General features: G+C 68.2%; 206 protein-coding genes and 2 tRNA genes (2 of these 208 running past the window's edge). 133 read left to right on the forward strand and 75 right to left on the reverse strand.

Annotated elements, in window-relative coordinates; translation table 11 throughout:
- Both ACT535_RS00660 and ACT535_RS00665 read right to left on the reverse strand, forming a co-directional pair.
- On the reverse strand, positions 1-256 hold the start of the coding sequence (locus tag ACT535_RS00660; RefSeq protein ID WP_476363010.1) for a tetratricopeptide repeat-containing sulfotransferase family protein. Its footprint begins 1,838 nt before the window's first position; 256 of the gene's 2,094 nt are visible here — the first part of the coding sequence; it begins with the start codon at positions 254-256; its stop codon lies off the left edge, out of view.
- Positions 257-267: 11 nt separating this feature from the next.
- Positions 268-5,370, reverse strand: a complete 5,103-nt coding sequence (locus tag ACT535_RS00665; protein ID WP_476363011.1) for an autotransporter domain-containing protein — start codon at positions 5,368-5,370, stop codon at positions 268-270.
- Between the two features lie 244 nt (positions 5,371-5,614).
- Here ACT535_RS00665 and ACT535_RS00670 point away from each other — a divergent pair, with 244 nt between their 5' ends.
- Together ACT535_RS00670 and ACT535_RS00675 are read left to right on the forward strand one after the other, a co-directional pair.
- The gene (locus ACT535_RS00670) at positions 5,615-6,286 is read left to right on the forward strand and encodes a response regulator (protein WP_168456713.1); all 672 of its coding nucleotides are present in this window, start codon (positions 5,615-5,617) and stop codon (positions 6,284-6,286) included.
- Positions 6,273-7,655: a sensor histidine kinase gene (locus ACT535_RS00675; RefSeq protein WP_476363012.1), complete on the forward strand. Its 1,383-nt coding sequence runs from the start codon at positions 6,273-6,275 to the stop codon at positions 7,653-7,655. The genes ACT535_RS00670 and ACT535_RS00675 overlap by 14 nt, the downstream gene beginning before the upstream one ends.
- A 236-nt stretch (positions 7,656-7,891) precedes the next feature.
- Here ACT535_RS00675 and ACT535_RS00680 read toward each other — a convergent pair whose 3' ends face one another.
- The 3 genes from ACT535_RS00680 to ACT535_RS00690 form a co-directional block, all read right to left on the reverse strand.
- A complete protein-coding gene (locus tag ACT535_RS00680; RefSeq protein WP_371745082.1) occupies positions 7,892-8,776 on the reverse strand; it encodes an ABC transporter permease in 885 nt (294 codons plus the stop codon).
- Positions 8,777-8,791: 15 nt separating this feature from the next.
- The gene (locus ACT535_RS00685; RefSeq protein WP_476363970.1) at positions 8,792-9,610 is read right to left on the reverse strand and encodes an ABC transporter ATP-binding protein; all 819 of its coding nucleotides are present in this window, start codon (positions 9,608-9,610) and stop codon (positions 8,792-8,794) included.
- 170 nt (positions 9,611-9,780) lie between these two features.
- Entirely contained in the window at positions 9,781-10,824 is a 1,044-nt protein-coding gene (locus tag ACT535_RS00690; protein WP_476329177.1) for an ABC transporter substrate-binding protein, read from the reverse strand.
- 227 nt (positions 10,825-11,051) lie between these two features.
- On the opposite strand from ACT535_RS00690, the gene ACT535_RS00695 reads away from it, so the two are divergent.
- On the forward strand, positions 11,052-11,723 hold the full coding sequence (locus ACT535_RS00695) for a VIT1/CCC1 transporter family protein (RefSeq protein ID WP_476363013.1): 672 nt from the start codon (positions 11,052-11,054) through the stop codon (positions 11,721-11,723).
- Positions 11,724-11,727: 4 nt separating this feature from the next.
- Here the strand turns inward: ACT535_RS00695 and ACT535_RS00700 are convergent, their stop codons facing one another.
- A complete protein-coding gene (locus ACT535_RS00700) occupies positions 11,728-12,030 on the reverse strand; it encodes a hypothetical protein (RefSeq protein WP_476363014.1) in 303 nt (100 codons plus the stop codon).
- A 142-nt stretch (positions 12,031-12,172) separates the two neighbouring features.
- Here ACT535_RS00700 and ACT535_RS00705 point away from each other — a divergent pair, with 142 nt between their 5' ends.
- Positions 12,173-12,499 (forward strand): hypothetical protein, encoded by a 327-nt coding sequence (locus ACT535_RS00705; RefSeq protein WP_476363015.1) that lies wholly within the window; start codon positions 12,173-12,175, stop codon positions 12,497-12,499.
- A gap of 57 nt (positions 12,500-12,556) precedes the next feature.
- On the opposite strand, the gene ACT535_RS00710 is transcribed toward ACT535_RS00705, so the two are convergent.
- Together ACT535_RS00710 and ACT535_RS00715 are read right to left on the reverse strand one after the other, a co-directional pair.
- Positions 12,557-14,143, reverse strand: coding sequence for a DUF1254 domain-containing protein (locus tag ACT535_RS00710; protein ID WP_476363971.1), 1,587 nt, complete (start codon positions 14,141-14,143; stop codon positions 12,557-12,559).
- 186 nt (positions 14,144-14,329) lie between these two features.
- Positions 14,330-14,833 (reverse strand): DUF2380 domain-containing protein, encoded by a 504-nt coding sequence (locus ACT535_RS00715; RefSeq protein ID WP_476363016.1) that lies wholly within the window; start codon positions 14,831-14,833, stop codon positions 14,330-14,332.
- Between the two features lie 187 nt (positions 14,834-15,020).
- Between ACT535_RS00715 and ACT535_RS00720 the strand changes: the two genes are divergently transcribed.
- Entirely contained in the window at positions 15,021-16,400 is a 1,380-nt protein-coding gene (locus ACT535_RS00720; protein ID WP_476363017.1) for a sensor histidine kinase, read from the forward strand.
- Entirely contained in the window at positions 16,397-17,029 is a 633-nt protein-coding gene (locus ACT535_RS00725; protein WP_476363018.1) for a response regulator, read from the forward strand. The genes ACT535_RS00720 and ACT535_RS00725 overlap by 4 nt, the downstream gene beginning before the upstream one ends.
- A gap of 5 nt (positions 17,030-17,034) precedes the next feature.
- Here ACT535_RS00725 and ACT535_RS00730 read toward each other — a convergent pair whose 3' ends face one another.
- The 12 genes from ACT535_RS00730 to ACT535_RS00785 form a co-directional block, all read right to left on the reverse strand.
- Positions 17,035-17,427: a RidA family protein gene (locus tag ACT535_RS00730; protein WP_476363019.1), complete on the reverse strand. Its 393-nt coding sequence runs from the start codon at positions 17,425-17,427 to the stop codon at positions 17,035-17,037.
- The gene (locus tag ACT535_RS00735) at positions 17,428-18,273 is read right to left on the reverse strand and encodes an alpha/beta hydrolase (protein WP_476363020.1); all 846 of its coding nucleotides are present in this window, start codon (positions 18,271-18,273) and stop codon (positions 17,428-17,430) included. It lies immediately after the preceding gene.
- Between the two features lie 15 nt (positions 18,274-18,288).
- A complete protein-coding gene (locus ACT535_RS00740; protein WP_476363021.1) occupies positions 18,289-19,002 on the reverse strand; it encodes an ABC transporter ATP-binding protein in 714 nt (237 codons plus the stop codon).
- Positions 18,995-19,768: an ABC transporter ATP-binding protein gene (locus ACT535_RS00745; RefSeq protein ID WP_476363022.1), complete on the reverse strand. Its 774-nt coding sequence runs from the start codon at positions 19,766-19,768 to the stop codon at positions 18,995-18,997. Before ACT535_RS00745 ends, ACT535_RS00740 begins: the two co-directional genes overlap by 8 nt.
- Positions 19,765-20,736 carry a branched-chain amino acid ABC transporter permease gene (locus tag ACT535_RS00750; RefSeq protein WP_476363023.1) on the reverse strand — a complete coding sequence of 324 codons (972 nt, stop codon included), beginning with the start codon at positions 20,734-20,736 and terminating at the stop codon, positions 19,765-19,767. The genes ACT535_RS00745 and ACT535_RS00750 overlap by 4 nt, the downstream gene beginning before the upstream one ends.
- Positions 20,737-20,770: 34 nt before the next feature.
- Complete coding sequence (locus ACT535_RS00755) at positions 20,771-21,706, reverse strand: branched-chain amino acid ABC transporter permease (RefSeq protein WP_476363024.1); 936 nt, start codon at positions 21,704-21,706, stop codon at positions 20,771-20,773.
- A gap of 123 nt (positions 21,707-21,829) precedes the next feature.
- Positions 21,830-22,765 carry a hypothetical protein gene (locus ACT535_RS00760; protein ID WP_476363025.1) on the reverse strand — a complete coding sequence of 312 codons (936 nt, stop codon included), beginning with the start codon at positions 22,763-22,765 and terminating at the stop codon, positions 21,830-21,832.
- 1 nt (position 22,766) lies between these two features.
- Complete coding sequence (locus ACT535_RS00765; protein ID WP_038193438.1) at positions 22,767-23,720, reverse strand: hypothetical protein; 954 nt, start codon at positions 23,718-23,720, stop codon at positions 22,767-22,769.
- Positions 23,721-23,748: 28 nt separating this feature from the next.
- Positions 23,749-24,939, reverse strand: a complete 1,191-nt coding sequence (locus ACT535_RS00770; RefSeq protein WP_394067296.1) for an ABC transporter substrate-binding protein — start codon at positions 24,937-24,939, stop codon at positions 23,749-23,751.
- Positions 24,940-25,029: 90 nt separating this feature from the next.
- Complete coding sequence (locus tag ACT535_RS00775) at positions 25,030-25,851, reverse strand: GntR family transcriptional regulator (RefSeq protein WP_168456729.1); 822 nt, start codon at positions 25,849-25,851, stop codon at positions 25,030-25,032.
- A 256-nt stretch (positions 25,852-26,107) separates the two neighbouring features.
- Positions 26,108-26,596: a GFA family protein gene (locus ACT535_RS00780; RefSeq protein ID WP_476363026.1), complete on the reverse strand. Its 489-nt coding sequence runs from the start codon at positions 26,594-26,596 to the stop codon at positions 26,108-26,110.
- 12 nt (positions 26,597-26,608) lie between these two features.
- On the reverse strand, positions 26,609-26,911 hold the full coding sequence (locus ACT535_RS00785) for a hypothetical protein (RefSeq protein WP_476363027.1): 303 nt from the start codon (positions 26,909-26,911) through the stop codon (positions 26,609-26,611).
- Here ACT535_RS00785 and ACT535_RS00790 point away from each other — a divergent pair.
- From ACT535_RS00790 to chrA, 10 genes are all read left to right on the forward strand, one after another.
- Complete coding sequence (locus tag ACT535_RS00790; RefSeq protein WP_476363028.1) at positions 26,910-27,245, forward strand: hypothetical protein; 336 nt, start codon at positions 26,910-26,912, stop codon at positions 27,243-27,245. The two genes, ACT535_RS00785 and ACT535_RS00790, sit on opposite strands and share 2 nt — an antisense overlap.
- A gap of 63 nt (positions 27,246-27,308) precedes the next feature.
- Positions 27,309-28,592, forward strand: coding sequence for a TolC family protein (locus tag ACT535_RS00795; RefSeq protein ID WP_476363029.1), 1,284 nt, complete (start codon positions 27,309-27,311; stop codon positions 28,590-28,592).
- Entirely contained in the window at positions 28,589-29,575 is a 987-nt protein-coding gene (ihpB, locus tag ACT535_RS00800) for a divalent metal ion exporter adaptor subunit IhpB (protein WP_476363030.1), read from the forward strand. Before ACT535_RS00795 ends, ihpB begins: the two co-directional genes overlap by 4 nt.
- A 27-nt stretch (positions 29,576-29,602) precedes the next feature.
- A complete protein-coding gene (locus ACT535_RS00805) occupies positions 29,603-32,803 on the forward strand; it encodes an efflux RND transporter permease subunit (RefSeq protein ID WP_476363031.1) in 3,201 nt (1,066 codons plus the stop codon).
- A 17-nt stretch (positions 32,804-32,820) separates the two neighbouring features.
- Positions 32,821-33,198, forward strand: a complete 378-nt coding sequence (locus tag ACT535_RS00810; RefSeq protein WP_476363032.1) for a hypothetical protein — start codon at positions 32,821-32,823, stop codon at positions 33,196-33,198.
- 275 nt (positions 33,199-33,473) lie between these two features.
- Positions 33,474-33,743, forward strand: a complete 270-nt coding sequence (locus ACT535_RS00815) for a hypothetical protein (protein WP_476363033.1) — start codon at positions 33,474-33,476, stop codon at positions 33,741-33,743.
- 23 nt (positions 33,744-33,766) lie between these two features.
- Complete coding sequence (locus ACT535_RS00820; RefSeq protein ID WP_476363034.1) at positions 33,767-34,174, forward strand: hypothetical protein; 408 nt, start codon at positions 33,767-33,769, stop codon at positions 34,172-34,174.
- Positions 34,175-34,325: 151 nt separating this feature from the next.
- A complete protein-coding gene (locus ACT535_RS00825; RefSeq protein ID WP_476363035.1) occupies positions 34,326-35,372 on the forward strand; it encodes a DMT family transporter in 1,047 nt (348 codons plus the stop codon).
- 128 nt (positions 35,373-35,500) lie between these two features.
- The gene (locus tag ACT535_RS00830; protein ID WP_476363036.1) at positions 35,501-36,322 is read left to right on the forward strand and encodes a chromate resistance protein ChrB domain-containing protein; all 822 of its coding nucleotides are present in this window, start codon (positions 35,501-35,503) and stop codon (positions 36,320-36,322) included.
- Positions 36,323-36,332: 10 nt separating this feature from the next.
- The gene (chrA, locus tag ACT535_RS00835; RefSeq protein WP_476363037.1) at positions 36,333-37,721 is read left to right on the forward strand and encodes a chromate efflux transporter; all 1,389 of its coding nucleotides are present in this window, start codon (positions 36,333-36,335) and stop codon (positions 37,719-37,721) included.
- Between the two features lie 231 nt (positions 37,722-37,952).
- Here chrA and ACT535_RS00840 read toward each other — a convergent pair.
- From ACT535_RS00840 to ACT535_RS00855, 4 genes are all read right to left on the reverse strand, one after another.
- A tRNA-His gene (locus ACT535_RS00840) sits at positions 37,953-38,029 on the reverse strand.
- 169 nt (positions 38,030-38,198) lie between these two features.
- Positions 38,199-38,399 (reverse strand): hypothetical protein, encoded by a 201-nt coding sequence (locus ACT535_RS00845; RefSeq protein WP_168456792.1) that lies wholly within the window; start codon positions 38,397-38,399, stop codon positions 38,199-38,201.
- A 49-nt stretch (positions 38,400-38,448) separates the two neighbouring features.
- On the reverse strand, positions 38,449-39,408 hold the full coding sequence (locus tag ACT535_RS00850; RefSeq protein WP_476363038.1) for a PDR/VanB family oxidoreductase: 960 nt from the start codon (positions 39,406-39,408) through the stop codon (positions 38,449-38,451).
- A 99-nt stretch (positions 39,409-39,507) separates the two neighbouring features.
- Positions 39,508-40,644 (reverse strand): NAD(P)H-dependent flavin oxidoreductase, encoded by a 1,137-nt coding sequence (locus ACT535_RS00855; protein ID WP_476363972.1) that lies wholly within the window; start codon positions 40,642-40,644, stop codon positions 39,508-39,510.
- Positions 40,645-40,735: 91 nt separating this feature from the next.
- Between ACT535_RS00855 and ACT535_RS00860 the strand changes: the two genes are divergently transcribed.
- From ACT535_RS00860 to ACT535_RS00880, 5 genes are all read left to right on the forward strand, one after another.
- Complete coding sequence (locus ACT535_RS00860; RefSeq protein WP_476363973.1) at positions 40,736-41,557, forward strand: LysR family transcriptional regulator; 822 nt, start codon at positions 40,736-40,738, stop codon at positions 41,555-41,557.
- A 153-nt stretch (positions 41,558-41,710) separates the two neighbouring features.
- The gene (gene egtB / locus ACT535_RS00865) at positions 41,711-43,021 is read left to right on the forward strand and encodes an ergothioneine biosynthesis protein EgtB (RefSeq protein ID WP_476363039.1); all 1,311 of its coding nucleotides are present in this window, start codon (positions 41,711-41,713) and stop codon (positions 43,019-43,021) included.
- Positions 43,021-43,992, forward strand: coding sequence for an L-histidine N(alpha)-methyltransferase (gene egtD, locus ACT535_RS00870; RefSeq protein WP_476363040.1), 972 nt, complete (start codon positions 43,021-43,023; stop codon positions 43,990-43,992). The genes egtB and egtD overlap by 1 nt, the downstream gene beginning before the upstream one ends.
- Before the next feature lie 41 nt (positions 43,993-44,033).
- Positions 44,034-44,276: a hypothetical protein gene (locus tag ACT535_RS00875; protein ID WP_168456797.1), complete on the forward strand. Its 243-nt coding sequence runs from the start codon at positions 44,034-44,036 to the stop codon at positions 44,274-44,276.
- Positions 44,277-44,301: 25 nt separating this feature from the next.
- The gene (locus tag ACT535_RS00880; protein WP_168456798.1) at positions 44,302-44,550 is read left to right on the forward strand and encodes a hypothetical protein; all 249 of its coding nucleotides are present in this window, start codon (positions 44,302-44,304) and stop codon (positions 44,548-44,550) included.
- Between the two features lie 10 nt (positions 44,551-44,560).
- On the opposite strand, the gene ACT535_RS00885 is transcribed toward ACT535_RS00880, so the two are convergent.
- Entirely contained in the window at positions 44,561-44,848 is a 288-nt protein-coding gene (locus ACT535_RS00885; RefSeq protein ID WP_168456799.1) for a hypothetical protein, read from the reverse strand.
- 144 nt (positions 44,849-44,992) lie between these two features.
- Here ACT535_RS00885 and ACT535_RS00890 point away from each other — a divergent pair, with 144 nt between their 5' ends.
- The 7 genes from ACT535_RS00890 (at position 44,993) to ACT535_RS00920 (ending at position 57,559) form a co-directional block, all read left to right on the forward strand.
- Positions 44,993-46,771, forward strand: coding sequence for a potassium/proton antiporter (locus tag ACT535_RS00890; RefSeq protein ID WP_476363041.1), 1,779 nt, complete (start codon positions 44,993-44,995; stop codon positions 46,769-46,771).
- A gap of 100 nt (positions 46,772-46,871) precedes the next feature.
- Positions 46,872-47,186, forward strand: a complete 315-nt coding sequence (locus tag ACT535_RS00895) for a hypothetical protein (RefSeq protein ID WP_168456801.1) — start codon at positions 46,872-46,874, stop codon at positions 47,184-47,186.
- A gap of 57 nt (positions 47,187-47,243) precedes the next feature.
- Positions 47,244-48,428 carry an aminotransferase gene (locus ACT535_RS00900; protein WP_168456802.1) on the forward strand — a complete coding sequence of 395 codons (1,185 nt, stop codon included), beginning with the start codon at positions 47,244-47,246 and terminating at the stop codon, positions 48,426-48,428.
- A gap of 176 nt (positions 48,429-48,604) precedes the next feature.
- Complete coding sequence (locus tag ACT535_RS00905) at positions 48,605-49,780, forward strand: efflux RND transporter periplasmic adaptor subunit (RefSeq protein WP_168456803.1); 1,176 nt, start codon at positions 48,605-48,607, stop codon at positions 49,778-49,780.
- Positions 49,781-49,784: 4 nt separating this feature from the next.
- Positions 49,785-52,934 carry an efflux RND transporter permease subunit gene (locus ACT535_RS00910; protein ID WP_476363042.1) on the forward strand — a complete coding sequence of 1,050 codons (3,150 nt, stop codon included), beginning with the start codon at positions 49,785-49,787 and terminating at the stop codon, positions 52,932-52,934.
- A 250-nt stretch (positions 52,935-53,184) separates the two neighbouring features.
- Positions 53,185-55,269, forward strand: coding sequence for an acyltransferase family protein (locus tag ACT535_RS00915; RefSeq protein WP_476363043.1), 2,085 nt, complete (start codon positions 53,185-53,187; stop codon positions 55,267-55,269).
- Between the two features lie 238 nt (positions 55,270-55,507).
- A complete protein-coding gene (locus ACT535_RS00920; RefSeq protein WP_476363044.1) occupies positions 55,508-57,559 on the forward strand; it encodes an acyltransferase family protein in 2,052 nt (683 codons plus the stop codon).
- A gap of 34 nt (positions 57,560-57,593) precedes the next feature.
- Here the strand turns inward: ACT535_RS00920 and ACT535_RS00925 are convergent, their stop codons facing one another.
- The 5 genes from ACT535_RS00925 to ACT535_RS00945 form a co-directional block, all read right to left on the reverse strand.
- Positions 57,594-57,905 carry an SCP2 sterol-binding domain-containing protein gene (locus ACT535_RS00925; protein WP_476363045.1) on the reverse strand — a complete coding sequence of 104 codons (312 nt, stop codon included), beginning with the start codon at positions 57,903-57,905 and terminating at the stop codon, positions 57,594-57,596.
- A gap of 208 nt (positions 57,906-58,113) precedes the next feature.
- Positions 58,114-59,904: an acyl-CoA dehydrogenase C-terminal domain-containing protein gene (locus tag ACT535_RS00930; RefSeq protein ID WP_476363046.1), complete on the reverse strand. Its 1,791-nt coding sequence runs from the start codon at positions 59,902-59,904 to the stop codon at positions 58,114-58,116.
- A 212-nt stretch (positions 59,905-60,116) separates the two neighbouring features.
- Complete coding sequence (locus ACT535_RS00935) at positions 60,117-62,459, reverse strand: 3-hydroxyacyl-CoA dehydrogenase/enoyl-CoA hydratase family protein (protein ID WP_476363047.1); 2,343 nt, start codon at positions 62,457-62,459, stop codon at positions 60,117-60,119.
- 10 nt (positions 62,460-62,469) lie between these two features.
- Complete coding sequence (locus ACT535_RS00940) at positions 62,470-63,615, reverse strand: thiolase family protein (RefSeq protein ID WP_476329175.1); 1,146 nt, start codon at positions 63,613-63,615, stop codon at positions 62,470-62,472.
- 226 nt (positions 63,616-63,841) lie between these two features.
- A complete protein-coding gene (locus tag ACT535_RS00945; protein WP_168456809.1) occupies positions 63,842-64,279 on the reverse strand; it encodes a MerR family transcriptional regulator in 438 nt (145 codons plus the stop codon).
- Positions 64,280-64,642: 363 nt separating this feature from the next.
- Here ACT535_RS00945 and ACT535_RS00950 point away from each other — a divergent pair, with 363 nt between their 5' ends.
- The 16 genes from ACT535_RS00950 (at position 64,643) to lpxB (ending at position 83,661) form a co-directional block, all read left to right on the forward strand.
- Positions 64,643-66,040, forward strand: a complete 1,398-nt coding sequence (locus ACT535_RS00950) for an outer membrane protein transport protein (protein ID WP_168456810.1) — start codon at positions 64,643-64,645, stop codon at positions 66,038-66,040.
- A 183-nt stretch (positions 66,041-66,223) separates the two neighbouring features.
- The gene (locus ACT535_RS00955) at positions 66,224-67,876 is read left to right on the forward strand and encodes a long-chain-fatty-acid--CoA ligase (RefSeq protein WP_476363048.1); all 1,653 of its coding nucleotides are present in this window, start codon (positions 66,224-66,226) and stop codon (positions 67,874-67,876) included.
- A 157-nt stretch (positions 67,877-68,033) separates the two neighbouring features.
- The gene (locus tag ACT535_RS00960) at positions 68,034-69,038 is read left to right on the forward strand and encodes a 30S ribosomal protein S2 (protein ID WP_168456812.1); all 1,005 of its coding nucleotides are present in this window, start codon (positions 68,034-68,036) and stop codon (positions 69,036-69,038) included.
- Between the two features lie 123 nt (positions 69,039-69,161).
- Positions 69,162-70,085, forward strand: coding sequence for a translation elongation factor Ts (gene tsf, locus ACT535_RS00965; protein WP_168456813.1), 924 nt, complete (start codon positions 69,162-69,164; stop codon positions 70,083-70,085).
- Positions 70,086-70,108: 23 nt separating this feature from the next.
- A complete protein-coding gene (gene pyrH, locus ACT535_RS00970) occupies positions 70,109-70,879 on the forward strand; it encodes a UMP kinase (protein WP_024279301.1) in 771 nt (256 codons plus the stop codon).
- A 279-nt stretch (positions 70,880-71,158) separates the two neighbouring features.
- Entirely contained in the window at positions 71,159-71,722 is a 564-nt protein-coding gene (frr, locus tag ACT535_RS00975) for a ribosome recycling factor (RefSeq protein WP_476326835.1), read from the forward strand.
- Positions 71,723-71,856: 134 nt separating this feature from the next.
- On the forward strand, positions 71,857-72,669 hold the full coding sequence (locus tag ACT535_RS00980) for an isoprenyl transferase (RefSeq protein WP_476363974.1): 813 nt from the start codon (positions 71,857-71,859) through the stop codon (positions 72,667-72,669).
- A 5-nt stretch (positions 72,670-72,674) separates the two neighbouring features.
- Positions 72,675-73,487, forward strand: a complete 813-nt coding sequence (locus ACT535_RS00985) for a phosphatidate cytidylyltransferase (RefSeq protein WP_476363049.1) — start codon at positions 72,675-72,677, stop codon at positions 73,485-73,487.
- Between the two features lie 10 nt (positions 73,488-73,497).
- Positions 73,498-74,667, forward strand: a complete 1,170-nt coding sequence (gene dxr / locus ACT535_RS00990) for a 1-deoxy-D-xylulose-5-phosphate reductoisomerase (protein ID WP_168456816.1) — start codon at positions 73,498-73,500, stop codon at positions 74,665-74,667.
- Positions 74,668-74,771: 104 nt separating this feature from the next.
- Complete coding sequence (rseP, locus tag ACT535_RS00995) at positions 74,772-75,929, forward strand: RIP metalloprotease RseP (protein WP_476363975.1); 1,158 nt, start codon at positions 74,772-74,774, stop codon at positions 75,927-75,929.
- Positions 75,930-76,135: 206 nt separating this feature from the next.
- Positions 76,136-78,655 (forward strand): outer membrane protein assembly factor BamA, encoded by a 2,520-nt coding sequence (bamA, locus tag ACT535_RS01000; protein WP_168456817.1) that lies wholly within the window; start codon positions 76,136-76,138, stop codon positions 78,653-78,655.
- A 461-nt stretch (positions 78,656-79,116) separates the two neighbouring features.
- On the forward strand, positions 79,117-80,214 hold the full coding sequence (gene lpxD / locus ACT535_RS01005) for a UDP-3-O-(3-hydroxymyristoyl)glucosamine N-acyltransferase (protein WP_476363050.1): 1,098 nt from the start codon (positions 79,117-79,119) through the stop codon (positions 80,212-80,214).
- Positions 80,211-80,717, forward strand: a complete 507-nt coding sequence (fabZ, locus tag ACT535_RS01010) for a 3-hydroxyacyl-ACP dehydratase FabZ (protein ID WP_476363051.1) — start codon at positions 80,211-80,213, stop codon at positions 80,715-80,717. The genes lpxD and fabZ overlap by 4 nt, the downstream gene beginning before the upstream one ends.
- On the forward strand, positions 80,717-81,523 hold the full coding sequence (gene lpxA, locus ACT535_RS01015; RefSeq protein ID WP_476363052.1) for an acyl-ACP--UDP-N-acetylglucosamine O-acyltransferase: 807 nt from the start codon (positions 80,717-80,719) through the stop codon (positions 81,521-81,523). Before fabZ ends, lpxA begins: the two co-directional genes overlap by 1 nt.
- A 3-nt stretch (positions 81,524-81,526) precedes the next feature.
- Positions 81,527-82,468: an LpxI family protein gene (locus ACT535_RS01020; RefSeq protein ID WP_476363053.1), complete on the forward strand. Its 942-nt coding sequence runs from the start codon at positions 81,527-81,529 to the stop codon at positions 82,466-82,468.
- Positions 82,465-83,661 carry a lipid-A-disaccharide synthase gene (gene lpxB, locus ACT535_RS01025; protein ID WP_476363054.1) on the forward strand — a complete coding sequence of 399 codons (1,197 nt, stop codon included), beginning with the start codon at positions 82,465-82,467 and terminating at the stop codon, positions 83,659-83,661. The genes ACT535_RS01020 and lpxB overlap by 4 nt, the downstream gene beginning before the upstream one ends.
- 83 nt (positions 83,662-83,744) lie before the next feature.
- Here the strand turns inward: lpxB and gltA are convergent, their stop codons facing one another.
- The 4 genes from gltA to ACT535_RS01045 all read right to left on the reverse strand — a co-directional run bounded on the left by gltA (position 83,745) and on the right by ACT535_RS01045 (position 89,550).
- Positions 83,745-85,055, reverse strand: coding sequence for a citrate synthase (gene gltA / locus ACT535_RS01030; RefSeq protein WP_024279289.1), 1,311 nt, complete (start codon positions 85,053-85,055; stop codon positions 83,745-83,747).
- 168 nt (positions 85,056-85,223) lie between these two features.
- On the reverse strand, positions 85,224-85,874 hold the full coding sequence (gene mobA / locus ACT535_RS01035) for a molybdenum cofactor guanylyltransferase MobA (RefSeq protein ID WP_476363055.1): 651 nt from the start codon (positions 85,872-85,874) through the stop codon (positions 85,224-85,226).
- Positions 85,875-85,972: 98 nt separating this feature from the next.
- Positions 85,973-88,720 carry a glycosyltransferase gene (locus tag ACT535_RS01040; RefSeq protein WP_476363056.1) on the reverse strand — a complete coding sequence of 916 codons (2,748 nt, stop codon included), beginning with the start codon at positions 88,718-88,720 and terminating at the stop codon, positions 85,973-85,975.
- 257 nt (positions 88,721-88,977) lie between these two features.
- The gene (locus tag ACT535_RS01045; RefSeq protein ID WP_476363057.1) at positions 88,978-89,550 is read right to left on the reverse strand and encodes a hypothetical protein; all 573 of its coding nucleotides are present in this window, start codon (positions 89,548-89,550) and stop codon (positions 88,978-88,980) included.
- 137 nt (positions 89,551-89,687) lie between these two features.
- Here ACT535_RS01045 and ACT535_RS01050 point away from each other — a divergent pair, with 137 nt between their 5' ends.
- Positions 89,688-91,313: a glycoside hydrolase family 17 protein gene (locus ACT535_RS01050; protein ID WP_476363058.1), complete on the forward strand. Its 1,626-nt coding sequence runs from the start codon at positions 89,688-89,690 to the stop codon at positions 91,311-91,313.
- Here ACT535_RS01050 and ACT535_RS01055 read toward each other — a convergent pair.
- Positions 91,273-91,671, reverse strand: a complete 399-nt coding sequence (locus tag ACT535_RS01055) for a hypothetical protein (protein WP_168456824.1) — start codon at positions 91,669-91,671, stop codon at positions 91,273-91,275. The genes ACT535_RS01050 and ACT535_RS01055 overlap by 41 nt on opposite strands.
- 242 nt (positions 91,672-91,913) lie before the next feature.
- Here ACT535_RS01055 and mgtE point away from each other — a divergent pair, with 242 nt between their 5' ends.
- From mgtE to ACT535_RS01075, 4 genes are all read left to right on the forward strand, one after another.
- The gene (gene mgtE, locus ACT535_RS01060; RefSeq protein WP_476363059.1) at positions 91,914-93,332 is read left to right on the forward strand and encodes a magnesium transporter; all 1,419 of its coding nucleotides are present in this window, start codon (positions 91,914-91,916) and stop codon (positions 93,330-93,332) included.
- Positions 93,333-93,448: 116 nt separating this feature from the next.
- Positions 93,449-93,697: a hypothetical protein gene (locus ACT535_RS01065; RefSeq protein ID WP_476363060.1), complete on the forward strand. Its 249-nt coding sequence runs from the start codon at positions 93,449-93,451 to the stop codon at positions 93,695-93,697.
- 113 nt (positions 93,698-93,810) lie between these two features.
- Positions 93,811-94,116 carry an ETC complex I subunit gene (locus tag ACT535_RS01070; RefSeq protein WP_168456827.1) on the forward strand — a complete coding sequence of 102 codons (306 nt, stop codon included), beginning with the start codon at positions 93,811-93,813 and terminating at the stop codon, positions 94,114-94,116.
- A gap of 73 nt (positions 94,117-94,189) precedes the next feature.
- Positions 94,190-94,266: transfer RNA gene (locus ACT535_RS01075), tRNA-Arg, on the forward strand.
- A 194-nt stretch (positions 94,267-94,460) separates the two neighbouring features.
- On the opposite strand, the gene ACT535_RS01080 is transcribed toward ACT535_RS01075, so the two are convergent.
- The gene (locus ACT535_RS01080) at positions 94,461-95,255 is read right to left on the reverse strand and encodes a hypothetical protein (RefSeq protein ID WP_476363061.1); all 795 of its coding nucleotides are present in this window, start codon (positions 95,253-95,255) and stop codon (positions 94,461-94,463) included.
- A 607-nt stretch (positions 95,256-95,862) separates the two neighbouring features.
- A complete protein-coding gene (locus ACT535_RS01085; protein ID WP_168456892.1) occupies positions 95,863-96,471 on the reverse strand; it encodes a TIGR00730 family Rossman fold protein in 609 nt (202 codons plus the stop codon).
- Between the two features lie 203 nt (positions 96,472-96,674).
- On the opposite strand from ACT535_RS01085, the gene ACT535_RS01090 reads away from it, so the two are divergent.
- The gene (locus tag ACT535_RS01090) at positions 96,675-96,998 is read left to right on the forward strand and encodes an ArsR/SmtB family transcription factor (protein ID WP_476363062.1); all 324 of its coding nucleotides are present in this window, start codon (positions 96,675-96,677) and stop codon (positions 96,996-96,998) included.
- A gap of 6 nt (positions 96,999-97,004) precedes the next feature.
- Entirely contained in the window at positions 97,005-98,960 is a 1,956-nt protein-coding gene (locus tag ACT535_RS01095; protein WP_168456894.1) for an ABCB family ABC transporter ATP-binding protein/permease, read from the forward strand.
- A gap of 18 nt (positions 98,961-98,978) precedes the next feature.
- Here the strand turns inward: ACT535_RS01095 and ACT535_RS01100 are convergent, their stop codons facing one another.
- The 3 genes from ACT535_RS01100 to ACT535_RS01110 form a co-directional block, all read right to left on the reverse strand.
- Entirely contained in the window at positions 98,979-99,416 is a 438-nt protein-coding gene (locus tag ACT535_RS01100) for a VOC family protein (RefSeq protein WP_476363063.1), read from the reverse strand.
- An 83-nt stretch (positions 99,417-99,499) separates the two neighbouring features.
- On the reverse strand, positions 99,500-100,753 hold the full coding sequence (locus ACT535_RS01105; RefSeq protein WP_476363064.1) for an RNA polymerase sigma factor: 1,254 nt from the start codon (positions 100,751-100,753) through the stop codon (positions 99,500-99,502).
- Positions 100,750-101,145, reverse strand: coding sequence for a YciI family protein (locus ACT535_RS01110; protein ID WP_476363065.1), 396 nt, complete (start codon positions 101,143-101,145; stop codon positions 100,750-100,752). Before ACT535_RS01110 ends, ACT535_RS01105 begins: the two co-directional genes overlap by 4 nt.
- 142 nt (positions 101,146-101,287) lie before the next feature.
- Here ACT535_RS01110 and nagZ point away from each other — a divergent pair, with 142 nt between their 5' ends.
- The 14 genes from nagZ to ACT535_RS01180 all read left to right on the forward strand — a co-directional run bounded on the left by nagZ (position 101,288) and on the right by ACT535_RS01180 (position 114,008).
- A complete protein-coding gene (nagZ, locus tag ACT535_RS01115) occupies positions 101,288-102,301 on the forward strand; it encodes a beta-N-acetylhexosaminidase (protein ID WP_476363066.1) in 1,014 nt (337 codons plus the stop codon).
- 3 nt (positions 102,302-102,304) lie between these two features.
- The gene (locus tag ACT535_RS01120; protein WP_476363067.1) at positions 102,305-103,183 is read left to right on the forward strand and encodes a segregation and condensation protein A; all 879 of its coding nucleotides are present in this window, start codon (positions 102,305-102,307) and stop codon (positions 103,181-103,183) included.
- Positions 103,180-103,923, forward strand: a complete 744-nt coding sequence (scpB, locus tag ACT535_RS01125; RefSeq protein WP_476363068.1) for an SMC-Scp complex subunit ScpB — start codon at positions 103,180-103,182, stop codon at positions 103,921-103,923. The genes ACT535_RS01120 and scpB overlap by 4 nt, the downstream gene beginning before the upstream one ends.
- Positions 103,907-105,031, forward strand: a complete 1,125-nt coding sequence (locus tag ACT535_RS01130; protein ID WP_476363069.1) for an ABC transporter ATP-binding protein — start codon at positions 103,907-103,909, stop codon at positions 105,029-105,031. The genes scpB and ACT535_RS01130 overlap by 17 nt, the downstream gene beginning before the upstream one ends.
- 67 nt (positions 105,032-105,098) lie before the next feature.
- Positions 105,099-105,335: a twin-arginine translocase TatA/TatE family subunit gene (locus ACT535_RS01135; RefSeq protein ID WP_024279268.1), complete on the forward strand. Its 237-nt coding sequence runs from the start codon at positions 105,099-105,101 to the stop codon at positions 105,333-105,335.
- A gap of 61 nt (positions 105,336-105,396) precedes the next feature.
- Positions 105,397-105,927, forward strand: coding sequence for a Sec-independent protein translocase protein TatB (gene tatB / locus ACT535_RS01140; RefSeq protein WP_476363070.1), 531 nt, complete (start codon positions 105,397-105,399; stop codon positions 105,925-105,927).
- Positions 105,927-106,736: a twin-arginine translocase subunit TatC gene (gene tatC, locus ACT535_RS01145; protein WP_476326784.1), complete on the forward strand. Its 810-nt coding sequence runs from the start codon at positions 105,927-105,929 to the stop codon at positions 106,734-106,736. The genes tatB and tatC overlap by 1 nt, the downstream gene beginning before the upstream one ends.
- A 227-nt stretch (positions 106,737-106,963) precedes the next feature.
- On the forward strand, positions 106,964-108,355 hold the full coding sequence (gene serS, locus ACT535_RS01150; protein ID WP_476363071.1) for a serine--tRNA ligase: 1,392 nt from the start codon (positions 106,964-106,966) through the stop codon (positions 108,353-108,355).
- 190 nt (positions 108,356-108,545) lie between these two features.
- Positions 108,546-109,313, forward strand: a complete 768-nt coding sequence (gene surE, locus ACT535_RS01155) for a 5'/3'-nucleotidase SurE (protein ID WP_476363072.1) — start codon at positions 108,546-108,548, stop codon at positions 109,311-109,313.
- A gap of 296 nt (positions 109,314-109,609) precedes the next feature.
- Positions 109,610-109,957, forward strand: coding sequence for a preprotein translocase subunit YajC (yajC, locus tag ACT535_RS01160; RefSeq protein WP_168456903.1), 348 nt, complete (start codon positions 109,610-109,612; stop codon positions 109,955-109,957).
- Positions 109,958-109,995: 38 nt separating this feature from the next.
- A complete protein-coding gene (secD, locus tag ACT535_RS01165) occupies positions 109,996-111,603 on the forward strand; it encodes a protein translocase subunit SecD (RefSeq protein WP_168456904.1) in 1,608 nt (535 codons plus the stop codon).
- Positions 111,604-111,616: 13 nt separating this feature from the next.
- On the forward strand, positions 111,617-112,723 hold the full coding sequence (gene secF, locus ACT535_RS01170; RefSeq protein ID WP_476363073.1) for a protein translocase subunit SecF: 1,107 nt from the start codon (positions 111,617-111,619) through the stop codon (positions 112,721-112,723).
- Between the two features lie 10 nt (positions 112,724-112,733).
- The gene (locus ACT535_RS01175) at positions 112,734-113,114 is read left to right on the forward strand and encodes an Mth938-like domain-containing protein (protein ID WP_476363074.1); all 381 of its coding nucleotides are present in this window, start codon (positions 112,734-112,736) and stop codon (positions 113,112-113,114) included.
- Positions 113,115-113,117: 3 nt separating this feature from the next.
- Positions 113,118-114,008, forward strand: a complete 891-nt coding sequence (locus tag ACT535_RS01180) for a phytoene/squalene synthase family protein (protein WP_476363075.1) — start codon at positions 113,118-113,120, stop codon at positions 114,006-114,008.
- Positions 114,009-114,025: 17 nt separating this feature from the next.
- Here the strand turns inward: ACT535_RS01180 and ACT535_RS01185 are convergent, their stop codons facing one another.
- The 5 genes from ACT535_RS01185 to groES all read right to left on the reverse strand — a co-directional run bounded on the left by ACT535_RS01185 (position 114,026) and on the right by groES (position 118,891).
- Positions 114,026-114,865: a TonB family protein gene (locus ACT535_RS01185; RefSeq protein WP_476363076.1), complete on the reverse strand. Its 840-nt coding sequence runs from the start codon at positions 114,863-114,865 to the stop codon at positions 114,026-114,028.
- Positions 114,862-115,353, reverse strand: coding sequence for a TonB system transport protein ExbD (gene exbD / locus ACT535_RS01190; RefSeq protein ID WP_476326772.1), 492 nt, complete (start codon positions 115,351-115,353; stop codon positions 114,862-114,864). Before exbD ends, ACT535_RS01185 begins: the two co-directional genes overlap by 4 nt.
- A gap of 6 nt (positions 115,354-115,359) precedes the next feature.
- A complete protein-coding gene (gene exbB / locus ACT535_RS01195) occupies positions 115,360-116,382 on the reverse strand; it encodes a tonB-system energizer ExbB (protein WP_476363077.1) in 1,023 nt (340 codons plus the stop codon).
- A 454-nt stretch (positions 116,383-116,836) separates the two neighbouring features.
- Positions 116,837-118,468, reverse strand: a complete 1,632-nt coding sequence (groL, locus tag ACT535_RS01200; RefSeq protein WP_168456909.1) for a chaperonin GroEL — start codon at positions 118,466-118,468, stop codon at positions 116,837-116,839.
- A 108-nt stretch (positions 118,469-118,576) separates the two neighbouring features.
- Positions 118,577-118,891: a co-chaperone GroES gene (gene groES, locus ACT535_RS01205; protein ID WP_024279254.1), complete on the reverse strand. Its 315-nt coding sequence runs from the start codon at positions 118,889-118,891 to the stop codon at positions 118,577-118,579.
- Positions 118,892-119,288: 397 nt separating this feature from the next.
- On the opposite strand from groES, the gene ACT535_RS01210 reads away from it, so the two are divergent.
- The 11 genes from ACT535_RS01210 to thiL all read left to right on the forward strand — a co-directional run bounded on the left by ACT535_RS01210 (position 119,289) and on the right by thiL (position 128,566).
- Complete coding sequence (locus ACT535_RS01210; protein ID WP_476363078.1) at positions 119,289-119,567, forward strand: usg protein; 279 nt, start codon at positions 119,289-119,291, stop codon at positions 119,565-119,567.
- 217 nt (positions 119,568-119,784) lie between these two features.
- Positions 119,785-120,387 (forward strand): exopolysaccharide biosynthesis protein, encoded by a 603-nt coding sequence (locus ACT535_RS01215; RefSeq protein ID WP_168456911.1) that lies wholly within the window; start codon positions 119,785-119,787, stop codon positions 120,385-120,387.
- Between the two features lie 31 nt (positions 120,388-120,418).
- Positions 120,419-121,507, forward strand: a complete 1,089-nt coding sequence (gene queA / locus ACT535_RS01220; RefSeq protein ID WP_476363079.1) for a tRNA preQ1(34) S-adenosylmethionine ribosyltransferase-isomerase QueA — start codon at positions 120,419-120,421, stop codon at positions 121,505-121,507.
- Positions 121,504-122,658, forward strand: a complete 1,155-nt coding sequence (tgt, locus tag ACT535_RS01225) for a tRNA guanosine(34) transglycosylase Tgt (RefSeq protein WP_476363080.1) — start codon at positions 121,504-121,506, stop codon at positions 122,656-122,658. The genes queA and tgt overlap by 4 nt, the downstream gene beginning before the upstream one ends.
- 249 nt (positions 122,659-122,907) lie before the next feature.
- On the forward strand, positions 122,908-124,221 hold the full coding sequence (gene glyA / locus ACT535_RS01230; RefSeq protein ID WP_476326762.1) for a serine hydroxymethyltransferase: 1,314 nt from the start codon (positions 122,908-122,910) through the stop codon (positions 124,219-124,221).
- 27 nt (positions 124,222-124,248) lie between these two features.
- A complete protein-coding gene (nrdR, locus tag ACT535_RS01235) occupies positions 124,249-124,776 on the forward strand; it encodes a transcriptional regulator NrdR (protein WP_168456914.1) in 528 nt (175 codons plus the stop codon).
- A complete protein-coding gene (gene ribD / locus ACT535_RS01240; protein WP_476363081.1) occupies positions 124,773-125,921 on the forward strand; it encodes a bifunctional diaminohydroxyphosphoribosylaminopyrimidine deaminase/5-amino-6-(5-phosphoribosylamino)uracil reductase RibD in 1,149 nt (382 codons plus the stop codon). The genes nrdR and ribD overlap by 4 nt, the downstream gene beginning before the upstream one ends.
- Position 125,922: 1 nt before the next feature.
- A complete protein-coding gene (locus tag ACT535_RS01245) occupies positions 125,923-126,537 on the forward strand; it encodes a riboflavin synthase (RefSeq protein ID WP_476363082.1) in 615 nt (204 codons plus the stop codon).
- Between the two features lie 52 nt (positions 126,538-126,589).
- Positions 126,590-127,081, forward strand: a complete 492-nt coding sequence (ribH, locus tag ACT535_RS01250) for a 6,7-dimethyl-8-ribityllumazine synthase (protein ID WP_168456917.1) — start codon at positions 126,590-126,592, stop codon at positions 127,079-127,081.
- A gap of 5 nt (positions 127,082-127,086) precedes the next feature.
- Positions 127,087-127,569 (forward strand): transcription antitermination factor NusB, encoded by a 483-nt coding sequence (gene nusB / locus ACT535_RS01255; RefSeq protein WP_168456918.1) that lies wholly within the window; start codon positions 127,087-127,089, stop codon positions 127,567-127,569.
- Complete coding sequence (gene thiL, locus ACT535_RS01260; protein ID WP_476363083.1) at positions 127,511-128,566, forward strand: thiamine-phosphate kinase; 1,056 nt, start codon at positions 127,511-127,513, stop codon at positions 128,564-128,566. Before nusB ends, thiL begins: the two co-directional genes overlap by 59 nt.
- 9 nt (positions 128,567-128,575) lie before the next feature.
- Here thiL and ACT535_RS01265 read toward each other — a convergent pair whose 3' ends face one another.
- Positions 128,576-129,013, reverse strand: a complete 438-nt coding sequence (locus tag ACT535_RS01265; RefSeq protein WP_168456919.1) for an EamA family transporter — start codon at positions 129,011-129,013, stop codon at positions 128,576-128,578.
- A gap of 149 nt (positions 129,014-129,162) precedes the next feature.
- Between ACT535_RS01265 and dnaE the strand changes: the two genes are divergently transcribed.
- From dnaE to ACT535_RS01280, 3 genes are all read left to right on the forward strand, one after another.
- The gene (gene dnaE / locus ACT535_RS01270) at positions 129,163-132,630 is read left to right on the forward strand and encodes a DNA polymerase III subunit alpha (RefSeq protein ID WP_476363084.1); all 3,468 of its coding nucleotides are present in this window, start codon (positions 129,163-129,165) and stop codon (positions 132,628-132,630) included.
- Positions 132,631-132,696: 66 nt separating this feature from the next.
- Positions 132,697-133,521, forward strand: coding sequence for a sulfotransferase family protein (locus tag ACT535_RS01275; RefSeq protein WP_476363085.1), 825 nt, complete (start codon positions 132,697-132,699; stop codon positions 133,519-133,521).
- 89 nt (positions 133,522-133,610) lie between these two features.
- The gene (locus tag ACT535_RS01280; protein ID WP_476363086.1) at positions 133,611-134,624 is read left to right on the forward strand and encodes an AI-2E family transporter; all 1,014 of its coding nucleotides are present in this window, start codon (positions 133,611-133,613) and stop codon (positions 134,622-134,624) included.
- A 15-nt stretch (positions 134,625-134,639) separates the two neighbouring features.
- Here ACT535_RS01280 and ACT535_RS01285 read toward each other — a convergent pair whose 3' ends face one another.
- Positions 134,640-135,650, reverse strand: coding sequence for a DUF1835 domain-containing protein (locus ACT535_RS01285; protein WP_476363087.1), 1,011 nt, complete (start codon positions 135,648-135,650; stop codon positions 134,640-134,642).
- 100 nt (positions 135,651-135,750) lie between these two features.
- Positions 135,751-136,203 (reverse strand): preQ(1) synthase, encoded by a 453-nt coding sequence (gene queF, locus ACT535_RS01290; protein WP_029558343.1) that lies wholly within the window; start codon positions 136,201-136,203, stop codon positions 135,751-135,753.
- A 286-nt stretch (positions 136,204-136,489) separates the two neighbouring features.
- Between queF and eno the strand changes: the two genes are divergently transcribed.
- A complete protein-coding gene (gene eno, locus ACT535_RS01295; protein WP_209489559.1) occupies positions 136,490-137,773 on the forward strand; it encodes a phosphopyruvate hydratase in 1,284 nt (427 codons plus the stop codon).
- Between the two features lie 106 nt (positions 137,774-137,879).
- Here eno and ACT535_RS01300 read toward each other — a convergent pair whose 3' ends face one another.
- The 5 genes from ACT535_RS01300 to ACT535_RS01320 form a co-directional block, all read right to left on the reverse strand.
- The gene (locus ACT535_RS01300; RefSeq protein ID WP_476363088.1) at positions 137,880-138,917 is read right to left on the reverse strand and encodes a 3-hydroxyacyl-CoA dehydrogenase NAD-binding domain-containing protein; all 1,038 of its coding nucleotides are present in this window, start codon (positions 138,915-138,917) and stop codon (positions 137,880-137,882) included.
- Between the two features lie 102 nt (positions 138,918-139,019).
- The gene (locus ACT535_RS01305; RefSeq protein WP_476363089.1) at positions 139,020-139,691 is read right to left on the reverse strand and encodes a MarC family protein; all 672 of its coding nucleotides are present in this window, start codon (positions 139,689-139,691) and stop codon (positions 139,020-139,022) included.
- Positions 139,692-139,724: 33 nt separating this feature from the next.
- The gene (locus tag ACT535_RS01310) at positions 139,725-140,474 is read right to left on the reverse strand and encodes an arginyltransferase (RefSeq protein ID WP_168456926.1); all 750 of its coding nucleotides are present in this window, start codon (positions 140,472-140,474) and stop codon (positions 139,725-139,727) included.
- 79 nt (positions 140,475-140,553) lie between these two features.
- Positions 140,554-141,093 (reverse strand): RDD family protein, encoded by a 540-nt coding sequence (locus tag ACT535_RS01315; protein WP_476363090.1) that lies wholly within the window; start codon positions 141,091-141,093, stop codon positions 140,554-140,556.
- Between the two features lie 315 nt (positions 141,094-141,408).
- Positions 141,409-141,777, reverse strand: coding sequence for a response regulator (locus tag ACT535_RS01320; protein WP_024279231.1), 369 nt, complete (start codon positions 141,775-141,777; stop codon positions 141,409-141,411).
- A 112-nt stretch (positions 141,778-141,889) separates the two neighbouring features.
- Here ACT535_RS01320 and ACT535_RS01325 point away from each other — a divergent pair, with 112 nt between their 5' ends.
- A complete protein-coding gene (locus ACT535_RS01325) occupies positions 141,890-142,216 on the forward strand; it encodes a DUF3572 domain-containing protein (RefSeq protein WP_476363091.1) in 327 nt (108 codons plus the stop codon).
- A 24-nt stretch (positions 142,217-142,240) separates the two neighbouring features.
- Positions 142,241-143,542: a DNA polymerase IV gene (locus ACT535_RS01330; RefSeq protein WP_476363092.1), complete on the forward strand. Its 1,302-nt coding sequence runs from the start codon at positions 142,241-142,243 to the stop codon at positions 143,540-143,542.
- Positions 143,543-144,046: 504 nt separating this feature from the next.
- Here the strand turns inward: ACT535_RS01330 and ACT535_RS01335 are convergent.
- On the reverse strand, positions 144,047-144,970 hold the full coding sequence (locus ACT535_RS01335) for an SH3 domain-containing protein (protein WP_476363093.1): 924 nt from the start codon (positions 144,968-144,970) through the stop codon (positions 144,047-144,049).
- A 382-nt stretch (positions 144,971-145,352) separates the two neighbouring features.
- Here ACT535_RS01335 and ACT535_RS01340 point away from each other — a divergent pair, with 382 nt between their 5' ends.
- A complete protein-coding gene (locus ACT535_RS01340; RefSeq protein ID WP_476363094.1) occupies positions 145,353-145,841 on the forward strand; it encodes a hypothetical protein in 489 nt (162 codons plus the stop codon).
- 4 nt (positions 145,842-145,845) lie between these two features.
- Here the strand turns inward: ACT535_RS01340 and ACT535_RS01345 are convergent, their stop codons facing one another.
- Positions 145,846-147,681, reverse strand: coding sequence for an extracellular solute-binding protein (locus ACT535_RS01345; protein ID WP_476363095.1), 1,836 nt, complete (start codon positions 147,679-147,681; stop codon positions 145,846-145,848).
- 320 nt (positions 147,682-148,001) lie between these two features.
- Between ACT535_RS01345 and ACT535_RS01350 the strand changes: the two genes are divergently transcribed.
- A complete protein-coding gene (locus tag ACT535_RS01350) occupies positions 148,002-148,811 on the forward strand; it encodes an invasion associated locus B family protein (protein WP_168456933.1) in 810 nt (269 codons plus the stop codon).
- A gap of 142 nt (positions 148,812-148,953) precedes the next feature.
- On the opposite strand, the gene ACT535_RS01355 is transcribed toward ACT535_RS01350, so the two are convergent.
- Positions 148,954-149,574, reverse strand: coding sequence for a GNAT family N-acetyltransferase (locus ACT535_RS01355; RefSeq protein ID WP_168456934.1), 621 nt, complete (start codon positions 149,572-149,574; stop codon positions 148,954-148,956).
- 262 nt (positions 149,575-149,836) lie between these two features.
- Positions 149,837-151,111: a glycerate kinase type-2 family protein gene (locus tag ACT535_RS01360; RefSeq protein WP_168456935.1), complete on the reverse strand. Its 1,275-nt coding sequence runs from the start codon at positions 151,109-151,111 to the stop codon at positions 149,837-149,839.
- A gap of 182 nt (positions 151,112-151,293) precedes the next feature.
- On the opposite strand from ACT535_RS01360, the gene ACT535_RS01365 reads away from it, so the two are divergent.
- Together ACT535_RS01365 and ACT535_RS01370 are read left to right on the forward strand one after the other, a co-directional pair.
- A complete protein-coding gene (locus ACT535_RS01365; RefSeq protein WP_476363096.1) occupies positions 151,294-152,214 on the forward strand; it encodes a methyltransferase domain-containing protein in 921 nt (306 codons plus the stop codon).
- Between the two features lie 77 nt (positions 152,215-152,291).
- Positions 152,292-152,765: an acyl-CoA thioesterase gene (locus tag ACT535_RS01370; RefSeq protein ID WP_476363097.1), complete on the forward strand. Its 474-nt coding sequence runs from the start codon at positions 152,292-152,294 to the stop codon at positions 152,763-152,765.
- Positions 152,766-152,842: 77 nt separating this feature from the next.
- Here ACT535_RS01370 and phbB read toward each other — a convergent pair whose 3' ends face one another.
- Together phbB and ACT535_RS01380 are read right to left on the reverse strand one after the other, a co-directional pair.
- Complete coding sequence (gene phbB, locus ACT535_RS01375) at positions 152,843-153,565, reverse strand: acetoacetyl-CoA reductase (protein WP_168456938.1); 723 nt, start codon at positions 153,563-153,565, stop codon at positions 152,843-152,845.
- A gap of 221 nt (positions 153,566-153,786) precedes the next feature.
- Complete coding sequence (locus ACT535_RS01380) at positions 153,787-154,965, reverse strand: acetyl-CoA C-acetyltransferase (RefSeq protein ID WP_168456939.1); 1,179 nt, start codon at positions 154,963-154,965, stop codon at positions 153,787-153,789.
- A 287-nt stretch (positions 154,966-155,252) separates the two neighbouring features.
- Between ACT535_RS01380 and phaR the strand changes: the two genes are divergently transcribed.
- The gene (gene phaR, locus ACT535_RS01385) at positions 155,253-155,948 is read left to right on the forward strand and encodes a polyhydroxyalkanoate synthesis repressor PhaR (RefSeq protein ID WP_168456940.1); all 696 of its coding nucleotides are present in this window, start codon (positions 155,253-155,255) and stop codon (positions 155,946-155,948) included.
- A gap of 98 nt (positions 155,949-156,046) precedes the next feature.
- On the opposite strand, the gene ACT535_RS01390 is transcribed toward phaR, so the two are convergent.
- Both ACT535_RS01390 and rpmF read right to left on the reverse strand, forming a co-directional pair.
- Complete coding sequence (locus tag ACT535_RS01390) at positions 156,047-156,454, reverse strand: hypothetical protein (protein WP_024279216.1); 408 nt, start codon at positions 156,452-156,454, stop codon at positions 156,047-156,049.
- Between the two features lie 401 nt (positions 156,455-156,855).
- Positions 156,856-157,041 (reverse strand): 50S ribosomal protein L32, encoded by a 186-nt coding sequence (rpmF, locus tag ACT535_RS01395; RefSeq protein ID WP_024279215.1) that lies wholly within the window; start codon positions 157,039-157,041, stop codon positions 156,856-156,858.
- A 382-nt stretch (positions 157,042-157,423) separates the two neighbouring features.
- On the opposite strand from rpmF, the gene ACT535_RS01400 reads away from it, so the two are divergent.
- The gene (locus ACT535_RS01400; protein WP_476363098.1) at positions 157,424-158,350 is read left to right on the forward strand and encodes a peptidylprolyl isomerase; all 927 of its coding nucleotides are present in this window, start codon (positions 157,424-157,426) and stop codon (positions 158,348-158,350) included.
- A gap of 114 nt (positions 158,351-158,464) precedes the next feature.
- Here ACT535_RS01400 and hspQ read toward each other — a convergent pair whose 3' ends face one another.
- Positions 158,465-158,788 (reverse strand): heat shock protein HspQ, encoded by a 324-nt coding sequence (gene hspQ / locus ACT535_RS01405; RefSeq protein WP_168457065.1) that lies wholly within the window; start codon positions 158,786-158,788, stop codon positions 158,465-158,467.
- 198 nt (positions 158,789-158,986) lie between these two features.
- On the reverse strand, positions 158,987-160,027 hold the full coding sequence (locus ACT535_RS01410) for an HpcH/HpaI aldolase/citrate lyase family protein (protein WP_168456942.1): 1,041 nt from the start codon (positions 160,025-160,027) through the stop codon (positions 158,987-158,989).
- 141 nt (positions 160,028-160,168) lie between these two features.
- Between ACT535_RS01410 and ACT535_RS01415 the strand changes: the two genes are divergently transcribed.
- Together ACT535_RS01415 and ACT535_RS01420 are read left to right on the forward strand one after the other, a co-directional pair.
- On the forward strand, positions 160,169-160,975 hold the full coding sequence (locus ACT535_RS01415; RefSeq protein ID WP_476363099.1) for a gamma-glutamylcyclotransferase family protein: 807 nt from the start codon (positions 160,169-160,171) through the stop codon (positions 160,973-160,975).
- A gap of 121 nt (positions 160,976-161,096) precedes the next feature.
- On the forward strand, positions 161,097-162,053 hold the full coding sequence (locus ACT535_RS01420; protein ID WP_168456943.1) for an AEC family transporter: 957 nt from the start codon (positions 161,097-161,099) through the stop codon (positions 162,051-162,053).
- A 3-nt stretch (positions 162,054-162,056) separates the two neighbouring features.
- Here the strand turns inward: ACT535_RS01420 and ACT535_RS01425 are convergent, their stop codons facing one another.
- Positions 162,057-163,235 (reverse strand): UbiH/UbiF family hydroxylase, encoded by a 1,179-nt coding sequence (locus ACT535_RS01425; RefSeq protein WP_476363100.1) that lies wholly within the window; start codon positions 163,233-163,235, stop codon positions 162,057-162,059.
- 204 nt (positions 163,236-163,439) lie between these two features.
- On the opposite strand from ACT535_RS01425, the gene ACT535_RS01430 reads away from it, so the two are divergent.
- The 13 genes from ACT535_RS01430 (at position 163,440) to ACT535_RS01490 (ending at position 177,848) form a co-directional block, all read left to right on the forward strand.
- Entirely contained in the window at positions 163,440-164,195 is a 756-nt protein-coding gene (locus ACT535_RS01430; protein WP_168456945.1) for a TerC family protein, read from the forward strand.
- Positions 164,192-164,947 (forward strand): SDR family oxidoreductase, encoded by a 756-nt coding sequence (locus ACT535_RS01435; RefSeq protein WP_476363101.1) that lies wholly within the window; start codon positions 164,192-164,194, stop codon positions 164,945-164,947. The genes ACT535_RS01430 and ACT535_RS01435 overlap by 4 nt, the downstream gene beginning before the upstream one ends.
- A 68-nt stretch (positions 164,948-165,015) precedes the next feature.
- Positions 165,016-165,990 carry a quinone oxidoreductase family protein gene (locus ACT535_RS01440; protein ID WP_168456947.1) on the forward strand — a complete coding sequence of 325 codons (975 nt, stop codon included), beginning with the start codon at positions 165,016-165,018 and terminating at the stop codon, positions 165,988-165,990.
- A gap of 184 nt (positions 165,991-166,174) precedes the next feature.
- Positions 166,175-168,385 (forward strand): RelA/SpoT family protein, encoded by a 2,211-nt coding sequence (locus tag ACT535_RS01445; protein ID WP_168456948.1) that lies wholly within the window; start codon positions 166,175-166,177, stop codon positions 168,383-168,385.
- A 26-nt stretch (positions 168,386-168,411) separates the two neighbouring features.
- The gene (locus ACT535_RS01450) at positions 168,412-169,182 is read left to right on the forward strand and encodes a pyridoxine 5'-phosphate synthase (RefSeq protein ID WP_476363102.1); all 771 of its coding nucleotides are present in this window, start codon (positions 168,412-168,414) and stop codon (positions 169,180-169,182) included.
- On the forward strand, positions 169,179-169,586 hold the full coding sequence (gene acpS / locus ACT535_RS01455) for a holo-ACP synthase (RefSeq protein ID WP_168456950.1): 408 nt from the start codon (positions 169,179-169,181) through the stop codon (positions 169,584-169,586). Before ACT535_RS01450 ends, acpS begins: the two co-directional genes overlap by 4 nt.
- A 157-nt stretch (positions 169,587-169,743) precedes the next feature.
- Entirely contained in the window at positions 169,744-170,496 is a 753-nt protein-coding gene (lepB, locus tag ACT535_RS01460; protein ID WP_476363103.1) for a signal peptidase I, read from the forward strand.
- Positions 170,466-171,203: a ribonuclease III gene (gene rnc, locus ACT535_RS01465; protein WP_168456952.1), complete on the forward strand. Its 738-nt coding sequence runs from the start codon at positions 170,466-170,468 to the stop codon at positions 171,201-171,203. The genes lepB and rnc overlap by 31 nt, the downstream gene beginning before the upstream one ends.
- Entirely contained in the window at positions 171,203-172,351 is a 1,149-nt protein-coding gene (gene era / locus ACT535_RS01470; protein WP_476363104.1) for a GTPase Era, read from the forward strand. The genes rnc and era overlap by 1 nt, the downstream gene beginning before the upstream one ends.
- A 122-nt stretch (positions 172,352-172,473) precedes the next feature.
- Complete coding sequence (locus ACT535_RS01475; RefSeq protein ID WP_476363105.1) at positions 172,474-173,052, forward strand: flavodoxin family protein; 579 nt, start codon at positions 172,474-172,476, stop codon at positions 173,050-173,052.
- Between the two features lie 94 nt (positions 173,053-173,146).
- On the forward strand, positions 173,147-174,499 hold the full coding sequence (gene glmU, locus ACT535_RS01480) for a bifunctional UDP-N-acetylglucosamine diphosphorylase/glucosamine-1-phosphate N-acetyltransferase GlmU (RefSeq protein ID WP_476363106.1): 1,353 nt from the start codon (positions 173,147-173,149) through the stop codon (positions 174,497-174,499).
- A 177-nt stretch (positions 174,500-174,676) separates the two neighbouring features.
- Positions 174,677-176,500, forward strand: a complete 1,824-nt coding sequence (glmS, locus tag ACT535_RS01485; RefSeq protein ID WP_476363107.1) for a glutamine--fructose-6-phosphate transaminase (isomerizing) — start codon at positions 174,677-174,679, stop codon at positions 176,498-176,500.
- Between the two features lie 169 nt (positions 176,501-176,669).
- Complete coding sequence (locus tag ACT535_RS01490; protein WP_476363108.1) at positions 176,670-177,848, forward strand: GGDEF domain-containing protein; 1,179 nt, start codon at positions 176,670-176,672, stop codon at positions 177,846-177,848.
- A 12-nt stretch (positions 177,849-177,860) separates the two neighbouring features.
- Here ACT535_RS01490 and ACT535_RS01495 read toward each other — a convergent pair whose 3' ends face one another.
- Positions 177,861-178,313: a YbaN family protein gene (locus ACT535_RS01495; RefSeq protein ID WP_476363109.1), complete on the reverse strand. Its 453-nt coding sequence runs from the start codon at positions 178,311-178,313 to the stop codon at positions 177,861-177,863.
- Between the two features lie 17 nt (positions 178,314-178,330).
- On the reverse strand, positions 178,331-180,424 hold the full coding sequence (gene recG, locus ACT535_RS01500; RefSeq protein WP_476363110.1) for an ATP-dependent DNA helicase RecG: 2,094 nt from the start codon (positions 180,422-180,424) through the stop codon (positions 178,331-178,333).
- A gap of 143 nt (positions 180,425-180,567) precedes the next feature.
- On the opposite strand from recG, the gene ACT535_RS01505 reads away from it, so the two are divergent.
- The 3 genes from ACT535_RS01505 (at position 180,568) to ACT535_RS01515 (ending at position 183,993) form a co-directional block, all read left to right on the forward strand.
- Entirely contained in the window at positions 180,568-181,227 is a 660-nt protein-coding gene (locus ACT535_RS01505; protein ID WP_168456959.1) for a protein-L-isoaspartate(D-aspartate) O-methyltransferase, read from the forward strand.
- 102 nt (positions 181,228-181,329) lie between these two features.
- On the forward strand, positions 181,330-182,604 hold the full coding sequence (locus ACT535_RS01510) for an alpha/beta hydrolase (protein WP_476326688.1): 1,275 nt from the start codon (positions 181,330-181,332) through the stop codon (positions 182,602-182,604).
- Between the two features lie 156 nt (positions 182,605-182,760).
- Positions 182,761-183,993, forward strand: a complete 1,233-nt coding sequence (locus ACT535_RS01515) for a peptidoglycan DD-metalloendopeptidase family protein (RefSeq protein ID WP_476363111.1) — start codon at positions 182,761-182,763, stop codon at positions 183,991-183,993.
- A 63-nt stretch (positions 183,994-184,056) separates the two neighbouring features.
- On the opposite strand, the gene ACT535_RS01520 is transcribed toward ACT535_RS01515, so the two are convergent.
- From ACT535_RS01520 to ACT535_RS01530, 3 genes are all read right to left on the reverse strand, one after another.
- Complete coding sequence (locus ACT535_RS01520; RefSeq protein WP_476363112.1) at positions 184,057-185,565, reverse strand: carboxypeptidase M32; 1,509 nt, start codon at positions 185,563-185,565, stop codon at positions 184,057-184,059.
- 368 nt (positions 185,566-185,933) lie between these two features.
- On the reverse strand, positions 185,934-186,269 hold the full coding sequence (hmuQ, locus tag ACT535_RS01525; RefSeq protein ID WP_168456963.1) for a heme-degrading protein HmuQ: 336 nt from the start codon (positions 186,267-186,269) through the stop codon (positions 185,934-185,936).
- A 41-nt stretch (positions 186,270-186,310) separates the two neighbouring features.
- The gene (locus tag ACT535_RS01530) at positions 186,311-188,518 is read right to left on the reverse strand and encodes a TonB-dependent hemoglobin/transferrin/lactoferrin family receptor (protein ID WP_476363113.1); all 2,208 of its coding nucleotides are present in this window, start codon (positions 188,516-188,518) and stop codon (positions 186,311-186,313) included.
- A gap of 432 nt (positions 188,519-188,950) precedes the next feature.
- Here ACT535_RS01530 and ACT535_RS01535 point away from each other — a divergent pair, with 432 nt between their 5' ends.
- From ACT535_RS01535 to ACT535_RS01545, 3 genes are read left to right on the forward strand one after another with little or no spacing between them, the layout of a single operon-like run.
- Positions 188,951-189,775 carry a heme/hemin ABC transporter substrate-binding protein gene (locus ACT535_RS01535; protein ID WP_476363114.1) on the forward strand — a complete coding sequence of 275 codons (825 nt, stop codon included), beginning with the start codon at positions 188,951-188,953 and terminating at the stop codon, positions 189,773-189,775.
- Positions 189,772-190,857 carry a FecCD family ABC transporter permease gene (locus ACT535_RS01540; RefSeq protein ID WP_476363115.1) on the forward strand — a complete coding sequence of 362 codons (1,086 nt, stop codon included), beginning with the start codon at positions 189,772-189,774 and terminating at the stop codon, positions 190,855-190,857. Before ACT535_RS01535 ends, ACT535_RS01540 begins: the two co-directional genes overlap by 4 nt.
- Positions 190,858-190,859: 2 nt before the next feature.
- Entirely contained in the window at positions 190,860-191,636 is a 777-nt protein-coding gene (locus ACT535_RS01545; RefSeq protein ID WP_476363116.1) for a heme ABC transporter ATP-binding protein, read from the forward strand.
- A 31-nt stretch (positions 191,637-191,667) separates the two neighbouring features.
- Here ACT535_RS01545 and ACT535_RS01550 read toward each other — a convergent pair whose 3' ends face one another.
- Positions 191,668-192,141 carry a peroxiredoxin family protein gene (locus tag ACT535_RS01550; protein ID WP_168456966.1) on the reverse strand — a complete coding sequence of 158 codons (474 nt, stop codon included), beginning with the start codon at positions 192,139-192,141 and terminating at the stop codon, positions 191,668-191,670.
- Between the two features lie 260 nt (positions 192,142-192,401).
- Between ACT535_RS01550 and ACT535_RS01555 the strand changes: the two genes are divergently transcribed.
- The 13 genes from ACT535_RS01555 (at position 192,402) to ACT535_RS01615 (ending at position 209,457) form a co-directional block, all read left to right on the forward strand.
- Complete coding sequence (locus ACT535_RS01555; RefSeq protein WP_476363117.1) at positions 192,402-195,908, forward strand: DUF3971 domain-containing protein; 3,507 nt, start codon at positions 192,402-192,404, stop codon at positions 195,906-195,908.
- 302 nt (positions 195,909-196,210) lie between these two features.
- Complete coding sequence (locus tag ACT535_RS01560; RefSeq protein ID WP_476363118.1) at positions 196,211-198,352, forward strand: sodium-translocating pyrophosphatase; 2,142 nt, start codon at positions 196,211-196,213, stop codon at positions 198,350-198,352.
- A 93-nt stretch (positions 198,353-198,445) separates the two neighbouring features.
- On the forward strand, positions 198,446-199,075 hold the full coding sequence (locus tag ACT535_RS01565; RefSeq protein WP_476363119.1) for a trimeric intracellular cation channel family protein: 630 nt from the start codon (positions 198,446-198,448) through the stop codon (positions 199,073-199,075).
- 74 nt (positions 199,076-199,149) lie between these two features.
- Positions 199,150-200,448: an NCS2 family permease gene (locus ACT535_RS01570; protein WP_476363120.1), complete on the forward strand. Its 1,299-nt coding sequence runs from the start codon at positions 199,150-199,152 to the stop codon at positions 200,446-200,448.
- A 23-nt stretch (positions 200,449-200,471) separates the two neighbouring features.
- Positions 200,472-201,011, forward strand: a complete 540-nt coding sequence (locus ACT535_RS01575) for a hypothetical protein (protein WP_476363121.1) — start codon at positions 200,472-200,474, stop codon at positions 201,009-201,011.
- A 119-nt stretch (positions 201,012-201,130) separates the two neighbouring features.
- Complete coding sequence (locus ACT535_RS01580; protein ID WP_168456971.1) at positions 201,131-201,841, forward strand: hypothetical protein; 711 nt, start codon at positions 201,131-201,133, stop codon at positions 201,839-201,841.
- 126 nt (positions 201,842-201,967) lie between these two features.
- Entirely contained in the window at positions 201,968-202,399 is a 432-nt protein-coding gene (gene secG, locus ACT535_RS01585) for a preprotein translocase subunit SecG (RefSeq protein WP_168456972.1), read from the forward strand.
- A 127-nt stretch (positions 202,400-202,526) separates the two neighbouring features.
- The gene (locus ACT535_RS01590) at positions 202,527-204,155 is read left to right on the forward strand and encodes a CTP synthase (RefSeq protein ID WP_168456973.1); all 1,629 of its coding nucleotides are present in this window, start codon (positions 202,527-202,529) and stop codon (positions 204,153-204,155) included.
- Positions 204,156-204,381: 226 nt separating this feature from the next.
- Positions 204,382-205,260 carry a VOC family protein gene (locus ACT535_RS01595; protein WP_476326663.1) on the forward strand — a complete coding sequence of 293 codons (879 nt, stop codon included), beginning with the start codon at positions 204,382-204,384 and terminating at the stop codon, positions 205,258-205,260.
- A gap of 130 nt (positions 205,261-205,390) precedes the next feature.
- On the forward strand, positions 205,391-205,708 hold the full coding sequence (gene sugE, locus ACT535_RS01600) for a quaternary ammonium compound efflux SMR transporter SugE (protein WP_476363122.1): 318 nt from the start codon (positions 205,391-205,393) through the stop codon (positions 205,706-205,708).
- A gap of 211 nt (positions 205,709-205,919) precedes the next feature.
- Positions 205,920-206,786, forward strand: coding sequence for a 3-deoxy-8-phosphooctulonate synthase (kdsA, locus tag ACT535_RS01605; RefSeq protein ID WP_168456975.1), 867 nt, complete (start codon positions 205,920-205,922; stop codon positions 206,784-206,786).
- A gap of 165 nt (positions 206,787-206,951) precedes the next feature.
- Entirely contained in the window at positions 206,952-208,322 is a 1,371-nt protein-coding gene (locus ACT535_RS01610; protein WP_476363123.1) for a glutamate--cysteine ligase, read from the forward strand.
- 208 nt (positions 208,323-208,530) lie between these two features.
- Entirely contained in the window at positions 208,531-209,457 is a 927-nt protein-coding gene (locus tag ACT535_RS01615; RefSeq protein WP_476363124.1) for a DMT family transporter, read from the forward strand.
- Positions 209,458-209,462: 5 nt separating this feature from the next.
- Here ACT535_RS01615 and ACT535_RS01620 read toward each other — a convergent pair whose 3' ends face one another.
- The 5 genes from ACT535_RS01620 to ACT535_RS01640 form a co-directional block, all read right to left on the reverse strand.
- Complete coding sequence (locus ACT535_RS01620; protein ID WP_476363125.1) at positions 209,463-210,662, reverse strand: amidohydrolase family protein; 1,200 nt, start codon at positions 210,660-210,662, stop codon at positions 209,463-209,465.
- Positions 210,663-210,766: 104 nt separating this feature from the next.
- Positions 210,767-211,540 (reverse strand): ferredoxin--NADP reductase, encoded by a 774-nt coding sequence (locus ACT535_RS01625; protein ID WP_476363126.1) that lies wholly within the window; start codon positions 211,538-211,540, stop codon positions 210,767-210,769.
- Between the two features lie 16 nt (positions 211,541-211,556).
- Positions 211,557-211,889 (reverse strand): ferredoxin FdxA, encoded by a 333-nt coding sequence (fdxA, locus tag ACT535_RS01630; RefSeq protein ID WP_168456980.1) that lies wholly within the window; start codon positions 211,887-211,889, stop codon positions 211,557-211,559.
- Positions 211,890-212,214: 325 nt separating this feature from the next.
- A complete protein-coding gene (locus tag ACT535_RS01635) occupies positions 212,215-215,688 on the reverse strand; it encodes a molybdopterin cofactor-binding domain-containing protein (RefSeq protein WP_476363976.1) in 3,474 nt (1,157 codons plus the stop codon).
- A gap of 71 nt (positions 215,689-215,759) precedes the next feature.
- Entirely contained in the window at positions 215,760-216,245 is a 486-nt protein-coding gene (locus tag ACT535_RS01640; RefSeq protein ID WP_476363127.1) for a (2Fe-2S)-binding protein, read from the reverse strand.
- 305 nt (positions 216,246-216,550) lie between these two features.
- Here ACT535_RS01640 and ACT535_RS01645 point away from each other — a divergent pair, with 305 nt between their 5' ends.
- The 11 genes from ACT535_RS01645 to ahpF form a co-directional block, all read left to right on the forward strand.
- Positions 216,551-218,032, forward strand: coding sequence for a 6-hydroxynicotinate reductase (locus tag ACT535_RS01645; RefSeq protein WP_476363128.1), 1,482 nt, complete (start codon positions 216,551-216,553; stop codon positions 218,030-218,032).
- Positions 218,033-218,090: 58 nt separating this feature from the next.
- A complete protein-coding gene (locus ACT535_RS01650) occupies positions 218,091-219,011 on the forward strand; it encodes a UPF0280 family protein (RefSeq protein WP_476363977.1) in 921 nt (306 codons plus the stop codon).
- The gene (locus ACT535_RS01655; protein ID WP_168456983.1) at positions 219,004-219,588 is read left to right on the forward strand and encodes an amino acid synthesis family protein; all 585 of its coding nucleotides are present in this window, start codon (positions 219,004-219,006) and stop codon (positions 219,586-219,588) included. Before ACT535_RS01650 ends, ACT535_RS01655 begins: the two co-directional genes overlap by 8 nt.
- The gene (locus tag ACT535_RS01660; protein WP_168456984.1) at positions 219,585-220,169 is read left to right on the forward strand and encodes an amino acid synthesis family protein; all 585 of its coding nucleotides are present in this window, start codon (positions 219,585-219,587) and stop codon (positions 220,167-220,169) included. Before ACT535_RS01655 ends, ACT535_RS01660 begins: the two co-directional genes overlap by 4 nt.
- Before the next feature lie 51 nt (positions 220,170-220,220).
- Positions 220,221-221,417, forward strand: coding sequence for an ABC transporter substrate-binding protein (locus ACT535_RS01665; protein WP_476363129.1), 1,197 nt, complete (start codon positions 220,221-220,223; stop codon positions 221,415-221,417).
- Positions 221,418-221,721: 304 nt separating this feature from the next.
- A complete protein-coding gene (locus ACT535_RS01670; protein WP_476363130.1) occupies positions 221,722-223,605 on the forward strand; it encodes an ABC transporter permease in 1,884 nt (627 codons plus the stop codon).
- Positions 223,605-224,387, forward strand: coding sequence for an ABC transporter ATP-binding protein (locus ACT535_RS01675; protein ID WP_476363131.1), 783 nt, complete (start codon positions 223,605-223,607; stop codon positions 224,385-224,387). Before ACT535_RS01670 ends, ACT535_RS01675 begins: the two co-directional genes overlap by 1 nt.
- Complete coding sequence (locus tag ACT535_RS01680) at positions 224,384-225,088, forward strand: ABC transporter ATP-binding protein (RefSeq protein ID WP_476363132.1); 705 nt, start codon at positions 224,384-224,386, stop codon at positions 225,086-225,088. Before ACT535_RS01675 ends, ACT535_RS01680 begins: the two co-directional genes overlap by 4 nt.
- A 117-nt stretch (positions 225,089-225,205) precedes the next feature.
- On the forward strand, positions 225,206-225,655 hold the full coding sequence (locus ACT535_RS01685; protein WP_476363978.1) for a MarR family winged helix-turn-helix transcriptional regulator: 450 nt from the start codon (positions 225,206-225,208) through the stop codon (positions 225,653-225,655).
- A 313-nt stretch (positions 225,656-225,968) separates the two neighbouring features.
- Positions 225,969-226,532 (forward strand): alkyl hydroperoxide reductase subunit C, encoded by a 564-nt coding sequence (gene ahpC, locus ACT535_RS01690; protein ID WP_024279157.1) that lies wholly within the window; start codon positions 225,969-225,971, stop codon positions 226,530-226,532.
- 167 nt (positions 226,533-226,699) lie between these two features.
- A protein-coding gene (gene ahpF / locus ACT535_RS01695) for an alkyl hydroperoxide reductase subunit F (RefSeq protein WP_476363133.1) crosses the window boundary here: on the forward strand, positions 226,700-228,245 show its 5' portion. 44 nt of this gene lie beyond the right edge of the window; only the first 1,546 of its 1,590 coding nucleotides appear in the window; its start codon is at positions 226,700-226,702; its stop codon lies off the right edge, out of view.

A 228,245-nucleotide genomic window follows, 5' to 3' on the forward strand; every position in this document is an offset into this window, starting at 1 on the left:
TGCTGTGGTAGGAGGCGCGGCCGGGATCGCTCTCGGCCGCGAGCGCCATGAAGCTCACGGCGTCTTGCGTGCGGCCCGTCTGCGCGAGGATGACGCCGACGAGGTGCGCCGCCTCGGCGGTCGTCGCCTTCTGGCCGAGCACCGCGCGCTTGACGATGGCCCGCGCCATCGCTTCGGCACCGGCCCGGTCGCCGGCGTGGTAGAGCTCCCATGCCCGTTCCAGCGTCGGCAGCGGCCCGGCGCGATCCGCGCCCATCCCCCGCGCCTTCAGAACCGCAGCCGCAGCTGCGCGGAGGCGGTGCTGTTGGAATAGCCGTCGCCGAAGCTGCCGCGATATTCGAGATAGCCGTCGAGATTGGCCGTCAACGCGAAGGAGAGGCCAGCCGCCGCCAGAGCCAGATCGCTCGGCCCGCCGGAGAGAATGTTGAAGGCGACGGTGCTGTCTGAAAGGAAGGCGGCACCGAGGCTCGCGCCCGTGTCGAGATATTCGTGCTGCCAGCCCGCCTCAAGGCGCAGCGTCACCGGCAGGGCCGAGAGCGACAACGGCTGGATCACGCGCAGGCCGAGGGTGGATTGCAGCGACTGGGTGGTGTCGGCCGCGACGTTCAGGTTGAACACGCCGGCCCCGCGCTCGGCGAAGGTGTCGGTGCCCAGCGCCGCATAGGCGAGGCGCAGATAGGGCTCCAGCTTCGCGCCGGGGGCGTAGGCATAATCATAGCCTGCCTCGCCCACCACCGCGCCCGCATTGCCCGAAAAGTTCGAGCGTGCGGTGAAGAGCGTGCCGCCGTACGCGATGGAGCGGCTCATGTCGTAGGTCTGGTAGCCGTAGGTGCCGAACAGGTTGGCGTAGAAGGCGCCCCACTGTTTTTCCGCATAGAGCGAGGCGGTCCACTGGTCCACCGAGCCGGAGGCGGGGGTGGTGAAGCCGAGGTTGGCGGTCTGGTAGCTGAAGACGACACCGCCGCGCGTATCGTCGCCGAACGCCCGCTCGATGCCGCCGAGCACGCCGCCGCCGGAACTGGTGGTGGTGCCGTTGCCGGTGTTGGTGCTGCCCCAGTTGCCGAACGGGCGCAGCCACACGCCGTTCTCCGGCGCTGGTGCGGCGGCCGGCGAGAGTGTGGCCCACGGGCTGGAGGCTCCAGACGCGGAACCGGTCGCGGCATAGGCATTGCCGGAAAGGCTCACCTCGCCCGCGCCATAGGAGAGCAACGCGCTGCCGCCGCTCGGCAGGGCGCCCGTGCCGCGCGTGGCGGCGAGCTGCTGGCTGATCTGTCCGTTGATGGTGCCGAAGGTCGCCATGCCGGCCGTCTTCGCATCGGCCAGAGGGGCGCCGGACATCTGGTTGATGAGGTTCGCCACCTGCCCGTCGGTGCCGACATAGAAGCTGTCCAGCACCGGGCTCAGCGGGGAGGAGAGGGAGAGCCGCTGGTAGTTGAGATCGATGCCCGCCGCGAGTGAACGCCCCGCCAGCGAAAGACCGGCGAGCGAGGTGGTGGCGTTGCGGGTGAGCACCAAGGTCGCCCCGTCCGCATCGTATGTCACGGCGGCGGAGAGCAGGCTGTTGGGCGTGGTCACGTCGGCGAAGCTGCCGGAGATGTCGGAGGAGGAGACGAGATCGTAGCTCGTGGTCTTCGACCGGATGCCAGTGGCGCCAAGCACCGCCACCGTGCCGTCCAGATCGGCGCTCGTCGCGACGATGGGCGCGGCGCTCCATTGCGGGGAGAGATAGACGCCCAGCGTGCCGCCGGCCGACTGGGTGTAGGACTTGGTTTCGATGGCGCTGTCGGCGGTGAGGATCAGCGTGCCCCGATCCTTCACGGCGAAGGAGCCGATACCCACTGCCGTGCCGGTGAAGGCGAGGCTCACCGGCGTGCCGTCGCCGCCGACGCTGACGTTCGCGAGGCTCTCCAGCGTGCCCGAATAGACGAAGCTCGTGTCCGCCCCGGCCAGCACCGTGAGGCTGCCGAGCCCGCCGCCCAGCACGTCGCCGTTGAGGATGCCGCCGCTCCAGGTGATGGCGTCGGCATAGGTGGAGGAGAGCGCAAGGTCGCCATAGACGGTGCCGTCCTGCAGCAGGACGCGCGTGGCCGAGCCCTCGCCGGTGAGGTCGATGGCGATGCCGGCATTATTGCCTTCAAAGGCGTAGATGCCGCCGCGATTGGTGAGCGTGCCGATGCTGCTGCCGCCCGCCACCTTGATGGCGGTGGCGCTGCCCGATGCGCCGGTCGTGGCGGTGATGCCGCCGGTATTCACGAGGCCGCCGGTGAGGGTCACCGCTCCGGCGGTGGCGAGCGCGGTGTCCACGCCCAAGGTGTCGAGGGTTGTCAGCTGCGCCGCCCCCAGCGCCTTCCCGTCGATGGGTGTACCGATGGCGATGCCGATGGCGGTGTCGTCGGTGCCACCCGCCTGCGCCGCGATGACGCCAGAGTTGGTCAGCGTGCCGCCCACCGTGCCGGAGGCGATCTGGAGGCCAACGGCTTTCGCCCTCGCCGCGCCACTCGCGTCCGCGATGCCGGCCTCGGCGACGGCGATGACGATGCCGGAATTGACGATGCTGCCGCCGACGCCGCCCGTTGCATCAAGCGCGAGACCATAGGCGAAGGCGGACGCATGCGCCGTGCCGCCTCCGGCGGAGGCGTTCGCCGTGGCGATGCCGCCGATGGTGCCCGTATTGAGGAGATCGCCGCCGATGCCGGCACCGGATGCGGTGAGGACGCCGAAGGCCGATGCAACCGCCTCCGCGTCGGTGCCAACCACGGCGCCGCTGCCCGAGGCGGTCACCGTGGACAATGCGGTCGCGCCGATGGTGGCGGAATTGGTGAAGGTGCCGGAAATGCCCTGATTGCCGCTCAGCATGACGCCCATGGAGAGCGCCGAGCCAACGCCGTGGGTGATCGCGTTCGCGTTGCCGGTGGCCGAGACGAGGGTAGCGACGGAGGCGCCGGAGAGGATGTCGGCGCTATTGGAGAAGCCGCCGATGCCGCCTGTGGAGGCGATGAGGCCGCTCGCGAGCACGATGCCGGTGGCGTCCGCCGTCGCCGTGCCGCTGCCGCCCGAGGCCGTCGCGGTGGCGTTGAAAAGGCCGGACGCGCGGGCGGAGATGGCGCCGGAATTGACGATGGAGCCGGTCACCTGGCCCGGCAGCGCGAGCACGCCCATGGCGAGCGACAGGCCGTCCGAGACGGTGGTCGCCTGCGCGCTTGTGCCCGTGGCGGTGGCCGTGCCGGAGATGGCGAGCGCCTGCTCCACGGAGATGATGCCGGAATTGGTGAAGTTGCCGTCGAGGCCGTTGAGGCTCGCGTAGATCCCGTAGCTCGCCGCGATCGCACCGTCGAGGCCGGGCAGGGTGCTGAGCTGGGTGGACTGGCTGAGTGCCGAGGCCACCGCCGCGCCGTTGGATGCGGTCGCGCTGGCGGAGTTGGTGAGCGTCACCGTCGAGAACAGGTCGATGACGCCGGAATTGGTGATCGCCGTGGTCGCGACCGTGCCGCTTGCCGGCGCGGTCGTCGCCGCCGTGATGTCGAGGCCGAAGCTGTTGAACGTCGGCGAGGCGGAGGTGGCCGTCGCGCTCGCCTTGGTGCCGCCTGTCGCGGTCGCGGTCTGGGTGGAGGCGAAGGTCGAGGTGAGGTCAATGACGCCGGAGTTCGTCACCTCGGCGATGTTCGGCGCGCTGACCAAGATGCCAATGGCCTGGTCGGTGGCGTTCATCAGGCCGGCGACGAGGAAGCTCTGTCCCGAGGAATAGGTGACGTCCGCCACCGCCGCGCCGTCCGACAGGGCCGATCCCGCAAATGAGCCGACCGCGCCGGAGGAGATGAGGATGCGCCCGCTGTTGCGCACGGTGGCGCTGTAGGTACCAACCTGGAGGCTGCTCGCCGCCACATCGATGCCGACGAGCCGCGTATCCACATAGCCGGAGGCATTGGCCGTAGCCTGCTTGCCGGTGGGACCGCTCGCGGCAGAGGCAACGAGCTTGCCGCTCGCCGAGGCCGAGGCCGTCAGCGCCACGGTGCCGCTGTTGACGATGGGCCCGGTCAGATTGTCCACGGACACGCTGATGCCGGTCAGCTCGACGGCGGCAAAGTCCTGCTGCGCCACAAGCGCCTCGTCCTTGGCCGCGGCGCTTGCGGTGGCGGTCGTCTTCGCGACGCCGGTAACCTCGATGGTGCCGCTGTTGGTGAGCCCGCCGAGGCTGCCATTGGCGAGATTGACGCCATAGCCGATCACCGCTGCGCCCACCGAGCCGGCCTCGAGCGAGGTCGTTGGGCCGGCGGGGGAATTGTAGTTCACCAGCTGGGCGATCTTGTCCGCCGTCACCTTGCCGGAGGACGTCGCCGTCGCCGAGGCAGCGACCGAGATGGTGCCCGTATTCTCGAACCGGCTGATGGTCAGCCCGTTCGTCTGGACGCCCGAGGCCTCGGCGTTGGCGGTGGACTGGATCATCAACCCGGTCGCTTTCGCGGCGGTGGTTGTAACCGAGAACTGGGTTGCCGCCGTGATGGAGGCGGCGACATCGATGATGCCGGAGTTCTTTAGGACCCCCGTCGCGCCGACGGGCGTCGCCATGCCGGACTGGCTCATTATTACGCCGACGGCGCTGGCGGTGGCCGAGGCCAGCAGCGTGCCGGTCCCGGTCTGGGCAAAGCTCTGGCTGATAGCGGCAGAGGCGCGCACCTTGATTGTGCCGGCATTGTCGAAGCTGTTGGCCGCACCCGTTTCATAGCCGGCAAAGCCATAGGCGCTCATGCCGGTGACGATGTCCAGCTGGGTGACCTTGTCCGACTGGGTGATGGTGACGTTCGCCGTGTTGGCGACGTCGATGATGCCCGTATTGGTGTTGGTGACGCCGCCGGCGAAATAGCTGTCCAGTTGCACCCCGTACGCATACTCGGAGATGGCCACCGCGCTGCTGGTCTTGATGACGGGCTGATCAGTGACGACGCGGTGCGCCAGCACAGTCCCGCTGTTCTGCACGCTCCCGGAGGAGGGCGCGGTGCCATACAGGACGATGCCCTTGGTGACGCCCGAGGCATCGACCGACGTGCCGCCGGGATGGAGCTTCAGCTTGGTGATGGTCTGCGTGACGCTCACCGTGCCCGTGTTCAGGATGCCGGCGCCGTCGGTAAGGGCGGTCCGGTTGATTTCCAGCGCCACCGAGCTGTTCTTGGTGGTCTCGGTATAGACGATGCCGCCGAGCACGGTGACGCCGCTGAAGGGCACGCCCGGCGTGGCGCTATTGAGCGAAACCGGCGCCGTGAGCACCGTGCCCGAGGGAACGATGTAATCCCCGGCCCGCGCCACCGGCGCGGCCAGCGCCAGCGCCAGCAGCGAGGTCGAGGCGAGCAGGCTGGTCGCAAGCAGGCGGGACATGCGCATCTCTCCCGGGCGGCGGGCGGCTTCGGTTGCAAAATGGACGAATGGGAACCCTGCGGACGTTACCTCCCGATTCGGCTCGCGCGCAATGCGCTGCGTGGCTTTCTCCCGCTTCATTTCCAACGGTTCTCGGGCGTGGTTAAGGTGTTGCACCGCACCGTCGCGCCACCCCGCCCTTGATCGCCCCCCTGTCCACGGCGAGACTGGTGCGTCGCCGCCGGGGCGGCCGGGCACCTGTTTCATGCGTCTGCTTCTGGTCGAGGACAATCACGAGCTTGCCGACTGGCTCGCCAAGATCCTGCGGCGGGACAATTTCGTCGTGGACGTGCTCAATGACGGGGAGGCGGCGGACCAGGCGCTGGCGCTGGAGACCTACGATCTCGTCATCCTCGATCTCGGCCTGCCCGGCATGGGCGGGATGCAGCTGCTGAAGCGGCTGCGCAGTCGGGCCAACGCCGTTCCGGTCATCATCCTCACCGCCAATGCCAGCCTCGACGGGCGGGTGGCCGGGCTGGATGAAGGGGCGGACGATTATCTCGCGAAGCCCTTCGACATTGCCGAGCTGGAAGCGCGCATCCGCGTGCAGCTGCGCCGCTCGGCGCGCCGGCCCGATCCGCTCATCACCTGCGGCACGCTCGCCTTCGACACCAACACCCGCCTGTTCCGCCTCGGCCCCGAGCCTCTGGCGCTGACCCCGCGCGAGCATGCGGTGCTGGAGGCGCTGCTCATCAAGGCCGGGCAGACGGTGAGCAAGGCGCAGCTTTCGCAGAGCATCTTCGGCCTCGACGATCTCGCCGACCCCAGCGCCATCGAGATCTATGTCCACCGCCTGCGCAAGAAACTGGAGGGGGCCGACGTGCGGATCGTGACCCTGCGCGGGCTCGGCTATCTGTTGCAGCATGCGCATGGATAGCCTGCGCCTCCAGCTCCTGCGCTGGCTGCTGCTGCCGCTGGCGGGGCTCGTGGCGGTGAACGTCTTCACCAGCTGGCGGCAGGCGAGCGCCACCGCCGATCTGGTCACCGATCGCACGCTCGATGCTTCGGTGCGCGCCATCGCCGAGGATGTGCGCATCGACCGGGGCGTCATCGACGCCATCGTGCCGCCCGTGGCGCTGGAGATGTTCGACACGGGGCATCGCGACCGGGTGTTCTACCGGGTAGACACGTCGGCCGGGCGCCTGCTCACCGGCTATCCCGACCTGCCGCTGCCCGAGCCGCTGCCGAAGGCGAGCGCGCCCGTACATTTCACCGGCAGCTACCGCGGCAGCGACCTCAGGCTCGCGGCCCTGTCCTATCCGCTGGTGGGCGCCACCGATGGCGCGCGGGTGACGGTGGTGGTGGGCGTCACGCTCGCGGGCCACGCGGCCATGGTGCGGGAATTGTGGGTGGGCAATTTCGGCCAGCAGCTCATCCTCTTGGTGGCGGCCGGCGTTCTGGTCATCATCGGTCTCGGCCGGGGGCTGGCGCCTCTCATGCGGCTGCGCGAGGCGGTGATGGAGAAGGGGCGGGACGATCTCTCGCCCTTGCCGGACCACGCCGTGCAGAGCGAGCTGCGCCCGCTGGTGGCCGCGCTCAATACCTATATGGGCCGGGTCGCGGGGCAGATGGCGGCGCAGCGCCGTTTCGTCGCCAATGCCGCGCATCAGCTGCGCACGCCGCTCGCCCTGCTCTCCACGCAGGTGGCCTTCGCCCGTCGTACCGGGGAGGCCGCCGAGCGAGCCGAGGCGCTGGCCGGCGCGGAGGAAAGTACCCGCCGCCTCGCCCGCCTCGCCGCCCAGCTCCTCACCCTGTCCCGCGCCGAGCCCGGCAGCCGCCGCCCGCGCGACGAGGACATCGACCTCGCCCAATCCGCCCGGCAGGTGCTGGAGGGGCTCGCCCATCTGGCGGTGGAGCGGGACATCGACCTCGGCCTCGACGTGAACGCGCCCGCCGTGACGCGCGGCGATGGCGCCATGACGCGCGAGGCGGTGGTGAACCTCGTGGAGAACGCCCTGCGCTACACGCCCAAGGGCGGCACCGTCACCGTCACGGTGGATGGCGGGGCAGGAGAGGCGGGTCCTGAGGCGGTGTTGGTGGTGGAAGATTCCGGGCCGGGCATTGCGGCCGAGGAGCGCGACAAGGTGTTCGAGCGCTTTTACCGGGTGCCGGGGACGCCGGGGGAGGGCTCCGGCATCGGCCTTTCCATCGTGCGCGAGGTGGTGGATGGTGCCGGCGGCAGGCTTTTGCTCGGTACGGCCGCGGGCGGAGGGCTGAGGGTGGAGATGCGGCTGCCGGGGGTGTGACTCAGCTCTCGCGCCCCGGGCGCATGTAACGAAGTGGAATGCGAGCCGGGGCCCAGCGCAAGGGTCCGCCGAAGGCGCTTCTTGACCTTGGCATCCTGGGGCATTGCCCCGCTGCGCGGGAGCCTCGCGCTGGACCCCGGATCAGCGCTCCGGCTCGCGCCGTCGCTTGTCCGGGGAACGCAAACGGCAACGGCCCCGGAGTCGTCCCGGGGCCGTCGTGCGGGAGGGATAAACCCTCAATTCTGCTCGCTGTAGGGCACCGGGCGCCATTTCACGAGACGGTTCTCCACCAGCGTGATGAGGAATTCCATCACCAGCGCCACCACCGCGAGGATGATCATGGCCGCGAACACGCCGTTGGCGTTGAACGCGCCCTGCGCGGTCGCGATCAAGAGGCCCACGCCCTGCTTGGCGCCGAGGAATTCGCCCACCACCGCGCCCACCAGCGCGAAGCCGAAGGAGACGTGGAGCGAGGCCAGGATCCAGCTCATGGCCGAAGGGATGATGACCGAGGTGGTGATCTGAAAGGGCGAGGCGCCGAGGATCTGGGCGTTGGCGATCATCGCCCGGTCGGCCTCGCGCACGCCCTGGAAGGCGTTGGCGAACACCACGAAGAACACCATCACCACCGCCAGCGCCACCTTGGACGCCATGCCGAGGCCGAGCGCGATGATGAAGATGGAGCCGAGCACCACGCGCGGGATGGAATTGGCGATCTTGATGTAGATCGAGAACACGTCCGCCAGCAGCTTGTTACGGCCGAGAACGATGCCGCACACGATGCCGCCCACGGCGCCGATGAAGAAGCCGAGGATGGTTTCCTCCAGCGTCACCATGATCTGCACCCAGAGCGGGCCCTGCGAGGTGCCTTCCGTCATCCACACCCAGATCTGCTCGGCGATGCCGGAGGGGCTGGCGAAGAAGAACGGGTCGATGAAGCCGGTGCGCGCGCCGATCTCCCAGATACCGAGCACGGCGACGAGAATGGCAATGCGCAGCGAGATGACGAGGGCGCGGCGCGCCTTGAGCCGGGCACGGGCCTTGGCCTCGATCTCGGCCTCGGTGGGCACCGCGCGGGCGGCGGCGAAGGGGGCGGAAGCGGCGTCTGCCTGCATGGTCATGGTCGTTCCTCCCGTTCAGTGGCCGGTGTCGAGGGTGCGCTGCTGGCCGATCTGCACTTCCTCGCGCAGGTCGTCCCAGATGGTGCGGCAGCGCTCGACGAAGGCGGCGTCGTAGCGGATTTCCGCCATCACCCGCGGGCGCGGCAGATCGATGTGGTAGACGCTCTTCACCGTGGCCGGGCCGGCGGTGAGCACATACACCTTGTCGGCGAGCGCGACGGCCTCTTCCAGGTCGTGGGTGACGAACACCACCGAGGCGCCGGAGCCGGACCACAGGCTCAGAAGCTCGTCCTGCATGTTGGTGCGGGTCTGCACGTCGAGCGCCGAGAAGGGCTCGTCCATGAGCAGGATCTTCGGCTCGTTGATGAAGGTCTGCGCGAGGGCCACGCGCTTGCGCATGCCGCCGGAAAGCTGATGCGGATAATGGTGCTCGAAGCGGGCGAGGCCGACGCGCGCGATCCAGTCCCGCGCCTTCTCGTAGGCCTGCGCCTTGGGCAGGCCACGATAGAGCGGGCCGGCGGCCACGTTGTCGAGCACCGAGCGCCAGGGGAACAGCGCATCCGCCTGGAAGACGAAGCCCACGTCCTTGTGGATGCCGTTGACCGGCTGGCCCATCACCCGCACCTCGCCGGCGCTCGGCTTGGCGAGGCCGGTGACGAGGTTGAGCGTCGTGGACTTGCCGCAGCCGGTGGGGCCGACCACGCAGGCGAACTCGCCGCGGTCCACCGTCATGTTGAAATCCCGCAGCGCCGTCATGGACTTGCCATTGGGCGTCAGGAACCGGCGGGTCACGTTGTCGAGCTCGATGGCCGGGCCGACGCCGGCGGCGGCCATCACGCCGGGGACCACCGCCGGGCGGGCGGGATCGAGGGTCTGAAGGGACATGCGTTTCCTCCCGCCGCCGGCACGGGGCGCGGCGACCTTGGTTCTGTCGGAGTGTGATGAGGGGCGCCGCGACAAGGCCGCAGCGCCGGGGTCAACTGAAAGGCGTCAGTTGCCGAGGGTCAGTTGCCGAGTGTCTTGGCGGCGTTGTCCACGTAGGTCGTGGTGTAGGTCTTGGACAGGTCGATGGCCTTGCCCTGCACGTTCTTGGAGAAGGCTTCGAGCACCTTCAGCACCGTCTCGGGGCCACCGGCGGGCATGCGGCCGTCGGGCGTGAACTGCGCCTTACCCTCGGCGAGACCCTGGATGTAGAGATCCTTGTCGCCGACGTAGTAATCCTTCGGCATCTTGTCCGCGATCTCCGCCGCCGAGTGGCTGGCGATAAAGCGCATGGTGCGCACGAAGGCGTTGGCGAGCTTCTGCGCTTCCTTCGGATGGCTCTCCAGCCAGCTCGCCTGCACATAGAAGGAGGCGGCCGGATAGAGGCCGCCGAGGGCCGCCACGGTCTTCTCCGGCGTGCGCATGTCGATGAGGATCTTGGCGACGCCCATCTTCACCAACTGGCCGATGGTCGGCTCGGTGGTCATGCCGGACTGGATCTGGTCCTGCTTCATGGCGGCGATGAAGGTGTTGCCCGCGCCCACCGGCAGCAGGGAATAGTCGCCCGGCTTCAGGCCGCCCTTGAAGGCGAGATAGCGGGTGAGGAAGTCCGTGGAGGAGCCGAGGCCGGTCACGCCCAGCGTGTGGCCCTTGAAGTCGGCGGGAGACTTGATCTGGTCGGCATACTTGGTCGCGACCATCTGCACTTCGCCGGGCGCCTGGCTGAACTGCACTACGGAGGTGATAAATTTGCCCTTGGCCTGAAGATCGATGGTGTGGTCGTAAAAGCCGACCACGCCCTGCACGGCGCCAGCGAGCAGCTCATTCTCCGCCTCGACGCCGGCGCGGGAATTGATGAGTTCCACCTCGAGCCCTTCGTCCTTGAAGTAGCCGAGGGCGTTGGTGAGGGCGGCGGGCAGGTAGATCTGCTTCTCCATGCCGCCGACGATGATCGTCAGCTTCTCGGCATGGGCGACAGCCGGGCCAAGCAGGCCGGCGGCGATGACGGCCGCGCCGGCGAGGGCCTTCAGGCGGCCACGCGCAAAGAGAGTCGCAGAGGATTTCAGCATGTGATGCCCTTCCCTTGAGGGCGCCCTGCGCCCGCGTTTCCCGGTGGTGGACCTGCGGCACTTTTGAGACGGCCGGCTTTTCCACTCAACCACGCATAAACCCTCCCAGCTTTCAGTCGGCTTTCATTCCGGAAAGGAACGCGAAAGGAATTGCAATGCCCTTCCGTCAGTACGCCAGCCGTGCCATGAGCAGTGGTGTCGGGATCGGGCTGGAGAACCGTGTCATGTCGCTGCCGTCGCGCGTCGTCGCCTCGCTCAAGGCGTCCATCGGCGATGTGGTGTTCGGCATGGAGGATGGCACCGTTTCCATCTTCGGCCTCGTCTTCGGCGTGGCCATGAGCACCAACGATCCCCACGCGGTGCTGATCGCCGGCGCCACCGGCGCGGCGGCGGCGGCCGTGTCCATGATGGCGGGCAGCTATCTCGATGCGGAATCGGTGCGCGACGCCCGCCGCGCCCGTCGCAACGGACCGGTGGATGCGGCAGAGGCTCAGGCTCAAGTGGAGACCGTGGCGGCGGCCCTCACCCGTGGCGGCATGGCGGCGGCCGACGTGGCGCAGGTGTCCGAGGCGCTGAAGCGTGCGCCGCGCGCCACCCTCGGCCTGCGCTCCGAACTGGACGAGGCGGACGACGGCGCCAGCCCCACCGCGCACGCCTTCTGGATGTTCGTCTCGGATCTCTTCGCCGGCTTCACCCCGGTGCTGCCCTTCGCCTTCCTGCCGATGGACCAGGCGCGGATCGTCTCGCTGGTGCTGACGACGGTTCTGCTGGTGGCGCTGGGCATCGGCCGCGGCATCGTGGCGAAGCGTTCCATCGTGCGGGCCACGGCCGAGACGCTGGCCATCGCCGCCTCCGCCGCCGCGGCGGGCGTGCTGGTGGGGCGGCTGCTGTCCTGAGGGTTCAGGCGCCCTTCAGATAGTCGGCGAAGCGGGTCCGGAAGTCCGGGTAGTAGTGGCCGATCACGTCCATGTCCAAGCGGGCGAGGATGTGGTCCTTGGCCTCGCGGTCGAGCAGGAAGCGGAAGGCGGCGTCCACGCAGGCCGCCGGCGTCTGCGCGCCGCCGGTCAGTTCTCGCCACGTGGCGGGCGCCATGGTGACGACATGCTGCGTCTCGCCCGCCGCATCGCGGACTGTGACGGCGAATTTCAGCGGCTCACCGCCGGCAGTCTGCCTCACCTCGATGATTGCGTCGTTCCCTGCCATTCCCGGCCCTCCGGCTCGGGACATCCTAAGTCATCGGGAGGGGTGGAAGCTGGGCCGCGGCTTAATGTCCGGCCGGCCCGTCGCCGCCTCTTCTGGCATCGAACTTGTTTGCCTGCGCGCGAGGGAAACCAGGGACAGGCCCATGCAGCCAAAGCCGGATGCCGACGATTATCTCGCGCTCTTCGGGCGCTACAAGGCGGATTTCGGGGACGTCTACATGGACCCCGAGGACGAGCGCTTCCGCCTGCTGTTCGACCAGATCTGCCGGATGCTGACCCAGCCGTCGCCCTTCAATCTGGCCCTGCCGGAGCAGTTCCGCGCGACCGCCTTCCGCTATCTGGAGGGCGACCCGCACACTGTGGCGCACATGACCACCATCGAGAACCGGCACTTCATGCTGAGTGACCTGTTCGACTACGTGCATCTCGTGAACACCATGGGCGGGCGCTGGGACCAGCGCGGACGCTGAGGCCGCCATAGGGCGGAAACCGGCCCGGAAGGCAACGTGCCCCCCGGGCCGAAGCGGTTACTTTACGGCCTCGATCTCGCCCACCCGCCAGCTCTTGTCGAAGAAGGACGGCAGCGGGCTGTAGAGGCGCAGGATCGTGAACCAGCCCTTGCCGGGCATGGTCTGGACCCAGTTGCCGCGCGCCACGCCCTGGGGCTGGGTCGGACCGAACCAGATGGTGGTGGTGCCGTCCGCCGCCGCCTCGGCCGCCGGGGAGGGATAGCTCTGGCTGCCGGCGCGAGGATAGTTCTGCGGCGTCTGCAGCATGGAGCGGGTCTGGTTGTCGTAGAGCGTGAGCGACCAGAACGCCGCCGCCGGGATGTGCGGCGGCAGCACCACCTTGTAGGTCTTGGCGCCGTCGAAGGGATTTCCCTCGGTATCGAGGAAGCCCATCAGATACTGCGATCCGATGCCCGGCACGCGCATGATCATGCCGGGGGAATCCAGCGTGTAGCCGTAATAGAAGGCCGTGCGGGAATCGAGTGTCCGCGCACCGGTCGGCGGCAAGGGCTTGAACACGCCGGCCTCGAAGACGGGCGGGGGCGTCTCGAAGAAGGCGCCGCCCTGCCACAGCATGCTGCCCCATCTGGAGTCCTTGTAATAGGCCCAGTCCGGGTGCTTCATCGCGTAGCGCCAGTTGAGCGCCCGCCCGGTCGCCTGCCCGAAGGCCGCGGCATCCGAGAGGATCTTCTTCATCCGCGCATCGGGATTGAACGGCTTGCCGTGGACGATGCCGATGGCGGCGAGCTGGCCGGCCAGCTCCACGTCGTAGCTGGTCGCCGGCTGCATCTGGATGTTTTCGTTGATCAGCTCGAAGAAGCCGATGTCGCTGGGAGGGATCGTGTTGAACGACAGGCCGCTGCCCTCGATGAACTTCGTCTCGGGGATCTTGGGCTCGGGGGCGATGCGCACCTTGCCCTCGAGCGCCTGTGCGAGGCTCGAGCCGTAGGACCCCGGCTGGTAGGGATAGACCTTCATGGTCTTCTTGATGTTCTCGATCGCGGGCTTGGGATCGTTGTCCTTCAGGTAGGCCCGCGCCGCATAGAGCGCGAAGTTCGTCTTCGAGCGCCCGATGAAATAGCCGCCTTCCGGCAGGGGGCCGTCATAGTCCGGCCCGACGATCAGGTATTTGCCGCCGAGGCCGCGATCCGGTCCCGGCCCGCCGATGTCGATGATCCACGAGAACCACATGTCGTTGATGGTGCCCACCGCGTCGGAGGGCTGCTCCACCACGACCGGGCCTTTGCTCAGGTCGAGCCCGGTCAGGTAGTAGACCGTGTCGGCGTTCGCCGTCAGGAACAGCGAATGGGAATCCATCAGCTTCGAGAAGATGACCACATCGCCGGGCTTGGCGCCGATGCTCTCGAAGCCCTTGACGATGGCCAGCGCCGAGGCGCCGCGGAAGCTGTTGTTGTAGGCGGCCAGGGCCTGGTTGAAATCCAGGATGTCGTAGGTCTTCTCAGCCGTCTCGGCCGTCGGCACACCGTCCTTGAAGGTCAGCGGCCCGAAGCCGGTGCCGATCGACGCCGGTGCGCCGAGCTGTTCCACGACCTTGGCCGGCACCTCGGCCTGCGCCGCCGCCGAGACAAGCAGCGCGGCCGCCACGGCCGAGGCGCGAAGCGCAGGCGCATGACTTTTGCTGAACGATCCGAGTTTCACGATCGGCTCCTCCCCACTCAGAGCCGCGCAGATTAAAGGCCAAGACAGCGCTTGAACATCGGTGCCTCAAGCAGCATGGCGCGCGCCGCAAAGCGCGGGCGCCAGGACTGGCGCGGGCGTCGGGGCGGCGGATCAATCCTGCGGCGCGGTGAGGATCTGGCCGGCGATGAAGGTTTCCGCCCGGCGCCAGGCCTCGTCATTGTCGCCCCGGAAGGTATAGAGCTTCTGGAAGACCACGCGCCCCGCCTTCACCGAGACCACCTCCACCTTGGCCATCTGCACGAGCGTGCTCATCTTGTGGATGCCGCCGACCACGAGCAGGTCGGCACCGGCCTGCTTCGCCGCCTCGGCCAGTTCCGGCACCGCGCCGGCTGTCAGGGCGCAAGGGGCGGGGTCGCAGTCCGGCGTCACCACGCGCAGGCGCCCGCCGGCGGCAAGGTCCGTGGCGAGGGCGGCCATGAAGGCCTTCAGCCGCGCCTGATGCTCTGCGGTCTGGTCGCGCGGCTCGCCGGAGGAATCGCTGTAGGTGAAATCGATGATCGCCACGCCGCGTGCCTCGCCGCCAGCGGCGGCGCCGCTCGCGAGTGTGCCGAGGACGGCGAGGGCGGGCAGGAGCGGGAAGGGGCGGAACGCCATGGTCGTGTCTCCGGTCTGATGGCCTGAGCGTGCCGGCCGGACCGCGCCCCGGCCAGAGACGGCCTCACGCCGACGGCCGGGAAGATTTCCCGACGTGCGCCGGCGATCTTCCGCCGCCGGGCCCGCGTCCCTAAGGTCTGCACCGGCATCGCGGCCGATGCCGCGGTGTCCGCCTGCGAGTGAACCGATGACCCGTCACCGCCTCGACCTCAAGCTCCGGCTGACCCTCCGGATCGCCGCGCTCATGGCGGTGTGTCTCGCCGGAGCGGTGGGCTGGCTGCTTCTCGACGGCGCGCGGGCGGGTGAAGCGCAGGTGGCCCGCATCGCTGATCTGATGGCCCGCGACCTCACGTTCCAGCGCCAGCAGATGCAATGGGTGCGCGGCGCGCCCGGCGTGTTCCCCGATCTCCAGCGCCTCGCGCCCGCCTTGATGGCACCGGGCCTGTGCATCGCCTTCCGGCCATCCGGCGCAGATGGACTACAGCGCCTGTGCAGCGGCGCCGAGCCGGACGACGGGCGCACGCCGGAGATCTTCCAGCGCCTCTATCAAGGCCTGTTTGGAGCCCGAGGCACGGCGGAACGCCCGGTCGAAGCGGGCGGGGCGGCGGAAGGCGTCGTCACCGTCAGCCTTGCCCCCGAGACGCTTGCGGGACGGGCATGGCGCGAGGTGAGCCGCCTCGCCGCGGTGGTTTCGGCCATGCTGCTGGTGCTGTGCGCCCTGGTCTATCTCGCCCTCGCGCGGGCGCTCCGGCCAACCCGCATCATCGGTGATGGGCTTGATCGCCTGACGCGGGGCGACCTCTCCGCCCGTATGCCGGCCTTCGATCTCGCCGAGCTGTCGGCCGTGGGGCAGGTGTTCAACACGCTGGCGGGACGGCTCGAAGCGGCGCTGGCGGAGAGCCGCAGCCTCACGCGTCGGCTGATCGCGGTGCAGGACGAGGAGCGGCGGTCCCTCGCCCGGGAGCTGCACGACGAATTCGGCCAAAGCCTCGCCGCCATCGGCGCGGTGGCGGCCCTTGCCGGCCAGACGGCGGCGCGCGACTGCCCGGCCCTCGTTCCCGAATGCCAGAGCATCGGCCGCACCGCCCAATCCATGATGCAGGCCCTGCGCGGCGCGCTGCTGCGCCTGCGCCCGCCGGAGGTGGAGGACCTCGGCCTCGTCGCCAGCCTCGAAGGGCTGGTCGCCGGCTGGAACGGCCGGCTCGGCGCCGCCACCCGCTTCAGCCTTGATGTCTCCGGCCGGCTCGATCCGCTGGAGCCGGCCTTCGCCGCGGGCCTCTATCGGATCGCGCAGGAGGCCATCACAAATGCCGCGAAGCACGCCGGCGCCTCCCGCGTGCAACTCGTGCTCGCGCGTGAACCGGGGCCGGCGGGCGATGTCGTGACCCTCACCGTGGAGGACGACGGCCGGGGCTCCCCGGCGCCGCCGGCGGACGGGTTCGGCTTGCTCGGCATGCGCGAGCGCGTTGCCGCCATGGGGGGCGACCTGTCCATCGCGACCGCTCCCGGCGGCGGGCTGCTGCTGCGCGCGCAGCTCCCGCTGCCGGCCGGGGAGGCCACGCCATGACCCAGCGCATCATGCTGGTGGACGACCACGCCGTGGTGCGCGAGGGCTACCGCGCCCTTCTGGACCGCCAGCCCGGCCTCGCCGTGGTGGCGGAGGCGGGGGAGGGCGCCGAGGCCTACCGGCTCTTCAAGCAGGCACGGCCCGATCTGGTCGTGATGGACCTGTCCCTGCCCGACTTCGGCGGCGTGGAGGCGATCCGGCGCATCCGGCAATGGGAGGGGACGGCGCGCATCCTCGTCTTCACCATGCACCAGAATGCGGCCTTCGCGGTGCAGGCCATCCGCGCCGGGGCGCAGGGCTATGTGACCAAGAGCAGCCCGCCGGAAGTACTGATCGGCGCGGTGCGGGACGTGCTCGCCGGCCGCATGGCGCTGAGCCCGGACATCGACCACGAACTGGCCCTCTCCCGGCTCAAGGACACCCCCGCCGTCGCCGATGTGCTCAGCCCGCGCGAGTTCGAGGTGCTGCGCCTGCTCCTCGCCGACCAAGGCACCGACGACATTGCCGAGACCTTGAACCTCAGCCCCAAGACGGTGGCCAACATCCGCTCCCAGATCCGGGCCAAGCTCGGCGTGCAGTCGGACATCGCATTGACCCTGCTGGCGCTGCGGCAGGGGATCACGGGCTGAGGAGATCAGGCCGCGGCGACGGCCACGGCCTCGATCTCGAAACGCCATTCGGGACGGGCGAGGGCGGCTGCGATCACCAGGGTGGAGGCCGGCTTGTTGCCGTTGAGCAGCTCCGTGCGCAGCGGCCCATAAGCAGGATAGTCCGCGGGATCGGTGAGGAAGGCCGTGACCTTGGCGAGGTCTCCGAGCCCCATGCCGGCCGCTGCGAGCACCGCCTCGAGATTGGCGAAGGCCGCGCGCACCTGCCCCTCGAAATGGGCGGGCACCTGCCCCGAGGCATCGATGCCCACCTGTCCGGAAATGTAGAGCGTGCGCACTGGCCCGCTCGCGAGCACGGCGGGGCTGTAGGGCAGGGCGGAATCGGCCGGGGTGGCGAGCACGGGCGAGAGGACGGTCATTCAGGCCTCCGAAGGGCGGGCGAGGGCGAGGATCGCGCGGGTGAGCGGATCGGTCCCGTCGGCCAGGGGATCGAGCAGGGTGAAATGGTTGCGCCGCGCCGGCTCCAGGGACTGCACGGCGCCGCCGCGCGCCGCCCACAGCTCGGCGAAATCGCGGCTCCAACGCTTGAAGCCGTCCGTCTCGTCGCCCCCGACGGCGGCCAGGAGCGGCATCAGCCGCGCACCGGGCGGAAGGTCGCCGAGGCGCAGCAGCGGGCTTGCCGCCGCCGCCTCCTGGGCGGAGAGGCGGAGGTCGGCATTGATGGAGGTGTGCCGGAGGGGGCGCAGGTCGTACACGCCGGACAGCCCGGCAAGAGCACAGATGGGGCCGCCGCCCCGCTCCGCCTGATCGAGCGCCAGCATGGCGGCGAGTTGCCCCCCGGCGGAATGGCCGGCCACGACGATGCGGGAGGGGCAGAGGGTGTCGATCACCCAGTGCAGCGCGAGGCGCATCTCGTCCACGATGTCGGCGACACGGACGCCGGGCACGAGGTCATAGCCTGGCGCCACCAGCGTCACCCCGGCGGCCATGCAGGGACCGGCGATGAAGGAGACATCGGACTTGTCCAGCGCCCGCCAGTAGCCGCCATGGATGAAGAAGAGTACCGGCGCCCCTTCGCCCGCCGGAAACACGTCCAGCAGACAGCGCGGCCCCGGCCCGTAGCGCTGGTCGAGCCGCCAGCCGCCGGTGGCGCGCAGCGCGGCGCCGAGGCGGCGGTGGCCGTCATAGACGCTCTCGCGCTCGGGATGCCGGCGGCGCAGGGCGTATTCGGCTTCGAGCGCGGGATCGATGAGGGTATGCGGCATTGGATTTCCGAAAACTCACAGGCCGAGATAGGCGGCGCGCACGCCGTCGTCATGGAGCAGATCCGTGCCCGCGCCGTCGCGGACGATGGCGCCCTCGGCGAGGACATAGCCGTGGGCGGCGCTGCGCAGGGCCATGCTCGCATTCTGCTCGGCGATGAGGAGGGACATGCCCTCGGCATTGAGGCGGCGGATGGTGGCGAAGATGTCCTGCACGACCTTGGGCGCGAGGCCCATGGAGGGCTCGTCCAGCAGGAGCAGGCGCGGGCGGCCCATGAGGGCACGGCCGATGGCCAGCATCTGCTGCTCGCCGCCGGAGAGCAGCCCCGCCGCCTGCCGCCGTCGCTCGGCGAGGCGCGGGAACAGCGCGAACACCATGTCGAGGTCGGCGGCGACACCCTGCGCCCGGCGCGGCCACAGCCGGCGGAAGGCGCCCATCTCCAGGTTTTCCTCCACCGTCATGGGCGCGAACACCCGCCGCCCTTCCGGCACCAGCGCCAGCCCGCGCGAGAGCCGGGCCGAGGTGGAGAGATTGGTGATGTCCGCGCCGTCGAAGAAGATGCGCCCGGCGGTGGGGCGGATGAGGCCGGCGAGGGTGCGCAGCAGCGTGGTCTTGCCCGCGCCATTGGCGCCGATGAGGCAGACGGACTGCCCACGCGCCACCTTCAGGGAAACCGCGTCCAAAACTTCGGTGCCGCCATAGCCGGCGACGAGGCTCTCCACCTCAAGCATCGGCCGCCTCCTCGCCGAGATAGGCGGAGAGCACCTCCGGGTGGCGACGGACCTCCTCCGCCGTGCCCTCGGCGATGCGGCGGCCGTTGCTGAGCACGAGGATGTCGTGGGAGAGCGACATGACCATGCGCATGTTGTGCTCCACCAGCAGCACGGTCATGCCGTCGCGGTTCAGGTCGCGGATGGTCTCGGCCATCCTGTCCGCCTCTGCGTGGGGCAGGCCGGCGGCGGGCTCGTCCAGCAGCAGCAGGCGGGGCTCGGAGGCGAGCGCGCGGGCAAGCTCCAGCACCTTCATCTGCCCGAAGGCCAGCGACCCCGCCGGCGCATGGGCCTTGGCGGCGAGGCCGAAGCGCTCCAAGAGGGCCATGGCGGCGGCCTCCATCGCCCGCTCCTCTGCGCCCACGGACGGGACGTGGAGGAGGGCGGACAGGGTGGTGGCCCGGCCGCGCAGATGGCGACCCACCATGACGTTTTCCAGCACGCTCATTTCGCGGAAGATCTGCAAATTCTGGAAGGTGCGGGCGATGCCGCGCCGGGCGCGCGCGTGGGTCGGCAGGCGATCGATGCGTGCGCCGTCGAAGTGGATGGCCCCCTCGGTCGGTGGGGTCACACCGGCGATCATGTTGAACAGGGTGGACTTGCCGGCGCCGTTGGGGCCGATCACCGCCTTGATCTCCCCGGCCTTCACCCGGAAGGAGAGATCATCCACGGCGGTGACGCCAGCGAAGCGGCAGGTGAGGTTTTCCACCTCCAGAAGGTCCGTCATGCCCGCCTCCTGCGGATGAGGGAGGCCAGCGCCGCCGGCACGCCGGCAAGGCCGCGGGGGAAGAGGATCAGCACCACCAGGAGGCCGAGGCCAAACAGCATCAGCTCGGCATCCTCGTAATCGAGCAGGATCTGCGGCACGGCGGTGTAGATGAGCGCGCCCAACATCGGTCCGTAGAAGGTGCCCGCCCCGCCGATGGCGACCATCACGAGGAGCATGATGGAGGGGGCGATGCCGAAGGTTTCCGGCGACGCATACTGGTTGATGTGGACGTAGAGGCTGCCGGCGATGCCAGCCATGCCGGCGCTCAGCACGAACACGGCGAGCTTGGTGCGGAAGCTGTCGATGCCCAGCGATTGCGCGCCGAGTTCATTGGTCGCCACCGCCCTGATGCTGCGGCCGATGCGCGAGGCGAGCAGGTTGGAGATGGCGAGCATCACCAAAAAGGCCACCGTCCACGCCAGCGGGAAGGCCTTCGCCTCGGTGTCCAGCGCATGGCCGAAGACCGAGAAGGGCTCGACGCCGAGGAGGCCGTTGGGGCCGCCGGTGAGCCCCACCAATTGGGTGAAGAAGACGACGAGGATGGCGTTCCACCCCAGCGTCGCCATGGCGAGGTAATGCCCCCGCAGGCGCAGCGCGGGGATGCCGATCAGCAGCGCGCCGAGCCCCGCGACGACGGCCGCCGCCGGCAGCCCGAGGAAGGGCGGCACGCCGTAGCGCACGTTGAGGATGCCGCTCGCATAGGCGCCGAGGCCGAAGAAGCCGGCGTGGGCGAGGGAGATCTGCCCGCCATAGCCCATCAGTAGGTTGAGCGAGGCGATGAGCACCAGATTGATGAGGGCAAGGTTGGCGAGGGAAATCCAGTAGGCGTTGGGCACCACGAAGGGCACCGCCGCCAGCACCAGCCACACCAGCGCGAGGCGGGCATGGCGGGAGACGCCGCGCCGGGGCAGGCGGCTGTGGGTCATCGGTCCGGTCTCCGCCTCCATGCTCGCCATGGCCTCACACCTTCACGATGTCGGCCCGGCCCAGCAGGCCGGAGGGGCGGACGAACAGGATGAGCAGCAGCACGGCGAAGGCGATGGCATCCTTGAAGGCGGAGGAGATGTAGAAGCTGCCGAACGCTTCCAGGAGCCCCAGCGCGAGCCCGCCCACCACGGCGCCCGGCAGGCTGCCGAGCCCGCCCAGCATGGCCGCGCTGAACCCCTTGAAGCCGAACATGGCGCCCTGGTCGTAGGACGCGAGGGTGAGCGGCGTGACGATGGCCCCGGCCAGCGCCCCCGCCAGCGCCGCGATGCCGAAGGAGAGCAGCACGGTGCTGCCCACGTTCACCCCGACGATGGCCGCCGCCTCCCGGTCCGCCGCCGCGGCGCGCAGCGCCTTGCCGAGGATGGTGCGCTCGAAGAAGGCATGCATCACCACGAGGAAGGCGAGGGTGATGGCGATGATCCAGAGCGTCTGGCTCTGGATGCTGACCCCGCCGAACGAGAGCGCCGTGTTGCCGGAGAAGCCGGCGTAGCCCACCGGCTTCTTGCCCAGCACAAGCATCACGAGGCTGCGGCTGACGATGGAGAGGCCGATGGTGACGAGGGTGATGACGAGGGCGTCCGGCTTCTTCAGCGGCTGCACCGTAAGCCGCTCGGAAAGAAGGCCGACCATGCCCACCAGCACCACTGCCGTCACCACGGCAAGCCCGATGCTGGAGAAGGCGCCGATAAGGAGGGCGGTGACCATGCCGCCCATCACCACCCATTCCCCCTGCGCGAAATTCATCGCGCCCGTGCTCTTGAAGACCACGTTGAAGCCGAGCGCCACCAGCGCATAGACGGCGCCCGTGCCGATGCCGGCGGAGAGGACCTGGAGGAGGGCGGTTGCGGTCTGCATGAGGTGACGGCCAGCCTTCGGCGCCTTGCGGAAATGATGGCCCCGAAGGGGCATGAAGATCCCGGCCGCCGCGCTCCGGAAGGATCAGGGCTTCCCCCCGATGGGCGCGGACGGCCGGGACAGGTCCGGGTCGGGCGCAGGGCCCGCCCGTTTCCTCGGAACGAGATGTCCGAGGGGTCAGAAGCTGCGCATGCGATTGGTCTCGAACAGCGGCACCATGACCCCGAGTTCGGCAAGACGGGTGCGGGCATTGCCGGCGAAGGTCGCGAGCGCGTCCTCCTCCGCCGCGCGCGGCGCGCCGCCGAGACCGGCATCCGCCGTGATCGCATCGGCTTGCGCCTCGGCCGCGGCGTGCTCGGGGGCGAGCCAGGGGCAGTGATAGCCCTTCAGCACCACGTCCCGCACATAGTCGGAAAGCTCGGCCGCGATGGTCTCGCGCTCCTCCTTGCTCCAGCCCTCGGCCTTGGCGGCGAGATAGAGCCAGCCGAAGGCGGCGTGGCGCTCCTTGTCGGCAATCACGAAGTCGAGCATGGACTGCACCGCCGGGTTGGTGGCGACGGCGCGCCAGGCCTTGGCCAGCTCCAGCTCCAGCCCGTCCTCGAAGGCGGCGTGGGCGGCGACATAGGCGTCGAGCAACTGGCCGGCATCCATCACGCGGCGGTGCAGGTGGCGGTTGAACACCGCCTCATAGGCCTTGGCGGCGGGGCGAGCGAGGCGGCCGCCGAAGGCCTCGGCGATCCGATCGTAGCACTCGACGTGCCAGGCTTCCTCGGTGTTGCGGGTGGTGAGGTAGAATTTCGGGTCGATCTCCCGGCCCACCTCCATGCAGAAGCGCACGATGAGGGCCGGCGTTTCGGTGAGGCCGGTGGCCTCCGTCCACACGCGCCGGCTCCAGGTTCGGCGAGCGGCGTCGCGCACTTCTTCCGGATAGGTCTCCGGATTGAGCGCGCTCCAGTCCACGTCGCGGTGCGGGTTCCAGCGGCCGGCCTTGCCCGTGTCGTAAAGGGCGCGGATTTCCGGCAGCGTGACGTTCATCTCGAGCGGGAAACGACGCTCAACCAAAAGCCGCACCGGCGGCAGGGAGGGTTCGGCCCGCGTGGCGTGAAGCGGCATGTCAGATCGTCCCGAGCTTGGGATGCGTGAACGGGGGCAGCTCGATGCCCAGCGCCCGCATCTGCTCGCGGATGCGCTGGACGGTGGCGATGAACACCGGCTTCTCCACCTCTTCCACGGTGGAGCCGAGGCCCGCCTCGTAGGTGATGCGGTCGGCTTCCACCTCAGCGTTGGAGGCCGGGTTCTCCGGCGCCAGCCACGCGCTGTGGTAGCCGTTCAGCTCCACCTTCTCCATCATGGTGATGACGGCATCCTCGATCATCTTCTTCTGCTCGGGCGTAAGCTGTTCGCAGATGGCTTCGAGGAAATACCAGCCGAAGGCGCAGTGCCGGCTCTCGTCGCGCATGATGTAGCGCACGATCTGCTTGGCGACGGGATCGTGGGTGACGTCGTTCAAATGCTTGAAGACGTCGAAGGCGATCTCCTCGGCCGTGCAGACGAGGGCGGCGATGATGCCCTCCAGCGGCACGTCCGCATTCAGCGCGGCGCGACGCACGCCGTGGGTCGAGACCGAGCCCTCGAACAGCTGCTGCACCGGCTTCTCGATATAGCCGCCGAGCTTCTCCGCCATGGCGTGGCACGCTTCGGCGTGGCGTGCTTCTTCCTGGGAACGGATGGTAAAGAAGAGCTGCATGTCGGAGGGGCGGTTCTCCACCCCGAACCGCACCTGCAGCGCCGGGCTTTCGGAGATGGCGCCGTACTCGCTCCACGCCCTCCGGCTCCAGTAGAGCCGCGCCGCGTAGCGCTGCTCCTCGGTGTATTTCGAGGGATCGAGCTGGTCCCAGTCCACGTCGGTCTTGGGGTCCCACTGGTTCCGTGTCGCTGCATGGAACAGCTCGCGGATGCGCGGCAGATCCGAATTGAAGGTCAGCGGAAAGCGGTCCTCGGGGGCGTCCAGCAGCGTCTGGACCACCTCGAACGCCTGCTCGGCGGACATGTCTCGCGAAAGGGCCATGGCTGTTTCCTCCCGTTGGTGTTTCCCGTCAGGCGTAGTCGGCGAGGTTGAAGCGGCCGTCCCGCCAGTTGACCAGCACGATGTCCTGCTTGGAGAGACCCGAATGGCGCTCCGGCGAGAAGGTGAAGACGCCGGAGATGCCGGGGAAATCCTTGATCTGCTCCATGCCCTGCGTGAGCTTGGAGACGTCGCCCCCCACCTTCTTCAGCGCCTCGCGGGCAAGCAGCGCCGCGTCGTAGGATTCCGCCGCATAGATGCTGGCGGGACGCTTGAAGCGGGCCTCATAGGCCTTCATCAGCTTGAGGATGCCGGCCTTGAGCGGGTCGCTGTCCGGCAGCTGGTCGCCGACCGGCAGCTTGAGGCTGGCGAGCAGCAGGGTGTTCGCGGCATCGCCGGCGAGCTTCATGTAGTCGGCGGAGACGAAGCCGTAGCTGTGGATCAGCGTCTTCTTGTCGAGGCCCAGCTGCTGCGCCTGCTTGAGGAAGACGACGCCGGCCGGCGTCACCGTCCAGCAGATGATGGCCTCGGCACCGGCATCGCGGATGCGGGTCAGCTGGGGCATCATGTCGGTGTCGGAGGGGGCGAAGGATTCATACATCACGTCGAGGCCGCGCTTCGGCCCGACGATCTTCATCTGCCCCACCGCGCCCTGGCCGAAGCCGGACGTGTCGGCGATGAGCGCCACCTTCTTGATCTTCTTCTTGTCGAGATAGTCGGCGATGCGCTCCAGCACGTCGCCGTCATCCACCGTGCTCTTGAACACATACTGGCGCTCCGCCACCGGCGTGACGATGGCGAGCGCGCCCTCGGATGAGATGAAGGGCACCTTTGCGGCGTTGGTGATGGGCGCCATGGCGAGGGCGATGCCGCTCATGTTGCCGCCGCTGAGGATCACCTCCACCTTGTCCTGGCTGATGAGCCGGCGGGTGGCGGTGATGCCCTTCTGGGTCTGGCTCTCGGCGTCGTAATAGGTCCACTCGATCTTGCGGCCGCCCATGCCGCCCGCCGCATTGAACTCGTCCACCGCGAGTTCGAGGCCCGCCTTCATGTCCTCGCCGAGGAAGGCTGCCGGGCCGGTCACGGAGAGGATGGAGCCGACGCGCAGCGGCTCGGCGGCGCGGGCGGCGCTGCTCCACAGGCCGGCCACGGTCCCGGTGCCGGTGGCCGCGAGGGCGGCGGCGGGCACCATCTTCAGGAAGCTGCGTCGTCCGAATTGCACTTCTGGCCTCCTCTGGAAGGGCGCTTGGTGCGCCTCGTTCATCGTGCGCCGGACGGAATGCCCGGAGCGGAAACGGCTGCGGGCGTGCGGTCAGTCGTCGTGGACGCCGCTGCGGTCCATATCGGCGGCGGGGCCGCCGTCGCGGGAAAGGGGGACACTCAGCGAATAGCGCACGAGATCGGCGCGATGCACCGTGTGGCCGGACAGAGCGAGGCGGCCGGTGGCGTCGCGATAGCTCAGCGCGCGGATCAGCACCGGCGCGCCCTTGGCGAGGTGCAGATATTCCACCTCCTCCGGTCCCGCGACGCCGGCCTCTATGGTGAAATCGCCGGTCTTCAGGTCCACTGCCTGCCACAGGCGGTGGAGCGGCGAGCCGTGCACCGCCTCTTCCGTCCAGTCGGCGGTGAGGTCGGCCGGCAGATAGCGATAGTCGATGGCGAGCGGCACCCGGGCCGCCGCGCGCAGGCGCTTGATGAAGAGGACCTTCGCGCCGACTTCGGTCTCGAGGCTTGCCGCGATGGTTTCGTCCGCCGCGATGCGCTCGAAGGCGAGCACGGTCGCCTGCATGGGCATGCCGGTGGCGGCCCACTGGTTCAGGAAATCCATGCCGGGATTGAAGCGCTCTTCCAGCTTGCGCACGGCGACGAACGTGCCGAGGCCGCGGCTGCGGGTGAGCAGGCCCTCCTGCACCAGCTCCGCCACCGCCTGCCGCGCGGTGTCCCGGCTGACCGAGAACATGGCGCAGAGCTGCTCATCCGAAAAGAAGCGCCGGTCGCCCTGGTCCCACTTGAGGATGAGGCCGATGAGCCGCTGCTTGATCTGGGCATAGAGCGGCAAAGGGGAGGCGCGATCGAGGGGCGGGAAAGGCCCTTCGGCGTCCAGTGCGGCAACGCTGGTCAACGTCTCGGACATGGTGCGAAACCTGCTGCGTAACCTGGCGCCGGAGCCTGGCGGAGCGTGCTCCAGCCGGCTTTATATGAATGTAGGATCAAGCATACATTTCGCGCAATAGCTTTCTGCGTCCCGGTTGGCGAGCCGGCACGGCGCCCTCGAAGTCGGCCTGATCTTCGTGGCCGCGAACGGCGAAGGGCGGGGAGCGCGAGGCAGGGGAAGGCTGCCCGAGGGGATCACGCCAGAGCCATGCCGTCGGGACGCCCGCCGTCCCTCCCTATTCGCTGAGAAGGTCGAGCCGCCTGTGCCACGCCTCAAGGGATTCGCCGGGCCAGGTGCCGCTTCGGACGTGATCGGCCCCGCTCGGCACATCCACCCAGTGTGGTGCATAGTCGAGGCCTGCTTCCACCACCTCGGGCGGTCTCGGCAGTGGCGTATCGATGACCGACGCGTGGGGGTGGATAAGCTCCGGCCATCGTGGATCCCAAAGCCACAATGCGCTTCCGCATTCCCCGCAGAAGTTTCGTTCGGCCGGTGATCGCGTTGCCCGGCGGCCGGGCTCGCGAAGGACCGCATGGAACGCCTTCACATGCTTGCGCCCACGAACCTTCAGGCTCTGCGCCTTCGCCCCAAGATTGATCGCGAAGCCGCCGCTCCCGGCTGTCTTTCGGCAGATGGAGCAGTGGCAGTGCATGAAGGGGACCGGACAGTGAGCCTCCACGGTGAACCGGACGGCGCGGCAGTGGCACGAACCTTCGAGATGCATGGTTTGCTCCCATCAACAACGGGAAAAACGCTCGGGACGGGATTGCGTTGCCGGCTGGCCCATCGTGAGAGGGCGCCCCGGAGCACCCGCCCGAACCCGCAGCGCATTATTCTCTATCCGAGGGGGGAAGAAGCCCATCGACGCCGCGCCCCACATCGACTGGCCGCGAGGCGGCTTGATGTTGTCACCGTGCTTGACATTCCAGGTGGGGTTGGGCTCTCTCCTCGCCATGCTCCGAACCTCGGCATGGCAGTTTGCACGTTTGTGGTCGCTGGCGCTGCGCCGGTTGATCGCGGCCTGCGTCGTGCTGTCCATGGTTGCGGCCCCCGTCGCCGCCGGGCTTCTCACCCATCATTCGGACGATCTGGACAGTCCCGCCTTCGCGGCGGCCGTGGCCGTTGCGGATGCTGCCATTCCGCCGGCGGCTCAACCGGATGCGGCCGTCGACAGCGCCAAGAGCGGCGACGCCGCCCAGCCGAAGCATATCGTTCCCGCCGCAGACCATGATTGCCATGGCTGCGCCGCCGTGCTCCTCCCCGCCGCCGATGCCACCCGGCTGACCGAGGTGGTGGCTGTGACGGGCGCCCCTAGCCCGGCCTTCGGCGCCGGCCGCGCCATTCCCGCCGACCCCCGCCCCCCGCGCGCCTGATCCCCTCTGTTCGCGCGCCGATGCCCTGCATCGGCCCATCGCAATCAGACTCCGGATCAGATCATGCCGCCCCGTGCAAACGGGCAGGCTCTCGCGCTCGCGCTCGGGGCAGCATTCGCGCTGCTTTCCGCTCTGCCCGGCCGCGCGGAGACCCAACGCCCGCTGACCCTTACCAGTGCCCTCGCGAGCGCGCTCGCTGCCAATCCACGGCTCACCGCCGCCGAACGTGACATCGGCATGGCCGCCGGCCGCGACCGGCAAGCCGCGGCGCTGCCGAATCCGAACCTCTCGCTGGAGGTGGACAACGCGTTCGGCTCCGGGCCCTACCAGGGGCTGGACCTTGCCGAGCAGACGCTTCAGATCAGCCAGCTGGTCGAGCTGGGCGGCAAGCGGGAGGCCCGCATGGCGGCCTCCGGCGCCGGCGTCGGCATCGCCCGCTGGGAGCGCGAGGCCATCCGCCTGCAGGTGCTGGCGGAGACGACGGCCGCCTTCGCCGGGGTCCTCGGCGCGCAGCAGCGGGTCAATATCCTCCAGGCCCAGGCCGAAGCCATCGGCCGGCTCTCGCCCCTTCTCCAGCAACGGGTGGAAGCGGGCGCATCGTCGCCATCCGAAATCTCCCGCGCCCGGGTGGCGGCAGATTTCGCGCGGGTGGAGCTGGACCGCGCCAAGGCGGCCCTCGGCACGGCCCGGCGCGAGCTGGCCCTCCTCATGGGGCTCGGCGCCGCGAACTTCTCCCGCGTCACGGGCAATCTGGTGCGGGTGGCGCCCCCGCCGCCGCTGCCCCAGCTGCTGAAGTCCGCGCAGGGCAACCCGCAGCTTACCCGCTTCACCGCCCTTCAGGCCCAGCGGCGCGCCGAGCTGCGTTCCGCCCAGGCGAAGGCGGTGCCGGACGTCACACTCGGCGTCGGCTACCGGCACTATAACGAGACCGCCGACAGCGGGATGATCTTCACCCTGTCGGTGCCCATCCCGCTGTTCGACCGCAACGAGGGCGGCATCAGCGAGGCGCGGGAATCCCTCCTGAGGGCGGAGGCGGAGGAGCAGATCGCCCGCAGCGCGCTGGTGTCCCAGCTCGGGCGCGCCCACGACCAATTGAAGGCCGCCTTCGATGAGGTTGCGCTGCTGCGCGGCAGCACCATTCCCGGCGCGCGCAGCGCCCATGAAGGGGTCGAGACCGGCTACGCCCAGGGCCGCTACACGCTGCTGGAACTGCTCGACGCGCAATCCGCCCTCACCGACGCATCCCTGCGCGAACTCGACGCGCTCGTCACCTATCACACCGCGCTCGCGACCATCGAAGGCCTCACCGGCCGCCCCGTCGCCTTCGCCAAGGGAAAATCCAAATGAGCCGTTCTGCCCGACGGGACCTCGCGATGCTGCTCGTCGGCCTGCTGGCCGGAGCGGGTGCCGCCTACACATTCTCGGACCGCGCCGCGCCGGTGGGCGGCAGCCATGCGGCGGAAGACAGCCACGCCGAAAAGGCGGAAGGCGGCCACGGCGACAGCCATGGCGAAGGTGCCGTGGAGCTGGACGACGCCAAGCTCGCTGCCGCCGGCATCGGCTTGGAGACGGCCGCTCCCGGCACCCTGCGACAGACGCTCCGGCTCAACGGGCTGGTGCAGACCAACCAGGAAGCCGTCGTGCAGGTGACGCCGCGATTTCCCGGCATCGTCCGCGAGATCCGCAAGCGCATCGGCGACACTGTGCAGAAGGGCGACGTGCTCGCGGTGATCGAGAGCAACCAGAGCCTCACCAGCTACGACCTGAAGGCACCCTTCGCCGGCACCGTGGTCGACCGTCAGGTGGCGCTCGGCGAATACGCCTCCGAGCAGAAGCCGTCCTTCGTCGTCGCCGATCTCTCGACGCTCTGGGTGGATCTCTCCGTCTACCGGCGCGACTTCGCCCGCGTGCGGGTGGGCGACGCGGTGGCCATCGACCCGGACGACGGGGCGCCGCCCATCATCGGCAAGGTCTCCTACGTCTCGCCCATCGGCTCGGCGGACACCCAGTCGGCTCTCGCGCGGGTGGTCATTCCGAATGACGGCCTGCGGCTGCGCCCGGGGCTCTTCGCCAGCGGCACCATCACCCTCGCCGAGCAGCCCGTGGACCTCGCGGTGCGCCTCTCGGCCCTGCAATCCATCGAGGGGCGCACGGTGGTCTTCGTGCGCAACGGCGACGCCTTCGAGCCCCGCGACGTGGAGACCGGCGCGCGCGATGGCACGTTCGCCGAGGTCGTGTTCGGCCTCATGCCGGGCGACGTCTACGCGGCGAAGAACAGCTTCGTGGTCAAGGCGGAACTCGCCAAGGGGAGCGCCAGCCATGAGCATTGAGACGGGGCTCCAGCAGGAGTGCGTGCGATGATCGACGCCATCCTCGCCTTCTCCATCCGTCAGCGCTGGCTGGTGGTTCTCGCCTGCCTGATGGTGGGCGCGTTCGGCGCCTGGAACTTCACCCGCCTGCCCATCGATGCGGTGCCGGACATCACCAACGTCCAGGTGCAGATCAACACCCAGGCGCCGGGCTTCTCGCCGCTGGAGGTGGAGCAGCGCATCACCTTCCCGATCGAGACCGCCATGGGCGGCCTGCCGGGGCTCCAGTACACGCGCTCGCTCTCGCGCTACGGGCTCTCGCAGGTCACCGTGGTGTTCCGCGACCGGACCGACATCTACTTCGCGCGCCAGCTCGTCAACGAGCGCATCCAGCAGGCGAAGGACCAGCTGCCCCAGGGCGTCGAGACCGCTCCGGGGCCGATCTCCACCGGCCTCGGCGAAATCTACATGTACACGGTGGAGGCCAAGCCCGGGGCGAAGAAGCCGGACGGCACGCCTTTCACACCTGCCGAGCTGCGCACGATCCAGGACTGGATCATCAAGCCCCAGCTGCGCACCGTGCCGGGGGTGGTTGAGGTCAACACCATCGGCGGCTACGAGCGTCAGTTCCACGTGCTGCCCGATCCCGCGCGTCTGATGGCCTATTCCATCTCGTTCCGGGACGTGATGGCCGCGCTCGCCGCCAACAATGCCAATGTCGGCGCAGGCTATATCGAGCGCAACGGCGAGCAGTATCTGGTGCGCACGCCCGGTCAGGTGGCCGGCGCCGAGGACATCCGCGACATCGTCATCGGATCGAAGGGCGGCACGCCCATTCGCATCGGCGACGTCTCCGAGGTGCGCGAAGGCCGGGAGCTGCGCACCGGCGCCGCGACCTTGAACGGCGAGGAGGTGGTGCTCGGCACCACCATGCTGCTGATCGGAGAGAACAGCCGCACCGTCGCCCAGCGCGTGGCGGCGCGCCTGGAGCAGATTTCCCGCTCCCTGCCGGAGGGCGTCGTCGCGCGGGCCGTCTATGACCGGGCACACCTTGTGGAAGCCACCATCGCCACGGTGGAGAAGAACCTCGTCGAAGGCGCGCTCTTCGTGGTGGTGGTGCTGTTCGTGCTGCTCGGCAATTTCCGCGCGGCGCTGGTGACGGCCTGCGTCATCCCGCTCTCCATGATGCTCACCATCACCGGCATGGTGGAGAACAAGGTCAGCGCCAATCTCATGAGCCTCGGCGCCATCGACTTCGGCATCATCATCGACGGCGCGGTCATCATCGTCGAGAACTGCCTGCGCCTTCTCGCAGAGGAGCAGCACCGGCGCGGCCGCCTGCTGACGCGCGCGGAGCGCTTCGAGACCATCCTCGCGGGCGCGAAGGAGGTGATCCGGCCAAGCCTGTTCGGCACGCTCATCATCGCCGTCGTCTATCTGCCCGTGCTCACCCTCACCGGGGTCGAGGGCAAGATGTTCACGCCCATGGCCATCACGGTGCTGATGGCGCTGGGGGCGGCGGCGCTGTTCTCCATGACCTTCGTGCCGGCGGCGGTGGCACTGCTCGTCACCGGCAAGGTCTCGGAACACGAGAACTTCATCATGCGCGCGGCGCGGCGCCTGTACACGCCGCTGCTGGACGCGGCCATCAACCTGCGCGCCCTCGTGGCCGTCGGCGCGGCGGTGCTGGTGATCGCGTCGGGCGTCGCCGCCTCCCGCATGGGCGGCGAGTTCATCCCGAGCCTCGACGAGGGTGATGCCGCCATCCAGGCGCTGCGGGTGCCCGGCACGAGCCTCACCCAGTCGCTGGAGATGCAGCAGGCGCTGGAGAAGGCCCTGCTCGGGGTGCCGGAGGTGCGGGAGGTGTTCGCCCGCACCGGGACGGCGGAGGTCGCGACGGACCCCATGCCGCCCTCCATCTCCGATGGCTACGTGATGCTGAAGCCGCGCGGCGAATGGCCGGATCCGGGCAAGGCCAAGAGCGCGGTGATGGAGGACATCGAGAAGGCGGCAGAACGGGTGGCGGGCAGTAATTACGAGCTCTCGCAACCCATCCAGCTGCGCTTCAACGAGCTGATCTCGGGCATCCGCTCCGACGTGGGCGTGAAGATCTTCGGCGACGATCTCGACACGCTGCTCCAGGTGGCAGGGCAGGTGGAGGCGGTCATGCGCACCGTCCCCGGCGCCGCCGACGTGAAGAGCGAGCAGGTCTCGGGCCTGCCCATGCTCACGGTGGCGCTGAACCGGCCTGCCATGGCGCGCTACGGCGTGAGCGTGGCGGAGGTGCAGGAGCTGATCGAGATCGCGGTCGGCGGGCGCGAGGCCGGTGTCCTGTTCGAGGGCGACCGGCGCTTCGACATCATCGTCCGCCTGCCGGAGAACCTGCGCACGGACGTGGAGGCGCTGCGTGATCTGCCGATTCCCCTGCCGCCGGCCGCGCCGGAACGGGCGGTGCGCGCCGCCTGGACGCCGGCCGCCACGGGGCAGATCCGCTATGTGCCACTCTCGGCCATCGCCAGCCTCTCGGTGTCCCCCGGCCCCAACCAGATCAGCCGGGAGGACGGCAAGCGGCGCATCGTGGTGAGCGCCAACGTGCGCGAGCGGGACCTCGGCTCCTTCGTCTCCGAGGCCCAGCGGCAGGTGGCCGAGAAGGTCCGGCTGCCGGCGGGCTACTGGATCGGCTGGGGCGGACAGTTCGAGCAGCTCGTGTCGGCGACGCAGCGCCTCGCCATCGTGGTGCCCATCGCGCTGCTGCTCATCTTCCTGCTGCTGTTCATGAGCTTCGGGTCGATGGCCGATGCGGCGCTGGTATTCTCCGGGGTGCCGCTGGCGCTTACCGGCGGGATCGCGGCCCTGATCCTGCGCGGGCTGCCGCTCTCCATCAGCGCCGGCATCGGCTTCATCGCCCTGTCCGGCGTGGCGGTGCTGAACGGCCTCGTCATCATCGCCTTCATCCAGAAGCTGCGGGCCGAGGGTCGCGACATCGTCACCGCCGTCCGGGAGGGGGCGCTGACGCGCCTGCGCCCGGTGCTGATGACGGCGCTGGTCGCCTCCCTCGGCTTCGTGCCCATGGCCATCGCCACCGGCCCCGGCGCGGAGGTGCAGAGGCCGCTCGCCACCGTGGTCATCGGCGGCATCGTCTCCTCCACCATCCTCACCCTGCTCGTGCTGCCGGCGCTCTACGTGCTGTTCCGGCGCGAGCCCAAACCCGCCGCCCCGCCCGAACCCGCGGCGGCCGCATCCCACTGAGCCCAAGGAGAAACCCCATGCTCAAAAGCCTGATCGTCGCCCTCAGCCTCGTCGCCGCCGGCCCGGCCCTCGCCCAGCACGCCCATGGCGCCCAGAAGGGGCCGAACGGCGGCCCCATGGAGGACGTGGCGGGCGTTCATGTGGAGTTGGTCGTCGCCGGGGAGGCCGTGACCTTCAATCTCATCGACGAGGCGGGCAAGCCCCTCAGCGCCGTCGGCTTCACCGGCTCCGCCATGGTTGCGGCCGGGACCGAACGCAAGACGCTGCCGCTCGCTGCCGCTGGCGAGGCCCTCTCCGGGAAGGCGCCCGCGCCGGTCGCGAAGGGCGCCGCCGTGACCCTGCTCATCAAGACGCCGGCCGGGAAGTCCGGCCAGGCGAAGTTCACGGCGCCGTAGGACCCACCGATGGCACGGTATCGAAGGCTTGGCGGGGCGGCTGCGGCCGTCGCCGCCCTGCTCGGCCTCGGGTCGCCGGCGCTCAGCCTGGACCCGCGGCCGAGCACCTATCGCGAAAGGGCGAAGCACGACTTCCGTGATGTGCAGCTCGGCCTCGCCCACCCCGCACCCGAGGGGCGCAGCACGCCTGTCACCCCTCCGGCCACGCAGGGACGGTCCCGCTGGCCGGCCACCGCCCCCAGCACTTCCGCCACACCCATCATGAAAGGCACGCCATGAAAGGCCTGCGCTACACAAGTCTCATCTGCCTGGCTCTCGGCAGTCTTGCCGTGGGCCCGGCCCTCGCAGGCGGTATCCAATCCGCGCGGCCGGCAAGCGCCTCGGACGCCGGCTGCGAGCACGGCAGCGCCGGCGCGCACAACCTCTTTTGCGCGAAGACCAAATCGGAATGCATCAGCAGCAACCGCGCATTCCGGCCGCACGAGATCACCCATTGCACCATCCGCTACGACCAGTGCATGCGGGTGTGGGGCACGGCCAAATGAGGGCCGTGCCATCCTCAGCGTGGATGCCGCATTCCTTCGGGGCGCTCGCAGCCCTTCTTGTGCTCGCGCCGGCGCAGGCGAGCGAGAGCCACAGCGAGCGCGATCTGGTCCAGGCCTTCACCCTCCAGAACCTCGCCGTCTATTGCGGCCAGTTCACGCCTTCGGCCTTGTCTCAGACGGTCGGCAAGGACGGCGGGGTCAACGGACTGGCCCATCACGTTAAGACGGAAGCCGCGGCCCAGCTTCCGGAGGAGGATGCGGAGCGCCTCGTTCGCCGGTCCGCCGACGCGGCGCGCGCCATCGCGCTGATGGCGGTGCGCAGCCATTATGACGCCGATCGTGGCGTGGAAACCGCCCGCATCACCCAATGGTGCGACTCTGCCGTGGTGCCTGAGGTGCGCCGATATGTCGAATCCCATGCGGCGGAATAGCGGGGCTGAACCCGGACGGCTGCTGGGAGGCGTTCCTTCGCGTTGACCATGCCGCCGAGAACCTATCTGTGCGCATAATGGGAGTATCGGCACCAACCGTTTCACCCCCCGCACCGCCAGCGGATAGACGTGCTCCCATGGGGAGATAACCATGAACATCGGGATCATCTTCGGTCTGCTGTCCGCCCTGCTGTTCGGCGCGAGCACGCCGCTCGCCAAGCTGCTTCTCGGCGCCGTCGATACCTGGATGATGGCCGGCCTTCTCTATCTCGGGGCAGGCGTGGGCCTCGCCGCTGTCCACCTGTCCCGGGCCGCGCTCCGGCTGCCGGCGGTGGAAGCGCCGCTGCGAAGGAGCGACGTGCCATGGCTCGCGCTGGTGATTCTCGCGGGCGGCATCCTCGGCCCCTTGCTGCTCATGTTCGGCCTCGCCCGGACCGATGCCGCCAGCGCATCCCTACTGCTCAATCTGGAAGGCGTGGCGACCATGGCCATCGCCTGGATCGCCTTCCGTGAGAATGTGGACAGACGCCTCCTTCTGGGCGCGCTCGCCATCCTCGCCGGCGCCGCGCTGCTGTCATGGCAGGGCCGGGCGACGCTCGACCTCGGAGCCGCGCTGATCGCGGGCGCGTGCCTGTGCTGGGGCATCGACAACAACCTCACCCGGAAGCTCTCCTCCGCCGATCCGGTGCAGATCGCCATGCTCAAGGGGCTGATCGCCGGAACCATCAATCTCGTGATCGCCCTCGGCCACGGAGCCGCCTTTCCCGCGTTGGGGATCGTAGGGGCGGCCGCGGTGGTTGGCTTCTTCGGCTATGGCGTCAGCCTCGCCCTGTTCGTGCTCGCGCTGCGCCACCTGGGTGCCGCGCGCACCGGCGCCTATTTTTCGCTCGCGCCGTTCGTGGGCGCGGTCCTTGCCATTGCGCTGCTCGGCGAGGCGGTGACGCCCCAGCTCGTGATCGCGGGCCTCCTGATGGCGCTCGGCCTCTGGCTGCACCTCTCCGAACAGCATGAGCACGAGCACGCCCACGAGGCGCTGGAGCACGAGCACCGCCACCGCCACGACGCGCACCACCAGCACGCCCACGATGCGGACACGCCGTCCGGTGAGCCGCACAGCCATTGGCACCGGCATGCGCCGATGATGCACCGGCACCCGCACTACCCGGACATCCATCACAGGCACGGACACGGCGCATAAGCGTTCTGCGGGGTTGCGCGTGGATCAGCGGTCTGGCTAATCTGTCCCCAAGGGGCTCCCGCGATTGCCCCGTGAGGCGCCAGCCTGAAATCGCGTCCTTTCTCCCCTCTGCCCAGGGATGGACGCTCGTGCCTTCAAACACTGAAATAACCGTGGCGCAGCTCGGTCGCCTCGTCGGCCTGCCGACCGCGCCCGTCATCATCGACGTGCGCACCGACGACGACTTCGCCGCCGACCGGCGAATGCTGCCGGCGGCCCTTCGGCGATCCCATGCGAACGTCGCGGACTGGCGCCCCGCCTTGGCGGGACGCTCCGTCGTCGTGGTCTGCCAGAGGGGCCACAAGATCAGCCAGGGCGTGGCCGCGTGGCTGCGGATCCAGGGCGTTGCGGCGGAAACGCTGGAAGGCGGCTTCGCGGCGTGGCGGGACGGCGGCGGAGTGCTCTTCTCCGAGGCCGCCCTGCCGCCGCGCGATGCGGCCGGGCGAACGGTTTGGGTCACGCGCGCCCGCCCGAAGGTGGACCGCATCGCCTGCCCCTGGCTCATCCGCCGCTTCATCGATCCCGACGCGGCCTTCCTCTATGTCGGCGCCTCCGAAGTGGAAAGCGTCGCATCGACCTTCGGCGCCGCGCCTTTCGACATCGACGGCGCGTTCTGGAGCCACCGCGGCGACGGCTGCACCTTCGACACCATGATTGCGGAGTTCGGGCTCCGGTCCCCCGTCCTCGACCACCTCGCGGTCATCGTCCGCGCCGCCGACACGGCACGCCTCGACCTCTCCCCCCAGGCGGCAGGCTTCCTCGCGGCCTCCCTCGGCCTCTCCCGCATGTATCGGGACGACCTGCAGCAGCTCGACGCCGGCATGCTGCTCTACGACGCCTTCTATCGCTGGTGTCGGGACGCCGTGGAGGAAACCCACAACTGGCCCGCCGGCCAGCAGAAGCAGGGCTGAGGGGCGCGCCATGGCCATCACCCTGGAAACGAGCGGCCAGGCCGCAGCACCCGCGCGCCCGACGTTCCCCGAGGCCGTGAAAGTTTGGGCCAAGATCGGTTGCCTGAGCTTCGGCGGCCCGGCCGGGCAGATCGCGCTCATGCACCGGGAACTGGTGGAGGAGCGCCGCTGGATCGGCGAGCAGCGGTTCCTGCACGCGCTGAACTATTGCATGCTCCTGCCCGGCCCCGAGGCGCAGCAGCTCGCCACCTATATCGGCTGGCTCATGCACCGCACCGCGGGCGGGCTGGTGGCCGGCCTGCTGTTCGTGCTGCCCGGCGCCGTCGTGATGCTGGCGCTCAGCATCCTCTATGCGCTGTACCGCCATGTGCCGCTCATCGATGCCGCTTTCCTCGGCGTGAAGGCGGCCGTGCTGGCGGTGGTGGTGGATGCACTGCTGCGGATCAGCCGCCGCGCGCTGAAGAACCGCCACATGGTGGCGATCGCCGGCCTCGCCTTCCTGGCCATCTATGTCCTGCACATCCCGTTCCCGCTCATCATCCTCGCCGCCGGCCTCGCCGGATGGGCGGGCAGGCGCGCCGCGCCGGATCTGTTCCAGAGCGCGGGCCACGCGAGCGCCAAGGCCGACGCCGATGGTGTCGTGGACCAGATGTTCGAGCGGGGAGAGCTGGCCCATGCCGAGCCATCGCTGCGGCGGGCGGCCGGCATCATCGCGGTCTGGCTGCCCCTGTGGCTCGGCCCGGTCGTTGTGCTGTGGGCGACCTTCGGCAGCGACAGCGTGTGGACGCAGATCGGCTCCTTCTTCAGCCTGATGGCGGTCGTCACTTTCGGCGGGGCCTATGCGGTGCTCGCCTATGTGGCGCAGGCGGCGGTGGACGGCTTCGGCTGGCTCGCGCCCGGCGAGATGCTGGATGGCCTCGGCCTCGCCGAAACCACGCCCGGCCCCCTCGTCATGGTGCTGCAGTTCGTCGGCTTCCTCGCCGCCTATCGTGCGCCCGGCGTTCTCAATCCGATGCTGGCGGGGTGCCTCGGCGCCCTGCTGACGCTCTGGGTGACGTTCGCGCCGTGCTTCTTCTGGATCTTCCTCGGCGCGCCCTACGTGGAGGCCCTGCGCGGCAACCGTGCGCTCGGGGCAGCCCTGTCCGCGATCACGGCGGCGGTGGTGGGCGTGATCCTGAACCTCGCCTTGTGGTTCGCCGTCCACGTCGTCTTCCGGCAGGTGGTGAGCGTGGACTGGCACGGCATCGGGCCGGACCTGCCCGTGCTCGCCTCCATCGACTGGCGGGCGGCCGCGCTCTCCGCGATGGCCATGCTCGCCATGTTCCGGCTGAGGCTGGGGATGCTCCCGACGCTCGCCGCATGCGGGTTGGCGGGAGTGGTGCTCTCGGTATTGGGCTGAGGCCGCGGCCTGTCGGAATGGCGCCGCCGGTCGCCGGAGAGGGTCACGGTCGTCCCGCCCGGATTCCCAGCAGGGAGGGCAGGGGATTCGCTGCGTCGAGGCCAACGGGGCGTGCGGCGCGCACGATCCCCGTTGCGGCTGTTACCGGCAGCCACTACCCCGTGTCGACAGAAGCTTGCAGCTGCGCCCCGGCCGTCCGGCGACAAGTCACGTATTGTGAAGAGGCTTCAATGGTACAGGTGGGTGGGCTCGAACCACCGACCTCCGGTTCCACAGACCGGCGCTCTAACCAACTGAGCTACACCTGCACGGCTCCGGCGCGTCGGGGCGCCGGAAGAGAGGGCGGAACCTACGCGGGGCGCTCCGCAATTTCAAGGGGGCGCAAGCCGCTGGCCACAGCGGCATTGTGCGCAGGGTAAAACCGAGCACCGGCGCGGCTTCGCGCCGGCTCGGCCCGGCGCGAAGGGGGCTGCGGCCTCAGTTGGCCCGGGAGGGGACGTCCTCGTCCTGCACCAGCTCCTCCACCTTGGTCATGATGGAGACCCAGGTGCGATGCTCCTCCACCTTGCCGCCGATCTCGAAGCTCTCGGCCATGCGGTGGGCGAAGGCGACGCCCTCCGGCCCGTATTGCTCGGCGATGATGAAGGCGGTGCGCCAGACATCTTCCTCGGTCACCATGGGTCTCATCCTTCCTTCGCCCCGGGGCAGCTTGCGCGAAGTGGAATTGTCACAAATCCAACACCAGCAGGTCGCCTTTGGCGCGCGAGACGCAGGCCAGGAACCAGCCCTGTTCCTTCTCCTCGGGCTTCAGGCGCTTGTCGCGATGGTCCACCTCGCCCTCGAGCACCTTCACCTTGCAGGTGCCGCAGGCGCCCTGCTCGCAGGAGGTGGGGATCTTAACGCCGGCTTCCTCCATGGCGGTGGAGACGGAGCGGTCGCCGGGGATCTTGATGACCTTGCCGGTGGACGCGATCTTCACGTCGAACACCTTGTCCAGCAGCGGGGGCGGCGCCTTGCCGGTGAAGCGCTCCACATGGATGCGGTTGACGCCGAAACCCTTCTGCTGGGCGCTGGCGATGATGGGATCGAGCCACCAGTCCACGCCGCACAGGAAGAGGTGCGTGTCGTCGGGCCGGTCCGAGAGCAGGTTTGCGGCGTTGAGGCGCGGCTCGGTGGCCTCGAAATAGAAGGTGGTGTTGGCGGCGAAGGCCGACGCCTCAATGGTGGACTTGAACGAGCCCGGCGAGCCGCCCGCGAAGAGGTAATGGAACTCGAACGGGATGTTCTTCGCCTTGAGATGATCGGCGATGGAGAGGATGGGCGTCGCGCCGATGCCGCGGGCGAAGAGCAGCGCGCGCTTGGTGTCGCGCGGCACGGCGAAGCGGTTGCGCGGGGTGCCCACGGCGAGGCGGTCGCCCTCGTTCACCTGCTGGAACAGGGCCTTGGAGCCGCCCCGGCTGTTGGCGTCCTTCCACACGCCGATCACGTAGCGATGGCGCTCGCTCTCGCTGTTGATGAGCGAATACTGCCGCACCAGGCCGCCGGGGATGCTCACATCCACATGGGCACCCGCGGTGAAGGGCGGCAGTTCGCCGCCCTCGGCGGGGACCAGCTCGAAGGAGGCCATGTTTTCGGCCTCGATCGTCTTCTTGGCCACGATCACCGGGCTTAGGGCATCGTCCGACATCGCATCCTCCAAACCATCCGCACAGGAACGCTGATGGAGGAGGTGCAAACGGGAGGCCAGTTTCGCTGCGGTGCGGGAGGTGGTGTCCCCGTGTGGCGGCTAGGCGAGCCGCGCCAGGGCCTCAGCGGCGAGCTTGTGCGTGAGGTCCGCGGCCGGCAGGCGCGGGCTCAGGGCTGCGGACTGGCCGCACCAGAGGTTGGTGAAGTCGTCCCGCCCCTTGGCTTCCGCCTTCGCGCGCAGCGGGGCAAGGGCGCCGCCGGAGGTCGGGAAGGCCGAGGCCTCCGGCGCGATGGGGCCAATCTCGCGCATGACGCGGTTCATGATGCCGCGCGCCGGGCGGCCGGTGAAGATGTTGGTGAGGGCGGTGCTCTCGTCGGTCGCCGCCTCCAGCGCGGCGCGATGCACGGCGGGCACCTTCGCCTCCGGCGAGAACAGGAAGGCGGTGCCGATCTGCACCGCCGAGGCCCCCAGCGCCAAAGCCGCCACGATGCCGCGCGCATCGGCGATGCCGCCGGCGGCGATCACCGGCACCTTCACCGCATCCGCCACCTGCGGCACCAGGGAGAAGGTGCCCACCTGCCGGGCCACGTCCTGCCAGCCGATGGGCGTCTGGGAATAGTCGCCGCCGAGGAAGAGGGCGCGATGGCCGCCGGCCTCGAACCCCATGGCGATGATGGCGTCGCAGCCGTGGTCCTCCAGCCAGCGCGCCTCGGCGACCGTGGTGGCGGAGGAGATGATCTTCGCACCCGTGGCCTTCACCCGGGCCACGAGGTCCGGCGCCGGCAGGCCGAAATGGAAGCTCACCACCTCGGGGCGCACCTCCTCCACCACCGCGCAGAAGGTGGCGTCGAACGGCGCGCGGGAGGGGGAGGGTGTGCTGGCGGCCGGGTCCAGTCCGGCCTCGACGTAATAATCGGCCAGCCGCGCCCGCCAGCGGAGCGCCCGCGCCGGATCGTCCTGCGGCGGGGTGTGGCAGAAGAAGTTGAGGTTCAGCGGTTGGCCCGGGAGGCCGGCGCGGATCTTCGCCACGGCAGCCTTCAGATCGTCCGCCCCGTACATGGCGCAAGGCAGGGAGGCGAGGCCGCCGGCCGAGCCCACCGCGATGGCGAGTTCCGGCGAGCCGGGTCCAGCCATGGGGCCGAGCAGGATGGGATGCTCGATGCCGAACAGATCAAGGATGCGCCGGTCCGGCCAGCGGGCGGCGGCAATGGGGGCATCGGGCGTGGCGGCGGTCATGGCGTCGGTCTCCCGCAGGGTGGTCGCCATTATCGCGCTTCCGTCGATCATTGAAATTGAAACATTCTGATATTATCGTTCACTTCTGATGATGGATTTGCGCGATTTCCGCTTCTTGGAAGCCGTGGCCGACACGGGAAGCGTCACCCGTGCCGCCGGGCGGCTCGGCTGCGTTCAGTCCAACGTCACCACCCGGCTGCGGAAGCTGGAGGAGAGGCTCGGCCAGAAGCTGGTGGAGCGCATCGACGGCCGCATGGTTCCCACGGCGGCGGGGGTGCTGGCCCTGGACTATGGCGCGCGGATCGTCCGCCTGTCGGAAGAGGCCGAGAAGCGTCTGCGTTCGGCCGCCGAGGCTTTCCCTCCGCTGCGCCTCGGCACCATGGAGACCACCGCCGCTGTGCGCCTGCCGCCCCTGCTGAAGGCGGCGCGGGCGAAGCTGCCGGAGCTGCGCCTGTCCATCACCACTGGTACCAGCGGCGAACTGGTCGCGGCGCTCGGGCGGGGTGACATTGATCTCGCCTTCGTGGCCGAGGAGGCGGCGGAGGCGCGTTTTGCCAGCGTGCCGCTGTTCGAGGAAGAGCTGGTGGAGGTACTGCCTGTCGGCGGGGCGGCGGAGGCGGCGGCCGTCGTCTTCCGGGCGGGCTGCTGCTACCGCGCGCGCTTCGCCGAGGCCTTCGGCGAACTTCCTCTGCTGGAACTGGGCACCTTGGATGGCATCATGGGCTGCGTCGCGGCCGGGCTCGGGCGCACGCTTCTGCCGGCGGCGGCGGTGGAGCGCTGGCGCCGGGCGGGGGAGGTGGAGATCCGTCCCCTGACTGCCGGGCGGGGCCTTGTACGCACGCTGGCGCTGTTCCGCGCGGCAAGCCCGTCCCGCCGCTCCATCGATGCCCTGATCGCCCTCGCTGGTTTCTGATCCGCACGTTCGTCTTTGAGCAGCCTCGCGTGATTGTGCGCAGCCGCATGTAACGTCGGACGTCCGAAACGCGAACACGCCCGTAGAAACCACATGTCGTCTGCGGCGTTTATCCGGGAGGCGGTTCAAGCCGCACCGGTCGAGCGAGGAAGAATGAACAAGCCCTGGAATCCGCTCGCGGCGACGCAGCCTCTTTACTCCGATGCCAGCGGTGAAGCCGCCCGCAGCGCCGCCATCGCCCGCTTCCGGAAGGTGCGCGCGCAAACCGAAGACCTGGCGCAGCGCCTTCATCCCGAAGACCAGACGGTGCAATCCATGCCGGATTGCAGCCCGACGAAGTGGCACCTCGCCCATGTCTCGTGGTTCTTCGAGACCTTTCTGCTGGTGCCGCATTTGCCCGGCTACAACGTCGCCAACGCGGATTTCGCCTTTCTGTTCAATTCCTATTACGAGGCCGCTGGCCCCCGCCACGCCCGCTTCGCGCGCGGCCTCATCACCCGCCCCACCGTGGTGGAGGTGGCGGACTATCGCCGGCATGTGACGCAGGGCATGACCGATCTTCTGGCCGGCGCGGACGAGGAGGCCTTCGCTCGGCTCGCGCCGCTGGTGGAGATCGGCATCAACCACGAGCAGCAGCATCAGGAACTGATCCTGATGGACATCCTGAACCTGTTCGCCGCCAATCCGCTGCGTCCCGCCTACCGGCTCGCGGTCCCCGCGACGACGGCGGAGGCGCGGCCGCTGGCCTTCATCGATTATCCCGGCGGCATCTTCGAGATCGGCCATGCCGGGGAGGGCTTCTCCTACGACAATGAGGGGCCGCGCCACGAGGTGCTGCTGCGTCCGTTCCGCCTCGCCACCCGCGCCGTGACCAACGGCGAGTGGCTCGCCTTCCTCGCCGACGGCGGCTATCGCCGGCCGGACCTGTGGTTGGCGGACGGCTGGGCACGGGTGAAGGCGGGTGAATATGAGGCGCCGCTCTATTGGGAGCGTCACGAGGGCGACTGGCAGTCGTTCACGCTGAACGGGCTCGGCCCGCTCGATCCGGCGGCCCCGGTCGTTCACGTCAGCTATTACGAGGCCGATGCCTTCGCCCGCTGGTCCGGCAAGCGCTTGCCCACGGAAGCGGAGTGGGAGGTGGCCGCGCGCGGCCTTCCCGTCGCCGGCACTTTCCTCGACAGCGGCGCGCTGCGCCCGCTTCCGGCCGCCACCGACGATCTGCCCGCCCAGATGTTCGGCGATGTCTGGGAGTGGACCCAGAGCCCCTACGTGGCCTATCCCGGCTACCGGCCCGCGCCCGGCGCGCTCGGCGAATACAACGGCAAGTTCATGTCGTCGCAGATGGTGCTGCGCGGCGGCTGCTGCGCCACGCCCGAGGGCCATGCCCGGGCCACCTATCGCAATTTCTTCTATCCCCACCAGCGCTGGGCCTTCGCCGGCCTGCGCCTTGCCGAGGATGCCTGATGCGCGCTTCGACCCTTCTGTGCGCCGCTGAGAGCCACGAGACGCCCGAGCGCGCCGCCTTCCGCGCTGACGTGATCGAAGGGCTGTCCGCCAGCCCCAAGCAGCTTTCGCCCAAGTATTTCTATGACGAGGCAGGCTCGCGCCTGTTCGATCTCATCTGCCGCCTGCCCGAATACTATCCTACCCGCACCGAGCTGGGCGTGCTCAAGGCTCATGCCGGCGACATCGCCGCCATCGCAGGTCCGGGCGCGAGTTTGGTGGAGTTCGGCTCGGGATCGAGCGTGAAGGTGCGGCTGCTGCTCGATGCGCTGGAGCATCCTGCGGCTTACGTGCCCATCGACATCTCCGGGCCGCACATGCGCGCCGCCGTGGCCGCGCTGGCGCGGGACTATCCGGCCGTAGCCATGACGCCGGTCGAGGGCGATTTCACCCGCCCGCTGGAACTGCCGCATCTCGGCGAGGGCGGGCGGCGCATCGGCTTTTTCCCGGGCTCGACCATCGGAAATTTCACGCCGCGCGAAGCCGGGGCCTTCCTCACCCACGCGCGGCAGTCACTGGGACAAGGTGCGGCGCTGGTGCTCGGCTTCGACCTGCCGAAGGAACGGGCCGTGCTCGAAGCCGCCTACGACGACCGACAGGGCGTTACCGCCGCCTTCAACCTCAACCTGCTGACGCGCATGAACCGGGAGTTGGGTGCCGACTTCGACCTCGCGGCGTTCCATCACCGGGCGCTCTTCAATGAAGTGGAGAGCCGCATCGAGATGCACCTGGAGAGTCGTGCGGCGCAGACGGTGCGCCTCGACGGCGCGCGTTTCACCTTCGCCCCCGGCGAGACCATCCACACAGAGAATTCCTACAAATACGCGGCGCCCCGCCTTATGGGCATGGCGCGGGCGGCGGGGTGGCGCGAGGCGGCGCTGTGGACGGATGCGCGCGGCTGGTTCGCGGTGGCCGTGCTGGAAGCCGTCTGAGCCGGGAAACAAACCGGCTCGGGCCTCGTTAGTCCTCCACCATGGCACGCTTCTGGGAAACCCAACTCCTCCGCCCCATCTGGCTCCACGACGGCTCGTGGCTGGCGACGGTGGGTGATTGCGGTCGCGTCCTGCTCCATCGCTTCGCCGAGGGCGAGCAGGGACCGGAGCTGGACAGTGCCCTCCGGGCTCTGATCGGGGCGGCCGAGGCGGGGCGTCCGGAGGATGTCGCCTTCGCGGAACGTCAGGTGCGGCTTTTCTTTGAAGTGCGCGCGCTGCTGTGAGGCGGGCCGCAAATGCGGCCATCATGTGACCGCGATCGCCGGCTACCGGTGCCCCATGATCTGCGCCGTCTGCGACCGATGCCACCGCCGTTCCATCCTCTCCCCGCGTGGCGAGGAGGGCGAGAGGATCGACGAAACCACCGAAAGCAAGGGGATGTCCCTGCGCTGCGACCTGTGCGGCAGCCGGCGGGTGCGCCTCGTGCGCGTCGCATCGCCGTTCGAGGCCGTGGCCTTCATCAACGGGCGGTTGGCGCCGGATCGCTCCGGCGGATGATTTCGGGAGACTAGGAGACGGTCATGCCCGTTTCGGTGCGGTCCGCGCGATAGGCGCGCTTGGATGTGCCGGAGCCGTGGAGGGAGCCGTTGGAATAGAGGGCGCCGTTCTGGATGCTCCGCCCGTCAGCATCGAGCGCATAGACGCCGACCCAGGTACAATGGTCACCGTCATCGTCCGCCATGGCGAAGGCGAGATCGCGATCGAAGCAGACGGTTTCGCTCTGAAGGAGAAGTTTCCCTTCTTCACTTACCATCGCCATGACCAAATAGGCGTTGGGGGTGCCGCTCGATGTCATTCGCGTCCCTTTCCGCCCCCGGATCGGTCCGTCCGTAGTACAGAATTGGTAATTCGGCACCGCGACACTAGGAACCTTACGCCTTAGACGAACGTCGCGCTACTGTTCCGTTCTGGATTCGAGGGGGTGAGGCATTTCGGGCACATGGGATCGGTTGTCGTCTCCAACATTGTACTCCTCGTGGTTGCGGCTCTGGTCGTGGTTGGCACGCTCTCCAGCCTGCTCGCCGCGCGGTTCGGTGCGCCCATCCTGCTCGTCTTCCTGGTCGTCGGCGTTGCGGCCGGTGAGGGGGGGCCGGGCGGCATTCATTTCGACGACTACTGGGCCACCTACATGGTGGGCTCCGCCGCGCTGGCGGTGATCCTGTTCGACGGCGGCCTCAGGATGCGGGTCGCCTCCATGCGAGGCGCCATCCTGCCCGCCGTGGGCCTTTCGACGGTGGGCGTCGCCTTCACCGCCGCTCTGGTTGCGCTGGTGGCGTCCCCGCTGCTCGGCCTCGGCTGGATGGAGGGGCTGCTGGTGGGCGCCATAGTCGCCTCCACCGATGCCGCCGCGGTGCTGTTCCTCGTCCGTGCGCAGGGGCTGCATCTCGGCCGGCGGGTGGGCTCGGTGATCGAGATCGAATCGGCCACCAACGATCCCGCCGCAGTCTTCCTCACCGTGCTGCTGGTGGAACTGCTCACCAGCCACATGGGCGACCCCGGCCTTGCGGTGGTGTTCGGCGCGCTGCGCGAGATGGTGGTGGGCGCGGTGCTGGGCCTTGCCGGCGGCTATGCGCTGGTGGCGCTGCTTAACCGCGTGGACCTGCCGGGCGGTCTGCATCCGGTGATGGTGGTGGGCGTGGCGGTGCTGCTGTTCGCCGTCACCTCGCTGCTGCACGGCTCGGGCTTCCTCGCCGTCTATCTGGCCGGGCTGGTGGTGGGAAACCGCCCGGTGCGGGCCATCGCCTCCATCACCTCGTTTCTCGACACCATCACATGGCTCTGCCAGATCGTGATGTTCGTGATGCTGGGCATGCTCGTCTCGCCCGAGAAGATCCTGCAGTACGCGCTGCCCGCCCTCGGGGTGGCGGCGTTTCTCATTCTCATCGGCCGGCCGGCGGCGGTGTTCGCCTGCCTCGCGCCGTTCCATTTCTCGCTGAAGGAGAAGCTGTTCGTCTCCTGGGCCGGCCTGCGCGGCGCGGTCTCCATCTTCCTTGCGACCATTCCCATGCTGGCCCATCTGCCCATGGCCGAGGTGTATTTCAACGTCGCCTTCGCGGTGGTCGTCGTCTCCCTGATCCTGCACGGATGGACCATGGGCTATGCGGCGCGGCGGCTGGATGTGGCCCTGTCCGATCCCGATCCGGGCGTGCGGCGCTTCGAGATCGACCTGCCGGGACAGACCGAGATGGAGCTGGTGGCCTATCCTGTCATGGCAGGCACGCCGGTGGTGGGGCAGGCCCAATTGCCCCCGTGGGCGCGCCTCGTCATGGTGGTGCGGGCCAACGAGACGCTGACGCCGGAGGCTGCCGGCACGCTCAAGGCCGGGGACTACGGTTACCTCCTCGCGCCGCCCAAGCGGGTCCACCAGCTCGACCGCATGTTCCGGCCGGAGGAGGCGACGCCCCTCGACGACAGCGCCGCCTTCCCCTTCGTGGGCGAGGTGCGGCTCGGCGATCTCGCCAGCTTCTATGGCCTCGCCGTGCCGGACGCCGAACTCGGCCTCACCATCGCCGACGCCTTCGCCGACCGCTCCGACGACAAGCCGGCGCCCGGCATGCGCATCGCCTATGGCCATGCGGTGATCGAGGTGCGCGCCGTGACGGACGGGCGGGTGAGCTATGTGGTGCTGCGGCTTCAGGCCGGCCGCCTCAAGCGCTCCATCGCCCGCGCCCGCCGCCTGCTCGGCTTTCCGCCCGAGCAGGATGACGACGACGAATAGGCGGGGGCGCCGCCGTCATGTTCATGCCGCGAGCGCAGGCCAAACAGGGCCTGGGCAAACCAGCCTGGGTTGGCGTCGTCGGTATGAGGAGATTCACTGGATGCGACTGTTCATGCGCCGCCGCGGCGAGGCGGGAGCCGGCCTCGACGCCTCGCGTGCCCTCGCCGATCTGGTGCGCACCACCCTGTCGCTGGAGGAGGCGGCGACCGTCTCCGTCTCCGAGATCTCGTGCGGGGACCCGGCCTGCGGCGGGGCCGAGACGGTGGTGCTGGTGATGCGCCCCGGCCGCCGCACCGAGGCCGCCAAAGTGCTGATGCCTATGGGGCAAGTGACGCCGGAGGCGCTGTTGGCGGCGCTCAAGCCGCTGATGCCGGGGGATGCGGCGGTGTCGACCGGGCTTTCCGAAGGGGCCTGAAGGGTCTAAAGGGCGCGGGCCCGACCTCTTGTCGCCCCTTTCCATCGCGAATTTCCCATGTCCGATCCGCATTTTACGCCGCGCCCGCTCAATCCGATCTATGCCGGGCTGCCCACCACCATCTTCGAGGTGATGTCGGCGCTCGCCCGCACCCATGAGGCGGTGAACCTCGGCCAGGGCTTCCCGGACGATCCGGGTCCGCTGGATGTGCGCGAGGCGGCGGCGCGGGCCGTGGTGGACGGCTGGAACCAGTATCCGCCCATGATGGGCCTTCCCGAGCTGCGCCATGCGGCGGCCGCGCATTATCGCCATTGGCAGGGGCTGGAGCTCGATCCCGACGCCGAGATCATGGTGACCTCCGGTGCCACCGAGGCGCTGGCCGGTGCCCTGTTCTCGCTGATCGAGCCGGGCGACGAGGTGGTGCTGTTCCAGCCGCTCTACGACGCCTATTTGCCGCTGGTGCAGAGGGCAGGGGGCATCGCCCGCCTCGTTCGGCTGGAGCCGCCCTCCTGGGCCATGACGGCGGAAAAGCTCGACCAGGTGTTCTCCGAGCGCACCAAGCTCGTGCTCTTCAACAATCCGCAGAACCCCACCGGCGTCGTCTACGACCGCGCGCAGATGCAGCTCCTTGCCGACTATTGCGTGCGCTTCAACGCCTATGCGGTGTGCGACGAGGTGTGGGAGCACGTGGTGTTCGACGGGCTCACGTTCGAGCCGCTCATGGCACTGCCGGGGATGCGCGAGCGCACGGTGAAGATCTCTTCCGCCGGAAAGATCTTCGGCATGACCGGCTGGAAGGTAGGCCTCGTCTTCGCCGCGCCGCATTTGATGAAGGTGCTGTCCAAGGCGCACCAGTTCCTCACCTTCACGACGCCGCCGAACCTGCAGGCGGCGGTGGCCTACGGACTCGGCAAGCCGGACGATTATTTCACCACCATGCGCGCCGGCCTCCAGCGCTCCCGCGACCGCCTTGCGGCGGGGCTGAAGGGGCTGGGCTTCGAGGTGCTGCCCTCGCGCGGCACCTATTTCCTCTCCATCGACCTCGCCGCCCACGCGAACGCCTTCGACGACGAGGCCTTCTGCCTCGATCTCGTGAAGACGCGGAAGGTGGCGGCCATCCCAGTGTCGGCCTTCTATGCGCAAGATGCGGTGAAGAGTGTGGTGCGCTTCTGCTTCGCCAAGCATGACACGACCATCGACCGGGCGCTTGAGCATCTGGCCGGACTCGTTCGCAAGTCCTGACCAAAGGTCAAGTTGGCGCGGCAGTCAAGCGCGGCCTTGGCCATTCACGAATGCGTCATTGGCATGGCTTCCATAGCGGAATGGCGTGACAAAAGCTTAATTGGACCAGCGCGCTCAATTGTTGTTGCATTGCGGCGCGAAACGTTTTGGTCGCCGTGGGAGTCTCGAGGACGTTCATGCCAGCCGAGAATGCACCGGGTAGCGCGAAGAGCGGCGGATCGGCCGGCCGCAAGATTGTCCTCGCAGTCCTGTTTCTGGCCCTCCTCGGCGGCGGGGCGTGGATGTGGGACAAGAAGCCGTGGCTCGCCGCCAGCGGGCAGAAGGCAGCGGCGCCGCCGCGCGTCATCGCGGTGCTTGCCGGCAAGGCCGAGCGCACCTCCCTTCCGGTCCGGGTCGAGGCGCTGGGCACGGTGGAATCCATGGTCACGGTGCCGGTGCGCTCCCGCGTCGCCGCCGCCGTGGAGAAGGTGGGCTTCGCCGACGGCGCCACCGTGAAGGAGGGCGATCTCCTCTACCAGCTCGACCCGCGGGTGATCGACGCGCAGATTCTCCAGGCCGAGGCGACGCTGAACCGGGACAAGGTGCAACTGGAAAAGAACCTGCGCGACGTGGAGCGCTACGCCGGCCTTGCCACTCGCAATGCCGTCTCGCAGGTGCAGGTCGACGATGCCCGCACTACCGCCGACGTGCAGAAGGCGACCGTCGCGCAGGACGAGGCGAACCTGACGGCGCTCAAGGTGCAGCGGGGCTATTACGAGATCCGTTCCCCCGCCACCGGCCGCATCGGCGTTTCCGCGGTGCGTCCCGGCACCGTGATCCGGGTGGACGACACCCTCGCCACCGTGCGCCAGCTTGCCCCCATCTATGTCGCCTTCGGCCTACCGGAGCGCTACATCGCCGGGCTCCGGACGGCGAAGGACGCCAAGGTCTCCTTCGCGATCCAGGGTACGGGCGAAACCATCTCCGGCGGCACGGTGGCGGTGATCGACAACACCATCGAGCCGCAGACGGGCACCCTCACCGCCCGCGCCATCTTCCCCAACGCCGACGAGAAGCTCTGGCCGGGCGCCCTCGGCGCCGTGACGGTGACGCTGCGCATCGAGGACAATGTGGTCGCGGTGCCGAGCGAGGCGGTGCAGAACGGGCAGGACGGCCCGTTCGTCTTCATCGTGGACGACGGCATCGCCCATGTGCGGCCCGTGACCGTCGCCCGCACGGTGGACGGGCGCACCGTCATCGCGAAGGGGCTGGACGGCGGAGAGACGGTGGTGACGGACGGCCAGCTCTCCCTGCGCGAGGGCAGCCGCGTGAACGTGCGCACCCGCACCGCGGCGCCGGCCACCGGGAGCTGAGCTGATGTTCTCCGAACTGTGCATCCGCCGCCCGGTGATGACGACGCTGCTGATGCTGTCGCTCGTGGTGGCGGGCCTGTTCGCCTATCGCCAGCTTCCCGTGGCGGCGCTGCCGCGGGTGGACTTCCCCACCATCAACATTTCCGCCAGCCTGCCCGGCGCCAGCCCCGAGACCATGGCAACCTCGGTGGCGACCCCCATCGAACGCCAGCTCGCCACCATCGCCGGCATCTCCTCGCTCACCTCCTCGTCCACACAGGGCTCCACCTCCATCACGGTGCAGTTCGACCTGAACCGCAGCATCGACGCGGCGGCGCTGGACGTGCAGTCGGCCCTCTCCGTCGCCCAGCGCCAGCTGCCGGACGAGATGACGACCCCGCCGAGCTTCCGTAAGGTCAATCCCGCCGACGCGCCGGTGATCCTGCTCGCGATTTCCTCAGATACGCTGCCGCTGTCGGCAGTGAACGAATATGCCGATACGCTGATCGGCCAGCAGATCTCCCAGCTGCCCGGCGTGGCGCAGGTGCAGATCTACGGCTCGCAGAAATATGCCGTGCGCATCCGGGTCGATCCCGCCGCCGCCGGGGCGCGCAACATCTCGGCCGACGACATCCAGCGCGCGGTGGAGGCGGCGGCCTCCAACACGCCGCTCGGCATCGTCTCCGGCCCGAAGCAGGCGCAGACCATCGACATGGGCACGCCCAAGGCGGACGCCTCCCAGTTCCGCAGGGTGGTGGTGAAGGCGCGCGACGGCTCGGTGGTGCGCCTGGAGGAGATCGCCAACGTCACCGATGGCGTGGAGAACGAACGCGTCGCCAGCTGGTTCAACGACCGCCGCGCGGTGGTGCTGGCCGTGGTGCGCCAGCCCGACGCCAACACCGTGCAGGTGGTGGACGAGGTGCGCGATCGCCTGCCCCAGTTCCGCGCCCAGCTTCCCGGCTCCGTGGGCATCGAGGTGTTGAACGACCGCTCCGTCTCCGTCCGCGACGCGGTGGCGGACGTGCAGAAGACCCTGTTCGAGGCCATCGTCCTCGTGGTGCTGGTGATCTTCCTGTTCCTGCGCAATGTGCGCGCGACGATCATCCCCTCGCTGGCGCTGCCTTTGTCCATCATCGCCACCTTCGCGGCCATGTGGGGCTTCGGCTATTCCATCAACAACATGACGCTGCTGGCGCTGACGCTGTGCGTCGGCTTCGTGGTGGACGACGCCATTGTCGTGCTGGAGAACATCTATCGCCACGTGGAGGCGGGGGAGAGCCCGTTCCGTGCGGCGCTGCGCGGCTCGCGCGAGATCGGCTTCACCATCATCTCCATGACGCTCTCGCTGGTGGCGGTGTTCATCCCGGTGCTGTTCATGGGCGGGGTGGTGGGCCGGGTGTTCCGCGAGTTCGCGGTGACCATCTCGGTGGCCATCCTCGTCTCCGGCTTCGTCTCCCTCACGCTCACGCCCATGCTGTGTGCCCGCGTGATGAAGCCGGTGGACCACGCGAAGAAGCCCGGCTGGTTCTTCCGCGTCACCGAACGGATGTTCGACAGCTGGCTCAATGCCTACCGGGTGAGCCTCGATTTCGTGCTGCGGCACAAGCCGTTCATGCTCGCGGTGACGTTCGCGACCATCGGCCTGTCGGTCTATCTCTACATCGTCATCCCCAAGGGCTTCTTCCCGCAGGAGGACAACGGCTTCATCATCGGCACGGTGGAGGCGGCGACCGACAGCTCCTTCGCCGCCATGGTGGAGCGCCAGAAGCAGGTTGCGGACGCGGTGCGCGCCGATCCGGCCGTGGACTATATCGTCTCCACCGCCGGCGCGACCGGCAACAGCCGCACCACCAATACCGGCCGCCTGTTCATCGCCCTGAAGCCCAAGGGGACCGAACCGGGTCAGCGCGTGGGCTCCGCCAACGACGTGATCCAGACGCTGAGGAAGCGCGTCGCGCAGGTGCCCGGCGTCAACGTCTTCTTGCAGCCCGTGCAGAATATCAGCGTGGGCGTCGCCGCCTCCAAGAGCCAATACCAATACACGCTGCAAAGCCCGGATACCGGGACGCTCTACGCCTTCGCCCAGCAGATGGAGCAACGCCTCGCGGCGCTGCCCGGCCTCCGGGATGTCACGTCGGACCTTCAGATCACCAGTCCGCAGCTCACCATCGAGCTGGACAAGGACAAGGCGGCGGCCCTCGGCATCACCGAGCAGCAGCTGCGGGATGCGCTCTACACCCAGTTCGGCACCCGCCAGATCGCGACGCTTTACACGCCCACAAACCAGTTCGCGATCATCGCCGAGGTGCAGCCCATCTTCCAGCGCGACCCGAGCGACCTCGGCCGCGTCTATCTGCGCACCACCTCCGGCAATGTGGTGCCGCTGGAGACGGTGGCGAACATCAAGCGCACGGTGGGTCCGCTCTCGGTGCAGCACCAGCAGCAGCAGCCTGCCGTCACCATCTCCTTCAACCTCGCGCCCGGCACCTCGCTGGGGCAGGCGGTGGAGGAGATCAATGCGGCGGCCGCCGAGGCGCGGGTGCCGGACAGCGTCGTCACCGGCTTCCAGGGCACCGCGCAGGTGTTTCAGGATTCGCTCTCCAGCCAGCCGCTGCTGATCCTTGCCGCCGTCGTGGTGATCTACATCGTGCTGGGGGTGCTCTATGAGAGCTTCATCCACCCCATCACCATCCTCTCGGGCCTGCCCTCCGCCGGCATCGGCGCGCTGCTGACGCTCATGGCGGCGGGGATGGAGCTGTCGGTGATCGCGATCATCGGCATCATCATGCTGGTGGGCATCGTGAAGAAGAACGCCATCATGATGATCGACGTGGCGCTGGAACGGCGCCGCGCCGGGGCGGCGGCGCAGGATGCCATCCGCGAGGCAGCGCTGCTGCGGTTCCGGCCGATCATGATGACCACGCTCGCCGCCATCTTCGGCGTGCTGCCCATCGCGATCGGCGCCGGCGCCGGCTCTGAGCTGCGCCAGCCCCTGGGCGTCGCGGTGGTGGGTGGCCTATTGGTGTCGCAGCTGCTCACGCTGTTCATCACGCCGGTGGTCTATCTCTATCTCGACCGGCTGGACGCCATCGTGCATCACGCCGTCTCCGGCCGGCACGAGGAAAAGACCCATCCCCCGCATCCGGCAGCGCCGGAGCGGATGGCGGCGGAGTAGGGGGCAGGGAGCAGGCGGGGCAGGAGCAGGGGGCTTGGCCTTCCGCCATCGCGTTATGCCTGCCACCAGCCCGCGCATGCCGTTGGGCGATACCTCCCGGTGTTGCGCCCGCGCCCCATGACAAAATGATTAAGGAACCGTGACCAATCCTCGCCTTGCGAGGAATTGCCCCAACGTCGCCGCTTTGTTATCCCGCCTGAGGCGAGGTTTGCGCGCGGGCGGCTGCGCGCCTTGATCCGGGGGCGGGGGCATGAATCTGAAGTATCGGCCGGATATCGATGGCTTGCGCGCCGTCGCGGTCGTGGTGGCGCTGCTGTTTCACGCCCACATTCCCCCGTTTCGCGGCGGCTTCATCGGCGTCGATATCTTCTTTGTCCTTTCGGGCTACCTTATTACCTCTATCCTGTATAACGACATGATGAAGGGCGAGTTCTCGCTCGTCGATTTCTACGATCGCCGCATCCGGCGCATCTTTCCCGCGCTGTTCGTGGTGCTGCCGGTGACCACCTTCATCGCGGCGTTCCTGCTGATGCCGCGGCAGATGGTGCTGTTCGCCCAATCCATCATTCCCTCGGCCCTGTTCTACGCCAACATCCACTTCCAGGGCCTGATGAACTATTTCGGCCCGCAGGCCGACGAGACGCCGCTGCTGCACCTGTGGTCGCTGGCGGTGGAGGAGCAGTATTACATCTTCTTCCCGCTGCTCATGTTCGCCTTCCTCAAGACCGGCGGGCGGATCACCCTCGGCCCGCGGCGGATGGCGATCCTCGGCTTCCTCGTCATTGCGGTGGTCTCCGGCGTCTATGCGGAGATGAGCGCGCGGACCCAGCCGACCGCCTCCTTCTTCCTGCTGCAGAGCCGCGCCTGGGAACTGCTCGTCGGCGCGCTGCTCGCGCTGGTGCACATGCCGAAGGTGTCGGAGAAGACGGCGAACTGGATCGGCGTGGCCGGCCTGCTTGGCATCGTCGTCCCGGTCTTCGCCTACAGCCACGACATGACGTTCCCCGGCCTCTCCGCGGCGCCCATCGTGTTCGGCACGGCGGCGGTGATCTATGCCGGCACCATCAATCCCGCCGGCTATGCCAACTTCCTGCTTAGCCGGCCGAAGGTGGTCTATGTGGGGCGCATTTCCTATGCGCTCTACCTCTGGCACTGGCCGCTGCTGGTGTTCGGCAAGACCTACATGGGCCGCGCGCTGACCTATTTCGAGGCCGGCGGCATGCTCATCCTGGCCTTCATCTTCGCCTCCCTGTCGCTGAAATATGTGGAGACGCCGCTGCGCCACGCCGGCTCGCTCGGCGGCAAGCGCCGGGCGCGGTTCGCGGCGGGCATCATGGCCATGGCCATGACGCTGGCCGTGGGCGTGCTGTTCGAGCGGCTGGGCGGCGGCTTCTACCCCATCTCCCCGCTGGGCGCCCGCGCCGAGGCGGCACTGGAGGACAGGAGTCCCTTCAGCCGCTCCTGCAACAACTCGCCCAAGGGCTTCAGGGCCGCCGCGCTGAACCCGGCCTCGGCCTGCTCGGTGGGGCCGGGCGCGGCCAAGGGCGAATATGACGTGGTGGTGTGGGGCGATTCCCACGCCGGCGCCTCCTTCGTCGGCATCGCCGAGCAGGTGGCAGCCCTCGGCCACACCGCCCGCCTCCAGACCATGGCCGGCTGCCCGCCCCTGATTGGCGGACAGGCCCATCGCGACGACATGCCGAGCTGGACCTGCACCGCCTTCAACGCCGAGGTGCTGCAGGAAATCCGCCGCATCAAGCCGAAGGTCGCCGTGCTGGTGGGCCGCTGGGCCATGTGGACGACCAAGGCCGGCCCCGCCTTCACCCTCACCTCCGACGAGGTGCCGGGCGGCGGCGTGCGTTCCCGCGAGGTGAGCCAGAAGGTGTTCGCCCACATGCTGGACCGCACACTGAAAGAACTCTCCGGCCTCGGCATCCATGTGGTGCTGGTGGGCCAGCCGCCGGAATTCGCCCGCTCGCCAGGCCGCTGCGTGGCCGAGAAGGAGTTCTACAACCGCAGCAAGCTCGGCAACTGCCTCGAGCTGCCGAGCGCAGCGGTGGAGAAGGTGGTGGGCGTCGGCAACGAGATGATCACCAAGGCGGCGGCGAGCTTCCCGGGCACCACGACCTTTCTCCTCTCCGACGTCTTCTGCCGTAACGGCACCTGCCGCGCCGGCGAGGGCGAAAAGTTCTACTATGTGGACGGCGACCACCTGTCCGCCACCGGCTCCCACCACATGAGCCAGGACCCCGCGCTTCGCACGGCTCTGCTCAAGGCGCTGGGCGAAGGCGGCAACACCAGCGCATCGCTGACCCCGGCAACGGCCAAGGACTGACCAAGCCGGGTTCGGGGCGACGGACCGCTCCGCCGGCTGTCGTCTCCCCCAACGGCCCGGCTTTTCATAAGCTCGAGCTTAGCCTGTCAGAGCCGCGACGAACGCTGCGTCAGCCCAGGAGGCGAGGGGCAGCGGGCGGCGCGGCGGGTGTCCGCGTGATTTGCCCAAGCCGGATTTTGCCGGTAAGGCGGTCGCCGCGGGGGCGCGCGCGTCGGGTGCGCCGATCAAGGACACCAGGATGAGTCTGGCCTACCGGTCCGACATCGACGGCCTCCGGGCCATCGCCGTCGGCAGCGTGGTTCTGTTCCATGCACGCATTCCGCCCTTTACCGGGGGCTATATCGGCGTCGACGTCTTCTTCGTCATCTCCGGCTTTCTCATCACGTCCATCCTCCATCAGGAGATGACGGCGGGCACCTATTCGCTGGTGGACTTCTACGACCGCCGCATCCGCCGCATCTTTCCCGCGCTGTTCCTGATGATGGCGGCGACTACGCTGTTCGCGGCCCTCATCCTGATGCCGCGGCAGATGCAGGGCTATGTGGGCACGCTGGTGCCCTCGGCCCTGTTCTTCGCCAACATCCATTTTGAAAGCCTGCTCAACTATTTCGGCCCCGCCGCCGACGAGGTGCCGCTGCTGCACCTGTGGTCGCTGGCGGTGGAGGAGCAGTTCTACATCTTCTTTCCGCTCGTCCTGTTCGTGCTGATGAAGCTCGGCGGTCGCGGGCTCGCGGTCGGCGTACTCGCCTGCATCGCGCTGGGCTCGCTTGCCTATGCCGAGAGCATCGTGGAGAGCGAGCAGTCGGCCGCCTTCTTCCTGCTGCAGAGCCGGGCGTGGGAGCTTCTGGCGGGCTCGCTTCTCGCGATGGTCGCGCTGCCGCGCCTGCCGGAAAGGGCGGCGTCCTGGCTCGCCATCGCAGGGGCGCTGGCCATCGTGGTGCCGGTGTTCGCCTACGACAAGCAAACCGTCTTCCCCGGCCTATGGGCGCTCCCGCCGGTGCTTGGCGCGGTGGCGATCATCCTGTCCGGCGGCTCTGCGCCGAACGGCATCGTCGCGCGCGTGCTCAGCCTGAAGGGCATGGTCTATGTGGGCCGCATCTCCTACGCGCTCTATCTGTGGCACTGGCCCATTCTGGTGCTTTTCGCCATCTGGAAGGGGCGGCACTCCACCTATATCGAGTCCGGCATCCTGGTCCTGCTGGCCGGCCTCATCTCCGGCCTTTCGCTGAAATATGTGGAGGCGCCGCTGCGGCGCGGCAGCGCTCTGGGTGGGCGAAGAATGCTGCGCATCGGCGCCGGAGCCTGCGCGATCCTGCTCACGGTGGGCGTCGCCCTCGCGCTCCAGAAGGCCGGGCGGGGCGTATTTCCCATCTCGCCGCTCGGCGCGGCAGCCGAGGCAGCGGCCGACGACCGCAGCCTGTTCCAGCGCGCCTGCAACAATAACGCTCGCTTCTGGACGCCCGACCAGATGCAGCCCATCGCCACCTGCGCGGTCGGCCCGGGGGCGGCGAAGGGCAGCTACGACGTGCTGGTGTGGGGAGATTCCCATGCCGGCGCGACCTTCCTCGGCCTCGCGGAAATCGTCGAGAAGCTCGGGCTCACGGCACGGCTCCAGACCATGGCGGGCTGCCCGCCGCTGATTGGGGGGATCGCGCGGCAGGAGCACAACAACGGCGCCGTCTGCGCCAGCTACGTCGCGGCCGTCATGGACGAGATTCGCCGCGTGAAGCCCAAGGTGGTGGTGCTGGTGGGCCGCTGGTCCATCTGGACGACGCGGTCAAACCCCGGCTTCTCCCTCGTCAGCAACGAGATTCCGGGCGGCTTGACGCGGGACCGGGCCACCAGCAAGCAGGTGTTCGCCCACATGATGGAGCGCACCGTCGCCGAACTGCGCCAGATGGGGCCGCAGGTGATCGTGCTGGGCCAGTCGCCGGAATACAAGCCAGCGCCGGCCGGCTGCGTCGCGACCCACGAGTTCAACCGGACGGCCGGCGCCGAAGACTGCATGAGCCAGCCGCGCGCCGCGGCGCTGGATATCGTGGGCTTCGGCAATGACGTCATCTCCGCCACGGCGAGCCGGCATCCCGGCGCCTCGACCTTCCGCATGGCCGACATCTTTTGCCGGGACGACCGCTGCACCGCCGGGGAGGGCACGCGCTTCTTCTATGTGGACGGCGACCACCTCTCCGTCACCGGCACGCGCCATGCGGCCGAGGACAAGGCCCTGCGCCAGACCCTGATTCAGGCGCTCGCCGCCGGTGGCGCGACCACTGCGACGGCGAACGACTGAGGAGAGAAAAGGCTGCGGGCCGCCGGGCCCCGGCTCAGTCCTTGTCGAGCAGCCCGGCGAGCTTGAGGGCGACGCCCTGGGAGCCTTCCACCTTCAGCCGGCCGGTGGAGAAGGCCATCATCGGGCCGATGCGGCCGGTGATGAGCTTGTCCAGCGTATCGGTGGAGAGCTTCAGCACCGCATCCGCCTCGCCCGTGCCCTCGCCCACCTCGACACTGCCACCGGTGGCATCGAGCAGGATTGCCTCGCCGGTATCGCTGAGGTCGAAGCGCACCTTGTAGCCGAGTTCGGAGAGGGCATCCGCGCGATCGCGGATGGCTTCGACGAGGGAGGCGAGATCGGCCATGGACTGTCCTTCTGCATGAATGATCGCGGAGCTGTTGCCGCTGTCATGCCCGGCCTTGTGCCGGGCATCCACGTCGCGCCCCTAGGAACACTAATCGTATTTGCGGTCCCGGCCTTGCCACGTGGATGGCCGGGACAAGCCCGGCCATGACGGTGAGGATGGGTTGACGGAGGATACCAGCCTCAGCCGGCGCAATCTCTAGCAGACATCAGAACATTGCCTCGTCCAGCGCCATCATGGCGCCCTTGCCGGCCTTGATGGACCCCCACAGGGCCGCCACTTCGGGCAGCAGCTTCTCCATGAAGAAGCGTGCGGTGACGATCTTGGCATCATAGAAGGCCGCGTCGTCCGGGTTGGAGACGCGCTTCTCATAGGCCACTTCCGCCATGCGCACCCACATGTAGCCCAGCGCCACGAGGCCGAACAGCCGCAGGTATTCGGTGGCGGCGGCGCCGGCCTCCTCCGGGTCCTTCAGCCCCTTCTCGGCGATGTGGGCGGTGGCGAGCTGGAGCGCGCCGAAGGCCTTGGAGAGGGGGGTGATGAGCGGGCCGAGATTCTCGTCGTCCAGCTTCGCATCCATGTAGTTCAGCACGGGATGGAAGAAGGAGCGCAGGTAGCGGCCCATGTGTGCCGGCAGCTTGCGCCCCACGAGGTCCAGCGCCTGCACGCCGTTGGTGCCCTCGTAGATCATGGCGATGCGGGCATCGCGCACATACTGCTCCATGCCGTGGTCACGGATGTAGCCGTGGCCGCCATAGACCTGCATGCCCATGGAGGTGGCCTCGAAGCCGAGGTCGGTGAAGAGCGCCTTCACGATGGGCGTCATCAGCGCCGTGAAGTCCTCGGCGCGCTTGCGCTCCTCCGGGTCTTCCGCCCGCTCCATCAGGTCCAGCGCGCGGGCGACCCAGCCGGCGAGGGCCCGGCAGCCCTCATTGTAGGCGCGCATGGTCATCAGCGTGCGGCGCACGTCCGGATGGACGATGATGGGGTCCGCCGGCTTGTCGGGGTGCTTGGCGCCGGACAGGGCGCGGCCCTGAAGGCGCTCCTTGGCGTAGACGACGGCCGCCTGATAGGCCGCCTCGCCCAGGCCGAGGCCCTGCGTGCCCACCGAGAGGCGCTCCGAGTTCATCATGGCGAACATGGCGCGCATGCCCTTGTGGGGCTCGCCCACCAGCCACCCGGTGGCCTCGTCGAACGACATCTGGCAGGTGGACGAGCCGTGGATGCCCATCTTGTGCTCGATGCCGGTGCACAGCACGCCGTTGCGCGGGCCGACGGAGCCATCCTCCTTCGGCAGGAATTTCGGCACCAGGAACAGGGAGATGCCCTTGATTCCCTTCGGCGCGTCCGGCAGGCGGGCGAGTACCAGGTGGACGATGTTCTCCGTCATGTCCTGCTCGCCGGCAGAGATGAAGATCTTGTTGCCGGTGACCTTGTAGCTGCCGTCCGGCTGCGGCTCCGCCTTGGTGCGCACGAGACCGAGATCGGTGCCGCACTGTGGCTCGGTGAGGCACATGGAGCCGGACCACACGCCATCCACCATCTTCGGCAGGAAGCGCTCTTTCAGCTCCTCCGAGGCATAGGCCTTCAGCGCCTGATAGGCGCCGTGGGTGAGGCCGGGACAGATGCCGAAGGCGAGGTTGCCCGAGCAGAGCATCTCCTCCACCAGCTTGTTCACGCTCGCCGGCAGGCCCTGGCCGCCATATTGGGGATCGCAGGCGATGCCGTTCCACCCGCCTTCGCGAAAGGCGGTGTAAGCTTCCTTGAAGCCCTTTGGCGTGCGCACCACGCCGTTCTCATAGGTGCAGCCCTCAAGGTCGCCGGACTGGTTCAGCGGCGCGAGCACCTCGGTGACGAACTTTCCCGCCTCCTCCAGCACCGCATCAATGAGATCGGGCGAAAGCTCCTCCAGCCCCTTGAGCTTGCTCAGCTCCTCGCTGCCGTGCAGCTCGTGGAGGACGAAGCGCATGTCGCGCAGCGGGGGGGTATAGACCTGCATGGCGTTGGCTCCCGTTTTTGGCTCGCCTCCGTCCCTCATGGGGGAGGGCGTCTGATTCTCTTGGTGCCGTCATGCCCGGGCTTGTCCCGGGCATCCACGTCGGGCCGCGCGTGCTTCCTTCGAAGCGTGGCGCCCGGCCGATCCACGTGGATGGCCGGGACAAGCCCGGCCATGACGGTCTACTCGCTGGGGCGCTGGCTTTCCGGCGCCCCTCAGTTCCTCAGCGGCCGACCGGTCTCAAGAATATGCTCGATGCGGTCCAGCGTGGCGGTGGTGCGGATGAGCTTCATGAAGCCCTCCCGCTCCAGCTCCAGCAGCCGCGTCGCCGGCACCGGGGCGATGTGATCCGCGTCGCCGCCAGTGAGCACCTCGGCCAGCGCAGAAGACACCACCTTGTCGTGCTTCGTCGCCATGCCGCGCTTGGCGAATCCTTCCACCGCCATGTCCATGGCAACCTTGCCGGAGGGGCCGGGCAGGAAGAAGTCCACGGGCTTGGGCGGCGCGTACCCATCCACCATTGCCAGGGCTTTGGCCTTGGCATCAGCAAGAAGCCGGTCGCGGTTCATGGTGATGCCATCGCCCTCGCGCAGGAACTTCAGCTCCTTCGCCTCGGCGGCGGACTTGGCGACGGTGGCGGTGGAGACGGTCTCGAACACCTTCGAGGGGGCCGGCATGGGTCCCTTCGGGAACTTCGGGTCGGCCGCCCAGCGCTCCAGCATGGCGGTGCAACCGCCCCAGGCCGGCAGAACGCCGACACCGCATTCCACAAGCCCGATGTAGCTCTCGGCATGGGCCTGAACCGCACTGACATGCAGCAGAATCTCGCACCCGCCGCCGAGGGCCATGCCGGACGGCGCGGCCACCACGGGGAAGGGCGCGTACTTCACATCCTGATAGGTCTTCTGGCCTGTGGCGACCAGCTTCTCGACTTCGCCGAAGGCGCCGATGTTACAGGCGAACAAAGCAAGGCCGAGATTGGCGCCGACGGAGAAGTTCGAGCCCTCGTTATAGATAACGAGCGCCTTGTACTTGTCCTTCACCAGCTTCAGCGCCTTAGCGAGCATCGTGATGATGCCCTCGTCCAACGAGTTGCTCTTGGAGGTGAATTCCAGGCACACCACGCCATCGCCGATATCCCACAGCGCGGCCGATCCGTTCTTGGCCAAAGGCTGGGACTTCAGCTTGATGTCGGCGAGCAGCAGGACGCCCTCGGGACGGACGATGTCGCGGTAGGTGCCGTCGAGGCCAAGGTATTGACGCTGGCCGTTTTCCACCCGGTAGAAGGGCCTGTCGGCGGCGACCGCCAGCAGCGGCGGCACCTCTTCCCCGTCCGCCTTCAACAGCTCGATCAGGCGGGCCGCGCCGATCTTGTCGATCAGCTCGAACGGGCCGGACTTCCAGTTGTATCCCAGGCGCATGGCATCATCGATGGCAACGATGTCATCGGCCGCTTCGGGCACCAGCCGCGCGGCATAGGCCAGCGTCCGCACCATTACCGCGCGGGCATAGCGTCCGCCTTCTCCGGGGGCGGAGAGGAGGGCGAAGAGGTCCCGTCCGCCGCCGTCCTCCAGCTCCGCCACCTGCGCCTTGGCCTGTGGACGATAGACGCCGGTCGAGAGGTCGATGGCCTCCTTCAGCTTCTGCCCGCCGTCACGGTTGAGGCGGTAGAAGCCGCCCTTGCCCTTGCGGCCGGTGTAGCCGGTCGAGATCATCTTCTCGATCAGCGGCTCGTCGCGAAGCGTTGCGTGGAACGGATCCGCGGCCGGCAGCGCCCGCTTGAGCGAGCCCTGCACGTGGGGCATCAGATCGAGGCCCACGAGGTCGATGAGGCCGAACACGCCGGTCTTCGGGAAGCCGAAGGGGCGGCCCATCACCGCGTCCGCATCCTCCACCTTCAGGCCCAGCGCGAAGGCCTCGCCCACGGCCAACTGAAGCCAATATGTGCCGAGCCGGTTGGCGATGAAGCCGGGCGTGTCCTTGCACATCACCACCGTCTTGCCGAGCTTCACGTCGGCGAAGCGGGCGACGGCTGCCACTGTGTCCGGGTTCGTCTCCGGCCCCGAGACGATCTCCAGCAGCCGCATGTAGCGGGGCGGATTGAAGAAATGGGTGATGAGGAAATCGCGGCGGAAGCTCTCGGGCAGTCCCGCCGTGAGGTCCGCCAGCGGAATGGTGGAGGTGTTGGAAGACACCGCCGACCCCGGCCGGCGCGCCGCCTCGATCTTCGCGTACAGCGCCTGCTTGAGGTCGAGCCGCTCGATGATCGCCTCGATGATGAGGTCGCAGTCGGCGATGTCGGCGAGGTTGTCCTCGATGTTGCCGGCCTTCACCAGCTTCGCCGCGGCCTTGGACATGAAGGGCGCGGGATCGGCCTTCAGCAGCTTCTCCACCGCCTTTTCGGCGATGGCGTTGCGGTTGCTCGCGCCCTCGGGAACGATGTCGAGGAGCAGCACCTCCACGCCCGCATTGGCGACGTGGGCGGCGATGCCGGCGCCCATGACGCCGGCGCCGATGACGGCGACCTTCTTGATTTCGCTAGCGTTTTCCTGGGACATCCAGCCCTCCTCAGACGCGCTCGAGGATGGTGGCGATGCCCTGTCCGCCGCCGATGCACTGGGTGGCGAGGGCATACTTGCCGCCCTCGCGCTTCAGCAGCGACGCCGCCTTGCCGACGATGCGCGCGCCGGTGGCGCCGAGGGGATGGCCGAGGGCGATTGCGCCGCCGTCGAGGTTCAGCACCTCGTCCTTGATGCCGAGTTCCCGCTGGCAGGCGAGGGCCTGGGAGGCGAAGGCCTCGTTCAGCTCCACCACCTCGATCTCGGACACGTCGATGCCGGCGCGGGCCAGCGCCTTCTTCGTCGCGGCGACGGGGCCGATGCCCATGATCTCCGGCGCGCAGCCGGCCACCGCCACGCTGCGAATGCGGGCGAGGGGGGTGAGGCCGTTCTTGTGCGCATAGTCCTCCGAGCAGACGAGCACCGCCGAGGCGCCATCGGTGAGCGGGGAGGAGGTGCCGGCCGTCACCGTGCCATGTTCATCGAAGGACGGCTTGAGGCCGGCGAGGGCTTCGAGCGTGGCGTCGCGCCGGATGCAGCCGTCCTGGTCCACGGTCTTGTTGACCTTGCCATTGGCCTTGATGGCGACGATTTCGTCCTTGAAGCGTCCTTCCGCCTCGGCCTTCGTCGCCTTCTGGTGGCTCTTGAGGGCGAAGGCGTCCTGGTCGGCGCGGGTGATCTGCCACTTGGCCGCGACGTTCTCGGCCGTGTCGCCCATGCCCATGTAGGCCTGCGGCATGGACTTGGCGAGCGCGGGGTTGGGCATGATGTTGAAGCCGGTCATGGGCACGCGGCTCATGCTCTCGATGCCGGCGCAGATGAACACTTCGCCGGCGCCGAGCTGGATCTGCCCGGCGGCGTTGTGAACCGACTGCATGGACGAGCCGCAGAAGCGGTTCAGCGTCACTCCGGCGACACTTTCCGGCAGCCCGGCGATCATCCCGATGAGGCGGGCGACGTTCAATCCCTGCTCGGCCTCGGGGAAGGCGCAGCCGACGATCAGGTCCTCGATGTCCTCGGCCTTAACGCCCGTGCGGGCGACGAGATCGGCCACCACCTGGGCGGCGAGGTCATCGGGGCGCACGCGCGCCAGATCACCCTTCCTGGCGAGGGTGAAGGGCGAGCGGGCGTAGCCTGCAATCACGACGTTGCGCATCGGCGCGTTCATTGGGCTCTCCTGCCTGTCCATTGTTGTCTTCCGCCGCTTTGGTGCGACGGATATCTTGGCGTCCGCCACCACTCGGCGCGGTGGCTTGGCCTTGCGGCCGGTCCTCGGGGCATGGGGGAGCGCTCCGCGCGAATGGACAATCCGCCCGGGGAACACCCACGGAAAACTCAGGATGGCCTGCGTTCCACCCGGCCGCGGGCCGGATGGTGCGGGCCTAGCTGGCGGCCTTCTGGTCGCCGGTCTCGCTGGCGAGGGCAGACAACGCCTGGTCCTCGATCTCCTTCAGCTCGATGATGGTCTCCTCGAGGGCAAGGCGCTGGTCCTCCAGCATCTCGAGGCGGTCCTGCACCTTCTTGAGCAGCAGGCGGATCTGCTCGCTCTGGCTCGGGTCGAGGTCGTAGAGGTCGAGATAATCCTTGATCTCGCGCAGCGAGAAACCGAGGCGCTTGCCGCGCAGGATCAGCGCCATGCGGGCGCGGTCGCGCTTGGTGTAGACGCGCATGGTACCGGCGCGGCGGGGAGTGATGAGCCCCTTGTCCTCGTAGAATCGGATGGTGCGTGGCGTGACCGATAGATCCCGCGCCAACTGCGTGACGGTAAAGAACGTGTCGGTCAGAGCGGGCGCGCCGCCACGTTTGCCAGAGGATGCCACCGGTTCACCTATACGTCACTCAGTCGCCCTGAAGATACATGCTTTGACCTTCTCCGCAAGACCCGTTTGGCAGATGACGGAACGGTTGCCGCTTCACAAGCGGCGGAGCCCGAGCGCGCCATAAGCCGGTGGATAGACGCCGCCCGCGCGCCGAGATTTCTGGACAGCCGCGCTGTCGCTTCGGCACTGTTGCAGCGGCGCAACGCCCATCGACTTCCCCAGCGTCGAGAGCCGATACGCTGCAGGAAGCCGGTTGACGGATCATTCGCGAACGGCATGCTGGGTGACGTATAGGGCACCGATAAAACGTATAGTGCACCGCAGCGTGCCGGGCCCGGAGGAACAGCCGAGGAGGGGCAATCAATGACGATGCACATGCGTGCCGGGCAGTCCGTCGCCAAAGCGGTGCGAGCCAAGCAGCGGCGCGACCGGACCGGCACCGATCGGGCGAGCCGCCTCGCTCCGGTTCTCGCCGCCTCCGCGGTAGCGATCCCTGTCCTGTTCGCGGCGGCGACGGCGCAGGCCGGCGGCTTCGGGCTTCGCGAGCAGAGTTCCTACTATCAGGGCACGTCCTTCGCCGGCACGGCGGCCGGCGGCGACGGCCTCGCCTCCATGTTCTGGAACCCCGCGGCCATCAGCTTCAATCCCGGGCTGAACGTGGAAGGCAACGTCACCTATATCGCGCCGCACGCCTCCATCGACGTGTTCGCGGCCGGAGCGCCCATCACCGGCACCAGCCTCGGCAATGTCGGCGTGAGCGACATGGTGGACAACGGCACCCTGCCGACCTTCTTCGCCACCTATGCGTGGGACAGGTGGGCGATCGGCTTCGGCGTCACCTCTCCATACGGTCTCGTCACCGACGCGCCGTGCAGCTGGTCCGGCCGCTATTACGGCTGCTACAGCAGCATCTTCGACATGAACGCCCAGCTCTCGGTGGCCTACAAGCTCACCGACTGGATGACCATCGGCGGCGGGCTCAACGTCAATTACATCAACGCCAAGCTCACCAACGCGCAGTTCGCGGGCTTCGCGCCGCCGTCCAACAATCTCTATGCCCAGGTCAACGGCGACGACATCGGCTACGGCGTCAATCTCGGCGTGCTGTTCACGCTGGCGCCCGGAACGACCCTCGGCATCGGCTACAAGTCGCAGATCTCGCAGACGCTCAACGGCATGCTGGACGTGTCCGTCGCCAACATCATTCCGGTGAAGAGCGCCAACGTGACGGCCGGCCTGACGCTGCCCGACCAGGTCACGGCATCGTTCCGCTCGAAGCTCGATCCCCAGTGGACCGTGCTCGGAACGGTGGAGTGGACCAACTGGTCGACGGTCCAGGAGCTGACGGTGAAGGCCGCAGGTCTGCCGGTCAGCACTCTCGACCTCCAGTGGAACGACGGCTGGTTCTTCTCCGGCGGCGTCGAATACCAGTGGGATCCCAAGCTCGCCCTGCGCGCCGGCGTCGGCTACGAGCTGACCCCCGTGCCCGACTCCACGCGCTCGCCGCGCCTGCCCGACACCAACCGGTTCTGGCTCTCGGGTGGCCTCACCTACAACTTCTCGTCTCAGTTCTCGGCGGACTTCGCCTACACCCACATCTTCGGCGAGACGAGCCCGATCCTCCTCACCCCCGCCGATCCGGCAAACGCCCTGCGCGGAACGCTGGTTGGCCAGGTGAGCAACGGCTACGTGGACATCATCTCCGTGGGCCTGCGCTACAAGTTCGACGCGCCCCAGGCGGCGGCCCTCATCACCAAGTAGGGCCTGCGTGTTCCCGGCGGCGTCCGCGCCGCCGGTTTCCGCGTAGCGGACCCGGCACAATCCGCCTTTCCGGCGCAATCGCGCGCCAGCATTCTTGAATCACGGCGTTGCTGATCCAACGTCGGAGATCACGCCGCCGGCTTGCCCAAGAAAATAGAAGAGCGCCGGCGCAGGAGGGACATCATGCTCCATCGCACCGATGCCGCGCCCATCGTCATCTCGCCCGTTCCCGAGCTTCTGGACGCCAGTGTCGCCGCCCACGGCGCGAAGCCGGCGCTGAGCTTCCTGGGCCGCAAGTGGACCTATGCGGAGGTCGGGGCCGCGGTGGACAGGGTCGCGGCGGGGCTCCAGGCCATGGGGGTCCACAAGGGCACCCATGTGGGCCTGTGCCTGCCCAACACCCCCTATTCCGTCATCTTCTTCTTCGCGGTGATGAAGGCGGGCGGCACGGTGGTGAACTTCAGCCCTCTCTATGTGGAGCGCGAGCTGAGGCACCAGATCCGCGATTCCGGGACCACCATCATGGTGGTGCCCGACCTCAAGCTCATCCATTCCCGCGTGGTCGCGGTGGCGCACGAGGCGGGGCTGAAATCCATCATCGTCTGCCCCATGGCGGGCATCCTGCCGTTTCCCAAGGGTCTGCTCTTCAACCTGTTCAAGCGCAAGGAGAAGGCGGCCTACAGCACTGGCGACGGGTTGCATGTGGAGTACGCGTCCCTCCTGAAGCACGGTGACCGCCCCGAGCCGGTGGAGGTGGACCCGGCCAGGGATCTCGCGGTGCTGCAATACACCGGCGGCACCACGGGCGTGCCCAAGGGCGCCATGCTCACCCACGCCAACGTCTCCGCCAATGCCCGCCAGCTGGTCCAGCATGCCGAATGCGAGCGCATCGGGGTGAAGCGGGTGCTGGGGGTGCTGCCCCTGTTCCACGTCTTCGCCATGCAGACGGTGATGCTGATTCCCATCTGCCTCGGCGCCGAGATCATCCTGGTGCCGCGCTTCAACCTCATGTCGCTGCTCGACGACATCGAGCGCGAGAAGCCCACCATGTTCCCCGGCGTGCCGACCATCTACGCCGCCATCAACAATGTGGGGGACATCGAGAAGCGCGACCTCTCCTCCCTCACGCTCTCCATTTCGGGCGGCGCGCCGCTGCCGCTCGATGTGCGCACGCGCTTCCAGGAACTCACCGGCTGCCCGTTGGTGGAGGGCTATGGCCTCTCCGAAAGCTCGCCGGTGGTGAGTGCCAATCCGCCGCTCGGCCTCGTCAAGGATGGCTCCGTGGGCACCGCATTGCCCGAGACGATCATCGAGATTCGCGATCTCGCCGATTCCACCCGCCTGATGCCGGTGGGCGAGAAGGGCGAGGTGTGCCTGCGCGGGCCGCAGGTGATGGCGGGCTACTGGAACCGCCCGGACGAGACGGCCGCCGTCTTCGTCGATGGGGCGCTGCGGACCGGCGACGTCGGCTACCTCGACGAGGACGGCTATCTGTTCCTCGTGGACCGCATCAAGGACGTGATTCTCTGCGGCGGCTACAACGTCTATCCGCGGATGATCGAGGAGGCGCTCTACCTCCATCCGGCCGTGGCCGAGGCGGTGGCCATCGGCATTCCCGACAGCTATCGCGGCCAGGCGCCCAAGGCCTTCGTCACCCTGCGCCAGGGCGCCGAGGCGACGCCGGCCGAGCTGATGGAGTTCCTTTCCGCCCAGATCTCCAAGATCGAGATGCCCAGGGCCGTCGAGATTCGCGAGAGCCTGCCGAAGAGCGTGGTGGGCAAGCTCTCCAAGAAGGAACTGGTGGAAGAGGAGCGGCAGCGCGCTGCCGGAAGGTGAAAGGGGCGACGCGCGCCCCGCCCATACTTGCCTATCAGGCCCACCTCGTGTATGTGCCCGACCCATTCCGCACGCGGACACAGGCCAGATCGGCCATCCGGTGCCTATCGCCATTGGCGAAGGTACGTCCGCGGAGGCTCAACCGGAGAATACCAAAGTGGCTCTTCCCGACTATTCGATGCGTCAGCTCCTCGAAGCTGGCGTGCACTTCGGACATCAGTCCCACCGCTGGAACCCCAAGATGGCTCCGTACATCTTCGGCGTCCGCAACAACATCCACATTCTCGACCTGTCGCAGACCGTGCCGGCGCTCCACCGCGCCCTGCAAGCCGTGTCCGACACCGTGGCCCAGGGTGGCCGCGTGCTGTTCGTGGGCACCAAGCGCCAGGCGCAGGAGCAGGTGGCGGACGCCGCCCGCCGCTCCGCCCAGTATTATGTGAACTCCCGCTGGCTCGGCGGCATGCTCACCAACTGGAAGACCATCTCCAACTCCATCGCCCGGCTGAAGAAGCTGGAGGAGATGCTGGCCGCCCCCGAGGCGTCTTCCGGCTACACCAAGAAGGAGCGCCTGACGCTCTCCCGTGAAAAGGAGAAGCTGGACAAGGCGCTCGGCGGCATCCGCGACATGGGCGGCCTGCCGGACCTGCTGTTCGTGATCGACACGAACAAGGAAGACATTGCGGTCAAGGAAGCGCAGCGCCTCGGCATCCCGGTGGCGGCCATCCTCGACACCAATTGCGATCCGGACGGCATCGCCTATCCGGTCCCGGGCAACGATGACGCGGGCCGCGCCATCCAGCTCTACTGCGATCTCGTCGCCCGCGCCGCCATCGACGGTATCGGCCGCGGTCACAGCGATCTCGGCTACGACGTGGGCGCCGAAGAAGCCCCGCTCGTGGAGGACCTGCCGGCCGAGACCAGCGTGTGGTCGTCGTTCGAGCCCCTCTCCGGTCCCCGCGGCGTCGCCGACGACCTGAAGAAGCTCACCGGCGTGAGCCCCGAGATCGAGCAGAAGCTCAACGATCTCGGCGTGTTCCACTTCGGCCAGGTGGCGGGCCTCGATGCCGTCGACGCCCACCGCATCGGCGAAGAAGTGGGTCTGCCCGGCCGCGTGGACGGCTGGGTTGCCCAGGCCAAGGAGCTGTCTGCCGAGGTCGAGTGACACCCGTCACCGTCCTTGTCGCAGATCTGAAAACGAATCGAGAGTAATGGGGCGCGCACCGCGCCCCCACGGCCGGCTCGGGCGCACCGTGGCCGGCCGTGGCGCGAGAAGAAGGGATTGAACATGGCTGCGATCACCGCCGGGCTCGTGAAGGAACTGCGCGACAAGACCGGCGCAGGCATGATGGACTGCAAGTCCGCGCTCACCGAGACGAACGGCGACGTTGAGGCTGCCATCGACTGGCTGCGCAAGAAGGGCCTCGCGAAGGCCGCCAAGAAGGCTGGCCGCGTGGCCGCCGAAGGCTTGGTGGCGGTCGAGTCCTCCGGCCACTACGCCGCCGCCGTCGAGGTGAATGCCGAAACCGACTTCGTGGCGCGCAACCCGGACTTCCAGGCGTTCGTGCGTGAGGTGGCCAAGGTCGCCCTCAACACGGACGGCTCGGTGGAGGCCGTCGCCGCCGCCAAGTTCCCGGGCGAGGACGTGTCCGTCGCCGACCGCCTGACCGCGCTCATCGCCACCATCGGCGAGAACATGACGCTCCGCCGCTCGGTGAAGCTCACGGTCTCCAAGGGCGTGATCGCTTCTTACGTCCACGGCGCCGTGGTCGAGGGCCAGGGCCGCATCGGCGTGCTGGTGGCGCTCGAGTCCGAAGGCGACGTGGAGAAGCTCTCCACCCTCGGCCGGCAGATCGCCATGCACGTGGCGGCCCTCAACCCGCTGGCGCTCGACGCCTCCGGCATCGACGAGAGCACCATCGCCCGCGAGAAGGCCATCCTGCTCGAGAAGCACCAGGGCAAGCCCGCCAACGTGCAGGACAAGATCGCCGAAAGCGGCATGAAGAGCTTCTTCAAGGAGAACACCCTCCTCGACCAGCCCTTCGTGCATGACGGTTCCAAGTCCGTCGCCCAGGTGCTGAAGGAGGCCGAGGGCCAGGTCGGCGCGCCGGTCAAGCTCACCGCGTTCGTGCGCTATGCGCTCGGCGAGGGCATCGAGAAGGAAGAGACCGACTTCGCGGCCGAGGTGGCCGCCGCTGCCGGCCAGTCCTGATCGCAGGCGGGGAGGGGGCTCCCATGACCGCCATCTCCGACGACTCGGACTATCCGGAACCCCCGGCGCCCTTCGCGGCGCCGGGACTGCCTTATCCCCGCATCCTGGTGAAGGTCTCCGGCGAAGCGCTGATGGGCGCGGAGCCCTTCGGCCTGCATCCGCCCACTGTCGCCCGCATCGCCCGTGACCTCGTCGCAGCCCGCGCGGCGGGGTGCGAGGTGGCGGTGGTCGTCGGCGGCGGCAACATCCTGCGTGGCGCGCGGGTGGCCGACGAGAATCTCGACCGCGCCACCGCCGACCACATGGGCATGCTCGCCACCGTGATGAACGGCCTCGCGCTGGAGCGGGCCATCGAGGCGGCCGGTGCCCCGGCGCGGACCCTGTCCGCCATCCCCATGCCGACGGTGTGCGAGCCCTACGCCCGCCAGCCGGCCATGCGGCACCTGCGGCGCGGCCGCATCGTCGTGCTCACCGGCGGAACGGGAAATCCCTACTTCACCACCGACACCGGCGCCGTGCTGCGCGCGGCCGAGCTGGACTGCGACGCGGTGCTGAAGGCGACCAATGTGGACGGCGTCTATTCCGCCGATCCCAAGCTCGATCCCTCGGCGACCCGCTACGACCGCATCACCCACGACGAGGCGCTGTCCCGCGACCTCAAGGTGATGGATGCGGCGGCGTTCGCGCTTGCCCGCGAAGCGGCCTTGCCGATAATCGTGTTCTCCATCCGCGAGCCCGGCGCCATCGCCACGGCAGCGATGGGGGAGGGGCGCGTCACGGTCGTCGCGCCCTGATCGGGCGAGACCGACCGCGACTTGAGGATTTCCGGAAGGACAGGGGGCGCTGTCGACGGATGGAGACATAAGGCTCGGACCGGGGCATCGCCTCGGGCGAAAGCCACGCACGGCACGGTCACCGAATTGCCGTGCCGTGCTGTCATTTCCGCACTAGCTGCCACCTCGACTAAGCTCCAAACACCGCGCCTTTCCCGTCGGGACGACGCCGATGCATGGAATCCGAAACGTTTCCGTGCGATTGAAGCGTGCCCGCGATCTTGAAGACAGAGGATAGTCATGACCACCGGGACCTTCGACATGGCCGATCTCAAGCGCCGCATGCAGGGCGCGGTCGGCGTGCTCAGGGACGAGCTGGGCGGCCTGCGCACCGGCCGCGCCTCGGCCAGCCTGCTCGAGCCCATCACGATCGAGGCCTATGGCGCGCGAATGCCCCTGAACCAGGTGGCCACGGTCTCTGTGCCCGAGGCCCGCATGCTCTCCGTGCAGGTGTGGGACCGCGGCATGGTGAACGCCGTCGAAAAGGCGATCCGCGATTCGAATCTCGGCCTCAATCCGGCGACGGAAGGCCAGGTGCTGCGCCTGCGCATCCCTGAACTCAACCAGGAACGGCGCCAGGAACTCGTCAAGGTTGCGCACAAATATGCCGAGGCCGCCCGGGTGGCGGTACGTCATGTGCGTCGGGACGGGATGGACCTGCTGAAGAAGCTGGAAAAGGACAGCGAGATGGGGTCCGATGAGCTGGAGCGCCTCTCCAAGGACGTCCAGAAGGCGACCGACGAGACCATTGCCGACATCGACCAGACGCTCGCCCAGAAGGAAAAGGAAATCCTCTCCGTCTGAGGGAGGCGGCAGCGCGAGGCCAGGGACGTGGTTGGCACGCGGTTGACTGGGGACACGGTGACCGGCGCCGGTCGGTCGCCACGGTTTGAGAACCAACGCGGTTTGAGGACGAAGGTGTGAGCCCTGAGCAAGCCATGACCGTGCGCGCCGCAAGCGAGACCGCCGTCCCCGGCCGGACGTCGCCGGCTGCGCCGGCGGCCGGCGGTCAGCCGACGCCCGCCGGGGCGCCGCGGTGCGTTCCTGTCCACGTGGGCGTCATCATGGACGGCAACGGACGCTGGGCGACCTCGCGCATGCTGCCGCGGGTGGAAGGGCATCGCCGCGGCGTGGAGGCCCTGCGCCGCTGCGTGCGCGCGGCCCGCGAGATCGGTATCCGCTTCCTCACCATCTACAGCTTCTCCGCGGAAAACTGGTCGCGTCCCGTCACCGAGGTGACGGAGCTGATGCGGCTGCTGAAGTTCTTCCTGCGGCACGATCTCGCCGAGCTGAATTCCGCCAATGTGCGGGTGAAGGTGATCGGCGAGCGGGCGGGGCTGGCCCCGGACATCCGGCAATTGCTGGACGATGCCGAGGCACTGACCTGCACCAACACCGGATTGACGCTGGTCGTCGCCTTCAATTACGGCGCACGCCAGGAGATTGCTTCTGCCGTGGCGCGCATCGCTACGGACGTCGCTGCCGGGCGGGTGAAGCCCGAAGACGTGGACGTGGAAATGATTTCCCAGCGGCTCGAAACCGCCGGCATTCCCGATCCCGACCTCATCGTGCGCACCTCCGGCGAACAGCGGCTGTCCAATTTCCTGCTGTGGCAGGCCGCTTATTCGGAATTCGTGTTCCTGCCCATCTACTGGCCTGACTTCGACAAGGCCGCCCTCATCGCGGCCATCGACGAATATGCCCGGCGCGACCGGCGGTTCGGCGGCGTGACGCCTCGCCCCGGACCCTGACCCACGTGCATTTCGGCTCCGATCTCAGGCATCGCACCCTTTCCGCACTCGTGCTGGTGCCGCTGGTGCTCGCGGCTGCCTGGTATGGCGGCATCCCGTTCGCCGTGCTGTGGGTGGCGGCCGGGCTCCTTGTCCTCAACGAATGGGCGGTGATCGCGCGCCTCGATCATCGCCTGGTCTATCTCGGCCTCGGCGGCCTGGGCCTCGTCGCCGGCGGCGTGCTGGCCGTGATGGCGGAGCCGACCTGGGCCTTCAGCGCAGCCGTGCTGGCCGCCGCCGCCTGCACCCTCGCGGTGCCGCGGCAGAGCGCCTGGGCCATGGCCGGGGTGCTCGCCGCCGCCAGCGCTGCGCTGCCCGTGGTGGTGCTGCGGGGCGCGTCGCCGCTGGGTTTTTCCGCGGTGCTCTATCTTTGCGCCATCGTCTGGGCGACCGACATCTTCGCCTATTTCACCGGCCGCGCCCTCGGTGGGCCGAAGCTGTGGCCGCGGGTGTCGCCGAACAAGACATGGTCCGGCGCCATCGGCGGAACCGTGCTCGCCACTCTCTGCGGCCTCGGCGTGGCCTACGTCTCCGGCGCGCCGGCCCTATTGCCGCTCGCCGGCCTCTCCCTCCTGCTCAGCATCGTCAGCCAGGCCGGCGACCTCGCGGAATCGGCGGTGAAGCGCCTGTTCGGCGTGAAGGATGCGAGCCGACTCATTCCCGGCCATGGCGGGCTGCTCGACCGGCTGGACGGCTTCGCCGCCGCAGCCCTGCTGGCGGTCGTCGTCGCCGTGCTGCGCAATGCGGGCGACCCGGCGGCCGGACTGCTTTTGTGGTAGGACGCTCCCCATGAAACGTCTTTCCGTGCTCGGGGCCACCGGCTCCATCGGCCACAGCGTGCGCAAGGTGCTCGCGGACGCGCCCGGCCTTTTCGCGATCGAGTCCGTGGCCGGCGGACGCGATGCCGCCGCCCTTGCCGAGACCGCCCTGGCGCTGGGCGCCCGCTTCGCCGCGCTGGCCGATCCCGCGGGCGGCGCGGCGCTCAGGGAGGCCCTTTCCGGCAGCGGCATCGAATGTGGCGCCGGCCCCGAAGCGGTGCTGGAAGCTGCGCGTCGCGAGACCGATGTGGTGGTGAGCGCCATCGTCGGCTGCGCCGGGCTCGCGCCGACGGTCGCGGCCTTCGCGCCGGGCCGGCGCATCGCGCTCGCCAACAAGGAATGCCTGGTCGCGGCCGGCGCCTTCTTCATGGCCGAGGCGGCGCGCCTCGAAACCGAAATCCTGCCTGTGGATTCGGAGCACAACGCCATTTTCCAGGCGCTGGCGGCCGGTCCCCACAAGGCGGTGGAGAAGATCACGCTCACGGCCTCTGGCGGTCCGTTCCGCCTCAAGAGCCGCGAAGAGATCGCCCGGGCCTTGCCGCAGGATGCGCTGAAGCATCCCAACTGGAACATGGGCGCCAAGGTCACCATCGATTCCGCGACCCTCATGAACAAGGGGCTCGAGCTGATCGAGGCCCAGCACCTGTTCGCCGTCTCGGCCGAGCAACTGGACGCGGTGGTCCATGCCGAGTCGGTGGTCCACGGCCTTGTCTCCTTCATCGACGGCTCGGTGACGGCAGGGCTGGCGCTGCCGGACATGTGCGTGCCCATCGCCCATTGCCTTGCCTATCCCGAGCGCGTCGCGACCTCCTGCCGCAAGCTCGACCTCGTGGCCCTGGGACGCCTCAGCTTCGAGGCCCCGGACGTGGCGCGATTCCCGGCGCTGGGCCTCGCCCGCGAAGTGCTGAAGCAGGGGGGAATCGCAGCGACCGTGCTCAATGCGGCGAACGAGATCGCCGTCGCGGCCTATCTCGAAGGGCGGATCGGTTTCTACGGCATCACCGACATCGTCGGGGCGACCCTCGACCGGATCAATGGTGGTCCGGCACCGGCGAGCATCGACGATGCGCTGGAGGCCGACCAGATGGCGCGCCGCACGGCCTCCGGGCTTCTGCCCAAGTTTGCCGCAAAGGCATCCTAAGAGCAGTTTCCCGTCGCACAGCTCCGGCCCGCCGAGGCTGGCGGGTGCGGGATAAGTGTGTAGGGTGATCCCGCCCGCGGGCACGGGGAGAAGAGGAACCGATGATGGATGTGATTTCCGGTCTTGGTGCGAACCTTGGCACGCTGTCCTCCACTCTCCTCGGCTATGTCATCCCGTTCCTGTTCGTCCTGACGCTGGTGGTCTTCTTCCACGAGCTGGGTCACTTCTGGGTGGCGCGGCGCGCCGGCGTCCGCGTGCTGACCTTCTCGCTGGGCTTCGGGCCCGAGATCGCTGGTTTCAATGACCGGCATGGCACCCGCTGGCGCATCGCCGCGGTGCCGCTCGGCGGCTATGTGCGCTTCTTCGGAGACGAGGACGCCGCCTCCACGCCCGACGCTGCGCGCCTCTCCCAGATGACCGCGGCCGAGCGCAACGAAAGCTTCTTCTACAAGCCGGTCGCCTGGCGCGCGGCCATCGTCGCCGCCGGACCCATCGCCAATTTCCTCCTGGCCATCGCCATCTTCGCCATCGTCTTCATGGTGTTCGGCAAGCAGGTGACGGCGCCGCGTGTGGACCAGATCAACCCCGGCAGTGCCGCCGAGATCGCCGGCTTCAAGCCCGGCGACCTGGTGCTGGAGATCGACGGCGCCAAGGTGGAGAGCTTTTCCGACATGCAGCGCATCGTCGGCTCCCACGCCGGCCAGCCGTTGGCCTTCACCGTCGCCCGGGGCGACCGCGAAGTGATCCTGACGGCCACGCCCGAGCTGAAAGAAGTCAAGGATCCCTTCGGCAACAGCCACCGGACCGGGCTGCTCGGAATCTCGCGCTCGCTGGCGGCTGGCGACGTGACGACTCAGCGGTTCGGCCCCGTCGAAGCCATCGGCATGGGTGTCCAGGAAACCTGGTTCGTGGTGGCCCGCACCTTCGATTACCTCGGTGGCCTGGTGGCCGGGCGCGAGTCGGCCGATCAGCTCGGGGGCCCCATCCGCATCGCCCAGGTGTCCGGGCAAGTCGCGACATTTGGTATCGGGGCACTTCTGTCCCTGGCGGCCGTGCTGTCCGTGTCTATCGGATTGCTTAACCTCTTTCCCATCCCGCTGTTGGATGGCGGACACCTTCTGTTCTACGCTTTCGAGGCGATCCGTGGACGCCCGCTGAGTGCCCGGACGCAGGACATCGGCTTCCGCATCGGCCTTGCGCTGGTGCTTATGCTGATGATCTTCGCCACCTGGAATGACGTGCTGCATATTGCTGCAATGTAAGGGATTTTGATTTGTCGCACCGGGGTCGTGGCGAGCGGGCAACGGTCTCCGGAAAAGGGCAGTCTTCGGCCGCGGTTCGGTTTGCACCTGCGGTAAAAGCCTGTACAAGCGGCATCGCAGGGTGAGAATCCGTCCCTGTGCCCGGTGCGTTTGTCCGGGGAAGGCGGCGGGTTCGAGAACAACGAAATTTCAAGGTTGCGCACCATATGACTGCTACGCTCCGGGTCCTGAGAAATCTGGCCGCCGCCTTTGGTCTCGCCGCCTGCGTTGCGGCGGGTTCGGTGGCCGGTTCTCTCGTTGTGGCGTCCCCCGCCGCAGCCCAGTCCAGCTCCATCGTGGTTGAGGGCAACCGCCGTGTGGACGCGGATACCATCCGCTCCTATTTCGGCTCCGGTCCCTACACGGCTGCCAAGATCGACGAGGCTTGGAAGGCGCTCTACGCGACCGGCCTCTTCTCGGATGTGCAGATCAACCAGTCCGGCGGCCGCATCGTGGTGCGGGTGGCCGAGAACGAGGTGATCAATCGCGTCATCTTCGAGGGCAACAAGAAGCTCAAGGACGAGGTGCTCGAGGCCGAGGTCCAGTCCAAGCCGCGCGCGCCGTTCAACAAGTCCACCGTCCAGGCCGATACCCAGCGTATCATCGAGATCTATCGCCGTTCCGGCCGCAGCGATGTGCGCGTCAACCCGGTCACCATCGACCGCGGCAACGGCCGCGTCGATCTGGTCTTCGAGATCACGGAAGGCAGCAAGACCGGTATCAAGGACATCAAGTTCGTCGGCAACAAGGCCTTTTCGGACTGGAAGCTGAAGGACGTGATCTCCACGACCCAGACCAACTGGCTGTCGTTCCTGAAGTCCACCGACGCCTACGATCCCGACCGGGTGAACTCGGACCAGGAGCTGCTGCGCCGCTTCTATCTGAAGAACGGCTATGCGGACTTCCGCATCGTCGGCGCGACCGCCGAGCTCGATCCCGGTGGCGGCGGCTACATCCTCACCTTCACCCTCGAAGAGGGCGACCAGTATCGCTTCGGCAAGGTCGATGTGGTGTCCAACATCCGCGACTTGTCCGCCGACTCCCTGAAGCGCGTGGTGCGCGCTCAGGAGGGCCAGATCTATAACGCCGAGCTGGTCGAGAAGTCGGTCGAGAACCTCACCATCGAGGCCTCCAAGTCTGGCTATGCCTTCGCCCAGGTCCGTCCGCGTGGCGATCGCGACTTCCAGGCCAAGCTCATCAACGTGGCGTTCGTGCTTGAGGAAGGCCCGCGGGTCTACATCGAGCGCATCGAAATCCGCGGCAACACCCGCACCCGTGACTATGTCATCCGGCGCGAGTTCGATATCGGCGAGGGCGACGCCTACAACCGCGTGCTGGTCGATCGGGCCGAGCGCCGGCTGCGCAACCTCGGCTACTTCAAGAACGTGAAGATCACCACCGAGCCGGGCTCCGCGCCCGACCGCGTGATCCTCGCGGTGGACGTGGAAGACCAGCCCACCGGCGAGTTCTCCATCTCCGGCGGCTATTCGACCGCGGACGGCATCATCGGCGAGGTCTCGCTGGGTGAGAAGAACTTCCTCGGCCGTGGCCAGTACGTGAAGGTGTCAGGCACGCTGGGTCAGTACTCCCAGGGCGCGGAATTCTCCTTCACCGAGCCCTACTTCCTCGGCTATCGCGTGGCCGCCGGCTTCGACCTCTACTGGAAGAACACCGAGACCACGAGCTACACGCCGTATGGCACCAACATGGTCGGTGGCGGCCTGCGCCTCGGCCTGCCCATTACGGACGAGATCACGCTCGCCCTGCGCTACAACCTCTATCAGCGCTCGATCAACCTGTGCAGTGGGTACGGTGATCCGGGCACGGCCTATTACAACTACTGCGCGACCTCGATTTCCTGGGCCATTCGTGACGCCGAAGCTCAGGGGGCGACCATTACCTCGGCGCTGGGCTACACCCTGTCGTTCAACTCGCTCGACAGCAACCAGAACCCGACACAGGGCATCTATGCCGAGCTGAAGCAGGATCTGGCGGGCGTCGGCGGTGACGTGAACTTCATCCGCACCACGGGTGACATCCGCCACTACACGCCGCTGCCTGGCGACAGCGTGCTGATCCTGCGGGGTCAGGCGGGCTACGTCTCCTCGTGGGGCGATCAGGATCTGGACGTTCTGGACAACTTCTACATGGGTCCGAACCTGGTCCGCGGCTTTGCGCCCTCCGGTATCGGTCCTCGCGATCTCGCACCCTGCGCGAAGTCGAATGCCGGCACTCCGCTCGCCTACAACTGCTACAACAATCAGCTCAATGCTCTGGGCGGCACCACCTACTGGGGTGTCTCTGCGGAAGTCCAGTTCCCCTTCGCCTTCCTGCCCAAGGATATCGGCATGAAGGGTGCGATCTTCGCGGATGCCGGCTCGCTGTTTAACTACAATGGCCCGACTTCATTCCCAGGTGTTCCGAACTGGAACGTTAACCCCAACAAGCCCGGCAGCGGCCTCAATTTCTACGGCAACCCGAACTTCGTGACCTGCCCGGGCGGCTCCCAGAACGCCAAGGGTAACGTCTGCGTCTATGACGACGACACGGTCCGCTCCTCGGTTGGCGTCAGCTTGATCTGGCAGTCGCCGTTCGGTCCCCTGCGCTTCGACTATGCCTGGGTGCTTTCGCAGGCCCAGTTCGACCAGACCCAGGCGTTCCGCTTCTCGGGCGGCACCCGGTTTTGACCTGACCGGTTAGAGCGGTTGCGGCGGACCTTGCTGCCGGAACCGCTATGGGACGAGACCTCAAACTGCCTCTCCGGTGCGTTGCATCGGGGAGGCAGTCTCGCTATGGGAGGGGCGCATTTCGCACTAACGCGCCGATCTCAGTCGCAACGGTTTCGCCTTCGAGGTCTTCGTCCCCGGCCCAATCCCTTGTCGAGGTTCTCGCCCGCATCGGCCTTCGCCTGCGCCGCGCCGATCTCCCGGATGGCCAGCCAGATGAGGACCCTCCGAGAACAGAGACCCGCTTGTCGCGAAGACGTGCTGAAGGTTGCGACGTGCCCACGTTTGCCCGTCAGGGGCGGCTCCCCTCCGGGCGGCCTGCCTTCGGTCGGTTTGGTCGCGGATGAGGCGTGCCCCGCCGGGCGTGTTGATCCGTACGTGGAACCACCCGTTTCGTTCTCCGGCGCCTGGGCGTATCCGTCATGAGTCACGACCTGTTTTTCCCGCTTCCGGAGCCTTTAACCCTTGCAGAAGTGGCTGCGCTCGCCGGAGCGCGGCTCTCCGCCTCCAGTCCGGAGGAAGAAGCTGAGCTGGGCGCCCGGCGCATCAGTGGTCTTGGCACCCTGGAAACCGCCGGCCCTGACGAACTCGCCTTCTGCGATTCCTTCCTCTTTGCCGAGAAGCTCGGGAGCGTTCGGGCCGGGGCGCTCATCACCTCCGAGCGCTTCGCTCCGAAGGCACCGGCCGGTCTGCCGCTGCTGATCGCTCCGCGTCCGGCCTCGGCATTCCTCGCCGTGTCGCGGCGCATGTTTCCCGCTGCGCTCCGTCCGCTGCCGATCTTCGGCCATGAGGGTGTAGCCCCGGGTGCCCAGGTGCATCCGAAGGCACGCCTGGAGGATGGGGTGACGGTGGACCCCTGCGCGGTCATTGGCCCCGGCGCCGAGATCGGCGCGGGTTCGGTCATCTGCGCCGGCGCCATCATTGGCCCCCACGTGCGCATCGGCCGGGGCTGCGCCATCGGCCCCGGGGCCAGCGTGATCCACGCGTATGTCGGCAATGGCGTCATCATCCATGCCGGAGCCCGGATCGGCTCGGATGGCTTCGGCTATCAGCCGAGCCCGGCCGGCCATGTGAAGGTGCCGCAACTCGGCCGGGTGGTGGTGCAGGACAATGCTGAGATCGGAGCCAACACCACCATCGACCGTGGCGCCATTACCGACACAGTGATCGGTGAGGGCAGCAAGATCGACAACCTGGTCCAGATCGCCCACAACGTGGTGATCGGCCGTCATTGCATCGTCGTGTCCCAGACCGGCATCTCGGGCTCGACCACGCTCGGGGATTTCGTGATGCTCGGCGGGCAGGTTGGCGTCGTGGGCCATGTCACCATCGGCACCGGCGCGCAGATCGCCGCTTCAAGCAACGTGAAGGGCGACGTGCCGCCGGGCGTGCGCTGGGGCGGTTCGCCGGCAAAGCCCGTGCGCGAATGGTTCCGCGAAGTCGCGACGCTCAAGCGCATCGCCGCTGCCGGCGCCCGCCGGGGCAAGGACGACGAGGAAGGGGAAGGACCGCAGGAATGAACGACACCACGCGCGCACCCGGAGAGGCCGGTGCGTCCCAGGCCGAAGCCCCCAAGGTGCTCGGCAGCGCGGACATCCAGAAGGTGCTCGCCTGCCTGCCGCACCGCTATCCCATCCTCATGGTGGACCGGGTGGAGCAGATCGACGGCGATCTCTCCTGCATCGGCGTCAAGAACGTCACCGCCAACGAGCCGCACTTCCTCGGCCACTTCCCGGGCAATCCGGTGATGCCCGGTGTCCTCATCATCGAGGGCATGGCCCAGACGGCAGGGGTCGTCTGCGTGCTCGGCAAGGAAAACAAGGAGAAGCCCTCGCTGGTCTATTTCATGACCATCGACGAGGCGAAGTTCCGCCGTCCCGTGGTGCCGGGAGATGTGCTCGAATACCACATGACCCGCATCAGCCGCCGCCGCAACATGTGGTGGTATCGCGGCGAAGCCAAGGTGCGCGGCGAGCTGGTGGCCGAGGCTAAGGTCGGCGCAATGATCGTGGAGAACAGCTAGTGGCGAAGATCGATCCCACCGCCCGGGTGGAGAACCGGGCGGGGCTCGCGGATGATGTCGAGATCGGTCCTTATGCCATCCTCGGTCCGGACGTGGTGCTCGAAGCGGGCGTGAAGCTGCACGCTCATGTGGTTATTCAGGGTGTCACCACCATCGGCGCGCGCACGCAGGTCTTCCCCTTCGCTTCGCTCGGCTCGGCGCCGCAATCGGTGCACTACAAGGGCGAGCCGACGAAGCTCGTCATCGGCACGGATTGCATGCTCCGCGAGCACGCGACGGCGAGCACCGGCACGGTGGGCGGCGGCGGCGTCACGCGCATCGGCAACGGCGTGATGATGATGACGGGCTCCCATGTGGGCCATGACTGCACGGTCGGCAACGGCGTCATCTTCGCCAACAACGCGGTGCTCGGCGGCCATGTGAGCGTCGGTGACTTCACCTTCCTCGGCGGCCAGTGCGCGGTGCACCAGTTCACCCGCATCGGCGCCCAGTGCATGATTTCCGGTCTCACCGGCGTGCGCGAGGACGTGATCCCCTTCGCCAACGTGCTCGGACAGGCCGGCAAGCTGGTCGGCCTCAATGTGGTGGGCATGAAGCGGCGCGGCTTCACCAAGTCCGATCTGCACGCGGCCCGCGCGGTCTATCGCGATCTCTTCTTCGGCGAGGGCACGTTCGACATGCGCCTCGAGAAGGTGCGGCAGATGGTGGGGGAATCGGCGTTCGCGGCCGCCGTGGTGGCCTTCATCGATGCCGATCGCAAGCGTCCCATCTGTCATCCGGCGCGGGGCGTCATCAAGGAGGATTGAGCCGTGGGCCTGCCGGGGGAAGACGGGCAGGGGCGTGCCGTGGGGGCGGCGCGTGGCCCGGATGTGGCCGGCCTCGGCGCGTCGCAGAAGCGAGGCCCCCTCAGCCAGGGACCGCTCGGCATCGTCGCCGGCAGCGGCGCCTTTCCTGCTGCGGTCGCCGAAGCGGCCGCGGCGGACGGGCGCGAGGTGGTGCTGCTTCTCATCCAGGGCTTTGCCGATCCGGCGCTGGAGCGCTGGCCGCACCTCTGGTTCCGCCTCGGTTCGCTCGGCTCCGTCACCACATGGGCCAAGGCGCGCGGGGTGCGCGAGGTGGTCATGGTGGGTGCCCTGACGCGCCCGCGCGTGCGCGACCTCGGGTTTGACTTCACCATGCTGCGGCTGCTGCCGCGCATCGCCCGCCTGTTCCGGGGCGGCGACAATCACCTGCTCTCGGGCGTTCTGGGTCTCGTGGCGGAGCAGGGGTTCACCCTGGTCGGCGCGCATGAGGTGGCCCCCCGCCTGCTGCTTCCGCAGGGCGTGCTCGGTGCCCTTCGGCCGAGCGAGACTCAGCAGGCGGACATCGCACGTGGGCTCGACGTGATCCGCGCCCTCGGTCCGTTCGACGTGGGGCAGGGGGTGATCGTGGTGGATGGCCTCGTCGCGGCCGTCGAGGCCGCGGAGGGAACGGACCAGATGCTGGCCCGCTATGGCGATATGCGCTGCTCCGGCCGGCTGCGCTTCGCCGCCGGCAAGGGTGTTCTGGTCAAGGCGCCGAAGCCGGGCCAGGACCGTCGGGTGGATCTGCCCTCGCTCGGCCCGCAGACCGTGAAACGGGCGGCTGAGGTGGGCCTCGCCGGCATCGCCTTCGAGGCGGGGGGCGCCATCGTGCCGGATGCGCAGGCGCTGGTGGAGGCGGCCGATGCCGCCGGTCTGTTCGTCGCGGGCATCGGAGGGCGTGGCGCGTGAGCATCGAGAACGGCGGGCGCCCGCCGCGGATCTTCATCGTCGCGGGGGAGGAATCGGGGGACCAGCTCGGCGGCGCGCTGATGGAGGCGGTTGTCGCCGCCGCGCCCGGTGCCACGTTCCGGGGCGTCGGCGGCTGGCGCATGGCGGCGTCGGGCCTCGACAGCCTCTATCCCATGGATGACCTGACCGCCATCGGCATCGCCGCCGTGGTTGGCAAGCTGCCCACCATCCTGCGGCGCCTGAAGGAGACCGTCGAGGCAGTGCTGGCCGACCCACCGGATGTGCTGGTGCTGGTGGATGCGCCGGATTTCACCCACCGCGTGGCGGCGCGGGTGCGGGCGCGCAACCCGAACATTCCCATCGTCAAATATGTCTCGCCCACGGTGTGGATCTGGCGCTCGGGGCGGGCGGCGGCCATGCGGCCCTATGTGGATGCGCTGCTCGCTTTGCTGCCGTTCGAGCCGGAGGTCCACCGCAGGCTGGGCGGGCCGCCCACCTTCTATGTGGGCCACCCCCTGCTGCAGCGGCTTGGCGAACTGAGGCCGTCCCCGGTCGAGGCGGAGCGGCGGCTCGCCAAACCGCCGCTGGTGCTGGTGCTGCCCGGCAGCCGGCGGCGGGAGATCGCACGCATTGGCGCCGATTTCGGCGCGGCGTTGGCCGAAGTCGGCCGCACCCACGAGATGGAGCTGGTGCTACCCACCCTGCCGCGGCTGGAAGGGCTGGTGCACGAGACGATCGCGCAGTGGCCGCTGAAGCCGCGCGTGGTGACGAGCGAGGCGGAGAAGCTCGCGGCCTTCCGCTCCGCCCACGCCGCGCTCGCCGCATCGGGCACCGTGACGCTGGAGCTGGCGCTCGCGGCCATTCCCCATGTCGCTGCCTATCGCATCGGCTGGCTGGAGGCGCAGATCGGTCGGCGGGTGCTGAAGGGCACGACGGTCATCCTCGCCAACCTGGTGGCGGGCGAGAATGTGGTGCCGGAGTTCCTCCAGGAATATTGCACCGTTCCGGCGCTTGTCGGCGCCCTTTCAGCCTTGCTTGAGGACAGCCCGGCGCGGCAGCTGCAGGAGCAGGCATTCGCCAGCTTCGACGAGATTTTCGGCATCGCCGGCCCCAGCCCCAGCGCGCGTGCGGCCGAGGTGGTGCTCCGCCTCGCGCGGGAAGGACGTCCGGGCGCTCTGCCTCCACCGCGTTGAGGCGGCAGCGCAGTAATACGGATCCCCAAACGAAAAACGCGGCCCGAAGGCCGCGTTTTCCTGTTTCAGACACTCTCCAGCACTCACTTGCGCTTGGACATGGCCACGTAGTCGCGCTGAGCAGCGCCGGTGTAGAGCTGGCGGGGACGGCCGATACGCTGGCTCGGGTCCTCGATCATCTCCTTCCACTGGCCGATCCAGCCCACGGTGCGGGCGAGGGCGAACAGCACGGTGAACATGGTGGTGGGGAAGCCCATCGCCTTGAGGGTGATGCCCGAATAGAAGTCGATGTTCGGGTAGAGCTTCTTCTCGATGAAGTAGTCGTCGTGAAGCGCGATGCGCTCCAGCTCCACGGCCACGTCGAGCAGCGGATCGTCCTTGATGCCGAGCTCGGTCAGCACTTCGTGGCAAGTCTGCTGCATGATCTTGGCGCGCGGGTCGTAGTTCTTGTAGACCCGGTGACCGAAGCCCATCAGGCGGAAGGGATCGTTCTTGTCCTTCGAGCGCTTGATGTACTCGGGGATGCGATCCACGGAGCCGATCTCGGCCAGCATCTTGAGGGCCGCCTCGTTGGCGCCGCCATGGGCGGGGCCCCACAGGCAGGCGATGCCGGCGGCGATGCAGGCGAAGGGGTTGGCGCCGGAAGAGCCGGCGAGGCGCACCGTGGAGGTGGATGCGTTCTGCTCGTGGTCGGCGTGGAGGATAAAAATCTTATCCATCGCCTTCGAGAGAATCGGGTTGACCTTGTATTCCTCGCACGGGACAGCGAAGCACATGCGCAGGAAGTTCGACGTATAGTCGATATCGTTCTTCGGATAAACAAACGGCTGGCCGATGGAATACTTGTAGGCCATGGCCGCCAGCGTCGGCATCTTCGCGATCATGCGGATGGATGCGATCAGGCGCTGGGTCGGGTCGGAAATGTCCGTGGAGTCGTGATAGAAGGCCGAGAGCGCGCCGACCGAGGCCACCATGATGGCCATGGGGTGGGCGTCGCGGCGGAAGCCCTGGAAGAAGCGGGTCATCTGCTCGTGGACCATCGTGTGATTGGTCACGGACTTGTCGAATTCCGCCTTCTGCGCCGCAGTGGGGAGTTCGCCGTAGAGCAGGAGGTAACAGGTCTCGAGGAAGTCACCATTCTCGGCGAGCTGTTCGATGGGGTAGCCGCGATACAGCAGCACGCCTTCGTCGCCGTCGATGTAGGTGATCTTGCTTTCGCAGGAAGCGGTCGAGGTAAAGCCGGGGTCGTAGGTGAACATCCCGGTCTGGCCGTAGAGCTTGGAGATGTCGACCACGTCGGGTCCGATGGAGCCTTCGTGGATCGGAAGGTCCCAGCTCTTCTCCCCCAAGCTTAGCTTGGCCGCTTTTGCCCCGGTGTTGGTGGTGGCGTCCATGGATCCCTCATCCTTTGGGCGGACAGACCCGTTTTCGGCAGAGGTCCGGAGGTGGCGGTCCGGTCTCCGAGCGGCAAGTCCGTCTCCGCTCCGGCATCTTCGCGAATGCGAAGCCGCCGTCCTGCAGTCCTAAACCCTCCCCAATCCTGCCGCAAGCATGACCATGCTTCATTGGCGGGCAACGAGGCGTTTCTCTGCAATGGCAAGGTCTTCCGGCGTGTTCACATTGAAGAACGGGTCGTCCGGAAGGCCCTCCCACGTCACCGTTACGGCATTGAGGGCATCGAGGAGAAGCCCGACTTTCAGCCGTCCCGACGCAAGGCTTTGCCGCAGCGCGGCGTGAGCCGCCGCGGGCCATACCGCGATCACCGGATGGCGCTGTCCGCCGGAGCCTGCGCATACAACAGTGTCGGTCTCCCGATGCCGTTCCATGAGCCGAACGACGAGATCGTCCGGCAGGAACGGCGTGTCGGCGGCGACGGTGAGAAGGCTCGCCCCGGGGGCGGCCTGCGCCAGATGCTCCAGCCCCGCAAGCACGCCGGCCAGCGGTCCGGGATGACCGCCGATGGTATCAGGCAGCACGGGCAGGCCGAATCCGTCGTAGGTGCCGGCGGGCGCATTGGCGTTGATGAGGAGGCGACCGGCCTGCGGACTCAGGCGCTCGATGACGTGCGCGATGAGGGGCCGTCCCCCCAGCGGCACCAGCGGCTTTTCCACGGCCCCCAGCGCCGGCGCATTGATCCGCCGGCCCAGGCCGCCCGCGAGGATTAGCGCGGGGGGACGCAGGGCGGGGGGGAGAGCGGGCGGCTGATCGGGCATGGCTGTTCAAGGCGCCGCCGTTTCAGGCGGTGAGGGGGAGGACAAAAGCAAACGCCCGGCACGGGGGCCGGGCGTTCGGTTCAGGTGTGCGACTTCGGTCAGTCCGCGACGGCGGGCGGCGCGTTGAGGCCGAGGCGGCGGGGCACCGCCGCGAGCTTGGCGCGGACGGCCCGCCAGGTCGCGAAGTCGTTCAGGCGCGAGGGCTCGAAGGCGCCGATGACGGCCGCGGCCACGAACGGCAGGCTCTGCACCAACAAAGCGATGCCGTAGAGGTTGATCTCGCGGATGTGGCGCCAGTCGTTGGAGGTCTTCACGATGGAAGAGCCCGGCAGGTTGTTCGCCACCAGCATGTAGGTGCCCGCGGCGATCAGGAGGCCGCCGATGATCGCTTCCGGCAAGGCCGGGAAGGAGCGAGCCGCGCCGGCCAGCCAGTTGTTGCCCTTGGCGGTGCGGGCAAAGGCGAGATCCTTGTAGCGGAAGCCGTCGACCACCGCCTTCGCCACCGTGAACTGCACCGCGCTGGCCGCCACAGCCGCACCGAGCATACGCAGCGGCGTGGTCTCCACCCTGAGGCGGTACAGGCTGATGAAGTGCAGCACGTACACCAGGAAGGTGATGAGGATGGGCAGCGTCAGCACGTGGGCCGGCACCGAGATGGAGAAGTAGGCGACGAAGGGCACGAACAGCAGGGACGCGATGGCCATGAAGGCGCCCACCGATTCCGAGCCGAGCCAGGAAATCCAGCCGAGCACGAAGTGCCGCTTCTGGGCCGTGGTCAGGCGGGAATTGTTCGGCAGGAACCGGCGCCAGTGCTTCTTGATGATCTGGAAGCCGCCATAGGCCCAGCGGTGACGCTGCTTCTTGAACGCCTCGAAGGAGTCGGGCAGCAGGCCATAGCCGTAGCGCTTGCGGGTGTAGTGGGTCTTCCAGCCGTTCTCGGCGATGGAGAGGCCGAGATCGGTATCCTCGCAGATGGTGTCGGACGACCAGTTGCCGGCCTCCACCATGGCTGCGCGGCGGATGAGGCACATGGTGCCGTGGACGACGATGGCATCGTCCTCGTTGCGCTGCACCATGCCGATGTCGAAAAAGCCGGCATATTCGGCGTTCATCGCCTCGTGCAGCGGGCTGCGGTGGCCGTCGCGGTGGTCCTGCGGCGCCTGGACAAGGCCCACGGTCGGGTCGTCGAAGGCGGGCACGAGGTCCTTCAGCCAGTCAGGCGTCACCACATAGTCGGCGTCGATCACGCCGATGATCTCGGCGTCGGGAGCCGTGGCGTCGAGCGCGATGCGCAGGGCGCCGGCCTTAAAGCCCGAAACCTTCTCGGCGTTGATGAACTTGATGTGGTCGCCGAGCGTGGCGCAGTGGGCGCGCACCGGCTCCACCATCGCCGGGTCCGGCGTGTTGTTGACGATGATGATCGCCTCGTAGTTGGGATACTCCAGCCGGGCGAGGGCATCGATGGTCTGGATCAGCATCTCCGGCGGCTCGCGATAAGCGGGCACGTGGATGGAGACCTTGGGGAAGCGCGTGGGCGCCGCGTGCTTCTGCTCCTCGACGAGGCGCTTGGGGCCGCTGCCGAAGGCCACCGCCGCCAGCTCTTCGATGCGATAGAGCAGCACGAACACCAGCGGCACCAGCATCACCACGCTCAGGGCGAGGGTGAGGTAGTCACCGCCGCTCACATAGTGGTTGAGCCAGTAGTCAACCACCAGCGCGAGCCACGCGGCAACGCCGTTGGCCGAGGCGGCCAGCACGAGGCCCTGCGTCACGGTGAGGTCACGCATGCGCAGCAAGGGCAGGGTGAAGAGCACGCCCAGCAGCAGCGCCAGGATGGCGGTCTGGTTGTAGGTCTTCTCGAAGATCGGGCCGGTGAGGGGGAACTTCAGGGTGCGGTCCGCGTCGAACACGCCCCAGTACTGGCCCACCGAGCCCTCGTTCTGCTTCTTGGGCAGGTCGAAGGCCTCGATGATGTTGTACTCGATGCCGAGCGCATCGGCGCGGGCGACGAAATTGCGGATGATCTTGGCCTGCTCCATGGGATCAGGCACGGAGGCGCCGCGGTTGTAGCCGTGCGAGGGCCAGCCAAACTCGCCGATCACGATGCGCTTGCCGGGATAGGCGGCGCGCAGGCGGTTGTAGGCGTTGATGCTGTAGTCGACCACCTGGTCCGCCGGCACGTCCTCCCAGTAGGGCAGGATGTGGGCGAGGATGAAGTCCACGGAGGCGACAAGCTCGGACCCACCCGGCTCCAGCCAGGTGTTCCAGATTTCGCCGGTGCTCACGGGCACGTTGACCTGGCGCTTCACCTTGCGGATGACAGCGGCCAACTCCGACGGGGTCATGTCGCCGCGCAGAAGCGTCTCGTTGCCGACGATGACGGCGTTCACGTTGCGGTTCTGGCGGGCGACCTTGACCACGCCGTCAATCTCAAGGTCGTTGAGGTCCTTAACGGTGACCTTCTTGCCGGTCTTCTTGTCGACCACCTCGATCGGCTTGCCCGTATCCTTGTTGACCTCGCGGTTCAGGTAGGCGCCGGCGGTCACGCGCAGGCCCTGCTCGGCCGCGATGGGGGCGATCAGTTCCTTGCCGTGGGTGGAAGAATACGTGCGCACGCCGCGGCTGTAGGGCGCGACGACCGCCATGTCCGAGCGCACCTGCGCCTCGGTGGTGGGAGCGTCACCCTCCGGGCTCATGTCCCGGGAGAAGGGCGCGAAGGACAGGCTCTGGAAGCGGTCCGTGATGTTCGGAGCGCTCGCCTCTGGACGCATGGAAAGCCACATCGCGGCGTGGAACGAGGTCACAACCGCAATGACCGCTGCCGCAGCAGCAAGACCGGGACGCATGGCGATGCCCACCCATCAGGGGAAGTCGGAACCTGAACGCTGGCTTAAGGCGCAGGTTCCAGAGGACGTTTCCGGGGAATTACGCGAACGGACCGGGGCACGCTTTCGACCTGCCCCACGGTCGGCACCGCAGCGTTAACGGTAAATTTACGCTGCAGTGCGTCGAGACACTAACACTCTCACGCAGAGAGATAAATCCCGATCATGGCGCCTCTTCGACGCCGCTGCGTCAGCCGGGTGTCTGCGCAATGATCTTATTATTGCGCTGCCCCAGGGGCGGCAGGGGTTGCGCCCTGGGCGGCACCCGCGGCGGGGGCCGGGGCGGCGGCGACGTAATCCGGGTTCACCCAGCACTGCTGGGCCCGCGCATCCACCCGCTCGCGCGCCTTGGTGTCGATCTTGCCCTGCCGCACGAGGCAGCGCACCGCCACCTTCAGGTGCTCGGTGGGGCAGCCGAAGCGCTCGTAGAATTCGAGATGGCGCCGCGCGGTGTCCACATCGTCGTTCCAGATCAGTGCGGCGATCCGCCGCCCGGTGAAGACGCATTCGGGCAGACCGGCCGCGCCGGGCAGCTTCGCCGCCTCATTGAACTCCTCGACCGAGCGGCGCTGCTCGGCTGCAGCCCTCTGCTCGGCCGTCAGTTCCGCCGGCGGCTTCTGGTCGGCCGACTGGGACTGGGACTGGGCCGAGGCCGGCGAGAGGCACGCGAAAACGATTGCGGCCGCGAGCAGCGGGAGGCGGTAGGGGTGCATGAGGATCATGATCTCGAGAAAATGGTCGGCGGGCGCCGCGCCCGACACCCTAGGAGAAGGGAGAGAATTTGTCAGCATGACGGCGCGTCCTTCAGCACATGCCGCATGGAAAGCGTGGCTTTCGCCTGCCGTCCGCCAAGGTTGAGGCGGAGGCTTCACACCGCCCGTCCAAGGCTCTATGTGGCGCGGGGGATACCTTCACCTCTGGAGACGAGATGCCTTCCTCCGTGCGGCTGCCGCTGGTGCTGGCGCTCCTGGTCTGTGGCCTCATCGCCGGCCTGTGGACCTATGTGGGGCGTCCGGTAGAGATGCCGCCGTCGCCGCTGGCTGCGGGCGAGAAGCTGCCTTGTGTCTCCTACGCTCCGTTCCGCGACGGCCAGTCGCCCTTCCAGAAGGGTCTGGTGATTCCCGAGGCGCAGATCGAGGAGGATTTCGTCCGCCTTGCGCAGATCACGTCCTGCGTGCGCACCTATTCCATCGAGATGGGCCTCGACAAGGCGCCGGCGCTCGCCCGCAAGCACGGGCTCACCATGCTGCTCGGCATCTGGCTGGGGCCGGACGCGGACCGCAACCGCATCGAGCTGGAGACCGGCATCCGTCTCGCGAAAGAAAATCCCGACGTGGTTAAGGCCGTCGTCGTCGGCAACGAGGTGCTGCTGCGTGGTGAGATGTCGGCCACGGAACTCGCCAGCGTTCTCGCCCGCGTGAAGCGGGAAGTGGGCGGCGTGCCCGTCACCTATGCCGACGTGTGGGAGTTCTGGGAGCGCAACAAGGGCCTCACCGAGAACGTGGATTTCGTCACCATCCACATCCTGCCCTATTGGGAGGACCTGCCCGTCTCCGCCGAGGATGCCGGCCCGCATGTGGACGAAATCCGCCAGCGCATGGCCGAGGCGTTTCCCGGCAAGGAGATTCTCATCGGCGAGACCGGCTGGCCCAGCGCCGGCCGCATGCGCGAGGACGCGCTGCCCTCTCCCGCCAATCAGGCGCGGGTGATGCACGACGTGGTGGCGCTGGCCAAGCGCCAGGGCTACCGCGTCAACGTCATCGAGGCGTTCGACCAGCCCTGGAAGCGGCGCAGCGAAGGCACGGTGGGCGGCCATTGGGGCGTGATCGATGCCGGCACGCGCCTGCCCAAGTTCGCCTGGGGCCAGCCTGTGGAGGATTTTCCCGGCTGGAGGATGCACATCGCCGTCGGCATCCTCTCCGTCGCGGCCGTGTTCGGTTCGGCCTTCGCCGCCGCCCGCCGCCGGGAGGAGCCGGTGCGGCCGATGGAATGGTACGCGGTCGCGGCCATCGCTTTGTTCGGCGGGGCGACGCTGGGCGCCGCGCTCTCGGCGCTGCCGCTGGAAAGCCTGGGCTTCGTCGGCTGGCTGCGCAACGGCCTCATCCTCGCCGCCGCCGCGCTGGCCATGGTGACCGTGCCAGCCATCATCGTGCGCGGGCAGGGGCTCGCCGCCTTCTCGGTGGCGCTTGATTCCCGTCGCTGGTCTGCGACGTCCGGTGCAGCTATTGCGGCGGGAGCGGTTCTGGCACTCGCGACGGTCGCGGTCGGCTCGGTGGCGTTCGAGCTGGTGTTCGATCCACGCTACAAGGATTTCCCGGTGTTCCCGCTCACGGCGCTCGTGGCGGCGGTTGCGGCGCCTCTGCTCGTGCGGCGGGCGGATCGCGACGGCGCCGGCCTTGCCGAGCTGATCGCCATGTGGGTGCTGCTGGTGGCCGGCATCTACGTGCCGCTCAACGAGACTCTCGCCAATTGGCAGGCGGCCTGGTTCGGCGCGCTCTGCCTCGTCATGGCCTTCACGCTGTGGCGGGTCCAGGCCGTGCAAAGGAGAGGATGAGCATCATCGCCGCCAGCGCGCCGGCGACCTCGTTATGGAAGACGAGGGCGAAGCTCGCGAACACCATGCCCACCGAGAAGGTGGCGAGGCCCGGCGCCAGAAGCTGGATGAGCGCCACCACCAGCGCCACGCCTCCGAACACGTTCCACAGCGACAGCGCCAGCACGGCGGCGCGTCCGTAGCAGCCGGCGCTTTCCAGCCCCGCCTCGCAGGCGAGGGAGACCAGCGTCGGCTCCACCACCATGTAGCGCATGTAGAGCGCCCATCCGACGGCGCCCATGCCCAGCGGAATCATCCAGTTGAGCGTGCGCGGCCCCGGGCGGAAGAGCGGGCGCTCGGAATAGGGCAGGGTGTTCATCTGGCAGCTCTCCGTCCGGCCGGCGGGTGCGTGTTCATAGTGACATGGAGACCGCGCGGTCCAGCGAAAAGGGAGGAGGCACCGGGGAAGGCTTCACAAACGCCGCCGGGATCACTAGACGCAGCGGGAGGCACCTGCCCCTCCGTCGCGATGCGGGGCGGCCGGGGCCCATCTCCCCATTCCATGCCCGCATCCGCACCGGAGGCGGGCGCCCGACCCCGTCCACCCTCCGGGAGGAGCCCATGCGCGACGATGCTGAGCCGGCCGCCGCACTGGCTGACGCAGACGTCCCGGCGCTGACGGTGCGCGACGAGGACGGCGCTCTCTCGACCGCCTTCCGAAGTCGGGTCGAGGAGGCCATCTCCGCCCGCGACGTGGACGCGCTGAAGGCGGTTGCCGGCGACCTCCACGAAGCCGACATGGGCGACCTGATCGAGGAGCTGGATGCCGACGAGCGGCGCCGGCTCATCGAGATGCTGGGTCCCGCCTTCGACTTCACCGCCTTGACCGAGTTGGACGAGACCGTCCGCCTCTCCATCCTGCGCAGCCTCTCGCCGCTCACCGTCGCCCGCGGCATGCGCGACCTCGATTCGGACGATGCGGTCTACATCCTCGAGGATCTCGACGAGGACGAGATGGCCGCGGTGCTGGAGCACCTGCCGGCGCCAGAGCGGGTGGCCCTGCAGCGCTCACTCGACTACCCCGAGGAGAGCGCCGGCCGGCGCATGCAGACGGAGTTCATCGCCGTCCCCCCGTTCTGGACCGTCGGCCGCACCATCGACTACATGCGCGAGACCGCCGATCTGCCGGACACCTTCTATGAAGTGTTCGTGGTGGACCCCGCCTATCGCCTCGTCGGCTCGGTGCCGCTTGATCGGCTGCTGCGCACCCGCCGCCCCGTGCTGATGAGCGCGGTGAAGGCCGAGCAGGCCAAGGTGGTGAAGGCCGCGCAGGACCAGGAGGACGTGGCGCGCATGTTCGAGCGCTACAACCTCGTCTCCGCCCCGGTGGTGGACGATGCCGGCCGGCTCGTGGGCGTCATGACCATCGACGACGTGGTGGACGTGATCCAGGAAGAGGCGGACGAAGACCTGCGCGCCCTTGGCGGCGTGCGCAGCGACGAGGAACTGTCGGACACCGTGGCCTTCACTGCCCGCAGCCGCCTGCCGTGGCTGGTGGTGAATCTGGGCACCGCCTTCGTGTCCGCTTCCATCATCAGCCTGTTCGAGGGCACCATCGAGAAGATGGTGGCGCTTGCCATCCTCATGCCCATTGTCGCCTCCATGGGCGGCAATGCCGGCACCCAGACCATGACGGTGGCGGTGCGCGCGCTCGCCACCAAGGAATTGTCCAGCCACAACGCGCGGCGCATCGTCTCGCGCGAGGTGCTCGTGGGGCTCGTCAACGGCACGACGCTCGCCTGCCTGCTCGGCCTCATTGCCGGGCTGTGGTTCGCCAACGTGCATCTCGGCATGGTGATTTCGTCGGCGCTGATCCTGAACATGATCGCCGCCGGCCTGTTCGGAATCCTCATTCCCCTCGCCATCTCCAAGCTCAAGCTCGATCCGGCGGTGGCCTCCGGGGTGTTTGTCACCATGGTGACGGACACGGTGGGTTTCTTCGCCTTCCTCGGCCTCGCCACATGGTGGTTCGCCACTTGACCGGCCCGGCTTGCATTCCCCTGCGATCTCCTCAACAAGAACGCGCCCGGCAGGTGCCGGACGTGGTGAAGGGTCAGCGGATGCGGAATACGGTTTGGAATCTGGCGGCGATGGCTGTGGCCACAGGACTCCTCTCGACGGCTCCCGCTTTTGCCGACAAGGCCGCCGCCGACCGCTGCGCGGCCAAGCTCTCCAACGATGCCCGCGCCATCTATGTGGCCAGCGCGCCGCTGCTGGTGAAGGGCGCCGACGGTCGCGCCGTGGTGACGGACCAGACCCGCTCCCTGGTGCTCTCCGGCAAGGTGAGCCACCTCACCGCCGCCGAATCGGCGCAGGCGGCGGCGGAGTGCCTCATTCTGCGCTGAAGGCCTTCGGGGGCGGGCGCGGCGCCGTGCTCGGTTGCCTCGCGTGCGCGGCTTCACTATAGACGAAACGGGCCGCCCGGCAGGGGCGCCCGGCATTCTGACGGGTTCGAACCATGGTCGCTCGCATCTACAAGCCGTCGCGCAACGCCATGCAGTCCGGCGTGGCGAAGACCAAGCACTGGGTGCTCGATTACGAGCCGGAGCATGCGCGCCGCGTGGAGCCCCTGATGGGCTACACCTCCTCCGCCGACATGCGCAGCCAGATCCGCCTTTCCTTCGAGACGAAGGAAGAAGCGGTGGCCTATTGCGAGAAGCGGGGCATCCCCTATCGCGTGTCCGAGCCGCACGAGGCGGGGCGCCGGCGGATCGCCTATTCAGACAATTTTGCCTTCACCCGCACCGGCCAGTGGACCCACTGAGCCGGCCGCGCCCCGACCCCGACCGGGAAAGGCGCTTCCGCTGTGCGGCCGCCCGCCGTAAAAGGCGGAACAAGGCCCCGTAGCTCAGCTGGATAGAGCGAGTGCCTTCTAAGCACTAGGTCGCAGGTTCGAGCCCTGCCGGGGTCGCCACGTCCAGATGTCTTCCATTCTTTCGGTACGCGGAGGCAGCGGCTCTGGCGGTGGACGCCGGGCGGGATGGCGACGGCGCCGACAGGCCCGCGGCTTCGCCCGTTAGCAGGTCGCAGCCAGAGCGTGAGACGGCCTCGAATACCTCTGGCGGATGTCGGCCGCCCGGCTGCGATCGCTGGGCGGCTCATAGGATATTATTTGGCGCTGGCGCCAGCGTTGTACTGGTAGTTGCCCTCAAACTGATCGAGAACGACGGTATTGGGCGGGTCGGAGTCGGCGGTGGCCGTCAGAACCATCTCGTTGTCCAGCTTGCGTGACCTGAACTGCCATCCGGTCGGCAAGGTCAGTCGAGCGCCCAAGGTGGGCAGGTTTTCGATGGTGTTCTTGGGGTCGACCTTCAGGGACAGACTGAACATGGTGTAGACGGCGCCCTCTGGCGTGATCAGCTCGTACACCGTTTCGCCGGCATTGAAGATCATGGAACTGGTCCGTTTCGAGACCATTGGTCTGTAGGTCGGTATCGATCCGGAAACGAACTTTTCCAAACTCGGGACTTCGAAGATGCCGTCCAGGTTCAAGGGAATTCCGGCGATCACTCTCTGTTTGCAGGCATCCCAGGACATCCCGGTTACGGTGTTCGCCACCAGACGCCGCGGGCCATTGAAGAAGACCCCGTCGCCCCCGAATTCCTTCTTCAAGGTCTCCGCATCCAGAGCGCGGAAGCGCGCGTCCATCACGTCGTTGGGCTCGGGAAGTGTGTTGCTCAGCGAGTTGAAGTAGTTGCCGATCCCGGCGCCGTCGGGCTGACGGAACATGAACAGGATTTCGTAAAAGGCCTTGCCGCGCCAGTTCTCAGCCTTGATCGGGCAGGGGGCGGTCAGGTTGACCATCGGTGCGGATTGCGCTTGTGCCGTGGGGGACCAGCCGACCGCAGCGACCAGCGCTGCGGCCGCGAAGACGCCAGGCATCACGCCGTGAACAAGCTTCATGATCGGTCCTTCCAATGGGTCATTGGCGGGAGCCCGAGACTTCGGGACGCATGCCGAACCTGAACACTTCTGGCAAATTTACAGGCCGTCTGGTCCCGGTGGTCGGGCTCCTGAATTACAACCAACGCGACATCGATCCCATGCTGTAGATCAAGGCGCTCAGCGATCAGTTCGCTCCCAGGGCCCAGAGGCCGCTTCTCAGGTTGAACATCTTCGGCGGTGAGCCGCAGCCTGGCAGCTCGTGGCTTGAGCCCTGAAGCGACCGCTTTGATGCGGCTCGGAGCAACAGCCTCTTGGCCGACCTCACAGGGCGGGGCGATAGGTGGGTATTTTCGGAAAGCCGTGAACGAGGGCGGCTCCAGCGGCAGCCGGTTCACTGCCCATGCTACCGCTGCCTTGCGCGCCGTGCATCCATGCCCTGCACGTTGTGCAATGCAACAATTATTAGTCCGGGGTTACGCTCATTCTGCCGCAGTGCAGCAAGGGCTCAGGAGATGCAGACCGTCGTCGCAATCATGCTCATCGGCTCCGTGGTTATGGTTGCTATCGCCGCGCTGGACCAGCCCCACGGCTGACCGCGCAGCGGGACCGGCAGGGGCCTACGTGCTTACATGCGGCCGGCGATGGTGCCGTCCGCCGCATGGAGCGCGCGCTCGGGCACCTTCTCGGCGGCAGCGCGCAGGCGGGGGAGGATGTCTTCGGCGCGGTCGGCCGTGAGCATATCCACCGGCGTATCCGAGCGGATGAAGCCGGCGCCGCGCATGTGGTCCACCAGCGTCACGAACGGATCCCAGAAGCCCGCCGTGTTGAGGATGAGGATCGGCTTTCTGTGCCGGCCGAGCTGGGCCCAGGTGAGCTGCTCCACCAGTTCCTCCAGAGTGCCGACGCCGCCGGGCAGGGCCACGAAGGCGTCCGCCCGCTCGAACATCAGCCGCTTGCGCTCGTGCATGTCCTCCACGACGATCATCTCCGCCTCGTGGGCGAAGGCACGCTCGCGGGTCATGAGGAAGCGGGGGATGATGCCGGTGACGGCGCCGCCGGCCAGCGCCACCGCGCTCGCCACCTCGCCCATCAGCCCGATACCGCCGCCACCATAGACGAGGCGCACGCCCTCGGCGGCAAGGATGCGCCCGAAACGCCGGGCCTCTTCGGCAAACACCGGATCGCCGCCGGTGGCGGAGCCGCAATACACACAGACGCTGTCGATTCTGGCCATGCGCGCACTTTACCAAACTTGGCGGCCGGTAGGGCAGGCCGCCCGAGGACGAATGGAGCGCGAATAGTGCGCACCCGCGACGGCGGCGTGACGCGGGCGGAGGCAAAGCGCTTGTTCGATATCCTTCCATCGTCTATCGTCGATTTACGATGAATGCTCCGACCTTCCCAGCCCCGGACCTCGCCGCTGCCGATGAGATTGGCATGGCACGGGTCGATCTCGCGGCACGCCTGCGCGCGCTCGCCCATCCGGCGCGGCTTGCCATGCTGGAACGGCTCGCGGGGCAGGAGCGGTGCGTGTGCGGGGAGATCGTGAAGGCGCTGCCCCTTGCGCAGTCCACCGTCTCGCAACATCTGAAGGTTCTCCTCGATGCCGGGCTGATCCGCAGCCGCACCGAGGGGCAGCGGTCCAGCTACTGCCTCGATCGGGCGGCGCTCGATACGCTGGCTGAAGAGATCGATGCGCTGTTCAAGGCGCTCCGCCGTCCGTCGGGCTGCTGCACCCCCGGCGCTTCGGACCAAAGTTAGGCCATCATGTCAAAGACCCAGAAGCCCGCAGCCCGGCGGGCCGCCGTTTCCTCCGACGCCATGTTCTCCACCCTGCGCAGCCTGTGGCCCTATCTGTGGCCGGCCGACAGGGCGGATTTGCGCGCGCGCGTCGTCGTCACCTTCGTGCTGCTGTTCGCCTCCAAGGGCGCCACCATGGCGGTGCCCTTCCTGTTCAAATGGGCCACCGACGCTCTCACCGCCGAAGTCGCCGCCGGCAAGGCTGCGACACCGGATGTCGGCTTCTGGGCCCTCGTCATCGGAGCGCCGGTGGCGCTGACGCTGGCTTATGGTCTTGGCCGCATCCTTATGGCGGGCGTCACCCAGCTGCGCGACGGCCTGTTCGCCAAGGTGGCGCTGAACGCCGTGCGCCGCCTCGCCATGCAGACCTTCGAGCACATGCACGCGCTCTCCCTGCGCTTCCATCTGGAGCGCAAGACGGGCGGGCTGACGCGGGTACTGGAGCGGGCGCGCTCGGGCATCGAAACCATCGTGCGCATGCTGGCGCTGCAGCTGGCGCCGACCATCGTCGAGCTGGTGATGGTGCTGGGCGTGCTGCTGTTCGCTTTCGACTGGCGCTATGTGGCGGTCGTCTCGGCGACGGTGGTGCTCTATTCCCTCTTCACCTATGTCGCCAGCGAGTGGCGCCTCGCCATCCGCAAGGAGATGAACGAGAGCGACACCGACGCCAACACCAAGGCCATCGATAGCCTGCTCAACTACGAGACGGTGAAGTATTTCGGCGCCGAGCGCTGGGAGACGGCCCGCTACGACCGCTCCATGGCCCGCTACGAGAAGGCGACGGTGAACACCTACACCTCGCTGGCGTGGCTCAACGCCGGGCAGGCGCTCATCTTCTCCATCGGCCTCGCGGCGGTGATGGTGATGTGCGTTCTGGACATCCGCGCCGGGCGGCAGACGGTGGGCTCGTTCGTCATGGTCAACGCCATGATGATCCAGTTCTACATCCCGTTGAATTTCCTCGGCTTCATCTATCGCGAGATCAAGCAGGCCATCGTCGACATCGAGGCCATGTTCGCCGTGCTGCAGGTGGCGCCCGAGGTCACCGACCGCCCGGGCGCGCCGGACCTCGTGGTCTCGGGCGGCACGGTGCGGTTCGAGGACGTGCGCTTCTCCTATGACGAGGGCCGGGAAATCCTGAAGGGCATCTCGTTCGAGGTGCCGGCGGGGCGCACCGTGGCCATCGTGGGGCCGTCCGGCGCGGGCAAGTCCACGCTCTCGCGCCTGCTGTTCCGCTTCTACGACGTCTCCGGTGGGCGTATCACCATCGATGGGCAGGATCTCAGGGACATCTCTCAAGAGAGCCTGCGCGCCGCCATCGGCATGGTCCCGCAGGACACCGTGCTGTTCAACGACACCATCGCCTACAACATCCGCTATGGCCGCCCGGCGGCGTCCGATGCCGAGGTGGAGGAGGCGGCACGGCTCGCCCGCATCGACGGCTTCATCCGCGCCACGCCCAAAGGCTTCAAGACCGAGGTGGGTGAGCGCGGACTGAAGCTCTCCGGCGGCGAGAAGCAGCGCGTGGCCATTGCCCGCACGCTCTTGAAGGCGCCGCCCATCCTTGTGCTGGACGAGGCGACCTCGGCACTGGACAGCCATACCGAGAAGGAAATCCAGGACGCGCTCGACCGCGTGTCCGAGGGGCGCACCACGCTGGTCATCGCCCACCGCCTCTCCACGGTGGTGAGCGCGGACGAAATCCTCGTCCTCGCCGATGGCAAGGTCGCCGAGCGGGGATGCCATGCCGAGCTGCTGGCCAAGGGCGGCCTTTATGCCGCCCTCTGGAACCGCCAGCGGGAGGCGGAGGACGCCGCCGCGGCCCTCGCCCGCGCGCAGGCGGAAGAGGGGCTGGAGATCGTCCCCGCCCGGCATCCCGACGAGGAAGGCATGGACGAGGAGCGGGTGAGCGCGGTGGGCTGAGCCGCGCCTCCCTCGCCTTCAGCGCTGCTGATTGAACGCCCAGAGCACGCCGAACGGATCACGCACCTGCGCATAGCGGGCGCCCCAGAACATGTCTTCCGGCGGCATCACCGGCGTCGCGCCGGCCTCCACCGCGCGGGCGAAGGCGGCATCCGTGTCGCCCACATGGAGCGAAAGGTTGAACCCGCCGATCTTCTCCACCGGGCCGGAGCAATATTCCGGATAGGGGTCCGCCAGCATCACCGACGAGCCATTGATGTAGAGGTGGACGTGCATGGTCCGCCCGCTCGCGTCCGGCGGAATAGCGAACACAAGCTCGGCTCCGAGAGCTTGCTTGTAGAACTCGGCCGCCTTCATGGCGCCTTCCACGGTGACATAGGCCGTGACGCCGCCCTTCACCGGAGGCATGGCGGCGGGATCGATGGACGGCATGGTGGTCTCGGCAGTGTCGGACATGCGTTCCTCCTCCGGCGCAGGCGCGCGCCTGTTGTCATGACGGGCGGGTTGCGCCCGCCCCGACAGCCTGCCCGCATTTTTTCTCAAGGACAGGACTGGATGAGATCAATCTGCGCGCGGATGTGCTCCGCCTCGGCGGGCGTGTTGGCGAGCGCGATGGCCCGGTCGAAGGCGACACGCGCCTCCTGGTGCCGGCCAAGTTCCAGCAGGAACGCGCCGCGCGCGCCGAAGAAATGGAAATAGCCGGAGAGCTGCGGCGCCAGCGGCTCGATCATGGCGAGCGCCGCCTCGGCGCCCTTCACCTTGCTGACGGCGACGGCGCGGTTGAGCGTCACCACCGGTGAGGGCTGCAGGAATTCGAGCGCCGCATAGAGCGCGTCGATCTGCGCCCAGTCGGTCTCGTCCGGGGTTGCCGCGCGGGCGTGGAGGCCGGCGACGGCCGCCTGGATCTGGTAGGCGCCGGGGCGGCGGTGGCGCATGGCCTTGTCGATGAGCGCCAGCCCCTCCGCGATGCGCTCGCGATCCCATTTCGAGCGGTCCTGCCGGTCGAGCAGAATGGCCCGGCCGTCCGCATCGAAGCGGGCGGCGGCGCGGGCGTGCTGGAGCAGCATGAGGGCGACGAGGCCCATGATCTCCGGCTCGGTGGGAAACAGGCGTAGCAGCAGCCGGCCGAGGCGGATGGCATCGTCGCACAGGCCCGCCCGGCTCGGCTGGCCGCCGGCGGAATAGCCTTCGTTGAAGACGAGATAGACCATGGCGGCCACCGTCCCCAGGCGCTCGGCGCGCTCCACCGGGCCAGGGGCCTCGAACGGCACGTCGGCGCGGGCGATGCGGCCCTTGGCGCGGGTGATGCGCTGCTCCATCGCCGCCTCGCTGACGAGGAAGGCGCGCGCGATCTCCTTCACCGTGAGGCCGGAGACGATGCGCAAGGCGAGCGCGATCTGCTGCGTCGCCGGCAGCTCGGGATGGCAGCAGATGAAGAGCAGGCGCAGCACGTCGTCGCGATAGTGGGAATTGTCCAGCCGCTCGGCCAGCGGCGCCTCGGCGTCGTCGAGGTCGGAGAGCTGGTCGTCCGGGGGCAGGGGATCGTGCTTCGCCCGCTTGCGCACCCCGTCGAGGGCGGCGTTGCGGCCGACGAGGATGAGCCAGGCGGCGGGATCGCGCGGCGGGCCGTTCACCGGCCAGGTGCGCAGCGCGCGCAGGCAGGCCTCCTGAAACGCTTCCTCGGCGGTGTCGAGATCGCGGAAATAGCGCAGCAGCGCCGCCACCGCCTGCGGCCGGGCGGCGGTGAGGGTGCCGTTCATCCAATCCGGATCCGTGAGGGGGGCGGTGTTCATGTGCCGGTCTTCTGGTCCACCTCGGCCGCGCGCCGGTCGGGGAAGAAGGCGCGAACCGGCCGGATTTCATAGGTCGCGCCGGGATTGACCTCCGAAAGGTCTTTGACGATCGAGAGCATGTCTTCGAGATCGGTGGCATCGACGAGATAGAATCCCAGCAACTGCTCCTTGGTCTCGGCAAAGGGGCCGTCGATCACGAGGGGAGCATCCTGCGTCTTGCGCAGGGTGGTCGCCGCGGTGGTCGGCAGGAGGCGGAGCGAGGCCCCCATCTTGCCGGCCTTGGTGAGGCGCTCCTGAACCGCCGCGATCTTCGCCATCACGGCGTCGTCCTGCTCCTGGGTCCAGGAACAAACCACGTCTTCTTCATGGTAACAGAGGATGGCGTACATCATCGGTGGGGCTCCCTAGCGTCACGACGAGGACGCGCGAGTATGACCACGGCCGACAGGCCGGGGCAAAATCTGCGACGGGACAGGCGGAAGCGGTGCCGCAGGCGCGCTTGACGCCGCCGGGCCCCGCTTATAGGCCGGAGACATGACGTCGCGCGCCTTCATCGCCGGTTGTGCCGGCCCGAACCTCTCGGCCACCGAGCGCAGCTTTTTCCGGGATGCCGAGCCCTGGGGCTTCATCCTGTTCGCCCGCAACGTGGCGGACCCGGATCAGGTGCGGGCGCTGGTCGCCGACCTGCGCGAGGCGGTGGGCTGGACGGCGCCGGTGCTCATCGACCAGGAGGGCGGCCGGGTGCAGCGCCTGCGCCCGCCCCACTGGACCGACGATCCCCCTGCCGAGGCTTTCGGCCGCCTCTATCTCGGCGACCCGGTAGCGGCGCTGGAGGCGGTGCGGCTCAATTCGCGGGCGATCGCGGCGGACCTCTACGCCCTCGGCATCGACGTGGACTGCCTGCCCTGTGCGGATCTGCGCCATCCCGATGGCCACGGCATCATCGGCAACCGGGCCTACGGCACCGAGCCGGTCGCGGTTGCGGCGCTGGCGCGGGCGGCGGCGGTGGGCCTGATGGAGGGCGGCGTTCTGCCGGTGCTCAAGCACATTCCCGGCCATGGCCGCGCGCCCGTGGACAGCCACGAGAAGCTGCCCGTCGTCACCGCCAAGCGCGGCGAGCTGGAAGGCATGGACTTCGCCGCCTTCCGCGAGCTGTCCGATCTGCCCCTCGGCATGACCGCCCACGTGGTCTATGCCGACATCGACCCCGACCGCCCCGCCACCACCTCGCCGGTGGTGCTGTCCGAGGTGGTGCGAGGCTCCATCGGCTTCGACGGCCTTCTGATGAGCGACGACCTCTCCATGGGGGCGCTGGCCGGCACCATGGAATCCCGTAGCCGCGATGCGCTGGCCGCGGGTTGCGACATGCTCCTCCACTGCAACGGCAAGATGGAGGAGATGGAGAAGGTCGCCGCCTCCGCCCCCGTCCTCACCGGCGAGGCCTATGCTCGCGCCGCCAAGGCTCTGTCTCTGCGGGTGGTGCCTGATCCGGTGGATGCGAAGGCGCTGCGGGCCGCCGTCGCGGCCCAGCTCAAGACGGTGGGCTGACCCGTGACGGGGCCGACCTCGGGGCCGAACTCCGGCGAGGCCGGCCCGGACGCCTTCGAGATCGGTACGGACCGTGCGCCCCCCGCTTCCGACGAGACCTTCGTGGTGGACGTCGATGGCTTCGAGGGCCCCCTCGATCTGCTCCTTGCGCTGGCGCGGACGCAGAAGGTCGATCTTTCCAGGATTTCGATCCTCGCCCTCGCCGACCAATACCTCACCTTCATCGAGGAGGCCCGGCGCGGCCGGCTTGAATTGGCGGCCGACTATCTGGTGATGGCGGCGTGGCTCGCCTATCTGAAGTCGCGCCTGCTGCTGCCTGCACCGCCGCAGGAAGAAGGCCCGAGCGCTGAGGAGATGGCTGCCGCCTTCGCCCGGCGCCTGCGGCATCTGGAGCGCATTCGCCGCGCCGCCGCGCAGCTGATGGCGCGCCCGCAGATGGGTCGCGATGCCTTCGCCCGCGCCCTTCCGCCGCCCTCCAAGGAACCGCTCTATACCGTCTACACGGCCACCATCTACGACCTCTTGACCGCCTATGCCCGCCAGCGCCAGACCAAGGCGCTGTCCCACGTCACGCTGAAGACGCGCACGGTGTGGTCTCTTGCCGAGGCCCGCGCCCGGCTGGAGCGGCTGCTCGGGGCGGACGTGGTGGGCGAATGGATGCGGCTCGACCAATTCCTGCTAGATTACATGGCGACGCCCGAGCAGCGGGCGACCGCGCTCGCGTCGAGCTTCTCGGCCAGCCTGGAGATGGTGCGCGAGGGCATGCTGGACATTCGCCAGGATGCCCCCTTCGCCCCCCTGTGGCTGCGTCCGCGCGCCGAAGAGCCGGAGCCCCTTTTGCCGTTCGACCCGCCCGACCCGGCGCCTGGAGAGGAGAGATGACCCGTTCCGCCCCGCGCATCGACCTGTTCGACGTGCGTCCGGAGGACGAGCGCGCCTATGCCTTCGCGCGCGATCTGAGGGCCATCGAGGCGCTTCTGTTCACCTCGCCGCTGCCGGTGGACGCCAAGGCCATGAAGCCGCACCTCTCCACCGACGCCGATATCGGCGCGCTGATGGAGGCGCTGACGGCCGATTACGCCCGGCGCGGCGTGAATATCGTGAAGGCCGCCGGCGGCTGGATGCTGCGTACGGCGCCGGACCTCGCCCGCGTCGTCGCCGGCCCGGTGCCGGAGGCGCGCAAGCTCTCGCGTGCGGCCATCGAGGTCCTGGCCATCGTCGCCTACCATCAGCCGGTGACGCGCGCCGAGATCGAGGAGATTCGCGGCGTCTCCACCTCCAAGGGCACGCTCGACGTGCTGCTGGAGACCGGATGGGTGCGCCTGCGCGGCCGCCGCAAGGCGCCGGGCCGTCCGGTGACCTACGGCACGACGCCGGCCTTCCTCGTGCAGTTCGGCCTCGACGCGGTGCAGGACCTGCCCGGCCTCGACGAGCTGAAGGGCGCCGGCCTCATAGACGGCCGCATCCCCGCTGGCTTCGCCATTCCGTTGCCCTCCGACGATCCGGGCCTGCGCGAGGACGAGGAGGCGTTGGAGCCGGACATGCTGGATTTCCACCTCTCCCCCCCGCCGGAGGATGAGGAGCCGGGCGCGGCCGAGCCCGAAGATGAGCGTGACGCGTGAGGAGGCGGTTCTGGCTGACGAGATCGAGACCCTGGGGATGACCCGCAGCCGCACCCCCGCCGCCTTCGCCAAAGGTCTTTCCTTCGAGGCCGTGCAACTCGCCTATGGCGATGTCCCCGCCGTGCGCGGCGTGAGCCTGGCGGTGGAGCCGGGAGAAGTTCTGTGCCTGCTCGGCCAGTCCGGCTGCGGCAAGACCTCCCTGCTGCGTCTGGCCGCGGGCATCGAGCAGCCGGATGGCGGGCGCATCCTCATCGACGGCGCCGTGGTGGCGGGGCAGGGGGCCTTCGTGCCGCCGGAGCGGCGCGGCGTTGGGCTGGTGTTCCAGGACTATGCCCTGTTCCCCCACCTGACCAACCTCGAGAACGTCATGTTCGGCCTCAACGGCCTTAAGCGGGCCGAGGCTATGCGGGAGGCGCGGCTCGCGCTGGCGCGGGTGGACCTCGCCGATCTCGCCGATGTCTATCCCCACGAATTGTCCGGCGGGCAGCAGCAGCGCGTGGCGCTGGCGCGCGCCATGGCACCGCGGCCGGGCATTCTGCTGCTCGACGAGCCCTTCTCGGGCCTCGATCGGCGATTGCGGGACCAGGTGCGCGCGGACACCCTCGCCGTGCTGCGTGATGCGAAGGCGACGGTCATAATCGTCACCCACGATCCGGAAGAAGCCATGCGCCTCGCCGACCGCATCGCCTTGCTGCGCAAGGGCGAGCTGGTGCAGCTCGGCCCGCCGGCGGAGCTTTATCGCCACCCGGCGGACCTCGGCGTGGCGCGATTCTTCTGCGAGCTGAACGAGATCGAGGCGGAGATCATCGATGGCGCTGCAGAGACGCCCTTGGGCCGGTTCGCCGCCCCGGGGCTCCCGGAGGGACCGGCCATCGCTGCTATCCGCCCGCAGGGAATCTCGCTCGTGCCGGCCGGGCGTGGCGTTCCGGGGCGGGTGCTTGAGCGGCGCTTTCTGGGCGAACTCGATCTCGTGGAAGTGATCGTGGACGGGCTGGAGCGCCCGCTGGTGCTGCGCCTCAGGGACGCGGGAAACGTGAAAAAAGGCGACGAGGCGGGGCTTCTGGTCGATCCCGGTGAAGTCCTTGTTTTCGCCGCGGGCGGAGCCTAGTGTCGCCGTCCGAAATGCCTTACGGCTTGCCGTAGGGGCACAAAGAATATCCTTGGAGGATGGTTAGATGGGTTCGATGAGCATCTGGCACTGGATCGTGGTGCTGGCCGTGGTGCTCCTCCTGTTCGGTCGCGGCAAGATCTCCGATCTGATGGGCGACGTGGCGAAGGGCATCAAGTCCTTCAAGAAGGGCATGGCCGACGACGACGAGCCGGTGAAGGCTCCCCCGGCCGCCCCCGAGGCGCCGCGCCCGCTCCCGCACCAGACGTCGAGCGCCCCCGAAGCCGAGAAGAAGCCCGTCTGACGGACCTCTGCCCCTGAACACTTGAAGAGGGCGGCGGCACCACCGCCGGACAGACGGGCTCATGTTCGATATCGGCTGGTCCGAGCTGATGCTGATCGGCATTGTCGCGCTGATCGTCATCGGTCCCAAGGAGCTGCCTACGGTGCTGCGCACCGTGGGTCGCACCGTCACGAAGCTGCGCCGCATGGCCGGCGAGTTCCAGGGGCAGTTCCAGGAGGCCCTGCGCGAGGCGGACCTTGCGGACATGCGCAAGGAAATCAGCGACGTCACCGAGAGCGCCCGGTCCACCCTCGCCACCTCCGACATGTTCGATCCGCTGCGCTCCATCCGCGAGGAGATCCGCTCCACCGTGGAAGGCGCAAATCCGACGCCGCCGGCTCCCGCCACCCCGGCCTCATTGCCCGATCTGCCCCCGCCCGTGGAACTGCCCGATCCCATGGCCGCCATCCGCGCTGAAATCCGCCGCTCCGTTGAAGCCGCCGTGCCGCCCGCGCCGGTCGCCTCGCCTGCCGGTGCCGTTGAGCCGGCTCCTGAGAGCCTTCCCGCCGCCGGCGAGACCAAGCCCGCCGCAGGCGAAGCGAAGAGCGCGTGATGAGCGACCAGGACGAGATCGACGCCTCCAAGGCCCCGCTCATCGAGCACCTGATCGAGCTGCGCTCGCGGCTCATCAAGTCGCTTGTGGCGTTCCTCGTGGCCTTCATCGCCTGCTTCATGCTGGCGAAGCAGATCTACAACATCCTGCTGTGGCCCTATGAATTCGCCTCCGGCTTCAGCAACGGGGTGAAGCTCATCTACACGGCGCCGCAGGAATTTCTGTTCACCCAGATCAAGCTCGGCATGTTCGGCGCCGCCTTCATTTCCTTCCCGGTGGTGGCGACGCAGGTCTACATGTTCGTGGCGCCGGGGCTTTACAAGCATGAGAAGGCGGCCTTCCGGCCCTATCTCATCGCCACGCCCATCTGCTTCCTCATCGGCGCGGCGTTCGTCTATTTCGTCGCCATGCCGTTGGCCATGACCTACTTCCTCGGCATGCAGCAGGTGGGCGGCGACGGGAAGGCCGAGATTTCGCTGCTGCCGCGGGTCTCTGAATACCTTTCGCTCATCACAACGCTGATTCTGGCCTTCGGCATCTGCTTCCAGCTTCCGGTCATCCTCACACTGCTCGGGCAGATCGGGGTGGTGACGCGGGAGATGCTGGTGAAGGCCCGGCGCTACGCCATCGTCGGCGTGTTCGTGCTCGCGGCGGTGCTGACCCCGCCGGACGTCATCAGCCAGCTCTCCCTTGCCCTGCCGACGCTGCTTCTCTACGAGGTGTCCGTCTATCTGGTGGGCGTCGTCGAGAAGCGTCGGCTGGTGGCGGAAGCGGCGCGCAACGCGGCCGACGCCGCGACAGCGGACTGACGGCGGGGCCTTCCCGGATTTTTGGAATTCTTGGGCGCGCGGGTTCTCCCACTCCCAGCGCGTCATGGCCGGGCTTGTCCCGGCCATCCACGTGGGTCGGCCGGGAATGCCTTTCGGGCATCGTGCCATCGGCCCGACGTGGATGCCCGGGACACGCCCGGGCATGACAGCGGTGAGGGGCGCAAAGCGCTGCCCTTAATGGCCTTGCGGCCACGGCGGAGCTTGCCATGCACGACATCAAATGGATCCGCGAGGAACCGGCCGGCCTCATCGACGCGCTGGCGCGCCGTGGCAATCACTCCGACGAGGCCAAGGCGGCGGCGGAAGCCCTCGTAGCCAAGCTCCTCGACCTCGACACCCGCCGTCGCGAGACGCTGACCAAACTTGAAACCCTCCTCGCCCGCCGCAACGCCGCCTCCAAGGAGATCGGGCAGGCGAAGGCGAAGAAGGACGAGGCCACAGCATCGGCGCTCATGGCCGAGGTGGCGAAGCTGAAGGAAGACGTGCCCGCGCTGGAGGCCGAGGCCAAGCGCATCGAGGCGGAGCTGAACGGCGAACTCGCCGCCATCCCCAACGCCCCCCTCGCCGAGGTGCCGCAGGGTGCCGACGAGCACGACAATGTGGAGAAGAGCCGTTTCGGCGCGCCCCGCACCTACGCCTTCACCCCGAAGCAGCACTTCGAGGTGGGCGAAGGCCTCGGTCAGATGGACTTCGAAACCGCCGCCAAGCTCTCCGGCGCGCGCTTCGTGGTGAACAAGGGACCATTGGCGCGGCTGGAGCGGGCGCTGGGGCAGTTCTTCCTCGATGTGCATACGGGCGAGCATGGGTACATGGAGGTCAACCCGCCGATTCTGGTGCGGGACGAGGCCATGTTCGGAACGGCGCAACTGCCGAAGTTTGCCAATGATCAGTTTGAGGCAATAGCTGATCTCGATGGGATGCTTCGACGAGCGGAATCTATTGGATCTTCTGAGGCTATTATTGCAGCACGAGATAGTGGAGACAATCGTCGCTGGCTCATCCCCACCGCCGAAGTCCCGCTGACCAATCTCGTACGCGAGTCCATCCTCTCCGAGGAAGAACTGCCCATGCGCCTCACCGCTTGCACGCCCTGCTTCCGGGCGGAAGCCGGCGCGGCGGGGCGGGATACGCGGGGGATGATCCGCCAGCACCAGTTCACCAAGGTGGAGCTGGTCTCCATCACCACGCCGGAGAAGTCGGCCGAGGAGCACGAGCGCATGCTCGCCTGCGCCGAGGCGGTGCTGAAGAAGCTGGACCTCGCCTATCGCGTCGTCACGCTCTGCACCGGCGACATGGGCTTCGCCTCGCAGAAGACCTACGACATCGAGGTCTGGCTGCCGGGGCAGAACGCCTATCGCGAAATCTCCTCCTGCTCCGTCTGCGGCGATTTCCAGGCGCGGCGCATGAATGCCCGCTACCGCCCGGCGGAGGGCAAGGGGCCGCGCTATGTCCACACGCTCAACGGCTCGGGTGTGGCGGTCGGCCGCGCCCTCGTCGCCGTGCTGGAGACGTACCAGCAGGAGAACGGCTCCGTGGCCGTGCCTGAGGCTCTGTTGCCCTACATGGGCGGGCTGAAGACGATCGAGAAGCTGAAGTAGGGGCAGGGGCCTTTACGGCCGTCTCCGCCCCATAACGTTGTCATGCCCCGGCTTGTCCGGGGCATCCACCCCGCCGCCGGAGCGACCTCGGCATATCGGCTCCCGGCCTAACCGTGGATCCCCCGGACGAGCCGGGGGATGACGGCCCGGGAACGGCGAGAGCCGACAGTGCCGGCCAAAGGAACACGCCATGCGCATTCTGGTCACCAATGACGACGGCATCCACGCGCCGGGCCTCGACAGCTGCGCGGCCATCGCGCGGACCTTCACCGACGACGTGTGGGTGGTGGCGCCGGAGTTCGACCAGTCGGGCGTCGCCCATTCGCTTTCCCTCTCCGACCCGCTGCGGCTGCGGCAGGTGGAGGACAAAAGGTATGCGGTGAAGGGCACGCCCACGGACTGCGTCATCATGGCCGTGCGGCATCTGCTCATCGACAATCCGCCCGACCTCGTGCTTTCCGGCGTCAATCGCGGGCAGAACATCGCCGAGGACGTGAGCTATTCGGGTACCGTGGCCGGCGCCATCGAGGGCACCATCCTCGGCATTCCCTCCATCGCTTTGTCGCAGGCCTTCGGCATGCGCACCCGCGAGACTCCCAACTTCGTCACCGCCGAGACCCACGCGCCGCGCATCATCCAGATGCTGCTGGACGAGGGCATTCCCCCCGGCATCGTGATGAACGTGAACTTCCCGGATCGCCTCCCGGAAGAAATTACCGGCATCGCCGCCACCGCCCAGGGCAAGCGCGACCAGCGCCTGATGCGCATCGACGAGCGCCGCGACGGCCGCAACAATCCCTATTACTGGATCGCCTTCGAGCGCCGCATCTACGAGACCTCCCCCGGCACGGACCTGCGCGCGCTGGACGAGGGCCGCATCTCGGTCACCCCTTTGCGGCTCGACCAGACGGATGAACCTTGGATGACCCGCCTCGCGCTCCTGTTCGACGGGAAGTAGGGAGGTCGCTCCCTCTCCCCTCGCGGGAGAGGGTGGATCGCGGCGGAGCCGCGAGACGGGTGAGGGGTTTCTCTCCGTTTGACCCGTCCCCGGGCAAGCGGCACCACTCCCTCACCCCAGGCCCCTCTCCCGCGAGGGGAGAGGGGAGGCGGGTCCCCTCCCGCCCTTCTCTTTTCAACAGCTGCGCGAACCAACCGGCCCCGCGTTTGCATTCGACGGGGCGGCCGCTATAGTCCCGCCGCTTCGCCGGACCCCGGCGGAATGCGGATTCCCTTCACAGACGAACGAGGATCGAGATGTTCATCACGCCCGCTTTCGCCCAAGGCGCCACGGGAGCCGGCGGCGGGGCCGACATGCTCATTCAGCTCGCCCCGTTCCTGCTGATCTTCGTGGTCATGTACTTCCTGATCCTGCGCCCGCAGCAGAAGCGGGCCAAGGCGCATCAGGAACTGGTGAATTCCCTGCGCCGCGGCGACGTGGTGGTGACCGGCGGCGGCCTCGTCGGCAAGGTCACCAAGGTGATCGACGAGAACGAGGTCGAGCTGCAGATCGCCGACAACGTCCGCATCCGCCAGATTCGCTCGCAGATCGCCACCGTCCGCGCCAAGGGCGAACCGGCCAAGGACGAGGCCTCGGCCGGTTGATCCGGCCGCCTCACGCTTTCTGAAAGACCGCGCGCGACATGCTGCACTTCTCCCGTCTCAAGACCGCGGCGATCCTCATCACCATCGCCATCGGGTTCCTGTTCGCGCTGCCCAACGTGCTCTCCCCGGGCACGCTCGACCACCTGCCGTCGTGGCTGGCGTCGAGCCGGGTCACGCTGGGCCTCGACCTGCAGGGCGGCTCGCACATCCTGCTGGAAGTGGACGGGCCGGCGCTCCGCAAGGAGCGCACGGAGCAGCTGCGCGACGAAGTGCGCCGCGTCCTGCGCGACCAGAAGATCGGCTATTCCAACCTCGCGCTGCGCGATACCAGCGTGACGCTTCGCCTGCGTGACCCCAACGATACGCAGAAGGCCGTCACCGAGCTGAGGAAGCTCGCCGCGCCGGTCACCAACGCCCTGTTCGGCAATTCCTCCGGCGAGATGGACATGACCGTCTCGTCCGGCGCCGACGGCGTCGTCACCCTGCAGCTCACCGATGCCGGCCTCACCGCCAAGATGCGTTCCGCGGTGGACCAGTCCATCGAGATCATCCGCCGCCGTATCGACCAGCTCGGCACGGTGGAGCCGAACATCCAGCGCCAGGGCCTCGACCGCATCCTGGTGCAGGTGCCCGGCCTGCAGGATCCGCAGCGTTTGAAGAACCTGCTCGGCCAGACCGCCAAGCTCTCCTTCCGCATGGTGGACCAGTCCATGTCGCCGCAGCAGGCGCTGGAAGGCCGTGCCCCGCCGGAATCGGAAGTGCTGAAGGGCCAGGACGGCCAGCCCTATCTGGTGGAGAAGCAGGTGCGCGTCTCCGGCGAGGATCTGGTGGATGCCCAGCCGGGCTTCGACCAGAACTCCCGCGAGCCCATCGTCTCCTTCCGCTTCAACAACAACGGCGCCAAGCGCTTTGCCGCCGTCTCGCAGGAATCGGTGGGTCGGCCCTTCGCCATCGTGCTCGACAACCAGGTGATTTCCGCTCCGGTGATCCGCGAGCCCATCCTTGGCGGCGCGGGGCAGATCTCCGGGTCGTTCACCGTTCAGCAGGCCAACGACCTCGCCATCCTCCTGCGCGCCGGCGCCCTGCCGGCCCCGCTGAAGGTGGTGGAAGAGCGCACCGTCGGCCCGAGCCTCGGCGCCGATTCGATCCACGCGGGCAAGACCGCGGCCTATGTGGCCGGCGGCCTCGTCACCGTGTTCATGATCGCCGTGTACGGCCTGTTCGGCCTGTTCGCGCTCATCGCCCTCGCCGTGCACATCATCCTGATGTTCTCGCTCCAGTCGGTGCTCGGCGCCACGCTGACCCTTCCCGGTATCGCGGGCGTCGTCCTCACCATCGGCATGGCGGTGGACTCCAACGTCGTCATCTTCGAGCGCATGCGCGACGAGGCGCGGGAAGGCAGATCCGCCATCTCGGCCATCGACAAGGGCTTCGTGAACGCGCTGGGCACCATTCTCGACGCCAACATCACCTCGCTCGCCACGGCGGTCATCCTGTTCCTCATGGGTGGGTCGGGACCGGTGCGCGGCTTTGCCGTCACCTACATCCTCGGCCTTCTGACCACCATGTTCACCGCCTACACCCTGACGCGGCTCATGATCGCCTACTGGGTGAAGTGGCGGCGGCCGGCGAAGCTGCCCATCTGAAGGTGCGCCGCACATGCCTTTGATCGACTACATCCCGGCGCAGACCAACATCCACTTCATGCGCCTGCGGCACTGGACGTTCCCGTTCTCCGCGGCGCTGTCCATCGTGGCCTGCCTGCTGTTTGCCATCCACGGCTTCAACCTTGGCATCGACTTCAAGGGCGGCACGCTCATCGAGGCGCAGACCAGCCAGCAGCAGGCCGACATCGGCGCGCTGCGCGAGCACCTGACCGACCTTGATGTGGGCGACGTGCAGATCCAGGAGTTCGGCTCGCCGCGGGACGTGCTCATCCGCATCGGCGCCTTCGGCACCACGGACGAGGCCCAGCAGGCCATCCTCGCCAAGGTGAACGGGGTGCTCGGCACCGATTATACCGTCCGCCGCGTGGAGACGGTCGGCCCGAGCGTGTCCGGCGAGCTGGTGCGCCAGTCTATCCTCGCGCTGGTGCTCGGCGCGGTGGCGGTGCTGGCCTATCTGTGGTTCCGCTTCGAGTGGCAGTTCGCCGTCGGCGCCATCGTGACGACGCTGCACGACATCTTCGTCACGCTGATGATCTATTCGGCGTTCGGGGTGGATTTCGACCTCACGTCGATTGCCGCGATCCTGACCATCATGGGCTATTCGCTCAACGATACGGTGGTCGTGTACGACCGTATCCGCGAGATGCTGCGACGCTACAAGAAGCTGCCGTTGCCGGAGCTGCTCGACATCGCGGTGAACGCCACCTTCTCTCGGACGATCATCGTCTCCACCACCACCTTCTTCGCTACCCTCGCGCTCTATTTCTTCGGCGGCGAGGTGCTCCGCGGCTTCTCGCTGGCGATGACGGTGGGCGTGGTGATCGGCACCTATTCCACCATCTTCGTCGCGGCCCCCATCCTCATTCACCTCGGCCTGCGCGCCTCCACGGTCAGCCTGCCGACCAAGGAAGCCGATCCCGAGGTGAAGGAGCTGGACGAGCTGGTGAAGCTGGAGGCCAAGGACGCCGCCGCCGCTGTCCCGCCTGAGGCCGCGCCCGCTACCGGCGTGTCGGCCAGCGGGGGTGCGAACAAGGGTGGCAAGGGCAAGAACGGCAAGCCCAACGGCAAGGCCGGCCCCGCGCGCCCGGCCAAGGCCTGAGGCGCGGGTGGTGGCCGCCGCGCACGGCGCGCCCTTCCTGCCGCGGCAGGTCGCCATAGACGGCTATGGCGACACCTTCTTCCACTTCTCCGGCATGTCCCATGCTGGCTCCGTCCTCGCGCTGCCTTCGGGTATCCGCGGCTGGGCACCGGTGAGCATGGCGGAGATCGACGCGGCTTCGCTCGCGCCGGTGGTGGCGGACGCCGCGACCGTCGAATTGCTCCTCATCGGCACCGGCAAGGATCCCGCGCATCTGAAAGAGCCGTTGAAGCAGGTGCTGCGCGATGCCGGCATCCGCTTCGAGCTGATGCCGACGCCCTCCGCCGCAGCCACCTACAACGTGCTCCTCGTCGAGGGCCGGCGGGTGGGCGCGGCGCTGATCGCGGTCTGAGCCATGCAAGACCGCACGACGGACGGCGCGGCGCTCGACGAGGCCTACGCTTATTGTGCCGCACAGGTGCAGGCACAGGATCGCGACCGCTTCCTCGCCGCCCTGTTCGCCCCGCAGGACAAGCGCCGGCACCTCCTCGCCCTCTATGCCTACAATCTCGATGTCGCCCGCGTGCGCGAAGTGGTGCGCGAGGCGCTGCCCGGCGAGGTGCGCCTTGCCTGGTGGCGGGAGGTGATCGAGGGCGAGGGCAGGGGCGATGTCTCCGGACATCCGGTCGCCGCCGCGCTGCTCGATACGATCGAACGGTTCCGCCTGCCGCGCCAGAGCCTGATCGCCATGGCCGACGCGCGCGTCTTCGACCTCTACGACGATCCCATGCCTACCGTGGGTGATCTCGAGGGCTATGCGGGCGAGACCGCCTCGGCGCTGCTCCAGCTCTCGGCGCTCATCCTGCTGCCGGACGTGGGCCGCTCGGGCGATCTGGCGGGACACGGCGGTGTCGCCATCGCCATGACGGGGCTGATGCGGGCCTTCCCCATCCATGCCGCGCGCGGGCAATGCTACATCCCGCTCGATGTCCTCGCCCGCCATGGTGTGGGACGGGAGGAGGCGGTGTCCGGCACGGTCACGCCTGGGCTGCTGGCGGCGCTCGGCGACATGAGAGAGGCCGCGGTGCGCCACCTATGGGCCGCCCGCGAAGCGGCAGGGCAGACCTATGCCGCCACGTCCATCGCTCCGCCATTCCTGCCGCTGGCGCTGGTCTCGGGTGATCTCAAGGCGTTGGCCAAGGTGCGGGACCCCTTCCGCCAGCCTGCCGGCCTCTCCCCCTTCCGCAGGCAGTTCGCCATGTGGTGGGCCGCCCAGCAGGCGGTGCGCGGCCGCATCTGGTTCTGAACGGCCCGCCGACGCCCTCAATTGCGGAAGTTGATCGCGACCCCGAAGCTCATGCCCTTTCCATCAGGCGGGGCGGGGAAGGGCGAGGCGCGGCGGGCCATGGCCACCGCCTCTTGGTCCAACACCGAATTGCCAGAGGAACTCGCCAGCGAGACGCCGGTGACCGCGCCCGACCCGGATATGGAGATGTTGATCCCCGGCCGCCCCACGTTCGAGCCCTGCGGGCGCTTGAAGCGGTTGAGGTGGGCGAAGGCGCGCGATTTCCAGTCCGCCAGCGCCGCCGAGCGCGCGGCCGCTGCCCCCGGCGAGGGGGCGGCCGTGGTCTGGGCGGTCGGCGCCTCGGAGCGCGGCGCGGCGGCAGTGGTGGGAGCGGACGGCCGGCGGGTGGGCTTCGCCTCCTTCTTCGGCTTCTCCACCTCCTTGGGCCGGGGCTTCGCCTCCTCCACCTTCTTCGGCTCGGGCTTGGGCAGCACCACCTCTGCCTCTGCGGGCGCGGGCGGGGTCTCCGGCATTTTCTCCACGGTCTCGGTCACCTGAGGGACCGGCGGGGGCTCGGCGTCTTCCTGCGGGTCCTCCTTGGCGTCAGGCACCGGTTCGGGCGCCTGCACCATCTGCGGTCCGGGCGCCACCTCCTCCTGAGACTGCTGGCTCACGGCCATGGGCGCCAGTTCGATCATGATGGCGGCGGGCGGCGACTGCTCGCCCGGCGCCTCCTTGTTCCAGTTCAGCGCCACATAGACCGCGGCGGCATGGAGCCCGACGACGAGCAACACGCCCGCTGTGAGCCGCAGGATCATGTTGCGCAGGTGGTAGCGGTCGAAGTCGTGCCAGTGGTGATGATGGTGAACCGCGCTCACCGGGGCGCTCCGGGTGCTCCGGCCGGGGCCGGTGCGGCGGCAGGGAGCGCGGCGGGGGCGGCGGGTGCCGGTTCGCCGCCTTCCAGGCCGACGAGGGCGACCTTGAGATAGCCGGCGGTGCGCAGGAGGTTCATCACCTCCATCACATCGCCATAGGGCACCGTCTTGTCGGCGCGCACGAACACGCGCTGCTGGCGATCGGTGTTGGTGCGTCCGTCCAGCATGGCGCCAAGGCCGGTGCGGGAGACGGGATCATCGCCGAGCGCCAGCGTGAGGTCCTTCTTCACGGAGAGGAACAGCGGCTTGTCCGGGCGCGGCTGCGGCTGGGCGTTGGAGGCGGGCAGGTCCACCTTCACGTCCACCGTGGCGAGGGGCGCCGCCACCATGAATATGATGAGCAGCACCAGCATCACGTCGATGAACGGCGTGACGTTGATCTCGTGGTTCTCGGCGAGGTCGTCCCCGCCATGATCGAGCTTGGCGGCCATCCCGGGTCACTCCGCAGCGCGCAGGCGCGGGGCCTCCACCTCGGCCGCGGCACGGTCGAGGTCGCGGGAGAGGTGCCGCATCACCTCGGCGGACGTGTCGGCGAGGTTGGCCTTGTAGGCCGCAATGGCGCGGGCGAACACGTTGTAGATCACCACCGCCGGAATGGCGGCGACGAGGCCGATGGCGGTGGCGAGCAGCGCTTCGGCGATGCCCGGGGCGACCACTGCGAGGTTTGTGGTCTGCGCCTTCGAGATGCCGATGAAGGCATTCATGATGCCCCACACGGTGCCGAACAGGCCGACGAACGGCGCCGTGGCACCGATGGTGGCGAGAATGCCGGTGCCCGCAGTCATCCGCCGGCCGGCCTTGGCCTCGATGCGCGACAGGGCGACGGCGACGCGCTCCTTGATGCCGTCCACCGGCAGGCCGGCGGAGGCGTGCCACTCGGCGAGCGCGGCCCGCACGGTAGCAGTGGCCGGGGTGTTGGCCTTTGGCATCTCGGCCGCCGCGTCCGACAGGGTGACCGAGCCGCGCAGCGCCTTCAGCGTGCGGGCGACGGCGCGGCGGGCGTACAGCAGCTCCAGGGATTTGGCGAACCACACGCTCCAGGTGAGGATCGAGGCGAAGGCGAGGCCCAGCATCACCGCCTTCACCACCATGTCGGCGGCCATGAACATGCCCCAGGGGGACAAATCATGGGGCAGGCGCGCGTCGGCCATGCTCTCCGGTGCGGGCGCAGCGGGCGCAGGCTCGACCGGGGTGGCAGACGCCGGGGCAGGCGCGGCCTCGGCGGCGGGGGCAGGAGCAGGAGCAGGAGCAGGTACAGCCGCAGAAGGTTGCGGCGCAACGGGCGTCGCGTGCTGGTGAGTCTCGGCGGGAGCGGCCGGCTGCGCCCAAACGGCGACGGGCGCGGAGGTCACGGCCAGAAACAGGCCCAGCGAAAGCACAGCCACGCTCTTTGGCGCCAGCGAGGAAAGACGAAAATCAGCACGCCCGGCAGACGTGCGCGAAATCAGGCGAACAGGCATCGCGCATCACCAATGATCAAAACGGACAGGCTGGCGATCCCTCCGCCGGGAATAGCTGGCTCGCGCCTTTATACCCCCATTCGCCGCCGACGCTAACCCATGCCCGGCCAGATTATCGGCAAAGCCCTGTGATATAGAGCGATTTCAATCTGGCGCTGGGGAAGCTCACCCACCCGTGCGGCGGCCCGCAATAGCAAAACGGCCGGGCTTTCGCCCGGCCGTTCCGTTCATTGGCTGCCCAACGTTTCGAGCGGCGTCAGAGGCTTGCTTTACCTCAGAAGTCCATGCCGCCGCCCGAGCAAACCGGCTTGCCGGTTTGCGACCTTCTCAAAGAAGCCGGGCGGCGTCAGAGGCTTGCTTTACCTCAGAAGTCCATGCCGCCGCCCGAGCAAACTGGCTTGCCGGTTTGCGACCTTCTCAAAGAAGCCGGGCGGCGTCAGAGGCTTGCTTTACCTCAGAAGTCCATGCCGCCGCCCGGCATGGCCGGGGCGGCCGGGCCGGCCTTCTTGGGCAGCTCGGCGATGAGGGCCTCGGTGGTGATGAGCAGGCCGGACACGGAGGCCGCGTCCTGCAGGGCGGTGCGCACCACCTTGGTGGGGTCGATGATGCCCGACTTCACCATGTCCACATATTCGCCGGTCTGGGCGTTGTAGCCGAAGGTGTAGTCGTTGGACTCGAGGATCTTGCCCACCACGACGGAGCCGTCGTCGCCGGCGTTCTGCACGATCTGGCGCGCCGGGGCCTGGATGGCGCGGCGGACGATCTCGATGCCGGTCTTCTGGTCGGCGTTGTCGACCTTCAGGCCGTCGAGCACCTTGATGGAGCGCAGCAGGGCGACGCCGCCGCCGGGGACGATGCCTTCTTCCACCGCAGCGCGGGTGGCGTGCAGGGCGTCGTCAACGCGATCCTTCTTCTCCTTCACCTCGACCTCGGTCGAGCCGCCCACGCGCACCACGGCGACGCCGCCGGCGAGCTTGGCGAGGCGCTCCTGGGCCTTCTCGCGGTCGTAGTCGGAGGTGGTGGTCTCGATCTGCGCGCGGATCTGGGCGATGCGCGCCTCGATGTCGGCCTTCTCGCCAGCGCCGTCGACGATCGTGGTGTTCTCCTTCTCGATCACCACCTTCTTGGCGCGGCCGAGCATGGAGAGGTTCACGCTGTCGAGCTTGATGCCGACTTCCTCGGAGATCACGGTGCCGCCGGTCAGGATCGCGATGTCCTGCAGCATGGCCTTGCGGCGATCGCCGAAGCCGGGGGCCTTCACCGCAGCCACCTTCAGGCCGCCGCGCAGCTTGTTCACCACGAGGGTGGCGAGGGCCTCACCTTCCACGTCCTCGGCGATGATCAGCAGCGGACGGGCCGACTGCACCACCGCCTCGAGCACGGGCAGCAGTTCCTGCAGGCCGGCGAGCTTCTTCTCGTTGATGAGGATGTAGGGCTCCTCGAACTCAACGCGCATCTTCTCCGCATTGGTGATGAAGTAGGGAGAGAGATAGCCGCGGTCGAACTGCATGCCTTCCACGACATCCAGCTCGGTCTCGGCGGTCTTGGCTTCCTCGACGGTGATGACACCCTCGTTGCCGACCTTCTTCATCGCCTCGGCGAGGAACTTGCCGACCTCGGCGTCGCCGTTGGCGGAGATGGTGCCGACCTGGGCGATCTCGTCGTTGGAGGTGACCTTGCGCGAGTTGGCGGCGAGGTCCTTCACGATGGCGTCCACGGCGACGTCGATGCCGCGCTTCAGGTCCATCGGGTTCATGCCGGCGGCAACCGCCTTGGCGCCTTCCTTCACGATGGCCTGGGCAAGCACGGTGGCGGTGGTGGTGCCGTCGCCGGCGAGGTCGTTGGTCTTGGAGGCGACCTCACGCACGAGCTGGGCGCCGAGGTTCTCGAACTTGTCCTCGAGCTCGATCTCCTTGGCCACCGACACACCATCCTTGGTGATACGGGGGGCGCCGAAGCTCTTCTCGATCACCACGTTGCGGCCCTTGGGACCCAGGGTGACCTTCACGGCGTTGGCGAGGATGTCGACGCCGCGCAGAACCTTGTCGCGCGCGTCTACGGAGAATTTCACGTCCTTGGCAGCCATGGGGCGTGCTCCTTCAGATTGGGACGATTAAATGGGATTGGCGAACGCCGCGGGACCGGGCGCCTCGGGCAGCCACGGTCCTGCGACCGAAATTCAGGCCGCCTGAGATCAGGCCGCCTTCTTGGCGCCGGCCGCGTTCTCGATGACGCCGAGGATGTCGCTCTCCTTCATGATGAGGAGATCCTGGCCGTCGATCTTCACTTCGGTGCCGGACCACTTGCCGAACAGCACGATGTCGCCGGCCTTGACGTCGAGCGCCACCAGTTCGCCCTTCTCGTTGCGGGCGCCGGGGCCGACCGCGACGACTTCGCCCTGCTGCGGCTTCTCCTTGGCGGTGTCGGGGATGATGATGCCGCCGGCCGACTTCTGCTCGGCCTCGATGCGCTTGACGACCACGCGGTCGTGCAGGGGACGGAAACCCATAGGGAAACCTCCGGTTCGATGTTGTCCATCGGGGTTGCCTGTTTTGAAGGCGCCGGGAACCCCTCCACCCGGCCCGACCGCGATCTAAGGGCGCCCATTTCGGGCCGCAAGGGGTCGGCTCAAAAAATTTAGCACTCAGGGGAACGGAGTGCTAGCGGCCGTTATTCTGCCAGCTTGCAGCGAAAGCGCCGCCTTGAAGGGTCGCTGCGCTGCCGCGCCCGCCGCCCGGGCAGCGGCTGTCAGCAGTCCTGTGCGAAGGCTGCTAGAGCATTGTTTTTGCAGACGGAAACCAATCTTTAGCCTTGGCGTTGGCAAAGTGTGTAGCCGACAATGAAGTGTCCGGTCCCGTCTTCCCCCTTCCTGATGGCAGCGGGGCCGCGGATTGGAGGTGTGACCCATGGTTTCCAAGGTGTCGCTTGACTTCGTCCTGCAGATGGAAGGCTACGGCCTCGCCACGGCCGAGATCCTATATCGCATGCCCGACCACCCCGGCCTGCTCCAGACCTTTCTCTGGCAGGAGTACGACCTTTGCCCGCGCTTTCCGGAGCTGAACAAGTTCCTGGAATTCTGGCAGCGCGAGATCGAGGGGCGGCTGCATTCGGTGCGGGTCGCCCATTCCGGCCTCATCAAGCCCGCAGAACTGCGGTCCGTGGACGGAATGTTCCTTTTGAACTGATCTGGACCATTCTCCCACGTCCGGGGGTTTCCGTATCGGTCAACGGGCTTTATGATTTTCGACGGGCGGTGAGGACATGCACGTCCCCGCGGGGGTGGGGCGTGCATGTCCGCTCAATTTGCCAGTGCGTATCTGTCGTAGCGTCAGATTTGCGCGGCCGTGCCCTGCCACCGCCGTTTTCGGGTTGTAGCTGAAGCGTCCACGTCATGAGGGCGCCTTGGACCATCGCACCCCACGAACCTCCGAGCTCCTGGCCGCAGTGCTCGCGTCGCAGGAACAGGATCAGGTCGCCATCGGCGATCTCGTCAATGCCTTGCGAAACCGCGCCTTCGGCATCCTCTTCCTCATTTTCGGCATTCCCAACTGCATCCCTATGCCGCCCGGCATCCCGGTGGTGTGCGGCATCATCCTGGGCCTCATCGGCCTGCAGATGATGCTGGGGCGGCAGGAACTATGGCTGCCGGAACGGATCGCCCGCCGCACCTTCTCCCGCGCGATGCTGGAGTCGATCGTCACCCGCTCACGTCCCTGGATCGAGCGGTTCGAGCGCATCTCGCGGCCGCGCCTGGAAGAGTTCGCCGGCCCTACGGCGCGGCGGGTTGTGGGCGCGACGGTGGTGGTACTGGGCTTCATCCTGATCCTGCCCATCCCCTTCCTCGGCAATCTTCCGCCGGGATTTGCCGTGTGCATCTTCGGCCTCGGCCTCGTGGAGCGGGACGGCCTCGTCATCCTCGCTGGCTTCGGCGCGACGATCCTGGGCCTGATGGTGACAGCGCTGATGAGTTGGGCCATCTACCAGGGCGCCATCGCCATCTTCTGAGCCGTTGCCCTCTCCATGTCTGCCTTTCCCCATGCGCGTTGACGCCTTCGACTTCCACCTTCCGGAGGACCGCATCGCCCTGCGCCCCGCCGAGCCGCGCGACACGGCGCGCATGCTCGTCGTCCGCCCGGGCGCAGCGCCAGAGCTGGACGACCGCAGCGTGCGCGACCTGCCGGACTTCCTGCGGCCCGGCGATGCGGTGGTGGTGAACGACACCCGCGTCATCCCCGCCGCGCTGGAAGGCGTTCGCTCCCGCGAGGGCGGCTCGGACGTGGCTGTGGAGGCGACCCTCATCAAGCGCCTCGCGCCCGACCGCTGGCGCGCCTTTGCTAAGCCCGGCAAGCGCCTGCGGGTCGGCGACCGCATCCGCTTCGGCGGCGAGGGCGGCGCCTGCCTGCTCGGTACGCTCGACGCCACCGTGGCGGGCAAGGAAGAGGACGGCTCCATCGTCCTCGCCTTCGATTTCGCCGGAGAGGTGCTGGACGATGCGGTGGCCGCCGTTGGCCACATGCCGATCCCGCCCTATATCGCCGCCCGGCGCCACGAGGATGCGCGGGACAAGGACGACTATCAGACCCTGTTCGCCCGGGTCGCCGGCTCGGTGGCGGCGCCCACCGCGAGCCTTCATTTCACGCCCGACCTCCTCGCCCGCATGGCCGCCGCCGGCGCGACCCTCCACAAGGTGACGTTGCATGTGGGCCCCGGCACTTTCCTGCCGGTGAAGGCGGAGGACACCACCGGCCACACCATGCACGCGGAGTGGGGTGAGGTGACACGTGAGACGGCGGACGCCCTCAATGCGGTGAAGGCGAACGGCGGGCGCATCTTCACCATCGGCTCCACCTCCACCCGGCTGATCGAGAGCGCGGCGGGAGAGGACGGCCTCATCCGCCCCTTCGTGGGGGAGACGGACATCTTCATCACCCCCGGCTACCGTTTCCGCGCGGTGGACGCGATGCTCACCAACTTCCACCTCCCGCGCTCGACGCTGGTGATGCTGGTGGCGGCCTTCATCGGACATGAGGCGCAGAAGCGCGCCTATGCCCATGCGATCGCGGAAAATTACCGCTTCTATTCCTATGGCGATGCGTGCCTGCTTCTGCCACAAGGCGGCGCATGACGTCCAACACGCCTGCCGACACCTTCTCCTTCACCCTCTCCGCCACCGACGGCGCCGCCCGCACCGGCTACGTCTCGACGCCGCGCGGGCGCATCCGCACGCCGGCCTTCATGCCGGTGGGCACGGTCGCGACGGTGAAGGGGCTCTATTTCGACCAGGTGAAGGCGGCGGGCGCGGATATCGTGCTCGGCAACACCTACCACCTCATGCTCCGCCCCGGCGCCGAGCGGGTGGCGAAGCTCGGCGGCCTGCACAAATTCATGCGCTGGGATGGGCCGATCCTTACCGATTCCGGCGGCTTCCAGGTGATGAGCCTGTCGAGCCTGCGGAAAATGAGCGAGCAGGGCGTCACCTTCCGCTCCCATGTGGACGGCGCCTATCACGAGATGAGCCCCGAGCGCTCGGTGGAGATCCAGGGCCTGCTCGGCGCGGACATCCAGATGCAGCTCGACGAGTGCGTGCGCCTGCCCTGCACCGACGAGGAAGCCGAGCGGGCCATGCGGCTCTCGCTGCGCTGGGCGGAGCGCTCGAAACGTGCCTTCGAGCAGCAGCCGAAGGGCCGCGCGATCTTCGGAATCGTGCAAGGCGGCGCGGTGCCGGCGCTGCGGATCGAGTCGGCCCGCGCGCTCGCGGACATGGATTTCCCCGGCTATTCCATCGGCGGCCTTGCGGTGGGCGAGCCGCAGGAGGTCATGCTCGCCATGATCGAGACGGTGGCGCCGCACCTGCCCACCAACAAGCCGCGCTACCTCATGGGCGTCGGCACGCCGGACGACCTTCTGGAGAGCGTCGCGCGCGGCATCGATATGTTCGACTGCGTGATGCCCACGCGCTCGGGTCGCCACGCGCTGGCCTTCACCCGCTTCGGCCGCATCAACCTGAAGAACGCCCGCCACGCGGAAGATCCCCGTCCTCTCGACGAGGAGAGCGACTGCCCGGCGCTGCGCGACTATTCGCGTGCCTATCTCCACCACCTCGTGCGCTGCGAGGAGATGCTGGGGGCCATGCTGATTTCCTGGGCCAATATCCACTATTACCAGCAGCTCATGGCCGGCGCCCGCGCCGCCATCGCCGCCGGGCGGTATGCGGATTATGTGGCGGAGACCAAGGCCGGCTGGGCGCGGGGCGATCTGCCGGTGTGGGAAGGCTGAGGGGAACGACTCCGTCCCGACTTGGCCGGATGTTTCCGCTGCGTCTTTGCGCGACCTGATCGTGCGCCGCAGGCCTTGCGCAGGCGCATCTTCGAGCAGCCTGCCCGACCGCCATGGCCCGCCCCGGCCGACACGCCGCACCAGCGGGCTTTGGACTTCACCTTCGCCCTGTGATAAGCGCAGGGTCCGCTCCGGCCGGGCGCCAGCCGCCCTTGCCCGGAGCCTCCACGCCATCACCGGAGACCTGCCATGGCCTCGCAGGACGCGAACCGCTCCTCCGTCACGGAGGAAATGAACCGCTTCTTCACCGCCTCTCTCGCCGAGACCGATCCCGAGATCGCCGGCGCGGTGCAAGCGGAGCTGGGTCGCCAGCGGGACGAGATCGAGCTGATCGCCTCCGAGAACATCGTCTCGCGCGCCGTGCTCGAAGCCCAGGGCTCTGTGCTCACCAACAAGTATGCCGAGGGCTATCCGGGCAAGCGCTACTACGGCGGCTGCCAGTTCGTGGACGTGGCCGAGAACCTCGCCATCGACCGCGCCAAGAAGCTGTTCGGCTGCAATTTCGCGAACGTGCAGCCCAATTCCGGCAGCCAGGCGAACCAGGGGGTGTTCTTCGCGCTGCTCCAGCCGGGCGACACCTTCCTCGGCCTCAACCTCGCCGCGGGCGGACACCTTACCCACGGCTCGCCGGTGAACATGTCCGGTAAGTGGTTCAAGCCGGTGCCCTACACCGTGCGCGAGGACGACCAGCGCATCGACTACGAGGCGGTCGCCCAGCTCGCCGACCAGCACAAGCCGAAGCTCATCGTGGCCGGCGGCTCCGCCTATCCCCGCATCATCGACTTCGCCAAGATGCGCGCCATCGCCGATTCCGTCGGCGCGCTGCTGATGGTGGACATGGCGCATTTCGCGGGGCTGGTCGCCGGCGGCGCCCATCCGAGCCCGTTCCCGCACGCCCATGTGGTGACGACCACCACCCACAAGACCTTGCGCGGCCCCCGCGGCGGCATGATCCTCACCAATGACGAGGACATCGCCAAGAAGGTCAATTCGGCCATCTTCCCCGGCATCCAGGGCGGCCCGCTCATGCACGTCATCGCCGCCAAGGCGGTGGCGTTCGGCGAGGCGCTGCGCCCGGAGTTCAAGCTTTACGCGAAGAACGTCGTGGAAAACGCGAAGGCGCTTGCCGAAACCCTGAAGGGCCACGGCTTCGCCATCGTCTCCGGCGGCACCGACACCCACCTCATGCTGGTGGACCTGCGCCCCAAGCGCCTCACCGGCAAAGTGTCCGAGGCGGCGCTGGGCCGCGCCCACATCACCTGCAACAAGAACGGCATCCCGTTCGATCCCGAGAAGCCGTTCGTGACCTCCGGCGTGCGCCTCGGCACCCCGGCGGGCACCACCCGCGGCTTCGGGGTGGCGGAGTTCCAGCAGGTGGGCAACCTCATCGCCGAGGTGCTCGACGTGCTCTCGCAGAAGGGCTCGGACGAGGACAGCCTCGTCGAGGCCGCCGTGCGTGAGAAGGTCTCGACCCTGCTCGCCCGCTTCCCCATCTATCCCTGAGGATCGAAGACGGGGAAGGCGTGAAGGATGCGGTGCCCCTATTGCGGCGGCCTTGAGACGCAGGTGCGCGATTCCCGGCCGACGGAAGACAACACCGCCATCCGGCGCCGCCGCATCTGTCCAGATTGCGGCGGCCGCTTCACCACGTTCGAGCGGGTGCAACTGCGCGAGCTGATGGTGCTCAAGCGTTCCGGACGGCGCGTGCCGTTCGAGCGGGAGAAGCTGGAAAAGTCCGTCAGCGTCGCCTTGCGCAAGCGCCCGGTGGAGCATGAGCGCGTGGAGCGCATGATCAACGGCATCGTGCGCCAGCTCGAAAGTGTCGGCGAGGGCGACATCACCTCCGAGACCATTGGCGAGATGGTCATGGAGGGGCTGAAGCAGATCGACGACGTGGCTTACGTGCGCTTCGCCTCGGTCTATCGCAATTTCCGCGAGGCCAAGGACTTCGAGAACGCGCTCGCGGAGCTCTCCAGCGAGGGCGAGCCCCGCCCGGCCGATGGAGAGCCCGCAGCCGACAAGCCGCGTCCCCGCCCGACGCCACGGGGCGGGGAATGAGCGGGCGTCCGGTGCCCGCCGCGCCCGTCCTGTCGCCGCGCGAGGACGAGCTGTTCATGGCGGAGGCGCTGAAGGTCGGCCAGACCGGCCTTGGCCGCACCTGGCCCAATCCCTCGGTCGGCGCCGTGGTGGTGCAGCATGTGGGCGGCGTGCCGCGCGTCGTCTCCAGCGCCGCCACCGCGCCCACCGGCCGCCCCCATGCCGAGCCGCAGGCGCTCGCCGCCGCTGGTGAGCTGGCGCGCGGCTCGACCCTCTATGTTACCCTGGAGCCCTGCTCCCACCACGGCCGCACGCCGCCCTGCGCCGATGCCGTCATCAATGCCGGTGTTGCCCGCGTGGTCGCCGCCATCGAGGACCCCGACCACCGGGTGAAGGGCAGGGGAGTCGCCCGCCTGCGTGCCGCCGGCATCTGGGTCACCGTCGGCGTCGGGGCCGAGCAGGCGCTGTTCGATCACGCCGGCCACATCCGCCGCGTCACCGAGGGCCGGCCCCATGTGATGGTGAAGATGGCGGTCTCCGCCGATGGCAAGGCCGCCCATGCCGGGCCGACGCCGGCCGTCGTCACCGGGGCCGAGGCACGGGCGCGTGCGCATCTCATGCGCGCGCACACCGACGCAATTCTCGTCGGCCTCGGCACGGTTCTGGCCGACGACCCCATGCTGACCTGCCGGCTGGAGGGCTATGAAGGCCGCTCGCCGGTGCGCCTCGTGCTGGATGCCGAGCTGGACATCCCGCTCACCTCCGCTCTGGTGCGCACGGCCTGCGATGTGCCCCTGTGGGTGATCGCCGCCGAGGATGCCCCGGCGCATCGCGCGGCCGCCCTCAATGAGCGCGGCGTCGAAGTGCTGCGCGCGCCTCGCGGTGCGGACGGGCGCATCCATATTCCGGCGATGGTCAAGCTGCTGGGCCTGCTCGGCCTCACCCGCGTGATGGTGGAGGGGGGACCGACCACGGCCGCCCGGTTCCTGGAAGCCGGCGTGGTGGACGAGGTGGCGGTGTTTCGCAGCCCCGTCATCCTGGGCCCGGACGCTTTCCCCGCCCTTGCCGGCCGCCCGCTCATCCGGCTGACCCAGCCGGTGGGATTTGCCGAAGTGGAGCGCACGGAACTCGGCGCCGACCACCTCGTCCGCTTGTGGAGACGCTAAGATGTTCACCGGCATCGTGACCGACATGGGCGACCTCGTGAAGGTGGAGACGAAGGGCGAGGTGAAGACCCTCACCGTCGCCACCGACTTCGAGGCAGCCGGCATCGACATCGGCGCGTCCATTGCCCATGCGGGCGTGTGCCTTACCGTCACCTCGGTGGCTGCGGGCGGGCCCCGTGCCACCCTCTTCACGGTGGATGCCGCCCCGGAGACGCTGGCCATCACCACGGTGGCGGGCTGGGACGAGGGCCGGCGCATCAATCTGGAGCGATCACTCAAGATGGGTGACGAGCTGGGCGGGCACATGGTGTCCGGCCATGTGGACTGCACGGCGAAGGTGGTGTCGCGGGAGGATCTCGGCACCACCACGCGCTTCGTGTTCGAAGTGCCGGAGAGGTTGGCGCGCTTCGTCGCGGCCAAGGGCTCGGTGGCGCTCGACGGCACCTCGCTCACGGTCAACGAGGTGGACGGCAACACCTTCTCCTGCCTGCTCATTCCCCACACGCTAGCCGTTACCACCTGGGGCGGCGTGAAAACGGGCGACACGGTGAATTTCGAGGCCGACCTGATGGCCCGCTATGCCGCCCGGCTTGCGGAGTTCCCCCGGGCCGGGTAGGGCTCACGCCCAATTCCGGCGCCGTGCGCCGTTTAAGTTTCGGAGAATGCCCATGGTCACGACGCGCAGGGAAACCGCCGTCGAAGCCGACCCCGCGCTCGAAGGCGCGCGCGTCGTCATCGTCGAAGGCCGCTACTACGAGGCGCTGGCCGATGAACTCCTCGCCGGCGCCCGCGCCGTGCTGGAGGCCGCTGGTGTCGCGGTGGAGGTCATCACCGTTCCCGGCGCGCTGGAGATTCCCGTCGCTGCCGAGATCGCCATCGCCGCGTCCGAAGAGGGCGGCGAGCCGGTGGATGCGGTGGTCGGCCTCGGCGTGGTCATTCGCGGCGAGACGTACCATTTCGAGATCGTGGCCGGCGAATCCGCGCGCGGCCTGATGGAGCTGGGCCTCGCCCATGCCCTGCCGGTGGGCAACGGCATCCTCACCGTGGACACCGAGGCGCAGGCCTGGGAGCGCGCCCGCGTCTCCGAGGGCAACAAGGGCGGCGGTGCCGCCGAGGCAGCGCTCAGCCTGCTGCGGCTGAAACGCCGGCTGGAAGCGTGATTGTCATGAGCGATCAGTCCAGGGAAGCGCCCCAGAAGCCCATGAAGAAGAGCGCGGCCCGCCTTGGCGCGGTGCAGGCGCTCTACCAGATGGACCTTGCCGCGACGCCCCTCAACGATGTGCTCGCCGAGTTTGAGAGCCACTGGCTCGGGCAGGAAGTGGAAGGCATCGAGTTCCCCGAAGCCGACCGCAGGCTGTTCCGCTCGGTGGTGGAAGGCGTGCTGAACGCCCAGCGGCAGATCGATCCGCTGGTGGACGGCACCCTCACCAAGGGCTGGCCGCTCAAGCGCGTGGAGGCGGTGCTGCGTGCTGTCCTGCGTGCCGGGGCCTTCGAGCTGATGGCGAAGGACCCGCCCGCCCGCGTGGTCATCACCGAATATGTGAACGTCGCTGGCGCCTTCCTCGATCGCGACGAGACCGGCATGGTCAATGCTGTGCTCGATGCGCTGGCGCACGAGCTGCGGCCCGACGAATTCCGGGGCGCCTGAGGTGGAGGGCGGCGGCTCGGGCGAAGATCGCTTCATCGCCCGCTACTTCCGCCCCATCGCCGGGTCGCAGGGTGCGCTCGGCCTTCTGGACGATGCCGCGCTCCTCTCCCCGCCGCCGGGTTGCGATCTCGTTCTGACAAAGGACGCGGTGGTCGCCGGGGTGCATTTCTTCCCTGACGATCCGCCCGCCGCCATTGCCCGCAAGGCGATGCGCGTGAACCTTTCCGACCTCGCCGCCAAGGGCGCCGCGCCGGTCGGCGCCCTGATGGCCATCGCTCTGCCCAAGGGCACGCCGGACGCGTGGATGGAAGCCTTCGCCGCCGGCCTCGGGGCCGACGCGGACGCCTTTTCCTGTCCCATCCTCGGCGGCGACACGGTGTCCACGCCGGGCCCCGTCACCATCACCATCACGGCGCTGGGGGCGGTGCCCAAGGGCGAGTTCGTGCCGCGCACCGGGGCGCAGGCGGGCATGGCCATCTTCGTCTCCGGCACCATCGGTGATGCCGCCCTCGGCCTGAGGCTGCGGCAGGACGGCGACGCGCCGGCCTTCCCCGATTTGTCCGGCGAGCAGCGCGCGCATCTGCTGGATCGCTATCTGAACCCGCAGCCGCGCCTCGCGCTCGCCCAGGTGCTGCGGCGGCATGCGGCTGCCGCCATGGATGTGTCGGACGGTCTCGCGGGCGACCTCGCCAAGATGCTCGCGGCCTCCGGCTGCGGCGGCAAGGTGGAAGCGCGGCGCGTGCCCCTCTCGGCCGCGGCTGCCGCGGCGGTGAAGGCCGATCCGGGCCTGCTTGCCGTCGCACTTTCGGGCGGGGACGATTACGAAATCCTCGCCTGCGTGCCCCATTCGGCTGTGCCCCAATTCACGTTTGAGGCAGCTCAGGCGGGTGTGCCCGTGGCCCTGATCGGCGAGACGCGGCCAGGCTCCGGCCTCGACGTGACGGATGCCGGCGGCCATCCGCTCGACCTGGGCAGTGGCAGCTTCAGCCACTTCTGAAGACTGCCTTCAGCCGAGCGCCACCAGCACCGCCCCCGCCGCGATGAGCGCGACGCCCAGCGCCGCCACCGCCGAGAGCTTCTCCCCGAGGAAGATCACGCCGAACACGGCGACCAGCACGACGCTCAGCTTGTCCACCGGCGCCACGCGGGCCGCATCGCCCATCTTCAGGGCCCGGAAGTAGCAGAGCCACGAGGCCCCGGTGGCAAGGCCCGAGAGCAGCAGGAAAAGCCATGTGCGCCCGGGCACATCGGCCACGGGCTGCCAAGCCCCCCGCGCGAAGGCGATGGCGGCCACTAGCGCGAGGATGACGACCGTGCGGATGAGCGTCGCGAAGTCCGAATCGACCCCCGCCACGCCGACCTTGGCGAAGATGGCCGTGAGCGCGGCAAAGGCGGCCGAGAGGACGGCCCAGAACACCCAGTTGGCGAGAAGCGATCGCGTCATGCCGGCTCCATCCTGCTGCTCCCGGCAGCATACGGGTGCCCACGGCGGAGGATAGCGGGCACGGATGCCGCAGACTCTTCTCTGCGAGGCAATCGGGGCTACCTTATGGGAGAACGAATCCCCGCTCTGCGAACGGCGCCCCGAGCTTCATGTCCACCGATCCCGGCTTCATCCACCTGCATGTCCATTCCTCCTATTCGCTGCTGGAGGGGGCGCTCTCCGTCGGCAAGCTGGCGGATTTGGCGAAGGCGGACTACCAGCCGGCCATCGCCCTCACCGACACCGGCAATCTCTTCGGCGCGCTGGAGTTTTCCGAGAAGATGTCGGGCTCGGGCATCCAGCCCATCCCCGGCGTGTCGCTGGCGCTCGATCTGCCGGAGCCGGCCGGCCCGCGCGGCGGACTGCGGCCGAAGAAGCCGCGCGTGGTGCTGCTGGCCCAGAATGACGCCGGTTGGCGCAACCTCATGCGCCTCGTCTCCCGCTCCTTCCTCGAAACCGCGAGCGAGGACGAGCCGCGCATCCTGCCCGAGTGGCTGGCGGAGGCGAACTCCGGCCTCATCTGCCTCACGGGCGGTCCGTCGGGGCCTTTGGACCGGGCCATCGTCGGCGGGCATCCGGAGATGGCGGCGGACCGGCTAGACCTGCTCGCATCCCTCTTCGGCGACCGGCTTTATGTGGAAGTGCAGCGCCACGACACCGATCCTGAACGGCTGGCCGAGCCGGCGCTGCTCGATCTCGCTTATGCCAAGGGCATTCCGCTGGTGGCGGCCAACGAGCCCTTCTTCGCGGCGAAGTCGGATTATGAGGCCCATGACGGCCTCCTCGCCATCGCCGAGGGCCGGCTGCTCTCGGAGGGCGACCGGCGGCGGCTGACGGCGGAGCATCGCTTCAAGACCCGCGCCGAGATGCTGGAATTGTTCGCCGATCTGCCCGAGGCGACCGCCAACACGGTGGAGATCGCCAAGCGCTGCGCCTACCGCGTGCGCACGGTGAAGCCCATCCTGCCGCGCTTCACCACGGCGGACGAGAAGGCCGAGGGCTCCGACCCGCTGGAGGCGGAGGCGGCCGAGCTGAAGCGGCAGGCGGAGGAGGGGCTCGCGGCCCGTCTCGCCAAGCACGGGCCGGCGCCGGGACTGGATGAGGCCGCCTATCACGAGCGCCTCGCCTATGAGGTCTCGGTCATCACCAAGATGAAGTTCCCCGGCTACTTCCTCATCGTGTCGGACTTCATCAAATGGGCCAAGGCGCACGATATCCCGGTGGGGCCGGGCCGTGGCTCGGGCGCCGGCTCGCTGGTGGCCTATTCGCTCCAGATCACCGACCTCGACCCGCTTCGGTTCGGCCTGCTGTTCGAGCGCTTCCTGAACCCGGACCGCGTGTCCATGCCCGACTTCGACGTGGACTTCTGCCAGGAGCGCCGCGATGAGGTGATCCGCTACGTGCAGGAGCGCTATGGCCGCGCGCAAGTGGCGCAGATCATCACCTTCGGCACGCTGCAGGCGCGCGGCGTGTTGCGCGACGTGGGGCGCGTGCTGGAGATGCCCTATGGGCAGGTGGACAAGCTGTGCAAGCTCGTCCCGCAGAACCCGGCCAATCCCGTCACCCTGAAGCAGGCCATCGAGGACGAGCCGCGCCTCCAGGCGGCGCGCGACCAGGAAGAGGTGGTCAAGCGCGCTTTCGACATCGCGGTGAAGCTGGAGGGGCTGAACCGCCACGCCTCCACCCACGCGGCGGGCATCGTGATCGGCGACCGCCAGCTCCATGAGCTTGTGCCGCTCTATCGCGATCCCAAGTCGGACATGCCGGTCACCCAGTACAACATGAAATGGGTGGAGCAGGCCGGCCTCGTGAAGTTCGACTTCCTCGGCCTGAAGACGCTGACCACCATCGAGAAGGCGGTGAAGCTGGTCCACCAGCGGGGCATCGATCTCGATATTTCCAAGATCCCGCTGGACGACGCCAAGACCTACCACATGCTCGGCAAGGGCGAGACGGTGGGCGTGTTCCAGGTGGAAAGCGCGGGCATGCGTCGCGCGCTCGTGGACATGAAGGCCGACCGCATCGAGGACATCGTGGCCCTCGTGGCGCTCTACCGGCCGGGCCCCATGGCCAACATCCCGGTCTATTGCGACTGCAAGCACGGGCGGGCGACGCCCGACTATCTCCACCCCATGCTGGAGCCGTACCTGAAGGAGACGTTTGGCGTCATCATCTATCAGGAACAGGTGATGCAGATCGCGCAGGCCATGGCCGGCTATTCGCTGGGCGAAGCCGACCTGCTGCGCCGCGCCATGGGCAAGAAGATCCGCGCCGAGATGGAGAAGCAGCGCGAGCGCTTCGTCTCCGGCGCCGCCGGGCGTGGCATCGAGAAGGCGCAGGCGGACACCATCTTCGACCTGCTGGCGAAGTTCGCAGACTACGGCTTCAACAAATCCCACGCGGCGGCCTATGCGCTGGTCGCCTACCAGACCGCATGGCTCAAGGCGAATTACCCCACCGAATTTCTCGCCGCGTCCATGACGCTGGATAAGGGCAATACGGACAAGCTCGCCGAATTCCGGCAGGAGGCGCAGCGCCTCGGCATCGAGGTGGTGCCACCGAATATCAACCTGTCGGCCCGCGAGTTCGGCGTGAAGGACGGCAAGATCATCTACGCCATGGCCGCCATCAAGGGCGTGGGCGAGGCGGCGGTGGACGCGCTCGTGGCGGCGCGGGGGGATCGGCCGTTCCGCTCCTTCGGCGACTTCGCCGCGCGCCTGCCGGTCAAGCTCGTCAACAAGCGCACGCTGGAAAGCCTGATGGCCGCCGGCTGCTTCGATGTGCTGGAGAAGAACCGCGCCCGCGCCTTCGCCGCCATCGAGCCCATCGTGGCCGAGGCGCAGCGGGTGGAGGCCAACGCCCAGTCCGGCCAGAACGACATGTTCGGCTCCGGTCCGGCCGCCGCGGCGGCGCTGCCCATCCCGGAGGCGGCGCCGTGGCTGCCATCCGAGCGGCTGCAGCGGGAGTACGATTCCATCGGCTTCTTCCTCACCGGCCATCCGCTGGATGACTATGCCGAGGCGCTGAAGAAGATGCGGGTGCAATCCTTTGCCGACTTCTCCCGCGCGGTGCGCTCAGGTGCGGCTGCCGGTCGGCTCGCGGCGACGGTCGTCTCCAAGCAGGAGCGCCGCACCAAGTCCGGCACCCGCATGGGCATCGTCGGCCTGTCCGACCCCTCCGGCCATTACGAAGCGGTGATCTTCTCCGAAGGCCTTGCCCACTACCGCGACCTGCTGGAGCCCGGCACGCCGCTGCTCATGATGGTCGCCGCCGAGCTGAACGGCGAGGATGTGCGGGTGCGCATCAATTCCTGCGAGAAGCTCGATCCCGTCACCGCCAAGCACCAGAAGGGCCTGCGCATCTTCCTGCGCTCGTCCGAGCCCATCGAGGGCATCGCGCGGCGCCTGTCAGACGGGAAGCCGGGGGAGAGTGGGGCGGGCGAGGTGAGCCTGATCCTCCTCGTGGACGACGCCCATGCCGAGGTGGAGGTAAGCTTGCCCGGCAAATATTCCGTGTCGCCCCAGATTGCCGGGGCGATCAAGGCCATTCCGGGCGTCGTAGCGGTTGAAGCCGCCTGACGGTGCGTCTATCAGACCCTCCGTAAGCGGCGGGTGCGGGCGGCCCCGTCTTACGAGGAGCCTCCCGTGACGACAGACAAGCGCGCCGTCCTGGTGCTGGGCATGCACCGCAGCGGCACATCGGCGCTGACCCGCATCATCAACCTGATGGGCTTTTCCGCCCCCAAGACCCTCATGGCCGCCACCGAGGCCAATGAGGCGGGGTTCTGGGAGAGCGAGGTCTTCATGGACCTCGACGAGCGCATCCTGAAGGCGTGCGGCCACAAATGGTCTTCCCGCAAGCGGCTGCAGGAGGACGCCATGGCGGTGGCGCGCCGGACCGGTCTGCTGGACGAGGTGCGCCGCGCGCTGGCCGACGAATATGGCGATGCACCCGCCATCGTCCTGAAAGACCCGCGCATCTCCCGCCTCATGGCCATCTATGGGCCGGCGCTGAAAGAGGCAGGCTATCGCATCGTGCCGGTTCTAGCCCTGCGCAACCCGGTCGAGGTCGCCGCCTCCCTGACCAAGCGTGACGGCTTCGACCTGGGGAAGGGTCTCGGCATCTGGCTGCGCTACACGCTCGATTCGGAGATCGCGACCCGCGGGATGCCGCGCACCGTTATCTCCTTCGATGGCCTGATGGCCGATTGGCGGGGCACCATGGACCGCGCCGCGCGCCAGCTCGGAGAGGCGTGGCCGCAGCTTTCGCCAGAGAGCCTTGCGGAGATCGACGGCACGCTGAAGCCGGGCCTGCGCCACCATGCGCTGCCGCCACCCTCGCGCACCAACTGGCGGGGGCTGCTCGCCGCACAGACCTTTGACGCCATGCAGCGTCTCATGGCGGACCCGCAGGACAAGGCCGCGTGCCGCACACTGGACCTCGTGCGGGCGGTGTTCCGCCCGTTCTGACGTCCCCTGTCTGCGTCACGGTGCGGTCGTCACGGTTTCGCGGTATGAAGCCGTAGTCGCGTCGAACGTCGGCGCGCATCGGGGGCAGCATGATTTCTGACCGGGATGTGGCACGCCGTGTTGCCATCGCGTGCATCGTCATCGCGCTGGCCTGGCTCTCCTGGAAGATCTACGACGTCATCCTTCAGGTGTTCGCCGCCTGCCTCGTCTCGCTCGCGCTCCACGCGCTGGCCGAGCCCTTCGCCAGGTGGACGCGCTTCCCGGAGCGATTTGCGGTCATCCCCGTCGGGATTCTCGTCTTCGGCGGGCTCGGTCTCGCGCTCTATCTGTTCGGCTCCACCATCCAGACCCAGGTGACGCAGCTGGTGAACGAGCTGCCCACGGCCTGGACCGCCTTCGAACAGCGCTTTCACCTCGAGGGGATGAGCGACGACCTTCTGAAGCGGGCGGAAGCGGCGGCGCCGTCCGGCGAGACCGTTCTCTCCTTCGTGCAGGGGTTCACGTCCAATCTGTTCCAGGTGGTGCTGGGCACTTTCCTCGTGGTGGTCGGCGGCATCTATTTCGCCGTTTCCCCGGAAATGTATCGCCGCATGTTCCTGTCCTTGTGGCGACCCTCCGAGCGGCCGGCGGCGGCACGACAGCTTGCCCTGGTCTCGGAGGACCTGCGGCACTTTCTGAAGGCGCAGCTCATCGCCATGGTGGTGGTGGGCGTGCTGACCTTCATCGGCCTCACGGTGGTGGGCGTGCCCTCCTCGCTGGCGCTCGCCTTGTTCGCAGGCCTTGCCGAATTCGTGCCGATGATCGGGCCGGTGATGGCCGCTGCCCCGGCGGTGCTGATCGCGCTGACCATGGGCGCGGACACCGGCCTGTGGACGCTGCTCGTCTTCGTCGGCGTTCAGCAGGCGGAGAGCAACATCATCACGCCCCTGCTCCAGCAGCGCATGGTGTCGCTGCCGCCGGCGGTGACGCTGTTCGCGGTGGTGGCGTTCGGTAGCATCTTCGGCGCGCTGGGCGTGGTGCTGGCGACGCCGCTGACGGTGGTCGCTTTCGCGGCCTTCAAGGCCCACAGCGAGCAGGTCGCCGAAGAAGACGCCGCGGCCTGAGCCGCGCGGCGCCCTTCAGTTCGGCAGCACCAGCCGCCCCGCGGCGCGATCGTAGCGCCACATGGCGCCGGCGCAAATGCGCGTGCCGCCGAGGTGGCGCTCGACGGCGTTGTTGGCGGCATGGTCGAAGGCCCCCTTGAGCGCCGCGGCGCCGGCGGGGGTCAGGGCCACCTCGGCCGCGGCATAGGCCCGGTACGTGCGTTCCGCCGCCCCATCTTCCCCCGGCGTGAAGCTCAGGCTCGGCGCTTCACTGGAGCGGAAAGGCAGGCCTGTCACGAGCGGCTCGTGGGCGAAGGCGAGCCCGTCGAGGCGCAGGAAAAACGGCAGGTCGGCCAGGAACTGCGCCTGATCCATGGAATGCACGGCAGCATAGAGGTGCGCCACTTTCATCGGTCCGCTCGCCAGATGGCTCAGCATCCGCTCTTCCGTCAGCGACAGGCCGCTGCCTGGCGCTGGCAACTCGCAGACGAGGCGGGTGAGGGCGGGCGCGAGGTGCGGCAACGCCTCGTGCGGGCGTTCGAGGAACGTGGAGAGCGGCCGCGGCGTCGGCGCGGTGAACGCCGCCCACGCCTCGCGGGCGGTCTCCATCTGGAGATGGGTGACGGGCGCGCGCCGGGCCTCAAGGGCGCGGAGGTCCTCCGGCTCCATCACAGCGAGGTAGTGGGAAGCCTGAACGAGGCTGACCCCCATGCGCTCGGGCTCGTGGGCGAGATAGTCGAGGATCTGGATCAGCTGGAGCTGGTCGTAGAGATCGTGCTCGAACCACAATTCCACCTCGCCATAGGCCGAATGCACCTCCATCTGCGCGTCGCGATGGGCGAAATCGGCCCTCACCTCGTCGAACGGAAGACCGAGGGCGGAGGAGAGGAAATCGGCCCGCACGTCGGAGACGTCGTCGAGGAGTGTGGCGGCGGGCACCGGCCCGTCATGCAGCATGTCCCGCCAGGGGATGATGTGGCCCCTGATCCCCGCCTCGCGCAGCCGCTCGGCCGCGCTGTCGCCATTGGTCACGATGAGCTTCGGCATGCTGATGCCCTCGGGTTGGCACGCGCTGCGTGGCTCCCCGGCCCGCAGCGGCGTCGTTCATCCCCCCGGCGGCCGTCTGATGCGACCGTCAGCCCCAGCTTCACCCGCGACCGCGATAGGGCGCAACCCCCGTGTCGGGGAGCCATGCGCCCTCGGGCAGCTTTCCGGTCTGCCAGAACACGTCGATGGGAATGCCGCCGCGCGGATACCAATAGCCGGCGATGCGCAGGAAGCGCGGCTCCAGCAGCGTCACCAGCCGCTTGCCCACCGCAACCGTGCAATCCTCGTGGAACGCGCCATGGTTGCGGAAGCTGCCGAGATAGAGCTTGAGCGACTTGGACTCCACGAGGTGGAGGTTCGGCACGTAGTCGATGACGAGGTGGGCGAAATCCGGCTGGCCCGTCACCGGGCAGAGCGAGGTGAATTCGGGGCAGGTGAAGCGCGCCACGTAATCGGCATCGGGGTGGGGATTGGGCACGCGGTCGAGCACCGCCTCCTCGGGGGACGGGGGCAGGGCGCTCTGGGCGCCGAGCTGCAACGGGCGGTCGGTCATCACGCTTCCTTGGGAATGGATCGGCGGCATAGCTTTCGGGCCGGCAATGTTCAACCGCCGTCGGGCGGTTTTGCGACCGATCACCTCTTTGCGATCAAGCCCCTTCGCATCCGCGAAGGTTCGCGCTAGAAGCACGGCGCCTGGAGGGCGCCTCGCCTTCCATTCCCGGGGGCGGGCGAGGTTGAAGGGTGAGGGGGTCCGTCACGGCCCCGAAGGCAGCCATCTGGCCGCCGCCGCTCGCTGCCGCTGGATATCAAGGCGCGGGACACCAAGGGAAGGGACCTTCATGACCGCCATCGTGGATATCATCGGCCGCGAGATTCTCGACAGCCGCGGCAATCCCACCGTCGAGGTGGACGTGGTGCTGGAAGACGGCTCCCTCGGCCGCGCCGCGGTCCCCTCCGGCGCCTCCACCGGCGCCCATGAGGCGGTCGAGCTGCGCGACGGCGACAAGAGCCGCTATCTCGGCAAGGGCGTGTCCAAGGCCGTGGACGCGGTGAACGGCGAGATCTTCGACGCGGTCGGCGGCTATGAGGCCGAGGACCAGGCCCACATCGACGCGGTGCTGCTCGGTCTCGACGGCACCCCCAACAAGGCCCGCCTCGGCGCCAACGCCATCCTCGGCGTGTCGCTGGCGGTGGCCAAGGCCGCCGCGCAGGCGAGCGGCCTGTCGCTCTACCGCTATGTGGGCGGCGTGAACGCCCGCGTGCTGCCGGTGCCGATGATGAACATCGTCAACGGCGGCGCCCATGCGGACAACCCCATCGACTTCCAGGAATTCATGATCCTGCCCGCCGGCGCCTCCTCCTTCGCGGAAGGCCTGCGCTGGGGCGCGGAGATCTTCCACACGCTGAAGAGCGGCCTGAAGAGCGCCGGCCACAACACCAACGTGGGCGACGAGGGCGGCTTCGCCCCCAACCTCGCCTCCGCCGAGGCGGCGCTGGACTTCGTGATGGGCGCCATCGAGAAGGCCGGCTTCAAGCCGGGCGAGGACGTGTTCATCGGCCTCGACTGCGCCTCCACCGAGTTCTTCAAGGACGGCGCCTATCACTATGAGGGCGAGGGCAAGGTGCGCGACATCGAGGCCCAGGTGAAGTATCTGGCGCAGCTCGTCGCCGGCTATCCCATCGTCACCATCGAAGACGGCATGGCCGAGGACGATTGGGCCGGCTGGAAGCTCCTCACCGACACCATCGGCTCCAAGTGCCAGCTGGTGGGCGACGACCTCTTCGTCACTAATGTCGAGCGCCTCTCGCGCGGCATCAAGGACGGCGTGGGCAACGCCATCCTCGTGAAGGTGAACCAGATCGGCTCCCTCACCGAGACGCTGGATGCGGTGGAAATGGCCCACAAGGCCGGCTATCGCGCCGTGATGTCCCACCGCTCGGGCGAAACCGAGGATTCCACCATCGCCGACCTCGCGGTGGCCACCAATTGCGGGCAGATCAAGACCGGCTCGCTGGCCCGCTCGGACCGCACCGCCAAGTACAACCAGCTGCTGCGCATCGAGCAGGAACTGGGCGACTCGGCCCGCTACGCCGGCAAGGCCGCGATCAAGTCGCTGGCCTGATCTCCCGGCGCCGCGCGGGTGCGCGGCGGGCGAGGACGGAAACAGGAAAGGCCGCCGCGGCTCGGGCTCGCGGCGGCCTTTTCCTTTGTTAGGTTCGATCGCCCCTTCAGTCGTCGCCGCGCACGGCGATGGGGTCGCTGTCGGGAAAGCTCTCTTCCAGCGCCTCGTCCAGCCGCGCGCTGATCGAGGCCTGTTCGTCTCGCACATCGGCGGCGTGCTTGAGGGCGACGATCTGGGTGAGCAGCGCATCGCGCCGCTGCGCCAGATCGGCCATGGAGCGGCCGGCGGCTTCGGCCTCCACACCCTTAACCAGCGCCGCCTGAAGCTCTTCCGTCATGGCCGGGGCGCCGAGGTCGTCCCACCACGTCTCAACCGCCGGCAGCAGATGGTGCATGAAATGGCCGAGCCCGCCCGCGCCGCCGCCCAGATGGAAGGTCATGTGCTGGCCCATCAGCGCCCAGCGCAGGCCCGGCCCCTCAGACACGGCGGCGTCGATATCCTCCACCGAGGCGACACCCTCCGCCACCAGATGGATGGCCTCGCGCCACAGCGCCGCCTGGAGGCGGTTCGCCACATGGCCGGGCACTTCCTTGCGGATCTCGATGGGGTGCTTGCCCAGCCAGCGGTAGAAGGCCATGGCCCGCGCGATGGCCTCGCGGCTCGCATGCGCGCCGCCGACCACCTCCACCAGCGGGATGAGGTGGGGCGGATTGAAGGGATGGCCGATGAGGCAGCGTTCGCGGTGGCGGCAGCCCTCGGAGATGCGGCTCGCCAGAAGGCCGGAGGAGGACGAGGCGATCACCACGTCCGGCGGCAGCACCGCATCGAGGGCGGGAAACAGCTTCTGTTTCACCTCGTAGCGCTCGGGCGCGTTCTCCTGCACAAAGTCAACGCCCTCGACCGCCGCCACCGGGTCCGGCTCGAAGCGCCATGCGGTAGGGTCGATCCAGCTTTCGCCACCGAGCTGGGTGAGCACGGGCCACGCCCCGGAGATCAGCGCCTGCGTCGCCTCGCGCGCGCCGGGGGCGGGATCGCTCACCACCACCTCCAGCCCGCGTGACAGGAACAGCGCGGCCCAGCTGGCCCCGATGGTCCCGGCCCCGATCACGGCGACGCGGCGGATGGGGGGATTGAGATGGGACATGGCGCAGCTCCGGAGCGGCAGGGGAGATGCCCCGTTCTAGCAGCTCGCCGCTCGGCGCTGCACCGCCACCCGGGGATGGCAGAATTGTCCGAGCGCCTGTCCTCAGCGCGGCAGTTGGGTGATAAGCGCTTCCACGCCCAGCCAGATGATCTGAACGCCGATGGCGAAGAGGATGAAGGCGAACAGGCGCACGAGCACATTGGTGCCGGTCTTGCCCAGCACCCGCTCCAGGGTGGGCGCCTCGCGGAACGAGAAATAGACCGTCAGCGACACCGCAATGAGCCCCGCCAGCGCGCCAAGAACGGTGGAGAGCTGGAACAGCGGGTCCGTCTTCCAGGTGGGCGTATGGCCGGCGGCGAGAGCGACGGTCGCGGCGATGGAGCCCGGACCGACCGTGAGAGGCAAGGTGAGGGGATAAAAGGCCTCGTCCTGCGCCCGCGCCTCGTCCAACTCCACGCCCTCCGCCTTGCCGGGAGCATTGTCGTCCTCGTGCAGGATGTTCCAGCCCACCACCGCCACCACCAGCCCGCCGGCGATCCGCAGCACGGGGAGCGAAATGCCGAAGAACAGCAGGATCTGCGCGCCGATGGCCAGCGACCCGAACAGCAGCAGGAAGCCGTAGATCGCGACGCTGCGGGCGATGCGCTTGCGCACCTGCGGCGAGCAGCGGCGCACGAAGGTGAGGAAGATGGGCGCCGTCCCGAGCGGGTTGACGATCGGGAAAAGCGCCGCGAAGACCGTGATGAAGATATTGACCGCGTTGGTCAGATGCATCCGGCACCCCCATGCCGCGCGCGTGGCCCGGGCCTAGTCCTCGATGCGCTCCCAGCCTTGCGGCGAGAGGCGCTCCTGCGGCAGGAAGCGCCGCTTGTAGTCCATCTTTCGCGACCCCTGCACCCAATAGCCGAGATAGACGTAAGGCAGCCCCATCTGCCGCGCCCGCGTCACATGGTCGAGGATCAGGTAGGTGCCGAGCGAGCGATCCTGCGCCAGCGGATTGTAGAAGGAATAGACCATGGAGAGGCCGTCGGAGAGGATGTCGGTGAGCGCCACCGCCATCAGGTCTCCGGTGCCGCGCTCAAGGATGCGGCTGTCCGGCCCGCGCTTGCGATATTCGACGAGGCGGGTGTGGACGTGGGTGTCCTCCACCATCATGGCGTAGTCGAGCACGCTCATGTCCGCCATGCCGCCGGTGCCGTGGCGGGAGGTCACGTAGGTGCGGAAGAGGCTGTATTGCTCGGAGGTGGGAGTGGGCGGCTTCACCTGCCCCACGATGTCGGCGTTCGCAGCCTTCACCCGCCGGAAGCTCCGGCTCTCCACGAAGTCGGCCACGCAGATGCGGACCGACACGCACGCCTTGCAGCCCTCGCAGGCAGGACGATAGGCGATGGACTGGCTGCGGCGGAAGCCGCCTTGCGTCAGAACGTCGTTGAGCGCAGCCGCGCGGTCGCCGACGAGGTGGGTGAACACCTTCCGCTCCTCCCTGCCCGGGAGATAGGGGCAGGGGGAGGGCGCCGTCAGATAGAATTGCGGTGTGTCGCGGGGGTGCTCACTCACGGGGATCTGGCCTCTGAACCGAGATCATCGCGCCTGCATGCAGGCCCGTCAAAGGCGCAGTCGCCAGGAGGGTGAAATTTCAGCGGATGCGGCGCAGCGCCTCGGCGCGATCGGCGCTGTTGATGACAACCGTGCCGCAGAGAAAATCGTGCAGCAGCCGGCGCCGGTCGTTGAACAGGCCGACCAGCAGCACGAACGGCGTCAGCACCGAGATCGACACCCAGAAGCACACCGCGCGCACGCCGCCGAGCAGCGCGTAGCAGGGCGCGCCGTACCAGGTACGCACCTCGATCTCCATGAGTCGCATGCCGAGGGTGGCAGAGGACGGCGAGCCGAGGGTGAAGGCGTAGTAGGCGATGGCCCACAGGATGAAGACCGGCCCGATCAGCCAGAACAGCAGCCAGCCGAGGCCCAGGGTGACGATGCCGAATACGAACACGAAGACGCCGAACAGCACCACCGGCCCGATCACCATCAGCGCATCCACCAGGAAGGCGATGATGCGGCGGGATAGGACGCCCTCGAACAGCTCGGGTTGCGTCACCGGATCAAACGCGTGCGGCCGATAGGCGATGTCGGTATCGGCAGGCTCGCGGGACGTGTCGCCGGTGGTGCTCATGGCATTGCAACTCCTTCAGCACGAAACGTGGTGACGAAGCGCGGGCGACGCAAGAGGAGCCGAATGGGGAGAGACGCAGCGGGTAGGCTGGCCGGCGGGGAGCGGGCGGGGAGGCCTCCCGCGACGCTCACCCACCGGCCAAACCCCACGGACCCAGGAGATGCGGCGGACCTGAGCACTCCGTAGGGTTGTCTGGCAGCGAAAGGGCGTCTGGACCGGCATGGCCGTCCGCGCACCTTCCGCCTCGCATCTGGAAGCCACGAAGACTAGCACAACGGGGCGAAAGGAAAAGCCGGTGATTCGGCCGTCCCCACCTCAGCCGCCGGTATACTGGCGCACCGTCTCGAGGAAGCGCGCCACCGAAATGGGCTTGGAGAGATAGGCCTCGCATCCGCCGGCGCGGATGCGCTCCTCGTCGCCTTTCATGGCGAAGGCGGTGACGGCCACCACGGGAATAGCGCGCAATTCCGGATCGGCCTTCAGCTTGCGGGTGACATCGAGGCCGGAAATCTCCGGCAGCTGGATGTCCATGATGATGAGGTCAGGCCGGTTGGCACGGGCCAGCTCCACCGCCTCGACACCGGAGCGCGTCTCCACCGTGCGATAGCCGTGCGCCTCCAGGAGATCGTGGAAGAGCTTCATGTTCAGCTCGTTGTCCTCCACGATCATCACCGTCTTGGTCATCGCGTCCCCCGAGCCCAGCCCGACTTCGCCGCATCCTGCCACCCTTCGCAGCACGCGGCGAACGTGCTGGAATGCCGCCGACAGCTAGACCCCAATCCTTGCGGAAGCGCAAATGCCCATTCAAGACAAACCAAGGGGCCTCAAGGCCCAGCGTGATGCGGCGCAGGAGGTGGCGGTGTCCGCCCTCTCCTTCATCGCTGCCGATGGCGAGCGCCTCGTGCGATTCCTTGCCGAAACCGGCCTCACCCCCGCCAGCCTGCGCGAGGCCGCCGGGCGGCGCGATTTTGGCGCCGGCGTGCTCGCCTTCGTCATCGCCGACGAGCCGCTTCTCCTGGCCTTCGCCGCCGAAAAGGGGCTCGACCCGCGCCATGTGGCGGCGGCCCACGAGATCCTCTCGCCGCCCATCGACCCGGACGCGATCGTCCGCCGTCCCATGTAGCCGGCGGCACCGCCTCCTGAAGCCATGACCGCGCCCGGCCTCTGCCGCGACTGCCTTTCCGACGTTCCCGACGTTGCCGGGTCGCGCGGCCTGCGGTGCGTCGCGTGCGGCAGCCCGCGCGTGGCGCGCCATGCCGAACTGCACAGCCTCAGCGTCGCCCATGTGGATTGCGACGCCTTCTATGCGGCGGTGGAAAAGCGGGACAATCCGGACCTCGCCCACGTTCCGCTCATCATCGGCGGCGGCAAGCGCGGGGTGGTCTCGACTGCCTGCTACATCGCCCGCATCCACGGCGTGCGCTCGGCCATGCCCATGTTCAAGGCGCTGGCCCTCTGCCCGGATGCGGTGGTGCTGAAGCCCAACATGGAGAAATACGTGAAGGTCGGCCGGGAGGTCCGCGCCCGCATGAAGGCGCTGACCCCGCTGGTGGAGCCGCTCTCCATCGACGAGGCCTTCCTCGATCTCTCGGGCACGCAGGCCCTGCATCAGGCGAGTCCTGCGCGCACGCTCGCGCGCTTCGCCCGCGATGTGGAGCGGGAGGTGGGCATCACCGTGTCGGTGGGGCTCGCGGCCAACAAGTTTCTCGCCAAGATCGCCTCGGACCTCGACAAGCCGCGCGGCTTCTCGGTGATCGGCCAGAGCGAGGCGGCCGAATTTCTGGCGCCGCGACCCGTCACCTTCATCTGGGGGGTGGGGGCGGCCTTCGGCGGCAAGCTGGCGCGCGACGGCTTCGCCACCATCGGCGATCTCCAGCGCGCCGATCCCACCGACCTCGCCCGCCGCTACGGCGCCGAGGGCTTGCGGCTCTCGCGCCTCGCCTTTGGCCTCGACACCCGCAAGGTGGAGCCGGAGCGGGAGGCCAAGAGCGTGTCCGCCGAAACCACCTTCGACCGCGACATCGGCGCCCTCAGGCCTCTGGAGCAGACACTCTATGCCCTCTCCGAGGAAGTCAGCGACCGCCTCAAGCGTGCCGGCATCGCCGGGCGCTCCGTGACGCTGAAACTCAAGACCGCCGATTTCCGCCTGCGCACCCGCTCGCGGACCTTGGAGGCGCCGACCTGCCTTGCCGCCCGCATCAACGCGGCGGCGCACGAGCTTCTGGTGAAGGAGACGGACGGAACGCTCTTCCGGCTGATCGGCGTCGGCGTGTCCGACCTCGGCCCCATCGAAGATGCCGACCCCGCCGACTTGGTGGACACCACCAGCCAGCGCCTCAAGGCCACCGAGACCGCCATGGACGCGTTGCGCGCCAAGTTCGGCCGCGGCGCCGTTTCCCGCGGCATCCTGCTCGACGCCACCACCGATCGCCGCAACAAGAAGAGGTGACGGGTCGCCCATCCCGTTGCCCTCCGCCGGCCGCGCGGCGGAACGCGGAAGGCTCCCTTGCGCTTTCCTCTTCCAGGAGGACGCACCATGAACCACGTGATCGGCATCGTCCGAGAGGAAGAAGGCGGGTTTCGCCTGAGTTTCCCAGATTTTCCCGGGCTTCGGGCGGATGGCGATACGCTTGCCGCGGCCGTGGGCCAAGCGGCCGAAGTGCTGGCAGAGGAAATTGCCGGCAGGGATGCCCAAATCCCCGCTCCGATCAACATGGACATGCTCGACACGGGACAGCCCGACTGGATGGGGCGGGGCATCGCCGTCCTTGTGCCATTGCCGCTTCGCGCAGCCCTGCCGCAAGCGAACGAGGCTGGCGACACTTCGCCGGGCGATGTCTCGCCGGCAGAAGGGCAGGTGCCCCTCAGCGGCCGGGTGTCACCGGAAGAAGTACCGACCCGACAAGGCAAAGGCTGTCGCACGGCAGGAAACCGAGGGGGGAAATGCGGGGGCTCAGCGGTCTACGGACGATTTATAGACCCAGCCACGCTTGTCGCCGGCCGAGACCTCGCACCAGCTCTTGCACGAATAGAGCTTCACCTTCGTGCCGCCTTCGAGCGTACCGATGGCCGAGGCCGAGCGGCGTGGGCCGGAGCGCAGCGTGACCGCCGAACGGATGCGTGCGGATGTGGCGCCGTCATCGTCGGATGCTGCGGCGTCGGCGGATGCCATTTTCACAGGCCGGGGCGCCGGCAGCGGCGCGGCGGCGTCGGGCGGGGTGCCTTCGGCCACCGTCTCCGCAGCGCTTGCCGGGAGGGTGCCCTCATCCGTCTCCCCCAGGGGTTCAAGGAAGGCTGGCCGGGAAAAGTCGGCGGCCGTCGGTCCAGCCTCGGCCGGAACGGGGGCGGCCGCTTCTCCGCCTCCACCGAGAAGGGAGGCGACTTTCATGGCGGACTGGCCGTGCCCTGCGTCGGCGATGCGCTTCGGTTGAGCGGGCGTCGCGGGCTTCGTCACCGTTGTCGCGGCCGCGGCGGCAGGGGTGGAAACTTGCGCGGAAAGGGGGGCAGCTGGCGACGGCTGGGTTGGAGCGGCCGCGATTTGGGACGTGTCGGAGCGTGGAGAAACAAGATTGTAAGCCAGAAAACCACCCATCCCGAGGATGAGCGCCGCCGCGGATACGCCGAGCACCCGCCACAGCATGAGGCCGTCGCGGCGTTTGGAACTGCGGCGGGGGCGGCTCCCGGTGCCGATGCGGGTCGGAACGGTCGGGCGCTGGTTCTGCGCGGTCTCTGTGCGATAGCGCATCGGGTATTCGGGGCGGGTGGCCTCGAATTCATCCCGGCTACGCGCCGCAAGTCCAGGGCGAGCCATCGAATTCACCTCCCAACGGAGCCTCTCGTGCCAGAACTGGCGGGGGCCGGCGTTGAAGACACTCACGGACGAACCATCCCCTGACCCGATGGTCCCTGCCGAACTCCTTGTATTCACCGCGATTTTTTGATTTCGCGGCGGTTGCCGGCGCATTCGGCGCCAAGCGGCGTGCATCCTCACGCCATTTCGTAGTTGCGACCAAGTACAGCGGACCAAGTATTGCCGCAAGGTACTACCGCAATCCAGCGCGCCGGAGCTTCTTCGCCAATTGCGGCCGATATTTGCCCTTGCGGCATAACGTGCTGCGTTGCGATGGCGCTGTCCAGCCCAAGCCGGATGTTTTTGCGCATCTCCAAACTGGCTGGCGACGCATGCCGAGCCGCAAAGACGGTGCGTGCGGAAAGCTTGACCCTGCGGCATCATGATCCAGCACAGCGAGGGGGCAGACATGTTCGACCCGACCACACTCACCGGCCTGCACACCTGGATCAGCCTGATCGCCATCGTTCTCGGCATCCCGGTCACACGCGCCTTGATGCGGGGCGGGCGCGCGGGGGCGGGGCTCACCGCAGCCTTCCTCGCCCTCGCATTCCTGACGAGCGCGACGGGCTTCCTGTTTCCCTTCGCCGGCGTGAAGCCGTCCCATGTGGTGGGGGCCATCGCCATCGTGGTGGTGTTCGTCGCGGCCTACGCGCTCTACGGCGCCGGCCGCGCGGGCATCTGGCGCGGGATCTATTCAGGCACCGCGGTGGCGAGCCTCTATTTCCTGGTCTTCGTCGCCGTCGCCCAGGCGTTTGCCAAGGTGTCCGCCCTCGCCACCCTTGCGCCAACCCAGTCGGAGCCGCCGTTCGCCATCGCGCAAGGGATCGTGCTTCTGGCCTTCCTGATCTTCGGAACACTCGCCGTGCGCGCCCGCCCCGGTGTCGTGCCCGCCTGAGGCGTCACTTGCCCGGCACCCGCCACCACGTTTCCGGCAGCGTGCCGTAGAGCGAGGCCCGCTCCGGTCGGGCGATGCGCGTCCAGCGCGCGAGCCATTGGCCGGGGGTGTGGAACAGCGGCACCGCATAGGCGCCGGAGATCAGCACCCGGTCCAGCGCCCGCGCTGCCGCGACATAAGCCTCCTCGTCCCGCGCGGCGATGAGGGCGGCGATGGTGGCGTCGATGGCTGGCGCCTTCGCGCCCATGTAGTTGCGGCTCCCCGGCGTATCGGCGGCGGCGGCGCCGAAATAGAAGGCCTGCTCGTTGCCGGGAGACAGGGATTGCGACCAGGCATAGGGCATCAGATCGAAATCATAGGCCTGCCGGCGGGTATCGAACTGGACCGCATCCACATTGCGGACATTCAGCGTGATGCCGGCCCGTTTCAGTTGCGCCTGCCAGGCGAGGGCGAGGCGCTCCTGGTCGCGCGTGACCACCATGAGTTCCAGCGCGAACGGCCGTCCGCTCCCCGCCTCCACCAGCGCGCCCTTGCGCAGCACGAAGCCGGCCTGCCCGAAAAGGTCGAGTGCGGTCTTGAGCCGGGCGCGGTCGCGGCCCGAGCCATCGGACACCGGCGGCCGGTAGGTGCCCGCGAGCACGTCGGGGACCACGGAGCCGGGGAAGGGGCCGAGGAGCGCCCGTTCGCGGGCATCGGCGGGACGTCCCAGGCTGGAGAGCGCCGATCCTTCGAAAAAGCTGCCGGTCCGCCGGTAGAGGCCGTGGTAGAAATTGCGGTCCAGCCATTCGAAATCGAACAGCTCGATGAGCGCCCTACGCACCCGGATGTCTGCCAGCAGCGGGCGCCGCGTGTTGAAGACGAATGCGGAATAGGGCTTGGGAATGCCGGTGGGGATGGTCTCCTTCACCACTTCGCCGCTGCGGACGGCGGGAAAATCATAGGCCGTTTCCCAGCGGCCGGGATCGCTCTCGAAGCGGGCGTCGATGAGGCCTTTGCGAAAGGCTTCGAACTCGCTGTTGGCATCGCGGAAATAGACGACATCGACGCGGTCGAAATTGTAGAGGCCGCGATTGAAGCCGACGTTCCCGCCCCAATAGTCGGGATTGCGCTCCAGCGTCAGCGACGCACCGGCGTTGACGTTGGTGACGCGATAGGGGCCGGAGCCGAGGACCGGCGCAAGGGTGGTTTCCTCAAACCGCGCCCGGTCCGTCGCCTCCGCGCTGAAGACAGGCATGAGCCCCATGATGAGCGGCAGCTCGGGGTCCGGCTCGGCGAAGGTGAAGCGCACGGTATGCGCGTCCGGCGCCTCCGCCTTGGCGATCTTTCCATAATAGAGCCGATGGTTCGGGCGGCCCATGTCGCGCATCAGGGCGAACGAGAACAGCACGTCCGCGCTGGTCAGCGCGCCGCCATCAGAGAAGCGCGCCGCCGGATCGAGGCCGAATTCGACGTAGGAGCGCTTTTCGTCGGTCGAAACGGTACGGGCGATCAGCGGATAGAGGGTGAACGGCTCGTCGAGCGAGCGGGCCATCAGGCTCTCGGTCACCATGCCGCGCAGGAGGGCGGGGGAAGTGCCCTTCACGATGAAGGGGTTGAGGCTGTCGAACGTGCCGAGCAGCGAGAGCGTCAGCCGACCGCCCTTGGGGGCGGCGGGATTGGCGTAGGCAAGGGACGCGAAGCCGGAAGCCAGCGCGGGCTGTCCCCGCATTGCGATGGCGGATGCCTTGTCAAGCGCCTGTGCCTTTGCCCCATCGGCACCGCCGAAGGTCAGCAGCAGGAGCGCGCCGAGGAGGGCGCCCATCCGCGTCGGGCGCGCGGCTTTTCCGCAGCCGGTCATCATGGCGCCTCCGACGCATTATCGCTTCTCACAAATCCAAGCATAGCAAGGCGGGTTCATGATTCGAATTGGGATGATCCGGCGCTTGCAGGCGGCGTTGTGTCAGCATATCCCGTGGGTTGGAGAACGCGCCGTCAGTTGGCCGCAATCCTCGGCAATCTAGCGCGCGCCGACAGATCCGAAGATGACGGCCGGTTTGTCACCTTCTCGCCTCAATTGGGCAGGAGAGAGCCGGTGTCCGAGAGGGGGCGCGGGGTGCTCCGGCGTGCGCGTGCGCCTGCGCATGCGGGAGCCCGGCGGCAGAGACCACAGGAAAGGCCACGATGACGAAGACCCATTCCACCGCGCGGCTTACGGCGTCCGTCGCCGCCACGCTGCTCACTGTGGCGCTCGCTGGTCCGGCCTTTGCCCAGACCCAGCCCTCCACGACCCAGCCGGCGAAGCCCGCGGCTCCTGCCAAGCCCGCGGCCCCCGCGGCTGCCCCCGCCGCCAAGCCTGCCGCTCCCGCTGCTGCTGCTCCGGCCGGTGCCCCTCAGCAGGGTCAGGCGCAGCCCCAGGGTGAGGCCGACGTGAAGTTCTCCGCTTCGCCGTGGCAGAAGATCTGCCAGGAAGTGCCTGAGCGGAAGAAGCAGGTCTGCGTGCTCACCCAGGTGCTCGGCGTCGAAAGCCAGGCGATCGCCAAGGTCGACATCATCGAGATGCAGGACGAGCCCAAGAAGCACGTCAACATCTCCGTGCCGCTCGGCATGCGCCTGCAGCCCGGCCTGCGCATCACCCTCGACAAGGATCCGGTGAACATCCCGTTCGTGCTGTGCCAGCCCATCCAGGGCGGTGGTGCGACCTGCATCGGTGACCTCGAGGTCGACGGCACCTTCGTTGCCAAGCTGCGCAAGGCCAATGCGGTCTATCTGCAGATGGTGAACGGCACCGGCCGCACCCTGAGCCTGCCCATCTCCAACGCCGACTTCGGCAAGGCCTATGACGGCCCCGGCATGGACGCGAAGGTGGCCATGGAGCTGGAGCGCAAGCGCATGGAAGAAGCCCGTGCCGCCGCGCAGCAGCAGGAAGAGCAGAGCAAGGCCGCCCTCCTCAAGAAGGGCCAGGAGCTGGAGAAGGCCAAGACGGGCCAGTAATTTCCAGCCTGCGATGTCCGGCCGGAGCAATCCGGCCGGTGTCTGGCTGAAACGAAAAAACCCCCGGCAATGCCGGGGGTTTTTGTTTGCCGGCCCTCCTGCAGGGAGGGCCGGGTCTCACGTCCGGGGCAGACGGGTCAGATCACTGCGGCTCCAGCACAGGCTCGGCGGCAGCGGGAAGAAGAAGGTCGAGCAGCCGCCCGGTGGCGATGCGCTGGGCCTGAAGCACGGCGCCGGCCATGCCCTGGGCATCGGCCGCGGCCTCCTGCGCCAGAGAGAGCGCGGTGGGGAAGGGCGCGACCAGTTCCGCCGTCACCTCGTCGTGCTCGAACTTCAGCTCCGCGTCGTACTTGCGGGCAATCTGCTGCATGCGCCGGTTATGGGCGAGGCAGCTCATGAACAGCGAGCGGATGCCGCGGTTGCGCGCGGTGAGAATCACCCGATCGAGCAGCAGGGTACCGAGGCCGTGGTTCTGGTATTCGGTCTCGACGCTGAAGGCGGCTTCCGCCTCGCCGGGCAGAACGTCGCCCATCGGATAGAGTTCGGCAGCGGCACGCAGCTCGCCGTCGACGAAGCAGCCATGCACGATGGCTCCGGTGCGGAACACACGCGACGCATAGCGTTCAATGAATTCGGGGGATACTGCGGAGCCGAACCTGAACCGGCGGCTCTCCGTATCGAGCCTGAGGAGATGGTCCCGGAACTGTCCGGCCTCTCCGGTCCAAAGCTTCCGGATGATCCCCGGCGCGACCTCATCGGTCATAGTGGTCTCCAGACTGGCGTCTAAAACCTCCGGTTTCCTCCCGGTCGCCCCCGGTTTGTTCGTGGCCCCAAACTATGTGCAGCGCAGCAAAGGTCAATAGGGCTGACGTTGACCAATACGGCAAAGCCATGCCGATTTGGAGGCTTCAGCCCTCAGGGTTTTGATTTTGCTCAATTAAATTGAGCCATGCGCCAGCCGCAGCTCTGCTGCGCTGCAACAGGCGCGTGCACGCATACGCCCGCCGCAATCGGCTCTGCTGGTGTCAGCGCACCAGAATCGCGCGGAAGTCGTTGACGTTGGTCAGCGTCGGCCCGGTCATCACCAGCCGGTCGAGGGCCGAGAAGAAGCTGTAGCCGTCATTGTTGGCGAGGTAGTCGTCCGGCTTCAGCCCGCGCTCCGCGGCATCGGCGAGCAGCGCGGCGTCGAACCAGGCGCCGGCATTGTCCTCGGTGCCGTCCACGCCGTCCGTGTCGCAGGAGATGGCGGAGACGCCCTCCCGCCCCTTGAGCGCGATGGCGAGGGCGAGCAGGAACTCCACGCTGCGGCCGCCCCGGCCCTTACCGCGCACCGTCACCGTGGTCTCGCCGCCGGAGAGCAGCACGCAGGGGGCAGCCGCGGGCAGGCCGTGCTCCGAGGCGGAACGGGCGATGCCGGCGAAGACATTGCCGGCCTCACGCGCCTCGCCCTCGATGGCGTCGCCGAGGATCAGCGGGGTGAGGCCGAGCGCTTTCGCCTTTTCCTCGGCCGCCTTCAGTGCCATGAGGGGCGTCGCGATCATATGGACGTCCTGGCCGGGGATGGCCTCGCCCGAGACCGTGTTGGCGCGGATCACCTGCTCCAGCTTGTCGGTGATCGCGATGCCCCAGGTCCGCATCAGGCCCAGCACGGCCTCCGGATCGGAGGCCTCGGGAATGGTCGGGCCGGAGCCGATGGCGGCGGGATCGTCGCCGGGCACGTCGGAGATGAGGTAGGTCACGGCCCGCGCCGGCGCGATGGCGGCGGCGAGGCGGCCGCCCTTGATGGCCGACATGGACTTGCGCACCCGGTTCATCACCCCGATGGGCGCGCCGGACTTGAGCAATGCTGAATTGAGCGCCTGCTTGTCGGCCAGCGTCAGCCCCTCGGCCGGAAGCGTGAGCAGGGAGGAGGCGCCGCCCGACATGAGGCACACCACAAGGTCCTCCGGCCCGGCGCTGCGCGCCAGCTCCAGAATCCGGCGGGCGGCGTCGAGCCCGGCCTGATCGGGCACCGGATGGGCGGCCTCGACGATTTCGATGTGCTTCGTCTCGCAGCCATGGCCGTAGCGGGTCACGATGAGGCCTTCGCAGGGGCGGCCCCATTCCTCTTCAAAGGCGCGGGCCATGCGGGCGGAGGCTTTGCCGGCGCCGATGACGATGGTGCGGCCGCCCTTCGCCGCGTCGGGCGGTGCGGGAAGGCGGTCCCTGAACTTGCCTTCCGGCAGGGCGGCGGCAAGGGCGGTCTCGAACAGCGCGAGCAGGATCTCCCTGTCGGAGGCAGTGCCGGTCGCCTTATCCATACGCGCTCTCCCGTCCGCTTGTGCGAAAGTCTTATAGGTTCCGTGGCCTGTAGCGGCTCGGCGGGCGCCGATCAATAAGCGCGGCGGGAAAGGCAGCTTTCCCGGGACGGCGGGAAACCCTTTGGGCAGACATGCCGCAGCGGAGACCGCCGCAGCGTGCATCCGGCGCGGCGAACGCCTATATGCGGGCCATGAGACCTGCCTCCGAAACCGCGCCCCACCTCGTTTTCGATCGCGCCTTGCTGCGCCGGCGCCTCGCCCGTGCGGCGGCGCTGGGGCCGGAGACCTTCCTGCTGGAGCGGGCGGCGGAGGATGTCGCGGATCGACTTTCCGCCGTGAAACGGACCTTCGCGACCGCCGTGGACCTCGGCACACCGACGGCCGCGCTGGCGAACGCCCTTTCCGGTCACCCGGCCGTGGAGCGTTTGATCCGCGCGGCGCCGCTGGCCGGCGGTCCTGTTCCGCCTGCTGTGGTGGCTGACGAGGAGGCCTTGCCGTTTGCGCCGGGCAGCCTGGATCTGGTGCTTTCAGCCCTGGCGCTGCAATCGGTGAACGATCTGCCGGGGGTGCTGGCGCAGGTGCGCCGGGCGCTCAAGCCGGATGGGCTGTTCATGGCCGCGTTGCTGGGCGGCAGCAGCCTCACCGAACTGCGGCAGGCCTTCGCCATCGCCGAGAGTGAGACCACGGGCGGGCTCTCGCCGCGCCTCGCGCCGTTCGCCGATGTGCGCGACCTCGGCGCCCTGCTGCAGCGGGCGGGGTTCGCGCTGCCGGTCACGGACGTGGACCGCGTGGTGGTGCGCTATTCCTCGCCCTTCACCCTGTTCGCGGACTTGCGGCGGATGGGCGGGGCCAATGCGCTCAACGAACGCCGCCGCGTGCCGCTGCGCCGGGCGACGCTGCTGCGTGCGGCGGAAGTCTATGCCGAGCGCTTCGCCGATCCCGACGGCAAAGTGCGGGCGACGTTCGAGATCGTGTTCCTGTCCGGCTGGGCGCCGCACGAGAGCCAGCAGAAGCCGCTGCGCCCCGGCACCGCGCGCATGCGCCTCGCCGACGCGCTCAAGGTGCCCGAACAGCCGCTGCCGCCCGGCGACGAGCCGGGCTGAGGCCGCGCTCGGTTTGCCCCTTGGCCTCGCCCACCCCGCGCCTCTAAATGGCGGCGGATGCGATTGGGGAGGCTGGAATGAGCGGTGCGGCAGGGGCGGGTGCACGAGGAGGCACGGCGGCACGCGAGGAGCCGGTGACGATCGACGCCTTCAAGCATATTCTGCCGATCACGACCCGATGGATGGACGTGGACGTGTATGGCCACGTGAACAACGTGGTCTATTATTCCTACTTCGACACGGTGGTGAACGAGCAGCTGGTCTCGGCCGGGCTGCTGGACCCGCAGACAAGTCCTGTCATCGGCCTGGTGGTGGAGACCCGCTGCACTTACTTTCGCAGCCTCACCTATCCGGCCCCGGTGAAGGCGGGCATGCGGGTGACGAAACTCGGATCGTCCTCGGTGCGCTACCAGATCGCCCTGTTTCAGGGCGACGACCCCGGCGCGGCGGCGCAGGGACATTTCGTCCATGTCTATGTGGAGCGGGAGACCCAACGCCCGGTGCCGATTCCCGGGCCGGTGCGGGCGCTGCTTGAGACGCTGGTGGTGTGAAAAGGGCGGTGGCCTGAAATGCATACGGCCCGCGTCCGGGGAGGGCGCGGGCCGTCTTGCATCGCCGGATGGCGCGATCAGCAGATGTACTGCGCGCCGTTCACGGTCATGGTCGAGCCGGTGATGAAGCCGGCGTCGTCGGAGGTGAGGAACACCACGCAGCGGGCGATGTCTTCCGGCTCGCCGAGGCGGCCGACCGGGATGGTCGCCACGATCTTGGCCAAAGCCTCAGCAGGCACCGCGCGCACCATTTCGGTGGCGATGTAGCCGGGGGCGATGGCGTTCACCGTGATGCCGAGCTTCGCGGTTTCCTGCGCCAGCGCCTTCACGAAGCCGATCTCGCCGGCCTTGGCGGCAGAATAATTGGTCTGGCCGAACTGCCCCTTCTGCCCGTTGATGGACGAGATGCAGACGATGCGGCCGAACTTGCGGTCGCGCATGCCCTCGATGAGGTTGCGCGTCATGTTGAAGGCGGAGTTGAGGTTGGTGTTGATCACCGCGTTCCACTGCTCAAGCGACATCTTGTGCAGCTGGCCGTCGCGAGTGATGCCGGCGTTATTGACCAGGATTTCGATCGGGCCGACCTCGGCTTCCACCTTGGCAAGGCCGGCCTTGCAGGCCTCGAAGTCGGACACGTCCCACTTGTAGGCGGGAATGCCGGTCTTTTCGGTGAAGGCCTTGGCGGCCTCCTCATTGCCCGCGAAATTGGCGACGACCGTCCGACCGGCGGCCTTCAGCGCCACCGAGATCGCTTCGCCGATTCCCCGTGTGCCGCCCGTGACCAATGCGACGCGTCCCATGGTTTCCCTCCTTCACTTAACGCTATTGGCTCGACCTGGAGACTCCCCACCCAGCCGAAGCGGGTCGAGCCACGCTCGGGCGGTGTGTAGCAAGTCCATATTTCCGTTTGGAAACGGAGGACCGCGATCCGACGTCGCGGCCCTTTCGGGACGGGGTAGCCTGGGGCGCGGCTTCCCGTCCGGCGGCCTGAACCGCGGAGCGGCTCAGGCGGGCGCGGGGCTCAGTCGCGCGCGAGGCACATAGCGATGCCCATGCCGCCGCCGATGCAGAGGGTGGCGAGGCCCTTCTTGGCATCGCGCTTCTGCATTTCGTGCAGCAGGGTCACCAGAATGCGGGTGCCCGAGGCGCCGATCGGGTGGCCGATGGCGATGGCGCCGCCGTTTACATTGACCTTGGAGGTATCCCAGCCGAGGCTCTTGTTGACGGCGATGGCCTGGGCGGCGAACGCCTCGTTGGCCTCGACGAGATCGAGGTCGTCCTTGGACCAGCCGGCCTTTTCCAGCGCCAGCTTGGACGCCGGGATCGGGCCCGTACCCATCACCGACGGATCAACGCCGGCCTGCGCCCAGGAGACGATGCGGGCGAGGGGGGTCTTGCCCTCGGCCTTGGCCTTGGCGGCGCTCATGAGCACCACGGCGGCGGCGCCGTCATTGATGCCGGAGGCATTGCCGGCGGTCACCGTGCCATCCTTGGCGAAAGCGGGCTTCAGCTTCTGCATGGCCTCGAGGCTGGCGCCGTGGCGGATGTACTCGTCCTGGTCCACCACCACGTCGCCCTTGCGGGTGGAAATGGTGACGGGGACGATCTCGTCCTTGAACTTGCCGCCCTTCTGGGCCGCCTCGGCCTTGTTCTGGGAGGCGACGGCGAACTCGTCCTGCTCGGCGCGGGTGATCTGGAATTCCTTGGCCACGTTCTCGGCGGTCACGCCCATGTGGTAGCCGTTGAAGGCGTCCCAAAGGCCGTCCTTGATCATGGTGTCGGCGAAGTCGGCATTGCCCATGCGCACGCCGTTGCGCAGGTGCGCGGCGTGGGTGGACTGGCTCATGGATTCCTGACCGCCGGCCACGACGACCTCGCTGTCGCCGTTGGCGATGGCCTGGGCGCCGAGCGCGACGGAGCGCAGGCCCGAGCCGCACACCATCTGCACCTCGTAGGCGGGGGCGCCGATGGGCACGCCGGCCTTGAGGGACGCCTGGCGGGCCGGGTTCTGGCCCTGGGCGGCGGTGAGCACCTGGCCCAGAATCACCTCGCTGACGGCCTCCGGCGCCACGCCGGCCCGCTCAAGGGCGGCCTTGATGGCGATCGCGCCAAGCTCATGCGCGGGAAGTGCGCCGAGCGCGCCGTTGAACGACCCGACAGGGGTGCGCGCGGCTGCAACGATAACGACCTCGTCCTTCATGGAAGTCTCTCCTGGGAAGATCGGGCGGGTGGCTCCGCGCCTCTTTGCCGAATGGCGAATGGGAAGGCTTGACCTCTATCGTGTCCGGGCCGGACCATGTGTCAATGACCCATCGCATGGCAAGGGGGCCGGTCAAAAGCAGCTATTCAACCTTGGTCGGCACAGCATGGGTGCGGGGCTGACTCCGCGCTGCGAAAGGCGCGATGGGCAGCGCACACAAAGTGGTAGCTCTGCACTTGGAAACGCCTTAACCTGTCATTCCGCCCAAGGAAACGGATGACCGGACGATGGCCAAATCGCAAGAGCCAGTCACCATCAAGAAATACGCGAACCGCCGTCTCTACAACACGGGGACCAGCACCTACGTGACTCTCGAAGACCTCGCCAACATGGTGAAGGAAGGCGAGGATTTCGTGGTGTATGACGCCAAGAACGGCGAGGACATCACCCATTCCGTACTGACGCAGATCATCTTCGAGCAGGAAAACAAGGGGCAGAACCTTCTGCCCATCGCCTTCCTGCGCCAGATCATCCGCTTCTACGGTGACAGCATGCAGATGCTGGTGCCAAGGTACCTGGAAGCGTCGATCGACAGCTTCACCAAGGACCAGGGAAAGTTTCGGGACCACCTGTCGCAAACGCTGGCCGGCACGCCGTTTCCGGTTCCCGGCGCTCCGTTTGCCGGCCTGGACGAGACGGTGCGTCGCAACATGGAAGTGTTCGAGCGCGCCTTCCACATGTTCCTGCCTTTCCCCAAGGGGGATGAGCCGGCCGGGACCGCGACTACTCCGGCCGCTGCTGCACCTGCGCAGCCTGCGTCGCAGCCGGAGCGGGTGGACGAGCTTGACGCGCTGAAGCGGCAGATGGCGGACATGCAGGCGAAGCTGGAGCAACTGGTTCCGAAGCCCGAGCCCAAGCTCGTGGCGAAGAACGATGCGCCGAGCGAGATCCGCAGCCAGCCCAAGGAAGGCAGCGGAAGCTGATAAGCCCGCGCCGGCCGCCCGTTGCGGGGGGCCGGCGGCTTGAACCGCAAGATGCGCGATGGCCGGTTCCGCCCGGCCGCGCCGGTGCCCGGCAGGTTTTATTGCTGTCCGCGCGGATCGACCGTGAAATCGCGCTGCGCGACCCGGATCGAGACTGAAAAGCCGGCCACCACGTCCAGCAGCATGATGCAGAGCAGGATGGCGAACACCGAATTTCCGGCCGGACGCACCAGCAGGAATTCGGCAAGGCCGGCCGCGAACACCAGCATCGACAGCATGTGATCGATGATCGAACGCGAGCTGATGCGCGTCGACTTGAGAATCTCAAAGAACAGGAAGAACAGGCTGAGGGCGATGAACCCTTCTGCGAGGGTGATCGTCCAGTGGGCGCCCGACATCATCTCGACCGTGGTGAGCACAGTCGTCCATTCCGTACCCGGCATCAGGAAGACCATGATGTTGTAGAGGGCGAGGGGGACGATCAGCAACGGGACGGGCGTCAGCATTGGTGCTCCTCGGGACCGCTCAGCCCGTAACGCCGAGGGCCTTCGCCCGTGGCGCCGTCAGGCTCCGCGGATGCGATGACACATCGGGCTCTGAATGTCACGGATGCGGAGGCATCAGGGGATTGTGCGCGCCGGCCGACCGCCGGGGACCGATACCGGGAGAATCGAGCGCTGGGCGGGGCTGCGACCGTATGGCCGTATCGCGCATTGAGAGGCAGGGTCGCGATGTCGCGCGCCGGTCAGAATTGCTGAACATGGCGGCATGCAGTCGGCCCGCCCGCGCGTGGGAGCGAATCGCTCGGCGGGCCTCTAGGCCGGAATCACCCCCGGGGAGGGGTGGCGCGCCGGCGGCGTGCGCCGGCGCTGCAACGGCGGCCTTCAAGGCCACCGCGACATGAAGATCAGGCCTCGGCCTTGGGCTTCAGGATCTGCCGGCCGCGATACATGCCGGTCTTCAGGTCGACGTGGTGCGGACGGCGCAGCTCGCCCGAATCCTTGTCTTCCACATAGGTGGGCTGCTTCAGCGCGTCGGCCGAACGGCGCATGCCGCGACGGGACGGCGAGGTCTTTCTCTTCGGGACAGCCATTGTCCAAACTCCTGAACGACGTAACGAGCCAGGTGACTCGCCAACTGGCGCAACATGCGAGCGCGCCGGCTGGCGCCCTTGCGGCTTTTCGAACTTGTGATCGGTGCGCGCCGAGCCTGAAGAGAGAAGACGACGCCTGTACGCGTTCGTCTCGAGCCCGGTTGCGAAATGCTGGGGAGCAATTCGCGGGGCTCGCCCTTGGGCCAGCATTCCCGATTGAAGGCGCGCCTTATACAGGCTCGCGCGCGGGAACGAAAGCCCCGCCGTGCGTTTTCCGGTCGCGGGTATGCCGCAACAATGCCCTCTTGTCAGCGGAGGACACGTGAGCAAGGTTGCGCGCGCATCGGCGCATCCGACGACACACTCCGAGGAAAACGGCCCCATGAAGCGTTCCGCTCAGCTTTCCCTCTTCGCCGCCCTGCTCGCGGCCTCGGTTTCCGCGGCCTCCATGGGGGCGGCGTTGGCGCAGGGGGCCCCGGCACCTGCGGCTGCCCCTGCGGCCGCTGCGCCTGCCGGTGATCCGGTCCTCGCCACCGTCAACGGCACGCCGATCCGCCAGAGCGAGCTCAACATTGCCCTCGAGGACATCGGATCGGGCCTGCCGCCCGAGGTCCGGGGCCCGGCCCGCGACGAATATGTCCTGTCCTTCCTGACCGACATGACGCTTATCGCCAAGGCGGCCGAGGCGCAGAAGATCGACCAGACCCCCGAGTTCCAGAACCGCCTCGCCTATGCGCGCATGAAGGCGCTGATGGAAGCGATGATGATGCAGGAGGCCAAGAAGGCCGTTTCTGCCGAGCTCAAGCGCAAGACCTACGACGATCTGGTGAAGTCGGCTCCCGCCGAGCAGGAAGTTCACGCCCGCCATATCCTCGTGGACGACGAGGCGAAGGCCAAGGAAATCTCCAAGAAGGCCAAGGCCGGCGAGGATTTCGCCAAGCTCGCCAAGGAGAATTCCAAGGACAGCGCCGAGGACGGCGGCGACCTCGGCTATTTCACCAAGGACCAGATGGTGCCGGAATTCGCCGAGGCGGCGTTCAAGCTGGAGAAGGGCCAGGTCTCCGACCCGGTGAAGACCCAGTTCGGCTGGCACGTCATCAAGGTCGAGGACAAGCGCCAGAAGGCGGTCCCGTCCTATGAGCAGGTCGAGGATCAGGTGGAGCAGTATCTGGTGCGCAAGGCCCAGGCCGACATGGTGACGAAGCTGCGCGCCGACGCCAAGATCGAGAAGACCGCCGCGCCGGCCGCCCCTGCTACGCCTGCCACCCCCGCTCCGGCGGCGCCTGCGTCCGACCCGGCCAAGAAGTGAGCTGGTGGCGCTTTCCACAGCGCCCTGCCACGCTTTGCCTGCCAAAAGAAAAACCCCCGGCGCATCGCCGGGGGTTTTTTTATTGATCTTGGCCCCGAGCGATCTGCGCTGGGGTCAATTCACCAGATCAGGCCGCACCCGCCAGCCGCCGGCCCCATCCTCGGACAGGGCCTCGGTGACCTTGGGGTGGCGCACCGGCTCTTCTGACGTGTCCCGCTCCAGATTCTGCTCGGAGACGTAGGCGACGTACTCGCTGTCCGCGTTCTCGGCGAGCAGGTGGTAAAACGGCTGGTCCTTGTGGGGGCGGATATCCTCGGGAATCGAGAGCCACCATTCCTCGGTGTTGTCGAACACCGGGTCCACGTCGAACACCACGCCCCGGAAGGGGAAGTGCTTGTGGCGCACCACCTCGCCGATGCGGAACTTCGCCTGCCGCATGCCCGCGCCGAGTTCTGACGCAACGTAATGCGTGGGGTCCTCGGGGATGCCGTCGCCAATGGGAGCAACGATTGCGGGCTTTGCGCGCGCTTTGTCCTGGCTGGCCATGTCCCGCCTCTTCTGACTTTTCCGCTCCGCCCGAGACCGGGCGGGAGAGCCGCGGCGACCTTCGCCGCGGCCGTTGGTTAACCAATTCTCTCACAATCCGTAGGCTTTGCCCATTTCCGGGTCCTTGGCTGCGACAATCCGGGCAAGGTCGACGATCACCTTGGCCTGCTTCCAGGTGGCGTCGTCCTGCATCTTGCCATCGATCATCACCGCGCCGGCACCGTCCGGCATGGCTTCGAGAATCTTGAGGGCGAACGCCACCTCGCCCGGATCCGGCGAGAAGACGCGCTTGGCGATCTCGATCTGCGTGGGATGCAGAGACCAGGCACCGACGCAGCCCTGGAGGAAGGCGTTGCGGAACTGGCTCTCGCAAGCCGCGAGGTCGGCGAAGTCGCCGAACGGGCCGTAGAAGGGCTTGATGCCGTTGGCGGCGCAGGCATCCACCATCTTGCCGACGGTGTAATGCCACAGGTCCTGCTGGTAGCCGGTGCGCGGCTTGTCGCCATCGGGATCCGCCAGCACCTTGTAGTCCGGGTGACCGCCGCCGACGCGGGTGGTCTTCATGGCGCGCGAGGCGGCAAGGTCGGCCGGGCCGAGGCTCATGCCGTGCATGCGCGGGGAGGCGGCGGCGATCTCCTCCACATTCTTCACGCCCTCGGCGGTTTCCAGAATGGCGTGGATGAGGATGGGCTTCTCGATCGAATGCCGCGCCTCGAGCTGGGCCAGAAGCTGGTCGAGATAGTGGATGTCCCAGGCGCCCTCGACCTTGGGCAGCATGATGACGTCCAGCTTGTTGCCGATCTCGCTGACGATCTCGATGATGTCGTCCAGCACCCAGGGGCTGTTGAGGCAGTTGATGCGGGTCCAAAGGCCCGTGGAGCCGAAATCGGTGGCCTTGGCCATCTCGATGAAGCCTTTGCGGGCAGCTTCCTTGGCATCGGAGGGAATCGCGTCCTCCAGATTGCCGAGCACCACGTCCACCTGCTTGGCGATATCAGGCACCTTGGCGCGCATCTTCTCAAGATGCGGCGGCACGAAATGGATCATGCGCTCAAGCCGCACCGGCAACTCGCGATAAGGTGCGGGTGCGCCGATGGCGAGCGGCTTGAAGAATTGGCGCGGCAGCTTCATGAGTCCCCCCAGGGTGGTTTGCGGGCAGGGGGTGCATAACCCCCCGCGGAACCTGTTGATTGCAATGCAGCATAGGTCGCCGGCCCGCGCAACACGACTTCAGGGCGACCGGGCCGGCGCCCATCGGGCAGGGGGAGAGGCATGACGATCACGCGACGTGGGATGCTCGGGGGCCTTGCCGGGCTGGCGGCTTCCACCCTGCCGGTGGCGGCGAAGGACTTCTGGGGCCAACGGCTCGCAAATGCTCCGCAGGAATTCCTGTTCGGCTACGGCTCTCTCATCAACGGGCCGTCCCGGACGTCCACATCCGGGCGCGTCGTGCCCGCCATCGCCGCGCGAATCTCCGGCAGCTTCGGCTATGTGCGCTCGTGGGCGTCGCGGTTCACGCCGCGAGAGGGCACGGCCGGCTTCACCGCGCTCGGCATCCGCCCCCGGATGCCCGGGGAGGAGGCGTACAGCATCAACGGCGTCATCTTCCCCGTGAAGGACGAGGCTGAACTCGCCGCCTTCGATGCGCGCGAAGGCGGCTATAACCGTGTGGAGCTGGACCACGCGCATGTGGAGGCCATCGACTGGGAGGGCCTGCCGCGCATCGGCAAGATCTGGATCTACGTCCCCAAGGAATCGGACGGCAAGGGGCCGGCCGATCTCCAGCACCCGAACGTGAATTTCCCGCTCGTGCAGTCCTATGTGGACGTGGTGATGCAGGGCTCCCTGGACGAGGGGGCGGACTTTGCCCGCGAACTCATCGAGACCACTTTGGACTGGAGCCCGTTCTGGCTGGACGACCGCCCCATCGCCCGCCGCGCCTGGGCCGACACGCCGAGCGCGGGCGCCATCGACCGGCTTCTGGCGACGGTGGAACCGGCTGCGAGCCAGTTCCGCAACCGCCTCTACCCCGAGCTCTATGCGGCGCGGCATCTGATGGGCAAGGCAGGGGCGCGTTGATCGTCGTGCGCTGATCCTGGCGCGCTGATCCTGGCGCCCGCGCTTTCCATTCAGCGCCGGGGTTTGTAGGAAGGGGCACCCGCTGCCCCTTCCGCCGCCTTCCGGCCAGCCTCCGGCGATCATGAGCGACCTTTTCGGCCTCGCCTTTCCCTTCTTCGGCCTGATCTTCCTCGGCTATTTCTGCGGCCGCAGGGTGAAGCTGCCGGAGGCCGGGCTCGCCTGGCTCTCCTTCTTCATCATCTATGTGGCACTGCCGGCGCTGTTCTATCGCATCGTAGCGCAGACGCCGTTCCACGAACTGGCCAACCCCGCCTTCATCGTCGCCGTGCTGGCCTCCACCGCCACCATGTCCCTGCTGGCGCTGGGCGTCGGCCTGTGGTTCAGGAAGGGCAATATCGGCGAGGCGGCCATCGCGCTCACCGCCGGCGCCTACGCCAATGTGGGCTACATGGGGCCGGGCCTGACGCTCGCCGCCTTCGGGCAGGCCGCCGCGAGCCCGGCCGCGCTCATCTTCGCCACCGACAGCATGTTCTTCTTCACCGTCGTGCCGCTGCTGATGGCGACGCGGGGGCGGGGGGAGAGCCTCGGGCACACCTTTGTGCTGATCGCCAAGAGGGTGCTCACCCACCCCTTCAACATCGCCACCCTGCTGGGGGTGCTCGCGGCAGCCTTCGAGTTCAAGGAGCCGGATGCGCTCTCGCGGATGCTGGACTATCTGAAGAACGCCGCCGCCCCCTGCGCGCTGTTCGCCCTTGGCGTGACCGTGGCGCTGCGGCCGTTGAAGCGCGTGCCGGTGGAACTCGCGCCGCTCCTGACCCTTAAGCTGCTCGTTCACCCCTTCGTGGCGCTGGTCTCGCTCTCGGTGTTCGGGCCGTTCTCGCCGGTGTGGGAGGAGACGCTGCTGCTGATGGCCGCGCTGCCGCCGGCGCTGAACGTGTTCGTGCTGGCGCGGCAGTACCACGTGTTCGTGGAGGAGGCGTCCACCGCCGTCCTCCTCGGCACCCTGTCGTCGGTCGTGACGGTGACGCTGATGCTCTATCTGCTGCGCGAGCACCTCATCCCGCTCAGCCTGTTCTGAGGCTCACGCCGCCTTGTCGCCGACGCCGAGGCGCATCAGCGTCCGCCGCAGGGGGCCGACGCGATCGAGCAGGTAGAGGCCGAAGCCGCGCACGCTCTGCACCGGCACGAGATCGGACAGGAGCGAGCGGTTGAGCAGGTCCACGGCGGTCATGCGGCCGGAGATGTCGCGCTGGCGCTTGTCCGCATAGCGGGCCAGCACCTCGCGGCTGCCGGGATCGCGGCCCGTCGCAACCGCGTCCGCCGCAAGCGCGACCAGGGCCGCCGCATCCCGGAGCCCGAGGTTCAGCCCCTGCGCGCCGATGGGCGGCATGATGTGGGCGGCCTCGCTCAAAAGCGCCACGCGGTCGCCGACGAGGCTTTCCGCCGTCTCCGCCGCCAGCGGGAAGGCGCCACGGCCGCCTTCCATCTCAAACCGGCCGAGCACGGAGGAGGCGCGCGCCTCCAGTTCCCGGGCCAGCGCTTCGTCGCTGAGGCCGAGCAGGCGGACCGCCTCGCGCTCGGTGACCACGCAGACGATGGAGGAGCGGTCGCCGGTCAGCGGCACCAGGGTGAAGGGGCCGCTCTCGGTGTGGAATTCGGTGGAAGTGTCCTCATGGGGCCGCGTGTGCCGCACGGTGGCGGTGAAGGCCACCTGCGGATAGGCACGATTGCGCATCTTGATGCCGGCGGCGGCCCGCACCGTGGACTGGCGCCCGTCCGCACCGGCGACGAGACGCGCGGCGAGGCTGGTACCGTCCGCCAGCTTCAGAGTGACCGCATCCGGCCCGAATTCGATGCGCTCCACGGAGGTGCGGGCGATGTGGAGGTTCGGCATCTCCGTCGCCGCGGCGAGGAGGCCGTTGCGCAGGGCGTCGTTCTCGATGTTGTAGCCGAAGGCGTCGAGGCCGATCTCGGCTGAGCGGAAGGTGACTTCCGGCGCGCGCACCAGCCGGCGGGTGGCATCGGCGATGCGCATGTCGCGCAGGGGCGCGGCACGCGGCGCGATCTGCGACCACACGCCGAACTCTTCCAGAATGCGCACCGAGCCTTCCAGCAGCGCCGTGGTGCGGTGGTCCGCGCCACGGTCGGGGCCGGTGACGAGCGCGGTGGAGACGCCTCGCGCGGCGAGGCCGATGGCGGTGGCAAGCCCGGCTGGACCGGCGCCGACGACGACCACCTCGTGCATCACGTCGTGTTCCATCGCTGCCTCCTCATGGTCGGATCAGGGGACACTAGAGCCGACTTCCGCGCGGGGAAAGCTGCGGAGATGCCGCGGATACGTGCGGGACGCGGCCGCGCACCAGCGCATGCGCTCTTGCAGTCGCTTCGCGTTCCGATCAGCCTTCGCGAATCTGGGGCAGGGGACCTCTGGTGCAGGGGACCTCTGGAGCAGGGGAGCGCGCCGATGTTGGACTGGATCACGTCGCCGGAAGCCTGGGCGGCGCTGGTAACGCTGACGGCCATGGAGATCGTGCTCGGCATCGACAATGTCGTGTTCATCTCGCTGGTGGTGCAGCGCCTGCCGCCGGCCGAGGCGCTGCGGGCGCGGCAGATCGGCCTTTCCGCCGCGCTGCTGCTGCGGATCGGGCTTCTGTTCGCCCTCTCCTGGCTCATCGGCTTGCGCCAGTCCCTGTTCACGGCATTCGGCCACGACTTCTCCTGGCGCGACATCATCCTGATCGGCGGCGGCGCCTTCCTGATCGCCAAGGCGACGTCCGAGATGCACGGCGCCCTCGAAGGCGAGGACGAGCCGAGCGAGGAGACGGTCGCCGGGGCGGCCAAGCGGGCTTTCGCCGGGATCGTCGTGCAGGTGATCCTGCTCGATCTTGTCTTCTCGGTGGATTCCATCCTCACCGCCATCGGTATGGCCGAGCATCTGGCCATCATGGTGCTGGCGGTCATCATCGCGGTCGGCATCATGTTCGTGGCCTCCGGCCCGCTCTCCGCCTTCATCGCCACCCACCCCACGACGAAGATGCTGGCGCTCGCCTTCCTTGTGCTGATCGGCGTGACGTTGGTGGCGGACGGTTTCGGCGCCCACATCTCCAAGGGCTACATCTATGCGGCCATGGCTTTCTCGGTGATGGTGGAAGTGCTGAACGTCGCCGCCGCCGGCCGGCGCAAGCGGCGGATCGCGCTCGGCAGGGGAGGCGAACGATGAACGCGGACAAGGTGCTGCTGGTCACGGGCGGCAGCCGGGGCATCGGCGCGGCCTGCGTGCGGCGCGCGGCGGAAGCCGGCTACGGGCGCATCGCAATCAACTATACCCGCGACGCGGCGGCGGCAGACGATGTGGCCGCCGAAGCGCGGGCGCTGGGGGCTGAGGTGCTGGTGGTCAAGGGCGACATGGCCCGGCCGGCGGACATCGCCCGCCTCTACGAAGAGGTGGACGCCAACCTCGGTCCCCTGACCGACCTCGTGAACAATGCCGGAATCACCGGCCGCGCCGGTGCTTTTGCCGATGCCGATCCGGCCGAGATGGCCCGCGTCATCGATCTCAATGTCACCGGGGCGATCCTGGTGGCGCAGCAGGCGGTGCGGCGCATGTCCACCGCCCGGGGCGGCAAGGGCGGTGCCATCGTCAACATCTCGTCCATGGCGGCCACCTTGGGCTCGGCGGGAGAATATGTCTGGTACGCGGCCAGCAAGGGGGCCATCGACAGCTTCACCCTGGGCCTCGGGCGCGAGGTGGCGCGTGAGGGCATCCGGGTGAATGCCGTTGCCCCTGGCCTTATCGCCACCGATATCCATGACGCGAGCGGCGTCGTCGGCCGGCTGGAGCGCCTGACGCCCTCCATCCCCATCGGGCGGCCGGGCACGGCCGAGGAGGTAGCCGAGGCGGTGCTTTTCCTGCTCTCGGACACGGCGAGCTATACCACCGGCGCGGTACTCAAGATTTCGGGAGGCCGCTGACCGCGCTTGCGGCCCACTCGCCCCGCCCTATGATCCCCTGAATCTCGGGAGGATAGGGGTTGGCGGTCATGGTCCATGCGGTTCAGGTGCATCAAACGGGCGGCCCCGAGGTGCTCAGCTTCGAAGCGGTGGCGGTTCCTCCGCCCGGCCCGGGCCAGGTGCAACTGCGCCACACCGCCATCGGCCTCAATTTCATCGACGTCTATTTCCGCACCGGCCTCTACAAGGCGGCGGGCTTCCCCTTCATCCCCGGCAGCGAAGGCGCTGGCGTGGTGGAGGCGGTGGGGCCGGATGTGACCGATTTCCATCCGGGCGACCGCGTCGCCTATGCCATGGCCATCGGCGCCTATGCGGAGGTGCGCAACATCTCGACCTCGGTCCTTGTGCATCTGCCCGCCGCCATCGACGACCGCACCGCCGCGGCCATGATGCTCAAGGGCATGACGGCGCAGTACCTCGTGCGGCGCACGCACCACATCAAGCCCGGCGACGTGATTCTGGTGCAGGCGGCCGCCGGCGGCGTCGGCCTGATCCTGTGCCAGTGGGCGAAGCACCTCGGCGCCACCGTGATCGGCACCGTGGGCTCCAAGGACAAGGCCGAGCTTGCCCTCGCCAATGGCTGCGACGAGGTGATTCTCTACCGCGAAGAGGACTTCGTTCACCGGGTGAAGGAGATCACCTCCGGCAAATTGTGCGACGTGGTTTATGACGGCATCGGCCAGGCGACCTATCCCGCTTCCCTAGACTGCCTCAAGCCGCTCGGCCTGTTCGTGAGCTTCGGCAACGCCTCCGGCTCCATCCAGAATTTCGACCTGCTGCACCTGTCGGCCAAGGGCTCGCTGTTCGCCACCCGCCCGACTCTGGGCACCTTCGTCGCCAAGCGCGCCGACCTCATCGCCACCGCCAACGATCTGTTCGAGGCGGTCCTGACCGGCGCGGTGAAGATCCCGATCCACCAGACCTACGCGCTGAAGGACGCCCAGAAGGCCCACCGCGACCTCGAAGGCCGCAACACCACGGGGTCGACCCTGCTGCTGCCGTGAGGCTCGCGCCCCTCTCCTGCACGGGGAGAGGGGCCGCCCGGAGGCAGGCGTCTTCATCATTCCCACAGTCACGCCGTTACAATGGCTTGCGCATCCCGCCCCTCCGCATGATATCTACGGTTCAACAAGGATGGGGCGGGCGCGCTGAACCCGCTCCGCCGTGCTGCGACGGATCGTTCCGGCCATGATGCGCCAATACGAACTCGTCGAGCGCGTTCGACGGTATAATCCTAACACCGACGAGGCGCTGCTCGACCGCGCCTATGTCTACGCCATGAGGGCGCACGGCAGTCAGCTGCGTGCGTCGGGAGATCCCTATTTCTCCCACCCGCTCGAAGTCGCGGCGATCCTCACCGATCTCAAGCTGGACGATGCCACCATCGTCTCGGCCCTGCTGCACGACACCATCGAGGACACCAGCGCCACCAAGGCGGAGATCGAGCGGCTGTTCGGCCAGCAGATCGCGACGCTGGTGGAAGGGCTGACCAAGATCAAGAAGCTCGACCTCGTCTCCAAGCAGGCGAAGCAGGCCGAGAATCTGAGGAAGCTGCTGCTCGCCATCGCCGACGACGTGCGGGTGCTCCTCGTCAAGCTCGCCGACCGCCTCCACAACATGCGCACCCTGAAATGGGTGCCGCCGGAGAAGCGGGACCGGGTGGCGCAGGAGACGCTGGATATCTACGCGCCGCTGGCAGCCCGCATGGGCATGCAGGACATGCGCGAGGAGCTGGAGGATCTCGCCTTCCGCCAGCTCTCCCCGGAAGCCTATGAGAGCATCACCACCCGCGTGTCCGAGCTTCGGCAGGTCAACGGCCCGGTGGTGCAGGAGATCGAGCGGGAGCTGAAGGACGAGCTTGCCCGGCGCGGCATCGTCGCCGAAGTCAAGGGGCGGGAGAAGCGGCCGTTCTCCATCTGGGGCAAGATGGAGCGCAAGGCCATCGGCTTCGAGCAATTGTCGGATCTCTACGGCTTCCGCGTGCTCGTCTCCTCGGTGGAGGACTGCTACCGGGCGCTAGGCGTCGTCCACACCAAGTGGGCCATCGTGCCCGGACGCTTCAAGGACTACATCTCCACCCCCAAGCCCAACGACTACCGCTCCCTGCACACGACCGTGGTCGGCCCGCGCCGCCAGCGCGTCGAGATGCAGATCCGGACCAAGGACATGGAGGAGATCGCCGAATACGGCATCGCCGCCCATGCCCTCTACAAGGACGCCTCGGGCGCGCCGGGGGAGATGCTCTCCCACGAGAGCCGCGCCTATGCCTGGCTGCGCAAGACCATCGAGAACCTTTCGCAGGGGCTCTCTCCCGAGGAGTTCCTCGAGCATACCAAGCTCGAGCTGTTCCACGACCAGGTGTTCTGCTTCACCCCCAAGGGCCGGCTCATCGCTTTGCCCCGCAAGGCGACGCCCATCGATTTCGCCTATGCGGTGCACACGGACGTGGGCAACACCGCCGTGGGCTGCAAGATCAACGGCTCCATCGCGCCCTTGGTGTCGGAGCTGAAGAACGGCGACGAGGTGGAGATCATCACCTCCAAGGCGCAGACGCCGCCGGGTGCGTGGGAGACCATCGCCGTCACCGGCAAGGCGCGCGCCGCCGTGCGTCGCGCCACCCGGGCCGCCGTGCGCGCGCAATATGCCGGCCTCGGCCGCAAGATCACCGAGCGGGCCTTCACCCGCGTCGGCAAGCCTTTCACCGAGGACGCCGTGGCCAAGGCCACGCCCCGTCTCGCGCGGGCCTCGGCGGAGGATGTGTTCGCCGCCATCGGCCGGGGCGAGATCAAGACCGACGACGTGATCCGCGCCGTCTATCCCGACTGGGTGCCCCCGCGTCCGGAGGAGCGGGCCGAGCGCGCCGCGAGCGGCGAAGGCTGGTTCGAGCTGAAGCGCGGCCACAACCTCAAGTTCAAGATTCCCGAAGGCGCGAAGGCGGAGCGGCTGGACGCCATCCCCATCCGGGGCATCAATGGCGATCTGCCGGTGCGCTTCGCACCTGACGGCGGCGCCGTTCCGGGGGATCGCATCGTCGGCATCCTCACGCCCGGCGAGGGCATCACCATCTATCCCATCCAGTCGGCCTCTCTGCAGGGCTTCGAGGATGCGCCTGAGCGCTGGCTCGACGTGCGCTGGGACGTGGACGAGCTTTCCGATGGGCGCTTTCCCGCGCGGATCGTCGTCACCGCCCGCAACGAGCCCGGCTCGCTGGCGCAGATCGCCGGAGCCATCGGTGACCGCGGCGGCAATATCGACGGGCTGCAGATGCACGCCCGCTCAGCCGATTTCCACGAGATGGTGATCGACGTGGAGGTGTTCGACCTAAGGCACCTCAACGCCATCATCGCCGACCTCAAGGCCCGCGAGGTGGTCTCGCAGGTGGAGCGCGTGAACGGCTGACGCCGGCGCGGACGGGAGCAAGCGAAATGGCGGTGCTGAAGCCGGTGCGGCTCGGGGTGAACGTCGACCACGTGGCGACCGTACGCAATGCGCGCGGCGGTCTCTTGCCCGACCCGGTGCGCGCCGCAGCCCTCGCCGCCGCGGCGGGGGCCGATGGAATCACCGCCCATCTGCGCGAGGACCGGCGTCATATCCGCGACGCCGACATGGCGCGGCTGAAGGCGGAGATCGACCTGCCGCTCAATTTCGAGATGGCTGCCACGGAGGAGATGGTCGGCATCGCCATCTCCGTCCGGCCCAACGCCTGCTGCCTCGTGCCCGAGCGGCGGGAGGAGCGCACCACCGAGGGCGGGCTCGACGCGGCAGGGCTCGCCGCGGAGCTTGGCCCGCGCATCGCCCGGCTGAAGGCAGCGGGCATCCGTGTCTCGCTCTTTATCGCAGCGGAGGAGAGGCAGATCGCCGCTGCGGCCGCGCTCGGCGCCGACATCGTGGAACTGCACACCGGCGGCTGGTGCGATGCGGTGGCGGAAGGCCGCACGGCGGAGGCCGAGGCCGAGTTCGTCCGGCTCAAGGCCGGCGCCGGACAGGCCCACGCGCTCGGGCTGGAGGTTCATGCCGGCCATGGGCTCGATTATGCGACGGCGGAGCGCATCGCCGCGTTTCCCGAGATCGTGGAGCTGAACATCGGCCATTTTCTCATCGGGGAGGCCATCTTCGTCGGGCTGGAGGCGGCCATCCGCACCATGCGGGCGGCCATTGCCGCCGGGCGTGCGGCGGCAGCGGGCGAGGCGGCATGATCCTCGGCATCGGCTCCGATTTCTCGGACGCGCGCCGCATCGCCAAGTCCATCGAGCGGTTCGGCGACCGGTTCCTGAACCGTGTCTTCACCCCAGTCGAGCGGGCGAAGGCGGACCGGCGAAAGCTCAGGGCGGAGACCTACGCCAAGCGTTTCGCGGCCAAGGAGGCTTGCGCCAAGGCGCTGGGCACCGGCCTGAGCCAAGGCGTGTTCTGGCGCGACATGGGCGTCGTGAACCTCCCGTCCGGCCAGCCGACGCTGGTGCTCACCGGCGGGGCTGCGCGGCGGCTCGCCCAGATGGTGCCGCAGGGGTACGAGCCGCGCATCCATCTCTCCCTCACCGACGAGGGACCGCTCACCGCCGCCTATGTCATCATATCGGCGGTGCCCCGCTCCGGCGCCTGACGCTGGAGGAGGTCGAGGGCGTGCGTTGCCGGGAGGCCGGGAAGCCTCTATAGGGGCGGTCTTGCCTGTCGAGGCCGGCGCGCATCTGCCGGTATCTCCTCAGTTTCGGCGCAGTTTGTCGTACCCTGCGCCTCATTTGGGAAACCTTGGACACCCGATGACCGCGACCAGCGAATCCAAGAAGGACGGCGGCTTTCTCGAAACCGTCCGGGTGATCGTCCATGCGCTGCTGATCGCGCTGGTGATCCGGACCTTCCTCTTCCAGCCGTTCAACATCCCCTCCGGGTCGATGAAGGACACGCTGCTGATCGGCGACTACCTGTTCGTCTCCAAGTACAGCTACGGCTATTCCCACTTCTCGATTCCCTTCTCGCCCAACCTGTTCTCCGGCCGCATCCTCGGGTCCGAGCCGACGCGGGGCGACGTGGTGGTGTTCAAGCTGCCGAAGGACAACGAGACCGACTACATCAAGCGCGTTGTCGGCATGCCCGGCGACAAGATCCAGATGATCGGCGGCCTGCTGCACATCAACGGCGTGCCGGTGAAGCGCGAGCGCATGTCGGACGTGAGCGAGGACGACGGCTCGGGCCGCAAGGTGCCGGTGAAGCGCTGGCGCGAGACGCTGCCCAACGGCGTCTCCTACGAGACGCTGGACCTCGTGGATAATGGCTTCTACGACAACACGCCCGTCTATGAGGTGCCGCTCGGGCATTTCTTCATGATGGGCGACAACCGGGACAATTCCGCCGACAGCCGGGTGCTGAGCCAGGTGGGCTATGTCCCGTTCGAGAATCTCATCGGCAAGGCACAGCTGATCTTCTTCTCGATCGACGAGGGCGCGAGCGCGTGGCAGGTTTGGACATGGCCTTGGACGGTGCGATGGGATCGGCTGTTCACACGAGTGCATTGAACGGGGCGGGGCGCGACCTCGCGCATCTCGAGGAGCGGATCGGCTACCGCTTCCGCGATCGCTCCATCCTTGAGCTGGCCCTTTCCCACATCAGCGCCGTGAAGGGCGAGGCGCCGCGCCTGCGCTCCTACCAGCGGGTGGAATTCCTGGGCGACCACGTGCTCGGCTCCGTGGTCTCGCACATGCTCTATCTCGCCTTCCCGGAGGGCGAGGAGGGGGAATTGTCCCGCCGCCTCGCCGAGCTGGTGCGCGAGGAAGCCTGCGCGGAAGTCGCGGAGGACATGGACCTCGGCCCCTTCATCCGCCTCGGCCCCGGCGAAAGCCAGTCCGGCGCGCACAAGCGCCGCGCTATCCTCGCCGACGTGGCCGAGGGGGTGGTGGCGGCGGTGTTCCTCGATGGGGGCTATGAGGCCGCCCATGCGCTGGTGGAGCGCTTCTGGCGCCCCCGCCTGGAGGCTCCGCGCCGGCCGCTGCGCGATGCCAAGACCGTGCTTCAGGAATGGGCGCAGGCTCGCGGCCTGCCGCCGCCCGCCTATCGCGAGGTGATGCGCTCCGGCCCGGACCACGCCCCCCGCTTCACCGTGGCGGTGGATCTGCCGGGCCTCGCCTCGGCGCAGGCGGATGGCGCCTCCAAGCAGAATGCACAGAAGGCGGCCGCTGCCGCCTTCCTCGTCCGTGAGGGCGTTTGGGAGAAGGACGAGGCCTGATGGCACCGAGGAAGAAGGCGGGCGCCGACACGGCCGCCCCGGATCAGAAACCTGCCCCTGCGGAAGAAGAGGCCTTCGTCGCCGCTGCTCAGCATGATGATGTCGCCGAAGATGACCTCGCGGAGGACGAAATCTCCGACGACGAGATCTCTGACGACGATCTGCCGGATGACGATCTGGACGACGAGGACGACGATTTCGACGACGAGCTGGATCGCGTCGAGCGTGCGCCCCTGACGCCGCTGGAAGGCCCGACCCGCTGCGGCTTCGTCGCCCTGCTGGGCGCGCCCAATGCCGGCAAGTCGACGCTGACCAACCAATTGGTGGGCACCAAGGTCTCCATCGTCTCGCACAAGGTGCAGACGACGCGCGCCATCGTGCGCGGCATCGCGATGGACGGCGCGGCGCAGATTGTCCTTGTGGACACCCCTGGCATCTTCGCGCCCAAGCGCCGGCTGGAGCGGGCGATGGTGTCGAGCGCCTGGACCCATGCCGCCGACGCCGATGTGATCGCGCTCCTGGTGGATGCCAACCGCGGCCTGGATGAAGACATCGAGGCGCTGCTCGGCAAGCTCAAGGACATCCGCAAGCCGCGCGCGCTGATCCTAAACAAGATCGACCTCATTCGCCGCGACAGCCTTCTGGCGCTGGCCGCCGCGATTACGGAACAGACTCCGTTCGACCGGGTGTTCATGGTCTCCGCGCTCACCGGCGACGGCGTGGAGGACGTGCGACGCTGGTTCGCCGAGACGGTGCCGGAAGGTCCCTGGCTCTATCCGGAAGATCAGGTGTCGGATGCGCCCATGCGCATGCTCGCGGCCGAGATCACCCGCGAGAAGATGTTCCTGCGCCTGCACGACGAACTGCCCTACCGCTCCACGGTGGAAACCGAGAGCTGGAAGGAATTGCGCAACGGCTCCGTGCGCATCGAGCAGACGATCTTCGTGGAGCGCGAAAGCCAGCGCAAGATCGTGCTCGGCAAGGGCGGCAACACCATCAAGACCATCTCCTCGGAATCCCGGAAGGAGATTTCCGAGATCATCGAGCAGCCCGTGCATCTCTTCCTGTTCGTGAAGGTGCGCGAGAGCTGGGCGGACGATCCGGAGCGCTACCGCGAGATGGGGCTGGAGTTCCCCAAAGGCGGCTGAACGTGCGGCTGAGCACGTCGCCGTGCGTTTGCGAAAACGCAAGGCTGTATTGCGATCTTACGGCTGGATGCGGGCATCCATGCACGGCATAACCGGTGGCGAACCCAACGGGGAGACGTGTCATGTCGAAGCCAGTCGTCGCGATCGTGTATCACTCGGGCTACGGCCACACCAAGGTCGTGGCTGAATCCGTGCTCGCCGGCATCAAGGAAGTCGATGCCGTGGAAGGCGTCCTCGTCTCCGTGGACGAAGTGGACGACAAGTGGGACGTGCTGGACGGCGCAGCCGCCATCATCTTCGGCGCGCCGATCTACATGGGCAACGTGTCCGCGGCCTTCCAGGCGTTCGCCGAGAAGTCCTCCAAGCGCTGGTTCGAGATGAAGTGGAAGGACAAGCTGGCCGCCGGCTTCGTCAATTCCGGTGCGCAGAACGGTGACAAGCATCAGGGCATCCACGCCATGTTCGGCCTGTCGCAGCAGCACGGCATGGTCTGGGTCGGCCTCGGCCTCCATCCCGGCAACAACAATTCCAAGGGCTCGCTGGAAGACTTGAACCGCCTCGGCGGCTTCGCCGGCGCCTATGCCCAGTCCAACATCGATGAAGGCCCGGACGTGGTGCCCCCCGCCACCGACCGCCGCACCGCCGCCCATCTCGGCCGCCGCGTCGCCGACGCGACCGTGCGCTGGACCCGCGGCGCCTGACGCGACCCGGCGCTCTGTCCTGCCTCTCCCCGCTTCCGCTCGCTGCGGCGGCGGGGTAATGGGGGCGGGAGATTAGCGCCGCGGAGGAATCGCGATGAGTGACCGGAGCCTGCTCGTGGTGGTGCTCGCCGCCGGGGAGGGGACGCGCATGAAATCGCGCCTCCCCAAGGTGCTCCACAAGGTCGCCGGCCGCTCCATGCTCCACCATGTGCTGGCGGCGACGCGCGCCGCCGGTGCCACCCGCACCGCCGTCGTGGTCGGCCCCGGCCGGGAGGATGTTGCCGCCGAGGCGACACGCATCGTGCCGGATGCGCAGGTGTTCGTGCAGACCGAGCGGCTGGGCACCGCCCACGCCGTGCTGGCCGCCCGCGCCGCGCTTGAGCAGGGCGCCGATGACGTGCTGGTGCTCTATGCCGACACCCCGCTGGTGCGCCCCGAGACCCTCGCTCGCTTGCGCGCACCGCTGGCCGAAGGCGCCGCCGTCGCCGCGCTCGGCTTCGAGCCGGAAGACCCCACCGGCTATGGCCGCCTCGTCACCTCCGGCGACGAACTCGTCGCCATCCGCGAGGAGAAGGACGCCACTACGGCCGAGAAGGCCATCCGCTTCTGTAATGCCGGCCTGATGGCCCTCGCCGGCAAGGATGCCCTCTCCATCCTCGACCGGATCGGCAACGCCAATTCCAAGGGCGAATATTATCTCACCGACGCCGTGGAGATCGCCCGCGCTGACGGCCGATCCGCCGTCGCGGCGAAGGCGGACTCGGACGAGGTGGCCGGCGTCAACAGCCGCATCCAGCTGGCCGAGGCCGAGGCCATCCTGCAGAAGCGCCTGCGCCTTGCCGCCATGGCCGAGGGGGTGACGCTGATCGCGCCCGAGACGGTGTTCTTCTCCGCCGATACGGTGCTCGGCCGCGACGTGATCGTGGAGCCCAACGTGGTGTTCGGGCCCGGCGTGACCGTGGGCGACGATGTGGTGATCCACGCCTTCTGCCATCTGGAAGGCGCCCATCTGGAGCCTGGCGTCTCCATCGGCCCCTATGCCCGGCTGCGGCCCGGCACACGGCTGGAGGCGGGCGTGCGCATCGGCAATTTCGTGGAGACCAAGGCTGCCCATATCGAGAGCGGGGCCAAGGTGAACCACCTCTCCTATGTGGGCGACGCCCATGTGGGCGCGGGCGCCAATCTCGGCGCCGGCACCATCACCTGCAATTACGATGGCTTCTCCAAGTACCGTACCGAAATCGGTGCCGGCGCCTTCATCGGCGTCAACTCCGCGCTCGTGGCGCCGGTGGCGATCGGGGCGGGCGCCTATGTGGGCACCGGCGCGGTCATCACCTCGGATGTTCCGGCGGATGCCCTCGCCATCGCCCGCAGCCGGCAGGTGGTGAAGGACGGATGGGCGAAGGATTTCCGCGCCGCCCGCGCAGATGCGAAGAAGAAGGGGTAGGCGACGCCGGGGGGCGCCTCGCCTGACACCAACCGAAAGGCGATGTGATTCCGGCCTTGGCCGCTGGGAGGGTAGGACTGGCGGCTTAGGAACGGTCCATTCAGCTTTTGCAGTGCACCTTGGGCGCGACAATCAGCCGGGCCCAAAAGGGCACTACCAACATCGGAGCAAGATCGCATGTGCGGGATCGTCGGCATTCTTGGGAAGAGCGCCGTCGCGGACAAGGTGGTCGAATCGCTCCGGCGCCTGGAATACCGCGGCTATGATTCCGCCGGCATCGCGACCCTCGAAAACGGCCACCTCGAGATCTGCCGCGCCGAAGGCAAGCTGCGCAATCTCGAGACCAAGCTCGACAAGCACCCGCCGAAGGGCCACGCCGGCATCGGGCACACCCGCTGGGCGACCCACGGCAAGCCCTCCGAGCGCAACGCGCATCCCCACGGCACCAAGCGCGTGGCCGTCGTCCACAACGGCATCATCGAGAATTTCCGCGAGCTCAAGGAAGAGCTGAAGGCCGCCGGCGTGTCCTTCAGGAGCGACACGGACACCGAAGTTGTGGCCCAGTTGGTGGATCGCGAACTGCTCGCCGGCAAGGAGCCGGTGGCGGCGGTGGCGGCCGTGCTGCCGCGCCTCAAGGGCGCCTTCGCGCTCGGCTTCCTGTTCGACGGCAAGACCGATCTGTTGATCGCCGCCCGTCGCGGTTCTCCGCTTGCCATCGGCTACGGCAATGGCGAGATGTTCCTCGGTTCGGACGCCATCGCCCTCGGCCCGTTCACCGACCGCATCGCCTATCTCGAAGAGGGCGACTGGGCGGTGCTGACCCGCGAGGGCGCTGAGATCCGCGACGAGACCGGCCGCATTGTCGAGCGCGCCGTCCAGAAGGTGCCGGCCGGCGCCCTGCTCGTGGACAAGGGCAACCATCGCCACTTCATGGCGAAGGAGATCTACGAGCAGCCCGAGGTGATCTCCCATACCTTCGGCCATTATCTCGATCTCGACAGCGAGACCGTCTCGCTGCCCGAGCTGCCGTTCGACGCCAAGGAGGTGCAGCACATCTCCATCACGGCGTGCGGCACGGCGCTCTATGCCGGCGCGGTGGCGGAATACTGGCTGGAGCGCTTCGGCCGCGTGCCGGTCTCCACCGACATCGCCTCCGAGTTCCGCTACCGCGAGACGCCACTGGCGCCCGGCGGCGTCACCATCGTCATCTCCCAGTCGGGCGAGACGGCGGACACGCTCGCCTCCCTGCGCTACGCCAAGGAGTGCGGGCAGAAGGTGGTCGCCGTGGTGAACGTGCCCACCTCCACCATCGCTCGCGAGGCGGACGTGGTGCTGCCGATCCTCGCCGGTCCCGAAATCGGCGTCGCCTCCACCAAGGCGTTCACCTGCCAGTTGGCGACTCTCGCCTGCCTGTCCGTCGCCTTTGGCCGCGCCAAGGGCGTGCTGTCGGCGGAGGACGAGAACAAGCTGGTGCGCGCCTTCATGGAAGTGCCGCGCCTGATGACCGAGGCGCTGAAGCTCTCCCCGGAGATCGAGGTCCTCGCCCGCACCCTCGCGAAGGCGCGGGACGTGCTCTATCTCGGCCGCGGAACGAACTATCCGCTGTCGCTGGAAGGCGCGCTGAAGCTGAAGGAAATTTCCTACATCCACGCCGAAGGCTATGCCGGTGGCGAGCTGAAGCACGGCCCCATCGCGCTCATCGACGAGAAGATGCCGGTGGTGGTCATCGCCCCCCATGACCGCATCTTCGACAAGACCGTCTCCAACATGGAGGAGGTGGCGGCGCGCGGCGGCAAGATCATCCTCGTCACCGACCCCAAGGGGGCCGAGGCCGCGCCGGTGAATGCCGTGCAGAAGCTGATCCTGCCGGAGATGCCGGCCACCGTCTGCCCGATGGTCTATTCCATCCCGGTCCAGCTCATCGCCTACCACACGGCGGTCATCATGGGCACGGACGTGGACCAGCCGCGCAACCTCGCCAAGTCTGTGACGGTGGAATAGTCCGTCACGGGTGGTCCGCCACCGCCGGGTGGCGGTGACGGTGGTTTGGTCCGGCGCGGGTGGCATAATCCACCCGGAGTCGCCGGAAATATGTTGCGCCGAATGGGAAATCGGCGCCTTCATTTCGAGACACAAGCCAACGCTCAAGCCTGGGTGCGGACGCCGGTCGATGCCTGCTGCGACGTTCCCCATCTTCATGAATGCGGTGGTGGCGGCGCTGTTCGCCGCCAGCTATCTCGCGCTGGCGCTGCTCCACCGCGGTTACACGGCACCCCTGTGGTTCGCCGCCAGCTTCGGCGCGATCTTCATCACGCCGCTGGCACTGCTCGTGCAGTCCTACACCGGCTGGGTGATCCTGCTTGCCCCGGTGATCTATCTGTCGTTCGCCGCCTGCCTGATCCTGATGGTGCCGGGTCTGGCGGTTCTCTACCGCAAGCCCGTTCCGTGGGCGCTGGTGACGAGCCTCAGCATCCTCACGCTGGTCTGTGCCGCGCTGGCGCTGCAACTGCCGGTCAACACGCTGGTGCGCATCGTCTGCTACCAGCTGCCCTTCGTGATCGCGACGGCGGCGAGCTGCTGGGTGGTGCTGCGCGACAGCCCGCGGCGGCTGCGCGACCTTCTGCTCGCCGGCCTGTTCGCGCTGCTGTGCATGCACGTGCCCCTCAAGGCGGCGCTGGCGGTCAGCCTCCACACGGGACCGCACCAGATCAACTACATGGATACGCCGTTCGCGGTGGTCGCCCAGATCAGCACGGGTATCCTGATGATCGCGACGGGATTCCTGCTGCTGGTGATCTCGGTGCTGGAACTGGTGCGCGAGACCCAGGAGGTGGCGGACACGGACGCCCTGTCGGGCCTGCTGAACCGGCGTGGGTTCGAGCAGCGCGCCTCGGACCTCGTGCATGGGCGGGCCGGAGCGGCGCCGTTCGCGCTGCTGCTCATCGACATCGACCACTTCAAGGCCATCAACGACACCTTCGGCCACGGCGTGGGCGACCAGACCATCCGCGGCTTCGGCGGCATGCTCCAGCACACGCTGCCGCAGTCCGCGCTCATCGGCCGGGTGGGCGGCGAGGAGTTTGCCATCCTTCTGGAGCGCGCCTCGCCCGAGATGGCGCGGCTGCAGGCGGAATCGGTCCGCCTCGCCATTATCGGACATGACGATGCCGATCTGCCGCCCTTCACGGTCAGCATCGGCGTCGCGCTGGCCTCGCGGGCCGAGCCGCTGCAGACCACGCTCGAGCGGGCGGACGCCGCCCTCTATGAGGCGAAGCGGTCCGGCCGCAACCGGGTCTGCTGCGCGCAGGAGGAAGTCCACGCCGACAACGTGGTGCCGCTGCGCCGCTGAGGGAGCGCCGCCCTAACGGTTTGGCCGCGTCGCGATGAACACCGCCAGAACGACGAACAGCACGCCGAGAAAGGCGAGCACGAAGGTCGGCGCCCCAAGATACCAGCTGCCCGTGAAAGTGCCGATGAAGCTCGACAAGGCGAACAGCTTCACCATGGGCGGGATCGCCCCGGTCTCCCGCCAGCGCACGACGCCGGGGCCGAGCCAGCGGTGATTGAGGAGCCAAGCCTCGAACTTGGGCGACGAGCGTGTGAAGCACCAAGCCGCGAGGATCAGGAACACCGTGCCCGGCAGCATGGGCACCACCATGCCGATGGCCCCGACGATCAGGAAGACGAACCCCGCCGCGAACAGGAGCTTGCGATAGATCGCATCGCGGCTCCAGCGGGCGGCGGCCAGCCGTTCGCTCTGAGTTGTCGCTGGGGCAGGCGGGGGAGGAGCGGAAGCATCGTCGTCGGCGGCCATCGCCGGACCATGGCGCCTCATCCGGCCGAGAGCAAGCGCACCGCCGCATCCCGCTCCTGCAGGTGCAGCAGCGTGTGAAGCACCCGAGCGGAGGGCATGGCGAGATCGGGGTCGGCCCGCACCTGCGCCGCCGCCGCATTGCGGGCGGCCTCCACCTCGCCGCCGTGCCATTCCATCTGGGCGAGGCGGAAGCCGGGCAGGCCGCTCTGCCGGGTTCCGAGCACGTCGCCCTCGCCGCGCAGGCGCAGATCCTCTTCGGCGAGGCGGAAACCGTCCTGGCTCTCGCGCAGGATGGCGAGGCGGGATTTCGCCGTCTCGCCCAGCGGATGGCGATAGAGCAGCAGGCAGACGGACGGCTTGTCCCCGCGCCCCACGCGACCGCGCAACTGGTGCAGTTGGGCAAGGCCGAAGCGCTCGGCGTGCTCGATAACCATCACGGTGGCCTCTGGCACGTTCACCCCCACCTCGATCACGGTGGTGGCCACCAGCAGCCGCGTCTCGCCGCGGGCGAAACGGCCCATGGCCTCGTCCTTGGCGGCCCCGGACATGCGGCCATGCACCAGCCCGACCGATGCGCCGAAGATGGATTGCAGGGTCTCGTAGCGCTCGGTGGCGGCGGCGAGGTCCGAGGTGTCGGTCTCTTCCACCAGCGGGCAGATCCAGTAGGCCCGCGCGCCGGAAGCCAAGGCCCGGCCGACGCCTGCCACCACCTCGTCCAGCCGGTCGAGGGGCAAGGCGCGGGTGTCGATGGCCTGCCGGCCCGGCGGCTTCTCGCGCAGCTCGCTGGAGTCCATGTCGCCGAACAGGGTGAGCACGAGGGTGCGGGGGATGGGGGTCGCCGTCATCACCAGCATGTCCACAGCCTCCCCCTTGCGCGCCAGCGTCAGGCGCTGCTCGACGCCGAAGCGGTGCTGCTCGTCCACCACCGCAAGGGCAAGGTCGCGGAACACCACGTCGTCCTGGATCAGCGCATGGGTGCCGATCACGAGATCGGTGCGGCCCGAGGCGAGATCGTCCAGAACGGCGGCGCGGGCGCGACCCTTCTCCCGGCCGGTCAGGATCGCAGTGGAGAGGCCGGCGGCCTCGGCCAGCGGTGCGATCGTCTCCTGGTGCTGGCGGGCGAGGATTTCCGTGGGCGCCATCAGCGCCGTCTGCCGGCCGGCTTCGGCCACCGTGGCCGCAGCCATGAGGGCGACGACGGTCTTGCCCGAGCCCACGTCACCCTGCAGCAGCCGCAGCATTCGCGTGTCGGCCGCAAGGTCCGCGCGGATGGCTGCGATTGCCTGCTCCTGCGCGCCGGTGAGGCGGAAGGGCAGGGCGCCTGCAAGACGCGTCGCGAGACGCCCATCGCCCACCGTCGAGCGCCCACCTGCCTTCTCCTCCTGCGCCCGCACGAGGGCCAGGGTGAGCTGATGCGCCAGCAACTCGTCGAAGGCCAGCCGCCGCCACGGCCCGCCAGCGGGCGTCGCCTCATGGGGCGATGCCGGCTTGTGGAGGCGCATCAGCGCGTCTCGGAAGGAGGGCCAGCCCCGCGCCGCACGAAGCTCGTCGGGGATCCACTCGGGCAGGTCCGGCACGCGGAGGAGCGCGGCCTCGATGGCCCGGCGCAGGTGGCCCGAAGCGAGGCCCTCCACCAGCGGATAGACCTGCTCCACCGCCGGCAGCCGCTCGACTCCGGCGGCATCGAGGATGCGGTCCGGATGGGTCATCTGCCGCATGCCGTCGTAGAGCGAGATGCGCCCGCACAGCCAGCGCTTCGCCCCCACGGGCAGCATCCGCTCGATGCGCGCCGGCTCGATCTTGAAATGCACCACCACCATGTCGCCGCTGGCATCGGAGACATAGGTCCGGTGCGGTGCCCGGCTGCCGGGTGGGGGCGGCTGGTGGGCGTCCACTGTCACCTCCACCGTCACGTCGGTCTCGGGGACGGCTTCCGAGAGCAGCGGGCGGGCGCGGCGGTCCACGAACCCGGACGGCATGTGGAACAGAAGGTCGATCACCCGCGGCATCTCCCGGCCCAGCAAGCGCGCATACGGCTTCATCAGCTTGGGGCCGATGCCGGAGAGGCTGTCGAGCGGCGCGAAGAGGGGGGACAGGACGTCGGGACGCATGGTGGCGCGAGGGTGTCCGATCGCCCGTTGCGGTGCAAGCCGGGGCGGGAGGAGCGCCAGGCGAAGACGGTGGACAGGCACCGGCTGGAGATCGTCGGCAATCTGCTATAGGTTTCAATAGTTAGGCGGAGATGGACACCGGGATGAGCACCGGCGAGGGCGATGGCGAGCAGGCGGAACGCGCGGCCTTCATCCTGAGGCTGCGCCAGCGGGGGATCAGGGACCTTGCCGTGCTGCGGGCCATCGAGCTGGTGCCGCGGCCGTTGTTCGTCGATCCCATGATGCGCCGTCACGCCTATGACGACGTGGCACTGCCCATTGCCTGCGGCCAGACCATGTCGCAGCCGAGCCTTGTCGCCTCCATGACCGAAGCGCTCGGCGTCACTGCCGACCAGACCGTGCTGGAGGTGGGCACCGGCTCCGGCTATCAGGCCGCGGTCCTCTCCCACCTGGCTGCGCGGGTGGTGACCGTGGACCGCTATCGCTCCCTCGTGAGCGAGGCGCAGACTCGCTTCGAGGTGCTCGGCCTGCGCAACGTCACCGCTTATGTGGGCGACGGCATGAACGGGATGCCGGCCCGCGCGCCGTTCGACCGCATCCTCGTGACCGCGGCGGCGCCCGACATTCCCCCGGCGCTGATGGACCAGCTCAAGCTCGGCGGTGTCATCGTCGCGCCGCTCGGTGCGCCGGAGGAGGTGCAGACGCTCGTCCGTATCGTCAAGGAGCAGTCCGGCCGCACCCGCACCGACCTGATGAAGGTGCGCTTTGTACCGCTCGTTCCGGGCGCCGCGGCCACACTCTGAGCGAAAGCATCGCTTTGACCGTACCCTGGTGCCGAAGCCCGTTGCGAGGGCCACAGCCCTCAGCTATCGGGATCGGGAGTTGCGTTCCGGGGGGATCGAGAATTGAAGGGCGTTTCCGGCCGCGGGCGGCAGATTCTGGCTTGTGCGCTGCTGCTCGGCCTGCTGACAGGCTGCGCCGGGCGCCCCGATGGTGCGCTCATTCCGGTGCCGGATGCGGTGCCCGGAACCTCCCGCGTGGACATGGTGGTCGCCACCGTCCGCGAGCGGTCCGATGGCCCGGACATCTTCAACGGCGAGCGCGCCCGTACACCGAGCTATGCCGAGATTGAAGTCTCTATCCCGCCCGACGGCGCCCGCAAGATCGGCGACGTACAGTGGCCGCGGAGCATCCCCGGCAATCCGGCGACGGACTTCGTTACCACCAAGCTCGTCGACCTGACACAGGATCAGGCGACCGCATGGTTCCACAACCGCATCAGCCGCACGCCGGGCCGGCAGGCGCTGGTGTTCGTCCACGGCTACAATCAGCGCTTCGACGACGCGGTGTTCCGCTTCGCCCAGATCATCCACGATTCCGGTGCGCCGGTGACGCCGGTGCTGTTCACCTGGCCGTCGCGGGGCAGCCTGCTGGCCTATGGCTACGATCGCGAAAGCACATCCTTCTCCAGGGATTCCCTGGAGCGGCTGCTCACCTTCATGGCGAAGGACCCGAACGTGGGCGAGATTTCCATCCTCGCCCACTCCATGGGCAACGTCGTGACGCTGGAGGCCCTGCGGCAGATGGCCATCCGCAACGGCCGCATCCTGCCCAAGATCAAGTATGTGATGCTGGCCGCGCCGGACGTGGACGTGGACGTCTTCTCCACCTTCTTCAACGAGATCGGCAAGACGAGCCAGCGCCCGGCCTTCACCCTGTTCGTGTCGCAGGACGACAAGGCGCTGGCCGTGTCGCGGCGGGTGTGGGGCGACGTTCCCCGCGTCGGCGCGGTGGACCCGGAGCAGGAGCCGTTCCGCACCGAATTCGAGAAGAACAACATCAACGTGGTGGACCTGACCAAGCTCAGGACCAACGATCCCCTGGCCCACGGCAAGTTCGCCGCCAGCCCGAAGGTGGTGCAGGCCATTGGCGCCCGCCTTGCGGAGGGGCAAACCATGACCGATTCCCGCGTCGGCGTCGGTGAGCACATCATCAAGGCGACCTCGGACGCCGCCGCGACCGTCGGCACGGCCGCCGGCCTCGTCATAGCCGCGCCCGTTGCGGTGGTGGATGAGAATACCCGCTCCCACTACAACCAGCATGTGAACCAGCTGGGTCGCTCGGTGTCGGACACCGCCGAGAGCGGCGCCAGCGTGGTGGCACTCCCCAAGGGCAACTGACGAGACGGCAGGTCGGGCCCTCCCGACCTGTTGCAGCTTTGTCACGGGGGAGTCGAAAGTTCGGCAGGACCGCGCCGAAGATACGTCATTTAAGCCGCCGTTTACGCATGGGCCTCTTAACTGCGGGCCGTAATGTTTGCGTGCGAGTTCGGTCACATGCGTAATTCCTGCGGGACACACGGGCGTAACGTCTTCGCGCGGCTGGCGCTGATCGGGCTCGTGTCCGGAACAGTCGCGGGCTGCAGTTCGGATACGAACCGCTTCGCTGCCGACTCCCCCCAGCCCCCGGCCGGAGCGCCCGTCGCGGGCTATCAGGGCCACCCGGGCGGTTATCCGCCTGCCGGCAGCGGGGATGTCACCGGCTCGCTCGGCTCCGGCCGCGTCGAGGCAATGCCCGCGCCGCCGCCGGGCCAGGCCGCCGCGCCCGGCTACCAGCCCTCCTCCTACGCTTCGACGGGAGCCGCCCAGCCCCTGTATGGCGCACCCGGCTACGCGGCGGCGCCGTCGGCCCCTGCCGCTCCGGCCCGCGGTCCCGCGGCCGGTACCCATGTGGTGGTGGCGGGCGAGACGCTCGGCTCCGTTGCCCGCATGTACAACGTCTCGGTCGCGTCGCTGACGATCGCCAACAACATCCCGGCCGGCGGCACGGTGCGGACCGGCCAGACGCTCATCATCCCGCCCGGCGGCAACGGCGCGTCACAGGCGAAGGCCACCCAGGCTGCCGCCCAGACCACCGCCGCCGCCAAGCCGCCGCAGCTCGCCGCGGCTGCTCCGGTCCCGAGCACGCTGCAGGTTCCCGGATCGGCGAAGCCCGCGACGGTCGCTGCTGCGCCCGCTCCGGCCCTGACGCCCGCCCCTGCGGCAAAGCCCACGCAGACCGCTGCCGCGAAGCCCGGCTCCGCGCCGACCCCGGCCGTGTCGAAGTCCTCGGCGCCCGAGCCCAAGGTCGAGACGGCCGCGAAGGTGACGCCGGTGGAGGATGCCGACGACGCTCCGCGCGCCGGCTCCGGTCCCCAGTTCCGCGCGCCCGTCCGTGGTCGCGTCATCGCCTCCTATGGTCCCAAGCCCGGTGGCGCCCACAATGACGGCGTGAACTTCGCCGTGCCGGAAGGCACCGCGGTGCGCGCCGCCGAGGACGGCACCGTCGCCTATGCCGGCAACGAGCTGAAGGGCTATGGCAATCTCGTGCTCATCAAGCACGCCGATGGTTATGTGACCGCCTATGCCAACAACAGCGAGCTGACCGTCAAGCGGGGCGATACCGTGCGGCGCGGCCAGATCGTCGCCAAGGCCGGCCAGAGCGGCAATGTCACCTCGCCCCAGCTGCACTTCGAGATCCGCAAGGGCTCAACCCCGGTCGACCCGAGCCGCTACGTCGCCGGTCTCTGAGGCAGGGCTCCTTCTGAAACGAAAACGGCCGGGCAGATGCCCGGCCGTTTTGCGTTGAGCGGCTCAGGCGGCCACCGAATGCTCCATCTCGCCGCCATAGCGCCGGCGCAGGTGGGCCTTGAACACCGAGGCATCGAGCGGCCGGCCGGTGGCGCGGGTGAGCAGCTCATCGGTCTCCAGCAACGAAGCCTGTCCGTGGACATTCACGCGCAGCCACGCCAGCAGCGGTGCGAAATCCCCCTTGGCAATGCCGGGCAGGATGCCTGGATCGGCCCGGCAGGCGGCATCGAACAGCTGCGCGGCGGTCATCGCGCCCAGCGTGTAGGTGGGGAAATAGCCCCAGCCGCCGCCCGGCCAATGGATGTCCTGCAAGCAGCCGAGGCGATCGTTGGGCGGGGTCACTCCGAGCAGCGCCTGCATGCCATCGGCCCACGCGCCGGGCAGATCGGCGAGCTTCATCTCGTCGCCGATCAGCGCCTTCTCCAGCCGGTAGCGCAGGATGACGTGGGCGGGATAGGTCACCTCGTCCGCATCTACCCGGATGAAGCCGCGCTCCACCTTGGTGTAGAGCCGCCACAGGGCATCGGCCTCCCAGGCCGGGCCGGAACCATTGAAGGCGGCGCGCATGCGCGGGGCGGCGAAGGTGAGGAATTCCCGGCTGCGGCAGGCCTGCATCTCCATGAGCAGCGACTGGCTCTCATGGATGCTCATGGACCGCGCCTGCCCGACCGGCTGGTGGATGTAGTCCTGCGGCCGGCCCTGCTCATAGAGCGCATGTCCGGTCTCGTGCAGCACGCCCATGAGGGCGCGGGAGAAATCGCTTTCGTCATAGCGCGTGGTGATGCGCACGTCGTTGTCGGCGCCGCCGCAGAAGGGATGGGCCGAGACGTCCAGCCGGCCACGCTCGAAATCGAAGCCCACCACCTTCATCAGTTCCAGCCCGAGCTGGCGCTGGGCCTCAACGGCGAAGGGTCCTTCCAGCGCGGGGGTCGCCGGGCGGCGGGCCTGGATCTCCAGCACTTCCTCGGTGAAGCCGGGCAGGAACTGGGCGAGGTCGTCGAACAGCGCATCGATCCGGGCCGAGCGTCCGCCGGGCTCGTAGCCGTTGAGCAGGGCATCATAGGGGGAGAGGCCGAGCTTCTCGCCCTTCACCCGTCCGATCTCGCGCTGGAGCCGCAGCACCTCCTCCAGATAGGGCAGGAGGGCCGGAAAATCCGCGTCCGCGCGCGCCTTGCGCCAGGCCATCTCGCAGCGGGAGGCGGCGCGGCTGGAGGCTTCCACGAGGTCGGCCGGCACCGCCGTGTCCACGGTGAAGCTGCGGGTGATCTCGCGCACGTTGGCGCGCTCCCACGGGCCGAGGTCTTCCCCCTCGGAGGCGGCGATCCAGTCACCGATGCGCGGGTCGGTGGCCATGTTGTGGTGGAGCACGCGCAGCAGGGCGAGGCTCTCCGCCCGGGTGGAGGCGGCGCCCTTGGGCATCATGGTGTCGCTGTCCCACTGGAGGATGCCGATGCCGTTGGCGAGCGCCGCGGTCCGGTCGAAATGGGCGGCGAGGTCGGAATAGGCCGTCATGGCGCGATCCTGTTGGCTCAAGGGCCGGGGAATTCCAGGGCCGGGGAATTCCAGGGCCGGGAAAAGGGCCAAGACGGTAGCCAAGCGAAGCCGGCAAGGAAAGGGCATGGCGCCGACGTGAGCCGGGCAGTCCTCCCCTCTCCCCTCGCGGGAGAGGGGCCGGGGGTGAGGGGGATTCTCAGGTCGAGGTCCGCCACCCGGATTATGCGGCGCCATACCCCTCACCCCGGCCCTCTCCCGCAAGGGGAGAGGGGGCGCAAAAGGGGGCAGGGCAGCGCGATGTGGCCCAGCCGAACCAAAGAAAAGCCCGGCGCGGACATCGGGTCCGGCCGGGCTGGAGGTACACCGTGGTTCGGGTCGATGGGCCCTCAGGCCGCCTTCTCGCCGGGGGTAAGCGAGAGCACCGACTCAAATCCTTCAAACTCCGGACCGCCGATATAGTTCACGCGGTTGGATGACGCACCCGCGTCGCGGTGGGCGAGGCGGAAGGCCTCGGACTTGGTCCAGGCCTCGAAATCCGCCTTGGAGCCCCACACGGTGTGGGAGATGTAGAGGGTGTATTCCTCCTTCTCCGGCCCGCGGCACAGGTCGAAGGCGACGAAGCCGGGCACGCTGGCGATGTAGGTGTCGCGCTCGCGCCAGACCCGCTCGAACTCGGCCTCGGATCCGTGCTTCACCTTGAACCTGTTAGTGGCAATGAACATTTCGTCACTCCGTTCTGGCAATGGGATGGGGCAGTGGCCGGCTATTTCACCGGATAGGGCGTCGCCGCCGCGATGGTGTCGGCGCCGATCTTGAACTTGAGGCCAGCCTTCGCGGTGATGCCGGCGCTCGGCAGGAACTGCTGGTACTGAACGTACTGCTCGTTGAAGAGGTTCTCAACGGAGAGCTGGGCCAGCACGTTCGGGTCCGGCTGGTAGCCGAGATAGAGGTTCACGAGGTTGAAGCTCGGCGTCGGCTCATAGGGCGAGTCGGTCGGCAAGTCGGCTGCAGTCTTCGCCGCCACCCACTGCCAGCGCACCGAGACGGTGAGCTTGTTCTCGAAGAAGCGGGCACCGAGCGTCGCGGCGATGTTGTTGGGCATCACGTTGGCGAGGGGCTGGCCGTTGTTGGTGTTCTCGCCATCCGACACAGTGGCGTTGAAGCCCGCGAACCAGACGCCGGCGTCGTAATTGCTCTCGAACTCGAAGCCGCGCAGGCGGGCGTTGGCGATGTTTTGGTACTGGTAGTTGGCATAGGTGCCGTAGATCGTCTTGTCGTAGCCCACCAGCTCGATGTAGTCCTCCACGTCGTTCTGGTAGACGTTTGCCTTGGCACGGAACTTGTCGCCCTTGGTGAAGATGTCGTCGAACCTGAGATTAAGGCCGACTTCCTTGTTCTTGCCGATCTCGGGCTTGAGATACGGGTTCGGCACGAAGCAGAACACGCCGTAGCTGCCGTCCGGACAGAAGACGAGCGGGATGTTCGGTGGGTGCGCGCCGTTCACCAGCGTCTCGGTCACCGCCGGCGCGCGATAGCCCTCGGCGAAGGTGCCGTAGAGCGTCACCCACTGCCAGGGCGTGAGGCCCACGGTGATCTTGGGCGAGAGGTGGTCTCCGCTGGTGGAAACGCCGTCGCCGCTCAGATTGTAGGTATCGTAGCGCAGCGCGCCGATGGCCTCGAACCAGGTGGAATAATTGGCCTTCCATTGGATGAAGGCGCCGCCCACGCCGCGCTCGCCGGACGGGTTGTAGCCGTCGCCGAAGCCGTAATTATCGATATTGTCCACGTCGTCGTGGAAATAGTCGCCGCCGATGGTGATGGCGTTGCGGATGTCGGCGAAGGTGAAGCGGGACGTGTTGTTGAGGTCGAAGCCCAGCGTGTCGATGGTGAAATAGCGCGGATCGCCGATGGAGCCGGTGATGGAGCTCGGCGTGCCCGCCACCTTCAGCTGGCTCTGCTTCACCCGGTTCCAGTAGATCTGGCTGCGCCAGTCGAAGACGTTGTCGTCCGGGTTGGTGTAGTTCCAGCTCGCCGTCAGCGTCTGGTTGAGAACGGTGGTGCCGTACTGGGTGGAGCCGGCGGGGATGTCGTTGTTCACCAGCGCGGCGTTGTAGGTGGTGTAATCGGCGTCATAGTTGAGGCCGGTGATCTTCACCTCGTGGTGGTCCGCCGGCCGGAAGGTGAGCTTGGCGATGCCGGTCCAGATGTCCGAGCCGGTGCCGGGCACCACGTTGCCGTCGCCGTCCGTATAGTCGCCCTGCGAGCGATAGGTGCCGCCGAAGAACAGGTCGATGTTCGGGTTCACCTTCGCCGCCGCGAACAGGGCGGCGTAGCCCATCGGTCCGTTGGAGCCGAATTCGCCGGCGGATTCCACGCCCCAGGTCTGGCCCGGCTTGATGATGTCGTTGGCGTCCTTGGTGCGGAAGGTGACGACGCCGCCAATGGCGCCCGAGCCGTAGATGTTGGCGACCGGGCCGCGCACCACGTCCACGCCCGCCAGCAGTCCCGGCTCGAGAAAGAAGGAGCCGGCGCCGGTGCCGTGGCCAAGCTGGGTGAAGTTCTGGCGCGCGCCATCGACGAACACTGCGACGCGGCCGTAATCCTCCATGCCGCGAATGTTGATGGAGGCCTGGGTGGAGTTGCCGTTCTGGATGACGGTGGTGCCCGGCATGCCGAAGAACACGTCCTGCGTGCGCGACGGCATGAGCTGTTCGAGATCGTCCGGCCGCACCACGCTGATGGCGGCGAGGGCATCGATGGCGCGCTCCTCGGAGAGGCTCGCGGCGACCGTGATGGTGTCGAGGGAGATCGTCGTCGTGTCGTCGGTTGCGCCGGCCTCCGGCGCGCTCTGGGCATTGAGTGGCGTGGCCATCAGCACGGCGCACAGCGCCACCCCCGCGAGCAGCGCCTCTTTCCCCCGGCGATGCCCTTCGGCCCTGAACACGCCCATGCGCTGCGGTTGTGCCGCCATAATCCTCTCCCGGCTGATGTTCGGAGGCTGGCTGGCGTCGAACCGGAAGCCGGGGACGTGGCGGGCCGCAGGCGTGCTGCCTGAACAGGCGTCTGCCTGACACAACTTGGCTACCGTTGCGCCACAGGTGCGTCAAGAAGAATACATCTAACTTGCCAATGAACTGAAATAACGTCAGAGATTGTTGCGTCTCTGGCACGTAAATAAGTGCCGAATCGATATTAGAATAAATAAAATAAAGGCGAATCGCTCGAATGAAGACTCGCCATGAGAAAATGGAGTTGCACTAATTCCATGCTGCCCCAGGTTCAGAAAGCTATCCGTGCGTGCCACGTTGCGGGGCGTCGAGACGTCCTTGGCGCGGTCGTCGCTGTCCTTGTTGGCGTCACCGGCCTGGCGCCCCGGGGCGCGGCGGCCCAGCCGCAAGGGGCAGTGCAGCTGCGTATCGTTTCCATCGGCGGCGCGGTGACGGAGATCCTGTTCGCGCTTGGCTTCGGGGATCGTGTGGTGGCCGTGGACCAGACCAGCCGCTATCCCGCCGCCGCCCGCGCTTTGCCGGATGTGGGCTATGCCCGAGCCTTGTCGCCGGAGGGCGTGCTCTCGGTGGGGCCGACGCTTATCCTCGCCATGGAAGGCGCCGGCCCTCCCTCCACCATGGAGGTGCTGAAGCAGGCGTCGGTGCCGGTCGTCGTCATTCCGGACGGGCATGACCGGGAGGCGGTGCTGCGCAAGATCGCGGCGGTGGCCAAGGCGGTGGGCGCAGAGGAGAAAGGCAAGGCACTGGCTACCGAGGTCTCCGACGATTTCGCCGCGCTCGACGCCATGGTGAAGGCGCTGCCGGAGCGGCCGCGCGCGGTGTTCGTGCTCTCCGCCTCGGGCGGCGCGGCGGTGGTGGGCGGCTCGGACACCAGCGCCGACGCCATCCTGAAACTCGCGGGCCTCACCAATGCCATGGCTGAGATCAAGGGCTTCAAGCCGGCACTGGACGAAGCCGCCATGTCGGCGGAGCCGGAGGCGGTGGTGGTGATGCGCGGGGGCGGGCAGGTTCTCGATGCCGCCACCGTATTCGCGCTGCCCGCCTTCGCCGGAACGCCGGCCGCGCGGGACAAGCGCCTCGTGGCGCTGCCCGGCTCGTATCTGCTCGGTTTCGGCCCCCGCACCCCGCGCGCGGCGCGCGATCTCGCGGCTGCGCTGCATCCGGGCGCCAAGCTGCCGGAGCTGCCGTCCCGGCCCTGGAGTGCGGAGCCGGACCAATGAGCATGGAAGGCGTTGTGATGGCCACGGCGGAGGCGGGAACGCGCGGGCGTCCGGTAGCGGCGGGGCTGACGCTGTTCGCGGTGCTGGCCGTTGCAGCTTTCGTGGGCGCGCTGGCCATCGGCCCCTTCACGATCGCGCCGGGACGGGTGTTCGCCGTGCTGTGGGAATGGATCAGCGGGGCCACGCCCGCTGGTGCCTTGCGCGAGCGCATCGTAGTGCTGGACGTGCGCCTGCCCCGCGCCATCGTCGGCGCGCTCGCCGGCGCGGGCATGGCGGTGGCGGGGGCGTTGATGCAGGGCGTATTCCGCAATCCGCTCGCCGATCCCAGCCTCGTGGGCGTCGCGCCGGGGGCGGCGCTGGCGGCGGTGGCGTTCGTCGTGTTCGGCGCGCCGCTCCTCGCCTTGCTGCCGCCGCCGTTGCAGGTGGTGGGGCTGCCGCTCGCCGCCTTCGCGGGCGGGCTTGTCACTACCCTCGTCATTGCGCGGCTCGCCGAACACGACGGGCGCACCTCCGTGGCGACGCTCCTGTTCGCCGGCCTTGCCCTCGGGGCGCTGGCCAGCGCCGGCACGGGGGTGATGGTGTTCCTCGCCTCCGAGCAGCAGACGCGGGATTTCCTGTTCTGGACCCTCGGCAGCCTCGGCGGCGCGACCTGGATGAAGGCGGCGCTCGCCGCGCCGTTCGTGCTGGGGCTGCTGGCCATCGCCGTCGGCCTTGCGCGTGGGCTCGATGCGCTGGCGCTGGGCGAGGCGGAGGCGTTTCACGCCGGCGTCTCAGTGGAGCGGCTGAAGCGCACCGCCGTCGTCGCCGTCGCGACGGGGGTGGGGGCGGCGGTGGCGGCCACCGGCGTCGTCGGTTTCGTTGGGCTGGTGGTGCCGCATCTGGCGCGCCTCGTGATCGGGCCCTCCCATCGCGCGCTGGTGCCGGCCTCGGCACTGCTCGGGGTGGCGGTGCTGCTGGGGGCGGACATTCTCGCCCGGATGATCGCGGCGCCGGCCGAGCTGCCGCTGGGTGTGGTCACGGCTTTGGTTGGCGCGCCCTTCTTCCTGTGGCTCCTGCTGAAGCGCCGGGCGTTCGTGGGGTGAGCATGTATCGCGCGGAAAACGTCACCGTCACTGCCTCCGGCCGCCGCTTGGTGGATGCGGCAAGCATCTGCGTGTGGCCGGGGCGGGTCACCGTGCTGGTGGGGCCGAATGGCGCCGGCAAGTCGACCCTGCTCAAGGCCATGTCCGGCGAGCACCGGCTCGCGACCGGGCGGGTGACGTTGGACGGCGTGTCCATCCACGCCATGCGCCCGCTGGAGCTGGCGCGCCGCCGGGCGGTGCTGCCGCAGGCGGCGGAGGTGGCGTTTCCCTTCACCGCCGCCGAAGTCATCGCCGCCGGCCTCATGACAGGGGAGGGGCATGACCGCGCCCGCATCCTGCGCCTGCTCGCGCGGGTCGACCTGCCCGGCTTCGCCGATCGGCGCTATGACAGCCTGTCTGGCGGCGAGCGGCAGCGCGTGCAGCTCGCCCGCATCCTCGCCCAGCTGGACGCGGGGAAGGCGGACGTTCCAGGCTACCTCTTCCTGGACGAGCCCACCGCCAGCCTCGACCTTGCCCACCAGCTCACCGTGCTCAACATCGCGCGCACCCATGCGGATGCGGGCGGAGGCGTGCTGGCGGTGCTCCACGACCTCAACCTCGCCGCCATGGTGGCGGACGAGATCGTGGTGCTGGCGGGTGGTCAGGTGCGCGCGGCCGGGCCGGTGGCGGAGGTGCTGACCGAGGCGGTTCTGGCGGAGGCCTTCGGCATCCGCCTGCGAATCGGCGTTGCGCCTCCGGGGCCCTTCATCCTGCCGCAGAACGTGGTGGCGGCGGGGTAGGGGAGCGGCACGTCCGCTTCCCCGGCCGGGCTCAGCCCAGCTCTTGTGCCGCCTTGAGCACTTCGGCGGCGTGGCCGTCCACCTTCACCTTAGGCCAGGTCTTCGCCACCTTGCCGTCGCGGCCGATGAGGACGGTGGCACGTTCCACGCCCATGTACTTGCGCCCGTACATGCTCTTCTCGACCCACACGCCATAGGCCTCCAGCATGGCCTTGTCCGGGTCGGAGCCCAGCGCGAATCCGAGGCTGTACTTGTCGCGGAACTTGTCCTGCGCCTTCACCTCGTCGGCCGAGACGCCGAGGATGTCCGTGTCGGCGGCGGCGAAGTCGGCCTTCAGGCCGTTGAAGGCGATGGCTTCCTTGGTGCAGCCGGGCGTGTCAGCCTTGGGGTAGAAATAGACCACCAGCTTGCGGCCCTTGAAATCCTTCAATGAAACGGTGCCGCCCCCATCACGGGTGAGCGAGAAAGCAGGCGCCTTGGCGCCAACCTCCGGGAAACTGGACATTCCGCCTTCCTTTCGACGTGTTCGGCGCCATACGGGGCTGCTCAAATGCAAGCCCACAAGATGGCCGCGTTCTTGGGCCAGATGGTATCATCAAGGGAGTTGATCCACCTCATCTTTACGAGACAAGGGCAGGTTAGGGTCACTTTTTGCGGGCCGGAGGCGAATCGATCCGCCTTTCGGAGGGCACCGCGGGACCATCGCCGGGTTGCGGACGAAACGGCCGGAAACGGCCGAAGCGGTAGAGGGAAGGTCCAGAAGGAATGGAGTTTCGGCAGGAGAGGCCGGCGGGGGCGCGGCGCGAGCCAAAGCGGTCCCGCTTCCGGGGCATTGTCGGCGCGCTTACCCCGCGCAGCCGTGCCGCGCGCCTGTTCACCGGCCTGTGCCTCGTCCTCATCGCGCTCGGCGGCCTCGCCGCCGTCACGCTCTATGTCCTCATCGCCACCGGCATGGTCACGGCCAACCTCGCCACGCCCTACATCGAGCGGGCGCTGGAAGAGCGCATCGGCGGCGGCCACAAGGTGAGCATCGGCGCCACCACCATGGAGACGGTGGGGCAGGGCGCCACCGCCGTGGTGGTCCATGATATCCGCGTCACCGGCCCGGACGGGCAGTTGGTCGCCAGCGCGCCCAGCGCCGAAGTGGAGCTGGAAGGCTCGCTCCTTTCTCTGATGCCGAAGGCGCGGCGTATCGATCTGGTCGGCGCGGAAATGACCGTGCGCATCGCCCCCACCGGGCAGGTGGCGGTGGCCACCGGCCGCGGCGCCAAGGCCATTCCGGCGAGCGCCTCCGCCCGCACGGGCGCGACTCCAAGCCCGGCGCCGCAAGCTGCTGCGGATGCTCCGCCGGCCGCGTCCGGCCAGAGCGCGCAACCTTCGGCCGCCGCCGCTGCAACAGGGGATATCGATCCGCTCAAGCCGGTCGCGCTCGCCCGCTGGATGTCCGATCTCGAGACTGCCGGCTTCGACGGCGGGGCGCTGGCGGACGTGGGCCTCAAGGACGGCACCGTGATCGTGGAGAACGAGGGGGCCGGGCACCGCATCGTCTTCCAGCACATCAGCGTCCGGCTGGCTCGTCCGGCCGGGGGCGGGGCCGTGCTCACCTTCACCACCCAGTCGCCACAGGGCGTCGCCACCGCCGTCGCGCGCATCAGCGCTGCCCAGGGCGGCCAGCGCGCCATCGACGTCTCCATCAAGAACGTGTCGACCCGCGACCTGCTGCAGGCCTTCGTGCAGGACCAGCGGCGCTTCTATATCGATACCCCGCTCAACGCGGCCTTCGCCGCCCGCCTCGACCTCGACGGGACGCTGACGTCGGCCGAGGCGAGCCTGGACTTCGGCGCCGGAGCCCTCGGCAATGGCGAGGATCCGGAGGAACGGTTCGTCATCGACCACGCGCGCATCGCCGCCACGCTGGACGTGGCGCGCCGGGTCATCGTGGTCGCGCCCATCGAGGCGGTGAAGAGCCAGAACGTCATCGAGCTGGCCGGCGAGATCAAGGTTCCGGCGAAGGCCCAGGAGCCCTGGCCGTTCCAGATCGGGCCCAAGCGCGTGGTGCTTCAGGGCCCGGAAATGCCCGAGCCGCCCCTCGTCATCACCAAGGTGGACGTATCCGGCCGGTATGATCCGCCGAGCCGCCAAATCGTCGTGGACGAAGGCCTGCTCGGTGCCTCGACCGCGAGCTTCAGCTTCACCGCCCTTTTCGATTTCGGCGTGGCGGTCCCCTACCTGAAGTTCGACGGCGTCGCCTCTCCCATGCCGGTGGCGACGGTGAAGCGCTTCTGGCCGGTCAACATCGCACCCCCCGCCCGCCAGTTCGCGGTGGAGAACGTCTCCGGCGGCACGGCCGAGGGCATCTCCGTCGCGGTGAAGCTGCCGCTCGACCTCATCGGCCAGAAGCAGGTGCCGCTGCCTGAGGATGGCGTGCGCTTCACCATCTCCGGCAAGGGGGTGACGCTGCGCCCCGTCAAGGGCCTGCCGCCCATCACCAATTCCAGCCTCGCGATCCTCGTCACCGGCCGCTCGGTGCGCATCACCATGCCGGACGGCACGGTGGTGACGCCCCAGAACCGCAAGATCGCGGTGAGCGACGGGGTGATGCTCATCCCCGATTATTTCCCGCGCGAGCCCTCCGCGCAGATCCGGGTGAACTTCAACGGCCCTGCGGACGCTGGCATCGAGGTGCTGGGCATGGAGCCGCTGAAAGGCCCCCAGGGCACCGCCTTCGATCCGTCCACGACGCGCGGCCGCCTTTCGGCGCTGCTGCAGGTGAACATGATCTTCCGCAAGGTGCCGCTGCCGGAGGATCTCGACTATTCGCTGGAGGCGAACCTCACCGACTTCGGCGTGGACAAGGTGTTCAAGGGCCAGAGGCTCGAGGGCGCGACGGTGAAGGCGTTCGCCTCGCCCGCCGGCATCGTGCTGCGCGGCGAAGGCAAGCTCGCCGGGGCGCCACTCGCCTTCGAGTACGAGAAGAAGAAGGACGCGGCCGATTCGGACATCCGCGTCTCCGCCACGCTCGACGACGCCGCCCGCGGCAAGCTCGGCGTGGACGTTCCTGGCGTGAGCGGGCCGGTGAGCGTGCGCCTCGTGGGCACCACCAACAACAAGGACACGCGCGCCAGCATCGAATCGGACCTGACCCAGGCCCGCATCGCCGATCTCATCCCCGGCCTCAGCAAGCCCGCCGGCAAGCCGCTCAAGGCGCGCTTCACGGTGAACGACAAGGGCAGCTCCATCCGCCTGGACGAGATGGTGATCGATGGGTCCGGAACGCTGCTCAAGGGCAACATCGAGCTGGCCGACAGCGGCGATCTCCTGGGCGCGAGTTTCCCGACCTTCCAGCTCTCCGACGGCGACAAGGCTTCGGCCAAGGCGGAGCGGGTCGGCTCCGTGCTGAAGATCCGCATCACCGGCGAGGTGATGGATGCCCGCGGCATCATGAAGAGCCTGGTCAGCGGCCCCCCCACCGACAAGCGCAAATCGCAGGACGTGGACGTGGAGGCGCGCATCGGCGCGCTCACCGGCAACAATGGTGAGGTGCTGCGCCAGTTCGATCTCTCCACCACCCGGCGCGGTGTCGAGATGCGGGATTTCACGCTCACGGCGAAGACCGGCCGGGACGGCACGGTGGCCGGCGAGATGCGCACCTGGCAGGGGCGCGAGCGGGCGCTCCAGATCACCACCTCGGATGCCGGCGCGCTGTTCCGGTTCCTGGACATCTACGCCAAGATGCAGGGCGGCGAGGCGTGGCTCATCGTCGATCCGCCGCGGAGCGACAACACGCCGCAGGAGGGCGTGCTGCACCTGAGCAACTTCTCCATCAAGGGCGAGCCGGGCCTCGAACGCCTTTCCAGCGCCGCCCGCGACAGCTCCGGCCGCATCGAGAACGGCACGGCGGCCTTCGAGAAGGCACAGACCCAGTTCTCCCGCTCCACCGGCAAGATCGTGTTCAAGGAAGGCGCCATCTGGGGCCCCTCCGTGGGCGCTACCTTCGACGGCTCGCTGGATTTCGCAGCCGACCGCATCAACATGCGCGGCACCTTCGTGCCGGCCTACGCGCTCAACAACATCTTCTCCAAGCTGCCGGTGATCGGCCTGTTTCTCGGCGGCGGACCCAACGAAGGCTTGGTGGGCGTGACATTTGAGGTCGTCGGCCCGCTGTCCACGGGGCCCACCCTGCGCATCAACCCCATCTCGGCCGTGGCGCCGGGCTTCCTGCGCAAGATCTTCGAGTTCCGCGATTCCACCGGAACGCCGCCGACGCGGTGAGGGGTGCGTTCCCCGGACCAGCGACGGCAAAGCCGGAGCGCCGATCCGGGGTCCAGGGAAAAGACGGCGAAGCCGGCAAGGTCCGAAGGCCTCTCCGCTGGAGCCGCCTTCGGCGAAGTTTTGCGCTGGGCCCCGGATCACATTCCGCTTCGCTCCATGCGTCCGGGGCACGAGAGCCAACGGTCTCATGAAACCGCCCCAAGGTGCGACCCTTTGCCCAAACGCCCCTTGCGATGGCCCACGGCACCCCTCACACTCCTCCCATAAACATAATTGGCAGGAAACGAGTGAGGGTGGGATAGATGCTGGCTCTGGTGCTCATCATCGTCTGCGGCCTCTTGGCCGTGGCGTACGGCGTATGGACGATCAAAGGGTTGATGGAGGCGGACCCGGGAACCGCCAGGATGCAGGAGATCGCATCCGCCATCGCTGAAGGCGCGCAGGCCTATCTGCGCCGGCAATACACCACCATCGGCATCGTCGGTGCCGTCATCTTCATCCTCGTCGGCGTGTTTCTCGGCTGGCTGGTGGCCATCGGCTTCGCGCTGGGCGCCATCCTCTCCGGCCTCGCCGGCTTCATCGGCATGAACGTGTCGGTCCGCGCCAACGTGCGCACCGCGCAGGCGGCGACGCTCTCGCTCGCCGGTGGCCTCGACCTCGCCTTCAAGGCCGGTGCCGTCACCGGGCTTCTGGTGGCCGGCCTCGCGCTGCTGGGCGTCAGCGTCTACTACCTCATCCTCACCGGCTTCCTCGGTTTCGCGCCGAACAGCCGCACGGTGGTGGATGCACTGGTGGCGCTGGGCTTCGGCGCCTCGCTCATCTCCATCTTCGCCCGTCTCGGCGGCGGCATCTTCACCAAGGGCGCGGACGTGGGCGGCGACCTCGTCGGCAAGGTCGAGGCCGGCATTCCCGAGGACGACCCGCGCAACCCGGCCACCATCGCCGACAACGTGGGCGACAATGTCGGCGACTGCGCCGGCATGGCGGCCGACCTGTTCGAGACCTATGCGGTGACCGTGGTCGCCACCATGGTGCTCGCGGCCATCTTCTTCGCCGCCACTCCGGCGACGCTCGCCACCATGATCGTCTATCCGCTGGCGATCGGCGGGGCGTGCATCCTCACCTCCATCGCCGGCACCTATTTCGTGCGGCTGGGGGCGAACTCCTCCATCATGGGCGCGCTCTACAAGGGCCTCGCGGCCACGGCGGGCTTCTCCATCATCGCGCTTGCCGTGGTGACGTGGCTGCTGCCGGGCTTCGGCCCGATCCAGGGCGCGGCCTATTCGGGCACGAGCCTGTTCCTGTGCGGCCTCGTCGGCCTCGCGGTGACCGGTGCCATCGTCGTCATCACCGAATATTACACCGGCACCGGCTATCGCCCGGTGGTGTCCATCGCCCAGGCCTCGGTGACGGGGCACGGCACCAACATCATCCAGGGCCTCGCCGTCTCGCTGGAATCGACGGCGCTGCCGACTATCGTCATCATCGCCGGCATCCTGTGTGCCTATGGCCTCGCCGGCCTGTTCGGCATCGCCATCGCCGCCACCACCATGCTCGGCGTCGCCGGCATGATCGTGGCCCTCGATGCCTTCGGCCCGGTGACGGACAATGCCGGCGGCATCGCCGAGATGGCCGGCCTGCCCAAGGAGGTGCGCCAGTCCACCGACGCCCTCGACGCGGTGGGCAACACCACCAAGGCGGTGACGAAGGGCTACGCCATCGGCTCCGCCGGCCTCGGCGCGCTGGTGCTGTTCGCCGCCTACAACCAGGACCTCAAGTTCTTCATCTCTCAGGCGGCGCCGGGCTCCTACTTCGCCGGGGTCTCGCCCAACTTTTCGCTGGAGAACCCCTATGTAGTGGTGGGCCTGCTGTTCGGCGGCCTGCTCCCATACCTGTTCGGTGCCATGGGTATGACCGCCGTGGGTCGCGCGGCCGGTGCCATCGTGGAAGAGGTGCGCAGGCAGTTCCGCGAGAAGCCGGGCATCATGGCCGGCACCGAGAAGCCGGACTATTCCCGCGCCGTGGACATGCTGACCAAGGCAGCGATCAAGGAGATGATCATCCCCTCGCTGCTGCCGGTGCTCTCGCCCATCGTCGTCTATTTCGTCATCTATTTCGTGGCGGGCGGCGGCGTGGCGGGCAAGTCGGCGGCCTTCTCGGCGGTCGGCGCGATGCTACTCGGCGTCATCGTCACCGGCCTGTTCGTCGCCATCTCCATGACCTCGGGCGGCGGCGCCTGGGACAATGCCAAGAAGTCGTTCGAGGATGGCTTCGTGGACAAGGACGGCGTGCGCCACATGAAGGGCTCGGAGGCCCACAAGGCGTCCGTCACCGGCGACACCGTGGGCGATCCCTACAAGGACACGGCGGGCCCCGCCGTGAACCCGATGATCAAGATCACCAACATCGTCGCGCTTCTGCTGCTGGCGGTGCTGGGCCACTGAACCATCCCGGTTCGTTGGGGAGACGACCAAGGCCGCCTGTCCCTGCCGGGGCAGGCGGCGTTTTTGCGCGGGGGGCCCATCCTGACTTTCGACATGACGCCGCAGACCCTGCTCCACATCCTCTATCTGGTCGCCATCGTGGCCGAGGCCATGACGGCGGCCCTCGCGGCGGGCCGGCGGGAGATGGACTGGGTAGGCGTGTTCCTGCTCGGCTGCGTCACCGCGCTCGGCGGCGGCTCCGTGCGGGATGTGCTGCTCGGCAACTACCCGCTCTCATGGGTCGCAAACCCCTCCTACCTCATCGTCACCGGAGGGGCGGCGCTGGGCACCGTCTTCCTCGCCCGTGTCATGGACCATCTGCGGCAGCTGTTCCTGTTTCTCGATGCGGTGGGCCTCGTGGTGTTCACCGTCATCGGCTGCAACGTGGCCATTGGGCTGGGATTGCCGGTCATCGTGGTGATCGCGGCGGGCATGATCACCGGCTGCGTCGGCGGCGTGCTGCGGGACGTGCTATGCAACGAGGTGCCGCTGCTGTTCCGCGCCGAACTTTATGCGACGGTTTCGATCCTCACGGGGCTGCTCTACGTGGCCGGGCCGCTCGCCGGACTGCCGCAGCCGCTCACGATGGCCATCGCCATGGCCGCCGGCCTCACCCTGCGCCTGCTGGCCCTGCGCTTCGGCTGGAGCATGCCGAAATTCGTCTACACGAAAGACCTGCATTGAAGGACCTGCATTAGCGCCTGCGCGGAGCCAACGTTGCTGCTAGCCTCTGTCCGGATAGGGCAGGGCAGCTTCACATGCGCGGACTGATCGAGCGCGTCTTCCAGCTGGAGGCGCACGGCACCACCATTCCGACCGAGGTGGTGGCGGGCATCACCACGTTTCTCACCATGGCCTACATCGTGGTGGTGAACCCGCAGATCATGGCGCAGGCGGGCATCGATGCCGGTGCTGCCTTCACCGCCACCTGCCTCTCGGCGGCGTTCGGCTCCGCCATGATGGGGATCATCGCGAACTATCCCATCGCCGTGGCACCGGCCATGGGCATCAACGCCTACTTCACCTTCACCGTGGTGCTCGGCATGGGCGTGCCCTGGCAGCAGGCGCTGGGGGCGGTGTTCATCTCCGGCATGCTGTTCCTCGCGCTCAGCCTGTTCAAGGTGCGGGAATGGCTGCTCAATTCCATTCCCATGTCGCTGAAGCTCGGCATGGGCACGGGCATCGGCCTGTTCCTGGCGCTCCTGGGCCTCAAGGGCATGGGTGTGGTGGTGGCGAGCCCGGTGACGCTGGTGGCGCTCGGCAACCTCTCCACGCCCTCGACCTTCATCGCATGTGGCGGGTTCCTGCTCATGAGTGGCCTTGCCGCACGGGGCGTGCCGGGGGCGATCCTCATAGGGATCGCGGCGGCGACGCTGGCCGGCGTGCCGTTCGGCCTCGTCTCCTTCTCCGGCATCGTCTCGGCCCCGCCCTCGCTGGCACCGACGCTGCTCCAGCTCGACATCGCGGGCGTGCTGCGCCTCTCCATGACCGGCGTGATAGCGGCGCTCTTCCTGCTCGTGCTCCTGGACAACATGGGCACGCTCATCGCCACGCTCTACAAGGGCGGGCTGATGCGGGAGGACGGCTCCGTGCCGCGCCTCGGCCGGGTGCTGATCGCCGATTCGGGCGGCGCCATCGTCGGCTCGGCGCTCGGCACCTCCACGCTCACCTCCTACATCGAGAGCGCCGCCGGCATCGAGGCTGGCGGACGCACCGGCCTTACCGCCGTGGTGGTGGCGCTGATGTTCCTCGCCTGCCTGCTGTTTGCGCCGCTGGCGCTGGCGGTGCCGGGATATGCCACCGCGCCAGCGCTGCTGGTGGTTGCCCTCGCCATGATCGGCGCCATGGGCGACCTGCCGTGGGACGATGCGGCCGAAGCCTTCCCTGCCGCCGCCACGGCACTGGCGGTGGTGTTCACCTTCTCCATCGCCACCGGCATCGGCCTCGGCTTCATCACCTATGTGGTGGTGAACCTCATGGCCGGCCGCTGGCGGCGCATCAGCGGGGCGGTGTGGGTGATCGCGATCGCGTCGGCGGTGCTGCTTGCGATCGAATGAGCGCCGCTGCAGGGGAGGGGATCATGAAGGCGATGGGTTTGGATCGGCGGTATGTGATCGCCATGCTGGGGGGCACATTGCTCGCCGGAATGCTCCCCGCCCGGGCCGCCACGGTAGCGTCATTTGGTGTCCTGCAGGGACAAACCCTGGTAGCGCCCGTGCTCGGGTTCGCCGTGACCTTTCCTGCCGGCTACCGGATTGAGCTCAATGAAGACAATGTCACGGGGTCCGTAATATCGGGAAAGATGGCGCTCAGGTTCGATGCGGTACAGCTCAACAGTTCTCAGTCGCTGAGGGAATATATGGCCTCCGGTTGGATCGCCGGAGTTGGCCCGTCCACCATCGAAAGTTTTTTGATTCATGGCATCAGCGCTGTCAGGGCCGCCGCCCGTAATGAAGGATGGACCTTTCGTGTCTTCCTCATCCGGTTCGGCCCGGCTGTCTATCGGCTGGTTTTCTCAACGCCTGCCTTGACCCCACAGCTCGACCATGCATTTGGGGCTTCGGCCGATTCATTTCGCCGCCTGACGGACGCAGAGATCGCCCGGGCGACGGCGCGTTGAGGTGTGTCATGGTTGTGCCTGCGAAGTCACACACCCTCTAAATCGGATGTCTGCCGCTGGGGCAGGATGATGCAGCATTTCTCGCGTCTTCGTAGCGTGGCGCGACGAAAGGTCGGGGCATGTCTGCACATCATTCCGGATCGGGGTGGCCGCGCGCCGCCCTGCTTATCTTCACGCTGTTCCTCGCCGGCTGTGCCAGCTCAAGCGTGCCACGACCGAGCCCACAGGAGCGCCTCGAAACAGCGCGGGAAAAGACCCGTGACCAGACGCCTCTGCCAGCGTGGGTGGATGTCACGCCGGAGCAGATTGCCGCCGTAGACCCCGAGCGGTTTAAGGCCGAAGGCGCGGCGGTCGTGATCGTGCGGGGCTTCCGCGAGACCTTCGACGGCGATCGCATCAGCCCAGTGAAGGCCGTCGCGTTGCGCGATGCTACATCGGGCATGGCCAAGATGGCGCTGCTCGCACAACAGGGCACCGAGGCGGAGGTAGCATGGGGTGTCGCGACCGTGCCGCCGGGCAAGTATGTACCCAATGGCGGGCCGGTGCTCTTTCGGACAGTCGTCCGGCCGGACGGCACTGCGGTCCAGCAGATGATTGCGCCGCGTGGCCACGCCAACATTCCCATCGAGCGGGCAGTGACCATTCATGCAGGCGACGTGGTGTATGTGGGCACAATGCTGCTCCTCAGCCGGAATGCGGCCTCCAACGTGGAGCAGATGAAGGTGCGGGACGAAAGCGCTGCCGCCGCCCGCTGGGTGAAGGCGAACATGCCCAATATCGCGCCGCGCCTTCAGACACGGCTGCTGACTGGGGTGGAGCATATGCAATAGCGGGGCCGGGTTGCGCCCGGCGCAGGGCCGCCCCCGCTCCCGCTCTTCCCTCCCGCCTCCCGATCGTGTAGGGAACCCGCGACCTGCGCGCCGGGGCACCGCTCTGGCGCGAACATGATGGATTCCATGCAGACGGTTCTCATCGTAATTCACCTGATGGTGGTGCTCGCGCTGATCGGCGTAGTGCTCATCCAGCGCTCGGAAGGCGGCGGTCTCGGCATCGGCGGCGGCGGCGGCGGTTCGGGCGGCGGCTTCTTTACCGCGCGTGGCACGGCCAACGTGCTCACCCGCGCCACCGCGATTCTCGCGCTGATCTTCTTCATCACCTCGCTGGCGCTGACCATCGTCGCCGGCTGGGGTCGCGCCCCGCGCTCGATCCTGCCGCCGGCCCAGCAGAATCAGGGCGGACCGCAGGTGCCGCAGAGCGGCGGCTCGATTCTCGACCAGCTGCGCCAGCAGGCGCCGGCTGCCCCGCAGGGTACCGCTGCCCCTCAGGGTGAGGCGGCTCCGGCCGCGCCCGCGGCACCGTCCGGTCCGCAGGTTCCGCAGTCCAAGTGATCCTGTTTAAGTGATCCATTGACGCGACGCGGCTTCGGCCGCGCCGTTTCTTCTCCACAGGCGAGGCGAGGCCGGACCCGGCTTCGCCCTCGCCGAATCGCGTTTGCACGAGGTAAGGTCGAGGCCCATGGCGCGCTACATCTTCATCACCGGCGGCGTCGTGTCTTCCCTGGGCAAGGGCCTCGCCTCCGCAGCACTCGGCGCTCTTCTCCAGGCGCGCGGATACACCGTCCGCCTGCGCAAGCTCGACCCCTATCTGAACGTCGATCCGGGCACCATGAGCCCGTATCAGCACGGCGAGGTGTTCGTGACCGATGACGGGGCCGAAACGGACCTTGATCTCGGCCACTACGAGCGGTTCACCGGCCATCCGGCGACCAAGCAGGACAACATCACCACCGGCCGCATCTATCAGGACATCCTGAGCAAGGAGCGCCGTGGCGATTACCTCGGCGCCACCATCCAGGTGATTCCCCACGTCACCAACGCGATCAAGGACTTCGTGCTGGAAGGCAACGAGGGCTTCGATTTCGTGCTGATCGAGGTGGGCGGCACGGTGGGCGACATCGAGGGCCTGCCCTTCTTCGAGGCCACCCGCCAGCTCAAGAACGAGCTGCCGCGCGGCCACGCCATCTTCATCCACCTCACCCTGATGCCGTACATCCCCTCGGCCGGTGAGTTGAAGACCAAGCCGACCCAGCATTCGGTGAAGGAGCTGCGCTCCATCGGCATCCAGCCGGACATCCTGCTGTGCCGCACCGACCGCGAGATTCCGCGCGAGGAGCGCCGCAAGCTCTCGCTGTTCTGCAACGTGCGCGAGACGGCGGTGATCGAGGCGCGGGACGTGGACAACATCTACGCCGTGCCCTCCGCCTACCACGCAGAAGGTCTCGACAAGGAAGTGCTGGCCGCCTTCAACATCGAGCCGGCCCCCGCGCCCAACCTCAAGCGCTGGACCGACATCGAGACCCGCGTGCGCAACCCCGAGGGCGAGGTCACCATCGCCATCGTCGGCAAGTACACCGGGCTTAAGGACGCCTACAAGTCGCTGATCGAGGCGCTGGCGCACGGCGGCATCGCCAACAAGGTGAAGGTCAATCTCGACTGGATCGAGAGCGAGACCTTCGAGCGCGAGGACCCCGCGCCCTTCCTGGAGCATGTCCACGGCATCCTCGTGCCCGGCGGCTTCGGCCAGCGCGGCGCGGAGGGCAAGATTCGCGCGGCCCAGTTCGCCCGCGAGCGGCAGGTTCCCTATTTCGGCATCTGCTTCGGCATGCAGATGGCGGTGATCGAGGCGGCGCGGAACCTCGCGGGCATCGAGAAGGCCAATTCCACCGAGTTCGGCGCCACCTCCGAGCCGGTGGTGGGCCTGCTCACCGAATGGCTGCGCGGCAACGAACTGGAGCGGCGCAACGCGGCCGGCGACCTCGGCGGCACGATGCGTCTCGGGGCGTATCATGCGGTGCTGGAGCCGAATACCAAGGTGGAGGGCGTCTACGGCCGGCGCGACATTTCCGAGCGCCACCGCCACCGCTACGAGGTGAATACCGCCTATCGCGATCGGCTGGAGCAGCACGGGCTTAAGTTCTCCGGCATGTCGCCGGACGGGCTGCTGCCGGAGATCGTCGAATATCCGGAGCACCCGTGGTTCATCGGCGTGCAGTTCCACCCGGAGCTGAAATCGCGCCCGTTCGAGCCGCACCCGTTGTTCGCCTCCTTCATCGGTGCCGCCAAGGATCAGAGCCGGCTGGTCTGAGCCGGCCGCTTCCTCGATCGCGCTTACGTTTCGTCAGGGGATTTCTCGCCCCGGGCGGTAGCCACGTCGCGGCAATTCGCACTAAGCTCCGGCCGGGCCGCCGGGGGGATGCCCGTTCGACTGAGCGACGCGCGGCCCCCAGCCGTTGCGTTCCTTCCCATGACGTCGCCGCCGCGCCGCGTGCCCCTTGGGGCCGTGCGATGGGGCGCCGATGAGAGGAGAAGCCATGCGACGCGGCCTCGACCACGTGGTGCATCTCGTTCGCGATCTCGACGCGGCCGGTGAAATCTACGATCTCCTGGGCTTCACCGTGGGGGCCCGCAACCGGCACCCGTGGGGCACCGAAAACCGGATCATCCAGACGCCCGGCTTCTTCATCGAGCTTTTGCAGATCGTGGAGCCGGAGAAGATCCCGGCCGCCCAGGGCGAGGCCTTCTCCTTCGGCGCGTTCAACCAGGATTTCCTCGCCCGCGTCGGCGAAGGCCTGTCCATGCTGGTGCTGGAAGGCTCCGACGCCTCCCACGAGAAGGCGGCCTTCGATGCCGATGGCTTCGGCGGATTCGACATCTTCGACTTCGCCCGCAAGGCGCGCCGGCCGGACGGGCAGGAAGTGGATGTGGGCTTCCGCCTTGCCTTCGCGCGCGAGCCGGCAAGCCCGGATTTCGGCGCCTTTTCCTGCACCCAGCTCAATCCCGAGAATTTCTGGTCCACCGACCTCCAGCGCCATTCCAACCAGGTGACGGGCGTCGCCGGCGTGGTGCTGGTGGCCGATGCGCCGGCCGAGCATCAGAAGTTTCTGGAAACCTTCTCCGGCTGCCCGGTCCAGCGCGCGCTCGATGCCTGGTTCGTGGCGCAGACCCCGCGCGGCTCCATCGACGTCATGTCCCGCCAGCTGTTCACCGACCGCTATGGCGTCCCGGCGCCGGGCGCGGAGGGAAGCGGCCTGCGCATCGCGGCGATCCGCTTCTCCACCCCCGGCGCACCGGAGCTGCGCCGCTCGCTCGCCGCCCGCCGCATGGTGGAAGAGGCCATCGAGGGCATCGTCGTCGTGCCCCCTCGCGCGGCGCTGGGTGCCACGCTGGTGTTCGAGGTGACGCCGGGCTGAGGCATCGGTTTCACTATCAGGAAAAACATATTACATCGGATCGGGCGGAGACCTCCGCCCCGGGCACGGACGACCGTGCTCCTTCCTCAACGCGCGGCGGGGACGACCCCGCCACTCGTGGTGTCTACCCATGGCATGGGTCTATCTGTTCATCGCCGGCCTCACCGAAATCGCGTGGGCCATCGGAATGAAGCAATCGGAAGGGTTCACGCGGCTCTGGCCGAGCCTGTTCACGCTCGGCGCCATCGGCGTGAGCCTGCTGCTCCTGTCCCTCGCGCTCCGGGGCATCCCCATCGGCACGGCCTACGCCGTGTGGGCGGGCATAGGCACGGTGGGCACGGCCATCGCCGGCATCCTGTTCTTCTCCGAATCGACCGATCTGCTGCGCCTCGCCTCCATCGGCCTCATCGCCGCCGGCATCGTCGGCCTCAAGCTGGTCACGCCCTGACGGCCGTTCTGAGCGGCCTTCGCGCGGTCCGGCCTGCTTGCCGCGTCGGACCGCGCGCATTCGCGATTTAGCGAAACGGGGAAAATGCTCTATCAAGGGCGCGCTCCGGCCGCGTCGCCCCATGCTGCGGTCGGAAAGCTGAATTCATTCTGAGGCTTATGGGCTCGTCCGGTCCGCCGGTGGGGCGCCTTGAGCCGTCGAGGGATCGCCCATGACCGCCGCACCGCCGCCCGTCGCCCCGCAGAGCATCGTCGAGGCCGGCCCCGTGCGCTTCGGCAATGCCCTGCCGCTGACGCTGATTGCCGGCCCCTGCCAGATGGAAAGCCGCGCCCACGCGCTGGAGGTCGCATCGGCGCTCAAGGAGATCGCGACGCGCCGCAACATCGGCCTCGTCTTCAAGACCTCCTTCGACAAGGCCAACCGCACGTCGCTTTCCGCCGCCCGCGGCCTCGGGCTCCAGGCGGCCCTGCCGGTGTTCGGTGAGATCAAGGAGAGCCTCGGCCTACCGGTGCTCACCGACATCCACGAGATCGACCAGTGCGCCGCCGCCGCCGAGGTGGTGGACGTGCTGCAGATTCCCGCCTTCCTCTGCCGCCAGACCGACCTCCTGGTCGCCGCCGCCCGCACGGGCCGGGTGGTGAATGTGAAGAAGGGCCAGTTCCTCGCGCCGTGGGACATGGCGAACGTGGTCAACAAGCTCACCGGTGCCGGCAACGGCCGGGTGCTGGTGACGGAGCGGGGCGTCTCCTTCGGCTACAACACGCTCGTCTCCGACATGCGCGGCCTGCCCATCCTCGCCAAGACCACCGGCGCGCCGGTGGTGTTCGATGCCACCCATTCCGTGCAGCAGCCGGGCGGGCAGGGCACTTCGTCCGGCGGGCAGCGCGAGTTCGTGCCGGTTCTGGCCCGCGCGGCGGTGGCCGTGGGCGTCGCCGCCGTGTTCATCGAGACCCATCCGGATCCGGACAAGGCGCCCTCCGACGGGCCGAACATGGTGCCGCTGGCGAAGCTGGAGGAGCTTATTACCACCCTCCAGGCCTTCGACGCGGTTGCGAAAGCAAATCCCGTCACCATCTGAGCGGAACCTTGGCCTTCCTTCTGCGCGGTGCGGCGCGCGGGAGGTGGCCGGCCCCACCGTCTAAAGTCCCGCCTTTCCCGCCCCCGTCGGCCCCGACCCCCACGCGCTTGCCTTGACCGAGGTGCCGTGTATGGTCGCGCGCCCCTCCGCTTGAAGAGCTTCCTGATGGCCCGCGACACGCTCGACGCGACCCCGATTTCCGACCGCGGCGAACTCGTCGCCTGGATGGAAGAGGGCGCGAAACCCGAGCGGTCCTTCCGCATCGGGACGGAGCACGAGAAAATCCCCTTCACCATGGGCCGCCACGAGCCCGTGCCTTACGAGGGGCCGAAGGGCATCCGCAAGCTGCTGGAAGGCATGCGCTCCCTGCTCGGCTGGGAGCCGATCATGGAGGGCGAGACCATCATCGGCCTCGCTGACGTGACCGGCGGCGGGGCGATCTCGCTGGAGCCGGGCGGGCAATTCGAGCTCTCCGGCGCGCCGCTGCGCACCATCCACGAGACCTGCTCGGAGCTGAACGCCCACCTCGCCCAGGTTCGGGAAGTGGCGACGCCCCTCGGCATCGGCTTCCTCGCCATCGGCATGAGCCCCAAGTGGTCGCGCTCCGAGACGCCGGTGATGCCCAAGGGCCGCTACAAGATCATGGCCAATTACATGCCGAAGGTCGGCACCCTCGGCCTCGACATGATGTTCCGCACCTGCACCGTGCAGGTGAACCTCGACTTCTCCTCCGAAGCCGACATGGTGAAGAAGATGCGGGTGGGGCTCGCGCTCCAGCCGGTGGCCACCGCCCTCTTCGCCAACTCGCCCTTCACCGAGGGCAAGCCCAACGGCTTCCTCTCATTCCGGTCCGAGATCTGGCGCGACACGGACAATGCCCGCTCCGGCATGCTGCCCTTCGCCTTCGAGGAGGGGTTCGGCTTCGAGCGCTATGTGGACTACGCCCTCGACGTGCCCATGTATTTCGTGAAGCGCGGCGACCATTACGTGGACGTGGCCGGCACCTCCTTCCGCGACCTCCTCGCCGGCCGCCATCCCTTGCTGCCGGGCGAGACCGCGACGCTCTCCGACTGGATCAACCACCTCTCCACCATCTTCCCGGAAGTCCGCCTGAAGCGCTTCCTGGAGATGCGCGGGGCGGACGCCGGCCCCTCCATCAACCTCTGCGCGCTGCCGGCCTTCTGGGTGGGCCTGCTCTATGACCAGCAGAGCCTCGATGCCGCCTGGGATCTGGTGAAGGACTGGACCGCCGAGGAGCGCCAGACCCTGCGGGACGACGTGCCCCGCCTCGCCCTCAAGGCTGAAATCCGCGGCCGCGCGCTGCGCGATGTGGCGAAGGACGTGCTCAAGCTCTCGCAGGCCGGGCTCAAGCGGCGCGGCTTCCACGACCGGCTGGGGCGCGACGAGACGCGCTTCCTGGAGCCGCTTGAGCAGACCCTGCTCACCGACCGCGTGCCGGCGGAAGAGCTGCTGGAGCTGTACCACGGGCCGTGGAACGGCTCGGTGGAGCCGGCCTTCGACGCGCTCGCCTACTGATCCGGAACGGGGGCCCGGCACATCTGCCCCAGGGCACGCGGGGCTGCCATGCGCTCAGTTCATGGCTGGCAAACGTGCCGCGCCGGGCGGCCCGGACGCTGATCTTCCAGTCCCTGCTGCGGCCCCGCTCAGGCTAGTCGCGCGCCCGCTGCGTGTTGCCGGGGGCAGGGTGACCGCATAGGGTGCACCACCCTCCGGATTCCCCTCCATGCATGCCCCACCGCCCCGCACCGACGGACCGCTCGGCCCGCGCGAGCTTCTGCTCTATGCGGTCTGCGTGCTCATTTTCGGCACGGGCTGGCTACCGTTGAAGCTGCAGCTCGGCGTGGTGGCGCCGGAAGTCTCGGGCGTATGGCGCTTCGCGGTGGCCGGCTCGGTGATGCTGGGCTTCGTGCTCGTCACGGGCGGGCGGCTCGCCTTCGGCTGGCGCGACCACGTGCTGTTCGCGGGGCTCGGCGCGACTCTGTTCTCGCTCAATTTCGTCAGCTTCTACTATGCCGGCTATCACCTGCCCTCGGGGCTGCTCTCGGTGATCTTCGCGCTCTCCGCCATCATCATCCCCGTGCTCTCCGCGCTGTTCCTGCGCGTGCCGCTACGCCGGCAAATCCTCGGCGGGGCGCTGGCCGGGGTGGTGGGGCTGGCGCTGGTGTTCGGCCCGAGCCTCGCGGAAGGAAAGGGCATCGACGGGGCCGGGGAGGGGCTGGCGCTGGGACTTGCCGGCACCTTCTTCTTCTCGGTCGGCAGTCTCCTCACCGGCATCGCCGGGCGGCGGCAATATCCCATCGCCTCGCTGACCACCTGGGGCTTCTTCTACGGCATGGTCGTGCTGCTGGGGATCGCCCTCGTCCACGGCGTGCCGTTCAGGTTCGACTGGAGCCCCGTCTACGTGGGCTCCCTCGCCTGCCTCATCATCGTCCAGACGCTGGCGGGCTTCGCCGTCTACAACATGCTGGTGCGGCGGATCGGGGCCAACCGCGCCGGCTACGGCACGGTGGTGTTCCCGCTGGTGGCGCTCGCCATCTCGACCGTGTTCGAGGGCTACCACTGGACGCTGGTCTCCGCCGGCGGCATCGCGCTCGTGCTCGCCGGCGTGTTGCTGGTGCTGCGGCCGAACCCGGTGCCGCCCGTGGTGTGAGGGCCTCAGCCCTTCACGACAATTGGCATGCGGGTGGCAGGCGGCGTGTTGCGCGAGCGCTGGGTGCGCACGATGCCGTCGATGATGGTCATGCACACGCCCGGCAGGTCGCCGAGTCGCACGCTGTCGAGGAGCGTGACGCCGGGCGAATGCTGCGCCTTGTCCATCAGCACGAAATCCGCCGCGCGCCCCACCTCGATCAGGCCGGAATCCAGCGCCCGCATGCGCGCGGTATTGCCGGTGGCGAGGCAGAAGGCCTCTTCCGCCGGCAGTTCGCCGAGGGAGGAGAGCATGGACACCATGCGCAGGATGCCAAGCGGCTGGACGCCGGAGCCCGCCGGGCCATCCGTGCCGAGGATGACGCGCTGCAGTTCGCCCAATTCGCGCGCAAGGCGCAGCGTGTAGAGGGCGGAGCGCTCGTTGCCGTTGTGCACGATCTCAAGGCCGCGCTTGCAGCCCTCGCAGATGCAGCGAATCTGGTTGTCCGGCAGCGCGGTGTGGCCGCCATTGATATGGCCCACCACGTCCGTGTCCGCTTCCAGCACCACATCCTTGTCGATGAGGCCGGAGCCGGGGATGGAGGGGCCGCCGGTGTGAATGGTGGACTGGATGCCGTACTTGCGCGCCCATCCCACCATCTTGCGGGCGGTGGGGCCATCCTTCACGCCGCCAAGGCCGACCTCGCCGAGCAGCTTCACGCCGGCCGCGGCCAGCTCCTTGAAATCGTCCTCCACCATCTCGTTCTCGATGACGGGGGCGCCGGCATGCACCTTCACCCCCGAGGGGCGGAAGGCGGAAAAGGCGCGCTGGGCGGTGATGGCGAGGGCCTTCACGCCGACCACGTCGCGGGCGCGGCCGGGATAATGCACCTCGCCGGCCGAAATCATGGTGGTGACGCCGCCGTGCAGGGAGGAATCGATCCAGTTGATCTGGCTCTGGCGCGGCGTCCAGTCACCGGCCACGGGGTGGACGTGGCTGTCGATGAGGCCGGGGGTGAGGGTGGTGCCGTTGGCGTCGATGAGGGTGGTCGCGCCCTCTGTGTCCACGTCCTTCTCGCGGCCGATGGCGGTGATGCGCCCGTCCAGCGCCACCACCGTGTCGGCGTCGAGAATGGGCTTCGACAGGTCGCCGCTGAGGAGCAGGCCGATGTTGCGGATCACCAGCTTGGTGGGGCCGGCGGGACCGGTTGGCGCGTCGTGGGCCATGCTCTCGTCTCCGGAGGGGGCGCGGCGACGCGCGCCTTTCTGTTTGTAGGCATATGAAGATTACGCCCGCGCCGGGCCGCTGAAAACCGGGCGCGGAGTGGATTTCACCGTTCGGCGAACGCCTTTTCGATCACGAAATGCCCCGGCTCGCTGCCCGAGCCCTCGGCGAAGCCGCGGGATTCAAGCAGCGTCTTCAGGTCGACCATCATGGCCGGCGACCCGCAGATCATCACGCGGTCCGTCGCCGCATCGAGCGGCGGCAGGCCCACATCCGCGCAAAGCTTGCCGCTTTCCAGCAGGGTGGAGATGCGCCCCGTGTTGCGGAAGGGCTCGCGGGTCACGGTGGGGTAATAGAGCAGCTTGGCCGCGATCTCCTCGCCGAGGAATTCGTGGGCGGGGAGTTCCTGCGTGATGAGCTCCTCATAGGCGAGGTCCGCCACGTGCCGGCAGCCGTGGACGAGCACCACCTTCTCGAACCGCTCATAGGTCTCCGGATCGCGGATCACCGAGAGGAAAGGCGCGAGGCCCGTGCCGGTGCCGAGGAGGTAGAGGGTCTTGCCGGGGAGCAGATTGTCCATCACCAGCGTGCCGGTCGCCTTGCGACCCACCGTGATGGCGTCGCCCACCTTGATGTGCTGGAGGCGGGAGGTGAGGGGGCCGTTCGGCACCTTGATGGAGAAGAATTCCAGCGTCTCTGCCCAGGCCGGGCTCACCACCGAGTAGGCGCGCAGCAGAGGGCGGCCATCCACCTTCAGGCCGATCATAGTGAATTCCCCGGTGCGGAAGCGGAAGCCGGGGTCGCGGGTGGTGGTGAAGCTGAACAGGCGGTCGGTCCAGTGATGGACGCTGAGCACCTGCTCCTCGAAGAAATTGCTCATGGGGAGTCTCGGAAGATCAGAGGCTTGCAGGATCGGCGGAGAGGAGGGCGCGCTTGTCCGGCGTGTCCTTCCAGGCGTCGGCATCAGCGGGCGGCGGACCCTTCTCGGTGATGTTGGGCCACACCGCCGCATATTCGGCATTGAGCGCGGTCCATTCGGCGGCGCGCGGGTCGCTGTCCGGGAAGATGGCGGCTGCCGGGCATTCCGGCTCGCACACGCCGCAGTCGATGCACTCGTCCGGATGGATCACCAGCATGTTCGCGCCGGCATAGAAGCAATCCACCGGACACACGGCCACGCAATCCATGTAGGTGCAGCGGATGCAGCCTTCGGTGACGACATAGGCCATGGGAACGCCCTCGGCATATTGTTTGTGTACAAATGAAAATAGAGTCGGACTGCGAAGGCTGTCAACGGCTTGGCAGGTATCCGATGCGGCTCTTTTGGGCAGCGGGGCGGGATATTTTGGGCAGGGAGGGGGTGGACGCCGGATAAGGTCATCGCGGGGGGCCAACTGCACCGTCGTCATGGCCGGGCTTGTCCCGGCCATCCACGTCGTGCCGATGGCCCAATGTTTCCAAAGAGGTTCCCAGCCGTTCCACATGGATGGCCGGGACAAGCCCGGTCATGACGACGGAGAAAAGAGCGATATCGCTCCCCGCTCACCCGCCTCCCTAATGCGTCGGCGACGCCCGCAGCCGCGCTACGGTCCCCTCAAGCCCCTCCCACGGGGGGGCATCCGGCGCGAACTTGGCGCGCAAGTAGCGCACGAGGTCGGCCACCTGCGCATCGTCGAGGCTGTCGCGGAAGGCGGGCATGTCGCCCAGCTCCGGCGCGGCGGGCTTGGGGATGCCTTCCAGGATGACGCGGATGAGATTGTCCGGCCGCGCCGCATGGACATTGGTGTTGAGCGCCAGCGCCGGCCGCGCGCCGAACAGGGTCGGCCCCTCCGGCGCATGGCAGGCGGCGCAGGCGCCGGCGAAGAGGCGGCCGCCAACGGTGTCCATGGGGCGCAGCGAGGTTTCGGTTTTGGCCTCCAGCGTCGCCGCCGCCGCGACGGGATCGGCGATGGCGGGGCCGGAGAGCGAGGCGAGATAGACCGCCATGGCCCGCACATCGGCGTCCGGGACCTCTGACAGCGCATGCACCACCGGCGCCATGGGGCCGGCGGCGGTGCCGTGGAAGCGGGAGAATCCGGTGCGCAGATAGGTGAACAGCTCGTCCTCGGTCCACGGAATCGGCGCTTTCGACAGCTCCGTGAGGGCCGGCGCCTCCCACCCGTCCGCGAAGCCTCCGGCCAGATAGGCCGCGCCGGCCTTCTCCGCGCCCAGCGCATTGCGCGGCGTGTGGCAGGCGCCGCAATGGCCGAGGCCCTCCACGAGGTATCGTCCCCGGTTCCACTGGGGGGATTGCGCCGCCTCCGCCTGAAGCTGGCCGGGGCGGTGGAACAGGAGGTTCCAGCCGGCCATCAGCGGGCGGATGTTGAAGGGGAAGGTCATCCGATTTTCGGGCGGGGCCGCCGTCACCGCCGGCTGCGACATGAGGAAGGCGTAGAGGGCCTGCATGTCGGCATCATTGATGCGGCTGAAGGCGGTGTAGGGGAATGCGGGGTAGAGATGCCGCCCGTCGCGCCCGATGCCCTCGCGCATGGCGCGCTCGAAGGCGGCATAGGACCATGCGCCGATGCCCGTCGCGACGTCCGGCGTGAGATTGGTGGAATAGACCGTGCCGAACGGCGTATGCAGCGGCCGCCCGCCGGCATTGGCGGTGCCGCCTTCCGCCGTATGGCAGACCGCGCAATCCCCCAGCGCCGCCAGCATCCTGCCGCGCGCGATCATGTCGGCGGAGAAGGTGGAGGGATCGGGCGGGGAGATGGGGGCGATGGCGCCACGAATGGGCAGCGCCAGCGTGGCCATGCCCAGGGCGCCCGCAAGGGCCGCGCCGGCCATGGCGAACCAGGGACGGCGCTTTTTCTCCTTCACCGGCCGGGGCGGGGCCTCGCCAGCCAGTGCGGCGCGCACGCGATCGGGCGTGAAGGGCGGTTCGCGCAGGCGCACGCCGGTGGCGTCGAAAATGGCATTGGCGATGGCTGCCGCGCTGGGCACCGAGGCGGATTCGCCTGAGCCCAGAGGCGGGTCGTCCGGCCGGGGCATCAGCACCACGTTGATGACCGGCACTTCCGGGAAGGTGAGGATGGGATAGGCGCCCCATTCCCGGCTCGTCACCGCGTGGTCGTCGAACGTCACCTGCTCCTTCAGGGCGCGGGAGGTGGACTGGATGACGTTGCCGTGGATCTGGTGCTCGATGCCGGCCGGGTTGATCATCAGCCCGGAATCCTGGCCCACGGTGACGCGCTTCACCGCCACGTCGCCGGTCGCCTTGTTCACCTCCACATCCGCCACCCAGGCGGACCAGGCGGCGCCATAGCCGGGAAATTTGGAGTGGACATAGAGGGCATAGGCGAAGCCCTGCCCCCGCACGATGTCGCCTTCCACCACCTCAAGCCGTGGGCCCGTGCGCGTCTGCCAGCCGGCGCGTTCGGCCGTGGCCTTCACGAGGTCCACGGCGCGCGGATCGTGCAGGTGGCGCAGGCGGTAGTCCACCGGATCGACCCCGGCGGCGGCGGCCAGCTCGTCCACATAGCTCTCATGGGCGAAGCTGTTGGGCAAAGCCGAGACGCCGCGCAGCCAGGAAGCGCGGACGATGGGGGCCACATCGTCCACCGCCACGCGCACCACGTCGTAGGCATAGGGCGGAATGGCGGTGCGGTCGCCCATCTCATAGACGGGATTGTCCGCCGGCACCCGGCCGGTCAGCAGCAGCGCCAGCGTAACGGCGGCGTTGGAGGGGTAGCGGGTGAGGAAATCGTAGAAGGCGGGTGTGCCGTCCGCGTTGATGCCGCCCTTGACCTCCATGAGCTGGCCGGCGCCCTTGGGCTCCCACGCATGCTCCTGCTCGCGGGTGAGCTGCACGCGCACCGGCCGGCCCACGGCGCGGGAGAGCAGGGCGGCGTCGGCGGCTACATCGTCCGCGCAATTGCGGCCATAGCAGCCTGCCGCCTCGAAGCGGATGATCTCGATGTCCTCTTCCGGCAGGCCCAGCAGGACCGAGATGTCGGTGCGCAGCGGATAGGGGTTCTGCGAGCCCGCCCAGACGGTTGCGCGGTCCTCCTGCACGTCGGCGACGGCGCAGGAGGGGCCGATGGAGGCGTGCATCTGGTAGGGCCAGACATAGGTCGCCTCGATGACCTGCGCGGCCTCGGCACGGGCCGCATCGACGCTGCCCTGCTCGTGGAGAAGCCGCGTCTTGGCCGCCTCGGCCCCGCGCAGGGCCTCCTCGGTGCGCGAGAGGTCGGGCAGGGCAGGGGTATCGCGCCACTCGGTCTTCAGCACGCGGGCGGCCTCGGCGGCCTGCTCCTCGCGCTCGGCGACGATGCCGATGAAGTCGCCCATGGTGACGACCGCCACCACCCCCGGAATGTGGGCGACGGAGTGCTCGTCCACCCGGATCAGGCTCTTGCCCACGAACGGGCCGGCATCGATGCCCGCATAGGGCGGTCGCACCACGCGGCCGTGCAGCATGCCCGGCACGCGCACGTCGTGGACATAGGCGAAGGTGCCCGTCGCCTTGGCCGGAATATCCACGCGCGGCACGCGGCGGCCGACGATGCGGTGTTCGCTCGCCGGCTTCACCGCCGTTTCCTGATGCAGCATCAGCCGGTCGGCGCGGCCCTTGAGCAGGTCGGCATAGGAGAAGCCGGTGTTGCGCCCATCCTTCGGGCGGACGATGCCCTCCTCCACCTCCAGCTCATCGGCAGGAATTCCCAGCGCCTCGGCCGCGAGCCCGACGAGATGAGCACGGGCCTGCGCTGCCGCGTGGCGCAAAGGGCGGGCGGAGACCTGGATGGAATCGGAGGCAATGGTGGCCCCCTGGTTCGGCGCGACGCCGGTGTGCCCGAGAACCATTGTGACGCGGTCCAGCGCCACATCCAGTTCCTCGGCGACAATCTGGGCCAGCGCCGTGCGGATACCGGTGCCGAGGTCCACATGACCGTTGAAGGCGGTGACGGCGCCCTGATCGTCCACCAGCAGGAACAGGTCGAGGGCGCCATCCCTGGGTGGCGCGCTGTGGACGAGGCCGAAGACCATCTGCGCCGGACGCAGAATGGCGAGATTGCCGCTGGCCGCCAGCAGAGCGGAAGGATCGGGACGCGGCTCGCTCAAGGCTGCGCCTCCGCTTCACCGGCGCCGGCCGCCGCCCGCAGCACCGCGCGCAAAATCTCCACATGCGTCCCGCAGCGGCACAGATTGTAGCGCAGCGCCGCCCGGGCCTCGGCCTCGGTGGGGGAGGGGTTGCGGGCGAGGAAGGCGACGGTGGTCATGATCATGCCGTTGAGACAATAGCCGCACTGGGCGGCCTGCTCGGCGATGAAGGCGGCCTGCACCGGGTGCAGGGTGCCCTCGCTCGCAAGCCCCTCCAGCGTCGTCACCGCGCGCCCTTCGGCGGTGCCGAGCGTGGTGACGCAGGAGCGAGTCGCCTTCCCGTCCATCAGCACCGTGCAGGCTCCGCACTCCCCGAGGCCGCATCCGAACTTGGGGCCGTTCAGCCCCAGGTCGTTGCGCAGCACATAGATCAGCGGCGTCTCGCGCGGCAGCGCGAAGGCGTGGGTTTCGCCGTTGACCTGGAGTAGGATGGGGGCGGACATCTCTAGGGGACCGCTCAGCCTTTGCCGCAGGAGACCGGGACCGGCGCCGGTCCGTTACGGGCTAGATTGTTTCTATACTAATAATCCAGCGTCAAGCGCGGGGTGCGCCCAAAACGGAGGCTGTTCTGGCCAGTCCGGACCCGTGCGCAGCATCAAAAATGCTGCAAATGCAAAAGAATGGCAGCAGTGCTGCCTCTTCGTGCGGCCTGCCCGTTCCTTGTGCTTGACACTTCGGGCCGACGCGATTTTCATTAGTGTACATATGAAATCGGATGCCCCCGCTGCGGGGCCGGAGCCGGGGTTCCATGGCCGAAGAGTCCACCATCACCGCCCGCGCCGAGGATGACAAGATCCGCTGCGATGCGTGCCCGGTCATGTGCTACATCCGGCCCGGCCTCACCGGCGCCTGCGACCGCTACGCCAACCGCGACGGCGAGTTGATCCGCGTCGATCCCCACATCGTGCTCGACCGCACTTTGGCGCAGGGCGGCAAGGTGGTGCCCTTCGACCGCGGCGGCGACTGGGACGGGCGGCTGGTTGCGGGCGGCGAATCCTTCGTCACGGCGGTGGGCTCCGGCACCACCTATCCCGACTACAAGCCCGCGCCCTTCATCGTCTCGGCCGAGGTGAACGGCGTGGACATGGTGACGGTCGTCACCGAGGGCATCTTCAGCTACGCCGGAGCGAAGGTGAAGATCGACACCGACCGCTTCATCGGCCCCGAGCAGGCGGCGGTGCGGGTGGACGGCGAGGCGGTGGGCCATGTCACCACCTCCGAATACGGCTCGCAGATGCTGTCGCTGGGCGGCGTGCATCACCTCACCGGCGGCTCCAAGAAGGAAGGCCGCGTCACCTGCGAGGCGCTGCTGGAGCTGTGCAACGGAAAGGCCGTGGAACTCTCCATCGACGGTGGCGCCACGCTCGTGGTCCAGGCCGGCAAGCCGCCCATCGTGAACGGCGCCGAGGAGGCGCGCATGCGGGTGGGCTGCGGCTCCGCCACCATCGGCATGTTCGCCAAGCAGTGGCACGGCAAGGTGGATGAGGTGGTGGTGGTGGACGACCACATCACCGGCGTCCTCTCCGAGCATCAGGCCGGCAAGCTGCTTGGCATCCGCGACACCGGCATCCGCATGAAGGGGCGCCGCTCCACCCCCGGCCGCTATTTCCAGGTGGCCGAGCCGGGCCTCGGCTGGGGCGGCACCAACATTTCCGATCCTTTGTCGATCCTCTCGCCCTTCGACGCCAAGCTGGCATGGCCGGGCCTGCGGCTGCTGCTGGTGTCCACCACGGGCGAGCATTACGGCTATTACGTCCTCGATGAGCATCTGGTGCCGGTGGAGACCGAAGTCCCCGCCGATCTCTATCCCTCCGTCGAGCGCATCCGCGAGAATTGCGAACCGGCGCTGTCCTCCGTGCTGTTCATGGCCGGTGCGGGCGGCTCGCTGCGCGCGGGCGTGACGGAGAACCCGGTGCGGCTGACGCGCTCGGTGAAGGATTCCATCACCCGCGTCACATGCGGCGGCGCGCCGGTCTATGTCTGGCCGGGCGGCGGCATCACCTTCATGGTGGATGTGACGCGCGTGCCGGAGCACGGCTTCGGTTATGTGCCGACCCCGGCGCTGGTGGCGCCCATCGAATTCACGCTGCCGCTCGCTGCCTATGAGGCGCTCGGCGGCCACATGGATCATGTGCGCCCTGCGAGCGCGGTGATCGAGCGCGAGGCGGTGCGCGAGATGGCGCCCTTCTCCGATATCCCGTGGCCGCTCGCGGCTCGGTCCCAGGGCTGAGTCCATGCTGCGCCCAGCCGACATTGCCGCTCAACCGCCCAAGGTCGCGATTCCCGCGATGCCGGTGCAGCGGCGCCTGCCGCAGGCGGGGCTGCTGGCGGACGGGCGGCGGCTGCATCTCAATGACGGCCCCATCGATCTCGTGATCGAGGCCGATGGCCCGGCGGATGTGGTGGCCGCCGCCTATCGCGCGGCGACCGAACGCCTCGCGGGCCTTCTCGATACGCTATGCGGCGAGCTTTCCCTGCTCCGCCGTCCCGCCCATCCCGGGTCCTGCCCCCTTCAGGGCCCGGTGGCGCGGCGCATGTGGGCGGCGGTGTCGCCCCATGCGCGCGCCGGCTTCATCACCCCCATGGCGGCGGTTGCCGGCGCCGTGGCGGAGGAGGTGCTCGCCGCCATGGTGCGGCCGGGCCTCGTCCGCGCCTTCGTCAACAATGGCGGGGATATCGCGCTTTATCTCGCGCCGGGCGCCGAGCTGGTGGCGGGTATTGTGGATAGGCCGGACCGCCCGCGCGTGGTCGGCTCCGCCCGCATCACGGCGGATGGCCCGGTGCGCGGCATCGCCACGTCGGGCTGGCGCGGGCGCAGCTTTTCCCTCGGTATCGCCGATGCCGTGACCGTTCTCGCGCCCAGCGCGGCGGCTGCGGATGCGGCGGCCACCGTCATCGCCAATGCGGTGAACCTGCCCGCCCATCCCGGCATCGTCCGGGTGCCGGCGCGCCAAGTGCTGCCCGACAGCGACCTCGGCCTCTTGAAGGTGACGCGCCACGTGCCCGATCTGACACCCGCCGAGCGGGACGAGGCGCTGGCCGAAGGCCTCGCGGTGGCCGGCGCGCTGGTGGCGCGCGGCCTCATCACGGCGGCGGCGCTGCATCTGCAGGGCGCCAGCGTCTCCACCTGTCCGATTGGGGATGCCAGCGTGTCATCCCGTCCGATTACCTTTGCCACAGAACAAGAAAGAGGCGTCGCCCATGCCTGAGGTCAAGATCCGCAAGCAGGTCCGCATCCTGGAGGAGATCTTTCACGAGGGCGGCCCGGCGGCCGCCACCCCGCGCAAGCGCGGCGCCATCGTGACGGTGATCGAGAACCCGTTCGCCGGCCGCTACGTGGAAGACATCGCCGGCTTCATGGATGACCTGAAGCCCCTCGGTGTCTCCATGGCCAAGGAACTGCTTGCCGCCCTCGGTGGCGACGCCAAGGCCATCGACGGCTACGGCAAGGGAGCTATCGTCGGTGCCGCCGGCGAGATCGAGCACGGGGCGCTGTGGCATGTGCCGGGCGGCTACGCCATGCGCGAGGCTCTGGGCGATGCCAAGGCCATCGTGCCCTCCACCAAGAAGGTGGGCGGGCCGGGGACAAGGCTCGACGTGCCGGTGACCCATGTGAACGCCTCCTATGTGCGCTCGCACTTCGACGCCATGGAAGTGGGCGTGTCCGACGCCCCGAAGGCGGATGAGATCGCCCTCGTGTTGGTCATGACCTGCGGCCCGCGCGTCCATGCCCGCGTCGGCGGCCTCGCGGCGGAAGCCATCAAGGGCGAGGACGGCCTGCGATGAGCGCGAACATCCGCAAGATCGTCACCATCGTGGAGGAGACGCGGACCGAGATGGGTCGCCCCGTCTCCCCGCCCACCCGGCGCGCGGCGGCCATCGCGGTGATCGAGAACCCCTTCGCCGGCCGCTATGTGGAAGACCTTTCCGACCTCATCGCCATGGGCGACGAGCTGGGCGGGCTTCTCGCGAAGAAGGCTGTGGAGGCCCTCGGCATCGAGGGGCCGTCCGCCGAGAGCTACGGCAAGGCTGCTTTGGTGGGCGAGAACGGCGAGCTGGAACACGCCGCGGCCCTTCTGCACCCCAAGATGGGCGCGCCGGTGCGCGCCGTGCTGGGCAAGGGCGCGGCGCTCATTCCCTCGTCCAAGCGGCGGGGCGGCCTCGGGGCGGAGCTGGACATCCCGCTCGGCCACAAGGATGCGGCCTTCGTGCGCAGCCATTTCGACGGCATGATCGTGAGCGTGTCGGATGCCCCGCGCGCAAACGAGATCGTGGTCGCCGTGGCGGTCACGGATTCCGGACGGCCACTGCCGCGCGTCGGCGGGCTGAAGAAAGACGAGATCAAGGGCGAGGACGGGCTGAGATAGGCCCGCCCCGCGCGCGGACGGTTCAACTGAAATCATAAAAGGGGAATGGACATGAAGAAGCTGGTCGCGGCATCCCTCGCCGCTCTCCTCCTCGCCGCAGGCGGGGCGCGGGCGCAGCAGGGCGAGATCAAGGTAGGCGAGATCAATTCCTATTCGTCGCTGCCCGCCTTCCTCGATCCCTATCGCAAGGGGATGGACCTGGCGCTGAAGGAAGTGAACGACGCGGGCGGCATCAAGGGCAAGAAGCTCGTCATCATCTCCAAGGACGACGGCGGCAAGCCGGCCGACGCGCTCACCGCCGCCAACGAGCTGGTCTCGCGCGACGGCGTGGTGATGATCGCCGGCGGCTTCCTCTCCAATGTCGGCCTCGCGCTCGCTGACTTCGCCAAGCAGAAGCAGGTGATGTACCTCGCCGCCGAGCCGCTCACCGATGCGCTCGTCTGGTCGAAGGGCAACGAATACACCTTCCGCCTGCGCACCTCGAACTACATGCAGGCCGCCATGCTGGCGGAAGAGGCGGCGAAGCTGCCGGCCAAGCGCTGGGCGACCATCGCCCCCAACTATGAGTTCGGCCAGTCCTTCGTCGCGGTGTTCAAGGACCTCCTGAAGAAGCGCAAGCCGGACGTGGAGTTCGTGGCCGAGCAGTGGCCCCCGCTGGGCAAAATCGATGCCGGCCCGGTGCTCCAGGCCATCGACGCCGCCAATCCCGACGCCATCCTCAATGCCACCTTCGCGGGCGACCTCGTGAAGCTGGTCCGCGAGGGCAACACCCGCGGCATCTTCAAGAACCGCGCGGTGGTGAGCTATCTCACCGGCGAGCCGGAATATCTCGACCCGCTGAAGACCGAGACCCCCGAGGGCTGGATCGTCACCGGCTATCCCTGGTACGGCATCAAGACCGCCGAGCACCAGGCGTTCCTCGACGCCTACCAGCAGCTCCACAAGGACTATCCGCGCCTCGGCTCCATCGTCGGCTACTCGACCGTGAAGTCCATCGCGGCGGTGCTGAAGGCGACGGACGACTATTCCACCGCCGGCCTCGTGAAGGCGATGGCGAACCTCAAGGTCTCCACCCCCTTCGGCGATGTGGTCTATCGCGCGGCCGACCACCAGTCGACCATGGGCGCCTATATCGGCACCACCTCGCAGAAGGACGGGCAGGGCATCATGGTGAACTTCCAGTTCAAGCCCGGCGCCGACTACCTGCCGCCCGAGGCCGAAGCCGCGAAGCTGCGCCCGGCGAACTGAGGGGCCGCACCCTTTTGAAGCGGTTCCCCGGACCAGCGACACCGCAGGTGGAGCGCCGATCCGGGGCCCAAGGGAAAGGTCGGCGAAGCCGGCACCTGCCCGCAGAGCCTGGGAATAGAGCCGCCTGCGGCGAGGTTGTTGCGCTGGGCCACGGCTCTCCTTCCGCTTCGCTCCAGTCGGCCGAGGCACGAGTTTCCCTTCTCCCGCACGCGGGAGAGGGGTCCCAATCGACCGGCCCCTTCCCTCGACGGCGGGTGGCCCAAAAAGACCAAAACTTCCAGCAGGTGAACGAGAGGCTGAAGCCGTGGAATTCCTTCTGGTCCAGGCCCTGAGCGGGCTCGCCAGCGCCGCGTCGCTGTTTCTGGTGGCGTCGGGACTGTCGATCATCTTCGGCGTCACGCGCATCGTGAACTTCGCCCATGGCGCCTTCTACATGCTGGGCGCCTATGTGGCCTACACGCTGACGACACGCTTCGCCGGCCCGCTCGGCTTCTGGGGCGCCATCGTCGCGGCGGCGATCATCGTCGCTTTGCTCGGCGCACTGATGGAGATGGTGCTGCTGCGGCGCATCTATCAGGCGCCCGAACTCTTCCAGCTTCTCGCCACCTTCGGCGTGACGCTGATGGTGCAGGACCTCGTGGTGGTGATCTGGGGGCCGGAAGACCTACTCGGCCCGCGCGCGCCCGGCTTCTCCGGCGCCATCAGCCTGTTCGGCCGCATGGTGCCGACCTACGACCTGTTCATGATGACCCTCGGCCCGGTCGTGCTCGGCATCCTGTGGCTGCTCTTTCACAAGACCCGCTGGGGCGTGCTGGTGCGCGCGGCGACGCAGGACCGCGAGATGGTCGCGGCGCTGGGCGTGAACCAGAAATGGCTGTTCACCGGCGTCTTCGCCCTTGGCGTCTTCCTCGCCGCGCTGGGCGGCGCCCTGCAGATCCCGCGCACCACCGTGACCCATGCCATGGACCTCTCCATCATCGTGGAGGTGTTCGTGGTGGTGGTCATCGGCGGCCTCGGCTCGGTGTTCGGCGCCTTCGTGGCGGCCATCATCGTCGCGGAGCTGAACGCCTTCGGCATTCTCATCCTGCCGCAGATCTCGCTCATCACTGTCTTCCTCGTGATGGCGGTGGTGCTGGTGGTGCGGCCCTGGGGCCTGTTCGGCAAGCCGGAGAGCGCGCCTCGTGCCGCCGCCGGCCTCACCATCCGGCCCTGGCGGCCGTTCACCCAGGCTGAGCGTGTCGCGGTGGCGGGGGCGGTGCTGGCCGCGGCGACGCTGCCGTTCCTCCTCGGCAATTATGCCCTCACGGTCGGGGCGGAAATCCTCATCTACGTGCTGTTCGCGGCCAGCCTGCATTTCATGATGACGGTGGGCGGCCTCGCCTCCTTCGGCCACGCGGCCTACTTCGGCCTCGGCGCCTATGGCGCGGCGTTCCTCGTCAAATACATGGGCGCGCCCATGGAGGCGGCGCTCATCGTCGGGCCGCTGCTGGGCCTGGCCGGGGCGGTGCTGTTCGGCTGGTTCTGCGTGCGGCTGTCGGGTGTCTATTTCGCCATGCTGACGCTGGCCTTTGCGCAGATCGCCTGGTCCATCGCCTTCCAGTGGGTGGACGTGACCGGCGGCGACAACGGCCTGCTCGGCATCTGGCCGGCGACCTGGGCGTCGCGTCCCGCCGGCTTCTTCTGGCTGGCGCTGGGCATCGCGGTGGTGGGCGTCGGGCTGCTCAGGATGCTTGTGTTCTCGCCGTTCGGCTACGGGCTTCGGGCGGTCCGTGACAGTGCGCTTCGGTCCGAGGCCATCGGCCTTAACCGGCAGCGGATGCAGTGGGCGGCCTTCATCGTCGCCGGCACCTTCGCAGGGCTGGCGGGGGCGATGTTCGCCTTCCTCAAGGGCTCGGTGTTCCCCGACTACATGGCCATTCCCACGTCGGTGGACGGCCTGGTGATGGTGCTGCTCGGCGGTGTCGAGACGGTCTCCGGCGCGGTGGTGGGCGCGGTGCTCTACAAGGCGCTGGCCATCTGGCTGATGAGCCAGACCGACCTCTCCAAGCTGGTGCTGGGCGGCGTCATCGTCGTCATCGTGCTCGCGTTCCCCAAGGGGGTCGTGGGCTTCATCGAGGACCTGCGCCATCGCTGGCCCCGCAAGGGCAACGGCGCAACCGTCGGCGCCACCAAGGCGGAGGCCGCGTGATGAGCCCGCTGCTCGAAGTCAAAGACCTGATGAAGTCCTACGGCGGCGTCCACGCCGTGCGCGGCGTGTCCTTCACGGTGGAGGCGGGGCAGATGCTCGCCCTCATCGGCCCCAACGGGGCGGGCAAGAGCACCTGCTTCAACATGCTCAACGGGCAGATTCCGCCCGATGCCGGCACGGTGCGCATCGAGGGCAAGGACATCAAGGGCCTGCCGCCGCGCGCGGTGTGGCGGCTCGGCGTCGGCCGCACTTTCCAGATCACCGCGACCTTCGCCTCCATGACGGTACGCGAGAACGTGCAGGTGGCGCTCCTCTCGTTCCACGGGCTGATCTCCCGCGTATTCGGCTTCGCCGGCGCGGCCTGCCGGAGGGAGGCGGATGCGCTGCTCGCCCTGGTCGGTCTCACCACCCAGGCGGAGCGGCCGTGCGGGGAGCTGGCCTACGGCGACCTCAAGCGGCTGGAACTGGCGGTGGCGCTGGCCAATGAGCCGCGCCTCCTCCTCATGGACGAGCCCACCGCCGGCATGGCGCCGCGCGAGCGCGTCGAGCTGATGCGCCTCACCGCCGAGATCGCCCGCGCCAAGGGCATCGGCGTGCTCTTCACCGAGCATGACATGGACGTGGTGTTCGAGCACGCCGACGAAGTGATGGTGCTCAACCGCGGCCAGCTTATCGCCCGCGGCACCCCGGCCGAGGTGCGGCGCGACCCGCAGGTGCGCGCCATCTATCTCGGTGAAGGGCTGCTCTACGACGCACGGCACCGCGAGGGGACTGCGGCATGAAACTTCAGGTCTCGAACCTCAACAGCCACTACGGCCCCGCCCACATCCTCTACGACGTGGGCCTGGAGATCGGTGCCGGCGAGGTGGTGGCGCTTCTCGGCCGCAACGGGGCGGGCAAGAGCACCACGTTCCGCTCCATCGTCGGCCTCGTACCCCAGCGCGCGGGCACGGTGATGTTCGATGGCGCCGACGTCTCGCGCCTGCCCACCTACGAGATCGTGCGGCGCGGCCTCGGCTATGTGCCGGAAGACCGGCGCATCTTCAGCCATCTCACGGTGGAGGAGAATTTCGAGGTGGGCCGCCAGCCGCCGCGCCCGGGCGTCGCCACCTGGACGCCGGACATGCTCTACAAGCTGTTCCCGAACCTCGGCGAAATGCGCAAGCGCCCCGGCGGGCAAATGAGCGGCGGCGAGCAGCAGATGCTCACGATCGGCCGCACCCTGATGGGCAACCCCTCCCTCGTGCTGCTGGACGAGCCCTCCGAAGGGCTCGCACCCAAGATCGTGGAGCAGATGGCGGACGCCATCCTCGCCATGAAGGGGGAGGGGCTCTCGGTGGTCATCTCCGAGCAGAACCTGCACTTCGCCAAGCTGATCTCGGATCGCGCCTACATCATCGAGAAGGGGCGCATCCGTTTCTCCGGCACCATCGCGGATCTGGAAGCCAATCCGGAAATCCGCGACGCCTATCTGGCGGTCTGAGCCATGGCGTCGGAGCCCAAGGCCCTGCGGACGCCCCGCGCGCCCCGGAAGACGGCAACCCCCGAGGCGGCCACAACCGCGCCGGAGAAGGCTGCGCCGCCCAAAGCCACCCCTCCCATGCAGGTGCGCCGCCCGGTGCGGCGCACGCGGGCGAATACGCCCTATGTGCTGGACGAGCAGGTGGGCTTCATCCTGCGGCAGGTGGGCCAGCGCCATGCCGCCATCTTCGCCGCGCGTATCGGCGACGACCTCACGATGACTCAGTGGGCGGCCCTGTCGAAGCTCGCCGAGACCGGCCCCTGCTCGCAGAATCTGCTCGGTCGACTGACCGCCATGGATGCCGCCACCATCAAGGGCGTGGTGGACCGCCTCGTGCGCCGTGGATTCGTGGAGACACGGCCGGACACCGAGGACGGCCGACTGCTGGTGGTGGTGCTCACCTCCACCGGCGAGGAGGCCGTGGCGCGCGCCAGCGTGAACGCCTTCGCCATCACCGAGGAAACGCTCGCGCCGCTGGATGCCGCCGAACGGGCGATGCTGCTGAAGCTGCTGGACCGGCTGCGCTAGCCCCGCCTCGATCTTCCCGAAAGAAAGGGATTCGACCCGCGCGCCGCTGGGGCGCGCGGACGGCTGCGTGCGACCTTCCCAATGGTAAAATGCGCGCTTCTGTCGCAGCGCATCAACGTCAGCCGAGCCATTGGCCGAACACCTGCCAACCTCTTGTTTCGCGCGCGAAATCAGGCGCGGGGCCGACAAATTGATAGAGTAAAACTATCGATATCGCAGAACTTATCTATTTCACTTATGGCATCGAGCCCCATATGTTGCACTGCGATGGCTCCGGCCCGTCGCAGCGCAAACACCCCATCGAGGAATTGCCATGTCGCTCGTCAATACTAAGATCAAGCCTTTCACGACGCAGGCTTTCAAGGACGGCAAGTTCATCCAGGTTTCGGACACCGATCTCGCCGGCAAGTGGGCCGTCTTCTTCTTCTATCCGGCCGACTTCACCTTCGTCTGCCCGACCGAGTTGGGCGATCTGGCCGATCACTATGGCGAGTTCCAGAAGCTCGGCGTCGAGATCTACTCGGTCTCCACCGACACCCACTTCACCCACAAGGCCTGGCACGATTCCTCCGAGACCATCGGCAAGGTGAAGTACACCATGCTCGGCGACCCGGCGGGCGTCATCACCAACAACTTCGGCGTGATGCGCGAAGGCCAGGGCCTCGCCGACCGCGGCACCTTCGTGGTGGACCCGAACGGCGTCATCCAGGCCGTGGAAGTCACCGCCGAGGGCATCGGCCGTGACGCCGCCGACCTGTTGCGGAAGATCAAGGCTGCCCAGTACGTCGCCTCCCATCCTGGCGAGGTCTGCCCTGCCAAGTGGCAGGAAGGCGAGAAGACGCTGGCGCCCTCCCTCGATCTCGTCGGCAAGATCTGAGGTTTTCAACCCCGATCCGGCCTTGAGGCTTTTGCCTTGAGGCCCCACCGGCTCCCGAAAGGGAGGCGCCCCGACCGTCCGCCGCAGCCTTTGGCCAGCGGCGGACGTGGCCCTTTTGTACCCCGCCGGCTCATGGATCCGGCGCGTTTTTCTGCCGGAGGATTGCGATGCTCGATGCTGCCATGAAGACCCAGCTCAAGGCTTATCTGGAGCGCGTGGTCCGTCCCGTCGAAATCACCGCCGCGGTGGATGGCGGGCCGAAGTCGCAGGAAATGAGCGCGCTTCTGGCCGACATCGCCGAACTCTCCGACAAGATCACCGTGCGGGAGCACCAGGAGCCGGGCGCGCGTGTCCCGTCCTTCTCCTTGTCGAGCCCCGGCCAGGACATTTCCCTCACCTTCGCCGGCCTGCCCATGGGCCACGAATTCACCTCCCTCGTGCTGGCGCTGCTGCAGGTGGGCGGCTATCCGCCCAAGGTGGAGGAAGCGGTGATCGAGCAGGTGAAGGCGCTCGACGGCGACTTCGTGTTCGAGACCTATTTCTCCCAGTCCTGCCAGAATTGCCCGGACGTGGTGCAGGCCCTGAACCTCATGGCCGTGCTGAACCCGCGCGTGAAGCATGTGGCCATCGATGGCGCCCTGTTCCAGGCGGAAGTGGACGCGCGGCAGGTGATGAGCGTGCCCACCGTCTATCTCAACGGCGAGGTCTTCGGACAGGGCCGCATGGGCATCGAGGAGATCGTCGCCAAGCTCGACACCGGCGCGGCCGCCCGCGATGCCAAGCGCATGGGCGAGATGAACCGCTTCGACGTGCTGGTGGTGGGCGGTGGCCCGGCCGGCGCCACGGCCGCCATCTACGCCGCCCGCAAGGGCATCCGCACCGGCGTTGCTGCCGAGCGCTTCGGCGGGCAGGTGCTGGACACCATGGCCATCGAGAACTTCATCTCCGTTCCCTACACCGAGGGGCCGAAGCTCGCCGCCGCGCTGGAGCAGCACGTGCGCGAGTATGAGGTGGACATCCTGAACCTCCAGCGCGCCGTCAAGCTCGTCCCCGGCAAGGACGTGGTGGAGGTGGAATTCGCCAACGGCGCCAGCCTGCGCTCGCGCACCGTCATCCTCGCCACCGGCGCCCGCTGGCGGCAGATGAACGTGCCCGGTGAGGACGCCTATCGCAACAAGGGCGTGGCCTACTGCCCCCATTGCGACGGCCCGCTGTTCAAGGGCAAGCGCGTGGCGGTCATTGGCGGCGGCAATTCCGGCGTGGAAGCGGCCATCGACCTCGCCGGCATCGTGGCTCACGTCACGCTGATCGAGTTCGACAGCGCGCTGCGCGCCGACGAGGTGCTCCAGCGCAAGCTGAAGAGCCTCAACAATGTCACCATCCTGACCTCCGCCCGCACCACCGAGGTGCTCGGCGACGGACAGAAGGTGTCGGGCCTCACCTACGAGAACCGCAACACCGGCGAAATCAACAAGGTGGAGCTGGAAGGGATCTTCGTGCAGATCGGCCTCCTGCCCAACACCGAATGGCTGAAGGGCGTGGTGGACCTCTCCCCGCGCGGCGAGATCGTCGTGGATGCCCACGGCCAGACCTCGGTGCACGGCGTGTTCGCGGCCGGCGACTGCACGACCGTGCCCTACAAGCAGATCGTGATCGCGCTGGGCGAAGGGGCGAAGGCCTCGCTCTCCGCCTTCGATCACCTGATCCGCACCA

It is taken from the genome of Xanthobacter sp. DMC12, assembly GCF_056314105.1.

Coding starts and splice junctions, on each gene's coding strand:
- ACT535_RS00665 (WP_476363011.1), bottom strand. CDS start 5,370: ATGTCCCGCCTGCTTGCGACCAGCCTGCTCGCCTCGACCTCGCTGCTG.
- ACT535_RS00670 (WP_168456713.1), top strand. CDS start 5,615: ATGCGTCTGCTTCTGGTCGAGGACAATCACGAGCTTGCCGACTGGCTC.
- ACT535_RS00675 (WP_476363012.1), top strand. CDS start 6,273: ATGCGCATGGATAGCCTGCGCCTCCAGCTCCTGCGCTGGCTGCTGCTG.
- ACT535_RS00680 (WP_371745082.1), bottom strand. CDS start 8,776: ATGACCATGCAGGCAGACGCCGCTTCCGCCCCCTTCGCCGCCGCCCGC.
- ACT535_RS00685 (WP_476363970.1), bottom strand. CDS start 9,610: ATGGCCGCCGCCGGCGTCGGCCCGGCCATCGAGCTCGACAACGTGACC.
- ACT535_RS00695 (WP_476363013.1), top strand. CDS start 11,052: ATGTCGCTGCCGTCGCGCGTCGTCGCCTCGCTCAAGGCGTCCATCGGC.
- ACT535_RS00700 (WP_476363014.1), bottom strand. CDS start 12,030: ATGGCAGGGAACGACGCAATCATCGAGGTGAGGCAGACTGCCGGCGGT.
- ACT535_RS00705 (WP_476363015.1), top strand. CDS start 12,173: ATGCAGCCAAAGCCGGATGCCGACGATTATCTCGCGCTCTTCGGGCGC.
- ACT535_RS00715 (WP_476363016.1), bottom strand. CDS start 14,833: ATGGCGTTCCGCCCCTTCCCGCTCCTGCCCGCCCTCGCCGTCCTCGGC.
- ACT535_RS00720 (WP_476363017.1), top strand. CDS start 15,021: ATGACCCGTCACCGCCTCGACCTCAAGCTCCGGCTGACCCTCCGGATC.
- ACT535_RS00725 (WP_476363018.1), top strand. CDS start 16,397: ATGACCCAGCGCATCATGCTGGTGGACGACCACGCCGTGGTGCGCGAG.
- ACT535_RS00730 (WP_476363019.1), bottom strand. CDS start 17,427: ATGACCGTCCTCTCGCCCGTGCTCGCCACCCCGGCCGATTCCGCCCTG.
- ACT535_RS00735 (WP_476363020.1), bottom strand. CDS start 18,273: ATGCCGCATACCCTCATCGATCCCGCGCTCGAAGCCGAATACGCCCTG.
- ACT535_RS00740 (WP_476363021.1), bottom strand. CDS start 19,002: ATGCTTGAGGTGGAGAGCCTCGTCGCCGGCTATGGCGGCACCGAAGTT.
- ACT535_RS00745 (WP_476363022.1), bottom strand. CDS start 19,768: ATGACGGACCTTCTGGAGGTGGAAAACCTCACCTGCCGCTTCGCTGGC.
- ACT535_RS00750 (WP_476363023.1), bottom strand. CDS start 20,736: ATGACCCACAGCCGCCTGCCCCGGCGCGGCGTCTCCCGCCATGCCCGC.
- ACT535_RS00755 (WP_476363024.1), bottom strand. CDS start 21,706: ATGCCCCTTCGGGGCCATCATTTCCGCAAGGCGCCGAAGGCTGGCCGT.
- ACT535_RS00760 (WP_476363025.1), bottom strand. CDS start 22,765: ATGCCGCTTCACGCCACGCGGGCCGAACCCTCCCTGCCGCCGGTGCGG.
- ACT535_RS00765 (WP_038193438.1), bottom strand. CDS start 23,720: ATGGCCCTTTCGCGAGACATGTCCGCCGAGCAGGCGTTCGAGGTGGTC.
- ACT535_RS00775 (WP_168456729.1), bottom strand. CDS start 25,851: ATGTCCGAGACGTTGACCAGCGTTGCCGCACTGGACGCCGAAGGGCCT.
- ACT535_RS00780 (WP_476363026.1), bottom strand. CDS start 26,596: ATGCATCTCGAAGGTTCGTGCCACTGCCGCGCCGTCCGGTTCACCGTG.
- ACT535_RS00790 (WP_476363028.1), top strand. CDS start 26,910: ATGGTTGCGGCCCCCGTCGCCGCCGGGCTTCTCACCCATCATTCGGAC.
- ACT535_RS00785 (WP_476363027.1), bottom strand. CDS start 26,911: ATGGACAGCACGACGCAGGCCGCGATCAACCGGCGCAGCGCCAGCGAC.
- ACT535_RS00795 (WP_476363029.1), top strand. CDS start 27,309: ATGCCGCCCCGTGCAAACGGGCAGGCTCTCGCGCTCGCGCTCGGGGCA.
- ihpB (WP_476363030.1), top strand. CDS start 28,589: ATGAGCCGTTCTGCCCGACGGGACCTCGCGATGCTGCTCGTCGGCCTG.
- ACT535_RS00805 (WP_476363031.1), top strand. CDS start 29,603: ATGATCGACGCCATCCTCGCCTTCTCCATCCGTCAGCGCTGGCTGGTG.
- ACT535_RS00810 (WP_476363032.1), top strand. CDS start 32,821: ATGCTCAAAAGCCTGATCGTCGCCCTCAGCCTCGTCGCCGCCGGCCCG.
- ACT535_RS00815 (WP_476363033.1), top strand. CDS start 33,474: ATGAAAGGCCTGCGCTACACAAGTCTCATCTGCCTGGCTCTCGGCAGT.
- ACT535_RS00820 (WP_476363034.1), top strand. CDS start 33,767: ATGCCGCATTCCTTCGGGGCGCTCGCAGCCCTTCTTGTGCTCGCGCCG.
- ACT535_RS00825 (WP_476363035.1), top strand. CDS start 34,326: ATGAACATCGGGATCATCTTCGGTCTGCTGTCCGCCCTGCTGTTCGGC.
- chrA (WP_476363037.1), top strand. CDS start 36,333: ATGGCCATCACCCTGGAAACGAGCGGCCAGGCCGCAGCACCCGCGCGC.
- ACT535_RS00845 (WP_168456792.1), bottom strand. CDS start 38,399: ATGGTGACCGAGGAAGATGTCTGGCGCACCGCCTTCATCATCGCCGAG.
- ACT535_RS00850 (WP_476363038.1), bottom strand. CDS start 39,408: ATGTCGGACGATGCCCTAAGCCCGGTGATCGTGGCCAAGAAGACGATC.
- ACT535_RS00855 (WP_476363972.1), bottom strand. CDS start 40,644: ATGACCGCCGCCACGCCCGATGCCCCCATTGCCGCCGCCCGCTGGCCG.
- ACT535_RS00860 (WP_476363973.1), top strand. CDS start 40,736: ATGGATTTGCGCGATTTCCGCTTCTTGGAAGCCGTGGCCGACACGGGA.
- egtB (WP_476363039.1), top strand. CDS start 41,711: ATGAACAAGCCCTGGAATCCGCTCGCGGCGACGCAGCCTCTTTACTCC.
- egtD (WP_476363040.1), top strand. CDS start 43,021: ATGCGCGCTTCGACCCTTCTGTGCGCCGCTGAGAGCCACGAGACGCCC.
- ACT535_RS00875 (WP_168456797.1), top strand. CDS start 44,034: ATGGCACGCTTCTGGGAAACCCAACTCCTCCGCCCCATCTGGCTCCAC.
- ACT535_RS00885 (WP_168456799.1), bottom strand. CDS start 44,848: ATGACATCGAGCGGCACCCCCAACGCCTATTTGGTCATGGCGATGGTA.
- ACT535_RS00890 (WP_476363041.1), top strand. CDS start 44,993: ATGGGATCGGTTGTCGTCTCCAACATTGTACTCCTCGTGGTTGCGGCT.
- ACT535_RS00895 (WP_168456801.1), top strand. CDS start 46,872: ATGCGACTGTTCATGCGCCGCCGCGGCGAGGCGGGAGCCGGCCTCGAC.
- ACT535_RS00900 (WP_168456802.1), top strand. CDS start 47,244: ATGTCCGATCCGCATTTTACGCCGCGCCCGCTCAATCCGATCTATGCC.
- ACT535_RS00905 (WP_168456803.1), top strand. CDS start 48,605: ATGCCAGCCGAGAATGCACCGGGTAGCGCGAAGAGCGGCGGATCGGCC.
- ACT535_RS00910 (WP_476363042.1), top strand. CDS start 49,785: ATGTTCTCCGAACTGTGCATCCGCCGCCCGGTGATGACGACGCTGCTG.
- ACT535_RS00915 (WP_476363043.1), top strand. CDS start 53,185: ATGAATCTGAAGTATCGGCCGGATATCGATGGCTTGCGCGCCGTCGCG.
- ACT535_RS00920 (WP_476363044.1), top strand. CDS start 55,508: ATGAGTCTGGCCTACCGGTCCGACATCGACGGCCTCCGGGCCATCGCC.
- ACT535_RS00925 (WP_476363045.1), bottom strand. CDS start 57,905: ATGGCCGATCTCGCCTCCCTCGTCGAAGCCATCCGCGATCGCGCGGAT.
- ACT535_RS00930 (WP_476363046.1), bottom strand. CDS start 59,904: ATGCAGGTCTATACCCCCCCGCTGCGCGACATGCGCTTCGTCCTCCAC.
- ACT535_RS00935 (WP_476363047.1), bottom strand. CDS start 62,459: ATGTCCCAGGAAAACGCTAGCGAAATCAAGAAGGTCGCCGTCATCGGC.
- ACT535_RS00940 (WP_476329175.1), bottom strand. CDS start 63,615: ATGCGCAACGTCGTGATTGCAGGCTACGCCCGCTCGCCCTTCACCCTC.
- ACT535_RS00950 (WP_168456810.1), top strand. CDS start 64,643: ATGACGATGCACATGCGTGCCGGGCAGTCCGTCGCCAAAGCGGTGCGA.
- ACT535_RS00955 (WP_476363048.1), top strand. CDS start 66,224: ATGCTCCATCGCACCGATGCCGCGCCCATCGTCATCTCGCCCGTTCCC.
- tsf (WP_168456813.1), top strand. CDS start 69,162: ATGGCTGCGATCACCGCCGGGCTCGTGAAGGAACTGCGCGACAAGACC.
- pyrH (WP_024279301.1), top strand. CDS start 70,109: ATGACCGCCATCTCCGACGACTCGGACTATCCGGAACCCCCGGCGCCC.
- frr (WP_476326835.1), top strand. CDS start 71,159: ATGACCACCGGGACCTTCGACATGGCCGATCTCAAGCGCCGCATGCAG.
- ACT535_RS00980 (WP_476363974.1), top strand. CDS start 71,857: ATGACCGTGCGCGCCGCAAGCGAGACCGCCGTCCCCGGCCGGACGTCG.
- dxr (WP_168456816.1), top strand. CDS start 73,498: ATGAAACGTCTTTCCGTGCTCGGGGCCACCGGCTCCATCGGCCACAGC.
- rseP (WP_476363975.1), top strand. CDS start 74,772: ATGGATGTGATTTCCGGTCTTGGTGCGAACCTTGGCACGCTGTCCTCC.
- bamA (WP_168456817.1), top strand. CDS start 76,136: ATGACTGCTACGCTCCGGGTCCTGAGAAATCTGGCCGCCGCCTTTGGT.
- lpxD (WP_476363050.1), top strand. CDS start 79,117: ATGAGTCACGACCTGTTTTTCCCGCTTCCGGAGCCTTTAACCCTTGCA.
- fabZ (WP_476363051.1), top strand. CDS start 80,211: ATGAACGACACCACGCGCGCACCCGGAGAGGCCGGTGCGTCCCAGGCC.
- gltA (WP_024279289.1), bottom strand. CDS start 85,055: ATGGACGCCACCACCAACACCGGGGCAAAAGCGGCCAAGCTAAGCTTG.
- mobA (WP_476363055.1), bottom strand. CDS start 85,874: ATGCCCGATCAGCCGCCCGCTCTCCCCCCCGCCCTGCGTCCCCCCGCG.
- ACT535_RS01040 (WP_476363056.1), bottom strand. CDS start 88,720: ATGCGTCCCGGTCTTGCTGCTGCGGCAGCGGTCATTGCGGTTGTGACC.
- ACT535_RS01045 (WP_476363057.1), bottom strand. CDS start 89,550: ATGCTGACAAATTCTCTCCCTTCTCCTAGGGTGTCGGGCGCGGCGCCC.
- ACT535_RS01050 (WP_476363058.1), top strand. CDS start 89,688: ATGCCTTCCTCCGTGCGGCTGCCGCTGGTGCTGGCGCTCCTGGTCTGT.
- ACT535_RS01055 (WP_168456824.1), bottom strand. CDS start 91,671: ATGAACACCCTGCCCTATTCCGAGCGCCCGCTCTTCCGCCCGGGGCCG.
- mgtE (WP_476363059.1), top strand. CDS start 91,914: ATGCGCGACGATGCTGAGCCGGCCGCCGCACTGGCTGACGCAGACGTC.
- ACT535_RS01070 (WP_168456827.1), top strand. CDS start 93,811: ATGGTCGCTCGCATCTACAAGCCGTCGCGCAACGCCATGCAGTCCGGC.
- ACT535_RS01080 (WP_476363061.1), bottom strand. CDS start 95,255: ATGAAGCTTGTTCACGGCGTGATGCCTGGCGTCTTCGCGGCCGCAGCG.
- ACT535_RS01085 (WP_168456892.1), bottom strand. CDS start 96,471: ATGGCCAGAATCGACAGCGTCTGTGTGTATTGCGGCTCCGCCACCGGC.
- ACT535_RS01090 (WP_476363062.1), top strand. CDS start 96,675: ATGGCACGGGTCGATCTCGCGGCACGCCTGCGCGCGCTCGCCCATCCG.
- ACT535_RS01095 (WP_168456894.1), top strand. CDS start 97,005: ATGTCAAAGACCCAGAAGCCCGCAGCCCGGCGGGCCGCCGTTTCCTCC.
- ACT535_RS01100 (WP_476363063.1), bottom strand. CDS start 99,416: ATGTCCGACACTGCCGAGACCACCATGCCGTCCATCGATCCCGCCGCC.
- ACT535_RS01105 (WP_476363064.1), bottom strand. CDS start 100,753: ATGAACACCGCCCCCCTCACGGATCCGGATTGGATGAACGGCACCCTC.
- ACT535_RS01110 (WP_476363065.1), bottom strand. CDS start 101,145: ATGATGTACGCCATCCTCTGTTACCATGAAGAAGACGTGGTTTGTTCC.
- nagZ (WP_476363066.1), top strand. CDS start 101,288: ATGACGTCGCGCGCCTTCATCGCCGGTTGTGCCGGCCCGAACCTCTCG.
- scpB (WP_476363068.1), top strand. CDS start 103,180: ATGACCCGTTCCGCCCCGCGCATCGACCTGTTCGACGTGCGTCCGGAG.
- ACT535_RS01130 (WP_476363069.1), top strand. CDS start 103,907: ATGAGCGTGACGCGTGAGGAGGCGGTTCTGGCTGACGAGATCGAGACC.
- ACT535_RS01135 (WP_024279268.1), top strand. CDS start 105,099: ATGGGTTCGATGAGCATCTGGCACTGGATCGTGGTGCTGGCCGTGGTG.
- tatB (WP_476363070.1), top strand. CDS start 105,397: ATGTTCGATATCGGCTGGTCCGAGCTGATGCTGATCGGCATTGTCGCG.
- tatC (WP_476326784.1), top strand. CDS start 105,927: ATGAGCGACCAGGACGAGATCGACGCCTCCAAGGCCCCGCTCATCGAG.
- serS (WP_476363071.1), top strand. CDS start 106,964: ATGCACGACATCAAATGGATCCGCGAGGAACCGGCCGGCCTCATCGAC.
- surE (WP_476363072.1), top strand. CDS start 108,546: ATGCGCATTCTGGTCACCAATGACGACGGCATCCACGCGCCGGGCCTC.
- yajC (WP_168456903.1), top strand. CDS start 109,610: ATGTTCATCACGCCCGCTTTCGCCCAAGGCGCCACGGGAGCCGGCGGC.
- secD (WP_168456904.1), top strand. CDS start 109,996: ATGCTGCACTTCTCCCGTCTCAAGACCGCGGCGATCCTCATCACCATC.
- secF (WP_476363073.1), top strand. CDS start 111,617: ATGCCTTTGATCGACTACATCCCGGCGCAGACCAACATCCACTTCATG.
- ACT535_RS01180 (WP_476363075.1), top strand. CDS start 113,118: ATGCAAGACCGCACGACGGACGGCGCGGCGCTCGACGAGGCCTACGCT.
- exbD (WP_476326772.1), bottom strand. CDS start 115,353: ATGGCCGCCAAGCTCGATCATGGCGGGGACGACCTCGCCGAGAACCAC.
- exbB (WP_476363077.1), bottom strand. CDS start 116,382: ATGCCTGTTCGCCTGATTTCGCGCACGTCTGCCGGGCGTGCTGATTTT.
- groL (WP_168456909.1), bottom strand. CDS start 118,468: ATGGCTGCCAAGGACGTGAAATTCTCCGTAGACGCGCGCGACAAGGTT.
- groES (WP_024279254.1), bottom strand. CDS start 118,891: ATGGGTTTCCGTCCCCTGCACGACCGCGTGGTCGTCAAGCGCATCGAG.
- ACT535_RS01210 (WP_476363078.1), top strand. CDS start 119,289: ATGGTTTCCAAGGTGTCGCTTGACTTCGTCCTGCAGATGGAAGGCTAC.
- queA (WP_476363079.1), top strand. CDS start 120,419: ATGCGCGTTGACGCCTTCGACTTCCACCTTCCGGAGGACCGCATCGCC.
- tgt (WP_476363080.1), top strand. CDS start 121,504: ATGACGTCCAACACGCCTGCCGACACCTTCTCCTTCACCCTCTCCGCC.
- glyA (WP_476326762.1), top strand. CDS start 122,908: ATGGCCTCGCAGGACGCGAACCGCTCCTCCGTCACGGAGGAAATGAAC.
- nrdR (WP_168456914.1), top strand. CDS start 124,249: ATGCGGTGCCCCTATTGCGGCGGCCTTGAGACGCAGGTGCGCGATTCC.
- ribD (WP_476363081.1), top strand. CDS start 124,773: ATGAGCGGGCGTCCGGTGCCCGCCGCGCCCGTCCTGTCGCCGCGCGAG.
- ACT535_RS01245 (WP_476363082.1), top strand. CDS start 125,923: ATGTTCACCGGCATCGTGACCGACATGGGCGACCTCGTGAAGGTGGAG.
- ribH (WP_168456917.1), top strand. CDS start 126,590: ATGGTCACGACGCGCAGGGAAACCGCCGTCGAAGCCGACCCCGCGCTC.
- nusB (WP_168456918.1), top strand. CDS start 127,087: ATGAGCGATCAGTCCAGGGAAGCGCCCCAGAAGCCCATGAAGAAGAGC.
- thiL (WP_476363083.1), top strand. CDS start 127,511: ATGCTGTGCTCGATGCGCTGGCGCACGAGCTGCGGCCCGACGAATTCC.
- ACT535_RS01265 (WP_168456919.1), bottom strand. CDS start 129,013: ATGACGCGATCGCTTCTCGCCAACTGGGTGTTCTGGGCCGTCCTCTCG.
- dnaE (WP_476363084.1), top strand. CDS start 129,163: ATGTCCACCGATCCCGGCTTCATCCACCTGCATGTCCATTCCTCCTAT.
- ACT535_RS01280 (WP_476363086.1), top strand. CDS start 133,611: ATGATTTCTGACCGGGATGTGGCACGCCGTGTTGCCATCGCGTGCATC.
- ACT535_RS01285 (WP_476363087.1), bottom strand. CDS start 135,650: ATGCCGAAGCTCATCGTGACCAATGGCGACAGCGCGGCCGAGCGGCTG.
- queF (WP_029558343.1), bottom strand. CDS start 136,203: ATGACCGACCGCCCGTTGCAGCTCGGCGCCCAGAGCGCCCTGCCCCCG.
- eno (WP_209489559.1), top strand. CDS start 136,490: ATGACCGCCATCGTGGATATCATCGGCCGCGAGATTCTCGACAGCCGC.
- ACT535_RS01300 (WP_476363088.1), bottom strand. CDS start 138,917: ATGTCCCATCTCAATCCCCCCATCCGCCGCGTCGCCGTGATCGGGGCC.
- ACT535_RS01305 (WP_476363089.1), bottom strand. CDS start 139,691: ATGCATCTGACCAACGCGGTCAATATCTTCATCACGGTCTTCGCGGCG.
- ACT535_RS01315 (WP_476363090.1), bottom strand. CDS start 141,093: ATGAGCACCACCGGCGACACGTCCCGCGAGCCTGCCGATACCGACATC.
- ACT535_RS01320 (WP_024279231.1), bottom strand. CDS start 141,777: ATGACCAAGACGGTGATGATCGTGGAGGACAACGAGCTGAACATGAAG.
- ACT535_RS01325 (WP_476363091.1), top strand. CDS start 141,890: ATGCCCATTCAAGACAAACCAAGGGGCCTCAAGGCCCAGCGTGATGCG.
- ACT535_RS01330 (WP_476363092.1), top strand. CDS start 142,241: ATGACCGCGCCCGGCCTCTGCCGCGACTGCCTTTCCGACGTTCCCGAC.
- ACT535_RS01340 (WP_476363094.1), top strand. CDS start 145,353: ATGTTCGACCCGACCACACTCACCGGCCTGCACACCTGGATCAGCCTG.
- ACT535_RS01345 (WP_476363095.1), bottom strand. CDS start 147,681: ATGATGACCGGCTGCGGAAAAGCCGCGCGCCCGACGCGGATGGGCGCC.
- ACT535_RS01350 (WP_168456933.1), top strand. CDS start 148,002: ATGACGAAGACCCATTCCACCGCGCGGCTTACGGCGTCCGTCGCCGCC.
- ACT535_RS01355 (WP_168456934.1), bottom strand. CDS start 149,574: ATGACCGATGAGGTCGCGCCGGGGATCATCCGGAAGCTTTGGACCGGA.
- ACT535_RS01360 (WP_168456935.1), bottom strand. CDS start 151,111: ATGGATAAGGCGACCGGCACTGCCTCCGACAGGGAGATCCTGCTCGCG.
- ACT535_RS01365 (WP_476363096.1), top strand. CDS start 151,294: ATGCGGGCCATGAGACCTGCCTCCGAAACCGCGCCCCACCTCGTTTTC.
- ACT535_RS01370 (WP_476363097.1), top strand. CDS start 152,292: ATGAGCGGTGCGGCAGGGGCGGGTGCACGAGGAGGCACGGCGGCACGC.
- phbB (WP_168456938.1), bottom strand. CDS start 153,565: ATGGGACGCGTCGCATTGGTCACGGGCGGCACACGGGGAATCGGCGAA.
- ACT535_RS01380 (WP_168456939.1), bottom strand. CDS start 154,965: ATGAAGGACGAGGTCGTTATCGTTGCAGCCGCGCGCACCCCTGTCGGG.
- phaR (WP_168456940.1), top strand. CDS start 155,253: ATGGCCAAATCGCAAGAGCCAGTCACCATCAAGAAATACGCGAACCGC.
- ACT535_RS01390 (WP_024279216.1), bottom strand. CDS start 156,454: ATGCTGACGCCCGTCCCGTTGCTGATCGTCCCCCTCGCCCTCTACAAC.
- rpmF (WP_024279215.1), bottom strand. CDS start 157,041: ATGGCTGTCCCGAAGAGAAAGACCTCGCCGTCCCGTCGCGGCATGCGC.
- ACT535_RS01400 (WP_476363098.1), top strand. CDS start 157,424: ATGAAGCGTTCCGCTCAGCTTTCCCTCTTCGCCGCCCTGCTCGCGGCC.
- hspQ (WP_168457065.1), bottom strand. CDS start 158,788: ATGCGGCAGGCGAAGTTCCGCATCGGCGAGGTGGTGCGCCACAAGCAC.
- ACT535_RS01410 (WP_168456942.1), bottom strand. CDS start 160,027: ATGAAGCTGCCGCGCCAATTCTTCAAGCCGCTCGCCATCGGCGCACCC.
- ACT535_RS01415 (WP_476363099.1), top strand. CDS start 160,169: ATGACGATCACGCGACGTGGGATGCTCGGGGGCCTTGCCGGGCTGGCG.
- ACT535_RS01420 (WP_168456943.1), top strand. CDS start 161,097: ATGAGCGACCTTTTCGGCCTCGCCTTTCCCTTCTTCGGCCTGATCTTC.
- ACT535_RS01425 (WP_476363100.1), bottom strand. CDS start 163,235: ATGGAACACGACGTGATGCACGAGGTGGTCGTCGTCGGCGCCGGTCCA.
- ACT535_RS01430 (WP_168456945.1), top strand. CDS start 163,440: ATGTTGGACTGGATCACGTCGCCGGAAGCCTGGGCGGCGCTGGTAACG.
- ACT535_RS01435 (WP_476363101.1), top strand. CDS start 164,192: ATGAACGCGGACAAGGTGCTGCTGGTCACGGGCGGCAGCCGGGGCATC.
- ACT535_RS01440 (WP_168456947.1), top strand. CDS start 165,016: ATGGTCCATGCGGTTCAGGTGCATCAAACGGGCGGCCCCGAGGTGCTC.
- ACT535_RS01445 (WP_168456948.1), top strand. CDS start 166,175: ATGATGCGCCAATACGAACTCGTCGAGCGCGTTCGACGGTATAATCCT.
- ACT535_RS01450 (WP_476363102.1), top strand. CDS start 168,412: ATGGCGGTGCTGAAGCCGGTGCGGCTCGGGGTGAACGTCGACCACGTG.
- acpS (WP_168456950.1), top strand. CDS start 169,179: ATGATCCTCGGCATCGGCTCCGATTTCTCGGACGCGCGCCGCATCGCC.
- lepB (WP_476363103.1), top strand. CDS start 169,744: ATGACCGCGACCAGCGAATCCAAGAAGGACGGCGGCTTTCTCGAAACC.
- rnc (WP_168456952.1), top strand. CDS start 170,466: ATGGGATCGGCTGTTCACACGAGTGCATTGAACGGGGCGGGGCGCGAC.
- era (WP_476363104.1), top strand. CDS start 171,203: ATGGCACCGAGGAAGAAGGCGGGCGCCGACACGGCCGCCCCGGATCAG.
- ACT535_RS01475 (WP_476363105.1), top strand. CDS start 172,474: ATGTCGAAGCCAGTCGTCGCGATCGTGTATCACTCGGGCTACGGCCAC.
- glmU (WP_476363106.1), top strand. CDS start 173,147: ATGAGTGACCGGAGCCTGCTCGTGGTGGTGCTCGCCGCCGGGGAGGGG.
- glmS (WP_476363107.1), top strand. CDS start 174,677: ATGTGCGGGATCGTCGGCATTCTTGGGAAGAGCGCCGTCGCGGACAAG.
- ACT535_RS01490 (WP_476363108.1), top strand. CDS start 176,670: ATGCCTGCTGCGACGTTCCCCATCTTCATGAATGCGGTGGTGGCGGCG.
- ACT535_RS01495 (WP_476363109.1), bottom strand. CDS start 178,313: ATGGCCGCCGACGACGATGCTTCCGCTCCTCCCCCGCCTGCCCCAGCG.
- recG (WP_476363110.1), bottom strand. CDS start 180,424: ATGCGTCCCGACGTCCTGTCCCCCCTCTTCGCGCCGCTCGACAGCCTC.
- ACT535_RS01505 (WP_168456959.1), top strand. CDS start 180,568: ATGAGCACCGGCGAGGGCGATGGCGAGCAGGCGGAACGCGCGGCCTTC.
- ACT535_RS01515 (WP_476363111.1), top strand. CDS start 182,761: ATGCGTAATTCCTGCGGGACACACGGGCGTAACGTCTTCGCGCGGCTG.
- ACT535_RS01520 (WP_476363112.1), bottom strand. CDS start 185,565: ATGACGGCCTATTCCGACCTCGCCGCCCATTTCGACCGGACCGCGGCG.
- hmuQ (WP_168456963.1), bottom strand. CDS start 186,269: ATGTTCATTGCCACTAACAGGTTCAAGGTGAAGCACGGATCCGAGGCC.
- ACT535_RS01530 (WP_476363113.1), bottom strand. CDS start 188,518: ATGGCGGCACAACCGCAGCGCATGGGCGTGTTCAGGGCCGAAGGGCAT.
- ACT535_RS01540 (WP_476363115.1), top strand. CDS start 189,772: ATGAGCATGGAAGGCGTTGTGATGGCCACGGCGGAGGCGGGAACGCGC.
- ACT535_RS01545 (WP_476363116.1), top strand. CDS start 190,860: ATGTATCGCGCGGAAAACGTCACCGTCACTGCCTCCGGCCGCCGCTTG.
- ACT535_RS01550 (WP_168456966.1), bottom strand. CDS start 192,141: ATGTCCAGTTTCCCGGAGGTTGGCGCCAAGGCGCCTGCTTTCTCGCTC.
- ACT535_RS01555 (WP_476363117.1), top strand. CDS start 192,402: ATGGAGTTTCGGCAGGAGAGGCCGGCGGGGGCGCGGCGCGAGCCAAAG.
- ACT535_RS01560 (WP_476363118.1), top strand. CDS start 196,211: ATGCTGGCTCTGGTGCTCATCATCGTCTGCGGCCTCTTGGCCGTGGCG.
- ACT535_RS01565 (WP_476363119.1), top strand. CDS start 198,446: ATGACGCCGCAGACCCTGCTCCACATCCTCTATCTGGTCGCCATCGTG.
- ACT535_RS01570 (WP_476363120.1), top strand. CDS start 199,150: ATGCGCGGACTGATCGAGCGCGTCTTCCAGCTGGAGGCGCACGGCACC.
- ACT535_RS01575 (WP_476363121.1), top strand. CDS start 200,472: ATGAAGGCGATGGGTTTGGATCGGCGGTATGTGATCGCCATGCTGGGG.
- ACT535_RS01580 (WP_168456971.1), top strand. CDS start 201,131: ATGTCTGCACATCATTCCGGATCGGGGTGGCCGCGCGCCGCCCTGCTT.
- secG (WP_168456972.1), top strand. CDS start 201,968: ATGCAGACGGTTCTCATCGTAATTCACCTGATGGTGGTGCTCGCGCTG.
- ACT535_RS01590 (WP_168456973.1), top strand. CDS start 202,527: ATGGCGCGCTACATCTTCATCACCGGCGGCGTCGTGTCTTCCCTGGGC.
- ACT535_RS01595 (WP_476326663.1), top strand. CDS start 204,382: ATGCGACGCGGCCTCGACCACGTGGTGCATCTCGTTCGCGATCTCGAC.
- sugE (WP_476363122.1), top strand. CDS start 205,391: ATGGCATGGGTCTATCTGTTCATCGCCGGCCTCACCGAAATCGCGTGG.
- kdsA (WP_168456975.1), top strand. CDS start 205,920: ATGACCGCCGCACCGCCGCCCGTCGCCCCGCAGAGCATCGTCGAGGCC.
- ACT535_RS01610 (WP_476363123.1), top strand. CDS start 206,952: ATGGCCCGCGACACGCTCGACGCGACCCCGATTTCCGACCGCGGCGAA.
- ACT535_RS01615 (WP_476363124.1), top strand. CDS start 208,531: ATGCATGCCCCACCGCCCCGCACCGACGGACCGCTCGGCCCGCGCGAG.
- ACT535_RS01620 (WP_476363125.1), bottom strand. CDS start 210,662: ATGGCCCACGACGCGCCAACCGGTCCCGCCGGCCCCACCAAGCTGGTG.
- ACT535_RS01625 (WP_476363126.1), bottom strand. CDS start 211,540: ATGAGCAATTTCTTCGAGGAGCAGGTGCTCAGCGTCCATCACTGGACC.
- fdxA (WP_168456980.1), bottom strand. CDS start 211,889: ATGGCCTATGTCGTCACCGAAGGCTGCATCCGCTGCACCTACATGGAT.
- ACT535_RS01635 (WP_476363976.1), bottom strand. CDS start 215,688: ATGGTCTTCGGCCTCGTCCACAGCGCGCCACCCAGGGATGGCGCCCTC.
- ACT535_RS01640 (WP_476363127.1), bottom strand. CDS start 216,245: ATGTCCGCCCCCATCCTACTCCAGGTCAACGGCGAAACCCACGCCTTC.
- ACT535_RS01645 (WP_476363128.1), top strand. CDS start 216,551: ATGGCCGAAGAGTCCACCATCACCGCCCGCGCCGAGGATGACAAGATC.
- ACT535_RS01650 (WP_476363977.1), top strand. CDS start 218,091: ATGCCGGTGCAGCGGCGCCTGCCGCAGGCGGGGCTGCTGGCGGACGGG.
- ACT535_RS01655 (WP_168456983.1), top strand. CDS start 219,004: ATGCCTGAGGTCAAGATCCGCAAGCAGGTCCGCATCCTGGAGGAGATC.
- ACT535_RS01660 (WP_168456984.1), top strand. CDS start 219,585: ATGAGCGCGAACATCCGCAAGATCGTCACCATCGTGGAGGAGACGCGG.
- ACT535_RS01665 (WP_476363129.1), top strand. CDS start 220,221: ATGAAGAAGCTGGTCGCGGCATCCCTCGCCGCTCTCCTCCTCGCCGCA.
- ACT535_RS01675 (WP_476363131.1), top strand. CDS start 223,605: ATGAGCCCGCTGCTCGAAGTCAAAGACCTGATGAAGTCCTACGGCGGC.
- ACT535_RS01680 (WP_476363132.1), top strand. CDS start 224,384: ATGAAACTTCAGGTCTCGAACCTCAACAGCCACTACGGCCCCGCCCAC.
- ACT535_RS01685 (WP_476363978.1), top strand. CDS start 225,206: ATGCAGGTGCGCCGCCCGGTGCGGCGCACGCGGGCGAATACGCCCTAT.
- ahpC (WP_024279157.1), top strand. CDS start 225,969: ATGTCGCTCGTCAATACTAAGATCAAGCCTTTCACGACGCAGGCTTTC.